This window comes from Acidovorax sp., assembly GCF_034519795.1.
Classification (GTDB): Bacteria; Pseudomonadota; Gammaproteobacteria; order Burkholderiales; family Burkholderiaceae_C; genus Acidovorax.
The window spans coordinates 54438-281781 of record NZ_JAXHOB010000031.1 but is presented as its reverse complement, the minus strand read 5'-3'; the positions used below and the strand labels follow the sequence as shown (position 1 = coordinate 281781).

The following is a 227344-nucleotide window of genomic DNA, read 5'->3' as shown; positions in this document are numbered from 1 at the left end:
GCGGCGCAAGCGCTGAGCCCGGGCGACAAAGTAGAAATCATTTCCCCCGTCACCGGCGGCTGAACCCCTCCCACCACCATGACCCTACCCACCGATCCCCTGGTCCTGTACGGCCAGACCTTCGCCAGCCGGCTGCTGCTGGGCACCTCGCGCTACCCCTCGCCGGCCGTGCTGGAGGCCGCGGTGCAGACCGCCCGCCCCGCCATGGTCACGGCCTCGCTGCGCCGCCAGGGCAGCAACCCGGCCGAATCGGGCGCCAGCTTCTGGGAGCTGCTGCGCCGCCTGAACGTGCCGGTGCTGCCCAACACCGCGGGCTGCCACAGCGTGCAGGAGGCCATCACCACCGCGCAGATGGCGCGCGAGGTGTTCAACACGCCCTGGATCAAGCTCGAGCTGATCGGCGACGACTACACCCTGCAGCCCGACACCTTGAACCTGGTGGGTGCGGCCGAGCACCTGATCAAGGAAGGCTTCCAGGTACTGCCCTACTGCACCGAAGACTTCGTGCTGTGCCAGCGCCTGGTGGACGTCGGCTGCCAGGCCGTGATGCCCTGGGCCGCGCCCATCGGCACGGGCCGCGGCCCGGTGAACCCCTATGCCCTGCAGATGCTGCGCGAGCGGCTGAACGTGCCCATGCTGGTGGACGCCGGCCTGGGCCTGCCCTCCCACGCCTGCCAGGTGATGGAATGGGGTTACGACGGCGTGCTGCTCAACACCGCCGTGGCCCTGGCCCAGGACCCCGTGGCCATGGCCGGCGCCTTTGCCAGCGCCGTGCAGGCCGGCCGCACCGCGCGCCTGGCCGGTGCCATGACCGCACAGGATGCCGCCCAGCCCAGCACACCCGTGCTCGGCACCCCTTTCTGGCACCACGACGACCATGCCTGATACCGCACCGACCGAACTGGCCAAGGCCATCGTGGCGCACCACGCGGGCACTTTCGCAGGCTTCAACGCCGAGCCCGTGCCCACCCCCACCTCCGGCGAGCCGGCCTACCTGGCGGCGCTGCACGCGGCCAGCGCCCTGGGCTTCATCGCCCACGATGCCGAATGCATCGCCCGCGCCTGGCAGGCCCGCACCGTGCGCACGGGGGCTGCGAGCCCCGAAGCCTGGCCCGATGAGCCTGCCGATTTCGGCCTGCAGCCCCTGCCGCGGGCCCAAGACTTTGCTGCCTGCCCCGAAACGCTGGGCCTGTACGCTGTGCTGCCCGATGCCGCATGGGTCGGCCGCATGGCCCGCGCGGGCGTGCCCACGGTGCAACTGCGCTTCAAGTCGGACGACCCGGCGGCCATCGCCCGCGAGGTGAATGCCGCCGTGCAGGCGGTGCAGGACACCGGTGCGCTGCTGTTCATCAACGACCACTGGCGCGCCGCCATCAATGCCGGGGCCTACGGCATCCACCTCGGGCAGGAGGACCTCGATGCCCTGAGCGCCGCCGACCTGCAGACCCTGCGCAACTCGGGCCTGCGCCTGGGCGTGAGCACCCATGGCTATGCCGAAATGGTGCGCGCCGATGCCGTGGGACCGAGCTACATCGCCATGGGCGCCGTGTTCCCGACCACGCTCAAGAAAATGGCCACCGCGCCGCAGGGCGTGGGCCGGCTGCAGGGCTACGCGCGGCTGCTGCGCAGCTACCCGCAGGTGGCCATCGGGGGCATCGGTGCGGAGCAGTTCCCCGAAGTACTGGCCACGGGCGTGGGCTCCATCGCCGTGGTGCGCGCGCTGGTCAATGCGCCCGACCCCGAGGCGGCGGCAGCGGCACTGATGCAGGCCATGCGGGGCTCCTGACGCGCTGGCAGCGCAGCGGCACAAGGTGCCGGGCCCGCCACAGGCGCGCCCCCCACAAGAAAACAGGCCTTCATGGCCTGTTTTCTTGCTACTTTTTGCGTTCGATGTCGTCCTTGCGCTGTTCCAGCTCCAGGCGCAGCTCCATGAGGTCGTTCTCCGCACCGAAGCCCACGGCCTGGCCGGGTGGCGGTGGGGGCGTGACCGGTACGGGCGGCAGATCGCTCAGCGTCAGGTGCAGGGGCTCGGACAGGTCCACATCCAGGCTCACGGACGAGCGGGTGTAGGTAGCAGGCGGGTGGCGCGGCTGCGCCGAGGTCAGCGGTGCCGGGGCCGAGGAGACCCCGACGATGGGTGCCAGGCCCGATGCGGGCTGCAGCGTCAGTTCGGCAGGGCCGGACTGGCGCGCCACCGGCGCCGGGGCGGACGATGCGGCGCCACCGAACTCGAATTCCAGGCTGGCGGCCAGCGAGTCGAGCGGAAAGTCGGGCTGCGTATTGTCCAGCGGCGACAGAAAGCCCAGGCCTTTCTCGGCAGCGGCTTCGAAGGAGTCTTCCACCGGCGTGGTGCGCTTGCGTGGCGGCGGCGCGCCCCGGGCGCTCGATGGCGTGGTCTGTGCGATGCCCAGCAGCAGCAGCAGGTCGTCGTAGGCGGCCAAATCGAAAGGCTCGGCGGCCTGGTTGCCCGGGCGGTGGAACAAAAACTTGTCCAGTGTGTGCAGCACGGCAGGAGAGCTCCACTCGGCTTCGATCTCGGCCAGTGCATCAGGGTAGCGGTCCAGCGGACGGCCCTGGCGATTGAAGGCCGAGAACTCGGGCACCTTGGCGTTGAAATAGCGCATGAACTGCGCACGCAGCTGCATGAAGTCTTCGGCACGGCTCAGGGTGTGGAACAGGCGCAGCAGCTCCAGGTAGGCCACGGGCGTGGTTTCCTTGTGGTCCACGATGTGCTTGCGCAGCACCTCCACCGCCTGGTTGTGCTCGCCCACCGAGACAAAGAATTCGGCCTGCTGCTGGATGTCGAACAGGTCGTCAGGGTTGACGATCTGCAAGACCCTCACCGGCTCGACCGCCGGGGCGGGCGCCCTGGCGGGCACCGGCACCCGGGCGGCCGCAGCCGCCACCGCAGTCGACGCGGCGTACAGCGGCGCGGGCGCAGAAACCGGCTTGGCGTCCTTGAACAGTGCTGCACTGCCGGACGGCGCCATCAGATCGCCCTTCATCGAAGGGATGGGCAGGGTTTCGAGCGGTTCCCAGCCGGGATCGACCTGCCCTGCCGTGGGCGCGCTGGAGTCCACTGCGCTGACCTTGACCGACTCGCGCCACGATTTCTCGGACAGCGCGGTCTGGCGGCCTGCACGCTGCCAAACCCAGGCGAGCAGGCCCAGCGCCAGCGCCAGCAGGGCCCCCAGCACGTAGACCACCATGGCCGGAAAGCGCTCGTGTGCCTCATCGAGCTGCTGCTGCAGTTGCTGCGTGGTGGCGAGCTGCTGGGCCGCGCCGGCCTTCACCGACTTGGCCTCGGCCTCCAGCACGCGCAGGCGCTCGGCGTCCTGCGCCAGGCTTTCGGGCGTGGCGTTCAGCGCCTTCCAGGCGGCCGCCGCTTCGGCACGCTGGGGTGAGGCTTCGTCGGCCGGGGTGGACAGCAGCTGCGTCGTGGCCCGCAGGGCCACCGGGCTCTCCAGCCACAGGTCGAGCGGCTCCAGCACCAGGCGTGGGCCGGCGGCTGCGGGGGCCGGCGCCTGCGCACTGGCCATCACACGGGCACTGGTACGAACATTGGTGCGGGCCGGCGCGGCGGCGGCAGCACGCGGCGCAGCGCTGGGGGCCCTGGCAGGCGCTTGTCTGGCGGGTGCATCCACCGCGCCACGGGCCGGCGCCGCACTGCGGTCAACAGCGGAAGAGACATTGGCCTGACCCGTCGGGCCCGCCCCGACACCGCCCACAAGGGCAGGCGGCACGAGCGGCAGTTGTCCGGCGGCCACAGGGGGAACCCGCCCAGGGGGGTCGGCCAGAAAGGTGTAGCTGCGCGTCACCTTGCCGGAGCAGCCAGCGGTGAGCGTGACGGTGAGCACCGGCTCGTCGATGACCGAGGTGGTCTGCACGCGCACCGACGCCGCACGCCCGGCCGATTCGGCCTGGGGGGTCACGCGCACCCGGGAGGCACTGACGGGTGTATCACCCGCTACAACAGTGGCTCCGATACATGACGATGCGACGTCAGAACCCTGGTCTGGCTGGATGTCGAAGCTCAGATCGACCGGCGAACCGATCACCGCGGCGCCCCGGCCACTGCCCAGCGAAAGCGCCGAGGCGCCCAGGGCAACGACCCACAAACCAGCTCCCAAAATGGTGTTACGGAGTTTCACAATAATTTCAGTTTTGAGCGCATCCCATTCTTGCACATAAGTGCGCAGGCAGGTCCACAGCCATAATGGCGCTATGAAAATTCAGTTTCTCAACGTCGGCATCGTGGGTTCGGGCGCCATGGGCCGCGGTATCGCGCAGATCGCCGCCCAGGCCGGCAGCCAAGTCTTCCTGCTCGACAGCCAGGCCGGCGCAGCCCTTGCCGCCCAGAACAGTATCCACGAGCAGTGGCAAAAGCTCGTAGGGAAAAATCGCATTTCTGCAGAACAGGCCGCCGCCTGGTCTGCGCAATTGCACATTGTTGACAATGCGGCCGGGCTGGCGCAGTGCGACCTGGTGGTCGAGGCCATCGTCGAGCGGCTGGACGTCAAGCGCGGCCTGTTTGCCGACCTGGAGAAGGTCGTGGGCGCCGACACGGTGCTGGCCACCAACACCTCGTCGCTGTCGGTCACCTCGATTGGCGCCGGCATGCAGCGGCCAGGGCGCCTAGCGGGCTTTCACTTCTTCAACCCCGTGCCGCTCATGAAGGTGGTGGAGGTGATCACCGGGCTCAAGACCGAGCCGGCCGTCTGCACCGCCCTGTACGAATACGCCAAGCAGATGGGCCACACGCCCGTGATGGCGCAGGACACGCCGGGCTTCATCGTCAACCACGCCGGGCGTGGCTATGGCACCGAGGCCCTGCGCATCGTGGGCGAAGGCGTGGCCGATTTCGCCACCATCGACCGCATCCTGCGCGACCAGGTGGGCTTCAAGCTCGGGCCGTTCGAGCTCATGGACCTCACGGCGCTGGACGTATCGCACCCGGTGATGGAATCCATCTACCAGCAGTACTACGACGAGCCGCGCTACCGCCCCAGCGTGATCACCGCGCAGCGCCTGGCCGGCGGCGTGGTGGGCAAGAAGGTCGGCGAAGGCTTTTACCGCTACGAGAACGGCGTGGCCCAGGTGCCTGCCGAGCCACCGATTCCCGTGGTCGCCGAGATCCCGCCCGTCTGGGTGTCGCCGCGCGCGGCGCGCCGGGCCGAGCTGTACCAGTTGCTCAAGGACCTGGGCGCCACCATCGAGACCGGCACCTCGCCATCGCCCCAGGCCATCACGCTGGTGGCGCCACTCGGTTTCGACGTGACCACGGTGGCCGTGGTGGAGCGGCTGGACCCGGCGCGCACCATCGGCATCGACATGCTGGTGGAAGAGGCCGCCACCAAGCGCCGCGTGCTGGCCACCAACCCCGCCACGCGCGTGGACATCCGCAACGCCGCGCACGCCCTGTTCGCACGCGACGGCAAGCCGGTCAGCGTGATCCGTGACAGCGGCGGCTTCGTCACCCAGCGCGTGGTGGCCACCATCGTCAACATCGCCAGCGACATCTGCCAGCAGGGCATCTGCAGCCCGCGCGACCTGGAGACCGCCGTGACGCTGGGCCTGGGCTACCCCCTGGGGCCATTGGCCATGGGCGACCGCTGGGGCCCGACCAACATCCTGGAAGTGCTGTTCAACATGCAGACCGTGTACGGCGACACGCGCTACCGCCCCAGCCCCTGGCTGCGCCGGCGCGGCGCCATCGGCCTGAGCCTGACCCATGTCGAGGAGGATTGAGACCGCCATGCCCGCAGAACTCAAAAGCACCAGCCAGGGCAAGACCCTGGTGCTGACCATCCACAACCCCGAGCGGCGCAACGCCATCGAGCCGGCCATCTATGCGGCCGGCGTGGAGGCCCTGAGCGTGGCCGAGAACAGCGATGACATCCGCAGCGTAGTGATCACCGGTTCGGACAACATGTTCAGCGCGGGCGGCAACCTGCAGCGCCTGCTGGCCAACCGCCAGGAGGCGCCCGAGGTGCAGGCGCAAAGCATCGAAGGCCTGCACAACTGGATCGAGATGGTGCGCACCTACCCCAAGCCCATCATCGCGGCGGTGGAAGGGGCGGCAGCGGGCGCGGGCTTCTCGCTGGCCCTGGCCTGCGACATGGTGGTGGCCGCGCGCAACGCCGTGTTCGTGATGGCCTACAGCAACGTGGCGCTGTCGCCCGACGGCGGTGCCAGCTGGAGCCTGGCCCAGGCCCTGCCGCGCCAGATCGCCACCGAAATCCTGATGTGCGGCGACCGCATCCCCGCCGAGCGCCTGCACACCCTGGGCGTGGTCAACCAGCTGGCCGACCCGGGCAGCGCGCTGGAGGTGGCACTGGCCCTGGCCGAGCGCCTGAACGGGCGTGCGCCCAATGCGCTGGCCAGCATCAAGGAACTGCTCCATGATGCGCCCGGCAATCACCTCACGAAGCACCTCGCGAGCGAGCGCGACCACTTCGTGAAGAACCTGCACCATGCCAATGGTGGCATCGGCATCTCGGCCTTCCTCGACAAGCGCACGCCGAACTACGAGTAGGCCAGGGCCCGCCCCGGGGCACCACCACCCTCTTCAACACGCACACGGCCCTTGCAAGGGCCGTGTGCGTTTGTGCGCGCATGGGTCCAACGGGCATCCAAGACGCTCAGGTGACAACCCTGACGCAGCACGCCGGTCCCTCACGCGACAATGGGCCTGTTTCTAGTCACGCAAAAGACAGGCCATGGACGACCCGATTCTTACCATCGAAGAACGTGAAGCGATCAACTCAGGTCGCTGGTTTTCATCCCTTTCACCTTCTCTACGCCACGACATCCTGCGATGTGCCTATGTCAAACGCTTCAAGGATGGCGGCCTCATCGCCGCCCGCGGGGACCCGCCCGAGGAGTGGATTGCGTGCGCGCGCGGTGCGGTGCGGGTGAGCTCCACCTCCATCTCGGGCAAGCAGATCACGCTGACCTATGTGGAGCCGGGCATCTGGTTCGGCGACGTGGCGATCTTCGACGGGGACCGGCGCACGCACGATGCCTACGCGCATGGCGACACCACCATCCTGTGCGTGGCCAAGGCCGACTTCAAGAAGATCCTGGCAGCCCACACCGAGCTGTACGAAGCCATGCTGCGCCTGCATGCGCGGCGCATACGCCAGCTGTTCGGGCTGGTGGAAGATCTCAACACCCTGCCCTTGCGCTCGCGCCTGGCCAAGCAGCTGGTGCACCTGGTGCGCAGCTACGGCGTGCCCAGCCTGTCGGACGGCAGCGAGATGCGCATCGGCCTGCAGTTGGCGCAGGAAGAGCTGGCGCAGCTGCTGGGCGCATCGCGCCAGCGGGTGAACCAGGAGCTCAAGTCGATGGAACGCGAGGACGCCATCCGCATCGAGCCGGGCGGCCTCGTGATTCGCGACCGCGAAGCGCTGATGCGCATCGCCGACGCGGACACCTGAATTTTCAAAGCCTGGGGCCCTGCTGCGCAGCCCCACTTCACAACACCTGCCGACCACGGCGGGCCGGGACAAGCACGCTGGCGCCACTGGCGTGAGGACAAAAATCAATGAGCAATTTTGACCACTTCGTCGGCACCCGCGCGGTGTCCGAACAGCACGCATTCGACGTCGACGCCCTCACTGCCTGGCTCACCACCCACATGCAGGGCTTCGAAGGCCCGATGACGGTGGAGATGTTCAAGGGCGGGCAATCGAACCCCACCTACAAGCTGGTCACGCCGAAGGCAAGCTACGTGATGCGCGCCAAGCCCGGCCCGGTGGCCAAGCTGCTGCCCTCGGCCCATGCGGTGGAGCGCGAGTTCGCGGTGATGAGCGGCCTGGCGGGCACCGACGTACCCGTGCCGCGCATGCATGTGCTGTGCGAGGACGAGTCGGTGATCGGCCGTGCCTTCTACATCATGGAATGCATGCAGGGCCGCGTGCTGTGGGACCAGTCCCTGCCCGGCATGGAGCCCGCCGAACGCAAGGCCATCTACAACGAGATGAACCGCGTGATCGCCGCGCTGCACAGCGTGAAGTTCGCCGAGCGCGGCCTGGCCAGCTATGGCAAGCCCGGCAACTACTTCGACCGCCAGATCGGCCGCTGGAGCAAGCAGTACGTGGCCTCCATCACCCAGCCCATCCCCGAGATGGACAAGCTCATGGAATGGCTGCCCGCGCACATGCCGGCCAGCGCGCGCGACGAGGGCCACGTCTCCATCGTGCACGGCGACTACCGCCTGGACAACCTGATGTTCCATCCCACCGAGCCGCGCGTGATCGCCGTGCTCGACTGGGAGCTGTCCACCCTGGGCCACCCGCTGGCCGATTTCAGCTACCACTGCATGAGCTGGCACATCCCCGCCGGCATGGGCCGCGGCATCGCGGGCCAGGACATCGCGGCCCTGGGCATCCCCGACGAGGACAGCTACATCCGCCTGTACTGCGAGCGCACCGGCATCACTACGCCCGAGGCGCTCGCTGCCGACTGGAACTTCTACATGGCCTACAACATGTTCCGCATCGCCGCCATCCTGCAAGGCATTGCCAAGCGGGTGGAGGCCGGCACCGCCTCCAGCGCCCAGGCCAAGGCCTCGGGCGACACCGCGCGGCCCATGGCCCAGCTGGCCTGGTCGTTCGCGCAGCGCAGCTGACAGGAACGTGTTCTCAGACACCCCACCGATTACCAACGGAGACCCCCATGGACTTTGACTACTCCCCCAAAACCAAGGACCTGCAGGCCAAGCTGCTCCAGTTCATGGACGAGCACATCTACCCCAACGAGGGGGCCTACAAGGCCGAGCTGACGGCCAACACGGCGGCGGGCAAGCGCTGGTCGGCACTCGATACCATCGAAAACCTCAAACCCAAGGCCCAGGCCGCCGGCCTGTGGAACCTGTTCCTGCCGGTGGACAGCGCCGCCGCATCGGGCTACGCAGGCGCCGGCCTGACCAACCAGGAATACGCCCCCCTGGCCGAGATCATGGGCCGCGTGCCATGGGCCAGCGAGGTGTTCAACTGCTCCGCACCCGACACCGGCAACATGGAGACCATCGCCCGCTACGGCGACGATGCCAACAAGGCGCGCTGGCTCAAGCCGCTGCTCGAAGGCAAGATCCGCTCGGCCTTTGCGATGACCGAACCCGACGTCGCGTCGAGCGATGCCACCAACATCGAGACGCGCATCGAGCGCGATGGCGACGAGTACGTGATCAACGGCCGCAAGTGGTGGATCTCGGGCGCAGCCGACCCGCGCTGCGCGGTGTTCATCACCATGGGCAAGAGCGACCCCGACGCCCCGCGCCACTCGCAGCAGAGCATGGTGCTGGTGCCCGCCGATGCCAAGGGCATCAACATCATCCGCCCGCTCAACGTGTTCGGCTACGACGATGCGCCCCACGGCCATGTGGAGATGACCTTCGACAACGTGCGCGTGCCCGTCTCCAACATCCTGCTGGGCGAAGGCCGCGGCTTCGAGATCGCCCAGGGGCGCCTTGGCCCCGGACGCATCCACCACTGCATGCGCCTGATCGGTCTGGCCGAGCGTGCGCTGGAGCTGATGTGCAAGCGCGCCAGCGCGCGCGTGGCCTTCGGCAAGAGCGTGGCCCAGCAGACCGTGACGCAGGAGCGCATTGCCGAGGCCCGCTGCAAGATCGACATGGCGCGCCTGCTGACCCTGAAGGCCGCCTGGCTGATGGACGTGGCCGGCAACAAGGTCGCCAAGACCGAGATCGCCATGATCAAGGTGGTGGCCCCGAGCATGGCCTGCCAGGTGATCGACTGGGCCATGCAGGTGCATGGCGGCGGCGGCATGTGCGACGACTTCCCGCTCGCCTACGCCTATGCCGGCGCGCGCACCCTGCGCTTTGCCGACGGCCCGGACGAAGTGCACCGCAACGCCATCGCCAAGTGGGAGCTGGGCAAGTACGGCTCCTACGGCCGCGATGCCGGTGTGCCGATCACGCGCGGCAGCTGAGCGGGCCCTTCCCCTGCGCGCAGCGCAGAGGCTCGGCGCTGGCGCACGGCCTCAATGCGCCAGTGGCCCGAGATCATAGGAGAACCGGGCCAGGCCCCAGGGTCACGCCTGCGGCGGCGGTGCTGCCAGGTTCTGCGCGGCGGCCTGGGCGGCCGTCACCAGCACCGTGCGCGCGTGCGCAATCTCGGCCAGGGTGCGCCGGGTGTGCTCGGTGCGCAGGTAGACATGGCCGCGCGCGAGCATCAGCACCATGGGGGTTTCCGAGCGCAGCGCGCCCTGCTCGCCCTCCACCGCATTGAGCAGCGCCGACACCAGGTGCGCGTGGATCCAGTGCTCGGCATGCTCGATGCGCTCGGCCACCACGGCAAAATGGCGCCGGAACGAGCCCGGCAGCTCGGGCCAGGACACCTCGTCGAACATGGACAGCCAGCGCATCTCCTCGGGCATGCGCGCGTCCACACTGGTCTGCAAGTTGTCGGTGATGGCGTTGTAGGCGTGGCGCTCCAGGGCATCGCGCAGCGGGCGGTTGAGCACCAGCACAGCGGCGTCGGGGTCGGCCTTGACGTCGGCACGCCCGCGCAACTCCAGTCCCAGGATGTAATCGCGCGTGGACGCACCGCACTCGAGCCGCCAGGGATGGCCCAGGATCTCGCCGCCCACGTCGAAATGGCCCGCCCCCGCCTGCGGCACGCTGCTCAGGTGCTGATCGGCAATCCAGCGCGCCAGTTGCGGGCCGGTCACGGGCTGGTTGGAGGACAGGCCATCGGAGGCGTCGGACGGGGCACCGGCAAGGGCCTGGCGAATGCGATCAAACATGGTGGTCACAGGCCCGGGGGCCTTGCGGAAGTCGCGGGTAGCGCCATTATTGGCACAAACCGCTACGATTGGGGGGCACCATGAGCTTGCCACCCGACATCCCCTCCCCGGTCCGTGAATTTTTGGCGGTTTCGACCGGGCGAACGCCGCATGCCCTGCAGCGCCGCGCCATGCTGGCGGCGGGGGCCGCATCCTGCCTGCCTGCAGCCGTCTGGTCGCCCTCTGCGCGGGCGGCGGCCGATCCGTGGGCCCGCTCCGGCGCCACGGTGGATGCGCAGCGGCTGGTGCGCTGGGTGTCCGCCACCGCCGACCACCAGGGCATGCCCTTTGCCGTGATCGACAAACCTGCGGCCACCATCCATGTGTTCGGCCCCGGCGGCGGCCATGCCGGCAGCGCGCCGGTGCTGCTGGGCTCGGCCCTGGGCGACCACTCGGCGCCTGGCATCGGCCAGCGGCCGCTGTCGCAGATACGCCCGCATGAGCGCACCACGCCGGCCGGCCGCTTCGTGAGCGAGCCCGGCAGCAACCTGCAAGGCCATGACATCGTGTGGATCGACTACCCGTCGGCCGTTTCCCTGCACCGCGTGCGCGGCAACCCGGCCGAGCGGCGCGTACAGCGCCTGGCCAGCCCCGTGCTGGCCGAACGGCGCATCAGCCACGGCTGCGTAAATGCCCCCACGCAGTTCTACAACCGGAACATTGCGCCCTGGCTCGGGCGCGAGGCGGGCGTGGTCTATGTGCTGCCCGATTCGGAGCCCTTCGCCGCCTTCTTCCCGGCGGCGGACGCGGCCTACCCGCTGGCTCGGCTACCGTCCTGAACCGAGGCTAAATACGGGCCTGCGCCCGCCCACCTCCAGCCCCCGCGCATTGATGATGCGCGCCGAGCGCCGGGGTGCCAGCGCCGCGCGCTGCGCATCGCTGAGCCAGCCGAGCTGGTCCATCACTTCCACGGAAGCCGCCACCTGCGCCAACATGCTGCCGTCCATGACCTTGAGCGCAAAGGCTTCGCCGCGGCTGCGGCTGCCCACCACCTGCACGCCGTCGGCGCCGGTCTTCGACACCCAGTCGCCAGCACCAACGCGCATGAAATCCAGGTCGTGCCGGCCCGTGCCCGAGCCCAACTCGGGCCGCGCCACCATGGCGTCGGCCAGTGCCGTGAGGCTTTCGTCGAGATCGGTGTCCGGCGCGCCGCCGGCCAGGCGCGCATAGCCGCTCGCCAGGTTAGCCAGAGGCATGGCGTAGTTGGGGGCCGAGCAGCCGTCGGTGCCGGCCGCCAGGTCGTCCGGCGCCAGGCCCACGGCCTGGGCCACGCGGCTGCGTACCGCCACCTGCAGCGGGTGTCCGGGGTCCAGGTGGTCGTCGAGCGGCAGGCCCTGCTGCACGCACCAGGCCACGAAGCCGGCATGCTTGCCGCTGCAGTTGTTGTGGCGCTCATCGGGCACGAAATCCGCCGGCAGGGATCCGAGCCCCAGCTCGGCAAACAGCGGGCGGTGGCAGCCGCAGCGCAGCGCGTGGTAATCCTTGCCGACGCTGGCGAGCATGCGCTCGACCTGGGCCACGTGCATGGGCTCGCCATTGTGGCTGGCGCACAGCAGCGCCAGATCGGCCGGGCCCCACCCCAAGGCCTTGGCCCCACCCGAGAGCATGAACGGCAATGCCTGGAAGGCCTTGATGGTGGAGCGCGTGAACACCACCGATTGCGGGTCGCCCACCTGGGCGAGCAGCTTGCCCTCGCGGTTGGCCACGGCCACGGCGCCCCAGTGCTGGCATTCGACCAGATTGCCCCGGGTCACCTCGATCAACGGTACGAAACCCATGTCCATCCTTTGCTTCTTCAGGGCCGAAGCGTCAGGCTGTGCACCCAGCGCGCTGGCTCGCGCTGCAGCAGCCGGGTGCCCGACCCCGCCCAGTCGGTCGCCATATCGCGGTAGCGCGGCGAGAACACCAGGCCGCTTTGGCCCGTCTGGTAGATGAAGGTCGACTGCTCCAGGTCCGCCAGGTCGTAGATGGCGCGCAGCGATGCTGCGTGGCGGTTCATGAACGGTCCCTTGGCATCGCCCGCGTTGTACTGTCCCACGTTCACGGTGTACCCGTCGCCGTGCGAGGGCACGCGCACATCGAAGAAGCGCGCCAGCGCCGCCACGTTGCCAAACGGCCGGTGGCCGCTGACCGCCGGGTGCGCATCGCCCCAGCGCCATGCGGCCGGGTCGGCACCATAGGCCGCCTGCAGGCGATCGAGCGCACGGCCCAGTGCGGCGCCGGACTGTTCCGCGCAGGTCGAGGGCTGGCACCACCAAGTGTCGTTGCGCTGCAGAATGCCTTCGATGCCGGCGCGGTAGTCGCGCTTGCCGTAGGTGGCGGCAAAGCGTGCCTCGCCAATGCGCGGAATGATCACGCCGCGTGCCAGCTCGTCGGCCCAGGCCGCAAACACCAGCGGGGCAGCGCGCCCGGCGTCCATCACGCCATCGAAGTCCTTGAGCAGGGCCTGCGCCTTGCCTGCCAGCGCGTGGCCGGACTGCGCCTGCTGCAGATGGGGCAGCAGGTGCCGCGTGGCCAGCGAAGTGGTGTCGAGCTGGATGGCCTGCAGACTGGCCGCGGTGTGCTTGGGGCGTGCCTCGATCAACTGGGCAATGCGCTCGTAGCGGTAGGGCAGCACCCAGTCCTGCGTCAGGTAGTGCGGGTAGCCAGGCGGCGTGACGCGCTGGTTGGCCGTGGCGATCCAGCCCTTGGCGCCCTCGTCCTGCGGGGTCTGGTCCAGCGGCAGCCAGCCCTTCCAGTCGTAGCGAGCCTCCCAGCCGGGCGACGGCGCCACGCCGCGGATGTCGTTGTCCGGCGCACGCACGGGCACGCGGCCCATGGCCTGGAAGCGGATGCGCCCGTTCACATCGGCCGCCACCACGCTCTGCATGGGCGAATGGTGGTGCTCAAAGGCGGCGAACAGGTCCTCCACCGAGGTGGCCTGGTTGACCATCAGCCCGGCCAGCACCGTCTGGTTGTCGGCCTCCAATGCCGTCCAGCGCAGCGCCAGCACGTACTTTTTCAGGTCGAGCACATCGGCGTGCGATTTCTGCGCGTCGCTGAGCACCGGGCCATGGCGCGTGCTGCGCAGCGCGATCTCCACATCGGGCTGGCCCTTGACGCGGATGACCTCCTTGCGCACCGCGAAGGGCGCCCAGCCCTCGGGCGTGCGGTACTGCGTGGCGTCGGCCGGGTTGATCTGCTCCAGGTACAGGTCCTGCACGTCGGGGCTGGTGTTGGTGAAGCCCCAGGCCACGCTGGCCGTGCGGCCCAGCACCACGAAGGGCAGGCCCGGCAGGGTGGCGCCCAGGGCGTCGATGGCGGCAATCGGCGAGCCGTCCGATGCCTTGCCGGCCGGCGCCTGCAGGCGGGCGTAGTACCAGATGGCCGGTGCACTCAGGGAGAGGTGGGGGTCGTTGGCCAGCAGCGGCTTGCCGCTTTCGGTGTGCGAGCCGGCCAGCACCCAGTTGTTGCTGCCCTTGCCGTCGTTGGTGCCGGCATTGCGCGTGAGCTCGTCGGCCCAGGCCAGCATGCCCGCGCTGATCTGGCGCGCCACCGGGCCGCCGCCCTGCCCTGGCGCAGCCGCCCCGGGCCTGCTGGCGGCCTGCAGCGCTGCGCCACGGTCCACGCCGGCACTGGGCGCAGCACCCGCAGCAGCTTCGCCGCGGTACACGCCCAGTTGCCGGTACAGTGCCGCCAGGTCGGCCGACGCCGCAGGCGGCTCGCCCGGGTAGGGGGGCATCAGCTGCCAGAGACGGTCGGTGTCGAGCGTGCGCGCCACCGACAGGCGCGCGAACTCATTGCCCCAGTTGCCGCCCAGGTCCAGCGCCATCATCAGCGCCCAGCCCACGCTGTCCTCGGGCTCCCAGACGGCGCCCGCCCCACCGCCGGGCTTGGCACCCAGCACCAGGAACTCGGGCGGCAGGGCCTGCGGCCGGTTCTTGTGGAAAGCGTGGATGCCCTGGCTGTAGGCCTGCAGCGCCTCGCGGGCGTACAGGGGCAGGCCGGCGTACTGCTTGCGCGCAGTGCCCACGATGTCCAGCGAGCGCATGAGCTTGTCGGTCTCCAGCGTGGCTTCGCCAAACACTTCGGAGAGCTGGCCGTGCATCACGCGGCGGTTGAATTCCAGCTGCCAGGTGCGCTCCTGCGCATGCACATAGCCCATGGCAAACCAGGCGTCCTGCGGGCTTTGCGCGCCGATGTGCGTCACGTCCGCGCCATCGCGCTGCACGCTCACGGGCCCTGCCAGGCCGGCGACCGTGATCTTGCCATCCACCACGGCAAACGTGCGCTGCACATAGATGGCGGCCCCCGCCCCCACCAGCAAGGCCGCAGCCACCAGGCCCACGGCCGTTTTCTTGATCCACGCCATCTTGTTGCGTCCTGTCTTGTCTCGGGTTTTCTCGTGCCGGCGATTGTGTCAGAACGTATGCAGGCACCCAGGGCGTATCAATCCAGGCAAACCCGGGGAATGCAAGCCAGCCTCTCAGCCCAAATGCACGTTGCCGCCCACGACCTGGAAGTGCATCTTGGGAGCGGTGGGCTCGCTGAACGACACGCCCAGCGCAATCTCCCCGGTACCGTGCAGGATGCAGGCATCGCGGCGCAGGCGCACGGGCGAATCGCTGCCCTCGAAGCGCACCCAGGTACCGAAGCTGCTCATGTCGGTCAGCACGAAGCCGCTGTTGCGCCAGTCGATGCGGGCGTGCAGGCGTGATACCCGGGGGTCGTTGATGCGCAGCTGCATCTCGGTGGCCCGGCCCATGTGCACCGGGGCATCGGACGAGCTGAACGACAGGTCCACCCCGTGCCAGGAGAACTGGATCTGGCCCAGGATGGAATCCACCGGCGAAAAGTTGCTGACCAGCGCCGCCTGCATGGTGAGCGAGTCGGGCTCCTCGTCCTGGCGCCATTCCACCTGGTAGAGCATCAGGGGCTCGGCCTTGCCACGGATTTCCATCACCCCGAGCTTGCGGTACCAGACCGAGGCCGCAGCACCCGCCAGCAGCACCGCGGTTTCGGTGGCCCAGATCTCGGACGGGCCGGCCCGCTCGCACAGGCGCGAGGCCACGTTCACGGCGTCGCCATAGCAATCGCCATCGACATCCACCACCTCGCCGCTGGCCACGCCCACGCGGATGTCCATGCGCAGGGGGTGGGGCCAGCGGTCCACCCGGGTCAGGTGCCTGCGCTGCATCTCGGCCATGGCCGACACGGCACCGGCGGCGTCGCCAAAGATGCCCAGCACGCCGTCACCCAGCTTCTTGACGACGCGACCCGCATTGCCCTCGATGGTGTCGGCGATCCACTGGGTCAGCTGCGTCACCGCTTCGGTGGCGCGCTCGTTCCCCAGCGTCTCGTAGAGCGACGTACTCCCGGAAATGTCGGCAAAGACCACCGTGGATAGAACCGTCATGGGCACGCAGGCGCAGGTAACATCATGTGACCCAGTTTAGTTCAAGCGCCTGCAGCGTGCATGGCGCCCTGCCGGCTGGCGGGCACGGCGGCATGCGGGCGCCAGACCCCTTGGGGTGCGTGCTGCCTGATCGCCCTGCGTGGGCGCCCGGCGCCCTTTTTTCGCCCCTTCGCAAGGCCGGCGGCGCCTTGCAGGCAGTTGCCGGCACCTGGCAACAAGCGCTCGACGCACCGGGCATGACTCCTGCTTAATCCTTTCATACTAGATGCAAAAAAGCATCGAGAACTTGCAATTGTTTGCAAAAAGCTATCGAGGCCTGTTGGCTTTCTGCAAAAACCGGGGGCGGCCCCCTTGCGTTTGCGCAGTCGGCCACGTACCTTGAGCCTTGTACCTATTTATGGTGGAAAACCATTCCATGCGCTGGAACAAACCCTATGTACGCGGCAGCAGCCTGCACGGCCTGATTGGCCGTGACGCGCCTGCGTCGACCGCCTGGGTGCGTGACCAGCAACTGGAAGAAGTGCGCCGCGCCATGATCGGCAGCCTGTCGGGCTTTTCCGGCTGCGAGGTGGCGCGCATGAACATCCGCCTGCGCTACGCGGGGGACATCGAAGCGCTGTGGTACCTGCGCACCGACCTGCAGAGCACCCTGGCGCCCCTGCAGGGCGAGCCATCTGCCAAAAACGTCATCGCCCAGGTGACACTCCTGTTCCAGGGCCTGCTGCCGCGCGCCCTGGGTACGCCGGTGGCACGCGCGTCGGCATCCTGAGCGGCAAGCCCCTGCGGCGCGCGGCGCCTTTGTGCAGGGCCTACAGATGCCCCCAATAAATCAGCGCGTCGCGCTCTTCCACCGACAGTGACACCGTAGCCCCCACGGGCAACAGCACCTTGGTCTCCACATGACCGAACGGCAGGTTGGTGAGCACCGGCGCCTTGATCTGGCTGCGCAGCCAGTCCACCACCGACTGCAGCTTGTAGCCCTTGTCGTGCGGCACCAGCTTGAACTGGGTGAACTGGCCCAGCACCACGGCCTTTTGCTGCGCCAGCACGCCGGCGTGCAGCAACTGCGTGAGCAGCCGCTCGATGCGGTAGGGGTGCTCGTTCACGTCTTCCAGAAACAAAATGCCGCCCTTCACGCTGGGCAGGTAGGGCGTGCCCACCAGCGATGCCAGCACCGCCAGGTTGCCGCCCCACAGCTGAGCGCTCTTGACGTAGATGTCGGGCACGGCCGGCTTGCCGGTGGTGGCATGGGGCTTCTCGCGGTGCATGCGCCAGCCCGTGCCTTCGCCGTGGCCCGTCAGCAGGTCGTCGAAGCAGGCCTCCATGATGTCGTCGGGCTCGCCGGCCACGCCGAAGTCGGCGCCCAGGGCCGGGCCGGCCCAGCTCACGGCCCCGGTCTGCGCCAGCAGCGCGTTCTGGAAGGCCGTGAAATCGCTCAGGCCGACGAACTTCATGCCCTTGTCGATGGCCTTGGCCACCGCCTTGTAGCGGATGCCCGGCAGGATGCGCGAGAGCCCGTAGCCCCCGCGCGAGATCAGCGCCACATGCGCGCCGCTGGCGGCCGCGCGGTGGATGGCGGCCAGACGGGTGGCGTCGTCGCCGGCAAAGCGCGTGTGGCTGGCCAGGGCGTCCACATCCACCTCCACCTCATGGCCCAGGGCCTTCAGGCGGGCAATGCCGCGCTTGAAGGCCGCCTTGTCGCGCACGGCACTGGACGGCGAGTAGACATAGATGTGCTTGGGACCATGGTCATGGTCGCAATCGGCGTGGTCGTGATGGTGGTGGTCGTCGTGATCGTTGTGCAAAGCGTTCAGGCGCCGGTCGGCGGGCCTGCTCCGTGGAATGGAATGCCGCTGGCGGGCCGCAGAAAGCGGCGCTGGCGTGCGGTCAGGGTGCGAAGTATTCCACAGCCTGCTCGGCGATGCCCCGGCCATGCTCCTGCACGAAGTGCCCGGCTTGCGGCAGCACGACGGGATCCGGGCAGTTGCGGATGTCCTTGCGCAGTGCCTGCATGGTCGCTGGGCCCAGCACCGGGTCCTGCGCGCCCACCACCATCAGGCTCTGGCCTTGCCATTGCTGGCACCAGAAATCCCGGGCCTGGCGCGAGAGTGCGGCGCCCTCGTCCTGCGGCCCGGCGGGCACGCGCTCGGGAAAGGCGCGCAGCGCAGCGCGGTAGCCCTTGTCGGGAAACGGCGCATCGTAGGCCGCGCATTCGGCCGGCGAGAGCTGCGGATTGCCGCGCGCGAGCAGCCGGCCTACGCCGAACAAAGGCTTGTCACGGCACATCGCGCGCCAGTCGACAAAGCCCTGCGGCAGCGGCACATCGCCGGTGGCCAGCAGCGTGTTCATCACCAGCAGGCCGTCGAAACGCTCCGGGCAGTCCATGGGCACGGTCAGGCCCAGGATGCCGCCCCAGTCCTGCACCACCAGCACGGTGCGCTGCAGGTTGAGGCGCTCCACCAGCTCCAGCAGCACCTGCCGGTGCCACTCGAAGCGGTGCGCAGCCTCCTTCTTGGGCTTGTCGCTCTTGCCAAAACCGATCAGGTCGGGCGCCACCACGCGGTCGCCCGCCGCCAGCCACACGGGCAGCATGTGGCGGTACAGGTAGCTCCACGCCGGGTTGCCATGCAGGCACAGCCAGGTGCGCGGCGCGTCCTGCGGGCCTTCGTCGAGGTAGTGCATGCGCAGGCCGGCCAGACTGGGCAGGTCGCTTACATAGTTGGGCGCCCAAGGGTAGCCGGGCAGGTTGGCAAAGGCCGCGTCGGGCGTGCGCAGCGCATCGTCGCGCAGCGGGTGGCGTGCCAGCGCGTCGGCCCGCTGCTGGCTGCGCCGCGCGCCGAAGAAGCCGGTGAGCAGCGCGCTGCATTCGGTGGCCAGCACCCCGCCCTGCACACCCGTCTGGTGGTTGATGGCGGTGTGGGCAAACAGGTCGAGCACCGAGCCTGCGGCGCCCGTCTTCGGCTCCGTGGCGCCATACACCACGCGGTCCAGCCGCGCATGCAGCATCGCCCCGCTGCACATGGCGCAGGGCTCCAGCGTCACATAGAGCGTGCAACCGTCGAGCCGGTAGTTGCCCAGGTGCTGCGCCGCGGCACGCAAGGCCACGATCTCGGCATGCGCCGTGGGGTCGTTGGCCTGCACAGGGGCATTGCGGCCCGTGGCGATCACCTGGCCATTCTTGACGACCACGGCGCCCACAGGCACCTCGCCTGCCTCGGCAGCGGCGCGCGCCTCGGCCAGCGCCAGGCGCATGCCGTCTTCGTCGGTGAACGGGTTGGTCATTTCTCCATATCGCGCAGGACTTGCGCGCGCTGTTTGGCGATCTCATCGAGCTGTTGCTGCACCTGTTGCTGCACCTGCTGGCTCTGCTCACGCACATTGCCCGTGGGGTTGATGACGGGTGCCGATGCACCGGTGCCCGCGATGGGCGCCTGCTGCAGCGCCGCCGCAGGCGCGCGCGTGGCCGACAACTGCTTCTTGGCGACGATGCCCACGATGGCCAGCACCACGACCAGCCCCACCAAACCGAACAATCCACGCATGCCTGTGCTCCCGATACGCGACTGACAAAACTCTTCTGGCGTCGTTGCTGCGTCTTGTCGTACTACCGTACTGCCTGCGACACAGCGCCTAGCCAGAACCGCTTCGCTGAGTTTTGTCAGCCGCTTGTCTTGCTGTGCAACCCGCACTGTAAACCGGGATGGTGCAAGCACCACTCAGTGCGTCATGGGAAGCGCCGCACCCATCAACCCGAACAGCGCACCGCAGGAGCGGTTGAACTTGCGCCCCGTGCGCTGCAGCCACGGGCGGATGCGGTGCGCCAGGCTCGCCAGGCCGAACTCCACCAGGCACTCGACCAGCGCAAAGGTGCCCGCCATGACCACGAACTGGATCCACAGGTCGCGCCCCGGCACGATGAACTGCGGCAAAAAGGCGCCATAGAACAGCAGCACCTTGGGGTTGGAAATCGCGGCCAGCAGCCCCTGGCGAAACAGCCTGCCACCGGTGACTGCCCGCTCGCCCTGGGCATTCGGCAATGCCTCCAGCTGCATGGGCGGCGCGCGCCACAGCTGGATGCCCAGCCACACCAGGTAGGCGCCGCCCACCCATTTCATCACCGTGAGCGCATGGGCCGACGATTGCAGCAGCGCGCCAATGCCCAGCATGGACAAGCCGATCAGCGCCACAAAACCCACCGCCCCGCCGCCAATGGTCCACAGCGTGCGGGCCCGCCCGTGCAGGGCGCCATGGGCCAGCACCAGCAGGCTGTTGGGCCCGGGGGTCAGCGACAGGCCGACGACCGCGAGAAGATAGACCAGCCAGATTTTCAATTCCATTGCAGCACCATCTCTTGAACAGGGCCTGCAGTCTAGAGGGGCGCAGGCATCCATACAGCATCGAATCTGGCTACCATCGATACCAAAATGGACTCCCCAATGAGCGCCCCCAGCCCCCTGCCCCGCCCCGACGTGCGCCTGTTGCTGCTGCCGCTGCCCGACTTCGCCCTGCTGCCCTTTGGCGGCTTTCTCGACAAGCTGCGCTTTTCGGCCGACGACGAGGACCACAGCCGCCAGCGCTACTGCGCCTGGACCCTGCTCGGCATCGACGGCGCGCCCGTGCTCTCCAGCAGCGGCGTGCAGGTCAACATGGACACCACGGCCGATGCCGCGGACCTGGCGGAGTTCGACTACCTGGTGGTCTTCGGCAGCCGCACGGTGCAGGCCTCGCGCGGGTACGTGCAGGCCTACGGCCCGGTGCTGCGCAAGGCGGCGGCGCGGGGCCTGCCGCTGGTGGCCATCGACAACGCCAGCTTTCTGCTGGCGGAGGCCGGCCTGCTCCGGGGCCACCGCGTGGCCCTGCACTGGCGCCATGTGGCCGAGTTCCGCCACGCCTTTCCGCGCATCGCGGTGGCCAGCGAGCAGATCTACTGTTTTGACCGCGACCGCATCACCTGCGCGGGCGGCACGGCCGCCATCGACATGGCGGTGGAACTGCTGTCACGCCACTGCGGCCGGGTGCGGGCCTTCAAGGGATTGGCCGACATGCTGGTGGACGCACCCCGCCACCAGGGCCACCACCTGCAGTCGATGGACGGCGGCGGGCCCGACCTCACCCGCCACCTGGCGCGCGCCGTGGCGCTGATGCGCAGTTCCCTGGCCGATGGCCTGACCGTGGCCGACCTGGCAGCGCGCATCGGCATCGGCCGCCGGCAGCTGGACCGGCTGTTCACCGAGCAGATGGGCATGAGCGCCCACGAGCACTGGACAAAGATGCGCATGGAGCACGTCCACTGGCGCGTGAGCAACTCGCACCACAGCCTCGCGGCCATTGCCGACGAAGTCGGCCTGGGCAATGCCAGCAGCCTGGCGCGGCTGTTTCGCAAGCACTATGGCACCAGCCCGGGCGCATTGCGCGCCGGGCGGGCCAGCACCTGATCCCGAAGGATCAGTTCAGCGCTACGCGGCTGCCGTCCTTGTAGGTGTATAGGGTGACGGCAGGCGTGGTCAGCTCACCCTTGGCGGTGAACGCGATGTTCGCGGTCACGCCCTTGTATTCGGTCTTGCCGATGAAGGGGATGTACACCTTGGGGTCCACCGAGTTGGCGCGCTTCATCGAATCGACGAGCACCATGGCCGCATCGTAAGCGTAGGGGCTGTAGATCTGGAACTGGCCGGGGAACTTGGCGTCGTAGCGCTTCTTCCAGTCGGCGCCGCCCTGCATCTTGGCCACCGATGCGCCGCCCGTGGCGCAGGTCACGTTCTTGAGGGCGGGGGTCTTGCCGGCCAGCTCGGGCAGCTTTTCGGTACACAGCGCATCGCCGCCGAAGAACTTCACATTGCCCAGGCCCAGTTGTTCCATCTGGCGCAGCATGGGGCCGGCCTGGGCATCGAGGCCGCCGTAGAAGATGGCGTCGGGCTTCTTGTTCTTGATGGCGGTGAGGATGGCCATGAAGTCCGTGGCCTTGTCGGTGGTGAACTCCTCGCCCACCACCTTGAGGCCCTTTTGCTGCGCCGTGGCCTTGAAGACCGAGGCCACGCCCTGGCCATAGGCCGTGCGGTCGTCGATGATGGCCACGGACTTGAGCTTCAGGTGGTCGGCCGAGAAGATGGCCAGCGCCGCACCCAGCGCGCTGTCGTTGGCGATCAGGCGGTAGGTGGTCTTGTAGCCGGGCTTGGTCAGGTCGGGGTTGGTGGCGGCGGCCGTGATGTGCGGCACGCCGCACTTGTCGTACACCGCAGCGGCGGGGATGGAGGTGCCCGACTGCAGGTGGCCCACCACGCCGGCCACCTTCTGGTCGCACAGCTTTTGCGCCACGGCGGTGGCCTGGCGCGGGTCGCCCGCATCGTCTTCGGCAGCGATCTCGAACTTGATCTTCTTGCCACCGATCACCAGATTCTGTGCATTCAAATCATCGAGTGCCAGGCGCACGCCGTTTTCCGTGTCCTTGCCGATGTGGGCAATGCCGCCCGACAGCGGGCCCGCATGGGCGATCTTGACGACCTGCACGTCCTGCGCCAGGGCGGCGGTGCAGGCAACGGTGGCGGCTGCAGCAGCAACCAGGGAGAAGTGAAAGCGCGAACGGGAAGCAAAGGACACAGGCAAAACTCCGGATGAGCAAGGACAAGGTAGAGCGCGCTGACCAGAGGGACAGGCCAGGCGCCGCCATCCTATCCCGACTTCGGCACATCAGACTTGCACAACAGAATTGCATACAGCATTAGTCGAGCTAATTGGAATCCCATTGGACCGGGAGTGGCGGGCGCTGGGATAATTGCGCCCCATGTCTCTCCTGCCCCACCAGCTCGAACTGCTCGCGCCCGCGCGCGACGCGGACATTGGCATCGAAGCCATCAACCACGGTGCCGACGCCGTCTACATCGGCGGCCCGGCCTTCGGCGCGCGCGCCGGAGCGGGCAACGACATCCGTGACATAGCGCGCCTGGTGCGCCACGCGCACCGCTTCAACAGCCGCATCTTCATCACGCTCAACACCATCCTGCGCGACGATGAGCTCGAAGAAGCGCGCCAAATGGCGTGGCAGGTGTACGAGGCCGGGGCCGATGCGCTGATCATCCAGGACATGGGCCTGCTCGAAATCGACATGCCGCCCATCCAGCTGCATGCCAGCACGCAGACCGACATCCGCACGCCCGAGAAGGCGCGCTTTCTACAAGACGCGGGGCTCTCGCAGATCGTGCTGGCGCGCGAGCTCACGGTGCAGCAGATCGCCGCAGTGCACAAGGCGCTGGGCCCGGTGGATGCGCCGGGGCGCGCCAACATCGAGTTCTTCATCCACGGCGCGCTGTGCGTGGCCTACAGCGGCCAGTGCAACATCAGCCATGCGCAGACCGGCCGCAGCGCCAACCGCGGCGATTGCAGCCAGGCCTGCCGCCTGCCCTACCAGGTGACCGACGCGCAGGGCCGCTTCATTGCGCACGACAAGCACGTGCTCAGCATGAAGGACAACAACCAGAGCGACAACCTGCGCGCCCTGATCGATGCCGGCGTGCGCAGCTTCAAGATCGAAGGCCGCTACAAGGACATGGGCTACGTGAAGAACATCACGGCCCACTACCGCACCCTCATCGACGGCATCATGGAAGAGCACGAGTCCTCGGGCCACCCGCTGTCGCGCTCGTCGAGCGGGCGCACCACGTTCACCTTCACACCCGACCCGCTGCAGAACTTCAACCGCGAGTTCACCGACTACTTCGTCACCGGCCGCAAGCAGGACATCGGCGCCTTCGACACCCCCAAGAACCCCGGCCAGGCCATCGGGTGGGTGACCAAGGTGGGCGCCGATTTCGTGGAGCTCGAAGTGAGCAGCCCCGCCACCGTGCTGCACAACGGCGACGGCCTGTGCTACTACGACCTGCACAAGGAGCTGGTGGGCATGGCCATCAACCGGGCCGAGCCCGTTTCGCCGCGCAGCACCACCCAGTGGCGCGTGTTCCCCAAAGACCCGATGGAGGGCTTCAAGGACCTGCGCCGGGGCACCGAGATCAACCGCAACCGCGACATGGACTGGGTGCGCACGCTCGACAAGAAGTCGAGCGACCGCCGCATCGGCCTGTGGGTCTACCTGTCCGAAACGCCAAGCGGCTTTGCCCTCACGCTGACCGATGAAGACGGCTATGCCGGCGGCGCCCAGCTCGACCACGCTCACCAGCCGGCCACCGACGCTGCCAAGGCCGACGCCAGCCTGCGCGAGCACCTGGCCCGCTTTGGCGCCACCCTCTTCGCGGTGAACGACGTGGGCCTGCAGCTCTCGCAGCCCTGGTTCATCCCCGCATCGGCCGTCAACGCCCTGCGCCGCGACGCGCTGGCCGACCTGGAGGCCAACCGCGCCAAGGGTTTCGAACGCCTGCAGCGCGCCACCCCGGTGGAGCCCCCCGCCCAGTACCCTGAGGACACGCTGAGCTTTCTGGGCAACGTCTTCAACCACAAGGCGCACAACTTCTACGTGCGCCACGGCGTGAAGGTGATCGATGCAACGTACGAGGCGCACGAGGAAGAAGGCGAAGTCAGCCTCATGATCACCAAGCACTGCGTGCGCTTCTCGATGAGCCTGTGCCCCAAGCAGGCCAAGGGCGTCACCGGCGTGCAAGGCACCATCAAGGCCGAGCCTTTAATGCTCATCAACGGCAAGGAAAAGCTAACGCTGCGCTTTGACTGCAAGCCCTGCGAGATGCACGTGGTGGGCAAGATCAAGCGGCAGGTGCTCAACCAGGCGCGCGAAACGCCGATGAACTTCTATCGCACGCGACCGCAGCAGGGCAATTGAAGGGGTTGCCGGCCTGGCAAATCATGGAGCAGGCGCTGGAGAGGGTGTGATGACCCGCCCGCCAGCCTGGCAAACGCTTGCGCCGGGTGGACCCAATCACAGCCCCTACACATCCCTTGCCAACCGCACCCCCGAAAACTGCCACCGCGCAGTCGCCGGAAAGAAGTTGCGGTACGTCGCCCGCACATGCCCCGCAGGCGTGGCGCACGAGCCGCCGCGCAGCACGTACTGATTGACCATGAACTTGCCGTTGTACTCGCCCACGGCGCCCTCGGCCGTGCGAAAGCCGGGGTACGGGGCGTAGCTCGATTGGGTCCACTGCCAGGCATCGCCAAACATCTGCGCCATGCCCCCACCCTCGGCCGCGCCGGGGTGCAGCAGGGCATCGGGGCCGTCGGCAAAATGGCCCTGCAGGGGCTGGCGCGCGGCGGCGCATTCCCACTCGGCCTCGGTGGGCAGGCGGGCGCCGGCCCAGCGGGCGTAGGCGTCGGCTTCGTAGTACGACAGGTGCACGGCGGGCAGTGCGCTGGCCAGAGGCACGAGGCCGGCCAGGGTGAACTCGTGCCATGCATCATCACCGCCCCGCCCCGCTGCGCGGTGCCAGTAGATCGGTTGTTCAAGGCCCTGCGCGGTGCGCCAGTCCCAGCCTTCGGCCAGCCAGTGCACGGGGTTGCGGTAGCCGCCGTCTTCGATGAAGGCGGCGTATTCGCCGTTGCTCACCAGGCGCGATGCCAGTGCGTGGGGCTGCAGGTAGACGCGGTGGCGCGGCAGTTCGTTGTCGAAGGCAAAGACGCCGCTGTTATTGCTATTGTTGCCGCCGGCATGGCCGATTTCGACCACGCCGCCGTCGCTGCGGTGCCAGGTGAGGGGCTGGGCGGGGCCGCTGCCGCCCATCGGCCGGAGGTCGTGGTACGCCGGGAACAGCGGGTTGCACGACAGCAGGTGCTTGATGTCGGTGACCAGCAGCTCCTGGTGCTGCTGCTCGTGGTGCAGGCCCAGCTCGACCAGGGCCAGCAGCCTGGCGTTGTCTGTGTGGCGGGCCAGCAGGCGTTGCACGCGCTCGTCCACGTTGGCGCGGTAGGCCAGCACCTCGGCGAGTGAGGGGCGCGTGAGCAGGCCGCGCTGCGGGCGCGGGTACTTGGCGCCCACGCCGTTGTAGTACGAATTGAACAGCACGCGAAACGCCGGGTGGAACGGCGCAAACGCCAGTTCGTGCGGCTCCAGCACAAAGGTCTCGAAGAACCAGGTGGTGTGCGCCAGGTGCCACTTGGCGGGGCTGGCGTCGGGCATGGACTGGGCGCAGGCGTCTTCCGCCGACAGCGGGGCCACCAGCGCCACCGAGCGCTGGCGCACGGCGGCGTAGTCGGCAGGCTGAGGAGGCGGGTGGGTCGTCGTCGCCAGCGTGTTCATCATCCTGCCAGTGTGCCCCAGCGTGGCGGCATTCGGCGGGGGCAATCGCGTGCCGTGCAATGGGGGCGGCGCAAGCCGCGTGTCAAGGCTGCGCATGCACCACCGCAAACCAGCCACGCGGGTCGGTCCAGGCCTGCGCGCGCGAGAAGCCAGCGCGCGCCAGCAGGTCGGTGAAGGCGGGCAGCGTGTACTTGTAGCTGTTCTCGGTGTGGATGCACTCGCCCGCCGCGAAGTCGCGCACACCACCGCCGGGCCAGCGCACCTGCAGGGGCGACATGGCCTGCAGGTGCATTTCGATGCGCGATTGCAGGGTGTTGAAGAAGGCCAGGTGGCGCCACTGCGCGGGGTCGAAGTCGCTGCCGATGAGGCGGTTCACATGCGCGAGCACATTGAGGTTGAAGGCGGCGGTAACGCCGGCGGCATCGTCGTACGCGGCCTCCAGCACGTCCACTTCCTTGGGCAGGTCGATGCCGATGAGCAGGCCTCCGTCTGCATCGGGCTCGCCTTCGGGGCCGTCTGCATCGACCAGCGCGCGCATCTGCTTGAGCAACTGCAGCGCATGCGGCGGGTCGAAGTTGCCGATCGACGAGCCGGGGTAGAACACCAGGCGCCCGGTGTGCGGAATGTCGGCCGGCAGGGTCACGCCGCGCGTCATGTCGGCACCCACGGCGCGCGCGTCCATGTGCGGAAACTCCTCGCGCATGCGGGCCACGGCGTCGTGCAGAAATTCGGCCGAAATGTCCACGCCCACGAAGCAGGCCGGTGCCAGTGTGCGGCACAGGGTGCGCGCCTTTTCGCAATTGCCGGCGCCCAGTTCGATCAGCGTGCGGCCCTGGCCCACGGCCTGGGCGATGGCGGCGGCGTGCTGCTGCATCACCGCGTGCTCGGTGCGCGTGGGGTAGTACTCGGGCAGGCGGGTGATGGACTCGAACAGCTCCGAGCCCAACTGGTCGTAGAAGTACTTGGGCGAGATGGTGGCGGGCTGCTGCAGCAGGCCCTCGGTGATCTCGCCGAACACCGACGGGTCTGCCAGCGTCTGGGCCGGCATGTCGACCTCGGCGCCGCCCGGCTCTGTGGGCAGGCCTTCAAAGGCTTCGAAGGCCAGGTGGGGTGGCTTGGCGTTCCAGGCCGCTTGGCGCGGCGCGCCCCGGGTTGGAAGCAAGGGCGACGGATTCTGGAGGAGTGCGTTGGCCATGGTTCGGAAGGTTAGCGGCGGGGCCGGGGCCCCCAAGTAGGACGATTGCGCATGTGCTCAGGTCGTGGCCACTAGGAACCTGTCGGACTTGGAAATCGTCGGCTGCAAATCGGCCGCAGCGGTCCATTTTTCACCGTCTTTTTGCCCCATAGCTTGGCTATGGGGCTGCAAATCCGGCAAAAACTGTCCTCGCTGAGGCCGATTTTCGCTTTCGACGCTCCAAGTCCGACAGGCTCCTAGGGTGCCGCTGCGCGGGCGGCATGGCGGGTGTGGCCTGTCATCAGGCCACGCCACAATCATGGGGCCCTGGCGCGGGCACGGCAAGCCCTGTTGTGGCTGGCCCGCATTTCGCTTGCAGACACATCTTTGCCACAAATACACCAGACAAGGACACCCCGACCCATGGATTCACTGACCCAGATCGCCCTGGGCTCCGCCGTCACCCTCGCCACCATGGGCCGCCGCACCGCCGCGTGGAAGGCCGTCTTCTGGGGCGCCGTGGCCGGCACCCTGCCCGACCTGGATGCCTTCATCGACCATGGCGATGCCATGCTCAACATGGTGCTGCACCGCAGCAGCAGCCATGCCCTGCTCACCCTCACACTTTTGTCAGGCCCGCTGGCCTGGCTGGTCGCACGCCTGCATGGCGAAATGCCGCAGATGCTGCGCTGGTGGCTGGCCTTGTGGCTGGCGCTGGTCACCCACCCGCTGCTCGATGCGATGACGGTCTATGGCACGCAGCTGCTGTACCCGTTCACCAACCACCCGTACGGCGTGGGCAGCGTGTTCATCATCGACCCGCTGTACACCGTGCCACTGGTCATCGGGGTGGTGGCGGCACTGGTGGCGCGCGGGCGCGATGGCCGGCGCGGCCTGCGCTGGAATGCCTGGGCACTGGTGTTCAGCACCGCCTACCTGGGCTTTGGCCTGCTGGCGCAGCAGCATGTGGAGGGCATTGCGCGTGCCTCGCTGCAGTCAGAGGGCATCACTGTGGAGCGCGTGCTGGTGACGCCCGCGCCGTTTTCTGCCGTGCTGTGGCGCGTGGTGGCGATGACGCCCACGCACTATCTGGAGGGCTTTCGCTCGCTGGCCGATGGCGGCAACCAGCCCATGCGCTGGACGCGGCATGAGCGCGGAGCGGACCTGTTCGCCACCTACCAGGGCAACGTGCATGTGCAGCGCCTCTCGCGCTTCACCCACGGCTTCTACCGCATGAACGAGGCGGGCGGGCATGTCTACATCACCGACCTGCGCATGGGCATGGAACCCGCGTACTCGTTCCACTTCGACATCGGCACGCCGCAGCAGGTGCTGGCCGGCACCGCCCGGGCCCGGCAGGAGTGGCAGCGGCCCGACCTGGAGACCGCCCTGCCCTGGCTGTGGCGGCGCATGTGGGCGCTCGATGACGGCCCCCTGCACCCACCGCCAGGCACCGGGCCGAAAACGCCCGTGCCGACGGCCACCCCAGCGGGCTGAGCACGCAGGCAGCGGTACAGGCGGCGCTGCTGGCAGCAGCCGTCTGTATCTTGCCGGGCAAGGCAGCTGCGCATAGAGTGATCGGTCCACCGACCACCCGAGGCCCCGCCATGCTCCAGATGCGCCCCAGCTGCGAATGCTGCGACAAAGACCTGCCCCCTGATACGACTGCCGCGCGCATCTGCACCTTCGAGTGCACCTTCTGCAGCACCTGTGCGGGCGGCCCGCTGGGTGGCATCTGCCCCAACTGCGGCGGTGAGCTGCTGCAGCGCCCGCGCCGGCCCGCATCCAAGCTCGCGAAGTTTCCCGCGTCAACCGAACGCGTGCACAAACCGCAAGGCTGCGGCCCGGTGCTGGCATGAACGCGACCACCCTGCTGGTTTTTGCGCTCGTTGCGTTGGTGGCCATTGCCACGCCCGGCCCCACGGTGCTGCTGGCGCTGGCCAATGGTTCGCGCTATGGCGTGCGCCGCGCCGTGCCGGGCATGCTGGGCGCGGTGGCATCGGACTTCGTGCTGGTAGGCGCGGTGGCGCTGGGCCTGGGCGCGCTGCTGGCGGCCTCGGAGTTCTGGTTCTCGGTCGTCAAATGGGTGGGGGCCGCCTACCTGGCATGGCTCGGCGTGCGCCTGCTGCGCTCGCAGGGCGGGCTGGACCTGTCGCAGGCCGGCGGTGCCGAGGGCGTGACGGCCCGCGGCATCTTTGCCAAGTCGTTCCTGGTGGCGGTCACCAATCCCAAGGGCTATCTGTTCTGCTCGGCCCTGTTGCCGCAGTTCATCGATGCGAATGCACCGCAGTGGCCGCAGTACGCCGCCATTGCGGTGGTGTTCGCCGGCCTGGATTTCGCGGTGATGCTGGCCTATGCCATCGTGGGCGCGAAGGCGGTGCAGTTGCTGCACCGCCGCGCCGTGCTCTGGCTCGACCGCTGCTGCGGCGGTGCGCTGCTGGCCTTGGCTGGGTCGTTGGCGTTCTACCGCCGAAGCGCCTAGAACCGGTAGCCCAGGCCGATGCCGAACAGAACGGGATCGACCTTGAAGGTACCGGCTTTCACACCGCCCGCGAACACATCGGTCTGGATATAGACCTTCTTCACGTCCACGTTCAGGTAAAGGTTCCTGGACAGGGGAATGTCCACCCCGGCCTGCAGGGCCGCGCCCCAGCTGCTCTTGTCAATGCCCACGCCGGCGGGCAGGTGCACGCTGGAAAAGCGCGTGTAGTTCAGGCCTGCGCCCACATAGGGCTTGAAGCCGGGGGCGTCGAAGTGGTACTGCAGCAGCAGCGAGGGCGGCAGGTGCTTGAGCGTGCCGATCTTGCCGCCGAGGGTGCTGGCGCGCACGTCGTGCTTCTGCGGCACGGTCAGGACCAGCTCGGCGGCGATGTTCTTGGTGAAGAAGTAGGAGACGTCGACCTCGGGGATCACCTTGTCGTTGATCGACAGGCCCAGGCCGGTGCTGTCCTTGTTGGCGCTGCCCAGGTTCACGGCGCGGGCACGCACCAGCCAGGGGCCGTTGGCGTCTTGTACGCCTTGTGCCATGGTGGCGCCGGATGCCAGCGCGCAGGCGGCCACCAGGGCCAGTTTCAGCAGCTTGTTGTTGTTCATGGGAGCGATTGGTTCGATGCGGTTGAACGGGGACGACCCCCGTGCAGGCATTGGGCCCCCACGCGCACCGATGCGCCTTGCCACATATCAACCATCGGCACCGCTGGCGCGGCGCGCCACCGACCCAGCGCCCAGGCTTCGATCTGGATCAACAATCTGTGCGCCACCCGCGGCGCATGAAACTGGCGCGGCCTAAGCCAGCGCCCCCGCGCAAGGGCCGCCCCGCCGCGCTGGGGGCGTCCCCCTCCCGAATCGCGTAGCGAGTCGAGAGAGGGGTGAAGGCGCGCAGCGCCTCAGGGGATGCTTCACTTCAGTGCGCGGCCGCGCCCTTGCCACGCATTTTCTGCACGGCGGTCACCACGGCCACCACCAGGCCGCCGGCGATGATGCCCACCACGCCGTTGAGCAGGTTGGGCACCAGCACGGCCCACAGCCCGCCCACGGGCCACAGGGCGGACGCAGCGCCTGCCCCCTCCACGGCATGGTGCAGGGCCGGCACGCCATGCACCAGGATGCCGCCGCCCACCAGGAACATGGCGGCGGTGCCGGCGATGGACAGGAACTTCATGAGCCAGGGCGCCGCATTGACGATGCCCGTGCCCAGTGCCTTGGCCACGGCGCTGCTCTTGCTGTTGAGCCACAGGCCCAGGTCGTCGAGCTTGACGATGCCCGCCACCAGGCCATACACCCCCACCGTCATGATGGCGGCAATGCCCACCAGCACGGCCACCTGCTGCGCGAACGAGGCCGCGGCCACCGTGCCCAGCGTGATGGCGATGATTTCTGCCGAGAGGATGAAGTCGGTGCGCACGGCACCCTTGATCTTGTCCTTTTCCATGGCCACGAGGTCGACGGCGGGGTTGGCATTGGCCTGGGCACGGCTTTCGTGCTCGGCCTCGTCCTTGCTCTCGCTGTGCAGGAACTTGTGGGCGATCTTCTCGAAGCCCTCGAAGCACAGGAAGGCGCCGCCGATCATCAGCAGCGGCGTGACGGCCCAGGGCGCGAAGGCGCTGATCAACAGCGCCGCCGGCACCAGGATGGCCTTGTTGACCATGGAGCCCTTGGCGACGGCCCAGACCACCGGGAGCTCGCGATCGGCGCGCACGCCGGTGACCTGCTGGGCGTTGAGCGCCAGGTCATCGCCCAGCACGCCGGCCGTCTTCTGTGCGGCCACCTTGGTCATGACCGACACGTCGTCGGCCATGGCGGCGCTCTTCTTGGCCGCCACCTTGGTCATGAGGGCGACGTCGTCGAGGATGGTGGCGATATCGTCCAACAGGGCTAGAAGGCTGCCAGCGGCCATGGGATGTCCTTGGGTGGTGGTTCGGTCAAAACATGGACTATAGCAATGACCCGGGTCAATTCCACACATCTGGGGTCACCGCGCAGCATGGCGCAGGCCCTGCAGAGGCCTTGCCCGCCGCGCCTTCGGCAAAAGGCGCATACTCGGCGGCCATACCACCAACCTTTTGGGGTCCCTTGACAACGGGCTTCTCGCCCGAGCCATGCCAGGCTACCTCACCAAGCAAGACAGCGTCCCGATCGCGGGCGCTGCGAATCTCATCATCCGTTCGCTGCTGGACAGGCAGCAGTTTTCCGACCCCCTGGGCGAAGCCGAGCGGCTGGGCATCTCGTCCGCCCTGTGGCCGCTGTTCGGCCTGCTGTGGCCTTCGGGCACGCAACTGGCCGAACGCATGGCCACCCGGCCGCTGCAGGCCGGCGAACGCGTGCTGGAGATCGGCTGTGGCCTGGGCCTGGCCAGCCTGGTGTGCCACCGGCGCGGCGTGGACATCACCGCCAGCGACGGCCACCCGCTGGCCGACCGCTTTCTGCTCGAAAACCTGCGGCTGAACGCCCTGCCGCCCATGAAGTACTGCGCCGGCCACTGGAACCCGCCTGAAAGCACCCCGTGCGATGGCCCGGCCCCCAGCACCGTGAGCGGCCGCTTCGACCTGATCATGGGCAGCGACGTGCTCTACGAGCGCGACGCGCGCGCCACCCTGGCCGGCTTCATCGACCGCCATGCCGAGGTGGGCGCGCAGATCTGGATCGTGGACCCCGACCGCGGCAACCGCAGCGCCTTCCACAAACAGATGGCGGTGCACCGCTTCGAGGTGGTGGAAGAGCGCCTGGACCACCCGGCCCTGGGCGACCGCCCCGCCTACAAGGGCCGATTGCTGGTGTACCAGCGGGCTGCGCTGGAAAGCTGAGACAGCCAACCGCTGGCCCATTAAAAACGGGGCCGAAGCCCCGTCTTGATCGCGGTTACGGCCTTTCGGCCATGCCAGCGGTCAGCCGACCCACTTGCGGGCATTGCGCCAGATGCGCATCCACGGGCTCAGCTGGCTGCGGTCTTCGCTGGTCCAGCTCATCTGCACGTTGCGGAACACGCGCTCGGCGTGCGGCATCATGGCCGTGAAGCGGCCATCGGCCGTGGTCACGGCGGTGAGGCCGCCCGCGCTGCCGTTGGGGTTGAAGGGGTACTGCTCGGTGGCCGCGCCGTGGTTGTCCACATAGCGCATGGCGGCAATCGCCTTGTCGGCATTGCCCCGGTAGCGGAAGTTGGCATAGCCCTCGCCGTGCGCCACGGCGATTGGCAGGCGGCTGCCGGCCATGCCCTGGAAGAACAGGCTCGGCGATTCGAGCACCTCCACCATCGACAGGCGGGCCTCGAAGCGCTCGCTCTGGTTGGTGGTGAAGCGCGGCCAGTCCTGCGCGCCGGGGATGATGTCGGCCAGCTCGGCAAACATCTGGCAGCCGTTGCACACCCCGAGGCCGAAGGTGTCCGTGCGGCCGAAGAAGCCCTGGAACTGCGCGGCCAGCACCGGGTTGAAGGTGATGCTGCGCGCCCAGCCGATGCCGGCGCCCAGGGTGTCGCCATAGCTGAAGCCACCGCAGGCGACCACGCCCTTGAAATCTGCCAGCTGGGCACGCCCGGTCTGCAGGTCGGTCATGTGCACGTCGTAGGCCTCGAAGCCCGCTTCGGTGAAGGCATAGGCCATCTCGATGTGCGAGTTCACGCCCTGCTCGCGCAGGATCGCGACCTTGGGGCGCGCGAGGTTGAGGTAGGGCGCGGCCACGTTCTCGGCCGGGTCGAAGCCCAGGTGCACATGCATGCCGGGGTCAGCCGGGGCGCCGGCAGCGGCGTGCTCGGCATCGGCGTTGGCGGGGTTGTCGCGCTGCTGGCAGATCTTCCAGCTCACGGCGTCCCACACCTGGTGCAGGTCGACCAGGGGCGCGCTGAACACGGCCTTGGCATCGCGCCAGACCTGCAGCTCGCCCTTGCCGGCGTCGATGGGCGAGGACACGGGGCGCGTCTTGCCCACGAAGTGGCTGAAGCGCGACAGGTGGTGCTCGCGCAGCAGCTGCATCACCTCGTTGCGCTCGGCGGTGCGCACCTGCAGCAGCACGCCCAGCTCTTCGTTGAACAGGGCCTTGAGCGTCAATTCTTCACGGCGCGCGCTGACCTGGGAGGCCCAGTTCTTGGCGTCGCCGGTTTCCATGCGGCTGTCGCTGATGCCATCGCCCTCGGTAACCAACAGGTCCACGTTGAGCGACACGCCCACGTGGCCGGCAAAGGCCATTTCGGCGGCAGCGGCCAGCAGGCCGCCATCGCTGCGGTCATGGTAGGCCAGGATCTGGCCCTTGGCGCGCAGCGCGTTCACCGCGTTGACCAGGTTCACCAGGTCCTGCGGGTCATCCAGGTCGGGCACCACGTCACCGCTCTGCTCCAGCGTCTGGCCCAGGATGCTGCCGCCCATGCGGCTCTGGCCCTTGCCCAGGTCCACCAGCACCAGGGTGGTGTCGGCTTCGGTCGCGTCAAGCTGCGGCGTGAGGGTGCCGCGCACGTCGGCCAGCGAGGCGAAGGCGCTCACGATCAGGCTCACGGGCGAGGTGACCTTCTTCTTGTCGCCACCCTCTTGCCACTGCGTGCGCATGGACAGCGAATCCTTGCCCACGGGGATGGAGATGCCCAGCGCCGGGCACAGCTCCATGCCCACGGCCTTCACCGTGGCGTACAGCGCCGCGTCTTCACCGGGTTCGCCGCAGGCGGCCATCCAGTTGGCGCTGAGCTTGACGCGCGGCAGCTCGATGGGCGCAGCCAGCAGGTTGGTGATGGCCTCGGCCACGGCCATGCGGCCCGATGCGGGCGCATTGATGGCGGCCAGCGGCGTGCGCTCGCCCATGCTCATGGCCTCGCCGGCAAAGCCCTTGTAGTCGGCCAGGGTCACGGCGCAGTCGGCCACGGGCACCTGCCAGGGGCCGACCATCTGGTCGCGGTGCGACAGGCCGCCCACCGTGCGGTCGCCGATGGTGATGAGGAAGCGCTTGGACGCCACCGTAGGGTGGGCCAGCACGTCGATCACGGCCTTCTGCAGCGGCACGCCGGTCAGGTCCATGGGCGCGAACTGGCGCTCCACCGTGGCCACGTCGCGGTGCATCTTGGGCGGCTTGCCCAAGAGCACATTCATCGGCATGTCGACGGGGTTCTTCTGGTCGCCAGCGGCCACGGCCGTGTCTTCCAGCACCAGCTGCCGCTCTTCGGTGGCGGTGCCGATCACGGCGAAGGGGCAGCGCTCGCGCTCGCAGAAGGCCTGGAACTGCGCCAGCGAACCGGGCGCGATGGCCAGCACATAGCGCTCCTGGCTCTCGTTGCTCCAGATTTCCTTGGGCGCCATGCCCGACTCTTCGAGCGGCACGGCGCGCAGGTCGAAGCGCGCGCCGCGGCCGGCGTCGTTGGTCAGCTCGGGGAAGGCGTTGGACAGGCCGCCCGCACCCACGTCGTGGATGGCCAGGATGGGGTTGGCATCGCCCTGCGCCCAGCAGTGGTTGATGACCTCCTGCGCACGGCGCTCGATCTCGGGGTTGCCGCGCTGCACGGAGTCGAAGTCGAGCTCGGCCGCATTCGTGCCGGTGGCCATGGAGCTGGCGGCACTGCCGCCCATGCCGATGCGCATGCCCGGGCCGCCCAGCTGGATCAGCAGCGAGCCGGCGGGGAACTCGATCTTCTTCGTAAGGCCCGCGTCGATCACGCCCACGCCGCCCGCGATCATGATGGGCTTGTGGTAGCCGCGCTGCACACCACCCACGTTCTGCTCGTACTCGCGGAAGTAGCCCGCCAGGTTGGGCCGGCCGAATTCGTTGTTGAAGGCCGCGCCGCCCAGGGGGCCTTCGACCATGATCTGCAGCGGGCTGGCGATGTGCTCGGGCTTGCCGACCTCGCTGCCCCAGAGCTTGGATACCGTGAAGCCAGTCAGGCCCGCCTTGGGCTTGGAGCCGCGGCCGGTGGCGCCTTCGTCGCGGATTTCACCGCCCGCGCCGGTGGAGGCACCGGGGAAGGGCGAGATCGCCGTGGGGTGGTTGTGCGTTTCCACCTTCATCAGCACATGCTGGGTGGCTTCGCTCTTGGCATAGCCCACTGCGCCGGCATCGCCCATGCGCGCCAGGAAGCGCTCGACCTGGTGGCCTTCCATGACCGAGGCATTGTCGGAGTAGGCGATCACCGTGTGCTGGGGTGCCAGCTGGTGGGTGTTGCGGATCATGCCGAACAGGCTCTTGTCCTGCGCCACGCCGTCGATGGTGAACTCGGCGTTGAAGATCTTGTGGCGGCAGTGCTCGCTGTTGGCCTGGGCGAACATCATCAGCTCGACGTCGCTGGGGTTGCGCGCCAGGCCCGTGAAGGCATTGACCAGGTATTCGATCTCGTCCTCGGCCAGGGCGAGGCCGAAACGGGTGTTGGCGGCCTCCAGCGCGGCGCGGCCGCCGCCGAGCACATCCACATGCTCCATGGGCGCGGGCTGCAGCTCGGTGAACAGGGCGGCGGCGCCGCTGCGGTCGGCCACCACCGATTCGGTCATGCGGTCGTGCAGCAGGGCGGCGACCTGGGCCACCTGGTCGGCGCTCAGCTCGGGCGTGCCGCCCAGCAGGCCGGGCTTGAGGGCCACGCGGTATTCGGTGATGCGCTCCACGCGGCGAATCGCGATGCCGCAGTTGCGCGCGATGTCGGTGGCCTTGGAGGCCCAGGGCGAGAGCGTGCCCAGGCGCGGGGTGACGACGATGACCGCGCCATTGTCCGGGCCGGCGTAGGGGTCGCCGTAGGTCAACAGGGCCGCCAGGCGCTCCTGCTCTTCCGCCGAGGGTGCCGCATCGGTGGCCACCAGGTGCACGAAGCGCGCAGCGATGCCGGTGATCTTGGGGTGGATGGCCTCGAGGGCAGGCTGGAGTTGCTGGGCGCGAAAGGTGCTGAGGGCGTTGCCGCCCGCCAGCGTGGTCATGTGCAAGGTCACGGTAGCGGCCTGTTGGGGTGTGAGGGGTACGGTGGGCGCCGCCGCCATCCGAAAAACGCAGGCTTGGTGGCGGTTAGCCTCCCATTTTAACCGGCGCCGCTAAGCCGCATGCGGCCTCACGTCCGCAATGGGATAATCCCTGCATGAGCATCACCATCAAAACTGCACAGGACATCGAGGGCATGCGCGTGGCATGCCGCCTGGCGTCTGAAGTGCTGGACTACATCGCCCCCCACATCAAGCCCGGCATCACCACCAACGAGATCGACCGGCTGGCCGCCGAATGCATGGTCCAGCAGGGCACGATTTCGGCCACGGTGGGCTACCAGCCGCCGGGCTACCCGCCCTACCCCAAGTCGCTGTGCACCTCGGTCAACAACGTGGTGTGCCATGGCATCCCCAACGACAAGCCCCTGAAAAAGGGCGACATCGTGAACGTGGACGTCACCGTGATCACCAAGGAAGGCTGGTACGGTGACAACAGCCGCATGTACCTGATCGGCGAAACCTCCATCGCTGCCAAGCGCCTGTGCGCGGTGACCTTCGACGCCATGTGGCATGGCATCGTGCAGGTCAAGCCCGGCGCCCACCTGGGCGACATTGGCCACGCCATCCAGAAGTTTGCCGAAGGCCTGGGGTTTTCCATCGTGCGCGAGTTCTGCGGCCACGGCATCGGCCAGCGCTTCCATGAAGAGCCCCAGGTGCTGCACTATGGCAAGCCCGGAACGCTCGAAGAGCTCAAGCCCGGCATGGTGTTCACCATCGAGCCCATGATCAACGCCGGCCGCCGCGAGGTGAAGGACCATGGCAACGACGGCTGGACCATCGTCACCAAGGACCACAGCCTCTCGGCCCAGTGGGAGCACACGGTACTGGTCACCGAGACGGGCTACGAGGTGATGACGTTGTCGGCTGGCTCGCCGCCGCTGCCGTCCTTTGTGACCGCCACAAAGACATAAAAAGTCAGCGGGAAACCCGCTGCGCACGACTCTTGCGTGGAACACTGCATGGCCATATCGACTGCAACGCCCCTATCGTCCATGACCGAAATCCACGCCCTTCGGGACGCCTACCGCCGCGACAAGGCGGCGCTGATGGCCTCCATCCAGGCCACCGGCGCGTCCACGCGCGGCATCCGCGTGCTGCTGCGCAAGCTCTCCACCCTGGCGGGCAGCCTGCTGCAGGAGCTGTGGCGCCGGGCCGAGCTGCCGCCCGACCTGGCGCTGGTGGCGGTGGGCGGCTTTGGCCGCGACCAGCTGTTTCCGTATTCCGACGTGGATGTGCTGCTGCTGCTGCCCGATGACCGCGCGGCCGATGGCTGCAGCGTGCTGCGCGCCCAGCTCGAAGGCTTCATCGGCAGTTGCTGGGATGCGGGGCTGGAGATCGGCTCCAGCGTGCGCACCATTGCCGAATGCCTGGCCGAGTCGGCCGCCGACGTGACCGTGCAGACCTCGCTGCTCGAAGCGCGGCAGATCTGCGGCAGCACCGAGCTGTTTGCCCGCTTCCAGGCCCGGTACCTGGAGCAGATGGACCCCCAGGCCTTTCTGGTGGCCAAGACGCTGGAGATGCGCCAGCGCCACAACAAGTACGAGAACACCCCCTACGCGCTGGAGCCCAATTGCAAGGAGTCGCCCGGTGGCCTGCGCGACCTGCAGATGATCCTGTGGGTGGCCCGCGCGGCGGGCCTTGGCAGCACCTGGAAGGAACTGGCCGCCAACGGCATGGCCACGGCCTTCGAGGTGCGCCAGATCGAGCGCAACGAGGCCGTGCTGTGCCTGATCCGCGCGCGCCTGCATGCAGCCGCCGGCCGGCACGAGGACCGGCTGGTGTTCGACCTGCAGACCGCCGTGGCCGAGTCCTTCGGCTACCGCTCGCAGGCGCCCGACGGCTCGCGCCTGCCGATGCGCGCCAGCGAGGCCATGATGCGCCGCTACTACTGGGCGGCCAAGGCGGTTTCGCAGCTCAGCCAGATTTTGCTGCTCAACATCGAGGAGGCGCTCAACCCCTCGGCCCACGAACTGCGCCCCATCAACGGGCGCTTCTTCGAAAAATCGGGCCTGATCGAGGTGGCCAGCGACGACCTGTACCTCAAGGACCCGCACGCCATTCTGGAGACCTTTCTGCTCTACCAGACCACGGTGGGGCTCAAGGACCTGTCGGCGCGCACGCTGCGGGCGCTGTACAACGCGCGCGGCGTGATGGACGGGGCCTTTCGCAGCGACCCGGTGAACCGCGCCGCCTTCATGCGCATCCTGCAGCAGCCCGCAGGCATCACGCACGCCATGCGGCTCATGAACCAGACCTCGGTGCTGGGGCGCTACCTGTGGGCGTTTCGCGGCATCGTGGGGCAGATGCAGCACGACCTGTTCCACGTCTACACGGTGGACCAGCACATCCTGATGGTGCTGCGCAATGTGCGCCGCTTCTTCATGGCCGAGCACGCGCACGAGTACCCTTTCTGCTCGCAACTGGCCGGCGGCTGGGACAAGCCCTGGCTGCTGTACCTGGCCGCGCTGTTCCACGACATCGGCAAGGGCCGCGGCGGCGACCATTCGCAGATCGGTGCCATGGAAGTGCGGCGCTTTTGCCGCCAGCACAAGGTGGACCGCGAAGACGGCCAGCTCGTCGAATTCCTGGTCAGCGAGCACCTGGCCATGAGCCGCATCGCGCAGAAGGAAGACCTGAGCGACCCCGACGTGATCGCCGCCTTCGCCAAACGCGTGGGCAACGAACGCTACCTCACGGCGCTGTACCTGCTCACGGTGGCCGACATCCGCGGCACCAGCCCCAAGGTGTGGAACGCCTGGAAGGGCAAGCTGCTCGAAGACCTGTACCGGGCCACGCTGCGCGCCCTGGGCGGGCGGGCGCCCGATGCGGCGGCCGAGGTCGAGGCGCGCAAGCGCGAGGCCCTGGTGCTGCTCGCGCTGAGCGCCCTGCCCTTCGAGGCGCACAAGGCCCTGTGGGCCACGCTGGACGTGAGCTACTTCATGCGCCACGAGGCCGCCGACATCGCCTGGCACACGCGCCACCTGTCGCGCCATGTGGGCGCGCCACGCGCCGTGGTGCGTGCGCGCCAGTCGCTGGCCGGCGATGGCCTGCAGGTGATGGTCTACGCGCCCGACCAGGAAGACCTGTTCGCGCGCATCTGCGGCTACTTCGACCGTGCGGGCTTCAGCATCCTGGATGCGCGCGTGCACACGGCCAACAACCAGCATGCGCTCGATACCTTCCAGATCGTGGCCGACGACCAGGCCGGCCACTACCGCGAACTGACCCACATGGTGGAAAGCGACCTGGTGCACGTGATCGAGGAAGGCGGCCCGCTGCCCGAGCCCACGCGCAAGCGCGTCTCGCGCCGGGTCAAGAGCTTCCCCATCGCCCCGCGGGTCACCCTGCGCCCGGATGAGAAGGCACAGCGCTGGCTGCTGGCCATTTCGGCCAGCGACCGCGCCGGCCTGCTCTACCTGGTGGCGCGGGTACTGGCGCAGCACCACCTGAGTGTGCAGCTGGCCAAGGTCAGCACCCTGGGCGAGCGGGTGGAAGACACCTTTCTGGTGCAGGGCCCGGAGCTGCAGAACAATGCGCGACAGATCCAGATCGAAACCGAGCTGCTGCGCGAGTTGAGCGCCTGAGGTGCAGGCCGTCAGGCCACCGCTGGCAACTTGTCGAGCAGTTTGTCCAGCGTGACCGGGTAGTCGCGCACGCGCACGCCCGTGGCGTTGAAAACCGCGTTGGCAATGGCAGCGCCCACCCCGCACAGGCCGAGTTCACCAACGCCCTTGGCCTTCATGGGCGACGAGGTCGGGTCGGTCTCGTCCAGGAAGACCACCTCCTGGTGCGGAATGTCGGCATGCACCGGCACCTCGTAGCTGGCCAGGTCGTGGTTCACGAAGAAGCCCTGGCGCTTGTCCACGGCCAGGTCTTCCATCAGTGCGGCGCCCACCCCCATGGTCATGGCGCCGATGACCTGGCTGCGCGCGGTCTTGGGGTTGAGGATGCGGCCCGCAGCGCACACGGCCAGCATGCGGCGCACGCGGATCTCGCCGGTGGCCACGTCCACCCCCACCTCCACGAAGTGCGCGCCGAAGGTCGATTGCTGGAGTTTTTTCTGCAGGTCACCGTATTCGATGCTGTCCTCGACCACGAGCTCGCCGTCGGCCGCCGCATCGGCCAGGGGCACGGAGCGTTCGCCCGCACGCACCATGCCATCGGCGAACTGGGCCGCCTCGGGTGGCATGCCCAGCTTGTGCGCAATGGCTTCGCGCAGCTTCACGCAGGCCGCATACACCCCCGCAGTGGAAGAGTTGCCGCCCCACTGCCCGCCCGAGCCGGCGGACACCGGGAACGCCGAGTCGCCCAGCCGCACCATGACCTTGCCGACCGGCACGCCCAGCATTTCGGCAGCCGTCTGCGCGATGATGGTGTACGAGCCCGTGCCGATGTCGGTCATGTCGGTTTCCACCGTCACCACGCCGCGCTGGCTAAGCCGCACGCGCGCGCCGGACTTCATCGCCAGGTTGTTGCGGAACGCCGCCGCCACGCCCAGGCCCACGAGCCAGCGGCCATCGCGCACCTGGCCGGGCTCGGCCCGGCGCTGACTCCAGCCGAAGCACTGGGCGCCGGTGCGCAGGCACTCGATGAGCTGGCGCTGCGAGAAGGGGCGCTCGGGCTTTTCAGGGTCCACCTGGGTGTCGTTGATGACGCGGAACTCCACTGGGTCGATGCCCAGCTTGGTGGCCATCTCGTCCATCGCGATTTCCAATGCCATCATGCCCGGCGCCTCACCGGGTGCGCGCATGGCATTGCCCTCGGGCAGGTCAAGCACGGCCAGGCGCGTGGCCGTGAGGCGGTGGGCACCGGCATAGAGCAGCCGCGTCTGGTTCACGGCCGTCTCGGGCTTGCCCTGCGGCAGGTCGCCCGACCAGCTCTCGTGCGCGATGGCACTGATCTTGCCGTTTTGGGCCGCGCCGATGCGGATGCGCTGGATGGTCGCGGGGCGGTGCGTGGTGTTGTTGGCGATCAGGGGCCGCTGCAGCGCCACCTTCACGGGCTGGCGCGCCGCCTTGGCGCCCAGGGCGGCCAGCAGCACGTCGGCACGGATGAAGAGCTTGCCGCCGAAGCCGCCGCCCACGAAGGGCGAGACTAGGCGCACCTTGTCCTTGGGGATGCCCAGCGTCTTGGCCAGGTCGCCCACGCTCCAGTCCACCATCTGGTTCGATGTCCACACGGTGAGCTTGTCGCCGGTCCAGGCCGCCGTGGTGGCGTGCGGCTCCATCATGGCGTGCGAGTGGTCGGGCGTGGTGTAGGTGGCATCGTGCTGCACCGGCGAGGCATCGAAGGCCTTGTCGAAATGGCCTTTGCGGGTGTCCGCTGGAGAGCCGTCCTGCTCGGGCGGCTTGTGCGCCGAAGGGCGCGCTGCGGCCAGGTCGAACTGACCCGGCGTGCGGGCGTACTGCACCTTCACCAACTGGGCCGCCGCGCGCGCCTGCTCGAAGGTACCGGCCACCACCAGGGCGATGGCCTGGTGGTAGTGCTGCACCTCGGGGCCGGCGAGCAGTTTGGCGGTGTTGAATTGGCCCTGGCCCAGCGTGCCCGCCGTCTTGGCCGTCACGATGGTGATCACGCCGGGCGCGCCCTGCGCGGCACGCAGGTCCATGGACTCGATGCGGCCCTTGGCAATGGCCGCGCCGACCACGACACCGTAGGCGGGGCGGGCAACTGCGTCATGGCGCTCATAGGCATAGGGCGCCGTTCCGCTGGTCTTCATCGGCCCGTCGATGCGGTCGGTGGCCTGGCCGATGGCGCGCAGTTGGTCGATGGGGTTGTTGGTGGCGGGTGTGTCGAATTTCATGCGTCAGCTCCTTGCCTGCGCCAGCACGGCGGCAAGGGTGCGCTCGGCCAGCGTGATCTTGAAGGCGTTGTCGTGCCCTGGCTGGGCGCCGGCCAACAGCTTGGCCATCGCAGCCCTTGCACCATTGGGCAGCTCGGCCTCGGCCGCCTCCACGCGCCAGGGCTTGTGGGCCACGCCGCCCAGCGCAACGCGGCCGGTGCCGTTGCGCTGCACGATGGCCGCCACCGACACCAGCGCAAAGGCATACGAGGCACGGTCGCGCACCTTGCGGTAGATGTGCGCACCGCCCACCGGCCGCGGCAGCGTCACGGAGGTGATGAGTTCCCCGGGGGCCAGCACGGTCTCCACATGCGGCGTGGTACCGGGCAGGCGGTGGAAGTCGGCGATGGGGATCACGCGCGTGCGACCGTCGCCGCGCACGGTTTCCACCCTGGCGTCGAGCACGCGCAGCGCCACCGCCATGTCGCTCGGGTGCGTGGCGATGCAGGCCGGGCTGGTGCCGATCACCGCATGCTGGCGCGTGACCCCGCCGATGGCGCTGCAGCCGCTGCCGGGCTGGCGCTTGTTGCAGGGCATGTGGGTGTCGTAGAAATACGGGCAGCGCGTGCGCTGCAGCAGGTTGCCAGCCGTGGTGGCCTTGTTGCGCAATTGGCCCGAGGCACCGGCTAGCAGTGCGCGCGAGAGCACGGCATAGTCGCGGCGCACGCGCTCGTGCGCGGCCAGGTCGGTGTTGCGCACCAGCGCGCCGATGCGCAGGCCGCCGTCCAGCGTGGGCTCGACCCGGTCGAGCTGCAATGCGTTCACGTCCACCAGGTGCACGGGGTTCTCGATCTGCAGCTTCATCAGGTCCAGCAGGTTGGTGCCGCCCGCGATGAACTTGGCGCCGGGAACCCGGTCGATGGTAGCGGCCGCCTCGGCAGGGGTCTGGGCGCGCTCGTAGGTAAAAGGCTTCATGCTTTGGCTCCCGCTGCCACTTCCGTGATGGCATCCACGATGTTCGAGTAGGCGCCGCAGCGGCAGATGTTGCCGCTCATGCGCTCGCGCAGCTCATCGGGCGACAGCAGCGGCCGCGCCGTGAGGTCGGCGCTCACATGGCTGGGGATGCCGCGGCGGATCTCGTCGAGCATGCCCACGGCAGAGCAGATCTGGCCCGGCGTGCAGTAACCGCATTGGTAACCATCGTGCTTGACGAAGGCCGCCTGCAGGGGGTGCAGGTTGCGCGGCGTGCCCAAACCTTCCACGGTGGTGACCTGCGCGCCCTCGTGCATCACGGCCAGCGTGAGGCACGAGTTGATGCGCCGGCCATCCACCATCACCGTGCAGGCGCCGCACTGGCCATGGTCGCAGCCCTTCTTGGTGCCGGTGAGCTGCAGGTGCTCGCGCAAGGCGTCGAGCAGCGTGGTGCGGGTGTCCAGCTCCAGCTCGCGCGGCTGGCTGTTGACGATAAACGTGACCTTGGCCATAGGGGTGGGAACGGTGACGCCTGGCGGCTGCGCCGGTGTCTGGGCGTGGACGGGCAAGGCCGCTGTCGCCGCGCCGGAAGCAGCGCCGACGATCAGCAGATCGCGCCGGGAGATCGGCAGCGCAGTCGCTTGTTGCATGTTTTTGTCCTGTGGGGGCGGATCGGTACATGCTGGGCGCTGCAGACTGCCGCGCCATGGCGGCTGTGTCCTGATTTTTTGTAGGACCAGGCGCCGCCCTCCCCAGCGGCGCCGGGGACAGCCTCCTAGAATTCGACAGAGCCCCATCTTTCACCCCCAACACAGGAGACAAGCCATGCAACTCACCAGCCAGAGCTTTCAGGACGGCCAGGCAATCCCCGGCGAATTCGCATTCGCAGTGCCGGACGCCGCCACGCACGTCGCGCTGTCGTCCAACCGCAATCCGCACCTCGCCTGGAGCGGCGCGCCCGAGGGCACGCAGTCGTTCGTGGTGGTCTGCCACGACCCCGACGTGCCCAGCCGGGGTGACGACGTGAACCAGGAGGGCCGCGAAGTGCCCGCAGCGCTGCCGCGCGTGGACTTCTTCCATTGGCTGCTGCTCGACCTGCCGGCCGATACCCGGGAGATTGTGGCGGGCAGCCATTCCGATGGCGTGACGCCACGCGGCAAGCCCGGCCCCGCCGCACCCGGCGGTGCGCGCCACGGCATCAACGACTACACCGGTTGGTTTGCGGGCGACGAACAGATGAAGGGGGACTATTACGGCTACGACGGCCCCTGCCCACCGTGGAACGACACGCTGGTGCACCACTATGTCTTCACCATCTATGCCCTGGCCGCGCCCACGCTTGCGGTCGAAGGCGCGCTGACGGGTGCCAACGTGCGTGCAGCGCTGGCCGCGGCGCCGGTGCTTGGCCAAGTCAGCATTACGGGGCTGTACAGCCTCAACCCCACCGTTTCGGTTGGCTGAGCGACAGGCCAGATGGCGCCCACGCAGGTCTTTGATACCGGCACGCGCTCCTGCAAGAAGCCAGCGGCACACCCGTGCCCTGGCAACTCCCATCGGGTGCGCCCTTGCTGCGGCGCAGCCTGCGCACGCTGGCACAGCCCTGTTACCCGCCATCCTGCGGCCCGCAAGGCCTCTGCCTTCCACGCGTCTCGCCCCACATTGCGTTCGAACTTCAAGCGCTAGAATGCAATGTTCGTCGCAGGGTTGGCTGTCAGGCTGCATCCTGGATGCCGATGCCTGAAGCACCCGTGCACGAAGACTGCTGTCTTGAACGCGGGCAGAACGATATCGGGCTTTCCGGACAGCCGCTTGTCGTGGAGGCGAAAGCTCAAGCCCGTTGCGCGAAGATATCGGCGCACGCGCATCTCCGGCACAGTGTTCGTTCGGCCGATTCCGGCCATCATGCGCTAACGCGTCACCGAATCAACCGTATCAGCCATGAGCATCAGTGCGGCTCATCGCACCGGATTTGTGAAACCGGATTTGTGAAGATTGATTCGGTGAAGAAACGTTCAACCGACATGTTCGCTCCCGGCGGCTACCGCTATTCGTTGTGCGAAGGCACTGGCCTGCTTTTCATAGGTCGCCTTCTGATCGGGCGAAAGGAACACATGAAGCAGCCCCTTGGCGCGAGAAAGACCAGCGTAGTGCAACATGGAGCACTCAGGCTTCCCCATGCCTTCCATGTCGACGGCAAGCACTACCGCCCTTTCCAGCCCCTTAAACGAATGCATGGTCGAAAAGAGCATGTCCCCAGGCCCGGCGTCGCCAACATCAATCAGCGGCACACCGGAGAGCGAAACGATCTCGGCGACCAGGGAATGTGCACGCCGCCTTGTTGACAGAACCGCGATGTCGCCGGGTTTGACGCCCCGCTTCGTCAGCAATGCCACTGCGGATTCCAGTTCGGAAATCATGGCCTTTCGGCTCTTGGCGTAGATGTTGTAGCATTCGAAGCCGTTTGGTGCACCTTCGATCGCTAGATCAATTCCTGAAAGAATCGATGCCTGGATTGCGACCTGACGAGTGTTGCGACAGTTCTCGTACAAGTCGTCATATGCCGGTTGGGCTTCGCTCAGACGCTTCTCGACCTGGTCCTGGACTTCGGTGTCATAGATGTTCTGGTAGCGGTCGAAGAATATGTGCCAACGACCGCGATTGACGCCTGGCGCGCCCAACATCAGATCAAAGGCATCGATATTGTCAGGGGTAAGAAGGTCCTGCGCCTCGTCGATCACAAGCGCGTCCCACGGCTTGAGATCGCACTGGATCGCCGCTTCGACAAACGTGCGCGGAAAGACTTCAGCGAAGAGCACCTCGTCGCTGACCTTGGTGTTCAATCTGTCTGCGAGTCCTGCACGATCAATCACCTCCTTGTACAGTGCGTGCACGTGGCGAACTTCTATCCCCTTGGTCGCGCGATCTTCGCCGAGCGACAGTGTCAAGTGCCTGGCGAGAAGTTGATTGAAGCAGAGGTAGAGAACGCGGTATCCCTGAGCCGCAAGCTGTCGGGCCCGGTCAATGGCGATGACGGTCTTGCCGGTGCCTGCCCTTCCCCGGACAATGGTCCGCGGATTTGCAGACATTCGTCTGGAGGCGCGGATCTGATCATTCGTGAGATGAACAATCGTGCTTTCCACGCCGGTGAGATAGCTTCCAAGGTTGAAGCAAGACTCCACGTCCGGCCGCAGCAGTCTTCTTGCAAGCTGCACTTCCGCCTTGGTCGGAAGGCGCGGCGCACGCCCGTGCTTCTGGAGATATTCATCCGCCCAGTGACGCTGAAGTCGGCCAAAGAATTGGCGCACATCGTGACGAAAATCTCGATGATCCAGCAGAACCTTCTGCTCTATTTCGGCGCCCGTAGCCGTGAATGTCTCCGACGGCATGACGACCCCAAAGCCGAAGAGAATTTCCTTGAAAGCGAGGTCTCCCTCGACCAGCTTCTTCTGGATCGCGAACATTGCAGTCTTGGCCTGACTCCAAGGGTCTTCGCGCTTCGTGTACGAAGGCGAACCCGGATCTCCGAATGTCCAAACGCCCTTGTCGCATGAAACCCTCCCGCCCTTGACCTCCAGGGCGAAAATGCCGCGCGTAGAGAGGACCACGATATCTGCTTCGCCCCAGATCTTGGAGGCATGCCCGTGAAGACCTAAGGAATGTAGTACAACACAATCCGGCTCGAGCTCGCGCCCCAACTTTTCATAGACCCTGCGCTCGCCATACGTGCAGTCCTTGGGTTGTTCTGGGATCAGGATCGCCATGCCGCTCAGTCTCCGTTCGAATGAAAGAAGCCCTTCCAACTGGGGCCATCCATCTCTTCCGCAGATCCGACGAGCATCGTCCGGTCAAGCTCCATGTTGAATTTCTCGCACGCCGTTTCCGGCACGAGAAGACAGGTGTGGCAGGCAGCGCCGCTGATCCTGTCCCCGTGCTGCGCCGGATCCGTTTCAAGACAGACCGGATCGCTGCCGCACCAGTGTGCAGTGCGGACCGCCTGCATCACGATCCTGCTGATGTGCTCCGGTCGCGTCAAACGTACCAGCCCACCGAGACTTCCTTCCGAATCCGGGGAACCGGTGTATATGAGAACGCCATTCATCGCGGGACCATTGGCGTCGGCATCACGGACATAAAGGCGTTCGCGCAAAGCGGAGGCGGAATAGCCGCAGTCGATGGAAATTGTTCGGATCAGGGCATGCGCGAATGAGTGGACAAGCAGGAGCCTGGAGGTGACCTGGTAGTCCCGCTCGTAGCCGCGCTGCTCGGCCACACTGTGTGATCGCTGTTCAAGGGTGGCGATCCGGGGTCGCATCGCCGCGTTCGCCTCGATCCACCTGTCCACGGCGTCTGTGCGGAATCTCAGGAAGAGGCCTTCCCCTCGGATTTCAGCAGCGGGCAGCCAGTTATACTCATGCTTGGACAGAGGGGAAATGTGGCCGTCACGCACGGCCTCGGCGACCCGCTCGCCACTCACCGGGAACGGATCGATGCGAGTGAATCCCGCGAGTGCGCGTACCTCTCGGAGACGAGAGACAGCGCCCACCAGATCGAACCAGACGTCGAGACCCGGCGGCGGCTTGCTGACTGCGTTGCAGAAATTCGGGGGAATTCCTCCGACGACGGGATCGTCACGGTCCGCCGAAAGGGCCGCATACTCTTCAGCCCTAGCTCCCGCATCTGTGCGACCTTCGGTGACACCCTCGATCTTCTGCTTTTCCTTGAACGCTGCAAGTAGCGCTTCGACTGGAACCCCGAAGCTGGCCGCCAACCCGTTGAGCACCGGCGTAACGGCCTCCGCAGGTAGCGCCGCGAGGGTCAACCATTGGCTTTCGATGATCTGGAAGTTCCCTTCCGAGACGGGCGGGATAGAGAGTGCCGACACCACCACTGCGAAATGCGCATTCGAGGCGCCGCGTTGGAGGACGCGCGGAGTCTGATCACAGCCTTCTTCCCGATCATGCAACCAAGGCCTGACGCCTCGACATTTCTGACCGCGGAGGATCTCCGGCCCGAAAACATCACCCAACGATGCCGAGGAATTGCAGGTCTTGCAATGTACGTACAGATCCGCGAGTGCTGCCGACTTTCCGAGGGATGTGAGTTCGAGCAAGGGCCGGCTGCATGCACCACCGTCCCGCTTGCGGTGAGCCCACCAGACCCAAGGAAACTCGTCAATGTGGCCGTGCCGACATGCAAGTACAAAACGCACCGGAGTAGTCGGAACACCCTTTCCATGTGCTTTGCACTCAAGCCGGCTGCCATCGGAGGACAACTCAAATGGCCCGCCCTGTGTTCCGATACGGTGGCACTGAGGACATTCATGCCATTGAGGAAACCGGATCGCCGGAACCGAACTGCGCGCTTCCACTTGCCCTCCAGCAAGTTCCGCAGCCACCGGTGGCAATCTGAAGTGTTCGACACCCAGCTGCGCTGCGAGCCTGGATTCGTGAACGATCAGGGACGGCGACCGCGTGGCAGCGTCCAGATCATCCAGTCCCATTGGCATGAATGACCCCTTTTCCAGATCGACTATGGCGCCGATTCCATATGTGGAAATCAGCTGCGATCGGCGAACTTTTCCCAGTGGCTCCACCCCGACAGGTGCGGAAGCGATTGGCGATCGAGCAGAGTACTTCTTACCGTATGTCGTCACCTGGCACCTCCTTCTTCCGCGAGATTGTCTTAAGAACGAATGCCGAAGAGGGCTCCACCTCCCGCATCGTGTTCGGCGTCGGCCAAGATAGTGTTCCCGCTCGACCGCCATCTTCTGCAGAACTCATCAGATGCGGCGCGGTCTTGCCGAATGGTGCCCTGCGTTCCCAGTAGCGGAGACGCGTTCCGGTCGTTCTCGCCTCATGGCTGCGTCGTGCCCACTCCGAGACAATTGAACGGACGTCTTCTTCGGCTTCTTCTCCCTCCGCGTTGCCAACCGCATCACGCACACGTTGAGCAATGCGGCCTAGCAGGGCGACGACACCTGGATCATCAGCATGGAATCGAATCGCGTCATCGTCGCCGGACATGCCCGGCACGAGATGGCGCACTGCCGATATCACCGCAGCGTGGAGTGCCTTGTCGCGCGCGCGCGGAGCCCAGGGAGTCACACTTGTCGCTTCGACGTTTCGGTAGAGCGCATCGTGATATGGCTGGAAATGCTCGAAATGGGACACATCTCTTGGTCTCCCGAAGTTGTACAAGGTGAATACCAACCCCGGGATGCCGCGCCCCACCCGGCTGCTCGCCTGGATATATTCGGCGGTCGACTTCGGCTGGCCATTGACCACCATAAGACCCAGTCGCGGAATGTCGACTCCGACAGAGATCATGTTCGACGCCAGTACGTTGTCCGGCGGAGGTGCATACTGGAAAGGATCTGCATGGAATTGAGCCAGGGTGGTCGAGACCTGTTGCAGCAACTGCGGCAGCTCCCTGGACGACCGCCTGCTGCTGAGCTCCATCGGCGGCTCCCGAAAGTCCCGTCTGGCGACGCTCAAGCGGCCGGCAAGAAAGCGCATCTGCCGTGGCACGTCATCCTGTACCAGGACATCGGCGCCCCCAAGTTCACGCAAGCTGTTGAAGTAGCTCACACATGTCCAATACGCATCCCGTGTTGCATCGTCGAGATGCTCACGCTCGGCCAGAGCCGCGATGCTTTGCGAAAGCGCGGCCACGAGAGCCTGCAACGCGAACTTGGGGCTTCGACCAGCAGTAGATATACCTACATACAGGCGATCCGGTCCAACGGAATCGCGGACAGCAAAGAACGAATCACCTGCATCGAAGCCTGGAGGCGGGAACTGAAGAACGCTCCGATCAAAGAGTGCTCGTACCTGACTTTCCGCTCGTCCGATCGTCGCCGTGGAACCGATGATCTTTGGCCGAACCTCGCCTCTCGAACACAAGAGATCAACAGCGGCCTCGTACAACCCCGCCATCGAGCCTAGTGGGCCGGAGATGAGATGCAACTCGTCCTGAATGATCAGTCCGGGCGGCAGACCACCATCCAAACCGAAGATGGCGCGCAGGTCGCCGCGACGTGGGATCTGGGCAAACTTGTCCACCGTTCCGATGAGTAGTGATGGAGGGTTGGCGTAGATGACTTCATCCACAGTAAGCACCGGCAAGGGATGACCACCTGTCGCGCACTCCTTTGCCTCGCAAACAATATCGATATGTGCATGGTCAGCAAGCGGCCGGTAAGCTGTGGCGGCCAAATCTGATCCGCATACAGGGCAACGCAGTAGCTGGCGAGGTGTGGACCTGGGGTTCTGCCTAGCCCGCTCTTCCTCCAGCGCCTTGAGTGCGTCCTTCATCGAATTCGGTGTAGCCTCCTTGCCCACATACAACCCAATGCTGATCGTCGCAGCACCCAGCCTCGCGTCTTCGCGGCGGATCGCGTCGCATGCGGATATCAGGGCCGCTGCGCGCTGAAACTGCTGCACTGTAAGAAGGCGCAGCGTGTACCGCATTAAGACGTCCACCCCACCCTGTTCGCGTCGCTGATCGCTGGTGAGCCTTCTAAGGAATATCTGATAGGCAGTCAGTGCGAGATACGCCTCGGTTTTGCCGCCTCCGGTGGGAAACCAGAGTAGATCCATGAATTCTCTGTCGCCGAGGCCGGGATCGGTCAACCCTGGGAGCACCAAGAGCACATATGCAAGCTGGAAAGGACGCCAGACCAGCGGTGGGACGTTCTTTCCCTTGGCTGGGTAGGTAGCCTGACGATCCATCGCGGAGTTCGCCAGCGTAAAGGCCACCCACGCATCGTCGTTCTTGCGCAGGAGCTCCACGCCATCCTCGATCCGGTCTGCGGTGGACAAACATCGATCAAAATTACTCTGCGCTGCCGCAGCGAGAGGTTGTTGAAAATTGCTCAGCCGCGGCTCCAGGGTCTCCTTGATCCATTGCCGGTAGCAGTCGGCGAATGCCATCAACGAGCCGGTTACCGAGTCGCGTCGAGACGCATCAGATAGGAAGTGCGCAGTGAGCGCATCGGGCCACTTCGTCCGGAAATCAACAAGCATCGAGTGCCCTGCAGACGTTGTGCCCGAGACTCGCCGAAGCGGCAGCCACGCTGTCCGAACTTGCTCGACGCGATCCCCGTTTGATGGCGCCCAATCTGCCGCAACGCCGTGCCCTACGGCAAATTCGTGCACGTCGCGATAGAGCAACGCGTTCGAGAGAGCGTCGTCGTCTGCTCCCTGTCCAATGTCGACGGCAGGTCGAGGGCGGATACCTCCCCGACCTTCCGTCAAGGCAGTAATCACCAGTTCTGCCTGGAACAGGCATCGTGCATCCCGACCACCCGCGCCGCGCTCGTCGTGCTGCTCGTTGATGAGCGTCACGGTGTACATGTCCTGTAGGGAGCCGACCCGGCACCTCACGTGCAAGGACATTCGTAAATCCTCGACTTCCGTCCCGTCGTTGATCCGCTGGAATCTGGTAAACCGCCTGACCCCGGAAGCGGCCACAGGCGGAAGCTCGATTCTGTAGCCAACCGGAAGGCGCTTCCATTCACGCCCTGACCGCGAGGTAGATGACTCGCTGGCTGCCCCGGCCTTGTCGTTGTCGACCGCCGTCTCTTCTTCATTTCTTGCCATATCGGACGGTCTCGCGTCCAGTAGCTCATAGCGAGCCGTATCGCCGAGCGTCACAAGGACAGTCGCGCCTTTCTCGACCGCGAATGTGAGGCCAATTGAGCAAGGTCGAATCGCCCGGTAGCCAGGAACCGCGGATTCTTCGCCGGCCTCGGCGTCGCCCTGGCCGCCAAGCTCTCCGTCATCATCGGCCTCGTCAACTGGGACGTCCTGGGGCCACAGAATGCCTGTGAGGTAGGTATCCGCTGGGGCCGATTGGAGAACTTCGTCGGCCACAAGTGGACCGACCAGAAGTGCTCTGGCCAGTTGCACCAGTGACTGTCTGGTTTCTTCGAGCGTCATTTTCATTGTCCCTTGCGCTTCCAGAGCTTGAAGTCGCCCGTTCCGAACAGGGTCACTCCCAGCCAGATAAGACTCGAGCGCCATGGGTCCGGGATGGCGCGATGCTCGTCGCGAGTCGATGTCAGTGTGACGACCTCGCCGATGCGGAGGTTGTAGATGTTGTTGGGCAGCCCGTAGCCTCGACTCCACAGCACATTCAGTAGATCCTCCGTCAGCTGCCAAGCGGTCCGGCCCAGAACGAGGCCGTGCAGTTCGCCGCCTTGCAGTACGAGCTCGTAGCGGGCATCCCTGTGCCGTCCTGACTCCGGCACGGCTGTCACGCGCCGAAGCGCCACTTTGTATCCCCGCAATGCAGATGTCTGTCGGAGCAGCGTCTGCTGGACTTCGCTGACCTTAGCCTCCGTACCGAGTATCTCCTCGTCGACAAAGCTCGTCGCATCGATGTCACCTCGCAGTCCCATCTGGAGGTTCAGCATCTTTCCCCAGCCGACTTGTCTGGACCTTCCGTGAGGAAAGGGTGTGTCGTTGAGTGGCCTGTAGATGCACTCCGCGGGCAGGCGTCGGATCTGGAGCCCAGCGCGGGTAATAGCCACGAAGCCAATATTGGCCTCTTCGAGTGGGTCCGCCGGCGAATCGTCGTCTTTGCGCGGTCGCGATTCAAGCAGCTCGACGTTGTCGAACTCCATGCCCTTGGCTTGGTGAATGGTGGTCACCAGAATCTGCGCCGTGACTTGATTCTCGTCATCCGGAAATGAATCGGGCCATTCGAGGCGCTGACGGATGGACTCCATGTCAATCGATGCTGCCGTATCCGGCTGTCCCGCCGCGTGCGCAAGCATTCGCCAGGCCTGCTCGAAGCCTGGTATTGCGATCACCGCACGTACGGAAACATCAAGATTTGCCTCTGCACGAGCATGCAGCATCGCAAACACCGTGCGCGCAATGGTAGGCAGCTTGTAATGCGAGAAAAGTGCGGAGATCCACGCTGGCGCATGTACACCTTCGCCGGAAAGCTTGAGACGAAAATGGATCGCCGGGAGTCCTTCGGTCTGACCCAGAAGCATTGTGGCGACTCTCATCGCTTCGCCATTTGTCCGAGTCAGGATCGCGACGGAGCCTCGCGGCAGACTCGTCATCCACTTGGAGTCAATCCGTTCTCCCGTAGGAGATAAAGGCAGTCTGTCTAGCAAAACTCGCATAGCCTTCAGCTTGCTCGCCGGATCGAGCAAGTTGCTGCGCAGGATCTTGCGCATGCTTGCAGCGAGGGTTGCCAGCTGGTCTGTGGACCTGTAGTTCTTCTCCAGCCTGATCTCGGTCAGCCCGGTACCCATGCGTTTCTTCAGGTCCTCCCAGGGGTCTGTCGAAGGTGCGCCATCGCGAGCTCTATCCGCAAATCGGAATATCGCCTGTGCTGGATCCCCCAGAACCGTGAATCCGATCTTTGCCTTCCCACTATCGTTCAGCCTGCTGAGTAGCTCAGTCACCATTCTGGCACGCACGCCAGGCAAGTCCTGAAATTCGTCAACGATTACATGGCGCACGTTCTCCAGCCGGCTGGCCAGCGCGTCATCGGCAGGGTCTGCCAATCGTTCGGAAACCTCCGAAATATTATCGTCGTGCGTTCTTCGCAGCAGTTCAGCGGGAAGCGAGCCTGACTGCCGAAGCATGCGGAATGCCCAGGAGTCAAATGTCCGGATGGAAAGATGCCTCAGTTCCTCAAGCAATGCCTCGTCTTTCAGGTCCAGGCGTTTGATCCGCCGCGTCAAAGTCGCCACGGCGCTGCGCGAAAAGCTCAGGACCAGGATCTGCGATGGATAGAAGCCCGTGCGGAGTAGGTGCACCAGACGCATCGACGCGACCTGGGTCTTGCCGGTGCCTGGGCCCGCGACTACGAGAAGCCAATCGTCAGGAGACGCCTCTATGACCGAGCGCTGCTCCGCGTCCAGGGCGACGGCGGATACGGGAGCCCGCCCGGCGACCATCAGGCAGCCTTTCGCGCATGCGCAGGCTGCTGCAATGCTGGGGCAACGAGGCCATGAACTATCTCGGCGATCTGTCTTGCTAGAAAGGGCGGAACCGCATTGCCCACCTGAACATACTGCTGGGTACGAGTTCCCTCGAAGAAGTAGTCGTCGGGAAAGGTCTGCAGGCGGGCGGCCTCTCTCACCGTCAAACTTCTACATTGAGCGGGGTCGTAATGGATATAGTAGTGCCCGTCCTTCGCGATATGCGAAACGATAGTTGCTGACGGCGTGTTTTCGCATTGCACCCGAAATCGGTCACGGAAAGGAATGACACCATTAACTTCTTTGGCATTCTGGTGCGCAGGCAGCAGACTGTTGGGAAATTGCGCTAGTCGCGGAGAGGAGCCGAACTCCTGTGCGTAGGAGGCAGCAAACATGTACCTGCCCAAGTCGCTTGGCATGTGATCGCGAGCCTCGTGTTGCACGACACCGTCTAGCCCGGGTGCTGAGATCCATTTTGCGACCTCGGAGTGCGTGCGAGTCGCACGCATCGGAGTGAAGGCGCTGCCCGTACCCTCGACATCTTTTGCCCTAGCTATCGCCGTTCTCATTGCCGACAGCAGACGGTGCTCACCGGGCATGCCCGTTCCCCTGACTAGGTCTATGGTAGCGCGCAAACTCTCGTGCCATGCATGCAGATCATCACGGCCCCTCGAGAGTCGGCTCCGGATTTCTGGCATCCCTGCGAGTACGCTTCCCACGGTAGCCGGCGTGATCACCTTGTCAAGCAGTTGCCACTCCTGATGGGCGACATCGGAACGGACGCCGACCAGTATCAAGCGGTGTCGCGTCTGGGGAACACCGAAATGCTCGGACTCGATGATGTAGTCGTTCGGCGCAAGTTCAGCGAATCCAGGTCGTCTGACGAGGGACCTGATTTCATAGGAAACGCCTCGCATAGGCTCGGCCAGATCGCCAAGGATTCGGGAAAACATGGGGGAGCCGCCATGATGGGACGACAGCAGGCCCTTGACGTTTTCCATGACGAAGACGGGGGGTGCATGCTCGCGAATGATCCGCAGGTACTCCTTATAAAGGAAGTGCTTTTCATCTTCCTCAAATGCGGCGTCATTGGCTCGTCGCGCCCGCCCTGCAAGCGAGTACGCCTGACAAGGAGGACCTCCGATTAGCACCCAACTCGGCGAGCCTTTGACAGCTGCTGCGATCCGACGGTCCAAGTCTTGTGCATCATTTTTGCCGAGCTCAGCGTTAAGCACCTCATGCTCTGCTTCTTTGATGGCCTCGCGCACGATCGGAAAGACCTCGAACTCCGCTCTTGCAAGCTCGCCGCGCAGCAATGAAAAATAGGTGTCTAGTCGACCGGATTCTTCGAGGCTGCGGCGAATGGATCGCAGCCGCAAGGTACGACACGCCACTGAATCTTTTTCGACTGATAGTGCGATCTGAAACAGCCTGTCGCCGTTCTTGTCGCGCAAGGCCGAGAAGCCTTCGCCTAGCCCCCCTGGACCTGCAAATACATCGATGATTGGGACTCGGCCGTTCTTCATTGCAAGGCCGGCTTCCGAAGCAACGGGCGGGGTAGCGGACGACGTAGCAGGGGATGCCCAAAACCTAGCCCCAAGTCCAAACACCTATAAAAAGCGATCACTCCCTCCATCTACTACCTCCAGCTTTTTTAACATTATGCAGCCGTGGTCTGCGGAGCTTCTCTAGGCGATGCATGCGGCGTTGGCTCAGCGAAGGGGACTGCCCACCAGAAGTTCAAGCGCTGTCTGCCTCGCGTTCACCGAAGCAGCAGCACCGCGAAACCGCCTCTCCAAGCCCGACAGCAACGCGATAGATAGATCGTCGCTGGCAGTTGGCGAATGCCGCTTCAAACGCCGGCCACGACCTTATGCCAACTTACGAATGATAGCGTCAACCGCGTCCAACCTAGTCACAGCGAACGCGCCAAGCGAGGCCATCGTCGCTATCAACAAGCGGCAAGCCGAGGGCTTTGAAAATCTCCTCCGCGTCCAGTTCCAATACTTGCACGCCAGCAGCGCTCAGGGCAGACCTGGGACAGGTTTGAAACGGGAAGGCCTCCATGCAGGCGAGCACTAAGCGCGCCAGCTTGGCAAGCATCGGCTGCATCAACGCCCTGCAATGCGTCCGGCGCCGAAGTCTGTACGCCTACGAATCGGAAGGTCCATCTCGTTGAACGACCTTGGCCCGTCCTGCCGCCGGTCAGCGAAACGCGCCCTTCCTTTTGAGAAAAGTTTCGAAGTTCCATGAGGAAGCGGGCCATTGCGTGGGCGCCCAAGACGAGGCGCTGTGCCTCCCACCGCTGACGAAACCCGGCTACTTGGGCGAGCTCCTTTCGCAGAAGGAACGTAACGCTAAGTGTGGCTGACAGAAATGCGCTCAGAAAGTAGCCAGTTTTGTCCGGCCGCGCGCGCATCTTTTTTTTGAACGCAGAAGTCCGCTCCACCAACTATTCCTCAACCAGGAGAAGGCCCGTAAGGCAGCGAGATGCATTCTCTTCGGCCATGTGAATCCTCATTGTTGCAAACTTGCCAGACCCATCGAGACTTACTGGAATCGAACATGAGAAGCCCAGACAATCCCGAGGAGCCGCCTGCCTGGAAGATGTACGAGCGGCTAGTGGCTTTCGTGGAATCACAGCAGGACGATCCGGCACCGACCGTGCATCCGAATGTGAAGCTAGTCGGACACCTAAGTGGCACAGAGCGGCAGATCGACACGCTCATCGAATGCAGAGTCGGCGAGGATCGTTCGAAGCGCATCATCGTGGACGCGAAGCTGCATGCCAGACCTCTCGACGTAAAGGATGTCGAGGAGCTCGAGGGAATGATAAAGGATGTGCGTGCCGACCGCGGCTTCCTGGTGTGCCCGAATGGCTTCAGCGAAGCGGCTAGGCGACGGGTGCAGAAGACCATCAGCGTCAAGCTGCTGCATCCGGACGAACTCAACGGCATCATCCTTGACACGTGGAACGCATGCGCCAGCGAGGAGTGTCGTGCACGCACCTCAGGGAAGGGGCGTATCGAAGGGTGGGGCCTTTACGACGAGGTGTTCGATGCAGGAATCTCCGATGAATCCGTGTCTCCAGTCGCCGTTGGCAAGTGCGACGTCTGCTCCCGATTCAATGTGTGGTGTTGGGCCTGCGGCCAGAAATTCGCTCTCGAGAGTGATGAAGCGGAGGCCAAGTGCTGTTTTGCGATCGGTTCTGGCTGACTTCGGTCGAGCCCGAGGGCATGCTCGACGATGGAACAGAACTGAAATCGGTGCACCTCACAGTGGTTATGCCCTGTCAAGGGATCGCTGCCACAGCGACGGTCAGCAGGCGTCCACTCAATTGATTGCATCGCAGACAGTTCCTCATTCCGGACCACACATGCAGGCATCAAACACGTCACCTGTGATCAAGTGCTCCCACGCCACCGACAAAGAAAAACGGGTTGCGGCATTTCTGCTGCAACCCGTTCATTGTATTGGCGGAGTGGACGGGACTCGAACCCGCGACCCCCGGCGTGACAGGCCGGTATTCTAACCAACTGAACTACCACTCCTGGTAGATAGCTTTCACCTGCATTCTTCAACACAGGCCAAGCGCTACAACTTGGCGACCCTACGGGGATTCGAACCCCGGTACTCACCGTGAAAGGGTGATGTCCTAGGCCTCTAGACGATAGGGTCAAAACCTTGGAGCTAACCAACTAACCAAAAAACCGTGGTGGAGGTAAACGGGATCGAACCGATGACCTCTTGCATGCCATGCAAGCGCTCTCCCAGCTGAGCTATACCCCCACTGGCCCCTGCACATCATCAAACCGACATGCAACGGCAATAAACTGGCGGAGTGGACGGGACTCGAACCCGCGACCCCCGGCGTGACAGGCCGGTATTCTAACCAACTGAACTACCACTCCTGGCAGGCAGCTTTCGCTTGCAGCGGTGTTGCCACCTCACAAGCCAAGCGCTACAACTTGGCGACCCTACGGGGATTCGAACCCCGGTACTCACCGTGAAAGGGTGATGTCCTAGGCCTCTAGACGATAGGGTCAAAACCTTGGAACTTGCGAACCGTTCTGATGGAAGGTGGTGGAGGTAAACGGGATCGAACCGATGACCTCTTGCATGCCATGCAAGCGCTCTCCCAGCTGAGCTATACCCCCACTTGGCGCGGCTGGAAATACCTTCCCAGACCGCTTGTTCCGACTTCATTCACACTGTGTATGTCGTCTTCATCAGAGACTCAAATTATAGACAGGTTTTTAGCGGTTTTGCAAACGAACGCCAATTTTTTCGCGTCCGATCAATTCCAGCACCGCATCGACCGAGGGGGTGTGGGCCGTGCCCACCGTCAGCACGCGCACCGGCATGGCCAGCTGGGGCATCTTCAGGCCGTGCGCCGCCAGCACCTGCTTGAAGGCGGCGCTGATGGCGGCCTTGCTCCACTCGCAGGTGGCCAGCGCTTGCGCCAGCGCGGCGATGGCCGGCTTGATGGCGTCCGTCACATGCTGGGCGAGTTCCGCCTCGTTCGGCGTCACGTCGCCATAGAACACCTGGGCCCAGTCGGCCAGAGCCACGGTGGTGTCGCAGCGGTCCTTGAACAGCGCGCAGATGCGCGGCAGGCGGCCATCGGCCAGGTCGGCAGCGGCCAGGCCGCGCTTTTGCAACTGGGCCGAGACCAGGGCTGCCAGGGCCTCGTCGTCCATGGCCTTGAGGTGCTGGGCGTTCACCCAGCGCAGCTTGGCCTCGTCGAACTGCGCGGCGCTGCGGCCCAGGTGGTCGAGGTTGAACCATTCGAGGAACTGGGCGCGGCTGAAGATCTCGTCGTCGCCGTGGCTCCAGCCCAGGCGGGCCAGGTAGTTGACCATGGCGTCGGGCAGGTAGCCCTCGTCGCGGTACTGGGTGACGGGCTTGGCGCCGTTGCGCTTGCTCATCTTCTCGCCCTGCTCGTTCAGCACGGTAGGCAGGTGGGCGTAGACCGGCGGCTCCTTGCCCAGGGCGCGGAAGATGTTGATCTGGCGCGGCGTGTTGTTCACGTGGTCGTCACCGCGGATCACGTGGGTGATGGCCATGTCGATGTCGTCCACCACCACGCAGAAGTTGTAGGTGGGCGTACCGTCGGGGCGCGCGATCACCAGGTCGTCGAGCTCGTCGTTGCTGATCTCGATGCGGCCCTTGACCTTGTCGTCCCAGGCGACAACGCCGCCGTGCGGGTTCTTGAAGCGCAGCACGGGCTGCACGCCTTCGGGGATGGCCGGCAGGGTCTTGCCGGGCTCGGGGCGCCAGGTGCCGTCGTAGCGCGGCTTTTCCTTGGCGGCCATCTGCGCTTCGCGCAGGGCATCGAGTTCGGCGATGCCCATGTAGCAGGGGTAGACCAGACCGGTGGCCTTGAGGTCTTCGAGCACGGCGCGGTAGCGGTCCATGCGCTGCATCTGGTAGAACGGGCCCTCGTCGGGCTGCATGCTCAGCCACTCCATGCTTTCCAGGATCACGTCCACCGCCACCTGGCTGGAGCGCTCCACGTCGGTGTCTTCGATGCGCAGGATGAAGTCGCCGCCCATGGCACGCGCGAACGCCCAGGGGTACAGGGCCGAGCGGATGTTGCCCAGGTGGATGAAGCCCGTGGGCGATGGCGCGAAGCGCGTGCGCACGCGGCCGGCGGCGGGGGTGTTGTTCTGGTCGGTCATAGAGGTCTTGCTGGGTGGGCCGCCCTGCCCTGCCGCGGTAAAGGCAGGCGCGAAGGCGGCGGTCAATGCCGGTAATGATAAGTGCCGCGCCACAGGCTGCGGGGTTGCGCCCCCTGAAACGGCATGGGCGCACCGTTTGATCGGTGCGCCCACGAATGGCTGCCAAGCAGGGATGCAGCCTCGCCCGAGGCTGCATTCAGCGCGCTCAGGCGTCTTGCGCGTTGGGGAGCGCCAGGCGCGAAGTGTCTTCCTCGTTCTCTTCCACACCCACGCGGCCCTCGTTCAGGCGCGCGATGTCGTCGGCGGTGATGTCACCCGTGACGTAGGTGCCATCGAAGCACGACGCGTCGAAGCCCACGATGGCCTTGTTGAGCGAGCCGATGGCGCGCTTCATTCCATCCACGTCCTGGTAGATCAGGGCGTCGCAGCCGATGACCTGGCGGATCTCTTCCACCGTGCGGCCATGGGCCACCAGCTCGCTGCTGGTGGGCATGTCGATGCCGTACACGTTGGGGTAGCGCACCGGTGGCGCGGCACTGGCGAGGTAGACCTTGCGGGCACCGGCGTCGCGCGCCATCTGCACGATTTCGCGCGAGGTGGTGCCACGCACGATGGAGTCGTCCACCAGCAGCACGTTGCGGCCCTTGAATTCGCTGGCGATCACGTTGAGCTTCTGGCGCACGGACTTCTTGCGCACGCCCTGCCCCGGCATGATGAAGGTGCGGCCCACGTAGCGGTTCTTCACGAAGCCTTCGCGGTACGGCACGCCCAGCAGGTGCGCCAGTTGCGTGGCGCTGGGGCGGCTCGACTCGGGGATCGGGATGATCACGTCGATCTCGTTGGGCGGCACGGTGGAGACCACGCGCTTGGCCAGGGCCTCGCCCAGGTTCAGGCGCGCCTGGTAGACCGAGATGCCGTCGAGCACCGAATCGGGGCGTGCCAGGTACACGAACTCGAAGATGCAGGGGTTCAGTTGCGGGCTCTCGGCGCACTGGGCCGAATGCACCGTGCCGTCGAGCGTGATGAACACGGCTTCGCCAGGCTCGATGTTGCGCTCGAACACGTGCGAGGTGCCCTCCAGCGCCACCGATTCGCTGCCCACCATGACGTTGCCGTCCGCGCTGCGGCCAATCGCCAGCGGGCGGATGCCGTGCGGGTCGCGGAACGCCAGCAGGCCGTGGCCGGCGATCATGGCGATCACGGCGTACGAGCCCTTGATGCGCTTGTGCACGGCACGCACGGCGTCGAACACGTTTTCGGGCTGCAGGGGCACGCCGGCGGTGGCACGCTCGAGTTCGTGCGCGAACACGTTGAGCAGCACTTCCGAGTCACTGTCGGTGTTGGTGTGGCGGTGGTCGGTCTGGAACAGCTCCGTGCGCAGCGTCTGGGCGTTGGTCAGGTTGCCGTTGTGCACCAGCACCAGGCCGAAGGGCGCGTTCACGTAGAAGGGCTGGGCCTCTTCCTCGCTGTAGGCGTTGCCGGCCGTGGGGTAGCGCACCTGGCCCAGGCCTACATTGCCGGGCAGGGCCCGCATGTTGCGCGTGCGGAACACGTCGCGCACCATGCCCTTGGCCTTGTGCATGAAGAACTTGCGGCCCTGCTGGGTCACGATGCCGGCTGCATCCTGGCCCCGGTGCTGCAGCAGCAGCAAGGCGTCATAGATCAACTGATTGACGGGCGCGGTACTGACGACGCCGACGATTCCACACATAGTTCGTTTCCATCCGTTTGCGGGAACATCCCCGCTGCAAACCCACGACAACCGCTTCTGGCCGTTGCCGCCTCACGAAGGCAAGTGCCTCGTAAATTCTTCCGGAAGCGCCGGTTTCAACCCTTCGAGCACCTGGGCCAATACCGGCGCGCCCCGCGATTCCCGCCACCACGCGGCTTCGTGCAGGGGCGTGAGCCCTGCCACCACGGCCACGGCCAGCAGCAGCACCATGCCCCTGAGCACCCCGAAAACCGCCCCCAGTGTGCGGTCTGCCGGGCGCAAGCCGATCGATTCCACCAGCTTCTTGGCCACCCAGGCCAGAAAGCCGCACGCAAAGACCGCACCGATGAACACCAGCGCAAACCCTGCCGCATAGCGCAGGCCTGCGGTCGATTCGCCCATGGGCAGCAAAGCCGCCACATCGTCGGCAAACCACTGCGCCACAAAGAACGCCGCCACCCATCCCGCCAGGGACAGCACCTCATACACCAGGCCGCGCCAGGCCCCCATCAGCATGGAAGCGAGCAGCACGGCCACGAAAATCCAGTCCAGCGCGGCCATCACCGGCGCTGCAGCCTGCTCCGGCATCAGATTGTCAGCACCGACGCCGACAGCTCCAGCGCGCGGATCTTGCCGGCCGCCTTGTCCGCGTCAGCGCGGTTGCCAAAGGGGCCCACACGCACCCGGGTACGCTTGCCATCCTTGGTGTCCACCACCTGCGTATAGGTCTTGAGCCCGGCACGCTCCACCTTGGTGCGCGCCTCGCGGGCCTTGTCCGCATCGGCAAACGCACCCACCTGCACGATGAAACGGGCGTCTTCGGCACTGGCCGAGGCGGCGGCTGCGACGGCCGGCGCTGCAGTGCGGCCCTCCAGCAGCGCGCGGGCGCGGGCGGCCTCGTCGTTGGCACGCGCCGGCACTGCCGGGGCTGGCGCTGGCGCGGCTGCCACTACAGCCGGCTTGGGCTCGGGTTTCGGCTCAGGTTTCGGTTCGGGTTTGTGCTCCGGCTTGGGCGCGGCCGCCACCACGGGCGGCTTGGGCACCAGCGCAGGCCTGGGGCTGGCGATGATCTCCTCGCCTTCGCTCAGGCCGTTGCCGGCGCTGCCCTGGCCTGTCGCGGCGGAGCGGCTGCCGGTCGGCGCGGCGGCAGAGGCCGGCGCGGGCGACGGCGCCTGTGCAACCGAGGGCGCAGGGGCCGGCACCACCACGGGCGCGGTCCGGTTGCGATCCGGGATCTCGATGGGAATGTCCACCGCGATGGGGCGCGGCTGGGTGTCGAACAGCAGCGGAAAGCCCACCACGCCCAGGGCCACCAGCACGGCAGCGCCGATCAGGCGGTGGCGCGCACGCCGGCGCATCGCTTCGATGCTCTCGGCCGGGGGCGCTGCGCGCGAGCGCTTGGCCGGCTTGTCGGCCGGTGCGGGTTCACTCTGACCGGGCCACCGAAACTTGAAAAATGCCATGGAGTTGCGACTCGTGCGGGGTGCTTACGCGCCCAGATGTTTGGCGTGCAGGCGGGGGGTGCCGTTGATCAATACCCCGCCCACCGTGTAGAACGAGCCAAAGACCACGATTCTATCAGCGGGGCCTGCCGCCGCCACGGCCGCCTGCAGTGCCTGCATGGGGTCTTGGTGCACGCTGGTGGCCACCTCGCGGCGCCCGCCGGCCACCATCTGCAAGGCATTCCACTTCTGCTGCAGTGCCGCGCCCGTCTCGGCCCGGGGCGTGGGCAGGCTGGTGAAGTACCAGCGGTCCACCAGCGGGCCCACCTTGGCCAGCATGGTGGCCAGGTCCTTGTCGGCCATGGCGCCGAACACGGCGTGCGTGGTGGGGAAAAAACCCATCGCATCCAGATTGGCCGTGAGGGCCGCCACCGAATGCGGGTTGTGCGCCACGTCCAGCACCAGTGTGGGCTCGCCCGGCACGATCTGGAAGCGCCCGGGCAGCTCCACCATGGCCATGCCGGTGCGCACGGCCTGGGCCGTGACGGGGATGCGCTCGCGCAGAGCCTCGAAGGCGGCCAGCACGCCCGCAGCGTTGACCAGTTGGTTGGCACCGCGCAGCGAGGGGTAGGCCAGGCCCGCATAGCGGCGGCCGCGCCCGGCCCAGCTCCACTGCTGCTTGTCGCCCGAGACGTTGAAGTCGCGGCCCGAGCGCCACAGGTCGGCGCCGATCGCCGCAGCATGGTCCACCACGCTCTGCGGGGCCATGGGGTCGCTCACGATCGCCGGGCGGCCGGCGCGCATGATGCCGGCCTTCTCGCGGCCGATGCTTTCGCGGTCCTTGCCCAGGAATTCGGTGTGGTCGATGTCGATGCTGGTGATGATGGCGCAGTCGGCATCGATGATGTTGGTGGCGTCGAGCCGCCCGCCCAGGCCCACTTCCAGGATCGCCAGGTCCAGGCGCGCCTGGCTCATGAGCCGCAGGATGGCCAGGGTGCTGAACTCGAAGTAGGTCAGCGAGATGGCCTCTCCGCCCTGCACCCGGGCGGCCTCCACCGCCGCGAAGTGCGGCACCAGGTCGGCGGCGGCCACGATTTCGCCGTGCACGCGGCAGCGCTCCTCGAAATGCACCAGGTGTGGCGAGGTGTACACCCCCGTGCGGTAGCCCGACTGCAGGCCCACGGCCTCCAGCATGGCGCAGGTGGATCCCTTGCCGTTGGTGCCCGCAACGGTGATCACCGGGCAGTCGAAGCGCAGCGCCATGCGCCGGGCCACTTCGCTGACGCGGTCCAGGCCCATGTCGATGTTGTGCGGGTGCAGGCGCTCGCAGTGCTGCAGCCAGCCTTCCAGGGTGTCGATATTATTGGTGTGCATACAGCCCGCGATTGTCGCCGAGCCTGCCACCACCCACATCCTGCCGCCCTATTGCCCATGACAACAGCACGCACCATCACCCTTTACGGCATTCCCAACTGCGATACCGTGAAAAAGGCCCGCACCTGGTTCACCGACCAGGGCCTGGCCCATGCCTTCCACGATTTCAAGAAACAGGGGGTGCCCGCCGACCGGCTGCCCGCCTGGCTGGCCGCCGTGGGGCGCGACAAGCTCGTGAACCGCCAGGGCACCACCTGGCGCAAGCTCGACGCCGACACCCAGGCCGCCGTGACCGACGACGCCAGCGCCAGCGCACTGCTGCAAGCCCAGCCCAGCGTGGTCAAGCGCCCCGTGGTGGAGTGGGTGCAGGGCGGCACAACCCACATTTCGGTCGGTTTTGCGCCCGAAACCTGGAACGAATGGGCTGCAGCGGACTCCAAACACTGAAATCGCCCGGATGCAGTGCACTGAAACCGGAGATATTGCACAAATCTTTACGCAGTTTTACGGCCTGCCCACCCGGTATTGACGGGCAACGCCTAAACTTTTCGACAGTCTGGTGCGTTATGCACTGACCTGAAAGGAGTTTCTCCATGAAAAAGATCGTCGTTTTTTCCGCCCTGGCAGCCATCGCCTCCATGGCCGCAGCCCAGGAACAGGGCCGCGTGCTCTCGTCCACCCCCATCGTCCAGCAGGTGGCCGTGCCGCAGCAGGTCTGCAACAACGAAACCGTGTACAGCGGCAACCGCACCTCGGGCGGTGGCGCCGTGCTGGGTGCCATCGCTGGCGGCGCCGTCGGCAACCAGATCGGCAAGGGCAGCGGCCGTGCGGCCGCCACGGCGCTGGGCGTGATCGGTGGCGCCGTGCTGGGCAACAACATCGAAGGCAATGGCCAGCCACAGTACGAAAACGTGCAGCGCTGCCACAACCAGACCTACTACGAGAACCGCACCGTGGGCTACAACGTGACCTACGAATACGCAGGCCGCCAGTACACCACGCGCACCCAGTACGACCCGGGCCGCTGGATCCCCGTGAGCGTGCAGCCGGGCCAGACCTACTCCACGGAACCCTCGTACCAGCAGGGCTATGCCCAGCCCGGCGTGGTCACCTCGACCTACCCCGCACCGCCCCCCACCTATGTGACGCCCCCGGTCACGGTGATCGAATACGGCTACGACCGCTCGTACCACCACCCGCGCAATCCTTACTGGCGCTAAGAACCGCTGAGTTCGGGCGGGCAGCCCAGGCAGCCGGCGGCAGGAGCACGCCACCGGCCCAGTGACCATTGCCGTTGACGGCTGCCCTCCCCTTGCGCCAGTCTTCAAAGAGCCCTTCGGGGCTCTTTTTTTTGCCCTGCGCCGTATCGAAAGCTTCCATGCGGCATGGTGGCCTAAAATCAGGGGTTTCCCTCCAACCAACGCGCATCCATGACCACCGAAAAAATCGACGGCGTGTCCGTCACCACCCAGGCCAATGTGTACTTCGACGGCAAGTGCGTGAGCCACAACATCACCTTCCCCGATGGCACGAAGAAGTCGGTGGGTGTGGTGCTGCCCGCCTCGCTGACCTTCAACACCGGCGCGCCCGAAATCATGGAATGCGTGGGCGGCGAGTGCGAGTACAAGCTCGACGGCACCGACGCCTGGGTCAAGTCCGGCGCGGGCGAGAAATTCAGCGTGCCTGGCAACTCCAAGTTCGATATCCGCGTCGCCAGCGCCTACCACTACATCTGCCACTTCGGCTGAGCCCCGAGAAAGCCCTGAACGACATGGCCACCATCCTCCAGAACCTGCCCCTGAACCAGAAGGTCGGCATCGCCTTCTCCGGCGGCCTCGACACCAGCGCCGCGCTGCGCTGGATGAAGAACAAGGGCGCCCTGCCCTATGCCTACACGGCCAACCTGGGCCAGCCCGACGAGCCCGACTACGACGCCATCCCCGCCAAGGCCATGGAGTACGGCGCCGAAAAGGCCCGCCTGGTGGACTGCCGCACGCAGCTGGCGCACGAAGGCATTGCGGCCCTGCAGGCCGGCGCCTTCCACATCAGCACCGCCGGCGTCACCTACTTCAACACCACGCCGCTGGGCCGTGCCGTCACCGGCACCATGCTGGTGGCCGCCATGAAGGAAGACGATGTCCACATCTGGGGCGACGGCTCGACCTTCAAGGGCAATGACATCGAGCGCTTTTACCGCTACGGCCTGCTGACCAATCCCTCGCTCAAGATCTACAAGCCCTGGCTGGACCAGCTGTTCATCGACGAGCTGGGCGGCCGCGCCGAGATGTCGGCCTTCATGACCAAGGAAGGTTTCGGCTACAAGATGAGCGCCGAGAAGGCCTACAGCACCGACAGCAACATGCTGGGCGCCACGCACGAAGCCAAGGACCTCGAATTCCTGAACAGCGGCATCCGCATCGTGAACCCCATCATGGGCGTCGCGTTCTGGAAGGACGACGTGCAGGTCAAGTCCGAAGAAGTCTCGGTGCGCTTCGAGGAAGGCCAGCCCGTCGCCCTGAACGGCGTGGAGTTCAGCGACCCCGTGGCCCTGATCCTGGAAGCCAACCGCATCGGCGGCCGCCACGGCCTGGGCATGAGCGACCAGATCGAGAACCGCATCATCGAGGCCAAGAGCCGCGGCATCTACGAGGCCCCGGGCCTGGCGCTGCTGCACATCGCCTACGAGCGCCTGGTGACTGGCATCCACAACGAGGACACGATCGAGCAGTACCGCCTGAACGGCCTCAAGCTCGGCCGCCTGCTCTACCAGGGCCGCTGGTTCGATCCCCAGGCCATCATGCTGCGCGACACCGCCCAGCGCTGGGTGGCCCGCGCCATCACCGGCACCGTGACGCTGGAACTGCGCCGCGGCAACGACTACTCGCTGCTGAACACCGAGTCGCCCAACCTGACCTACGCCCCCGAGCGCCTGAGCATGGAGAAGGTCGAGGACGCGCCGTTCTCGCCCGCAGACCGCATCGGCCAGCTGACCATGCGCAACCTGGACATCATCGACACGCGCGCCAAGCTCGGTGTGTATTCGCGCAGCGGCCTGCTGTCGCTGGGTGGCAATGCCGCTCTGGCGCAACTGAACGACGAGCGCAGCGAGTAACACCGCTCCCGCACCATGAAGAAAGCCACCCTCGGGTGGCTTTCTTGCATTGGGGGGTGAACAGACGCAACCTACACAACCACCGGCTCTGGCTCCAGCCGGATGCCGAAGCGTTCGTACACGCTGGTCTGGATGGCCTTGGCCAGGGTCATGACCTCGCCGCCCGTCACGCTGTGGGCGCCGCGCCCGCGGTTGACCAGCACCAGGGCCTGCTTTTCGTACACACCGGCCTTGCCGATGGACTTGCCCTTCCAGCCGCAGGCATCGATGAGCCAGCCCGCCGCCAGCTTGATGCTGCCGTCGGGCATGGGGTAATGCACGATCTTGGGTTCGCGCGCGATGATGTCGGCGCATTGCTCGGGCGATACCGTCGGGTTCTTGAAGAAACTGCCGGCATTGCCCACGACGGCCGGGTCGGGCAGCTTGGCGCGGCGGATGTCGCACACCCAGTCGAACATCTGCTGCGCAGTGGGCTGCTCGATGCCGGCCTCGGCCCTGCGGCGCTCCAGCTCCAGGTATCCCAGCACGGGCTTCCAGGGGCGCGGCAGCCGAAAGCGCACGTGCGTGATCACCGCGCGCCCGGCCAGGCCCATGCCGCGCGGCAGCCCGCCGGCCACCTCGGGTTGCGAAGGGGCGTGCTTGAAGACCGAATCGCGGTAGCCGAAGGCGCACTGCGCGGCATCAAGCGTGAAGCGCTCGCCCGTGGCCAGGTCCACCGCGTCCAGCGACTCGAAGCGGTCCTGCAGCTCTACGCCATAGGCACCGATGTTCTGCACCGGCGATGCGCCCACGGTGCCGGGGATCAGCGCCAGGTTTTCCAGGCCCGGATAGCCCTGCGCGAGGGTCCAGGCCACGCAGTCGTGCCAGACCTCGCCGGCGCCGGCCTCGACGATGAAGGCCTTGGGAGTCTCTTGCACCAGGCGCAGGCCCTTGATCTCCATCTTCAGCACCACGGGGCGCACGTCACCGGTCAGAATAATGTTGCTGCCGCCGCCGAGAACGAAGGCCGGGCTGCCAGACAGTTCTTTGTCTGCCAGGAAGGCCGAAATATCATCGGCCGAGCGCACGCGCACCAGGGTTTGGGCGCGTGCCGCAATGCCGAAGGTGTTGCAGGGCTGCAAAGGGGCGTTTTTCTCGACTACCATTGGCCCGATTGTCGCACCCGCGCATCCTGGCGCTGCGGCGAAAACCGTATTCCCGAGAGAGAGAACCACCACCATGCCATCTTTTGACACCGTCTGCGAAGCCAACCTGGTCGAAGTGAAGAACGCGGTCGAAAACACCGCCAAGGAAATCGCCACCCGTTTCGACTTCAAGGGCACGTCGGCCAGCATCGAGATCAAGGACAAGGACATCACGCTGATCGGTGATGCCGACTTCCAACTCACCCAGATCGAGGACGTGCTGCGCAACAAGCTCACCAAGCGCAACGTGGACGTGCGCTTCCTGGACATGGGCGACGTGCAGAAGATTGGCGGCGACAAGGTCAAGCAGGTCATCAAGGTGAAGAACGGCATCGAAAGCGAGCTGGCCAAGAAGATCCAGAAGCTCATGAAGGAAAGCAAGCTCAAGGTGCAGGCCGCCATCCAGGAGGACAAGGTACGCATCACCGGCGCCAAGCGCGACGACCTGCAGGCCGCCATGGCGCTGATCCGCAAGGACGTGACCGACGTGCCCCTGTCGTTCGACAATTTCCGCGACTGAAATGAAACACCCCCTGAGTCGCTTCGCGCCTTCCCCCTCTCTCTCCTCGCTGCGCGAGTCGGGAGGGGGACGCCCCCGGTGCGGCGGGGCGGCCCTTGCACGGGGGCACTGGCCTGGGCCGTGCTTGTTTCGTACGATGTGGGTGGCGCGCTGCGCCGTGGATCATTGAGATGCTTACCCTCCTGAATCACTTTGCGCACTTCCCCTGTCCCGTCCTGCCAAGCCATACGGGAGGGAGACGCACTCAACACGGCGGGGCGGCCCTTGCCCGGGGACAGTTGCTCTTGATGCGGTCTTGCGCCCCATGAAGCCGATTCGCGCAGCTCTCTCCCTGGCCCTGTCGGCCGGCTTGGCCTTGCCGCTGTCTGCGTTGGCCGCCGACCAATCCATCGCCCTGGCCGGCGTGCTGGGCAGCAAGGCGCTGCTGGTGGTCGATGGCAGTGCGCCACGCGCCGTCGGGCCGGGCGAGACGCACCAGGGCGTGAAGGTGCTGTCCGTCACGCGCGACGAAGCCACGGTGGAAGTCCAGGGCACCCGGCGCCTGCTGCGGCTCGGTGAATCACCCGTGGCGCTGGGGTCCAGCGGCAGCGGCAAGCGCATCGTCCTCATGGCCGACAACCAGGGCCACTTCATCAACACCGGCACCATCAACGGCAAGCAGATGAAGTACATGGTGGACACCGGCGCGTCCGTGGTCGCCATCGGCAAGCCAGACGCGGAGCGCATGGGCATCAAGGTCGACGACAGCCAGAAAGTGATCATGAGCACGGCCAACGGCTCCGCCGTGGGCTGGCGCGTGCGCCTCAATTCCGTGCGCCTGGGCGACGTGGAAGTGCTCGGCGTGATGGCCGTCATCATGCCCGAGGGCATGCCCTTCGTGCTGCTGGGCAACAGCTTTCTGACCCAATTCCAGATGACCCGCAACAACGACCAGATGGTGCTGGAAAAGCGCCACTGAACCGGCACGCACCACCCCTGCCATGAACGCCTCCACCCCCCTGCCCGGCAACAGCCCCCCCGAGGGCGAGTACGAGGACTTGCTCGGCCTGTGGTCGGACCTGGAGTCGGCCCTGTCGGTGCTGTTGTCCAAGCCGCTGCAGGTGCAGGATTTTCCAGGCAAGGTGCGCAACTTCGACCTGTGGCTGCAGGAGCTGGTGGCGCACGACATCGACGCCGCGCTGTACCTGATGTTCCAGCTCGCCTCCACCTCGTCGGTGGGTTACAGCGCAGCGCACGCGCTGGTCTGCGGCACCCTGTGCCACATCATGGCGCAGGACCTGCGCCTGGCGCAGAGCGAACGCGACAGCCTGGTGCGCGCCGCACTCACCATGAACATCGGCATGACCGCGCTGCAGGACGAACTGGCCGAGCAGCGCGACCGCCCCAGCAGCGCGCAGCAGGAAGCCATCCGCAGCCACCCTGAGGAAAGCCAGGCCCTGCTGGAGCGCCTGTTCGTGAACGACCGCCTGTGGCTCGACGTCGTCGGCCAGCACCACACCAACATGGCCGACCAGATTCCCCTGGCCCAGCAGAACCCCGAAGACCGCCTGACGCGCATCCTGGGCACCATCGACCGCTACGCGGCCATGATCAGCCCGCGCAAGTCGCGCGCCGGGCGCAGCGCCACCGATTCGGTGCGCGCCATCGTAGGCCAGGAGGATGACCAGCGCGACGAGGTGAGCTATACCCTCGTGCGCTCCATCGGCCTGTGCCCTCCCGGCACCTTCGTGCGGCTGGACAACGGCGAGGTGGCCATCGTGCTGCGCCGCAGTGAAAAAGCCAACTATCCGCTGGTCGCCAGCCTGCTGGATCCGGTGGGCCAGCAACAGACCCAACCCAATCTGTACCAGACGGCCAGCGGCAAGCCCCGCATCCAGTCGGCCGTGGCCCGCTCGGCCGTGAAGGTGGAGCTCAACCACCGCACCATGGTGCGGTTGGGCCTGTATGCGGCGCAGCGCATCTCCAGCATGCGCACGCTGATTACGGCGCCCGCTGCGCTGGGCGCGCGATAGCACAGGCTGTCTGTCCCCCTGCAACGCGGTGCAAGGGGCTCGTTCAGCCCTTGGCGCCCTTGGCCTTGACCACCTTGCTGCTGCCCAGGCGCGACTCCTTGCCCTCCAGCAGGCGCTTGATGTTCTCCTTGTGGCGCCAGGCCAGCAGCAGGGCCATCACGGCCATGGCTGCCGCAATGCGCCCATCGGCATTCCAGACCACGCCATCGGCCAGCAGGTAGTACACCGGCGCAAACACCGCCGCCACCAGCGAGGCCAGCGACGAATAGCGAAAGAAAAAGGCGATGATCACCCAGGTGACCGCCGTGGCCAGGCCCAGCCAGCCGCTCACGCCCAGCAGCACGCCCAGCGCCGTGGCCACGCCCTTGCCGCCTTCGAAACGAAAGAACACCGGCCACAGGTGGCCGAGGAAGGCGGCCAGGCCGACCAGGGCCATGGTGCCCTCCTCCATCCCGTAGGGCTTGCCAAACCAGGCCACCAGGGCCACGGGCAGCCAGCCCTTCACGGCATCGAGCACTAGGGTGACGACGGCCGCCACCTTGCTGCCCGAGCGCAGTACGTTGGTGGCACCAGGGTTCTTGCTGCCGTAGGTGCGCGGGTCGCGCATGCCCATGGCGCGCGTCACGATCACGGCAAACGACAGCGAGCCGAGCAAATAGGCCGCCAGGGTGGCGAGGAAGGGGTACACGGCGGTCAATTCAGCTCCTTGGGAAATGGGGTGCGCACGGCTCGCGTGCACAGGCCCGCTATTCTGCCAGCGCGCAGTGCACGGTCTGCGCACCGAGCAGTTGCACGCAGACCTGCGGGTCGATCTGCACCAGAAAGCCGCGCCGCCCGCCATTGATGGCGATGCGCGGCAAGTCGAGGATGCTGCCTTCGATGTACACCGGCATCTCGCGCCGCGTGCCAAAGGGCGAGGTGCCGCCCACCAGGTAGCCGCTGTGGCGGTTGGCGACCTCGGGGGCGCAGGGCTCGACCGACTTGGCGCCGATCTGGCGCGCCAGGTTCTTGGTGGAGACCTTGCGGTTGCCGTGCATCAGCACGATCAGGGGCTTGGCGTTCTGGTCCTGCATCACCAGGGTCTTGACCACGGTAAAGGGGTCGAGCCCCAGCACCTCGGCGCTGTGCAGGGCACCGCCGTGCTCCAGGTACTCGTAAGGGTGCTCGGTGAAGGCCACCTTGCGCGCCTTGAGCAACTGGGTGGCGGGGGTTTCGGAGACATGTTCTTTCTTGGCCATGGTGTGCCGATGGTACCCGCCCGAATCAAGCAGAGCGCCTGCGCCGCCCGACCTTGCGCTTGCCGTACTGCTCGATGGCAGCCACCAGCACCCCGGTGAATTCCTGCACCAGCGGCGGCTGCACGAGGCCGTCGAGCGCCAGCACCTGCAGGCGGCGCTGCTGCAATTGCACGTCCTCGAACGGGCGGGCGGCCAGCACGCCCTCCTCCACCCAGCGCGCGGCCGTGAGGTAGCTGGCCAGCGCCACGTCACGGGGGCCCAGCAGCGGCAGCAGGGCAGACGAGAAGTTGCTCACCACGGCCGGCGTGTAGCGCAGGCCCTGCAGCGTGCAGGAGAGGTCGAACAGCTGGCGCCCGGTGATGCCGGCCGTGCCCAGCAGCAGCGGGTAACGCACCACGTCGGCCACGCTCACCATGCGCTGCTGCGCCAGCGGATGGGCGGCCACGGTGATCGCGAACACCGGGGCAATGGCCGAGTGCAGCACCGCAAGGCCCTTCTCGGGCGCAACGCTGTACTTGAGGGCCAGGTCCGCATCGCCGCGCGCCAACTGCGCCGAGACCTCGTCGGGCACCCCCACATGCAGTTGCAGCTCTACCTCGGGATGCCTCTCGCGAAACTGCGCCATCACCAGCGGCATGAAGCCCGCCGCAAACCCCTCCGTGCAGGCCAGCCGCACGCGCCGTGCCTCCTGCGCTGCCAGGCCCTGCAACTGCTCCACCAACTGGGCCGACTCCTGCGCATGCGCGCCCGCATGCGCCAGCAGGCGCTCGCCTGCGGCCGTCAGGCGCATGCCACGCGGCTGCCGCTCGAACAGCGACACACCCAGCGAATCCTCCAGTTTTGCAAGCTGGCGGCTCACCGCCGATGCGGCCACATGCAGGCGCTGCGCGGCCTGGTTGACCGAGCCGGTGCGGGCCACCTCCAGGAAGTAGCGCAGGGGCAGGCTCAGCAGGGACAGGGACATGGGTGCGTTTCATTGCTTTCAAGGCAATGGGCAGTTGCTTATTCTCTAGGAATAGCAATGGTAAACCAGCATCGATCTTGCGTGCATCGAGGCTCCAATCAACCGATAGCCACGCCGCGCCCACCCCTGTGGTGCAAGGTCCGGCGCCCTACCCTGGAGCCCCCATGACACAACGCCTTCGTGCCTCCCTGCTTCTGGCAGCCCTTGCCAGCGTATTTGCCGCAGCACATGCCCAGACCACCCCTGCCGCCAAAGACCCCTGGCCCGAGCAGAGCGTGCGCCTGGTCGTTCCCTTCCCGCCCGGCGGCGGCACCGATGCGGTGGCGCGTGCGCTGGGCCAGAAGCTCGGCACCCGGCTGGGTACGCCCGTGGTGGTAGATAACAAGCCTGGCGCCTCGACCATCATCGGCACCGAGGCCGTGGTGCGTGCCAGGCCCGACGGCTACACCCTGCTGGTCTCGGGCTCCACCAGCTACTCGGTGAACCCTGCACTGCGCAGCAAGCTGCCCTACGACCCGGCCAAAGATCTGGTCCCGGTGGCCACCGTAGCCCGCGCGCCGCTGGTGATGGTGGTCAGCGCCAGTGCCCCCTACAAGGACTTCAACGCCCTGATAGCTGCCGCCAAGGCCGCGCCCAAATCCATCCACTACGCCACCTTCGGCTCCGGCTCGGGCCCGCACCTGGCGGGCGCGCTGCTGGAGCAGGCTGCGGGCATCCAGCTGCAGGGCGTGCCCTACCGCGGCAGCAGCCAGTCGCTGATGGCACTGATAGGCGGCGAGATCCAGCTGGGCATCGACACCGTGGCGGCTGCCGCACCGCAGATCCGCGCGGGCAAGCTGCGCGCCCTGGCCATCGCAGGCAAGAGCCGCTCCAGCATGCTGCCCGGCGTGCCCACGGTGGCCGAGCTCCAGTTGCCCGATGCGGCGTTCGACGCCTGGTACGCCATCGCCGCGCCGGCACGCACGCCGCTGCCCATCATCCGCCGGCTGGTGACCGAGGTCGAGGCCGTCACGCGCGACCCCGCCATACAGGAGCAGATGCGCGCCCAGGGCATGGAGCCCGTGCACCTGGGGCCCGTGGCCACGCGGGCCGTGATCGACGACGAGATCGGGCGCTACCGCGCCCTGGCCCACCGCGCCAAAATCATGGTGGAGTGATGACAGCATGACGACAACGACGATGAACCCATCCCGCGAACAACTGCTCGCCAACGTCCACCAGTACTTCGACGCCGGCCAGTTCGAGGCCGAGCTGCGCCGCCGCGTGGGCTGGCGCACCGAGAGCGACACCGGCCAGCCCGGCGCCCCGGCCCTGCGCCAGTACCTCACGGACGAGATCGTTCCCGGCCTCGAGCCCCTGGGCTTTGCCTGCGAGGTGCTGGACAACCCCGATGCACGCGGCGGCCCGGTGCTGCTGGCACGCCGCGTGGAATCGCCCGAGCTGCCCACGGTGCTCACCTACGGCCACGGCGACGTGGTCAACGGCCAGGACGCCAACTGGCGCGAAGGCCTCTCGCCCTGGGACCTGAAGATCGAAGGGGACCGCTGGTACGGCCGCGGCACGGCCGACAACAAAGGCCAGCACACGGTGGTGCTGGCCGCCCTGGCGCAGACCATCGCCGCCCGCCAGGGGCGCCTGGGCTACAACGTGACCCTGCTCATGGAGATGGGCGAGGAGGCCGGCTCGCCGGGCCTGGCCGCCTTCTGCCAGCAGCAGCGCGAGGCCCTCAGGGCCGATCTGTTCATCGCCAGCGACGGCCCGCGCGTGAATGCGGCGCGGCCCACGCTGTTTCTGGGTTCGCGCGGCGCCATCAATTTCTCGCTCAGGGTGCAAAGCCGGGCCAAGGCCTACCACTCGGGCAACTGGGGTGGCGTGCTGTCCAACCCCGCGACCGTGCTGGCCCATGCGGTGGCCAGCATGGTGGATGCCCATGGCCGCATGCTCGTGCCCGGCCTGCTGCCCCCGCCGCTGCCCGAGAAGCTGCGCACCGCCCTGAAAGACGTGGTGATCGGCGGCGGCGCCGACGACCCGGCCCTGACCCCGGGCTGGGGCGAACCGGGCCTGACCCCGGCCGAGCAGCTCGTGGGCTGGAACACGCTGGAGGTGCTGGCCCTGGGCGCAGGCCTGCCCGCACGGCCCGTCAACGCGATTCCCTCGAGCGCCGTGGCGCACTGCCAGCTGCGCTTCGTGGTGGGCACGGACTGGAGAAACGTGAAGGACATCGTGCGCGCCCACCTGGACGCACACGGCTTTGCCGACGTGGAGATCGAGCTCGGGATGCAGTGCGGCGCCACGCGCCTGGACCTGCACAACCCCTGGGTGGACTGGACGCTGGCCTCCATGCATGCCAGCGCGGGCGCACCCGCCACGCTGCTGCCCAACCTGGCGGGGTCGTTGCCCAACGACATCTTCGCCGACGACCTGGGCCTTCCCACTCTGTGGGTGCCGCACTCGTACCCGGCCTGTGCCCAGCACGCGCCCAACGAGCACCTGCTGGCCAGCGTGGCGCGCGAAGGCCTGGCCGTGATGGCCGGCCTGTTCTGGGACCTGGGCGAGCCCGGTGGCGTGCCCTGGAAGGAAGGCGCGCTGCCCGCCGAGCCCGCTGCGTCCTGACCACAGGGTGACGGCAGGGCCGTCACCCCGGGTTCACAGTGCCGGGTCGCGCAGCTCCAGGCGGATCGCGTCGATGGCCTTGAGCACCTCGGGCGACAGCGTCGTGCCCCAGGCGTTCAGGTCTTCTTCGAGCTGTGCCACCGAGGTCACGCCGATGATGGTGCTGGCCACCTGCCACTTGGTGTAGCAAAACGCCAGCGCCAGCTGCGTGGGCGTGAGGCCGTTTTCGCGCGCCAGCGCGTTGTAGCGGCGCGCGGCCACCAGCGACTCGGGGCGGCCCCAGCGCTGCTTGCGCACCGATTCGTACGACGAGATGCGCGCACCCTGGGGGGCGTCCGGGCCGGTGGTGCCGCTGTCGTCGTATTTGCCGGTCAGCAGGCCGAAGGCCAGGGGCGAGTAGGCCAGCAGCGACACATTCAGGCGGTGGCAGGTCTCGTCCAGCCCGTTTTCCCAGGTGCGGTTGACCAGGCAGTAGGGGTTCTGCACCGTGGCCACGCGCGGCAGGCCATGCTGCTCGGCCAGGCGCACGAATTCGTGCACGCCGTAGGGCGTCTCGTTCGAGAGGCCGACATAGCGCACCTTGCCCGCCTTGACCAGGCCGGCCAGGGCTCCCAACTGGGCGTGGATGGGCGTTTCCGAGGTTTCCTTGGCCGGGTCGTAGTACATGGTGCCGAAAGCCGGCACATGGCGCTCGGGCCAGTGGATCTGGTAAAGGTCGATCACGTCGGTCTGCAGGCGGCGCAGGCTGCCTTCGCAGGATGCGACGATGTCTTGGGGCGTCAGGCCCTTGCCTTCGCGCACCCAGGGCATGCCGCGCGAAGGGCCGGCCACCTTGGTGGCCACCACCAGCTTTTCGCGGGCGCCGGGGTTCTTCGCGAACCAGTTGCCGATGATGGTCTCGGTGGCACCAAAGGTCTCGGCCTTGGCGGGCACCGCGTACATCTCGGCGGTGTCGATGAAATTCACGCCCCGGGCCAGCGAGCGGCTGAGGATGGCGTGGGAATCGGATTCGTTGACCTGTTCACCAAAGGTCATGGTGCCCAGGCAAATGGGGGTGACGTGCAGATCGCTCTGACCGAGCTGGATGGTTTTCATGCGGACTCCGTTGGCAAGCCGCGCAGTTTACGGGTTGCCGGCAAAGTCTGCAGGCGTCACTGTGCCATCAGCCCATTCGACGGCAGCGTCTCGTCGAGCAGCTTGCGCGCCGTCTCCACCCCCGCCACGGGCAGGCCCTTGGGGTCAATCAAGCCCACCTGCACCAGCACGCTCGCCTGGTCCCAGTAGATGTGCTCGTGGTAGAGCTTGTCGCCGCGGAACTTCACCACCGCCAAGAGCGGTATCTCCACGCGCCGGCCCGTGGGCGCCACGCCGGGCAGCATCCAGGGGATCTCGGTGGTGTGGGTGAAGCTAAACAGCATTTCGTCGACCACCTGCGTGGCCCCGACGGTGCGCGAGATCGGCGTGAGGCTGGTATCGGGCGGGTTGCTGTTGACGAAGTGGCGCGTGTAGAAGTCGTGCAGGTGGCGATGGCCCACGCCGCCCGTCATGGTGGGGATGTGGTTCACGTAGGGCTCGGCCACCATGGTGGACATGGTGGCGTCCACGTCGCGCGTGGCGAACTCGTATTCGCAGTGCTTGTCCCACAGGGCCGACAGGTCGTAGTGCGGGCCCATGGCGCGCCGCAACGCGGCCACGCTGCGCTGGTGCGCCATGAGGGCCGAGGGCTTGTGGAAGTGGTCGCCACCCACGCGTGCAAACGCATGGTCGGTGCCGGGGTAGACGTACAGCTCCACGTTCTCGCGGCCCGACAGGGCCTGCAAGATGGCCTCGCGCGCGGGCGGTGGGCAAAAGCCATCGAGCTCGGCGATGTGCAGCACCAGGCGGCACTGGATGTCCGTGGCCTCGGCCAGCGCGGCCTCGATGCCCACGCCGTAGTAGCCCACCGCCACGTCGGCATCGGTGCGGCAGGCCGCCAGGTAGGCCAGCTTGCCGCCCAGGCAGAAGCCCAGCACACCCACCTTGCCGCCCTGCGTGCGGACTTCGGGGCGCGCACGCAGCGCCGAGATGGCCGTCTGCAGATCCTGCACGCCCTTGGCCTCGGCAAAGCCCTGGTAGAGACCAAAGGCACGCGGCATGTCGTTGGCGGCATCGAGCTCCACGGCCGGCTCCTGGCGCCAGAACAGGTCGGGCACCAGCACCACATAGCCTTCTTCGGCGTAGTAGTCGGCCACATCGCGCATGGTGGCGTTCACGCCGAATATCTCCTGCGCGAGCACCAGCCCCGGGCCGCTGCCGCTGGCGGGGGTGGCAAGGTAGGCGCGAAAGCTGCCGCTGCCGTCTGCGGCATCGAGCGTGGTCCATTGTCCTGGCATGGTGGGAGTCCTTGTGGTCTTGGGTTCGTGGGGGTCTCAGGAAGCGGTAGCACCGGGCACGGCATGCGGCGCGCCAGCAGGGGTGGGTGCACCCGCATGCCGCGCCAGCAACTGGCGGGTGACCACAGCATAGTCGGACGGGTCCACCGGCCCCAGCCACTGCTTGAAGCGCGTGAGCACGCCCAGGGGCAAACCCATGTCCTGCAGCAACTCGTCGATGTTGTGCACCGAGAACGGGATGATGTTGGTACCCTTGGAATGCTTGCCGTCGGTACGCTCCTCCATCCAGGCCAGGCGCCGGTCGATCTGCGCGTTCATCTGGTCCGGCGGTGGCAGCTGCAGCCCGCCACGCAGGTGGTTGGCCAGCCACAGGGCGCCGATCTCGCAGTTGAGCTGGCTGAAGAACGAGGAGTTGTAGCCGTTGAACGCCAGGCGCGGCATGCCCACCGGCAAAATCGAACGGTACAGGCGGAAGTTGCCGCGCGCATCGGTCACGCGCTGCAGCACGCTGCTGTCGAAGAAAGGCACCTGCTGGTGCCAGCCCGTGCCGCAGACCACGATGTCGGCGGGCACCGTCTCGCCAGTGCTCAACACGGCCTGGCCGGGCTGCAGCGTGCGGATGCTCACGCCCTTGCGCACACCCAATTCGCCGGCCGCCACCTTCTCGTAGAAGCCGTCGGTCACCAGGCTCACGGTGCTGCGCGCAATGGTTTCGAGCGGCGTGCCCGGGTGCAGGCCGATCTCGCGCAATTTGAGCTGGCGTGTGACCACCGATTCCACGCTGCCCAGCATGGAGTTGCGCACCGGCAGGCCCGGGCCGTGCAGGAATTTCTCGAAGCCCTTGGGCTCGATGTACTTGAACAGCGCCTCGCCCATGCGCGTGAGCAGCAGGAACTTGAAGTTCAGAACGTTCATGAACTTCTTCGGGATCTTCCAGATCAGTTGGCGCGCGAGCACCGTGGTGCTGGCGCTGTCGGCCGCGATGGCATTGGCCACGTCGCACGACGATTTGCCGTAGCCCACCACCAGCACATGCTTGCCGCGCGCCTCGCCCGCATCGTTGAACTGGCTGGTGTGGCACACGCGCCCGCCCGCAGCCACGAAGGCATCCGCGCCCGGGTACTGCGGCACGGCCGGTTCGCTGAAGATGCCGTTGCACACCACCAGGTAGTCGAAGCGGTGCACCTCGGCCGGCAGGGCGCCGCCCTGCCCGGTCGCTGCGCGGCGCGCCTTCACGGTCCATACGCCGGCCTCTTCATCGAGCACCGCGCTCTCCACGGTGGTGGACATGCGCAGGAATGGCACCAGGCCGAAGTGCTCGGCATACGAGTGCAGGTAGGCCTGCACCTGCTGGCCCGAAGGCCACTCGGGGTAGCTGGCCGGCATCGGAAAATCCGACAGCGCATAGGTGGTGCGCGGGTTCTGCGTGGTCAGGCCCGGGTAACGGCGCGAGGCAGCCCAGACGCCGCCCACGTCGGGCTCCTTCTCGAACACCGTCACCTCGAAGCCGAAGGCGCGCAGCACCTTGGCGGTGGAAAGGCCGGCAAAGCCGGCACCGATGATGCCTACGGTTCTGGTCATGGTGGCGCTCCTTCAGGACATGAGTTTGGGAATGGCAGGCTCATGCGACTCGGGCCCCATGGCCGAGTAGCCGCCGTCGCACGCATAGTCGGCACCGGTCACGAAGCTGGCCATGTCCGAGCACAGGAAGAGCACCACATTGGCCACCTCGGCCGGGTCGCCGACTCGGCGCAGCAGGTGGAAGGGTGCGGCCACGCGGTCGGTCTTGGCACGGTCGCCGCCGGTGAGCTGGTCCATGATGGCCGACCAGGTCCAGCCGGGCGAAACGCTGTTCACGCGCACGCCCTCGCCCGCCAGGTCCATGGCCATGCTGCGCGTGAGCTGCACCATGGCCGCCTTGCCCACGGGGTAGAGCCAGCGCCCGGTCTGCGCCACGCCCGAGGAGATGCTGGTGAAGTTGACCACCGCCCCGCCCCCGGCCTGTTGGAAGTGCGGTCGCACGGCCTTGAGCACCATCACCGCACTGACCAGGTTGACGTTGAGCGAGGCCAGCCAGTCCTCGCGCGGCGAGGCGATGCCATCGTCCAGGTACGAGCAGGCCAGGTTCACCAGGTAGTTCACCCCGCCGTGGCGCTGGGCGGCCAGGGCCACGCAGGCAGCCACCTGGGCGTCGTCGGTGATGTCGGTGCGGCTGAACAGCACTCCCTCACCCAGCCCGTCCGCCAAGGCCTGCCCGGCTTCGGCGTTGATGTCGGCCACCACCACCCGCACCCCAGCCTGGTGCAGGGCACGCACCACCCCGGCGCCGATGAGGGTGGCGCCCCCGGTCACGATCGCGCTCTTGCCGCGCATGCTGTCGAATCCCTGGACCATGCTGACTCCTGTGGCTTTTGCAATGACTGTTGCGGTGCAGCAGCGGTAACACGCCGTCACATCCGCCCCGTGCACCCGGGTGCTAACGCTCTTGCGCAGCACCCGGGGCCTGCACAAGAATAGGCAAGCAGCCCGCGCGTCCGCATCCCGAAAGCGCAGGGTGTATCCCGCAAACGCATGTTTTCGCGCCCCTGCCGTGGCGTGTTTCGTGCTTGCTGAGTGTTCTGTCCCGTAAATAGATGGCAAAAATAAAACCGATGGATTTCGCGCCAGGGCAAGGCGCAAACCGCAGCGATAGCCGTAGCTATCGCGAGGATTTGCAACGCAGCCCTGGCGTGAAAGACGCGGTTTTATCGGCATTTATTTGCGGGACAGGACACTAGAAGAACCAACACCCCACCGGCCGAAACGCATGCACCCCGCCCAGCAGAGCAGCACCGCGCTACCGCTGGAGCGCTTTCGCCTGTTCGACAGCCACGACCTGGACGAGGCGCGCGAGTTCGTGGGCCGCGTGTTCTGCCCGCACGAGCTGGCCACCGTGCACCGGGGCGCGCAGCTCGATGCCTGCCACCACAGCGTGCCACTGCACCGCGATGCCAGCCTGAACTATGTGCAGTACGGCCCGGCCGTGCGCATCGAGCCCGGCCACCTGGGCGGTTTCTACCTGCTGCAGATACCGCTGCGCGGTGGCGCCACGGTGCACTGCGGCGGCCAGGCGGTGGAGTCGCATGCGCTCATGGCCTCGCTGCCCTCGCCCACCGAGCCACTGTCCATGCGCTGGCACGAAGACAGCCCGCAGTTCATCGTCAAGATCGACCGCGCGGCCTTGCACACCCGCCTGTCGGCCCTGTTGCAGGCACCGGTGCAGCAGCCGCTGGTGTTCGAGCTGGGGGTGGACCTGGCCCAGCCCGCGCTCATGGGCATGGCCAGCTTCATCGCCTACCTGCGCTCGGCGGTGGAGACCAATGCCTTCCTGCTGGGCCACCCGGTGCTGGCCGAACAGGCCGAGAACCATCTGCTCACCAGCCTGCTGCTGTCCGCGCAACACAACCATTCACAGGCCCTGGCGGCCGGCACGGCCATGCCGGGGAGCGCACCCGTGGTGCTGCCGCGCGTGGTCAAGCGCGCGCAGGAGTTCATGCACAGCCGGCTGGAGCTGCCCATCACCCTGGCCGAGGTGTGCGCGCATGTGGGCGTGAGCGCCCGCTCGCTGCAACAGACCTTTGCCCAATGCACAGGCAAGAGCCCCATGGCCTTCCTGCGCGAGCTGCGGCTCGATGCCGCGCGCGCGGCACTGCAGCAGCCTGCCACGTCAGAACGCGCACCGCAGGTCTCGGACATTGCGGCGCGCTACGGCTTCTTTCACCTGGGTCACTTTGCCGAGGGCTACCGCCGACGCTTTGGCGAGACGCCTTCGGACACGCGCCAGCGGCACGGCCAGCCGCACTGAATCCGGCTCAACCCGGCTGCGCCACGAAGGCGTCGGCAAAGAACGCCGTGGGCCGCATGCCGGCCAGGGCTGCAAAATCGCGCCGCGCCGCATCCACCATGGCCGGAGCACCGCAGGCATACACCTCGTGCTGCGACAGATCCGCATGGTCCTGCAGCACGGCCTGGTGCACCCAGCCGGTACGGCCGGCCCAGGCATCGGCTTCGGGCGCATCCGACAGCACGGGCACATAGCTCAGGCGGCCCTGCAGGGCCTGCTCCCATTCCAGGCACAGGCCGTGCAGGTACAGGTCGGCCCGCGCACGGCCGCCCCAGTACAGATGCACGCGGCGCTCGCTGCCGGTGGCCAGCAGCTGCTCCACCAGGGCCTTCACGGGTGCAAAGCCGGTGCCGCTGGCCAGCAGGATGGCGGGCGCAAGAGACCCCTGGTCGTGCATCCCGAAGGTACCGAACGGCCCCTCGATTCGCAGCACGTCACGGGCTTTCAGCTTGCCGAACACCTGGTCGGTGAACAGGCCGCCCGGCAGATGGCGGATGTGCAGTTCCAGCAGTTCCTGCCCCTCACGGGCCCGCGTGGCCAGCGAGTAGCTGCGCCGGCGGTTGCCGGGCAGCAGCACGTCCACATACTGGCCTGCGGCGTAGTGCAGGCGCTGCTGGCCTGCCGGGGGCTGCAGCTGCACGCGCATGACATCGGGCGCCAGGCGCTCCATCGCCACCACGCGCACCGGCAGCTTGCGCACGGCGATACCGGGGATGTGGGGGATCTCGGCGCATTCGATGCGCAGGTCGCTTTCCGCCTGCGTGCAGCACAGCAGGTATACGCCCTGCCCGGCTTCGTCCGGCGCCAGGGCTGCAGGCTGCGCGCCGGGCAGGCACGCCGCCTTGCCACCGACCACCCGGGCACGGCAGGCGCCGCAGGTGCCGGTCTTGCACTGGTGCGGCAGCAAGATGCCCTGGCGCAGGGCGGCATCGAGCACGCTTTCACCCGCCGGGCTGGAGACGGTCTTGCCGGACGGCAGCAAGGTGATGGCGTGCATGGGCGCGTCGGCCACGGCTGCGCCGGCCTCTTCGGTCATCTGCATGGGGAAACCTTTGAGGGTCTAGACGGTGAGGTAGCGGGACCACAGGCTGCGGTCGGCATTGAGCGCGGCGGAATCACCCTGCCAGACCACGCGCCCGCGCTCCAGGATCACATGGCGGTCTGCCAAGCCCACCAGGCGGTGCACGTACTTGTCGACCACCAGGATGGTCTGACCGGCGGCCTTGAGCGTGGCCAGGCAGCGCCAGATCTGCTCGCGGATGACAGGGGCCAGGCCCTCGGTGGCCTCGTCCAGGATGAGCAGGCGCGGGTTGGTCGACAGCGCCCGGCCGATGGCCAGCATCTGCTGCTCGCCACCCGAGAGTTGGTTGCCCAGGTGGTTCTGGCGCTCCTGGAGGCGCGGGAACACGCCGTAGATGCGCTCGATGTCCCAGGCATCGCGCAGGCCGTTGCGGTGGTCGGCAAAGGCCAGCAGATGCTCGCGCACCGTGAGGTTGGGGAACACGTGGCGCCCCTCGGGCACGATGGCCAGGCCCAGGCGGGCGATGGCGTCGCTCTTGAGTTGGCCGGTGGCCTGGCCGGCAAAGCGGATTCCCCCGGCCGTGGGGCGCAGCGCACCCACCAGGGTCTTGATGGTGGTGCTCTTGCCCATGCCGTTGCGGCCGAGCAGGGACACCACCTCGCCTGCAGCGATGGCCAGGTCGATGCCGAAGAGCACCTGGCTCACGCCATAGCCAGCCTCCAGGCCCTGGCAGCTCAGCAAGGGTTCGGGCGCGCTCATGGGGTCGTCTCCAGGGTCTCGGTGCCCAGGTACACGGCCTGCACCTCGGCGTTGTTGCGGATCTCGTCGGGCGTGCCGGCAGTGAGCACCCGGCCATAGACCAGCACCGAGATGCGGTCGGCCAGGCGGAACACGGCCTCCATGTCATGCTCGATCAGCAGCACCGCCATGTCCTTGCGCAGGGTTTCGATGAGCTGCACCATCTGCAGCGATTCGTCCGGCCCCATGCCGGCCATGGGCTCGTCCAGCAGCAGCAGCTTGGGGGCCGAGGCCAGCGCCAGCGCCACATCCAGCGTGCGCTGCGCGCCATGCGGCAAGGCTCCGGCGGTCTCGCCCATGCTGGCTTGCAGCCCCACGCGCTCGGCGAGCCGGTCAGCGGCCTCGTACAGACCATGGGCCTGCGAACGCGGCTGCATGAAGCGAAAGCTCGACCCGCTGTGCGCCTGCACGGCCAGCAGCAGGTTGTCGCGCACGCTCTGCTGCGGAAAGACGCGCGTCACCTGAAAGCAGCGCGACAGCCCCTTGGCCACGCGGCGGTGCATGGGCAGCGCGGTGATGTCGGCGCCATCAAGCAGCACCCGCCCCGCGTCAGGCTGCAGCAGGCCCGAGATCTGGTTGACCAGTGTGGTCTTGCCCGCGCCGTTGGGGCCGATCAGGGCATGCACCTCGCCATGCGCCACCGAGAGATCCACATGGTCGGTGGCCAGCAGGCCGCCAAAGCGCTTGACCAGGCCCTGCACTTGAAAGAGGCTCATCGCGTAGCCCTCCTTGTGCGCAGGTCTGCCAGCGCGGCCAGGCCCTTGGGCGCATACAGCGCCGTGGCGATCAACAACACGCCCAGCGGCATGTGCCAGTAGTCGGTGTTGAGCTTGAGCACCTCTTCGAGCGCAAGCCAGACGGCTGCGCCCACCGGGCCACCCCAGCGCCGGCCCAGGCCGCCGATGACGACCATCACGATCAAGGTGGCCGATTGCGTCCAGTGCATCATCGACGGGCTCACGAAGCTGTTGCCCGTGGCCAGCAGCGCGCCCGCCAGGCCGGCAATGGCACCGGCCAGCGTGAAGGCCGCCAGTTGCAGCAGGTACACCGGGTAGCCCAGGGCGCGCATGCGGGTCTCGTTGTCGCGGATGCCCGCCAGCGCCGCACCGAAGCGCGAGGCCGTGGCCCGGTCCAGCCACCACAGCACCAGCGCCACCAGGGCCAGCACCACCCAGTACAGCGTGGGCTCGTGCATCACATCGAGGCCCAGGCCCAGCGTGGGCCGCAGGGGCAGGCTGTAGCCGTCGTCGCCGCCATAGCTGCGCAGCGAGACGAACACGAAGTACAGCATCTGCGCAAAGGCCAGCGTGATCATGATGAAGTACACGCCCTTGGTGCGCAGCGAGATGGCGCCCACCAGCGCCGCCAACAGCGCGGCAGCCGCCATGGCAGCGCCCCAGACGACCCAGGCCGAGGTGGCGCCTGCATCGCTGAGCACCACCACCGCATAGGCGCCCACGCCCACGAAGCCCGCATGCCCCAGCGCCACCATGCCGCCAAAGCCCATGATGAAGTTCAGGCTGGCGGCGGCCAGCGCCACCACCAGCACCCGGCGCACGAAGCCAATGTAGAAATCCAGGCCCAGGGCCGAAGCCACCAGCGGAAACAGCGCCAGAGCCACCAGCAAGGCCAGCGGCAGCACTGCGCCGCGCCAGGGCGGCACGGCGGAGTCCTCAGGCAGGTAAGAAGTCAGGGAAGCGGACATGGTGGCTCAGGCCTTGGCAGAAAACAGCCCCGCAGGGCGAAAGCTCAGCACCGCCGCCATCAGGGCGTACATGGCCACTTCGGCGCACAGCGGGCCCAGGTCGGCGGCCACGGCGGGCGGCAGGGTGGCGCGCAGCAGCAGCGGCAAGAAGGCGCGGCCGATGGTGTCCACCAGCCCCACCAGCAGCGCAGCCACGAAGGCCCCGCGCACCGAGCCGATGCCCCCGATGACGATGACCACCAGCGCCGGGATCAGGATGGCCTCGCCCATGCCCACCTGCACCGCCATCAGCGGGCCCATGAGGGCGCCTGCCAGGGCCGCCAGCGCCGCACCGAGCACGAAGATGCCGCTGAACACGCGCTTGACGCGCACCCCCATGAGCTCGGCCATCCACCGGTCCGAAGCCCCCGCACGCACCAGCATGCCCACACGGCTGTGGTTGACCAGCAGGTACAACAGGCCCGCCACCAGCACCCCGGCCGCCAGCACCACCAGCCGGTACGAGGGGTAAGGCAGGCCGGCGAACAGCTCCACCGGGCCCGACAGCAGGGCGGGCGTGGGCGCCATCACGGGCGACGGGCCCCATATCATCTTCACCGCATCGTCGGCCACGAGGATCACGCCGAAGGTGGCCAGCACCTGGGCCAGGTGGTCACGCCCGTAGAGGCGGCGCATCAGCGTCACCTCCAGCAGCACGGACACCAGCACCGTGGCGGCCATCGCCACCAGCACCGCCCCAGCGAACGAGCCGCTGTGCACGTGCACCGTGGCCGCCACGTAAGCGCCCACCATGAACAGCGAGCCGTGCGAGAGGTTCATCACGTCCATGATCCCGAAGACCAGGGTCAGGCCTGCGGCGATCAGGAAAAGCATGAGCCCGTAGCCCGCGCCGTTGAGCAGTTGTTCGATGACGAGGATCGGATTCATGGCGTGAAGGGGCTGCGCAGGGGCAATGGTGGCAAGGTCACTTCAGTGGGCACTGGGCGGAGAATGCGTCGCCGTAGTTTTCGAGCACCGTCTTGATGGTCTTGTTGGTCACGCGGCCCTCGGCGTTGTTGCCGATGGTGCGCAGGTAGAAGTTCTGCACCGGGTAGTGGTTGTTGGCATAGCGGAAGCTGCCGCGCACCGAGGGGAACTGCGCCTTGGCCAGGGCCTTGACCAGCGCATCGCGGTCGGCCACCTTGCCGCCCACGGCCTTGACGGCCGAGTCCATGGCGCTGATCACGTCGAAGGCCTGCGCGGCGTAGATGGAGGGGTAGCGCCCGCCATATTCCTTGCGGAAGGCGGCCACGAAGGCCTTGTTGGCCGCGTTGTCCAGGTCATGCGCCCAGTGCGAGGTGTTGAACAGGCCCAGCATGGGTTCGCCCACCGCGCCGATGATGTCCTCGTCGGCCGAGAAACCGCTGGTCACCAGCATGATGTCCTTGGACAGCCCGGCGCCCACGAACTGCTTGATGAAGTTGATGCCCATGGCACCGGGCAAAAAGAAGTACACGGCCTCGGGCTTGGCGGCGCGCAATTGCGCGAGCTCGGTCGCGTAGTCGATCTGGCCGACCTTGGTGTACATCTCGTCGACCACCGTGCCCTTGAACTTGCGCTTGAAGCCCGTCAGGCCATCCTTGCCGGCGGGGTAGTTGGGGGCGATGAGCACCATGCGGCCAAAGCCGCGGTCGGCCGCGAACTGACCCGCGGCCTCGTGGTACTGGTCGTTCTGGTAGGCGGTGCCGAAGAAGTAGGCATTGCACTGCGCGCCGGCCAACTGGCTCGGGCCGGCGTTGTTCGACAGGTAGGGCACCTTGGCCGCGAACAGCGTGGGCGCCACAGCCAGCGCCACGTTGGAGGCGATGGGCCCCGTGAACAGGTCGATCTTCTCGCGCTGCACAAAGCGGTCGACCAGTTGCTTGGCCTGGTCGGGGCTGCCGGCCATGTCGGTCTGCACGAACTCCACCGGCTGGCCGCCGAGCTTGCCACCGAGTTGCTTGATGGCCAGGTTGAAGCCATCGCGCGCATCGGCACCGGGGCCGGCGAACGGGCCCGAGATGTCGAGCGCCATGCCGACCTTGATGGGGCCCTGCTGGGCCGCCGCCGTGAAGCTTGCGCAGGCGGCCAGGGTGGCCAGGGCGGCTGCGCCCAGCCGGTTGCGAAGCGAGGTGCGGGAGAGTTGTGCCATCTTCAATCCTTATCCATCAACAAAAGGGAAAAACCAGAACCAAGAGCGCTGCGGGTGCGGAGGCTCAGAGCCCCACTTCGACCCGCCCTGCCACCACGCGCACCGGGAACGTGCGCACCGCTTCGGTGACAGGCGCCTTGCAAGGCGCCCCCGTGCGGATGTCGAAGGTGCCCTGATGCAAGGGGCATTCCACACAGCCGTCTTCCACCCAGCCGTCGGACAATTTGGCGGCGCCGTGGGTGCACAGGTCGTACAGGGCGAAGAGGCCCTCCCCATCGCGGAACACCGCCACGGGCAGGCCGTCCACCACCACGGGCCAGACGGCGCCGTCCGGAAAATCCTCGGGCTCGCCCACGTCGTGCCAGGCTGCCACCATTGCTGCTGCAGCAGCAGCAGCGTCGGCGGTGTCCACCGCGCCCTGTTCCAGTGCCTTGTCGGTCGTTGTCTGCATGGCGCTGGTCCTCAGATGGGCGTGGCCAGCAAGGTGGCCACGCGCGAGGTGTCGTAGACCACGCGCTTGCTGCGGTAACGCCATTCGCCTTCGTGCAGCACCACCTCGTCGAGGTAGGTGCCGGCCTGGTAGACGCTGGACTCGCCAGCCGTGCCGGTGATCACCACCACGTAGCTCGACTGCGTGTGCACCACGCCGTCCTTCACGGCCGTGATCACCAGCCCCGAGGTGCTGTGGCGGTACACGTGGTCTTCGAAGATGTTGGCGTTGCGCAGGGAGAGCACGCGGTCGCGCAGCATGCCGGCATTGCGGCAGTACATGATGGGTGCGGGAAAGCCGGCGTCGAAGTTCTCCTTGGGGATGATTTCGTAGCGGCCTTCCTCGACGAAGAAGCCGGGCCACTCTTCGAGGCGGTTGTTGTCCAGCGCGCTCACGTAGCGGTGCTGCAGCTCCAGCAGTTCGGTCCACAGCTGCAGGCGCTCCTGGCGGCTGATGCCGATGGGGGCGATGGGGGGTGTCATCGTGGTCATGGTGTGCGGTGCCTCAGTAGCCCATCAGTCCCTGGTAGCCCACCCAGAAGCGGCGGATCAGGTTCTCGGTGATCACGGTGTCCATCTGCTCGGGCGCCTCGCGCGCCATGGCGATGTAGGAGTGCTTGTCGCCGTCGCGCGCCGTGCCGCGCTGCACCAGCTCGGTGGCCTCGGTGTCTTCCATCGAGATGTAGCCCGCGGGGCCCACCAGGTTGGCCTGCAGCATGCGCAGCTCGCGCAGCTCGGGCGTGTCGTCGGCATAGCCGAAGAAATGGAACACCAGCTCGAAGTTTCCCGGCCCCTTGGGCAGCAACTGGCGCGCCACCAGCGTGTTGTGGATCTGCTGCACCACCAGCTGCGGAAAGATCGGCTGGATGTGGTTGGTGGTCATCTCATCGAACTCCTGGATCTGGCCGAGCAGCGCAGGCTCTTCGAGTTCGAAGCCTTCGTCCATGGAGCGGATGTTCTGCGCGCTGTAGGCGGCAGCGGTGTCCGTCTCCACCTCGGGCTTGGTCACGGTGATGATGCTGTGCAGGCCGTGGTTCGCATCGGGGATGGAGCGCGCCTTCATCCCCACGCGGAAGATGTTGAAGGTGGTGTGGAACAGGTGCAGCAGGCTGGCGTGGTAAGGGTCCTTGACGTTCTCGAAGTACAGCTTCCAGTTCGATTGGGAGTACTGGCGCGTGCAGCCCAGGTACTCGATGGGCTTGTGGAAGATGCGGTCGATCCACGGGCGCATCTGCTCGCCCAGGTACTCGGGCAGCGGCGGCGTCTCGTCGCTGAAGGTGGCGAACAGCAGGCCCTTGTAGCTGTCCACGCGCAGCTTCTGCAGGCCGTGCTCTTCGGTCTTGAAATCCTTGGGCATGCCGACCATGCCCTTCTGGCCGCGGCGAAACGGCACGCCCTGCAGGTCGCCGTTGGCGGCAAAGCTCCACTGGTGGTACACGCAGGTATGGCTGGCGGCGTTGCCGCGCTTTTCGCGGCACACCATGGCGCCGCGGTGAGCGCAGCGGTTGACCCAGCAGGCCAGCCCCTCGGCCGTGCGCGTAACGACTACAGGGGTATCGCCGACGAAGGTGGACTTGAAGTCGCCCAGGTCCGGGATCTCGGCCTCCAGCCCCAGAAAGCTCCACACCGGGCCGCGGAAGATGCGCTCCTGCTCGCGCTCGTACACCTCCTGCGAGCTGAACACCCGGTAGGGCACGCTGGAGCCATCGGGCTGCGGAAAATGCACCTGCCGCTGCGCCTTGAGCGAGACGGGCGGCGCAACAGCGACAACGGTGGTTTCGGACATGGGCAAGACCTCTTCGATTGGTATGCCTCCATGCTAGAAACCAGCGCCCTGCCCCGCTATCCAGTATTGGCAGACGCAGGTCAACGCCTGTCCGGTTCTGGCAAATTCAGGAAATAGGGAACGGATCGACGGCAGATGGCAGTCGCACCTGCCCACACGGTGCGGCGCCCGCAACAGGCTGAGGAAGTGGGAGGCTTCAGCTACCGGCAGTCTGGCTCGGTAGTTCGCCAAAGCGTTCGCGGTAATAGCTCGAAAAGCGCCCCAGATGGCCGAAGCCGAACTCCAGCGCCGCGTCGGTCACGCAGTGGCCGGGGCGCTCTTGCAGGCGTGCGCGCACCGCATCGAGCCGCATGTTGCGCAGCAGCGCCATGGGCGATTCGCCATGGTGGCGCTGGCACAGCATGTTCAGGCCGCGCACGCTGACACCGGCGGCACGCGCCAGGTCTTCGAGCGCCACGGGCGCGCACAGGCGGCTGCGCATGTAGGCATCGAGCCGGTCGAGGCGGCGCACATCCCCGTGGGTGGCCTGCAGAGGGCTGCCGGTGCCCCCGTCGAGCAGGGGCACCACGGGCGCCGCAGGCACCGGCACGCTCTGCGCGCACGAGGCCAGGAACAGCGCCACGTTGCTTTCCATGTGGTCCACCCAGCGCGCATGCGCGGTGCTTTCCACCACCTGCTGGCTGACGTGCAGCAGCGACTGCATGAGGAAGTGCCACTGCTGGCCCTGCCCTGCGCTCAGCGGCAGCAGCGGGTGCACGAAGGTCGAATCGCCCACCAGTGACTCGGGCGCCCAGGCGCGCAGCAACTGGCACGGCACCTTGAGGATGAGCTGGCGCGCGCCCTGCTGCCAGCGCATGTGCAGGTTGTGGCGCGGCGCGATCAGCGCGGCGGCGCCGGCGGGCAGGCGGATGGGCACGCCGTCGGACACCATCTCGGCCGTGCCCGAGAGCGACAGGTGCACCAGCACGAAGTCGTCGAAGGGGCGCGGGCGGATTTCAACCTCCGCACCGTATTGCAGCATGAACAGCTGCAGCTGGCGCACGCGCACCTTGGACAGCGAGGTGGCCACCGGCCCGCCGCACCATTTCAGCCCATGGTCCGAGAACTCGCGGGCCACCAGGTCATGGGAGTCCACCCGCAGGTCCGACGTGAAGACCTGGCGCTGCTGCAGCGCCGACAGATCCAGGGACAGGGCAGACATGGGAACCATCAGGCAGGACCTCGGCGTGGGTGGGGCGCGGCATGCGTCAAGGCATGCGGCTTTGATTTGCATCAAGCTCAGCAATTTCCATACCCATGGCCCGGCAGGCGCCAAGGCGACAACCCTGCGGCCACGGTCGCCGGGCTACCGACGTACCATAGCAGCACCGCCTGTTCACCCTTTCACCTCGCTTCCTCCATGTATTCCACCGTCCGCACCTCGCGCAGCGAGTTCGTCCCCATCCGCACCCTGAACTACCACGTCCGCCACTGGGGCGAGGTCTCGCTGGACAAGACCAGGACCCCGCTGGTCATGGTGCATGGCTGGATGGACGTGGGCGCCTCCTACCAGTTCGTGGTGGATGCTTTCTCGGCCGCCTTCGCCGATGGCCGGCACATCATCGCGCCCGACTGGCGCGGCTTCGGCCTGAGCAAGTTGCCCACGCCCTGCGACCACTACACCTTTCCCGACTACCTGGCCGACCTGGATCTGCTGCTCGACCACTACGTGGGCGACCAGCCCGTTGACCTGGTCGGCCACAGCATGGGCGGCAACGTGGCCATGATGTATGCGGGGGTGCGGCCCGAGCGCATCCGCCGCCTGGTCAACCTGGAGGGCTTCGGCATGCCCGCCACCAAACCCGACCAGGCGCCCAAGCGCTATGCCCAGTGGATCGACGAGATCAAGAAGCTGCAGACGGGCGACATGGCCCTCAAGGCCTACGACGGCGTGGACGGCGTGGCCCAGCGCCTGATGAAGACCAACCCGCGCCTGTCGCAGGACAAGGCCGACTGGCTGGCCCGGCACTGGGCCGAGCCGAATGGGGAGGGCCGCTGGGAGATCCTGGGCGACCCGGCGCACAAGATCACCAGCTCGCAGCTGTACCGGCTGGACGAAGCCCTGGCGCTGTACGAGCGCATTGCCGCCCCAGTGCTGGCCGTGGAGGCCAGCGACGACAGCCTGGGCCAGTGGTGGAAGGGCCGCTACGCCCTTCCTGAATACCACCAGCGCCTGACCCACGTGCGCGACTGCCGCACGGCCGTGGTGCAGGACGCCGCCCACATGCTGCACCATGACCAGCCCGAAGCGGTGGCGCGGTTGATCGAAGAGCACCTGTCTTCCTGATCGGTCCTGCGTACTGTTCTGAGGCTGTTTTCACGAGGGCAAGGGGCATTGCCGGCCCCCATGCCCATCCATGAGAAAATGGCAGATTCGGGCGATGCTGAACCACCCCGCCCCGGTGCGGGCCATCCCCTTGCGTGCGCACCCCAGCGCGGTGCACGCGGGACCTGTTCAGCCTTGTCACCCTCTACAGAACACACCTACCAGGACACCACCATGGACGCAGAACGCATCAACCTCATCGGCAACACCTTGAGCGACCTAACCGTGCGCACGCAAGAGTTACGGAGGTATCTTTGACTTCGATGCCAAATTCGAACGCCTGAGAACCGTCAACGCATCGCTCGAAGACCCCTCGGTCTGGAACGATCCGAAAAAAGCCCAGGAACTGGGCAAAGAGAAGAAGTCGCTGGACGGCGTGGTGCTCACGCTGGAAAAACTCACGCGCGAGCTGGCCGACAACACCGAGCTCTATGACATGAGCAAGGAAGACGGCGATGAAGACGGCCTCTTGACCATCGAGGCCGAGACCGCCAAGCTGCAGCCCGAGATCGAGCAGCTTGAGTTCCGCCGCATGTTCCGCCACGAGGCCGACCCGCTCAACTGCTTTGTCGACATCCAGGCCGGCGCCGGCGGCACCGAGGCCTGCGACTGGGCCGGCATGCTGCTGCGCCAGTACCTCAAGTACGCCGAACGCAAGGGCTTCAAGACCACGGTCGAGGAAGAAACCCCGGGCGACATCGCCGGCCTCAAGAGCGCCACGATCAAGGTCGAGGGCGAGTACGCCTACGGCCTGCTGCGCACCGAGACCGGCGTGCACCGCCTGGTGCGCAAGTCGCCGTTCGACTCGTCGGGCGGGCGCCACACCAGCTTTGCCAGCCTGTTCGTCTACCCCGAGATCGATGACTCGATCCAGATCGACATCAACCCGGCCGACGTGCGCACCGACACCTACCGCGCATCGGGCGCGGGCGGGCAGCACATCAACAAGACCGACTCGGCCGTGCGCCTGACCCACATCCCCACCGGCATCGTGGTGCAGTGCCAGGACGGCCGCAGCCAGCACGGCAACCGCGACATCGCCTGGCAGCGCCTGCGCTCGCGCCTGTACGACCACGAGATGCGCAAGCGCCAGGAAGAGCAGCAAAAGCTCGAGGACACCAAGACCGACGTGGGCTGGGGCCACCAGATCCGCAGCTACGTGCTGGACAACAGCCGCATCAAGGACCTGCGCACCGGGGTGGAAATCTCGGCCACGCAAAAGGTGCTGGACGGCGACCTGGACGCCTTCATCGAAGCCTCGCTCAAGCAGGGCGTGTGATGCAGCGCGACGCAGCAGCCGCCACCACCGTCGAAGCCACGGCCCCGCGCGGCAGCCCGATTGCCGTAGAGGCCTTCATCTTCGACATGGACGGCACGATGATCGACTCCATGCCCTGGCACGCCAAGGCCTGGGTCGAGTTCACGCGGCGCCGCGGCATGGCCATCGACGTGCCCGACCTGATGGCCCGCACCACGGGCCGCAATGGCACCGAGTGCATCCGCGAGCTGCTGCAGCGCGAGGTCGAGCAGGCCGAAGCCGACGCGCTCACGCGCGAGAAGGAAGACATCTACCGCGGGCTGTTCGGCCCCTCGTTTGCCGAGGTGGCGGGCTTTCGCGCATTTGCGGCAAACGCCTCGGTGCGCGGCCTCAAGCTGGCGGTGGGCACAGCGGGCGACATCCACAACGTGGCCTTCGCCATGTCGCGCCTTGGCATGGAGCCCGAGCCGCTGACCATCGTGCGCGGCGACGAGGGCCTGCCTGGCAAGCCCCAGCCAGCGATTTTTCTCGAAGCGGCGCGCCGCATCGGTGCCGCGCCCGAGCGCTGCATCGTGTTTGAAGACGCCCCCTTCGGCATCGAGGCCGCGCGCCGCGCGGGCATGCATGCCGTGGCCGTGTGCAGCACCCACAGCGCGCAGGAACTGGCGGGCCCGCATGTGCTGGCCGCCGTGCGTGACTACCACGAACTCATGAACACCGACTTTCTGGAGCGCATCCATGTTGCCATCGCCTAACGCAGACGCCAGCGGCGCGGGACCGGCCCTCGCCATCCGCCGCGAGGACTACACCGCCCCCGCCTACTGGATCGACAGCGTCGAGCTGACCTTCGACCTGGACCCCGCCAAGACGCGCGTGCTCAACCGCATGACGCTGCGCCGCAACCCCGACGTGGCCGAGCAGCCCCTGAAGCTCGACGGCGAGGACCTGAACCTGGCGCGCGTGCTGGTCAACGGCCAGGGCACCTCGTTCAAGATGGAGGGCTCGCGCCTGGTGCTGGAGAACCTGCCCACCGGCACGGATGCCTTCGCGCTCGAGATCTTCACCACCTGCTGCCCGGCCAAGAACACGCACCTGATGGGCCTTTACGTGAGCCAGGGCACCTTCTTCACGCAGTGCGAGGCCGAGGGTTTCCGGCGCATCACCTACTTCCTGGACCGCCCGGACGTGATGGCCAGCTACACCGTCACGCTGCGCGCCAACAAGGCCCAGTACCCGGTGCTGCTGTCCAACGGCAACCTGGTGGACAGCGGCGACCTGGAAGACGGCCGCCACTTCGCCCAATGGGTGGACCCGCACAAGAAGCCCTGCTACCTGTTCGCCCTGGTGGCGGGCAAGCTGGTGGCGCGCGAGCAGAAGATCCGCGCCCGCGCCGGCACCGACCACCTGCTGCAGGTCTACGTGCGCCCGGGCGACCTGGGCAAGACCGAGCACGCCATGAACTCGCTGATGGCCAGCGTGGCCTGGGACGAGGCGCGCTTTGGCCTGCCGCTGGACCTGGAGCGCTTCATGATCGTCGCCACCAGCGACTTCAACATGGGCGCCATGGAGAACAAGGGCCTGAACATCTTCAACACCAAGTATGTTCTGGCCAGCGAATCGACCGCGACCGACGTGGACTTCGCCAACATCGAGAGCGTGGTCGGCCACGAGTACTTCCACAACTGGACGGGCAACCGCGTCACCTGCCGCGACTGGTTCCAGCTGAGCCTGAAGGAAGGCCTCACCGTGTTCCGCGACCAGGAGTTCAGCCAGGACCTGGCCGGCAGCCCCTCGGCCCGTGCCGTCAAGCGCATCGAGGACGTGCGCGTGCTGCGCACCGCGCAGTTCCCCGAGGACGCGGGCCCCATGGCCCACCCGGTGCGGCCCGACAGCTACATCGAGATCAACAACTTCTACACCGTCACCATCTACGAAAAGGGTGCCGAGGTGGTGCGCATGATGCACACCCTGGTGGGCCGCGAAGGCTTTGCCAAGGGCATGAAACTGTATTTTGAGCGCTTTGACGGCCAGGCCGTGACCTGCGACGATTTCGCCCAGGCGATTGCCGATGCCAACCCCGCCAGCGACCTGGCGCGCCTGCTGCCCCAGTTCAAGCGCTGGTACAGCCAGGCCGGCACGCCCCGCGTGAAGGCCACGGGCAGCTACGATGCCACCGCGCGCACCTACACGCTGACCCTGGCGCAAAGCTGCGCCCCCACGCCCGGCCAGGCCGAGAAGCTGCCCTTCGTGATCCCCGTCGGCCTGGGCCTGCTCACGCACGACGGCGCCGCCCTGCCCCTGCAACTGCAGGGCGAAGACACGGCCGGCGCGCCATCGCGCACCGTGGTGCTGACCGAAGCCAGCCAGACCCTGGTGTTCACCGGGCTCGACGCCGAGCCCGTGCCCTCGCTGCTGCGCGATTTCAGCGCCCCCGTGGTGCTGGACATCGGCTACACCGACGAACAGCTGCTCACCCTGCTGGCCAACGACACCGATGCCTTCAACCGCTGGGAGGCCGGCCAGCGCCTGGCGCTGCGCACGGCCATCCATGCCATCACCGGCAGCGGCCCCGCCAGCGGCGACATCCTGCCCGCCGCCGTGGTCGATGCGCTGCGCAGCGTGCTGCGCAACCCGGCGCTGGATGCGGCGTTCAAGGAGCTGGTGCTGACCCTGCCGTCCGAGACCTACATCGCCGAACAGCTCGACGTGGTGGACCCGCAGCGCATCCACGCCGTGCGCGAAGGCATGCGCGCACAACTGGCCATGGCCTTGCAGGCCGACTGGGAATGGGCCTGGGAGCAGAACCAGGACACCGGCGGCTACAGCCCCGACCCGGTTTCGTCGGGCCGCCGCTCGCTCAGCGGCATGGCGCTGCACATGCTGTGCATCGCCGCCCAGCGCACGGGCGACGAGGTGTGGCCCGGCAAGGCCTACCAGCGCTTCAAGGTGGCCAGCAACATGACCGACCGCTTCAACGCGCTCACGGCCCTGGTGGCCAGCGGCAGTGCGCTGGCAGCGCCTGCACTGGCGCGCTTCCATGCCCTGTTCAAGGACGAGCCCCTGGTCATCGACAAGTGGTTTGCATTGCAGGCCGGCGCGCCCGACAAGGGCGGCAACGTGCTGCCTGCCGTGCGCCAGCTCATGCAGCACCCGGACTTCAGCCTCAAGAACCCGAACCGCGCGCGCAGCGTGATCTTCAGCTACTGCAGTGCCAACCCCGGCGCCTTCCACCGCACCGATGCGGCAGGCTATGTGTTCTGGAGCGACCGCGTGATCGAGCTCGACGCCATCAACCCGCAGGTGGCCGCCCGCCTGGCGCGCGCGCTCGACCGCTGGAAGAAGCTGGCCGAACCCTGGCGCACGGCGGCCCGCGAAGCCATCGCCCGCGTGGCCACGCGCCCGGACCTGAGCAACGACGTGCGCGAGGTGGTCACCCGCGCACTGGCCGACTGATCGCGCGCAGGCCACCATGGCATTCACCGATTCCGCACAAGAGTTCGCGCGGCGCTTCAATCCGCTGCGCGATACCGTGTACGACGCCGAGGCCATGTTCAGCGGCTCGGCCATGTCGGCCGACCTGGCCGCCCTGCGCCCGCTGGCCGAAGGCCTGGGTGCCGAGTCCTCCGAACTGGCCCAGTTGCTCTGGCTGCAGTTCATCGTGTACTCCAAGCGCCAGATGGACGACGAGGGTCTGCCGCTGGGGCTGCGCGCCCTGGCCATCCGCAGCGCCCTGTCGGACCTCACGCCCACGGACCGCTACGAGCAGCACTACGCCATCGGCGAGTCGGCCCTGCAGTCCGAAGAGTACGACACCGCCATCGAGCACCTGCGCCAGTCGGCCCACTGGGCCGACCACGAAGGCGCCACGCTGAGCGCCGAGCAGAAGCTGGGCATCCGCGAAGAGATCGGCTATGCGCTGCACGAGGCCGGGCGCTTTGCCGAGGCACTGGCGCACAACCAGCAGTTGCTGGCCGATGCCCGCAGGGCCTTCGGCTCCGATGTCGATGCACGTCTTTCCGGGCTGATCAACAACCTGGCGCAGAACGCCTACGAACTGGGCGACCTGGCCCAGGCGCAGCGCCACCTGCAGCAGCGCCTGGCGCTGGGCCAGGCCCTCAAGGACGACGGCATCGTGCTCGATACCCTGTTCCAGCTGGGCGTGCTCGCGCACGAGGCCGGCGACAGCGCCCTGGCGCGCAGCCTGCTGCAGCAGCGCGTGGCCATGGCGCATGCCAGCGGCGATGAAGACCTGCTCGAAGAAGCACAGGCCACGCTGGCAGAGCTGGCCGAGCGCGAGCAGCCGCAACCCTGATTTCACAAAAACCCAAAGCCCAAGGACACACCACCGATGAGCTCCCGCATCTCCCTCACCCGCTACCTGGTCGAGCAGCAACGCATCGACGGGCTCATCCCCTCGCAGCTGCGCCTGCTGCTCGAAGTGGTGGCCCGCTCGTGCAAGAGCATCAGCCAGGCCGTCAACAAGGGCGCGCTCGGCGGCGTGCTGGGCACGGCCTCCAGCGAGAACGTGCAGGGCGAAATCCAGAAGAAGCTGGACATCATCGCCAACGAAGTGCTGATCGAAGCCAACGAATGGGGCGGCCACCTGGCCGCCATGGCCTCGGAAGAAATGGACGGCATCTACCTGGTGCCCAACCGCTACCCACAGGGTGAATACCTGCTGCTGTTCGACCCTCTCGATGGCTCCAGCAACATCGACGTGAACGTCAGCATCGGCACCATCTTCAGCGTGCTCAAGAAGCCCGACGACGACCGCGGCGTGGAGGCCGGCGACTTCCTGCAGCCCGGCACGGCGCAAGTAGCGGCCGGCTACTGCATCTATGGCCCGCAGACCACCCTGGTGCTCACCGTGGGCGACGGCGTGGCCATGTTCACGCTGGACCGCGAGCAGGGCTCCTTCGTGCTGACCGAAGAGAACGTGCGCATTCCCGACGACACCAAGGAATTCGCCATCAACATGAGCAACATGCGCCACTGGGATGCCCCTGTGAAGCGCTACATCGACGAGTGCCTGCAGGGCAAGGACGGCCCGCGCGGCAAGGACTTCAACATGCGCTGGATCGCCAGCATGGTGGCCGACGTGCACCGCATCCTCACGCGCGGCGGCATCTTCCTGTACCCCTGGGACAAGCGCGAACCGAACAAGCCCGGCAAGCTGCGCCTGATGTACGAAGCCAACCCCATGTCCTGGCTCATCGAGCAGGCTGGCGGCGCCGCGACCAACGGCAAGCAGCGCATCATGGAGATCGAGCCCACGCAGTTGCATGAACGCGTCAGCGTGATCCTCGGATCAAAAAATGAGGTGGAACGCGTGACAGGCTACCATTCCACGCTATAATCTAAGTCTTACGCCGGTGTAGCTCAGTCGGTAGAGCAGCTCATTCGTAATGAGAAGGTCGGGTGTTCGATTCATCTCTCCGGCACCAGATAAAAAGCCCCTGATTCGCAAGAGTCAGGGGCTTTTTGCTTGGGGTCTGCCGACGACTCCGGGGCGCCTCGATGGAGCCCACGACGCTGGTTCGGGACGGCATGGCCCACGCAAACGTCAACAAAGTTTGCAAGCGTGTGCTGAACCCCGATTACCGCCATCGCGCCGCGCGGGGGTGGGGCATACTCGATCGGAACGGAAGCGCACGGCGTGCATGCCGATGCCAACGCCCCACCAACCGGGCCAGCCCATCCAAAAACACCCCAAGTCATGGACAAGCAAATCCCCAACGATCGACGCAGCGGCAAGGACCGCCGCCAACGAGAAGATGGCCCGCCCGGCAAGCACGAGCGGCGCCGCGCGATCGAGCCGCGCCAGCCTGAAGTACGCGAACTCCACCTGTCGCCCGAAGAATGGGTGGCCATGGGTTTTGGCAATGTGCGAACAGAGCTGGCCACCACAAAGGCCCCTTCATAGAACGCTCTGCGTGCGGGCTTTCAACGCCGCGCCAAGCCCGGCATCAACCTGCTGAGCGAGCAGGCCCAGCGGTCCACAGCACTGGCGCTTGCCTGCGCGGCTCGCAAGCGAAGGCAGCTGCCGACCCCAGCCGTTGGTGGTGTCAGTCAGTTGGTTTGCGTCTGGTACGCGTCGCGCGCGCTCATCACGCGGTGGGCGACCATGTCGAGCGCGGGGCGCACATTGCCCTGCTTGTCGGTCCACACCTTGGGAGTGACGGAGCCCGCGACGGAGATGGACTCGCCGTCGTGCAGTTGCTCCATGGCCATGCACACGTCGTCGTCGAACGCGATGACGTTGACGAACAGCATCTCGCCCTCGGCACTGGGCGCACGCACCTTGGCCACCATGTAGGGCTTTCCTACCTTGTCCAGACGCCGCTCTGGGCCTCCGTAGAGACGGCCCGAAATCAGTCCATCGATCATGCAATCCCCATCCAGCACTTGTTGTCGGTTTGTTCTCGCCGGGGCCATCGCCCCGCCCACCCAGCCGGAACACAGCAGTCTCGAAAAACCTGCCACCCCTGCCCACAAAAAAAGCCCAGGACCAACCAACGGCTCTGGGCTTTCGCTGCGAATGATGGGGTCGCCGCCAGCACGGGTTTTTCTTGGGAATGCCAGGCGGCAGCGGTAGCGCCAATGCATGGCGATCACCCCACCCGACTCCCTGAAACCATGGCCCGCCCCGGAACCGAACTGCCCCGTCGCATCGGACCAACCCGCATGGCGCCTTGTCTTGACCTGCGCGGCAAGCACCATGGGCGCCACGCACATCCATCCAAAAGCCAGTACGTATTGTAACCACCGGCCCTTCAAACAGGGCGCATTGACCACACGGTGCGGCATGCACGCGACACTGCCGGCGCACTACGGCGGCGCTCCATCGAGGCCCCTCGCACCGGCGGACAAACCACCATTGGCGCACACCGGCAAACCGGTCACAATGGTTCGGCAAGCTCCACCAGTTCGCACCCACCATCTTTCGAGAGGGGCCACCATGACTGTTCTGGACGACGCCAGCATCGAACTGCCCTGCCCGCACTGCCAGCAGACCATCAGGGAGCGGCTGGGCAAGCTCAAGCAGAGCCCGCGCATCACCTGCCCCCGGTGCCGCCGCACCAGCGAGGTCAAGCCCGAAGAATTGCAGCGCGCCACCCACAAGCTCTCCCAGGCCTTTGCCAACATCCAGCAATCGCTGGCACGCCTGGGTAAGTAGCAGCACCGCAGCGGATCTTGCCCCAACCCGGGCGAGTGCGATCGGACAAAGAAAAACGGGCTACCGCTTGTGGCGATAGCCCGTTGTTCATCGAAGAAAATGGTCGGCGTGGCGGGATTCGAACTCGCGACCCCTTGCACCCCATGCAAGTGCGCTACCAGGCTGCGCTACACGCCGACAAGACTTAGATTATATGCACAATTTCGGGTCAGTTTGGAGAAAGCAGTGCTCTGATCTCAAATAATTCCTGGCGCACTGCATTCGAGTCGAAAGCGAAGGCCGACGAGCCGATGGAAAGGTCACCCGCATCGTCCACCAGCATGCTGGGCAACTCGCTGTCGGCACCGTCCGCTGCGTCGTTGCGCGCGGGCAGTGCCAGCTCCTGCAGGCGATTGCGGGCACCGCTGATGGTGAAGCCCTGGTCGTACAACAGGTCGCGGATGCGGCGGATCATGAGCACCTCGTGGTGCTGGTAGTAGCGGCGGTTGCCGCGCCGCTTCATCGGGCGCAGCTGGGTGAACTCCTGCTCCCAGTAGCGCAGCACATGCGGCTTCACACCGCACAGCTCCGCCACCTCACCGATGGTGAAGTAGCGCTTGGCAGGAATGGCGGGAAGCACAGTGCCCATGGGGTTCCGGATTCAAACAGGAAAGCCTGCAAGGGTACTGCAGGCCGGCGGGAACTGCCAGCCCACCCCTGAAAATCAGCGCGCAAACTGGCAAAAATTCACAATCCGGCAGCCGCCTGGATCTGTTCCTTGAGCTTGCTGCTGGCATGGAAGGTCACCACACGGCGTGCCTGGATCGGAATCGCCTCGCCGGTGCGCGGATTGCGCCCCGGGCGTGGCGCCTTGGTGCGGATCTGGAAGTTGCCAAAGCCCGAGAGCTTCACGTCGTTGCCTTCCACCAGGCTCTGCGATACCAGGTCGAAGAACGCGTCGATCATGTCCTTGGACTCGCGCTTGTTGAGCCCGATCTGGTCGAACAAGAGATCGGCCAGCTGCGCCTTGGTGAGCGCAGGGGTTTCCAGGCTTTCGACGGCAAATTCGATCACGGCATCTCTCCCAGTCAGCATCGTCATGTTGTTGTGTTCGTTCGCTCGGGGCTATTGTCGCCGCGATGGTCAGCCGCGCAGCCGCGCGCCCACGCGCTGTGTGAGCTGCGTCACAGCCGCCTGCACGGCGGCCTCGATCTCGGCCTCGGTCAGCGTCGCCTCGTCGCTGCCCAGCGTCAGGCGCACGGCCAGGCTCTTCTCGCCGGGGGCCAGGCCACCGACCGGAGTCTCCTCGCCGGCCTTGAGCGGCTTGGGGCGGTACACATCGAACAGCACGGTCGAGCGCAGCATGCCCCCAGGCACGGCGGCCTGCACGGCCGCCACCACGTCGGCATGCGTCACGCGCTCGGACACCACCACGGCCAGGTCACGCTCCACCGCCTGGTGCTTGGCGACCGACTTGAACTGCGGCACCACGCGCTGCAGCACGGCGTCGAGCTCCAGCTCGAACATCACGGGCGCCAGCGGCAGCTCCCACGACTGGCGCCACTGCGGATGCAGCTCGCCCACAAAGCCGATGGGCTTGCCCTGCACCAGCACGCGGGCGCAGCGGCCAGGGTGCATGGCGGGATGTTCACCGGGCTCGAAGCTCGCCTGCAGCGGGGCCAGCAGGGCCTCCACATCGCCCTTCACATCGAAGAAGTCGATGCCCTGCTCCTTGCGGCCCCATTGCAGCATGTCGTTGGCGCCGTAGGCGACACCGGCCACGCGCATGGGCTGGTGAAAGCCCTCCACCGTGGTGTCGGTGTTGCGCACGCTGGCATCGCGCAGGAACACGCGGCCCAGCTCGAACACGCGAACGCGCTCGGCACGGCGGTCCAGGTTGAACTTGAGCACCTGCAGCAGCGAACCGAGCAGGCTCGATCGCATCACGCTCATCTGGCTGGCGATGGGGTTGAGCAGCTTGATGGGCTGCGCATTGCCCGCCAGCTCCTGCTCCCAGCGCTCTTCGACAAAGCTGAAGTTGATGGTTTCCTGGTAGCCCAGGCCGGCCAGCGTGCGGCGCACGGCGAACGGGCTGCGCGTGGCCTCGGCCGGCAGCTTGGGCGTGATGGGGGCCAGCGGCGGCGTGGTGGGCAGGTTGTTGTAGCCCACCATGCGCGCGACCTCTTCGATCAGGTCTTCCTCGATGGTGATGTCGAAGCGGTAGGCCGGCGGAGCCACAGTGAGGGTGCCTTCGGCCTCGGTGAACGGCAGGCCCAGGCGCTTGAACACGTCGGCGCACTGCGCCTGCGTGATCGGCATGCCGATGACCTTGGCCGCGCGTGCCACGCGCAGCGTGACGGGCGCTGGCACGGGCAGGTTCACGCGCTGGTCGTCCATCGGGCCGCAGGCGGTTTCGGGCGTGCCGCAGATGTCGATCACCAGCTGGGTGATGCGCTCGATGTGCTCCACCGTCAGCGCAGGGTCCACACCGCGCTCGAAGCGGTGGCCGGCATCGGTCGAGAAGTTGTAGCGGCGCGAGCGGCCGGCCACGGCCTTGGGCCACCAGAAGGCGGCCTCGATGTAGATGTGCTTCGTGTCGTCCGACACGGCCGTGGCATCGCCGCCCATGATGCCGGCGAGCGATTCGACCTGCTGGGCATCGGCGATCACGCCGACCTTCTCGTCCACCGTGATGGTGTTGCCGTTGAGCAGCTTGAGTTGCTCGCCGGCCTTGCCCCAGCGCACGTCCAGCCCGCCATGGATCTTGTCCAGGTCGAAGATGTGCGAGGGGCGGCCCAGCTCGAACATCACGTAGTTGGAGATGTCCACCAGCGGCGACACGCCGCGCTGGCCGCAGCGCGCCAGGCGGTCGAGCATCCACTGCGGCGTGGTGGCGCGCGTGTTGACGTTGCGCACCACGCGTCCGCTGAAACGGCCGCACAGGTCGGGCGCGCTGATCTTCACGGCCAGCGTGTCAGGGACCGACGAGTTCACCGCCGGGAAGGCGGGCTGCGAGAGCGGCACGCCGGTCAGCGCCGAGACTTCGCGCGCAATGCCGTACACGCTCAGGCAGTGCGCCAGGTTGGGCGTGAGCTTGAGGGTGAACAGTGTGTCGTCCAGGTTCAGGTGCTCACGGATGTCCTGGCCCACGGGCGCGGAGGCATCGAGTTCGAGCAGGCCGCCATGGTCTTCCGAGAGCTTGAGTTCGCGCGCCGAGCACAGCATGCCCTGGCTTTCCACGCCACGCAGCTTGCCGACCTTGATCAGGAAGGGCTTGCCGTCGTCACCGGGCGGCAGCTCGGCGCCCACCAGGGCGCAAGGCACCTTGATGCCCACGCGCGCATTGGGCGCACCGCAGACGATGTTCAGCAGGGCACCCTGCCCCACGTCCACCTGGCACACGCGCAGCCGGTCGGCGTCGGGGTGCTGCACGGCCTCCTTGATCTCGCCCACGACGATCTTCGCGAACGGTGGTGCCACGGGGCGCAGCTCCTCCACCTCCAGGCCGGCCATGGTCAGCGTCTCGGCCAGCTGGGCGGTCGAAAGGGGTGGGTTGCAGAACTCACGCAACCAGGATTCAGGGAATTGCATAGTCGAACTCTTGTACGGAAAGTGCCTTGCGCGGCCAGGATCTCGAAGCGCGCACCAGGACGAAAACGGCGGATGGCCCGGCCCTGCAGCCAGTGGCCGACCCTTGCTTACTGGAACTGCGACAAAAAGCGGATGTCGCCGTCGAAGAACAGGCGCAGGTCGTTCACGCCATAGCGCAGCATGGTCATGCGGTCGAGGCCCATGCCGAAGGCAAAGCCGATGTACTTTTCGGGGTCCAGGCCCATGTTGCGCACCACATCGGGGTGCACCTGGCCGGAGCCTGACACCTCCAGCCAGCGGCCGGCCAGCGGACCGGTCTGGAACTGGATGTCGATCTCGGCGCTGGGCTCCGTGAAGGGGAAGAAGCTCGGGCGAAAGCGCAGCACCAGGTCGTCGCTTTCGAAGAAGGTGCGGCAAAACGCCGTGAAGATCACCTTCAGGTCCTTGAAGCTCACGTTCTCGCCGATCCACAGGCCTTCGCACTGGTGGAACATGGGCGAGTGCGTGGCGTCGCTGTCCACGCGGTAGGTGCGGCCCGGCGCGATGACCCGGATCTCGGGCATGGGCTGGCCGGCGTCGAGCGCGGCGCGGTGCTTCTTGACATGCTGCACCGCGTGGCGGATCTGCATCGGGCTGGTGTGCGTGCGCAGCAGGTTGGGCGCCTCGGGGGTGCCGCCTTCCACATAGAAGGTGTCGTGCATGGAACGCGCGGGATGGTCTTCCGGCGTGTTCAGTGCGGTGAAGTTGAACCAGTCGGTCTCGATCTCGGGGCCCTGGGCCACGTCGAAACCCATGGAGCCGAAGATGCCCTCGATGCGCTCGAGCGTGAGCGACACGGGGTGCAGGCCGCCCTGCCCGCGCTGGCGCCCTGGCAGGCTCACATCCAGGGCCTCGGCCTTGAGCTGGACCTGCAGCTCCGCATCGGCCAGTGCCTGGCGGCGCGCGGTGAGCGCGGCCTCGATGGCCTGCTTGGCGACGTTGATGGCGGCGCCGCGGGACTTCTTCTCGTCCACCGACAGCTGCGCCATGCCCTTCATGAGCTCAGTCACGCGACCGGCCTTGCCCAGGAACTGCGCCTTGGCGTTTTCCAGATCAGCAGGGGTGGCGCTTTGGGCAAACAGTTGCGTCGCGCTCTCGACCAGGATATCCAACTCGTTCATATCGACTCTTGAAAATGAACAAGGGCTAGTGCCTTCACAAGCCCTAGCCCTTGCTGTTATTGCGCAAACAGCCGTCCGGTGAGAGACGGCCGCCTGTCGTGAACTCAAGCAGCCAGCTTGGCCTTGACTTGCTCCACGATGCTGCCGAAGGCAGCCTTGTCGTGCACTGCGAGGTCGGCCAGCATCTTGCGGTCGATCTCGATGGATGCCTTCTTCAGGCCGTTGGCGAACTGGCTGTAGGTCAGGCCCAGTTCACGGGCAGCGGCGTTGATACGGGCGATCCACAACTGGCGGAACACGCGCTTCTTGGTGCGGCGGTCACGGTAGGCATATTGCCCAGCCTTCATTACCGCCTGTTTGGCGATGCGGAAGACGTTACCGCGGCGACCACGGAAGCCCTTTGCAAGGGCGAGAACTTTCTTGTGACGGGCACGGGCCGTTACACCACGTTTGACGCGAGGCATGTGAGTACTCCTTGTTCGTCGTTATTAAAGGCCAGCACCGGGCAGCATTTGTGCAATGGAGCCCATATTGGTCTCATGCACATTCACTGCACCACGCAGGTGGCGCTTGTTCTTGGTGGTCTTCTTGGTCAAGATGTGACGCTTGAAGGCTTGACCGCGCTTGACGGTGCCACCGGGACGAACGCGGAAACGTTTTTTCGCGCTGCTCTTGGTCTTCATTTTGGGCATGTGAATGCTCCTTTTCGTTGTGCTCGTGAGGCGTTTGCAGACCGATCCGCAAACTTGTTGGCCCCGAGCCACTTTTTCAGCCGGCTTGCACCGGCTGTGCGGCAGTGCTTTCGCACTGCCTATCGCCAAGCGGCCCCCTTGCAGGGGCCGCCCGGCAAATTTCTGTCTCTCTGCTGCGATCCGCCTCAGGCGGCAGTGCCCGAAGGCGTGCCTTCCGCCGCAGCCGTCTTGGCGGCGGCAGGCTTTTTCTTGCCCGGCGCAATCATCATGATCATCTGGCGGCCTTCCAGCTTGGGAAACTGCTCGATGATGATGGTGTCGGCCAGCTCATCGCGAATGCGGTTGAGCAACGCCAGACCCAGCTCCTGGTGGGTGATTTCACGGCCGCGAAAACGCAGCGTGATCTTGCACTTGTCACCCTCGGCCAGGAAGCGGCGGATGTTGCGCATCTTGATGTTGTAGTCGCCATCGTCCGTGCCCGGACGGAATTTGACTTCCTTGATCTCGATCACCGTCTGCTTGGCCTTCGCCTCGGCAGCGCGCTTTTGCTCCTGGTACTTGAACTTGCCGTAGTCCATCAGGCGGCACACCGGCGGGTTCGCTGTGGCAGCGATTTCCACCAGATCCACGTCCAGCTCACCTGCCATGCGCAGGGCTTCCATGAGGCTGACCACGCCCAAAGGCTCATTCTCGGGCCCGGAGAGACGGACTTCCGGGGCCATGATTTCACGGTTCAGGCGGTGCTTGCGCTCTTCACGGTGGCGACGATCACGAAATTCAGTAGCGATGGCTATCTTCCTTCAATCAAAATACTACAAAAAATGTAGCTACAACCGTACAGTTGGCAAGCGACAAAGCGCGTTTTGAATCAAACTCAGGCTTTGGTGGCGATGTCATTGGCGATCAGCTCAGCGAACGCTTCTATGGACATCACTCCGAGGTCACGATTGCCCCGGCCGCGTACTGCAACGGCGCCTGCGGCCTTCTCCTTGTCGCCCGCGACGAGGATGTACGGCAGCTTTTGCAACGAATGCTCGCGTATTTTATACGTAATCTTCTCGTTGCGCAGATCCAGGGCCACCCTAAGGTCTTGATTCGGCAGTGCTTTTTGCAGCCGTTCAACAATTTCGCGACAGTAATCGGCCTGCGCGTCGGTGATATTGAGCACCGCAACCTGCACCGGGGCCAGCCAGACGGGGAAGGCGCCGGCATAGTGCTCGATCAGCATGCCGATGAAGCGCTCCATGCTGCCCACCGTGGCGCGGTGCAGCATCAGCGGGCGCTTGCGGCTGCCGTCCTCGGCCACGTACTCGGCGTCCAGGCGCTCGGGCAGGTTCGGGTCGATCTGCATCGTCCCGCACTGCCACTGGCGGCCCAGCGCGTCCTTGAGCGTGTACTCGATCTTGGGGCCGTAGAAGGCGCCCTCGCCTTCGGCGATCTCGAACTCGCAGCCCGAATGGCGCAAGCCGTCCATCAGCGCCTTTTCGGCGCGGTCCCACGATTCATCGGTGCCGATGCGCGCCTCGGGGCGCGTGGCCACCTTGTAGATGATGTTGGTGAAGCCGAAGTCCTTGTAGACCTTCTGCACCAGCGCCGTGTAGTTGGCGCACTCCTCCAGCACCTGCTCTTCGGTGCAGAAGATGTGGCCGTCGTCCTGCGTGAAACCGCGCACGCGCATGATGCCGTGCAGGCCGCCCGTGGGCTCGTTGCGGTGGCAGGCACCGAACTCGCCGTAGCGCAACGGCAGGTCGCGGTAGCTCTTGATGCCCTGCTTGTAGATCAGGATGTGGCCCGGGCAGTTCATCGGCTTGAGCGCGTACTCGCGCTTTTCCGACTCGGTCGTGAACATGTTCTCGTGGTACTTGTCCCAGTGGCCGGTCTTCTCCCACAGCTGCTTGTCCAGGATCTGCGGACCCTTGACCTCCTGGTAACCGTTGTTGCGGTACACGCGGCGCATGTACTGCTCCACCTCCTGCCACAGGGCCCAGCCCTTGGGGTGCCAGAACACGGTGCCGGGCGAATGCTCGTCCATGTGGAACAGGTCGAGTTCGCGGCCGAGCTTGCGGTGGTCGCGCTTTTCCGCCTCTTCCAGCATGGTGAGGTACTGCTGCAGTTCGTCCTTGGAGGCCCAGGCCGTGCCGTAGATGCGCTGCAGCATCTCGTTGCGGTGGTCGCCGCGCCAGTAGGCGCCGGCCACCTTCATCAGCTTGAAGAACTTGAGCTTGCCGGTGCTGGGCACGTGGGGGCCGCGGCACAGGTCTTCGAACGCACCTTCGCGGTACAGGCTCACATCCTCGTTGCTCGGGATGCTGGCGATGATCTCGGCCTTGTAGTTCTCGCCCAGGCCCTTGAAATAGGCCACGGCCTCGTCGCGCGGCAGCACGCGGCGCTGCACAGGCTCGTCCTTGGCGGCCAGGTCGGCCATGCGCTTTTCGATGGCCACCAGGTCTTCGGGCGTGAAGGGGCGCTTGTAGGCGAAGTCGTAGAAGAAGCCGTTCTCGATCACCGGGCCGATGGTCACCTGCGCCTCGGGGAACAGGTCCTTGACGGCATAGGCCAGCAAGTGGGCCGTGGAGTGGCGGATGACCTCCAGGCCATCGGCGTCCTTGGCCGTCACGATGGCCAGCGGGCTGTCGGCCGTGATCTGGTAGCTGGTGTCCACCACCTTGTCGCCGATCTTGCCGGCCAGGGCCGCCTTGGCCAGGCCAGCGCCGATCGATGCCGCTACTTCGGCGACCGTGACCGGGCCGGGAAACTCTCGCTGCGAGCCGTCGGGGAGCGTGATGTGGATCATGGGGGTCTCTTGTCCGTGGATGGTGGGTATCGGGGGTCGATCACGGGGCACGCGCCCTGCGCAATCGAAAAACAAAAAAGCGCGGAACCGGCCGCGCTTTTGATTGGGGAGAATGAATCTCGTGCAGGCGCGAACGGCCAGCCACTAATGGCCGGTGGAAAACTCCGTTGTAGTTCGCGGTGTCATAACCAGATTGCCTTTCTCGCCCTTGTGGGAAATCAAACAGTTGATGCCGCCATTTTAACCATGTTCACCAGAGGGCGCACCGCCAGTCGCGTGCCGACAACATTCGCCACCACACCCTGAAAGCAAAAAGCCACCCCGTGGGGTGGCCTCTTGCAGTCTCCTCATCCCTCTTGGCGAGGGATTGCAGATCAGTGGAACTGCTCTTCTTCGGTCGAGCCGGTCAGCGCGGTCACGCTGGACTTGCCGCCCTGGATCACGGTGGTCACTTCGTCGAAGTAACCCGTGCCCACTTCCTGCTGGTGCGACACGAAGCTGTAGCCGCGGTCGCGGGCTGCGAACTCGGGCTCCTGCACCTTCTCGACGTAGGCCGACATGCCGCGGGCCACGTAGTCCTGGGCCAGATCGAACATGTTGTACCACATGGAGTGGATGCCAGCCAGCGTGATGAACTGGTACTTGTAGCCCATGGCGCCGAGTTCGCGCTGGAACTTGGCGATGGTGGCGTCGTCCAGGTTCTTCTTCCAGTTGAACGAAGGCGAGCAGTTGTAGGCCAGCATCTTGCCGGGGTGCTTGGCGTGCACGGCTTCGGCGAACTTGCGGGCGAACTCCAGGTCGGGCGTACCGGTTTCGCACCACACCAGGTCGGCGTACTCGGCGTAGGCCACGGCGCGCGAGATGGCCTGGTCCATGCCCTTCTTGGTCTTGTAGAAGCCTTCTGCGGTGCGCTCACCGGTCAGGAAGGGCTTGTCGTTCTCGTCGTAGTCGCTGGTCAAGAGGTCGGCGGCTTCGGCATCGGTACGGGCGATCACCAGGGTGGGCACGCCGTAGACGTCGGCAGCCATGCGGGCGGCGATCAGCTTCTGGCAGGCTTCGGTGGTGGGCACCAGCACCTTGCCGCCCATGTGGCCGCACTTCTTCACAGAGGCCAGTTGGTCTTCGAAGTGCACACCACCCGCGCCGGCGCGGATCATGGCCTTCATCAGTTCGTAGGCGTTGAGCACGCCGCCGAAACCGGCTTCGGCATCGGCCACGATGGGCGCGTGGTAGTCGATGTAGCCCTTGTCACCGGGGTTGATGCCCTTGGACCACTGGATCTCGTCAGCGCGGGTGAAGGAGTTGTTGATGCGCTCCACGACCTTTGGCACCGAGTCCACGGGGTACAGCGACTGGTCGGGGTACATGGCCGAGTATTCGTTGTTGTCGGCAGCGACTTGCCAGCCCGACAGGTAGATGGCCTTGATGCCGGCCTTCACCTGCTGCATGGCCTGGCCACCGGTCAGCGCGCCCAGGCAGTTCACGTAGGGCTCGTTGTTCACCAGATCCCACAGCTTCTCGGCGCCGCGGCGGGCCAGCGTGTGCTCGACCTGGAAGGAGCCGCGCAGGCGCACCACGTCGGCAGCGGAGTAGCCGCGCTTGATGCCCTTCCAGCGGGGGTTGGTCGCCCAGTCTTTTTCCAGGGCGGCAATCTGCTGTTCGCGGCTCAGTTGTTCGTTGAAGGATTGGGGCATGGGGTCTACTCCTGAGGTTGGTTGAAAACACCGGGCTGCGTCTGCTGCCCATGGAGAGAACTTTAAGTCTTGTATAAGAGTTGCACAAGCTCTTATGTCTTATATAAGAGATAAATTTTTCCCTTATAAAACAAGACTTTATGCTTCAAATTCCTCAATGTGAAAACCATTTTCTCGTATTGAGAGAAATTGCCGCACCGCAACATTCTTGCATTCCATATCGCCAAAAGCAATTTTTATAATGTGAAATTCTGTGGGTGTGGGTTTGGAAATCGCCGGGCGCCCCCTCGGGGTGCACGCTTTCGGCCCCGTCGCCCTGCTGAACGGCGCAGGCTGCGGCCTTCAGCCCTGGATCGCGCGCCCCATCTCGACCATCCAGTCGCCACAGGCGATGCGTGGCGCACCGCGCAGGCGCGCGGGATTGATTTCGTACACCAGGCAATCGACCGTGCGGCCGTCCACCTCCAGCGTGACCTCGCGCTTGAAGTACTCGTCATCGGGGGCGCCAGCGATCTCCTCGATCCCGTCCAGGCGCTGCTCCAGCGCGGGCTCGATCGCGTAGACCTCGCCCACGGTGACGGCCGCACCGCCCAGCACCAGCCCCGGATAGGCGCCCAGGTGGTACAGCGTGCCCGCCGTGCGCGCCATGCCGACGAAACGCGGCGCAGGCCGCAGGCGCGTGATGTCGTTGGCACCGCCCTGGCGCAAGGTGCCATACACGAACACGCAACGCAGCGCGCCAGCGAAAAGAGATGCGTCAGGCATCGTGCAGATCCTTTGGGCGGGGTGACCGTCAGGCGGTGAGCGTGATCTTGCCGGCGCGCCCCGGCACATCGCTGGCCGCCGCCGCCTTGGCCGCATCCGCAATGTCGAAGGAGGCCTCCACCGGCAGGCGCAATTCGCCGCTGGCAGCCAGGCGGATCAGTTCGCCAATCAGCCGTGCCATCTCGTCCGGCGGCGTGGCCTCGGAGCGCTTGGCACCCCAGAAGCCCTTGACCGTGGCCTGCTTGAAGATCAGGTTGTTGGCGCTCAAGACCAGCGGCTGGCCCGACATGGCGCCAAACGACACCAGTGTGGCCCCCGTTGCCACCACATCCATGATCTGGTTGGCGGCATCGCCGCCGATGGAGTCCACCGCGCGCACGATGGGCGCGCCGCCGGTGAGGGCCTGCACGCGCTCCTGCCAGCCGGCCTGCTCGGTCGAGACGCCGTTGGCAATGCCCAGGGCATCGAGCTCGGCCACCCCGGCGTCCCTGCGCACCAGGTTCACCACCTTCACGCCGCGCGCCTGGGCCAGCATGGCCACGGTCTTGCCCACGGCGCCGTTGGCGGTGTTCTGCACCATCCACTGGCCCGGCTGCAGCTGCAGGTCTTCCAGCAGCATGGCGGCCGACAGGGGCATCGCGATCAGCTGGCAGGCCAGGCCATCGGGCACCGTGTCGGGCACCGGGATCAGCTTGGCACCCGGGGCGATGAAATACTCGGCCCAGGTGGCGCTGGCGCCAGCCAGCATCACGCGCTGGCCCACCTTCAGGTGCGTGACGCCCTCGCCGAGCGCGTCGACCATGCCTACCGCTTCCGTGCCCGGCACCGCCGGCAGCGGTGGCTTGTAGCCATATTTGCCGCGGATGATGGCCAGGTCATGGTTGTGGATGGGCGACATCGCCATGCGCACCCGCACCTGGCCGGCTGCGGGCTCGGGCTTCGGGCGGTCGGCCAGGACCAGCACTGCGGAAGGTTCGCCAAAGGATTCGAAAACGACACTGCGCATGGGGGATTCCTCGGAACAATGGTTTGAAAAAAGAGCGGCGCCAGATCTGCGTCGCGAACGCGTGGGAGCTTAGCGCCTGTGCAATCATCGCGGGGTCGCTCTGCCGACACCTCCATCCCGCTCGCGACCCCGGTGCACCGTACCGGAACGCGGGTGCGCAAGCCTCCCTCTGCCCGATGACCGCCCCGAGCCGCACCCTTGCCTACCTTTGCCTGGCCCTCAGCATGTCGCTGGTGGGCAGCTATGTCGCCCTGTCCAAGCCGCTGGCGGCCGTGCTGCCGGTGTTCCTGCTGGCCTGGATGCGCTTTGGCATCGGCGGCCTGGCCATGCTGCACTGGCTGAAGAAGCCCGCCGACGAGCCACCGATGACAGCGCAGACCCGGCGCCTGCTGTTCCTCGAATCCTTCCTGGGCAACTTTCTGTTCACCGCCTGCATGATCTATGGCGTGAGCCTGACGAATGCAGTGTCAGCCGGCGTCACCATGGCCAGCATGCCGGCGGCGGTGGCCGTCATGAGCTGGGCCTTCCTGCGCGAGAAGGTGGCACCGCGCACCTGGGTGGCCGTGGGCTGCGCCGTGGTGGGCATCGCCCTGTTCGCCATCGCAAGCCCCAGCCCCGGCCATGCAGGCCCGGCAGGTGCCGATGCGCCTACGGCCAAGGCCGACCTGGCCTGGCTGGGCCAGTTGCTGCTGCTGGGCGCCGTGGTCTGCGAGGCAGCGTACTCCGTGATCGGCAAGAAGCTCACCGGCGCGCTGGGCCCCAAGCGCATCACCTCCCTCATCAACCTGTGGGGCTTCACGCTGTCCATGCCCCTGGGCCTGTATGCCGCGTGGCACTTCGACTTCGCGGCCGTGGGCTGGGGCACCTGGGTGCTGCTGGTGTTCTATGCCCTGGCCGCCAGCATCTGGACCGTGTGGCTGTGGATGACCGGCCTGCGCGTGGTGCCCGCCGCCCAGGGCGGCGTGTTCACCGTGCTGCTGCCCGTGAGCGCGGCCCTGGTGGGCGTGCTGGTGCTCGGCGAGTCGCTCAGCGGCCTGCAACTGCTGGCCTTTGCCATCGCGCTGGCCAGCGTGCTGCTGGCCACCCTGCCCTCGCGCCTAGCCTGGCGCGTGGGCCCTGGCTCACGCAGCTAGCGGCGCCGCGCTGACCACAATGCCATCGGCATCGGCGTAGAGCCAGTCTCCGGGGCGCACCCACACGCCCTGGATCTGCACGGCCACGTCGCGCTGGCCCTCGTTGCGCTTCTCGGTGGGCAGCGGCATCAGGGCCAGGGCGCGGATGCCGACGGCCGCAGCACGCAGCTCGGCGATGTCGCGCACACAGCCATCCACCACCACGCCGGCCCAGCCGTTGCGCGCAGCGGCGGCGGCCAGGTTGCCCCCGACCAGGGCCTTGCGCAACGAGCCGCCGCCATCGACCACCAGCACCCGGCCATTGCCGGGCGAATCGACCGCAGCCTTGACCAGGGTGTTGTCCTCGAAGCACTTGACGGTGCTCACCGGCCCGCTGAAGGCCGGCAGGCCGCCCAGGTCCCGGAACACCGGCGGCAGCACCCGAAAGGCGCCACTGTCGTCGCCCTTGTGTGCGTCGCAGAAATCACAGGTGCTGAAGGCTGCAGAGGAGTGGGCTGTCATGTTGCAAAGACCTTTCGTGCAAAAAAAGACCAGAAGTTGTGAGGATGCTGCGCGGACACACAGCGCCTTTCATTGTCATGCACTGTGGTCCGGCGGCACCCGCACGCCAATAAATCGCCAGGCCCCACTTTCCCCCTGGGGAAAGCACCAAAACGGTGAGCTTTACCTTCCCCAGGGCAAGCAAGCAACAAATCGAGGCAAAAAAAGCGTTTTCTCCCTTGGAAACGCATTTTTTTCCCAGTAGCATCGGCCTGCCAGCAGAGAGGCTAGGCTTTCACTGGTCAGACAATCTACTTCCAACAAGGAAAATCCAACATGGCAACTGCAAAAAAGGCTCCGGCAAAAACAGCACCCGCAGCCAAGACGCCCGCCACCAAGGCGGCGGCTCCTGCCAAGAAGCGCACGCCCAACGCTGCGTTCATGAAGGCCCTCACCCCCAGCCCCGCGCTCGCGGCTGTGGTCGGCTCGGCACCGCTGCCACGCACGGAGATCATCAGCAAGCTGTGGGTCTACATCAAGGCCAACAACCTGCAGGATGCTGCGAACAAGCGCAACATCAACGCAGACGCCAAGCTCAAAGAGCTCTTTGGCAAGCCCCAGGTGTCGATGTTTGAACTGGCTGGCCTGATCGGCAAGCACGTCAAGTAAGCAACACGCAAGCGCACAGAGCGCACCCCGCACTCTCTGAAAAGCCGGCCTCGCGCCGGCTTTTTTGCGTCCTCTTTGTGAAATTCATGCAACAACGTTGCAAAGCAGCAACATGTTGAATAAAAACAATACGCAATAAGATTAATATTCCGACGCCCTGAAGCACAGCCACGCACGCGATCTGCCGTTGCCAGCCACTGCACCCTTTGCAGCAACTCCTGCCTTGCACGCCGCCTGCCAGCCACTGCTTCTGAACACCCCTGCCGCGGGCCCCCTCGCGACCCTTTTGTTCCGTTGGAGAAGCCACCTTGGCCAAGAAAAAAATCCGCCGTGCAGCCCAGCCCGCTGCGCACGCCGCCCCCGCTGCACCCATCGCTGCAGCCACCTCCTCCTCCTTCACTTCCGACAAGGGCCTGCTTCCCCTGGGCGCGCTCATGCTGGCCGCCTCGGTCAGCAGCTGGGCCCAGACCGCCACGCCCGAGGCCACCATGGGCACGGTGACGGTCAAGGAAGCCGCCGAAGTGCAAGGCAAGGACACCTTGCTGCTCAAGAAGACCACGGTCGGCAAGGGCAACCAGGACATCAAGGACATTCCCCAGTCCGTGACGGTGTTCACCGAAAAGCTCATGAACGACCGCAACCAGGACGACTTCCGCGAGGTGCTGCGCACCACGGCGGGCGTGACCTTCCAGTCCGGTGAAACCGGCGAGGAAGACGTGCGCCTGCGCGGCTTCTCGCTGGGGCAGGCTGGCGACATCTATGTGGACGGCATGAAGGACGCCCCGCTGATCGAGCGTGACACCTTCAACAACGACCGCATCGAAGTGCTCAAGGGCTCTGCCTCCATGCTGTTCGGCAAGGGATCGACCGGTGGCGTGGTCAACCAGGTGAACAAGTACCCGCTGCTGATCGACCAGCACGAAGCGGCCTACACCTTCGGCACCGGCCAGTACCACCGCGCCACGGGCGACTTCAACTTCAAGACCGGTGAAAACGCGGCCTTGCGCCTGAACGCCATGGTGCAGGAGTACGACAACTACGGCGCCAAGCAGGACAAGCGCGGCATTGCGCCGACTTTCGCCTGGGGCATCGGCACGCGCGACGAGTTCTCGATCGGGCTGTACTACCTCGAATCCAAGGGCCGCCCGCTGTACAACCACCCCTGGCGCCTGGTCAACGGCAAGATCAACACGCCCCTGGAGGCGCGCAACTACTACGGCCTGGCCAGCGACCACAACAACAGTTCTGCGCAGTACGTCACACTGGGGCACATCCACCGCTTTGACGACAACGGCGAGGTGAACACACGCCTGCGCTACGGCAAGTACGAGCGCGACCTGCTGGCCAGCACCATCGGTTTCCAGAACGGCGCCCTCACGCTGGACCAGATCAACGGCGACACCGTGCTGACCCGTGGGTCCAAGGGCCGCCTGGGCGAAAGCGAAGTGCTGCAGGTGCAAAGCGACTACAACAACACCTTCAACTGGGGTGGCCGCAAGCATGCGGTGCTGGCGGGCGTGGACTACTACGACGACGATGCCAGGCGCAACCAGAACTACGCCAACACCACGCCACGCCCGACCACCACCGTGGGTTCGCCCAACGATGGCGCCTGGGTGGCCGACGGCCGCGCACCGGTGCAGTGGAACACCTTCACCTCGCGCAACCTGGGCCTGTACCTGCAGGACACGGTTTCGCTCAACGACACGCTCAAGCTGGTGGCCGGCCTGCGCTATGACCACTTCAAGGCGTCCTACAACAACGCGACCGGCGCGCTGAGCAACTCCCGCTCCGACAGCCTGCTCAGCCCGCGCGTGGGCCTGGTGTTCCAGCCCAACGAATGGGCCTCGTACTACGCATCGTTCGGCACGTCGTACAACACCTCGGGCGACACCTACCAGTTCGGCAACCCCGGCAACGCCACCGCCCGCACGGCCAACACCCCGCCCGAGAAGAGCCGCAACTTCGAAATCGGCAGCAAGTTCGAGCTGTTCGAGCGCCGCGCGCTGCTGGGCGTGGCCGCGTTCTACAGCCAGAAGTACAACGAGCGCAACACCGACCCCGACACCGCAGCCCAGCAGGAGCTGCTGTCCGGCAAGCGCCATGCCACCGGCATGGAGTTCAATCTGGCGGGCCGTCTGACGCCCCAGTGGGAGCTGTTTGCCAACCACACCTGGATTCCTTCGGCCAAGATCGACGACAGCAACGTGGCGCTGGCAGCCAATGGCGGCGGCGCGCAGGTGCGGGGCGACCGCCCCGGCCTGACACCCAAGCACAGCGGCAGCGTGTGGACGACCTATGCGGTCACCTCCAAGGTGCGCCTGGGTGCAGGCCTGACCTACCGCAGCAAGCAAAACCCCGAAGGTTCGCGCGCGGTGTACGCCAGCGGCTTTGCGGTGATGGATGCCATGGTCGAATATGCGTTCGACGACAAGACCTCGTTGAAGCTGAACGTGAACAACCTGTTCGACCGCACCTACGCCGACGGCCTGTACCGCGGCTTCTACACGCCAGGCGTGCCACGCTCCGTGCAGATGACGCTGAAGACGCGCTTCTGATGCTGTGACGAGATGATTGCGCCCCTTCACCGGGGCGCAGTCACAATCAGGCACCATGTTCCTGCACATCAAGAATGTACTGACGGCCGAAGAAATCGCGCTCTTTCGGCAAAAGCTCTGGGCACCCGACACCCCGTGGGTGGACGGAGCCCGCAGCGCGGGCGGCCAGGCCGTGCTCCAGAAGAACAATCTGCAGCTTTCCCAGGGCAGCGAGCTCTCGGGCCAACTGCAGGGTCTGGTCAAGGCGGCACTCGCCCGCAACGCCTTGTTCTTTTCAGCCGCCCTGCCTCGGCGCATCTACAACCCGCTGTTCAACCACTACGGAGACGGCGCCAACTTCTATGGCGACCACGTGGACAGTGCCGTCATGCACTCCCGGGCCGACAACGCCTGGATGCGCAGCGACCTGTCGTGCACGCTGTTCCTGACCCCGCCAAGCGAGTACGAAGGCGGCGAACTCGTGGCCACCGAGGCCTGGGGTGAAAAACGCATCAAGCTTCCGGCAGGCGACATGGTCATGTACCCCGGCAGCACCGTGCACCAGGTGCTGCCCGTTACCCGCGGCCATCGCATCAGCAGTTTCTTCTGGGTGGAGAGCATGGTGCGCAGCCTGGAGCAGCGGCAATTGCTGTTCGACATGGACATGGCACTGCTGCGGCTCAGACAGAGCGCGGGCGAAAAAGACCCATCGGTGATCACGCTGTCGGGCACCTACCACAATCTGCTGCGCATGTGGGCCGATGTGTGATACGGATTTGCCTTCAAGCGTCTAACTTCGTTGGTCCGCCTTGCCGTGCTACAGCACTGTCTGCGGCTTCCCGCCTAGTTATACGATTGAAGGCAAATCCGTATGAGCCGCCAGTGCCCACTGCCACTTCATGACCGACGTTCCCACACGCCAACCGCTTCCCCCGGGCATCGCCAGCCTGGAGGATCATGAGCAGCACGCCAGGCAGCGCCTGGACGACAACGCCTGGGCCTACTTTGCCGGTGGCGCAGCCGACGAAATCACCCTGCGCGTGAACCGCAGCGCCTGGGACGCCCTGACCCTGTGGCCGCGCGTGCTGCGCCCCCTGGCGGGCGGCCACACGCGCATTGAGCTGCTCGGCCGCACGCTGGCCCACCCCGTGCTGCTGGCCCCCGTGGCCTTCCAGCGCATGGCCCATGGCGATGGCGAACTGGCCACCGCCTATGCGGCCGCGGCGCTGGGCGCCGGGCTGGTGCTGAGCACCCAGGCCACGCTGCCGCTGGAAACCATTGCCCAGGCCGTGCTGAACGATGCCGGGCGCGGGCCACTGTGGTTCCAGCTGTACCTGCAGCACGACCGGGGCTTCACCCGCGCCCTGGTGGAGCGCGCCGAAGCCGCAGGCTACGAAGCCCTGGTGCTCACCGTGGATGCGCCGTCCAGCGGCACGCGCGACCGCGAGCGCCGGGCCGGCTTTCGCCTGCCGCCCGGCATCGGCGCCGTGAACCTGGCCCAGATGCCGCCGGCACCGGCCGTGGCGCTGCAGCCCGGCCAGAGCGCCCTGTTCGATGCCCTGCTGCACCAGGCCCCCACCTGGGACGATGTGGCATGGCTGCAGTCCATCACCCGCCTGCCGGTGCTGCTCAAGGGCGTGCTGCACCCGGCCGATGCCCGCCAGGCCGCGGGCCTGCAGGTGGCGGGCCTGGTGGTCTCCAACCATGGTGGCCGCACGCTCGACACCGCGCCCGCCACGGCCAGCGCGCTGCCGCGCATCGTGCAGGCGGTGGAGGGCCGCCTGCCGGTGCTGGTGGACGGCGGCATCCGCCGCGGCACCGACGTACTCAAGGCCATGGCACTCGGGGCATCGGCCGTGCTGGTGGGCCGCCCGGTGGTCTGGGGCCTGGCCAATGCCGGTGCTGCCGGGGTGGCCCATGTGCTGCGCCTGCTGCGTGACGAGCTGGAAATCGCCATGGCGCTCACCGGCTGCGCCACGCTGGCAGATGCCTCGCCCGCCTTGCTGGGGGCCGATCTCTAGGAGGCTGTCGGACTTGGAAATCGTCGGCTGCAAATCGGCCGCAGCGGTCCATTTTTCACCGCCTTTTTGCCCCATAGCCTGGCTATGGGGCTGCAAATCCGGCAAAAACTGTCCTCGCTGGGGCCGATTTTCGCTTTCGACGCTCCAAGTCCGACAGCCTCCTAGACGGTGTTCATGTCCGGCAAGCGGGTTTTCCCCTCTCGCCAGGAATGGTTTGTTGCAAATGCGAAAAATTCGCATTTATAATCACCCATCTTCTACCAGCCAGCCACCACTGCCTGCCGCCATGATCGTCTGTGTTTGCCGCCGGATTTCTGACCGCGAGATCGCCCGCCACGCCCGTGCCGGCATGAGCTTTGACGAAATCCAGTTCGAGCTGGGCGTCGCCACCCAATGCGGATGCTGCGAAAGCTGCGCCCGCGACGTGGTGGCCCAGTGCAGTGCATCGAGTCCGGTCGCCGCCCTGCACAACGAGGCAGCGCCCCAGACGATCCAGCTTGCCAGCTCCATCATGGAAAGCAAGGCATGGAACTCCTCTCACCACTCGTCGGCAGCCTGATCCTCGTCGCAGGCTCGGCCTGGTGGATCTTCCGCAAATAATCAAGGTCTCACGGGCCTGCGCCGCTTGCCGCGCAAGCGGCGGCAACTGCCATCACACTTATGTCTCACCCTGATCGTTTTGCCCCTCCTGCGGGCGTCAGTCGCAATACCGTGATCGTAGGCTCCGTCGTGCTGCTGCATGTGGCGGGGATCTGGGCGCTGCAGTCGGGCCTGCTGCGCCGCGCGGCGGAGGTCATCGTGCCGGCAGAGCTGCTCAGCGAATTCATCGCGCCACCCGCGCCCAAGATCGAGCCACCGCCCCCCAAGCCACCGGCACCGCCGCCACCCCGGCCGGCGCCCCAGGTCAAGGCCCCGCGCCCGGCCCCCATGCCCGTGGCCATTCCCGATCCGACACCGGCACCCGATGCCCCCACGGGCGTGACCACTCCCCAGCCCCCCGCGCCCCCCATCGCCGCCCCCGTGGCCGTGGAAGCGCCGCCACCGGCCCCGCCCGCCCCCCCGGCCCCGCCCAAGATCGAGCTGCCGTCGAGCGACGCGGCCTACCTGAACAACCCCAAGCCCAGCTACCCCGCCATCAGCAAGCGCATGGGCGAGCAGGGCAAGGTGATCCTGCGCGTGCTCATCGGCACCGACGGCGTGCCGCAGAAGGTGGAAATCAACAAGTCCAGCGGCTTCGAACGCCTGGACCGCCAGGCCCAGGAAGCCGTCATGCGCTGGCGTTTCACGCCCGGCAAGCGCAATGGCGTGCCAGAGACCATGTGGAACCTGGTACCCATCAATTTTGTTCTCGAATAATCATCAGGAGTTCTCATGGAATCGCAATTCGGCATCGCCAACGTCTGGATCCAGGGTGACTTTGTCACCCGCGCAGTGGCCGTCATCCTGCTGGCCATGTCCCTGGCCTCGTGGATCGTCATCATCATCAAGGCCCTGGACATCATCAAGTTCAAGAAGCACACCCGTGCCGCCCAGGACTTCTGGCACAGCGAGGACTTTGCCGCCGGCCTGAGCAAGCTGGGCCAGGACAACACCAACCCTTTCCGCCACCTGGCGCTGGAAGGCCGTGAAGCCACGGCCCACCACCGCAACACCAAGGCCCACCTGCACGACAGCCTGGACGTGAGCGACTGGGTCACGCGCTGCCTGCGCAACTGCATCGACGAATTCACCGCGCGCCTGCAATCGGGCCTGGCCATCCTGGCCTCGGTCGGCTCCACCGCCCCCTTCATCGGCCTGTTCGGCACGGTCTGGGGCATCTACCACGCGCTGTTGGCCATCGGCACCTCGGGCCAATCGACCATCGACAAGGTGGCCGGCCCCATCGGCGAAGCGCTGATCATGACCGCCCTGGGCCTGGCCGTGGCCATCCCCGCGGTGCTCGGCTACAACGCCCTGGTGCGCGGCAACAAGTCCATCCTGGGCGGCCTCAACAGCTTTGCGCACGACCTGCACGCCTACTTCGTGACCGGTGCCCGCGTGTCTGCCGGCGGCGAACAGGCCAAGGTGCTGCCGCTCAAGAAAGGCAGCTAAGCCATGGCCTTCGGAACGCAAGACGACGCCGATGACGTGATGAACGAGATCAACATGACGCCCCTGGTGGACGTCATGCTGGTGCTGCTCATCATCTTCATCATCACCGTGCCCGTCATGAAGCACTCGGTGAACGTGGACCTGCCGCGCGCCACCAACCAGCCCGAGGACATCAAGCCCGAGACCGTGCGCCTGTCCGTGGCGGCCGACGGCAAGTACTACTGGAACGAGTCCCAGGTGTCGGACGAGGAACTCTTCCCGCGCCTGCAGGCCGAAGCGGCCAAGCAGCCCCAACCGGACCTGCACATCCGCGGCGACAAGGAAGTGCGCTACGAACGCGTGGCCCAGGCCATGGCCAGCGCCCAGCGCGCCGGCGTGCGCAAGATCGGCTTCGTGACCGATCCGCAGTGATGCGCCCTGCGCCGCAAGGCGCGGTCCGCTGCCACGCAACAACAGGCCTTCGGGCCTGTTTTGCTTGGGGCCTGTGGCGCACAAGCCGCAGTGGTTTCACCCCATCCGGGCCCCAACCGAGATTCATGCCGTTCAATGTGCGAAATCACTTGACCAGTAATTGCGAATCACTATCATTAGCACACCGTACACGATTCAACGTACCAGGAACCCTTCCATGCAAGCCACCCTCACTGCCGCCACGCTCCTGCGCCCCGCCTCTGCAGACCCACTGCAGCCGCAGCACGCCGGCGCATTGCGCAGCGCCGCCGCAGGGGACGCAACCGCCGCCGTGGACAGCAACGATCTGCTGCAGGGCCAGAAGGCCGTGGCCATCAGCCACAACGGCTCGGTGTACCGCCTGCAGGCCACCAAGCTCGGCAAGCTGATCCTGACCAAATAAGGGGCTTTTTTCTTCAACAGGTTTCATCGTGGGGCGACTCCCGGGCTTGTAGTCCGCAAGGGTCGTTTTTGCCAGCCAACGGGCTTCATTGACCCGCGTAGCCAGGCCTTTTTTTCCACGGGAGCTTCTTCAGGCAGCGGCAGCCGTCGCCACGGCCCTCACGCATCCAATGGCCCTTCGGGGCCATTTTCCTTTTGGGGCACCGCGCGCCACGGCAAATGCCCGAAATGGGCGGCTTTTCCCCTGCTGTTCCGCGATGGGACACCGGTTGGGTGTGAAACACTTCTTGACGTTTCTCCCCTTTGCGGGCACCGCCAGCCAGATCCATCCGGCAGCCAGCCACACGCCAGCGGCGTCGCGCGAAGGGGCCATCCGCCCACCTTGTGCACAGTCCATGACCCAGCCCACCGCCGCCCGGCCCGAGATTTCCAAAGCCCAGTTGCTCCAGGAGCTCTCGGCCTTCGCCAATCCCAGCGACCGCAAGGGCGTGACCCTGGTGCTGCGCGACCATGTGCTGTACTGGGCCTTCATCGCCACCGTGCTGCTGGCCGAGCCGATGTGGCTCAAGGTGGTGGCAGCGCTGATGGCGGGCGTGCGCCTGTCCTCGTTCTACACCCTGGCGCACGACGCCGCCCACGGCACGCTGGCGCGCTCCAGGCGCCTGAACTGGGTGCTGGCCCTGGTGGCCGGCGTGCCTGCCACGCACAACTACCGCATGTGGTCGCACGACCACAACAAGGTACACCACCCCTACACCAACGGCGACCACTTCGACTACTACACGCCCTACTCCAAGGCCGGCTACGACGCGCTGCCCTGGCACAGGAAGGTGCTGGAGCACATCTACCGCGCGCCCCTGGGTATCGGCCTGTGGCTGTACTTCGCGATCCACTGGTTCCCGACCCGCATCTACCCCAACGTGCGCACGCCCAAGGACCAGGTGCCCGAGTCGCGCAAATACTCCGCCCTGCTGCTGGCCTACCACGGCAGCTACGTGGCCTTGCTGCTGTGCTCGCCCGCTTTCGCGCCCATCACCGCCCTGCAGGCCGTGCTGCTGGGCTGGGTGCTGCCGCTGTTCACGCTGATGTTCCTGAGCAGCACCTCGCTGTACATCATGCACACCCACCCCAACATCCCCTGGTTCAGGAGCGACGACCTGCGCCACAACCGCCACAGCCCCGAGGTCTGCTCGGTGGTCTGGGTGCTGCCCGACTGGATCTCCAAGGTGGTCAACAACGTCTACAACCACGCCGCGCACCACGCGCACGCCGGCATCCCGTCCTACCACCTGCTGGCCGCGCAAAAGCGCATGAACGAGCTGGTCGGGCACAAGCTGGTGATCGAGAAGGCCTCGGTACGCACCCTGCTGCGCACCATGCGCACCTGCAAGCTCTACGACTACGAGAACCACCAGTGGCTCGATTTCAAGGGCCAGCCCAGCGCACCGCGCATCGACCTGGAGCAAAAGGGCCTGGTCGCACTGCGCAACCCGGTGCGCCGGCCCGCTGTGGCCAGCCAGGCCCCTGTGCCCTCTCCTGTACCGGCCCCCAGCAGCAGCGGCAATGCGTTGCCCCACCCCATGGCGGATGCAACCGCCTGAGGCCGATGGCAGCCCCACAAAGAAAAAACCGGCCGAGGCCGGTTTTTTTCATGGCTGCATGCCGCGGGGCACGCTGCCGATCACAGGCCGATGGCGGCAATACCGGCGCGTGCGACCTGCGCGTCTTCGGTCGACTTCACACCGCTCACGCCCACAGCGCCCAGGCACTGGCCGTCCTTGAGGATGGCCACGCCGCCTTCGAGCAGGCCGTCGATGGTCGGGGCGCTCAGGAACGCGGTGCGCCCGCCATTGACGATGTCCTCGTACACCTTGCTGTCGCGGCGGCCCAGGGCGGCCGTGCGGGCCTTGGACGGGGCGATGTGCGAGGACACGGCGGCCGCGCCGTCCAGGCGCTGCAGCCACAGCAGGTGGCCGCCATCGTCGACGATGGCGATGGTCACGGCCCAGTTGTTCTTCAGGGCTTCGGCTTCGGCGGCGGCGGCAATGGCCTTGACGTCGGCCAGTTCGAGTTCGTGCTTGGTTTTCATGGATGCGGTGCGAGGTTGGGGGAGGCGCCAGAGCACCTCCCGGGATGGAAACCGGCAAGCATAGCGGCTCCCGGCAGGCCCACCAACCCTGCCTGGGGCGAAAGAATAGTGACCAGGGACAGCGCAATCCCTCAAGCCCCGGTGCCCTGCGATGCGCTTGTCCGCCACCAGCGCATCCTGCGGCAAGCCCGTTGAACGGTGCGGGTATTGCCTTTGGGGGGAACGCCTCCACCTAGAATTTGTCCAAGCCTGTACCGTGCAGGCACAAGGAGAGATACAGATGAATGACCAAGTCACCACCCTGAACCATTCGGCGGGCTATGGCATTTCGCAGGAAGAGCGCCACAAGGTGCTGCGCAATACCTATTGGCTGCTCGCACTGAGCATGATCCCCACCGTGCTGGGCGCCTGGATCGGCGTCGCCACGGGCATCACCCGTTCGCTGAGCGGCGGCGTGGGCCTGATCGTGTTCCTGGGCGGCGCGTTCGCCTTCATGTACGCGATCGAAAAGACCAAGCGTTCGGCTGCCGGCGTGCCGGTGCTGCTGGCTTTCACCTTCTTCATGGGCCTGATGCTCTCGCGCATGATCGGCATGGTGCTGGGCTTCAAGAACGGCACCGACCTGGTGATGACCGCGTTTGCCGGCACCGCAGGCGTGTTCTTCGTGATGGCCACCCTGGCCAGCGTGATCAAGCGCGACCTCTCGGGCATGGGCAAGTGGCTCATGGTGGGCGCGCTGGTGCTGATGGCCGGAGCCATCATCAACGTGTTCGTCGGCTCCTCGGTCGGCATGATGGCCATCTCGGTGGCTGCCATCGGCATCTTCAGCGCCTACATGCTGTATGACTTGAAGCAGATCCTGGACGGCGGCGAGACCAACTACATCAGCGCCACGCTGGCCCTGTACCTGGACATCTTCAACGTGTTCCAGAGCCTGTTGGCCCTGCTGGGCATCATGGGCGGCGAGAAGGACTGAGAGGCTGAGAGTCTTTCGTCCATGCCCGCCTTGCACGCCAAAACACCCCGGCTCGTCGTTGCAAATGCTCGCCATAGCCCGAGCTATGGCTGTGCTTTGCGCCTAGATCCAGGGCGTTTTGACGCGCCATTCGGACACGGCCAAAAAACTCCCAGCCTCTGAGCTCCTTTGGCACGCCCCCCCAAAAGGCTCCTTCGGGAGCCTTTTTGTTGACCCTGCACAATGGACAAGCCTCAACCCAGGCGACGTGCTGCCGATAATGGAGGTACATGCGCTCTACCGACTCTTCCAACACCCTTTCCGTCCTGCGCCTGCTGGCCCTGTCTGTCGCCCTTCTGGCGCTGGCCGGGTGCGACCAGGTCACCGCCACCCTGGGACTGAACGAGGCACAGCTGAAGGACACCGAGGCCAAGGCCATCGGCGGTGCCTGCCGCCACGCCCAGCGCGGGCCGGAAGACTGCTACACCCTCAATCCCAAGGCCGCCAAGGCGGCGGTGTTCGAGGGGTGGCGGGAGATGGACCAGTACATGCGGGAGAACAACATCGAGGGCAGCCCCTCGGCGATCGCCAAGCCACCCGAGCCGCCGCCCCGGCGTGCGGCGGCAAGGGCTTCCCCACCCGCCGAGAATTGACCAGACCACGACAAAGGGGCCCTCGGGCCCCTTGGTGCTTCGTGGCGGGCGATACGGCCCGGCGTCAATCCCGCTCGAACACGGCCATGCTTTCGACGTGCGCCGTGTGCGGGAACATGTTGACCATGCCGGCCGCCGTGCAGCGGTAGCCACCCAGGTGCACCAGCAGACCCGCATCGCGCGCCAGCGTGGCGGGGTTGCAGCTCACGTAGACGATGCGCTTGGGCGGCGTCCAGTGCTCGGCCCCCGGGGGCAGCGGTGCCGCGCCCTCGGCGCCGATGCGCGATTGCTCGATGTCGGCCAGCGCCTTGGCCAGCGCGAAGGCGCCTTCGCGCGGCGGGTCCACCAGCCACTTGTCGGCCGAGCCATCGGCGATCAGCATCTCGGGCGTCATGTCGAACAGGTTGCGCGCCACGAAATCGGTGGGCGCCAGGGCCTTGCCGCCTTCGGCCACCAGGCCCTGGTTGAGCCGGTAGTTCTCGCGCGAGCGCGCCACCAGCGCCTCACTGCCCTCGATGCCCAGCACCTCGCGGCCCTGCGTGGCCAGGGGCAAGGTGAAGTTGCCCAGGCCGCAGAACCAGTCGATCACGCGCTCGTGCTTTTGCACATCGAGCAGGCGCAGCGCGCGCGTGACCAGCACGCGGTTGATGTGCGGGTTCACCTGCGTGAAATCGGTGGGCTTGAAGGGCATGGTGATGCCGAAGTCCGGCAGCGCATAGGAAAGCTGCTCACCGCCCTCGTCCATCAGTTTCACGGTCTCGGGGCCCTTGGGCTGCAGCCACCATTGCACCTGGTGGGCGGCCGCGAAATCGCGCAGCCGGCCCATGTCGTCCGCACTCAGCGGCTCCAGGTGGCGCAGCACCAGCGCGGTCACGCTGTCGCCGCAGGCCAGCTCGATCTGCGGGCAGGTGTCGCGCGCGTCCATCGAGGCGATCAGCGCGCGCAGCGGCATCAGCATCGCGTCCACATGCGGGGGCAGCACCGGGCAGGTCTGCATGTCGGCCACGTAGCGGCTCTTGCGCTCGTGGAAACCCACCAGCACCGTGCCCTTCTTGATCACATGGCGCACCGACAGGCGCGCGCGGTAGCGGTAGCCCCAGGCCGGCCCTTCGATGGGGCGCAGCACCATCTCGGCCCGCACCTTGCCCAGGTGCCAGAGGTTGTCTTCGAGCACGCGCTGCTTGACCGCCACCTGCCCGCCCACGTGCAGGTGCTGCATCTTGCAGCCGCCACAGGCCCCGGCATGCAGGCCGAAATGCGGGCAGCCCGGGCGCACGCGCTGCGACGATTCGCGGTGGATCGCCGTCAGGCTGGCCTGCTCCCAGTTGTTCTTCTTGCGGTGGGTGTTGGCGGTGACGTATTCGAACGGCAGTGCGCCGTCGATGAAGACCACCTTGCCATTGGGTCTGCGGGCCACGCCCTGGGCTTCGAGGTCCAGGGATTGCACGGACAGCCAGCCTTCCGGCAGTTCTCCCGCTTCCTGCTGGGCGGGTTCATACGAGGGGGACAATTCTTTGGGTTCGCTCATCCCCCGATTGTCTCAGAGGCCGCGAACCGTCCCGCGCCCCATCCCCCGGGGTGCGATGGACGCCCTGGTCAGCCGCGGTCGGCGCGCGGTGCGCGGCGGCCACCGCCACCCATGGCAGCGGGCGCGAAGCGGGGAAGCTCATTGATGCGCAGGTCGCAGCCCCAGTTGTCCAGCGTGAACACCAGCGTGCTGCCGGGCGCCACGCGGGGCAGGACTTCGTGGATCTGGAACGACATGTCCACCGGCGGCTCGGGCGAGCGGTAGATGATTTCCTTGGCCGGGCTGTAGACCACGTAGCAGGCGGCGGAGGCGGTCTGGCTGAAGCAGGCGGCCACCAGGGCCGCTGCGGCGAATTTGAATGCGGACATGAGAACTCCTCCTGCGACTTTCGGGTATGGCGCCCATTATGCGGGCTTGCAGGGCGCTCGCCAATGCAGGCGTTGCGCGCGTGCCTACCGCAGCACGAGGTGATTCGTATGTTTGACCTCTTCCATCACCGCATAGGTGCGCGTCTCGCGCACGCCGGGCAGTTGCCAGAGCACGTCGCCAGCAAACACCCGGTAGGCGTTCATGTCGGCCGAGCGCGTCTTGAGCAGGTAGTCGAAGCCGCCCGCCACCATGTGGCATTCCATGATCTCGGGGTGCACCTGCACGGCGGCCTTGAACTGATCGAACACATTGGGCGTGGTGCGATCCAGCAGCACCTCCACAAAGACCAGCATGCCGGCACCCAGCTTGAGCGGGTTCAGCCGAGCCTCGTAGCCCAGGATGAAGCCGTCGCGCGTGAGCCGCTGCACGCGCGCCAGCACTGCCGTGGGCGACAGGGCCACGGCCTCGGCCAGCTTGAGGTTGGCAATGCGCCCGTCTTCCTGCAGGATCGACAGTATCCGGCGGTCGATACGGTCCAGATCGGCATCGTTGTTCATCAGCGCTAGTGATTCGTTCGTTCGATAGGCCGATTTTCGAACATTTATTCATCGCAAGTCCAGAGATGATCCGCTCCAGTGGGCCGGACAGCCGTCGGGCCCGAATATTTCTCTGCGAGAACCCACCATGACAACGACCGCTGCCGCCGCTTTTGCCGACTTCGCCCCGCGCACCCCGCTGGCCAACCCGCTGCGCGCCGCCATCACCGCCGCCTGCCGCCGCCCCGAGCCCGAGGCTCTGGCGCCCCTGCTGGCCCAGGCCCGCGTGCCACAGGATATCGCCGACGCATCGCAGCAACTGGCGCTGCGCATTGCCGGCGCCCTGCGCCAGCGCAAGGCCGCGAGCGGCCGTGCCGGCATCGTGCAGGGGCTGCTGCAGGAGTTCTCGCTCTCGTCCCAGGAGGGCGTGGCCCTGATGTGCCTGGCCGAGGCGCTGCTGCGCATCCCCGATGCAGCCACGCGCGACGCACTGATCCGCGACAAGATCAGCAACGGCCAGTGGGAGCCGCACCTGGGCAAAAGCCCCTCGCTGTTCGTCAACGCCGCCACCTGGGGCCTGTTGATCACCGGCAAGCTGGTGGCCACGCACAGCGAAGGCAGCCTGGGCGCATCGCTGGGCCGGCTCATCGGCCGGGGCGGCGAGCCCCTGATCCGCAAGGGCGTGGACATGGCCATGCGCATGATGGGCGAGCAGTTCGTCACCGGCGAGACCATTGCCGAGGCGCTGTCCAACGCCCGCCGCATGGAGGCCGAAGGCTTTCGCTACTCCTACGACATGCTGGGCGAGGCGGCCCTGACCACGGCCGACGCCGAGCGCTACTACGCCTCGTACGAGCAGGCCATCCACGCCATCGGCAAGGCATCGGCCGGGCGCGGCATCTACGAAGGCCCGGGCATCTCGATCAAGCTGTCGGCCCTGCACCCGCGCTACAGCCGCGCCCAGTTCGCGCGCGTGATGGACGAGCTCTACCCCCTGGTGCTGCGCCTGACCGAGCTGGCCAAGCGCTATGACATCGGCATCAACATCGACGCCGAGGAGGCCGACCGGCTGGAAATCTCGCTCGACCTGCTGGAGCGCCTGTGCCATGAGCCCAGCCTGGCGGGCTGGAACGGCATCGGCTTCGTGATCCAGGCCTACCAGAAGCGCTGCCCGCACGTGATCGACTTCGTGATCGACCTGGCCCGGCGCACGCGCCGCCGCCTCATGGTGCGCCTGGTCAAGGGCGCCTACTGGGACAGCGAGATCAAGCGCGCCCAGATCGACGGCCTGGCCGACTACCCGGTCTACACGCGCAAAGTGCACACCGACATCTCCTACGTGGCCTGCGCACGCAAGCTGCTGGCCGCGCCCGAGGCGGTGTACCCGCAGTTCGCCACGCACAATGCCGAGACCCTGGCCACCATCTACCACCTGGCCGGCAGCAACTACTACGCGGGGCAGTACGAGTTCCAGTGCCTGCACGGCATGGGCGAGCCGCTGTACGAGCAGGTGGTGGGCGCCATCAGCGCCGGCAAACTGGGCCGGCCCTGCCGCATCTATGCCCCGGTGGGCACGCACGAGACACTGCTGGCCTACCTGGTGCGCCGCCTGCTCGAGAACGGCGCCAACACCTCCTTCGTGAACCGCATCGCCGACGAGACCATCGCCCTGGCCGAGCTGGTGCGCAGCCCCGTGCAGGTGGTGGACGAAACCGCCGCCCGCGAAGGCACGGCCGCCCTGCCCCACCCGCGCATCCCGCTGCCGGGGGCGCTGTACGGCAACGGCCGCGCCAACTCGCAGGGCCTCGACATCGCCAGCGATGCCACGCTGGCGCAGCTCGCCGCCACGCTGCAGGCCAGCGCGCTGCACGACTGGAAGGCCGGCCCGCTGCTCGCCGCCGACGCGCCCCCCGGTCCGACCATCCCCGTGCGCAACCCCGCCGACCTGCGCGACGTGGTCGGCCAGGTGCAGGAGGCCACGGCAGACGATGTCGATCAGGCGCTGGCGAACGCCCAGGCTGCAGCTCCCGCCTGGGCCGCCATCGCCCCCGCCGAACGCGCCGCCACCCTGCAGCGCACCGCCGACCTGCTCGAAGACCGCATGCAGCCCCTGATCGGCCTGTTGATGCGTGAAGCCGGCAAGAGCGCAAGCAACGCCATCGCCGAGGTGCGCGAGGCCGTGGACTTCTTGCGCTACTACGCGGCCCAGGTCGAGAGCACTTTCGACAACGCCACGCACATCCCCCTGGGCCCGGTGGCCTGCATCAGCCCGTGGAACTTTCCGCTGGCCATCTTCATGGGCCAGGTGGCTGCGGCGCTGGCCGCCGGCAACCCGGTGCTGGCCAAGCCGGCCGAGCAGACGCCGCTGGTCGCCGCCGAGGCCGTGCGCCTGCTCTGGCGCGCAGGCGTGCCGCGCGGCGCGGTGCAGCTGCTGCCCGGCCAGGGCGAAACCGTGGGCGCGCGGTTGATCGGCGATGCCCGGGTGATGGGCGTCATGTTCACCGGCTCCACCGAGGTGGCGCGCATCCTGCAGCGCACCATCGCCGGCCGGCTCGATGCAGCGGGCCGCCCCATTCCGCTGATCGCCGAGACCGGCGGGCAGAACGCGATGATCGTGGACTCCTCGGCCCTGGTCGAGCAGGTGGTGGCCGATGCCGTGTCCTCGGCCTTCGACAGCGCAGGCCAGCGCTGCTCGGCCCTGCGCGTGCTGTGCGTGCAGGAGGATGCCGCCGACCGCGTGGTGGAGATGCTCAAGGGCGCCATGGGCGAGCTGCGCATGGGCAACCCCGGTGCGCTCGCGGTGGACGTGGGCCCGGTGATCGACGTCGAAGCCCAGGCCGGCATCAACAAGCACATCGAGGCCTTCAAGAGCCGTGGCCAGCGCGTGTTCCAGCACTGCCGCAGCGATGCTGCCGAGGCGGCCCAGGGCACCTTCGTGCCGCCCACGCTGATCGAGCTGAACAGCATCAGCGAGCTGCAGCGCGAGGTCTTCGGCCCCGTGCTGCACCTGGTGCGCTATGCGCGCACGGACCTGGACCAGTTGCTCGACCAGATCAATGCCACCGGCTATGGCCTGACCCAGGGCGTTCACACACGCATCGACGAGACCATCGCCCGCGTGGTGGACCGGGCGCACGCCGGCAACGTCTACGTCAACCGCAACATGGTGGGCGCCGTGGTGGGCGTGCAGCCCTTTGGCGGCGAGGGCCTGTCGGGCACGGGGCCCAAGGCTGGCGGCCCGTTGTACCTGCTGCGCCTGTTGGCCCAGCGCCCTGCCAACGCACTGGCACAAACCTTTGCCACCGCCGACCGCGCCGTGCCGGCCGACATGACTGCGCGCGAGCACTTGCTCATGCCCCTGCGTGCCCTGGAGCGCTGGGCCCAGATGGAGGCCCATGCCGCCCTGGCCGCCACCTGCCGCCGCTTTGCCGCCGAAAGCCAGAGCGGCACCGCACGCACCCTGCCCGGCCCCACGGGCGAGCGCAATGTCTACAGCCTGCTGCCGCGCGCCACGGTGCTGTGCATCGCGACCACCGAGGAAGACCTGCTGACCCAGCTGGCCGCCGTGCTCGCCAGCGGCGGCAAGGCCGTGTGGAGCGATGCGCACACTGCCCTGCGCACCACGCTCCCGGCCGAGGTGCAGGCGCGCATCAGCACCACCGGCAATGGCCCGGCCGACGGCAGCATCGAGCTGGCCGCTGTGCTGCACCACGGCAGCCCCGACGCACTGCGCAGCGTGTGCGAACAGCTCGCCCGCCGCCCCGGCCCCATCGTCGCCGTCACGGCCCTGCCTCCAGGCAGCACCGAGGTGCCGCTGGAGCGCCTGGTGATCGAGCGCGCACTGAGCGTGAACACGGCGGCGGCGGGGGGCAATGCGAGCCTGATGACGATCGGCTGAAGCGCAGGCGCCGGGCTACCTGGCCTTGCCCGCAGGCTTGGCCGCCGCAAACCCCAGCTTTTCCATGGCCTCGTGCGTCTCCAGCAGCATGGCAGATACCTCGGCCACCGTCACACGCAGGCCGGTGGCGCGCTCGCGCATGTGCTCGTAGGCCTGGGCCTCGGTCATGCGCTGGTAATCGACCAGCACGCGGATGGCCTTTTCGATCTGGCGACGCGACTTGATGGTGGACTCGAGCTTCTCGATCTTGCCCTGCTGGCGCTGCTGGAAGCCCTGCGAGGCCCGCGCCAGCACCAGGGTGCTGAGAATGCCCGAGGAACGGAACGGCTTGGTGATGACGCCATGCGCCTTGGTGTCGAGCAGCAGCTTGAGCGTGGTCGGGCTTTCATAGTCCGACAGGGCCACGAAGGCGGCGTCCACGGCGCTGGCGTTCCAGGCGCTGCTGCCCTCCAGGTCTTGCGAGACCTGGAAAAAGATCACGTCCACCCCCGTGGGCGGCTCGGCCGGGAACGGCCACACCACCTTCAAGCGGCAGCCGATGCGCTGCAGCTGCTGCACCACCACGTCGCGGTCCTCCCCCGGCGGATAGACCACGGTGACGCTGATGCTGCGCAGGTCTTCGTAGAGACGGCGTAGGCTTGAACTCATGGTTTGCTCACCTCAGCCAGAACTCGGAAAAACCGAAGGTGGACAGGTACGGATCGGGCCGTACCGGCTCGGACGCTTCCCAGGCAATGTCGAACTGCCCATCCGCTCGGCAGATGCCGATGCGCGGTGTGAGCGCGCAGTGGTTGTTCTCGGCATCCACCGTCACGCGCCCCTCGGGCGAGTCGAAGGACACGGCGCGCGCCGCCTCCACCAGCCTGCGCCGGTCCATGCTGCCTGCACGCTGCAGGGCGCGGGCGAACAGGTGCACCTGGGTATAGGCCATCTCGGACCAGGTGCTGGTGGGACGGTCGCCAAAACGCTCACGCCACAGTGCCACGAAGCGCTGGTTGCTCTCGTTCTGCACCGAGCCGAAGTAGGTGGCCGAGGTGATGTGCCCCTCGCAAAGGGTCGGTCCGATGAGGCGGATTTCCTCCTCGGCCATGGACAGGCTGGCGATAGGCATGGTCTTGGGGTCCAGACCGAAGTCGCGGTACAGCTGGTAGAACAGGCGGGCCGACTGCCCCACCAGCGTGGAGAACACCACGTCGGGCTGCTGGGCCTTTATGTCCGCGAGCACTTCCTTGAGTTCGGAGGGGCCGGCCTCGATGGGCAGGTAGACCTCTTCGAGGATCTCGCCGCCATGCTGTTCGACCATGTCGCGCATGATACGGTTCGATTCGCGCGGGTAGATGTAGTCCGCGCCGACGAGGAAGAAGCGCGTGCCCCGGTTCTGCATCAGGTAGGCGGCCAGTTGCACGCTGTTCTGGTTGGGCACGGCACCGGTGTAGATCACGTTGGGCGAGTACTCGAAGCCTTCGTAGAACGAGCAGTACCACAGCAGTGCGTTGTTGCGCTCGATCACCGGCAGCACGGCCTTGCGGCTCGACGAACGCGAGCAGCCGAAGACCACATTGACCTCATCCTCCAGCAGCAGCCGCGTGGCGAGCTTGCGGTACTCGGCAATGTCGCCCTTGGGGTCGTAGACCACAGGGATCAGCGGCCGATCGAGCACGCCGCCGAGCTGGTTGATTTCCTCGATGGCCAGGGCTGTGCCGAAGAAGTGCTCCGACTCGGTGACGCCCGTGGGCCCTGAGCGGGAAAACAGCACGCCAACGCGCCAGCCGTCATCGGGCTGCAGCATGGAGGGATCATCGGACATGGCATTCCTTCATTGGTCGAACATGCTTTGCAGCTGGTGCGGCGTTCGTGCGCCCTGCAGCAACAGCATCAGCAAGATACGCGCCTTGTGCGGGCTCAGATTGTCGGCGAACACGGCGCCTGCGGCCTTGAGCGTGTGCCCGCCGCCATCGAAGGCGTAGGCCGGCTGCACGCGCCCGTTGGGGACGCGGGTCGAGATGACCACGGCCACCCCGCGCGCGATGGCTTCACGGATGGCCTCGAACATGCCGGCATTCACATTGCCAAAGCCCAGCGCCTGCACCACGACGCCGCGCGCACCCAGCGCCACTGCGGCGCGCACCAGGTCGCCGCTGGCGCCCGCGAACATGGGCACGATCTCGACGCGCGGCAGATCCCCCGCGCGCAGCGCCACATGCTGGCGGCGCGTGGGCTGGCGCGAGAAGACCACCCGGTCATCGTCCACCACGCCCAGCAGGCCGAAGTCACCGGACTTGAAGGCTTCCACGTCGGCCGTGTGGGTCTTGGTGGCCTCGCGGGCGGCGTTGATCTGGTTGTTCATCGCCACCAGCACGCCCTGGCGGCGCGCCTGGCCGGCCACGCAGATGCGCGCCGCGTTGAGCAGGTTGCGCGGACCGTCGAAATCAGGCACCGAGGCATTGCGCTGCGCGCCCACCAGCACCACGGGCTTGTCGCCGGCCAGGGTCAGGTCCAGGAACCAGGCCGTCTCCTCCAGCGTGTCGGTCCCGTGGGAGATGATGACGCCGGTGATCTCGGGGCGCGCCAGCGCCTCGTGCACGGCATGCCACAGCTGCACCCAGCGCCCCGGGTCCATGTGATCGGAGGGGATGTTGAACAGCTCGCGCACCTCCAGCCGCGCCACATGCGCCATGGCCGGCACGGCCGCCAGCAGGTCCTCCCCCGACAGCGCTGGCACGGCCCCGCCCCGCTCGGGGTCGAGCTTCATGGCGATGGTGCCGCCGGTGGCGATCAGTTGGCAAAGCGGCAGGGGCAGCGGCATGGACGGTGGTGCCGACAGGGGGCAGTCCTGGGCGTGCATGTCAGACCCTCAGGTGGCTGAAAACCGCCTCGACGGCCCCATCGGCCTTGGCCAGGCCCTCGTCGACCAGCTCGCCCTGCTTGAGGACCACGTAGCGATCAGCCACCTTGAGCGCAAAGGGCACGTTCTGCTCCACGATCAGCAAGGTGGTGCCGTGCTGCTCGCGCTCCTGCAGCAGGGCATTGGCCAGCCGGTCGATCACCGAGGGCTGCAGGCCTTCGGTGATCTCGTCGAGCAGGATGACCGATGGCCGCACCATCAGCGCCCGCGCCAGCAGCAGCATCTTCTGCTCGCCGCCCGACAGCGTGCCGGCGTACTGCGCGAGGCGGCTGCCGAACACCGGAAACAGCGGCTCCACGGCGGCAAAGCGCTCTTCGAACAGCGACTCCTTCGCCAGGCCCAGGCGCAGGTTGTCGCGGATGCTCAGGTCGGCGAACAGCGGCTGCTCCTGCGAGGCGTAGGCCACACCCTGGCGCGCGATGCGGTGCGGTGGCAGGCGGGTGATGTTCTCGCCGTGCAGGTGGATGGCCCCGGCCTTCTTGGCCAGGTAGCCCATCACCGTCTTGAGCAGGGTGCTCTTGCCCATGCCGTTCTTGCCCAACAGGGCCACGGCCTCGCCCTTGCGGATGTCCAGGCTCAGGCCGCGCAGCACCACGGAGGCGCGGTAGCCGCTGGTGATGCCGTCGAGCACCAGGGCCGAGGGAGATGCAATGGCGTTCATGCGCCCTCCTTCATGGCATGCGTGCTGCCCGAGTAGATGGTCTTGACCAGGGGCGAGTTGACCACCTCCTGGAAGCTGCCCTGCATGGCGATGGCACCCTGGTGCAGCACCACGATGCGGGTGGAGATGAGCTCCACGAAATCGAGGTCGTGCTCCACCAGCAGGCAGCACAGGCCGTAGCGGTGCGCCAGCGACGACAGCACCTCGCCGATCTGCGTGCGCTCCGTCTTGGTCAGCCCGGCCGTGGGTTCGTCGAGCAGCACCACGCGCGGCTCCAGCGCCAGCACCATGGCCAGCTCCAGCGCCTGCTGCTCGCCGTGCGACAGGTCGCGCGCCACGGTGGCCAGCTTGCCCTCCAGCGCCGTGGCCCGCACCACATGCAGCGCATAGGGCGGCAGGCGCAGCACCGGGTCCTGGTGCAGCAGCGAGGGGCGCTCCAGCCGCGTACCGGCGATGCGCAGGCATTCGGCCACGGTCAGCGACTCGAAGATGTTGGCGTTCTGGAACTTGCGCCCCAGGCCCAGGCGCACACAGGCCTCGGGCGGCAGCTGGCGGATGTCGCTGCCGCACAGCTCCACCGTGCCGCCGCTGCGCTCGGCGCCGTCGCTCATGCAGCGCATCAGCGTGGTCTTGCCGGCGCCGTTGGGCCCGATCAGCCCCACCAGCTCGCCTGGGCGGGCCTCGAAGTCGATGCCCTGCAGCACCTTGAGGGAGCCAAAATGCTTGGTCACGCCCTGCAGGCGGATGGCCACCGCATCGGTCGCCTGGCCGTCGGTGCTGCCCGGCCGCTCCTGCAGCTGCGGCATGCGCGTGGCACCCTGCAGCACGCCGAAGGGCTTGAGCAGCAGCGGAATCAGCCCCTGCGGAAACAGCACGATGACCACCACGAACGCCCCGCCCAGTATCAGTTGCCAGGCAAAGGGCATGCTGCTGCTCAGGTAGGCCGTGGCCACGTTGATCAGCACGCCACCGGCCAGCGGCCCCCACAGCGTGCCGCGCCCGCCCAGCGCCACCCAGATGATGAGCTCGGTGCCCAGCGCAAAGCCCGTGAGCTCCGGCGCCACCACGCCGCTGAACGCGCCGTAGCCAAAGCCCGCGATGCCGGCCATCACACCCATGGCCGTGAGCAGTGCGATCTTCACCCGCGAGGTGTCGATGCCCAGGTAGGTGCAGCGCACCTCGTTGTCGCGGATGGCCGCCAGCATGCGGCCCGCATCGCTGCGCACCAGCACCCAGCCGATGGCACCGGCCACGGCCAGCATGCTGCCCGCCACCCAATACCAGGCCTCGAGCGACCAGTCGAAGCTCTGGTAGCCCGTGAGCCCCGAACTCGACCCTGTGAAGCTGCCGCCCGACAGCAGCAACTGCGTGAGCACGATGGGCAGCACCAGCGAGATCACCGTCGCAAAGAACGGCGAAGCCCCGCGGTAGAACGACAGCCAGCCCACCAGGCCGGCCACCGCCGCGCTGGCCAGCACCGTGGCGCAGACGGCCAGCAGCACGGTGAAGGCGCTGAACCCGACGTGGGTGAACACCAGCCCGGCGGCATAGGCGCCGATGCCGAAGAAGGCCGATTGACCGAACGTGAGGTAGCCGGTGTAGCCCCAGAGGATGTCCACCGTGATCGCCGCGATGGCGAAGAAGAAGGCCTTGATCAGGATGTTCAGCAAATAGGTGTCGAACACCCAGGGCCCGGCGACGAGCAGCCCCACACCGATGGCGCCGAGCACCAGGAGGCTGTTGAAGGGACGCGCCCGTACCACCGGGTCAGCGGGTTCGGAGGGCATGGCGGGCGGCAATGCCGCATTGGAATGGGTGGTGGTATCAGCCACGGGCAAACCCCTTGGGACGGATGCGCAGCGTGACTGCTGCGAGGACGGCGATGGTCAGCCCGCCGAGGACGGGGCTGGCGTAGGTGCTGACCAGCACCTGGGCCGCGCCGAACACGGCGCAGGTCACCAGCAGGCTGGCCATGGAATGGCCCGAGACCATGACCAGCATGAAGGCGCTGACCAGCCAGGGCAGGCCCATGGTGGGGTCGACGCTGGACAGCGGCGTGATCATGGCGCCGGCCAGCGTGCCCAGGCCTGCGCCCAGGCTGAAGGTGATGAAGCGCACGCGGCCCGAATGGATGCCCAGGCTGCTGGCCAGGTCCTCGTTCATGATCACTGCGCGGGTGCGCACGCCAAAGCGCGTGCCGTTGAGCAGCCCCGTGAGCGCCAGGCACAGCACGATGGCCACCGGCACCAGCACCAGGCGGTAGGCCGAATAATCGACCCCCGCCACTTGCCAGGTGCCCGACAGCGGGGCACTGACGAACTGCACCTCGCGGCCGAAGGCGATCACGATGAGCTGGCCGATGACGATACCCAGCCCCCAGGTGGCCAGGATGGCGTCGAGCGGCCGCTTGTACAGCGGGCGCACGATGAGCCCTTCCACCAGCATGCCCACGGCCACGCCGACCACGATGGCCAGCGGCCAGGCCAGCCAAGGGTCCATCTGCAGCCGGGTGACCACATAGCTTGCATAGCCGCCCAGCGTGAGCAGGGCACCATGCGCAAAATTGACGATCTTCATCACCCCGAAGACCATCATCAACCCCGCCGTGACGACGAACAGCATCGCCGCCGTGGTGAGCAGATCCAGCAACAGAACCATGGTGTGCTCCTACGAATGGAAAGGAATCGGGCCGCGCAGGGACAACGCGGTGGCGGCGGCGGTAAGGGTCATGGGGTGTCTCCTGGGTCTTGTGGGTATCGTGGGTAGCGCAAGAAGTGCCTGCACAGGCAATGCACAGGCCGTGCCTGCCGGGCGGGCCTGGCGCACGGAATCGGTCAGTGAAAGGAACAGCGGGAGGGGTCCCACAGAGAACATGTTTTCAAGCTCCAGAAAGCAAAAAGCCCCTGACCGCGCGGTGTGCGCATTCAGGGGCTTTCATAGCCGGTATGTGGTCAGCAATGCTGCTGAGGGACCGCCGTGGCTTGGCCAGTGCGGTCGTTTCAATTATGACAGCCGGTCACACCAGCGTCAATCAACTGCGAAGCTGCTTTCTTCGCGATTTGTCCTCCCTGCAGGCGCCCTCAGGCAGGTCATTCAAACGGCCGAGCTCACTCCATCTGCGGACACTGCACGCCCGGGTCCACGCTCGCGTAGGTCTCCAGGATGCGGATGCTCCCGTCGGAGCGCACCTGCCCCAGGCGCATGGCCAGCGGCGTGTGCCGGCCCTTGCCCATGCGCAGCGTGCCGCGCGGTCCGGTCACCGTGACCTCACCCAGCGCCTTGATGACCTTGGCGGCATCGGTGCTGCCAGCCGCCTCCACCGCCGCCTTGTACTGGAAGAAGGCCTCGTACTGCGGCACCGAGAGCTCATTGGGCGCCTTGAGGTCCGCACCGAAGCGCACCAGCATGCGCATGCGGAACGAACGGTTGTGCGCCGTATCGATGGAGGGGAAATAGGACGCCGCCATGAGCATGCCCGTGGCCGCGCTACCCATCTCTCGCGCAGTGCTTTCATCGATGGAGAGGTTGCCGAGCGGTGCGCGCACGTCGGCGGCCTTGAGCTGCCGGGCCAGCGACACGTTGGGTACGCCGCCTGCGGTAGCACTGATGATCGCATCGGGTCTGGCCGCGCGGATCTTGGCGATCACCGTTGTCCAGTCGCTGCCGTCTACGGGCAGGTACTCCTCGCCCACCACCTGCCCACCGCCCTTTCTGATGGTCTGGCGCGCAAACTCGAGCATGCCACGGCCAAAGGCGTAGTCGCTGCCCACAAGGAAGAAGCTGCGCGCATTCCGGTTGCGCGCAAGGTACTCGACCACGGGCGCTACCTGCTGCTCGGGCACCCAGGCATTGACGTACATCCAGGGGCTGCACGAGCGGCCTTCGTAGAACGAGGTGTAGATGTAAGGCAACTGGCCGCGAGCGACGACGGGCAGCGCCGCATTGCGCGCCGCGCTGGTCTGCATGGCGATGAGGGCGTGCACCTTTTTCTGGAACACCAGCGCCTGCACGGCCTTCTGCGCGCCCTCGGCGCCAGAGGCGTCGTCCATGATCTCGAGCTGCACCGGCCGCCCCAGGATGCCGCCGTTGGCATTGATCTCCTCGACCGCCAATTGCGAGGACTGCACCACGGCGGGCGCCACCACGCTGTTGGCGCCCGAAAGCCCCACGGCCACGCCGATGCGGATGGGCTCGGCCGCACGCGGCTGTGCCGAGACAGTGGTGGCCATGGCAAGCAGCACCGCCGTGGCGAACAGGGCCAGCACGGCCATCTGCAGGGTGTTCAAAAGCAGCTTCATCGCAGCATCTCCCACCGCACTCAGCGTGCTGCGGCCAAGGGCAGTTGCCACAGCGGCGCGCCCCTGCGGGATGTTGCGGCATGCACAGCCCCGGTGCTGCCGCTGGGCGTTGCCGCGTCGACCGCCTCGTCCCCCAGGTGGAAGGTGGACACCAGCGCGAGCAGGCGGCGCGACTGGTCCTGCAGGCTCGCCGCCGCAGCGGCGCCCTCCTCCACCAGCGCGGCGTTCTGCTGCGTGGCGTGGTCCAGCTCGGCGATGGCGTGGTTGATGCCGTGGATGCGCCCGCTTTGCGCGGTGGATGCCCCGGCCACCTCGCCGATGATGCCCGAGACCCGCTCCACGCTGGCCACGATGTCGGCCATGGTGGTGCCGGCGCCTTGCACCAGGCGTGCGCCCGCCGCCACATGCAAGAGGCTGTCGTCGATGAGACCCTTGATCTCCCTGGCCGCCGAGGCACTGCGCTGCGCGAGCGCACGCACTTCGCCCGCCACCACGGCAAAGCCACGCCCGGCGTTGCCCGCACGTGCCGCCTCTACCGCCGCATTCAGCGCCAGAATATTGGTCTGGAAGGCGATGCCGTCGATGACGCCGATGATGTCGGCGATGTGCCGGGATGACTGGGTGATCTGGCCCATGGTGTCCACCACCTGCCCTACGGCTGCGCCGCCGCGCTGGGCCACGGCCGCCGCATTGCCGGCCAGGCCGTTGGCCTCGTCCGCCGCCTCGGCGCTGTGGCGCAGGTTGCCGGCAAGCTGGTCCAGCGAATGGGCCGTCTCCTGCAGGCGCGTGGCGGCCTGCTCGGTGCGCTGGCTCAGGTCCAGGTTGCCGGCCGCCACCTCGGAGCTGGCGGTATCGATGCTCACGGCGGCATCACGGATGTCGGCCACCAGGCCCCGCAGGCGCCGCTGCATGGTGGCGATGGCGTCGAGCAGGCGCCCTACCTCGCCCTGCCCTGCGCCTTCGATGGCATTGTCCAAGGCACCTTCGGCAATGCGCTCGGCGATGCGCACCGCGCGCTCTACCGGTCGCTGGATGCCACGCGCGATGCGCCAGGCCACGAGCACACCGAGGGCGACCGCAGCCAGCGCAAGCAGCGCGCCGATGGTCGTGGAGCGCTGGATCTGCGTGCCCACGGCGGTGGCCAGCACGGCATTGCGCTGGGCCTGCAGCGCAATGAGTGCGTTCACCCTGGCGCGCCACTGCGCCTCCACCGGCCGCAGCTCCTGCGTGAGCGTGGTGGTGGCATCGATGTTGGCACCCGCCAGCCCGTGCCGGGCGGCCTGCTGCACCAGCGCCATGCCGCGCGCGCCCAGCGCGGCGATGTCTGCTGCCAGTTGGCGCTCGTCGGCCTGGGAATCGGCCATGGCCGCGGCCAGCGCCTTTTCGGCGCGAACGTACTCGCCACGCGCTGTCTCCAGCGTGGCGCCTTCGGCCTTGAGCTCGGCCATATCAGACAGCAGCACGATGGAGCGCACCTGCACGGCCATCAGGTTGATGTTGTCCAGCAGCTCGCGGGCGAAGGCGGCGCGCTGGTTGTTGACCTCCACGATCTGGCGCACCTGGTTGCCCACCTGGTGCGAGGACCAGGCATTCATGCCGGCCACGGTCATGATCAACGCCAGCAGGCAGCCAAAGCCGAGCGCCAGGCGGCCGGCGATGGAGTGGGTGAATCGGTGCAAGGTCATGGAAAACTCCTCGAATCGGGCATGGCTGCGCCGCAAGGGTGGCGCGGGTGGCGCCGCCCCTCGTGCTGCGGGTCGTGGTGGTGAGCGGGAGGAAACCCCGGCCCTTGCGGCCGGGTGGGGCCAGCGGCCGGCACCGCAGCAGGGTGCCGGCAGCCTGTGCTGGCAGGCTTACTTCAGGTCAGGGCACTGCGCGCCGGGGTCCACGCCCTTGAAGGTCTGCAGGATCTTGATGGCGCCGCCGGCCTGGATCTGGCCCAGGCGCATCGCCAGTGGCGCATGGCGGCTCTTGTTCATGCTCACCTCGCCGCGCGGGCCGGTGTAGGAAACCTCGCCCAGCGCCTTGATGATCTTGTCCTTGTCCACCGCGCCCACCTTCTCGACGGCGGCCTTGTACAGGTAGAAGGCTTCGTACTGCGGCTCGGACAGTTCATTGGGCGTCTTCAGGTCGGCGCCGAACTTCTTCGTCATCGCGGCGATGAACTTCTGGTTCTCGGGCGTCTCGATGGTGGTCAGGTACGAGGCCGACATGTACATGCCCGTCGCCACGTCGCCCATGTTTTTCGCAGTGGCTTCGTCGATGGCCAGGTTGCCGTAGGGCAGGTTCAGGCCCGAGCCCTGCAGTTGCTTGGCCAGCGAGACGTTGGGCGCACCGCCGGCGGTGGCGCTGATCAGCGCATCGGCCTTGGCCGCGCGGATCTTGCTGAGCACCGGGGTCCAGTCCGAGCCGTCGATGGGCAGGTACTCCTCGCCCACCACCTTGCCGCCATTCTTCTCGATGTACTTCTTGGTGAAGTCCAGCATGCCGCGGCCAAACGCGTAGTCGTTGCCCACCAGGAAGAAGTTGCGCGACTTCAGATTGGACCAGAAGTAGTTGACGATGGGCGCCACCTGCTGCTCGGGCACCCAGGCGTTGACGTACATCCAGGGGCTGCACGAGCGGCCTTCGTAGAACGAGGTGTAGATGTAGGGCACCTTGCCGCGCGAGATGATGGGCAGGGCCGCATTGCGCGCGGCGCTGGTCTCCATGGCGATGACGGCGTCGACCTTCTTCTGGAACACCAGGGTGTCGAAGGCCTTCTGCGCGCCCACGGCGCCCGAAGCGTCGTCCACGATCTCGAGTTCGACCTTGCGACCGAGGATGCCGCCGGCGGCATTGATCTCTTCGACCGCCAGTTGCGAGGACTGCACCACGGCCGGTGCCACCACGCTGTTGGCACCCGAAAGGCCCACGGCCACGCCGATGCGGATGGGGTCGGCGGCCTGGGCCTGCAGGGCCAGCGCGGCAGCCAGGGCGATTGCGCCGTAGCGCAGGAGGGAGGTGAAGGGGGTCATCATCAGAAGGCTCCTTGGGTTGGGGGTGAACGAAAAAGGAAACACGGGGCGGAAAAAATCAGAGGGCATCAGTGCCGCGGCAGCGGCCAGCCGGTGCCCAACATGGGGTCGTACACGTCATCGCGGCGATCACGCAGCACGTGGTTGAAGGGATTGAGCTGGCGGGCCTGGCGCGTGGCCCGGAGGTCCAGCTGCGCGGTGAGCACGAGGTCATCACCGCCCACGGGGGCAGGGCCCGCCAGCGGCCAACCCTGGGCATCGACGATCAGGCTCTGGCCGATGAAGGGCTGGCCACGCTCGGTGCCGGTGCGGTTGGCGCAGACGATGTTCAGCGCATTGCTGTGGGCGCTGGCCATGGCCAGCGTGTTGGCCATGGCGGGGCTGCATGGGGGCTGGCCCGGCATGGGCACCCAGTTGGTGGGCATGGCCACGACGTCGGCGCCCTGCATGGCCAGCAGGCGGTAGACCTCGGGGAACCAGCCGTCATAGCAGATCACCACACCCAGGCGCCCCCACGGCGTGTGAAACAGCGGCAGGCCCTTGTCGCCCGCCTCGAAGAACAGGTGCTCGTTGCCCCACAGGTGCAGCTTGCGGTAGGTGCCCAGCCAGCCCTCGGGGCCGACGACCACGGCCGCGTTGTACAGGCGCTCGCCATCGCGCTCGGCAATGCCGGCCACAATGAGCGTGTTCCAGCGGCGGGCCACCTCGATCCAGGCCTGCGTGCTTGGGCCATTGGGCACGGGCTCGGCCAATGCGAAGGCCTCGGCGCGGCTCTCGAACACGTAGCCGGTGTTGGCCAGTTCGGGCAGCACCACCAGGGCAGCGCCGCCCGCGGCCGCACGCTCGGCCAGGGCCACCGAGCGCGCCAGGTTCTCGTCCTTGCGGCCGATGCGCGGCTCCATCTGGATGCTCGCCACGGTGACGAGGTGCCCGGCAGTGCTTGGCGCGGGGAGGTTTCCCGAATCGGACGACAACGACATTCAAACTCCAAAAAGCAAAAAGCCCCTGACCGCGCTGTACGCGCATGTCAGGGGCTTTCATAGCCGGTATGTGATCAGCAATGTTGCTGAGGTTCTGGTGCGGTGAAGACCGAACCAATGCTGCGAATTATGGACGTGTAAAAAATCGGAGTCAACAACTTGTCACAGTGTCGTTGTTGCGCCCTGTCGTCGATCGGGCATGCAGGCGAACAAAAAATAGCCATGGCGAGCGGTGTGAATTTTCCGGAGCGCAATAGGCGCCCCTGCTTCGCCTCGCCAACTCGCACTTTCGCCGTCACGCACGCAAGACTTGATGCACGTCAAGCCGGTGAACCTGCACTTGGCCGACCATGGAGATGTACCCGGACCCACAACGGTTCCGGCGCACCGCCCAGCAGGGCAACCACGGACCCCGCGCCCATGAACCTTTCCGAACTTATCGTCGCACAGGCTCCCGATGGCATCCTGTTCGTATCGGACAGCGGCACCATCGTGCTGGCCAACGAGGCTCTGTGCACGCTGTCAGGCTACCAGCCCCATGAACTGATTGGAAAATCCGTCGAGCTCTTCCTGCCTGCCGACCTGCGCCGATTGCATGGGGAAAACAGACAGCGCTATGCAAGCGAGCCTCGACGCAGACCCATGGGAACCATGGGAAACCTGACCCTGCTGCGCAAGGACGGTGCAAGCGTACCGATAGACATCGCACTGAGCCACCTGGATGCAGATGGCCATGTCGGTACGATCGCTTTTGTTCGCGACACGAGCGCGACCAAACAGTCCGAGCGGCAGCTGCAGCACCAGGCAACGCACGACGCGCTGACGGGCCTGGCCAATCGCTGGCTGTTGGGTGAGTACCTCCGTCAGGCCATTGCGCACGCAGGGCGCGCAGGCAGGCGGATAGCCCTTCTGTTGCTGGACCTTGATGGCTTCAAGTCCGTCAACGACACCTTCGGACACGCCGTTGGCGACAAGCTGCTGGTCAATGTGGCGGGGAGCCTGACAGCGCAAGTGCGTGCCAGCGATGTCGTTGCCCGCATTGGCGGCGACGAGTTTGTCGTTTTGCTGCGCGAGGTCGACGCGGTATCGGACGCAGAGCGGGTGGCTGACAAGCTCGTCGCCGCGCTCTCACGCCCTCGCCACCTGGATGGGATCCCCCTTCAGACAGGCTGCAGCCTGGGTATCGCCATGTACCCTGAAGATGCACAGGAGTCCGAGGCACTGATGCGCTGCGCCGACCTCGCCATGTACCACGCCAAGGCACAGGGCCGGGGACGCAGCATCGTGTTCACGCCCGAAATGTCGGATTCGACAGGGCTTGCCAGGCGCAATTGAACGCGCAGCGCGCGCAGCGCGCGCACTGTCTTCTGCGTCGCAATGAACAGTAGCAGGCCCAGGGGCAGTGTCTGCGTGTCATGCCGCCGTCGCACCCCACACGCTGCGCCAATATCTGCCGCGCACCAAAAGACCCACGAAAAATTCATATTTGACATTGTTATCAAATAAAACTATCATTTACATCACAAAACTAGTAGCCACTCTGATGACTCTGGCTTTGAGTTATCCACCATACAGACCTAAAAGCCACCCATGCGCCACAATCTGCCCATCACACAGCGGGAGTTCACTTTCTCCCCCGACGAAACACTCGTGTCCGTGACCGACCTCAAGGGGCGCATCACCTACTGCAACCATGCATTCATCCAGGTCAGCGGCTTCCAGCGCGAGGAACTGCTGGGCCAGCCCCACAACCTGGTGAGGCATCCCGACATGCCCTCCGAGGCATTCCGCGATATGTGGGAAACGATACAGTGCGGCCTGCCATGGACTGGCCTTGTCAAAAACCGGCGCAAGGACGGCGACCATTATTGGGTACAGGCCAACGCCACCCCCATGATGGATGGCACCCAGATCACCGGCTTTCTCTCGGTACGCACGGTTCCCAGCCGCGATCAGGTCCGGTCGGCCGAAGCGCTGTACGCGCAGTTCAAGCGAGAAGAAGCCACTGGAAGGCAGCTCCAGGGACTCCAGGGTGGCCTGGTGGTACGCAAGGGCTTGACCGGATGGCTCAAACGGCTGAGCCAGCCCACCTTGGCCACGAAGCTGGCGCTGACACAAGCCGCAGCGATTGCCGCAGCGGTTACCCCGCATTTTCTGGGCGCACCGGCTTATGTGGTGCTGGGTGCAGCGCTGCTGGCGCTGCTGGCCAGCGCCTCGCTCATCCGCGCCTTTGCAGTCAGTCCCCTGCATCGCCTGGTCAGGGATGCCAACCGCCTCGCATCCGGTGACCTGTCCCGCGGCGTGGAAACTGGTGCCTCCGACGTGGTGGGGAAACTGCAGCAGGCACTGAACCAGCTCAGCGTGAACCTGCGCACGGTCGTGAGCGATGTCCGCCAGGAAGTGGGGCATCTGGATGTGGCCGTGCAGGAAATCGCCTCCGGCAACAACGACCTCTCCTCCCGCACGGAGGCGCAGGCCAGCAGCCTGGAGCAGACGGCCGCGTCCATGGAAGAGATCAATGGCACGATCCAGAACAGCGCCACCTCGGCAAGCCAGGGAGCCCAGATGGCCCACGCCACCTCCGAAGTCGCCCGGCACAGCGATGAAGCAGTCCAGAACCTGGCGGACACCATGCAAGGCATCGCCGCATCGTCCAAACGCATCGAAGACATCATCCAATTGATCGAAGGCGTCGCGTTCCAGACCAACATCCTGGCGCTGAACGCCGCAGTGGAAGCGGCGCGGGCGGGAGACCAGGGGCGCGGCTTCGCGGTCGTGGCATCCGAAGTGCGGGCACTCGCTCAGCGCACCACATCGGCCGCCAAGGACATCAAGGAACTCATCATCGAGTCTGGTGCGCGCGTCACGGCAGGCGTGGCCAGTGCCGGCCAGGCACGCGAGCGGATGCAGGCGGTCCTGCAGTCGATCGGAAAGGTGAACACCGTGCTCGACGAGATCAGCACTGCCGCAGGCGAGCAAAAGGTCGGCGTGTCCCAGATCAACGAGGCGGTAGCGCACATGGACTCCATCACCCAACAGAACGCGGCGATGGTGGAAGAACTGGCAGCGGCAGCACAATCGGTCTACGGTCAGGTGCAGGGCGTCAGCAACTCCATGCGCCTGTTCCGGCTGAGGACCGGTGAAGTGTCACTGTCCCAAATGGATGCCGTGGCTCTTCGGCGCGCCGGCAACGCCAGCCAGTTGGCCATCGACTGAAGCATCCACGACCATGCACCGGTATGGCGCACCAGCCCGCGTGTCAGCCGATCAATCTGCGGCGCACCTGGTACCAGGCTGTGGCTGAGGCCTGCGTGTCACCAGAGGCCGCCAGCGCTTCCAGCTGTTTTGCCACCAGGCCGTCCTCTGCCCAGCCCAAGGTGCGGAACACAGTGGACAGACTGTGCGACAAGCGCTGCAGCGCAGCGAGATCGCCCGCATGCAATGCGGCATCACCCGCCACCAGATCGTGTTCAAACTGCACAAGGCACTTGGCCCGGTACGCACGGAACAGGGCGGCGTCGCCGCCAAAATAGGCAAGTACCGCGTCGCTCTCGGCGCTGCTGGGGTCGGCAGGCTGCGCTGGCACATCTGCTGGCGGCGGCGCTGCATCATGCCCCGCAAATGCCTCCAATACGCAGGCCTGCAACTGGGCAACCGACGCCGGCTTGCGCAGGATGCGCCAAATGCCACGGCCTTCAAGCCGCCCCTGCTTGTCCAGGTTCACTCCCGCGCTGAAGATGACCAGCTTGGCGCCAGCGAGTAGTGCGGGCTCGGAATGCAACCGCTCCACCAGATCGTAGCCCGACAAGCCGGGCAGCATCAGATCCGTGATGACCAGCCCCACAGGACCCTCTTGCAGCACGGCCAAGGCGCTTGCCACGTCGCCGCATACTGTCAGATCCACCCCTTGGTCTTCCAGCGCCATGTCGATGAAGCGCGCAATCGAGGCGTCGTCTTCCACCAGCAATACGCGCCGAACCGGCACAACAGACGCGTTGGTCATAGGGCCCACCGCGCTCAGGACGCAGCCCTGGCCTGCGCGCTCTGGGCGAGAAGCGCGGGCAGCTCGGCCACCAGCCGCGGCTTGTGGATGAGGTTCACCCCCTGCAGCGCAAACGCATAGGGGGCACGCTGGGATTCGTCCAGCGAGGTCACGACGATGAGGCGGCTGCGTGCGAACTGGGGGTGCGAGCGCAGCGTCGTGATCAGGGTCGCTCCATCGATTCCGGGCAGCAGAATGTCCACGATCAGGATATCGGGCTGGATCTGCCCGTACATCGCCAGCCCGGTGATGCCGTCATTGGCAATGTGCAGCTGCCAGGCCGGAAAGTGCTGCTCCACCAGCAAGGACACCAGGTTCTGGAAGTGGATGGAATCCTCGATCAGCAGCACCTTCATATCGCCAGGCGCCTGCACTCGCCCGTCTGCAAGCTCCGGGATCGGCATGGCTGGGGGCTGCCTGAAAGGTTCGCGCACGGCGACAGCCGGCAACGACGCATCGGCGACGGGCACCGATCCACCAGAGCGCGAGCGCAACCACTGCTCCACCGAGCGGCGCGAAATACGCCGGTGCCCTCCCGGCGTCTTCCACGCCTGGAGTTCGTTGCGGTCCACCATCAGTTGCACCGAGCGAACGGCCATTCCAAGCATGCGCGCAGCCTCGAAGGTGGTGAGCTGGTCAGTTGCAGCAGAGGTGTCGAGAGATTTTTCAGTTTTCATGACTGCGCTATTTTACTTGCAAACGATTTTTATTGACACTGCTTGCAAATGCACAAAATGATTGATATGATATAAAAAATGCAAATTCATGCCGAAAATGCAAATTTCTAGATTGTCGGCATCTACCCAGGACACCCATGAAAAAAGTACTCATCGTCGAAGACCACGCCGACATCCGCAAGCTGCTGCACATGACCATGGAATTCGAGGATTTCGAGATCTACGAAGCCGCCAACGGCGATGTGGGGCTGGAAATGGCGCGCGCCCTCTCTCCCGACGTGGTGCTGCTGGACATCATGATGCCCGGCACCCTGTCGGGCCTGGAAGTCTGCCGCTGCATCAAGGCCAATCCTGCCCTGAAGCACACCAAGGTCATCATGCTCACGGCACGGGGCCAGGCCGAAGACCGGCGTGATGGCATCAAGGCAGGCGCAGACGAATACCTCATCAAGCCCTTCAGCACCATCCAGGTACTGGAAGCAATTTACCGGCTTGAAATCGCCCATGACCGGAGCCATTCCGATGCCTTCCCCTTTTGAAGGCGAGAGCACTCGCTTCGACGAAGCGGCAGCTGAACAGATGCTGCGCTTCGTCGAAGACTTTGGCCACATGTACCGTGAGCGAAACAAGGCGCTGGATGAAATCACGCGGGCGCACAACGAGGCATTGCTGCAGTTGTGCATGGCCGCCGAGGCCCGCGACGATGACACTTCCGTGCATATCGTCCGGATCGGCTTCCTGGCCGAGGCGCTGGCACTGCTCGTGGGATCGACACGGGCTTATGCCAGCCTGTTGCGGCGCGCTGCGCCCATGCACGACATCGGCAAGATCGGCACCCCGGACCATGTGCTCAAGAAGGCAGGGTCGCTCACCGAAGAAGAGCGTGCAGTCATTCAACTGCACCCCGCCATCGGCGCACAGATCATCGGCAAATCCCGGGTGCCTGTGTTTCTGCTTGCCGCTGAAGTGGCACTGACCCACCACGAACGCTACGACGGCAAGGGCTATCCCAACAGGCTGGCAGGCCAGGACATCCCCCTGTCGGGCCGCATCACGGCCATCGTGGATTTCTACGACGCATTGACCATGGACCGCGTCTATCGCCCCGCATTCAGCCCGCAAAAGGCCTTGTCCATGCTCATCGAACAGCGCGGCACGGCATTCGACCCCGTGATCGTGGACACTTTCGTCCAGCACTTCGATCATCTGGACACGTTGCGGCGCAAGGTCACCGAGCAACGCCCCACCTTCGCCGATCTGATCGACACCCCCTGAACCATCCTCCCACTAGGATAGCGCCATGCCCTTCATCCTTCGAATCGCCTTCACAAGCGCACTTGCCAGCTTGATGCTCTGCGGACCCGCTGTGGGCGGCCCGGTGCAGGAAAAGGTTTCGGCCCGACATGCCGTGCGCGTCTGCATCTGGCCCGATTACTACGGCATCACCTTTCGCAACCCCCGCACCCAGCAGCTGGCAGGAATCGACATCGATCTGTCGGCCGAACTGGGCAAGGATCTCAAGGCGAAAGTAGAGTATGTGGAGACGTCGTTCGCCACCCTGGTCGAAGACCTGCAGGCGGACCGTTGCGATGTGGGCATGTTCGCCATTGGCATGCTGCCCCAGCGCATGGCGCACCTCAGGTTCACCCAGCCCTACCTGAGCAGCGACATCTACGGCATCACCACCAAGAGCAATGCCGTCATCAAGCAATGGGCCGACATCGACCAGCCCGGCGTGCTGGTGGCCGTACAGGCCGGCACCTTCATGGAACCCGTGATGGGCGAGCGCCTCAAGCATGCCAAGCTGGTGAGGATATCGCCCCCCGCCACGCGCGAACGGGAGCTCGAAGGTGGTCGGGTGGACGTTTTCATGACCGACTTCCCTTACAGTCGCCGCTTGCTCGACAATGCCGATTGGGCGCGCCTGGTGTCCCCACCCAAGCCGGTGTTCGTGCTGCCCTATGCCTATGCTGTGAAACCCGGCGACGATGTCTGGCTCAAGACCGTGGATGACTTCGTGGCACGCATCAAGCGTGACGGCCGGCTCGATGCTGCGGCCGCAAGGCACGGGCTGACCGAGATCGTTGTGCGCTGACATGGCACAGACCTTCACCCGCAGCCCCCCCTGGCGCCATGCCCAGGGCCTGGTGAAGCTCAGCCGCAAAAGCAGCAACACGGCGCTGCTCTGCGGCCTGCTGCTGGTGGCAGGTATCCTGGCGGCCACGGCCTCGATAGCGCTGAAAGACCGTACCAAGGCCATCGCCTCCGGCACCGAAAAGGCCGAACTCCTGGCGCGGGTGCTCGAGGACCAGACGACCCGCACGGTGGAGAGCGGCCTCTTCATCCTCGCCACCATGGGCGATGCCAACGCCTTGCACGCCCCCGGGGCCGACCTGCCGCGCACCGAGGCCTTTCTGCGCGAGGCACTGGCAGGCGCCCCCTTCCTGCGTGCGGTTCTGGTGGCCGATGCCACCGGGCTGGTCATCGCCAGCAGTTCGCCACAGGAGTCGGGGATCAGCATTGATCTGCGCAAGCTGGGGCCGCGCCCGCAGAAGGGCAAAACCACCCTGGGCCCCTGGATCGCGGGCCGGGGCGTGGGCAGCCTGCGCGCCGGCGCACCGCAGGGTGCCACCCCGGCGGGCCTGGGCTTCATTCCGCTCATGCGCAAATTCGTCACCCCAGACGGCCAGGACCTGTTTCTGATCGGGCTGATCAACCCCGACGCGCTGGCCAATCAGCAGCAGTTGGCCATAGGCCAGGTCGGATTCAGTTCGGCGATCGCATCGTACGACGGCAAGATCCTGGCGACATCCCAGGAGACCGCGCTCCATGGCGCACAGGCCAGCGACCTGCCCGTGTTCCGCGAGCACCTGCCCGCGCGCGAGCACGGCAGCTACGTGGGCCGGGGTCTGGGTGGCGGCACGCAGATCGTCGCGTTCCGCGTCTCCCGGACCCAACCGCTCGTGGTCCTCGTGGAGGAGCCGCTGGATGCCGCGATCACCCGCTGGTGGACCGAATCCCAGGGCCACATCTGGCTCAGTTGCGCGGCGACCCTGGTAGTGCTGCTGCTCACCCTCGTGGCCTGGCGCAGCCTGCGCTCCCGCGAGGCCGCCAGCCACGCCTCCAGGCAGGCGCAGATACGCATTGCCCACAGCGAACGCGAGCTGGCGGTACTGATGCGCAGCGTGCAGGAGGTCATCTTTCGCACCAACACGGCCGGCCGCATCACCTTCGTCAACGCCCGGCTGGCATCGTTGATCGGTGGCAGCGAATCCGCGGCCATCGGCCGCCCCTTGCAGGAACTGGTGGAGCCCGGCAGCAGGCCAGCGGTGGAAGCTCTCTTTGCCAACGGCGAAGCAGGCGGGGTGCGCAACTGCCAGGCCATGCTCCACCTGGAGAATGGCCGCCAACTGCTGTTCGACGTGGCACTGGTGCCCCTGCTCGACGATGGCGCAGTGATGGGCTTCGCGGGAAGCGCTGTGGACGTGACCGAACGCTGGATCGCACAGCAGAACCTCCAGAGCGAACTGGAATTTCGCGGCCTGATGCTGGAGCTCAATCCCCTGCCGATCTCGATGACCGACATGCAGGGACACCTGGTGCTGGTCAACCGCGCCTGGGAGGAATACAAGGGACGCAAGCGCGCAGACGTGATGGGGCTGCGCCTGGCGGACTTCCTGCCCGCCGAAGAGGCCGCCGTGCACGAGACCGCGGACAGGCAATTGCAAAACCAGGGCGGCCAGGTGATGTTCGAGACCCGGGTGCTCTACGGTGGTCAGTCGTGGCGCGATACGCGGGTGACGAAAGCGGTGGTGACCGACGGGCGCGGGCAGGCCACCGGTATTCTTTCCACGCTGATGGATGTCAGCGACTTCCGCGAAGCCGAACGGCTGACCCGCGAGGCGCACGAGGCCGCCGAGGAGGCATCCCGCTCCAAGTCCGAGTTCGTGGCCAACATGAGCCACGAGTTGCGCACCCCCCTGCAGTCCATCATGGGCTTTTCCGAACTGGGCATGCTGCGCGGCAAGGCCGACTCCCGGCTGGCGGGCATGTTCGAAGACATCCACCGCTCTGGAGAACGCATGCTCTCGCTGGTCAACGACCTGCTGGACGTGGCCAAGCTGGAAAGTACCGTCGGCACCTTCCACCTGGAGCGGGTGGATCTGCGCGGCATCATCCACCCCGTGCTGCGCGAGCTGGAGCCGCTGCTGGCGCAGCGCAAGCTGCACCTGGAGGTGGCGCTGGGCGACCTGCCGCTCACGGCCAAGGTCGATCCGGTGCGGTTCCAGCAGGTCATCCGCAACGTGGTGGCCAACGCCATCAAGTTCTCTCCCGAGGCCTCGTCCATCACCCTGCTGGGCAGGGTCGACCGCAGGGGCCAGATCCGGCTGGCCGTGCGCGACCATGGCCCAGGCATCCCGCAAGACGAGCTCGGCGCCATCTTCGAGGCCTTCAAGCAGTCCAGCAAGACCAAGGACGGCTCGGGAGGAACAGGCCTGGGCCTGGCCATCTGCAAAAAGATAGTCGAGGCCCTGGGCGGGCAGATATACGCCGAGAACGTGAGGCAAGGCGGCTCGGTGTTCCACATCATTCTGCCCGCGCGCGGAGCCACCGAGACCATGCCGGCCGAGCTGGAATAAGCCGACATCCCTGAGCCGCAAAGTCGGCAAGAAGGTAGCGGGCAGGTGGCTTGTGAATCGGTTATCGCCTGAACATCGCAGCCCCATCGCATTGCGCATGAGACACCCTCGGTGCCGCACAGCTCGTGCGTGCCTTTCGAAGGCCCGCAGGTGAGCGCTGGATAGGCCTCTACCTCGACTGCGCCATCCGCGGTATCACCCAAAGGTAGCAAATATGAATTTATCGTTAGGCAATGGAAAAAATCGCTTGCTTAAATCATTTTTATCATTAAAATTACGAAAAACCCGCAAGAGACCACTTTTCTATCATGCACAGCACCATTTCCACCACCCCCTCAAGATCAGACGCTGCACTGGATTCCACCGTACCCGGTGAGTACCTGGCCTTTCGCCTGGGCTCCGAGCAGTACGCCATTGACATCCTGCGCGTGCAGGAGATCCGCTCGTACGAGCAGCCCACCCGCATGGCCCACGCGCCCGACTTCATCAAAGGGGTTATCGACCTGCGCGGGCGCATCGTCCCCATCCTGGACCTGCGCATCAAGCTGCAGTGCGCCGAGGTCGCCTACAACGACTTCACCGTGGTCATCATCCTGGACATCGGCACCTCGGTGATCGGCGCTGTCGTGGACTCGGTGGCCGACGTGGTGTCGCTGGCGCCCGAGCTGATCAAGCCCGCCCCCCAGTTCGAAACCCAGGGCGACGTGGACCCGGCTTTCGTGCAAGGCATCGCCAACGTGGACGGCCGCATGCTGATCCTGATGGACATCAATGCCCTGCTCAGCCACGAGGAAATCGGGCTGGTCGAGTCCACCGCGACCGCCTGACAAGGCGCATACCAATTCAGGCCATCCCGGACAGCACGCTCCATCGCCAAGCTGAGCCCGGCCCCTCCTTTTGAGAAGCACATCCCCATGAACAACCTGAAAATCTCCACCCGCCTGGCGGGCACCTTCGCGGTGCTGGTCGCCGTGTTGCTGGCCGTCGTCATCGCCGCCTGGTCGCAACTGGCGGCCATGGGCACCCAGACCCGCGAGATCACCGACAACTGGCTGCCCAGCGTGGAACTGGTGAACCAGATCGATACCGACATCGCCAAAGCCCGGCTCTTTGAACTGCGCCACGTGATGGCCACCGACGCAGCCACCACCGCCGCACACGAAAAGTCCATGGGCGAGCTGCAGGCAGAGATGGAAAAACTGAAAAAATCCTACGAAGCCCTCATCAGCTCGCCCGAAGAGCAAAAGATTTACGACGACTTCATCGCCGACCGCAAGAAGTACGTCGAGATCACGGCGAAGATTTTCGAATCCTCGCGCAAGAACGACAAGGAGCAGGCGGCAGCCTTGCTGGGTGGCGAATCCCTGCAGTTGTTCAACAAGACCTCTGCCACCCTCGAGAAACTGGTGGAACTCAACAGCGAGGGCGCACGACAAGACACCGAAAATGCCAAGCAGATCGAGTCGACTGCGCGCATCGTGCTGATCGTGGCGGCCGCCCTGGCTGTGGCCTTTGCGACGCTGGCAGCCCTGTGGCTGATCCGCTCCATCACCCGACCCCTGGAGCAGGCCGTCAACACGGCCGATCGCATTGCCCAGGGCGATCTGAGCGGCCAGATCGTGGTCCAGAGCCAGGACGAGACGGGCCAGTTGCTCAGCTCGCTGCAGCGCATGCAGCAAAGCCTGGTGACCACCGTGGGCGCCGTGCGCCAGAACGCCGAAGGCGTGGCTTCGGCCAGTGCAGAGATTGCATCGGGCAACAACGACCTCTCCAGCCGCACCGAGCAGCAGGCCAGCGCCCTGGAAGAGACGGCAGCCTCCATGGAGGAACTGTCCAGCACCGTCAAGCAAAACGCGGACAGCGCCCGACAAGCCAGCCAATTGGCCATCAACGCCTCCACGGTGGCGGTGCAGGGTGGCGATGTGGTGTCCGAAGTCGTGGAGACGATGAAGGAGATCAACGCCAGCAGCAGCAAGATCGCCGACATCATCTCGGTCATCGACGGCATCGCCTTCCAGACCAACATCCTGGCTCTGAACGCCGCCGTGGAAGCCGCCCGGGCGGGCGAACAGGGCCGGGGCTTTGCCGTGGTGGCCAGCGAAGTGCGCAGCCTGGCCGGGCGCAGCGCCGAAGCGGCCAAGGAAATCAAGAGCCTGATCACCGCCAGCGTCGAGCGCGTGGAGCAAGGCACCCTGCTGGTGGACAAGGCCGGCACCACCATGACCGAGGTAGTCGCCTCCATCCGTCGCGTCACGGACATCATGGGTGAGATCAGTGCTGCCAGCAGCGAGCAGGCTGCAGGCGTCGCGCAGGTGGGAGAAGCCGTCACGCAGATGGACCAGGCCACCCAGCAGAACGCAGCGCTGGTGGAAGAAATGGCGGCAGCAGCCAGCAGCCTGAACGGCCAGGCGGGCGAGCTGGTTAACGCGGTGGCGGTGTTCAAGCTGGATGCCAGCGCCCGCAGCGCGCCGGCCCCAGCGCCCCGCCCGGCCACCCCCGCGCCGCGCCCCACCACGTTGCAGCGCAAGGCACTGCCCAAGAGCAACGGCAGCTTGACGCAGGCCAAGGCCAAGCCATTGGCAGGCCCGGCACCGCTGCGGACCAGCCCCGCCCTGGCCACGAGCAAGCCTGCGCAAGGCAACAACGACGAATGGGAAAGCTTCTGACCGGCCGCCCCATGGTTCGCGTCGAACCCCGGTTTCGGCAGTAGCCGCAGCAGGGGTCGAGCGGCCAGAAAAGCAAGCCCGGTCATGTACCTTTTGCCCGACTCCAGAGGGAGCGGCTCACCCGACCAATCCACCTCCCAAGGGCTTCTTCATGACCTCCACCCCCACCGCCACCTCAGATTTCCTGCTTGCGGACCAGGGCCCGCGCACGCAGGCGCTGTACGCCGCCATCAACCGCGTGCAGGCCGTCATCGAGTTTGCGCTCGATGGCCGGGTCCTGCATGCCAATGACAATTTTCTGCGGACCTTCGGCTACTCGCTGCAGGAGGTGCAGGGGCAGCACCACCGCATGTTTTGCGCGCCAGACTTTGCCAAGTCGCGCGAATACGCCCTCTTCTGGGACCGGCTGGGAAGGGGCGATTTCGATGCGGGCGAATACCGGCGTCTGGACAGGCATGGAAAGGAGGTCTGGATACAGGCCTCCTACATCCCTGTGCTGAACGCTGACGGCAGGCCGGAAAGCGTGGTCAAGTTCGCCACGGACATCACGGCCGAAAAGCTGCGCAGCAGCGAATTCGAGGGAAAGCTCGATGCCCTGTCGCGCTCGCAGGCGGTCATCGAGTTCGACATGCAGGGCACCATCATCGACGCCAACCCCAACTTCCTGCGCGCCCTGGGCTACACGCTGCCGGAAATCAAGGGGCAGCACCACAGCATGTTCTGCACGCCCGAGCTGGTGAAGTCGGCCGAGTACCGCAACTTCTGGGCCGATCTGTCGCTGGGCCAGTTCCAGAGCGGACGCTACATGCGGATGGGCAAGCATGGGGCAGAGGTCTGGATCCAGGCCACCTACAACGCCATCCTGGATGCGGATGGCAACCCCTACAAGGTCGTCAAGTTCGCGATTGACGTGACCGAACAGGTCCACAGGGAACAAACCATCCGCGAAAAAGTCCCCGCGATATCTGCGGTATTGGAACAACTGTCGGACTCTACCGATGGCATCACCAGCAGCTCACAGCAGTCGCTTGCGCTTGCGCTCTCGGCCCAGGAAGAAGCGTCTGGCGGCACGGCCCTGCTGGAGCGCTCCCGCGAGGCGACAAGGCAGATACAGAATGCATCGCGCAGCGTCAACGATATTGTGGACACCATCCGCGATATTGCCAGTCAGACGAATCTGCTGGCCTTCAATGCCGCCATTGAAGCAGCCCGTGCCGCAGAACACGGACTGGGCTTTTCGGTCGTGGCCGACGAAGTTCGCAAGCTGGCAGAGAAATCCTCCGCCGCGACCAAGGGCATCAGCCAACTGATGACCGAAACCCTGCTGCGCATCGAAGAGGGCAGCCGGCTCTCGGAGCAGGTCGAAGAGGTGTTTTCACGCATCACACGCGCCGTGGGCAACTCCTGCGCCGCCATGACAGATATCCACAAGGCATCGGCGCAGCAGGCCCAGGCGACGCACAGCGCGGCGCAGTTGCTGTCCGAGTTGCATGGCGCTGCAGATCGGAGTTGAACAAAGTGTCAGGTGCATCTTCTATCTCGCCACGCTCGGCCATGCGCTACGCCATGGTCCGCGCGGCAGGCATCACCCTGGCCGTGTCGGCCGACGAGGTGGGTCAGGCGCTGCAGCTCGCTGGATCGGCGGCCCATTTGCCGCGCAGCGAGCGCGCGCTCCTGGGCGTCTTCGAACACCGGGGACAGGTGGTGCCCGTAGTGGATCTGGCCTGCTGGGGTAGCCTGCAGCCTCCGGGCGATACCCCAGCCCCCGCCCAGGTGCTGATGCTGCAGAAGGCGGGGCGGGTGACGGGCATCGCCATTGAACGGACGGTGGGTATCGCCCTGGTCGAGTCTGGCGCCGTGCAACGGGTGCACCATGCAAGCGCTGCGCACGAACTGTTCCATAGTGTCTTGCAGGTACCCGGGTTCGACCAGCCCTTCCCCCTGCTGGATACAGAGCATCTTTTGCAGCAGACCCAGGTCTGGGTGCAGGAGCAGCCAGCAATCCGCCAGGCACTGGATACCTCTTCAGCATCCGAAAGCCCGCCCGACCAGCAAAGCCGCATCGGCGATGCGCGCCCGACCCATACGGAGACCCATGTCGTGGTCGAACTCGGTGGATTGCGATTTGCCCTGCCGGTGCAGTCGGTGGGCACTTTGATGCCGGCCCCGGCCATGCAAAAACTGCCGAGTCTGGCGAGGGGCTTGCAAGGCGTCTTTACCTGGGGCAAGCGCCAGGTACCCGTGGTACGCATCCACCAGGCACTGGGGCTGGAGCCCCCTTCTCCCGACACCCCGCCCGAACCCTGGCTGCTGGTGGTCCGCACGGCAGGCGAAGCGCTGGGGATACTGGTGGACCATTTCGTGGCCGTACAGCGGTTCGAGTCGCACCGGCTGCAGCCTGCGGGCACCGCGCTGGGTGCCAGCGTGGCCCCCGATCCCAGCGACGCCACCGGGCGCCCCATACAACTGCTCTCCGTTGCCGCACTGTTCAGCGCCATGCCTGTGGGCGCCATCGGTGCAGACCCGCAGCGCGTGGCGCCAGCGCCCGGCGGCGCCGGCTTGGGCCATGGCCTTGGAAGCCGCTCTGGCGATGGGACACCTGTCTCGACAGAAGCCCACCTGGTCTTCAAGGCTGGCCGCACCATGGCAACACCTCTGAAGGGCATCCAGGAAGTCGTGATGGGCGCCGCCTCCGCAGGGGACCCAGACCTGCCCCACGCAACCCACTACCAGTGGCACGGCACGCTGGTACCCCTGCTGGACCTGCGGCTTGCCACGGAGGGCGTTCCCGGCACAAACGGGCCCGAAGCACGCCTGCTCATCGTGAAAGAGGCGAACCAGTTGACTGCGTTGGTGGTGGAGGCTGTCATCGATCTGGTACCCGCTTTCGTGGGCACCCTGGTTTCGCTGCAACTGAACCAGGGCCGCAGCCTCCAGGTGCTCACTGCCCCGGTAGGCGACAGGCTGGAAAGCTTTGAAATCGTGGACCTCGGGCGGCAGTCTCTGACCTTCCAGGGCCATGCGCAAGATCGAGAGCCCTCCCCTGCGAGCCCTCAATCTCAGGCCCCCGATGCCGCAACGACCGCAAGCCAAGGGCAGGCCCGGCATGGCTGAACGCGACCTTCTTCCATCTTGAAAATCTTGATCGCTGCCGATGGGCGGTCACCACAGGAAAAACTCCATGCTCAAGCGCATCAGCATCCAACACCTTACCTTGGGCATGTATGTGCACGATTTCTGCGGATCGTGGATGGACCACCCGTTCTGGCGCGCCAAGTTCGTCTTGAAAGATCCCAAGGACCTTGCGCGCATCAAGGCCGCGTCCATCGAGGAGGTCTGGATCGACACCTCCAAGGGCCTGGACGTGGCGGCCGGTGTGCGCTCCGTCTCTCGCGAGGAGGCCGACTTCCAGGTGGAGACCGATTTCGGCATGCTCGACACCATGCCGCCCCTGGTGGTGGACCCACCACCGCCGCCCTCCCCGCCTCCCCGCCGCTCACGGGGCCGGGCGCCTGCCAGCATGCACAGCGAGCTGAAGGCTGCAGCTTCGATCTGTGTCGAATCCAAGCAGGCGGTGGTCTCGATGTTCAAAGAGGCACGCATGGGCAAGGCGGTCAACTCGGAGAACGCCCGCAGCCTGGTCGAAGAGATTTCCGACTCCGTCACGCGCAACCCGAGCGCGTTGATCAGCCTGGCGCGGCTGAAGACGGCCGACGACTACACCTACATGCATTCGGTGGCGGTGTGTGCCCTGATGGTGGCACTGGCCAAGCAGATCAACCTGAATGAAGAGCACACGCGCAGCGCCGGCATGGCCGGGCTGCTGCATGACCTGGGCAAGGCAGCCATTCCGATGGCGGTGCTCAACAAGCCTGGCAAGCTCACGGATGAGGAGTTCACAGTGATCCAGAGCCACCCGGTCCAGGGCTACCTCATGCTCAAGGAAGGCGGCAGCGTGGAGGACCCGGTGCTCGATGCCTGCCGCCACCACCACGAGAAGATGGACGGCTCAGGCTACCCCGACAAGCTCAAGGGCGAGGAGATCAGCCTGATTGCCCGCATGACCGCCATCTGCGATGTGTACGACGCCATCACCTCCGACCGCCCCTACAAGCGCGGCTGGGACCCGGCCGAATCGCTGCGCCGCATGGCCGAATGGACCAAGGGGCACTTCGACCCCCGTCTGTTCCAGGCCTTCGTCAAGAGCATCGGCATCTACCCGGTGGGCTCGCTGGTGCGGCTGACGTCCGGGCGCATCGGCGTGGTCACCGAGCAGGGCCAGCAGTCGCTGATCTCGCCCAAGGTCAAGGTGTTCTTCTCAACCAAATCGGACATGCGCATCCCGCCCGAGGTGGTGGACCTGGCAGCCCCCAGCTGCATGGAGAAGATCGTGGCGCGCGAAGACCCGGACCAATGGAAATTTCCGGACCTCAATGAGCTGTGGTCGGGCCTGCCTTTGGCCTCTCGCTGAAAGCACGAGGCGCCCTGCGCGCAGCCTGAACCACGGGAGCACAACTTCCACCACAGCGCCTTGCTCAGGCATCCTGAAGCAAGCGATCCAGGATCGTCTCCATGTCCGACCAGGGATGCCCTTGCGACAGATCGCCGGTGGCCGCGTTGCTCGCGCAGAGCGGCTCTGTACTGAACAAGGCCACCTTCGCTCTGGGTGCGGAACGGCGAGCATGGTGCTGGAGCACTCCTAACATGTCGCCCGCGAACCCCATGTCCACCACCATAAGATCGACGGGGTCGCTCAAGAGCACCAGCACCGCATCCGTCACGCTGGGTACGTCGGTGATGACGCAGCCGGGATCGCGCACCCGGCAAACCGCCTGAACCGCTTGCCTGTGCTGACGGGTCGGCAGCACGGTCAGAACCCTGCAGGGCGCAGTTTTCTGCCTGACGGCGTTCAGCCTGTCTGGCACATGCCACTCCTCAGGGGCCCAGGGGCCTGCGCTGCTTCATGAGGGCACGGGTAGGCGGCGCCCGAGATGTCGGCTGCGGCTCGCATGTCTTGGAAATGCCCTTCAGGAAATGGAACATTGGCAACGTCGCCATTGCAACGTGCATTGGACGATTTTGGTGTGCAGTGCCCAGGGGCACCTTGATCCATATCAACCTGCTCCAATTCCACAGGCCCCGGTTCAAAAAGCGGTGCCCAGGGCAGGCAGCCCTCGAGAACGGCCTGCATCGTATGGGTGTCCAGGGGACGAGAAAGCAAAAAGCCCTGCCCTTCATCGCACCCCATGGACTGGAGCAACCTCAGTTGGGCCTCGGTTTCGATGCCTTCGGCAATGCAGCGCAGGTTCAGCCGGTGCGCCATGTCCACAATGAGGCGCACGATCTCGCAGGCACTGGCGTCGTCCTCCATCGCCGCGACAAACTGCCGGTCTATCTTGAGGTACTGCACCGGGAAGCGGCGCAGGTAGGCCAGCGACGAGTAGCCCGTGCCGAAGTCGTCGATGCTCAGCGCAACCCCAAGGTTGCGAAATGACTGCAGCAACAGCATTACGGCATCGATATCGCCGAACAGCAATGATTCGGTCAGCTCGATTTCGAGCAGCCGGGCAGGAATCCCATGGCGGTCCAGCGCCAGCGCAACATGCTGCACGTAGTTTTGCCGCTGGAACTGCAGCGCAGAAAAATTGACCGCCACCACGGGCGCAGCCAGCCCCATCGCCAGCCAGGCCGCGATCTGCGCCAGTGCCTGCTCCATCACGCTGTCGCCAATCAGTCCGATCAGGCCACGGCGCTCCGCCAGAGGAATGAACTCAGCAGGGGAGATACTGCTGCCATCGGCCAGCACCCAGCGGGCCAATGCCTCGACGCCCGACAATTGTCCGGAAGCCAGATTTACCTTGGGTTGATAGGCTACGGTGATCTGCTCCAGGCGCACCGCATCGCGCAGCGCGAGCGCCATGCGGCGCTGTCCATCCTGAGCCTCATAGCACTGCAGCGTGGGCAACCCCGGGACGGCCTCCTGGCGGGCCGCCGATGCATGGAGCAGTGCTTCGGCAGCGCTTGCACACCCCTGCGCCAACGATGACAAGCCCACACTGACCGAGATCTGGATGTGCTTTCCCTCGCCGAGATCAAAGGGCAGCGCCGTCTTCGCATACAGGCGCGATGCAAACGACTGAACCGCATCACCGCCCCCCGCATGGGGGTCTGCCAGCGCGATGGCGAACTCATCGGGCCCTACGCGAGCGACCACCGCAGGCCGGCCATCGGCGGCCGCAACCTCCGTGCACCGCAGTGCCATCTGGCGCAGCACTGCGTCACCCGACTCCAGCCCGTGCAGTTCATTGAGTTCCGTGAAGCCATCGATGTCCAGCGCGAGCACATGGACCAGGGGCGACTTCTCGCTGAGAAGATCGGCGGCCTCGGTGAAGGCCTTGCGGCTGAGCAAGCCCGTGGTTGCATCCGTGGCGGCATCGCGCCTCACACGTCCGCTGCCCATCTGTTGCGATGCTTGCTCGGCATAGGTGCCCAGATGGTATGCGGCCACGCCATCCGACCCGCGCAGGGTGACGATGGTCAAGTACTCCTGCGACAGCTGGCCATCCTTGCGGCGGTTCCAGATTTCGCCTTGCCAGCGCCCCTGGCTGCCCAGCGACGCCCACATGGTGCTGTAGAAGCTGCGCCCCTGCAGCCCCGATCGCAGCAGGCCCGGGGTGCGCCCGACGAGTTCGTCCATGGCATACCCCGTGGCGCATTCAAACGCCTCATTCACCTTGAGGATGCATCCGTCGGGTTCGGTGAGCATCATCGGAGCGGGTGACTCCCGCATGGCCTGCAGCAGCATTCCGACCACCTCACTGCCGAAAGCCGTGTGGGCGCAGTGTGCGTCGATAGAGATGGTGTGTTGCTCGGCCATAAGTTTCCTTGCAGGGGAACCGGGAGCAAGCAGGTCGCGCTCCAGATGGTTCAGTGTAGGAACTGCCGGCCGCCCGGTATGTGGGGAAGTCTTGATGGACTGGGTGGGGGGAAGCTCGACACGCGCTTGCACGCCGGCATCTCTCGCAGCCGATTTCAGAGGCCCCATCCGGCAACCGCACCGATGGGTGGCAGCCCCCAATGCGGACTATTGCGCGTCTGTCCCGAGCAATTGATGGCGCATGGCGAGTCGCACCAGCGCGGTCACATTGGAGGTTCCCAGCTTGCCCATGAGGCGGCTGCGGTAGGTGTCCACGGTCTTGGGCGAGAGGTGCAGCTCTCGGCCGATGGCAGCACTGGACAGCCCTGTGACCACCATGACGACGATCTGCCGCTCGCGCGGTGACAGCGCCGCGAAAGGGTCGACATCGGTATCCGCCGTAAGGGCCTGCACGGCCAGATCCGCCACTTCCTGGCCCAGGTAGCGGCGCCCCTGCAACACCACCTCGATCGCGCGCAGCACCTCGCTGGAGGGCGCGCCCTTCAGCACATAACCCGCAGCCCCCATGCGCAATGACTCGGCCACATGCTGGGGCTGCGCCGACATGGTGAGCATCACGGTGCGCACGCTCAGCGAGCGGCGCTGCAAGTCGGCCAGGACTTCGAATCCTGACCTCCCCCCCAGGCTCAAGTCCAGAAGCAGCACCTCCGGCATCAGCCGCAGGATGTCGGCAACGGCCACGGTGGGATCCGCCGTCTCGCCCACGACTTCGTGGCCGGCCATCTGCAGCACTGCCCGCAGTCCCTCCCGGACCATGAGGTGGTCATCCACCAGATAGAGTCTGCTCATCGGCAGCCTCCCCAAACCAGCCGCACAATGGTGCCGCCTGCGGGGTTCGGCGCGACACTGAAGCGGGCGCCCGTGGCAAGGGCCCGTTCACGCATGCCGACCACGCCCAGGTGCCCCGGGCGCGCGATCTGTGTATCCAGGGGCCAGCCCTGCCCATCGTCGATGACCTCGATCCGAAACTGGTTTTCATCCCCTGTGAGTACAACCCTCACAAGGGTGGCTTTCGCATGCTGTACGGCGTTGGAGGTGGCCTCCCGTGCGACCATGAAGGCTGCGTATTCTGCATCGGCTGGCCAGCGCATGCGCGCGACCTCGGGCTCGACTTCCAGCAACAGGTCGATGCCGGGAAGGGTGAGGTCGCGCGACCTCAATTCATTGTCCAGGGCTGCTGCAAGCCCGTCATCGTCCAGCAATGGAGGGCGCAGGTCCACCAGCACCTGACGCACCTGCCGGATCGCCTGGTCAATCAGCCCACCCAGTTGCTGCCGGAACCTCCCGGTGGCCTGAACATCCTGGGCCCCCAGGGGGGTTGCATCGAATGTGAGCCGGATCGCGGTGAGCGTCTGACCGAGCTGGTCGTGCAGCGCCTGAGCGAGCCGCTGTGTCGTCTCCTTCTCCTGGTGCATGAGCCGTTGCGCCAGATCCGACAACTCACTCTGGTAGCGCAGCAGTGCTTCCTCTGCCCGGGCTCTTTGTGTGACATCACGCAGGATCGCGGTGAGGGTCAGCTTGCCGTTGACCACCGCACGTGAAATGGAGGCCTCCAGCTCCAGCACTTCTCCGTCAGCACGCACCCCCTTGACGCGGCCAGCGCCCATGGCGCGCCGCGTCACCTTCGATTCGACAAATCCATGCAGATCGGCGCCATGCCCGCTGCGGTAGCGCTCAGGCATCAGCGAGTCCAGCGGTTGGTTGAGCATGCTGGCGGCTGTGCGCCCGAAAATGCGCTCGGCTGCCGGATTGAACAGCACGATCTGTCCCTCTTCGTCGCAGCTGATCACCGCGTCGCTGGCCGCATCGATCACTGCGGCCAGGGTCTCCTGCTGCTCGCGCAGACGCAGCTCATTCTGGACCCGCTCCGTGACGTCGCGCAGGATGACGGTGAAGAGCTTCTGCCCCGCAATCTCCACCTGCGAGATGGATGCCTCGATGGGGAACTCCTCCCCGTCGGCCCTGAGGCCGCTGATGGCCCCGATGGAGCCCATGCGGCGGGTGGTGATGCCTGTGGCGCCGAAAGCTTCGACGTGGGCCGCATGCTGCCCACGAAAACGCTGGGGCATGAAGCGGGTGATCGGATGGCCCAGCGCTTGCGCAGACTCGCAGCGGAACATGCGCTCCGCAGCCTTGTTGAAGAGCACGATGCGCTGCGTTGCGTCAATCGTGACGATGCCATCCATGGCCGACTCGAACAACGCCCGCAGCCGGGCTTCGCTGTCGGAAAGCCCGGGGCGTGCCTCGATCGGCAGTGGCGGTATATCGGTCAATGAAGGTACGCCTCTTGTTGGAATCCGGCGGCTGGCAACCGTGCATGCATCAATGCAGCACAGCGGCCATTCCACCCTCTCTCGGGGCATTGTAGTTTCGCTTGGGCAGGGCTGGCCAAGCAAACATGACCGAAGCTCCCGTCAGGCGCAGTGGAGAACTCCCCACAGCCAGATCCAGTGCGGCTGCCTAAAGTCAAGGCACCGACCAGGGACCTGCACCATGACCAACGCTTCTACCGCCGCTACCTGCCCCCACTGCACGCAACGCGACGCATGCTTTCCCATGGACCTGGAGCCGTCACAGCGGATACTGCTGGACCAACTGTCGATTCGGCGCATCCGGATCAAGCGGGGCGAGCACCTTTTCCGCGATGGTGATGCGTTCAAAGCCATCTTCACGGTGCGCAGCGGCTTCTTCAAAACGGGTCTCGCCACCGAGACGGGGCACGAGCAGGTGACGGGTTTCCAGATGGCCGGCGAAATGCTTGGCCTGGACGGGATCGTCACGGAGCGCCATATGGGCAGCGCGGTGGCGCTTGAAGATTCCGAAGTGTGCGCGATTCCATACGCTCGGCTGGCAGAGCTCTCGCGCGAACTGCCCGTCATGCAACAACATCTGCACAAGGCGATGAGCCGGGAAATCGTTCGCGAGCACCAGATGATGCTGTTGCTGGGCAGCATGCGGGCGCAGGAGCGGCTCGCGACTTTCCTGCTGAACCTGGTCAAGCGCCTTCATGCGCGCGGGTTCTCAGAAACTGAGCTGGTGCTGCGGATGACGCGTGCAGACATCGGCTCCTACCTCGGGATGAAGCTGGAAACCGTGAGCCGGCTGTTCTCCAGGCTGACCCACGAAGGAATCCTCACGGTACACCAGCGGCACGTTTGCATTGCTGACGCAGGCAGGTTGCTGGGCAACCAGGCACAAGCAGCCATTCACTAGTGAAACCGGTGGTGGTCCAGCCGCCAACGCCCCAGCACCCGGTAGGCCCCGCCCGAGCCCAGCCGGTTGTACAGCAGCTGGAACTCGCGCACCGTCCAGCACAGCGGCTCCACGGGGTGCTCCGGCACGTCGCGGGGGCTGTAGTACAAGGTCATGTGGGGCGTGATGACCGGTGCGGCACGCACGGGGTGCGGGACGGGCCAGGCGGCCTGCAGCGCATCGTGCAGTGCCTGGTACAGCGCCAGAAAGCCGGCCACCCCCTCGCCTGCGCCGCACAGCACCTGCGGGCGATTGCCCCGGCGCCGGTGAAAGCTCAGAAAGCGGTCGAGCCGGATATTGAAGGCCGGCATGTCCACCCCGCTGGCGGCCCGCGCCGCCCACAGGGCCAGTGCCTCGGAAAACTCGGCATGCCAGTCCAGCGAGACCAGGGTCAGGTGCAGACGCTCGGTGCGCACCTCGCTGCCGGCCAGTTGGTGGCGTGCGATCAGGTCGCGGCGCAGGCGGTCTGCACACCATGCGGCCGCAGGCTCGGCCAGCACCGCAAAGAAGAGGTGGTGGGGCCGCGCGCGCTGCTCTGGCGCGGGCCTGGAGGGCGGCCGGGACGGACGTGGCTCGGCGGGTTCCACCCCTGGCAAGGACAGCTGGTGTGGCATGGCGTGGCTCCGTGGGCTAGGGCCTGTTCACACCAATTTCGGGGTCGCGAAAATCAGTGTTCCTGGCCCTGGTCACCACACTAGCGCTCGCGGGCCCGCTTGTCCAGTGCGGCGCAGGAACAAATGCAACCAGGCCATGGTCCATCAATCCATGCCGGCCTTTCCCGGCGCCCAGTACGCCTTGGACACGATGCGCGAGCCCGGCACACCGCGCGCCTTGAGCGCCTGGCGCGCCTGCTGGATCGACTGCGCCCGGCCCGTGAGCACGAACAGCGTGCCGTCGCCGCTGCACTGCGACCAGAGTTCGCTGGCCGCCTGCATGCGCAGCGCCTCGTCGCGTCGCTCCACCAGCACTGCGGTCGCTACGCCCAGCGCCTGCAGCGCCAGCGTGGATTCGGCGCGGGACTCCACCTCGAACACGCAGCAAGGCGCTGCCCCGCCGACCATGGCCATCGCCACGGCGGCGGCCAGGCCGAACGAGGTCTCATCGCCATGCAGCACCACCGGCCCCGCAAGATCGCCCAGCGCCAGCGAGCGATGCGGCCCGAAGACCTGGCAGGCATCGCCCACCTGCACGCGCCGCAGCCAGTCGCTGCCGGGCCCGGCTCCATGCGCATAGCCGAGCAGGCGCGTGTGCCCTCGCACCACATCGAACACGATGGGGGTGAAGGTGCGCGCCGTGAACGGCCCGGCCACCTTGACCTGCAGCTTGTGCCCGGGCGCCCAGGCCGCGCCCTGCAGGGCATCGCCCTCCAGGTCTATGAGCCGAAAGCGCTCCGACACCTGCTCGACCGCAGCCACCCGCGTGTTGCGCAGCAGCAGCCGGTCGAAGGTGCGCTCCAGCAGGCCCGGCCTGCGTTCTTCCTCAGTAAAGGGCATGCCGCACCTCGTGGTCGTAGTGCGCGTTGATCTGCCCCACCTGCTCGTCGCCGATCTGTGTGGTGGCACCGCCCAGCCGGGTCAGCTCGGCCAGCATCTGCCCTACCGTGGGCAGGCTGGCGCGGTCCACCTGCGATGCCGGGGCCCACAGCTTGGCGCGGTTCACCGCCTTGCCGCAGTGCATGAGCACCTCGGTGATGGCCACCACGGTGGCGGTCTTGGGCGTGCGCCCTTGTTCCGCCAGCTCGGCCAGCAGCTCGGGGGCGGTGGACACCCTGCCGTGGCCGTTGATGCGCAGGAACACCTCCAGCCCCGGAAAGAGGAAGAGCATGCCCACGCGGTCATCGCGCTCCAGGTTGCGCAGGGACTCGATGCGGTTGTTGCCCGGCCAGTCGGCAAAGGCCACCGTGTGTGCGTCAAGCACATGCACGAAGCCCGGTGGCCCGCCGCGCGGCGAGGCATCGAGCCCCTGGCCGCTGCCCGTGGCCAGGCAGAAGAAGGTCGCGGCCCTGAGGTAGCTTTCGTGCGAACCGATGAGGCGGTCGAGCACCGCTTTCTGGATCATCTCGGACGGCGGCGAGTACAGCGCATCGAGGTCGGGGGCATCCACCGCCACCGGCGCTGGCGCACGCGGCTCGACCAGGGTGCGCAACTGCGGGTCCCTGACTTCGAGTACGTCGAACAGCCCCAGCGCGCGCAGCGCGGGTGCCAATGCCCCGATGTCGTCCGCAGCGGCCGCGCGGGCCTCGGCGGATGCGCCGGGGTCCTGCAGCACCCGCGCATTGGCGAGGAAGGCCCCCACCGATCCCTTGCGGACGGTGACGCCGCCCACCTCTACTTCGTTGACATGGTCTGGAAGAACATCCTGTGCGCGCATGGCCTGATTCCTGTTGATGTGATTCAAACAAGAATAAGATGCATTTGCCTGGCGGCTGTACACTGTATACGCCATTTGATTGCTCGATGCCGCCATTCACTCCGCCACCAGCGCCCCCATGTCCGACCTGAAGCTCGACCTCGCCACCATCGACGCGCCCGACGGCCCGCTGGTCATCGCCCTCGCCGGCACGCAAGACAGCGAGCGCATGACCGAGCCGCACCAGCACGCGCGTGGCCAGCTCTTCGGCTCACTGCGCGGGCTGATCTCGGTGAAGGTGCAGGATGCGGTATGGGTGGTGCCCGCCATCCATGCCGTGTGGCTGCCGCCGCACCACCTGCATGCGGCACAGTCGCATGGCCCCTTCCACGGCTGGAGCGTGTATGTCGAGCCCGCCGCCTGCCAGGGCCTGCCTGCCAGGCCCTGCACGCTGCGCACCTCGGGCCTGCTGCGCGAGGCGGTGCTGCGCGCGGCCGAGTGGCCGCTGGGCCCGCTCGATGCAAGCCAGTTGCGCGTGGCCGGGGTGATCCTGGACGAAATCCGCAGCCTGCCGGTCGAGCCCCTGGGCCTGCCCCTGCCCAGGGACGCACGCCTGCAGCTCATTGCGCGTGCGCTCATCGCCGACCCGGCGGACGGGCGCGACCTGGAGGCCTGGGCCCGGTGGGCAGCCCTGAGCTCGCGCACGCTGAGCCGGCGCTTCGTGGAGGAAACGGGCTTCAACTTCACCGCCTGGCGGCAGCGCGCGCGCCTCATGCGCTCGCTGGAGATGCTGGCCGCCCACGTGCCGGTGAACAGCATCGCACTGGACCTGGGCTACGCCACGGCCAGCGCGTTCATCAACCTGTTCAAGCGCAGCTTCGGGGAGACGCCTGCGGCCTACCGGCAGCGGCTGTAAGGAGGTTCAGACCTGCACCGTGAGGTACACGCCCTCGCGCCCCACCACCGGGTCGCGCGTGGGCATGAAGATGGTGCAGCCGTCGCAGGGCGAGCGGATCTCCTTGCCAGAGTCCACCGCGATCAGCTCGCCCTGGGCAAAGGTTTCGAAGCCGATGACCGGCCGCGTGAAGGCAAAGCGCTCCGTCTGCACCAGGTGCACCTCCAGCAGCCGAAAACGCCGCGCGAGCGCGCTGTCGGCGGGTGCAGGCAGGGCGTCGATGAGGCCATGGTGCGCCAGAAAGCGCAGCGTGACGTCGGTGGCCAGGTCGGCAGATGACCGGGCGAAATGCTGCCCGCACTCCACCACCACCGCGCCCAGGCTGTCGCTGGCCGGGTCGCCATGGCGGGCATAGGACATCACCCCGGTGCCCGGGGCCGCGCCCGGGGGCATCACCAGGTGCACCAGCGGGTTGCCCACGGCCAGGGTCAATGCAGCATTGCGCTCGAACTCCGGGTAGACCCAGAAGGGCTGCACCGGCGCGCGGGTGGAGTGGATGTCGAGGATGCTGTCGGCCGCGGCCAGCACCGGGCGCAGTTCGCGCGCACGGCGCAGCTCGGGGCTTTGCTCGCTGCCATCCAGCATCTCGGGCGACCAGATACGGTTGAGGTTGTGCACCAACTGGCGGTTCTCGTACGGCCGGTCGATGTCGAAGGCCTCGTAGGCCTGCACATTCGCAAAGCCCACCGTGAGCGTGCCGATCTTCGGGCGCACCCCGGTGTCGAGCAGGCGCGTGGCCGCCACCATGCCGCAGATCTCATTGCCGTGCGTGAGCGCATTGATCAGCACGTGCGGGCCGGGCCGGCCCGACTCGAAGCGGTGCACATAGGCGATACCGGTGTTGCCCTTGCGGTAGGCCGACAGGTCGCGCGGCAGCACCTCCAGGGGCGAATCGTCGGGGGCGAAGGCAGCCTGCTGCGTCATCGGCTTACTCACCCCGGATGCCCAGGCGCTTGACCAGGTCGCCATACACCGCCAGGCGCTCGCCCATCATCGCGGTGAACTGTGCGGACGACAGGGCCTCGGGCACCAGGGCGCCGCGTGTCTGCAGCGCTTCGATCATGGCCGGCTGCTCGGCCACCGAGCGCACGGCCTTGTACAGCGCGGCCAGCACCTCGGGCGGCGTCTTGGCGGGCGCGGCCAGGCCGATCCACGAGGTGGCGTTGCTCCGGGGGTAGCCCAGCTCTTCGAAGGTGGGCACATCGGGCAGCACCGACAGGCGCGTGGGCGCGGCCACCGCCAGCGCACGCAGCTTGCCGGCCTGGATCTGGGGCAGGAAGGGCGCGAGGTTGTCCAGCCCGAACTGCACCTCGTTGGCCATCAGCGCGGTGACCAGCGGGCCACCGCCCCGGTAGGGCACATGCACAGCGTCGAGCTGCGCGGCGTTCTTGAACAGCTCGGCATTGAGCTGGCCCATGCTGCCCGGCCCGGCGCTGCAGAAGTTGAGCTTGCCGGGGTTGGCCTTCACATGCGCGATGAATTCCTTGAGCGTCTTGGCCGGCACGGCCGGGTTGACCACCAGCACATTGGGCGTGCGCGCCAGCTGCGCGATGGAGGCGAAGTCCTTGATCGGGTCGTAGCCCACGTTGGACTGCGTGAGCGGGTTGGCCAGGTGCGAGCTTTGCGAGGACACGACCAGCGTGTAGCCGTCAGGCTTGGCGCGCGCCACCTGGGCGCTGGCGATGGAGCCGCCGGCACCGGCCCGGTTGTCGACCACCACCGAGGTGCCCAGCGCCTTGGCCAACGGCTCGGCGTAGAGCCGCGCGATCAGGTCCACCGAGCCGCCCGCAGGGAACGGCACCACCAGCGTCACCGTGCGGGAGGGGAAGGCCTGCGCATGGGCCGCAAAAGGCAATGCCGCAGCGGCAGCAGCAAGGCCGGCACCCAGAAGCTCGCGGCGGCGCAGGGTGGAGGCAGGGGATGTGGAGTTCATGGGCGTCCTGGGGTGGTAGAGCAGTGGCAGGGAAAAATTTGAAGATATTCTTGCAGTTTGATATCAATTTTGCAACAACACGCGCAAAATGGACATTGCCAAGATCTGCGCACAATCGGATCGCCATGAACCTGAACCAACGCATCACCAGCTACGGCAAGAAGCTCACCAAGAGCGAGCAGCGCCTGATCGCCGAGCTGCAGGCCCAGCACCCGCAGGGCCTGCTCGAATCGGCCACGCAGCTCGCGCGCAAGGTGAACACCAGCGCATCCACCGTGGTGCGCCTGCTCATCAAGCTGGGCTACGAGAGCTATGCCCAGGCGCAGATGGAAGCCCGCTCGGAGGTGACGGCCCTGCTCGCCGCGCCCGGCACGCGCGCCAGCGCCGTGATCGGCGACGACATCTCCATCCGCTCGTGCCTGGACAACGTGCTGCTGCACGACCAGCACAACCTGGCGGCCACCTTCGCCGCGCTCGATGTGGCGGCCTTCGAGGCCACGGTGCGCCTGCTCACCCAACGCAAGGCACGCGTGCACCTGCTGGGCCAGCGCCACGGCACCCCCATCGCCAGCCACCTGGCGCTGCACCTGAACATGTGCCTGCCCGACGTGCGCCTGATGGCGGCCACCAGCCCCCTGTTCATCGAAGACGAGATGCTCTGGCTGGGCGAGCACGACGTGCTGCTGGCCCCCACCTTCCGCCGCCATTCGCTGGCCATCACGCGGGCCGCAAAATACTTCAAGGAGCAAGGCGCCCGGGTGGTGCTGATGACCGACGACCCCACGGCCCCGGCGGTCGCATCGGCCGACCACGTGCTGCTGGTGCGCACGTCCAGCGCCTCGCCGTTCGACTCCTACACCGCCGCGCTGTCGGTCGCCAACGCGCTCGTGATGGCCGTGGCGCAACGCCGCAAGAAAGAGCTGGGCGCGGCCCTGGAGCGCGGCGAAGCGCTGTGGGCCAGGCACTGGAAGGAAAACCCGGGCTGACGGCAGCTTGCGGGAACTCGCGCCCCGCCCCTGCGCTCACATGGCGATGCACACCACCGCCCTGCCCCGGCGCACCGTCGCCGCCGCCCTGGTCGCCGCCCCCGCGCTCTGGCTGGGCGTGCGCGCCCAGCCGGCCGCCGCGCGCACCGCCACCCCATCGCAGACCGAGGGGCCCTTCTACCCCGTGCGCCTGCCCCAGGATGCCGACCACGACCTGCTGCGCAACGGCCAGCTCAGCTACCGCGGCGGCCAGCCGGCCTGGATCGAGGGCACGGTGACCGACCTGGCCGGCAAGCCCGTGCGCGGCGCGCAGGTCGAGATCTGGCAGTGCGACGAGAACGGCCACTACCACCACCCGGGCGATGGCGACAAGGCCGACGCCGCCTTCCAGGGCTTTGGCAAGGTGACCGTGGGGGCCGACGGCAGCTACCGCTTTCGCACCATCCGCCCCGTGCCGTACAGCGGGCGCACGCCGCACGTGCACTTCAAGGTGCGCCTGGGCCCGCGCGAGCTGCTGACCACGCAGCTCTACGTGGCGGGTGATGCGGGCAATGCGCGCGATTTTCTGTGGCGCAACCTACCCGAGGCGGGGCGCGATGCCCTCACCGTGCCGTTCACGCGCGGCGCGGATGGGCTGCAGGCGCGCTTTCCCATTGTAGTGGCGGGCTGAGACAGGCTCGCGCGGGACCGGCGAGACCCAAGTGAAGTAGCATAAAGAACGATTTGGGGCCCCCTATGAAAACCGGGTGCGCGTGATTCGCAATATTTCCAAACCCATTGACGTGCCAACCGGATCGACACGGGTGCGGGCGCGCGAGGCATGACGGCGCAGGTTCCGCGTCTGCGCATGTTTGCTGGGCCCAATGGCTCCGGAAAAAGCACCATCAAGGACCTGATGCCAGCCCAGTGGCTCGGCGTCTACATCAACGCGGACGAGATAGAAAGATTCATTGGTCAATCTACCACCAGCATGACAAGCGACGCCATGTGGGGAGGAAAAAGTGGCAGGTCCAGAAGCGCACACGGCCCGCAATAATGGCAACCGACCTACCGACCCAGCGTTCCGTACCGTGAACATCAACACCCTGCGCAAGAAAGCCCGGGCCCATGCGCTCGAAGTCGAAGACATCCTCGCGGCTGCCGTGCGCCGCACCCCGGGCCTGCAGGCGGAGCTGCAGCGCCTGTCTGCCGAGCTGGAGTGGTCCCATACACCCTTTCCTCCGGGTGGTGGCCACGTTGTGCCCCTGGCCAGGTGGGCCGAGGTTGCGGGCGCCTATGCGGAGGACGGCATTGCCGGCCTTGCCAGGTGGATGCATGCGCAGCCGGGGGACGGTACATCTGCCGACTACGCGCTCGCGTTGCTGCAGGCGCTCAAGACGCAGGAAGCCAACGATGCCCTCTTCACCCTGTTTTCTGACGCACTGGGCAACCCTGGGGGCCATCTGGGCGCGGCTTTTGGGCTGGCCGACACCATCAACCTCAAGTTCTCGTTCAAGGGTGCACTGCCACCCACACCCGCCCAGGCCGATCAGGCCCGGTCGTTCCTGATGGCGCTTTACCCCCTGGCCTGCGAGGAGCCCCAGCGCTGCAGCGTGGTGTGCGCCATGCGGGGCGTGGGCGACGACACCACCGCCCGGTTTCTGTCAACGATCAAGCCCTTTGGCGGGCCGTATGCGGGGCTGGAAAAGTCTGCGCAGCAGGTCATTCGCAAAAGGCTGCGCAGCACGGCCGCAGCGGGCCCATGACATGGCCGGGCCAAGAGGCGCCATGGCTGCACTGCACCCTGATGCAGGACAATTTCCCGATTGTCATACACCATGCAACTTTCCTTCGCTGCCTGGCGCAGCGGCGCCGGCAGAAGCCAAGCCAGCCAGCCACGGCCAGCGTGTAGACTCTTTTTGCGCGCAGGCCTTCCTGCGTGGCTTGTGATCCAGGCCCTCGCGGCCCAACCGCTGCAGCAGTGGCTGCTCCCGTCCCTTCCCTTCCATAGCGCGCCCTTCCTTCATGACCGACTGGCAGTGGATCTTCTCGGCCATCAGCGCCATCGCCTTGTTCCTGTACGGCCTGTCCGGCTTTTCGCGCGAGCTGCTGGACGCGGGCGGCCAGCGCCTGCAGGACTTTCTGCAAAAGGCCACGGCCAACCGTTTTGCCGGTGCCGCGCTGGGCGCCCTGTTCACTGCGCTGATCCAGTCCTCCTCGGCCGTGACCTCGCTGGCCATTGCGCTGGTGAACAGCGGGGTGCTGGGCTTCGGCGCGTCGCTGGCCGTGCTGCTGGGCGCCAATGTGGGCACCACCGCCACAGCGCTGCTGGTGTCCCTCAAGCTCACGGCACTGGGGCCCATCGCGCTGTCGCTGGGCGCACTCACCTCGGCCCTGGCCCCGGTGCGCTGGAAACCCCTGGGCAAGGTGCTGTTCTACTTCGGCTTCGTGCTGTTCGCGCTGGACCTGATCGGTGCGGCGCTGCTGCCGCTGCGTGAGAGCCCGGCCATCGTCGGCCTGCTGTCCCAGGCCGGCACCCCGTGGATCGGCGTGCTTGCGGGCATCGGCATCACGGCGCTGCTGCAAAGCTCGTCCGTCACCACCGGGCTGGCCGTGGTGCTGGTGCAGCAGCAGGTGCTGGCCACCGAGGCGGCCATCTACCTTGTGGTGGGCGCCAACATCGGCACCACCGTTACCGGCCTGATCGCATCGGCATCGATGGGCACGCTGGCACGCAAGACGGCGCTCATCAACGCCGGCTTCAAGGTCGTCGGCGCGGCGCTGTTCGCGCCCATGCTGGTGGTGTTTGCGCAGACCGTGGCGCGCCTGTCGCCCACGCCCGAGATGGCGGTGGCTTGGGCGCACCTGATCTTCAACCTGGTCAGTTCGGTGCTGTTCCTGGTGTTTCTGCCGCTGTACGTGGGGCCGCTGGAGCGCTGGGCACGGCCAGGGCCGCCGGTCCGCTCTCTGTAGCCGCATGGCCTTTCGCAAGGCACCGGCCGGGCACGTCACAGCACTGTCATCAAAGCCCCGCACGATGCCGCTGTAACCAACGCTTACAATCAGGCTCCGCCAAACGCCTGCCTGGTCAGCGCCCTCCGCGCCCGTCGCGCTGCCACACCATAACGGGAACCCTGCGATGAACTGGACGGAACGCCCTGCCCACTTGCCTGCGATGCAGTGCCTCGATCTGCAGGGCCAGCACAGCAGCAAGGCACTGGCGCACAGCGGCTGAGCCAGCCGCCCGACCCATCGCACGCTCCTCGCCCATGCCTCTTGCGGAACGACTTTTCACAGCGGCCTGGACCGCAGCCGTCGTGCTGCTGTTCGCCCTGTCGCAACGCGCACACGAACACGGCGCGCAGCTGTTCTTCGACAACGCCACGTGGCTCACCGCCTTCAGCCTGTCGGCCTTTCTGGCCTGGCGCGGCTGTCGGCAGGCGGCACCGGCCGATCGCGCGCTGCGCACGGGGCTCTTTGCCGGAGCGCTGCTGATCACCCTGGGGCAGGTCGTGTGGATCGTGCAGGTGGCGCTGGACTGGAACCCGTTTCCGGCCCCGGCCGATCTGTTCTTTCTGACGGCCGGGCCGCTGTGGGCCGCCACGGTGCTGCGCGCCGCCTTCACGCGGCTGGCTCCGGGCAGGGCCTACCCGGCCGCGCTGGACTTTGGCGGCGCGGTGCTGGCACTGCTGGCCTTCACCCTCATCATCTACCTGGTCTATCTGCCCGCCGGCGCCATTGGCGAGTTTGCCGTGGCCGCGGTGGTGGTGCTCTACCCGGTGAGCTTTCTCACGGCGGCCGGCGTGATGGCGCTGGCCGTGCCGCTGGTCGGCGCCCGGCTCACGCGCCCGCACCTGCTGGTCCTGCTGGGCATGCTGGGCTACGGCCTCGAGCTGGATGAACTGGAACGTGGAGCTGCTCGACGGCAGCCTGCGCCCCGGAGCCCCGCTGACCAACAGGGTCTGCAGCCTGTCGGCGCTGGCTTTCGGCTGGGGCACGCGCTGGCTGCGCCTGGAAGCATCCAGCGCGCCCGGCTACCGCCGCCACTGCGACCAGCTGATGAACTACCTGCCACTGGTGTCCATGACACTTGCGGCCGCCACGCTGGCCTGGCTGTTCCTCGGGGCGCACAACGACCGGCGCGCCGAGCAGTGGCTGGTACTGGCCTGCTGCCTGCTGGTGCTGGTGCTGGCGGCGCTGCGCCAGGCCTCGTGGCTGAGCCTGATCGAGCGCCTGCGCCACATCGAAGCGGCGGTGCTGCGCAACGAAGAACAGCTGTACCGCGTCGCCAACTTCGACGCGCTGACGGGCCTGCCCAACCGCTACTTCTTCGAAGACTCGCTGGAGCGCGCCGTGGCGGAGGCCGCGAACGGCCCCCAGCCGTCCGATCGCCGCATCGCACTGTTGCTGGTGGATCTGGATGATTTCAAGACCTTCGATGAAGCCTACGGCCACAGCGCCGGCGATGCGCTGCTGCGGGAGGCCGCCAGGCGGCTGAGCGAGCTGCTGGCAGGCCAGGGCCTGCTGGCGCGGCTGGCCGGCGACCAGTTCATGGTGATGGTGCCGCGCCCGGCCTCGCGCACGCTGCTGGCGCAGCAGGCGGTCAGCCTGGTCGAGGGGCTGGCCCGGCCATGGGACCTGGCCGACCTGGGCGAGCAGTACATGAGCGCCAGCATCGGCATCAGCATGTTTCCGGAGGACGCCGGCTCCAGCGCCGAACTGGTGCAGCACGCACACTCCGCGCTGCACGCCGCCAAGGGCGCGGGGCGCGGCTCCTACCGCTTCTACATCGAGGAGTTCACCCAGATCACCAGCCGGCGCATGGAGCTGCGCCGGCGCCTGCACAGCGCGCTGCGCAACGGCGAGTTCACGCTGGCCTACCAGCCCCAGCTGGACCACCTGCGCCAGGCGGTGGGTGCCGAGGTGCTGCTGCGCTGGTCGGTGGATGGCCGTGCCGTGCCGCCCGACGAGTTCATTCCGATGGCGGAGCAGACAGGGCTGATCGTGCCCATCGGCCTGTGGGTGTTCGAGCGCACCTGCCGCCAGATCGCCCAGTGGCAGGCCGAGGGCCTGCAGGTACCGCGGATCTCGGTCAACGTATCGGGCATTCAGCTGCGCGAGCCGGGCTTTGCGCAGGCGCTGCTGGACGCCGCACGCCGCGAGGGCGTGGTGGCGGGCGCACTGATCCTGGAGATCACCGAGTCGCAGTTGCTCGACGAATCGGTCTACGCCACCGCGCACGAACTGAAGAACGCCGGCTTCGCACTGTCCATCGACGATTTCGGCACGGGGCACTCGTCGCTGGTCAAGCTCAAGCGCCTGCCGGTGGGCGGGCTCAAGATCGACAAGGCCTTCGTGCGCGACATCGTGCAAGGCACCAACGACTGGGAAATCTGCGCCACCATCAACGCGCTGGCGCGCACGCTGGGCCTGCACGTGGTGGCCGAGGGCGTCGAGACCGAAGAACAGTTTCGCCTGCTGGCGGGCATGGGTTGCCAGCGCTTCCAGGGCTGGCTGTTCTCCAAGGCGACCACGCCAGACCTGCTGGCGCGCCACTGGCTGCTGCGCCAGAATGAGCCGCAAGGCTCCTGAAGCCTGGCATTCAGCGAGAACGCTCCGTGCACGGATTCCGGGAGAATGCAGCTCATACGGATTTGCATTCGATCGTATAACTAGGCGGGAGCCGCAAACAGTGCTGTAGCACGGCAAGGCGAGCCAACTATCGTTTACGGTTGAAGGCAAATCCGTATCAGCCCGTGCCGCCGGGCAACTCCACGTCGCCCAACGGGTGCAGTGGCGGCTGGGCGCGCCGCGGCGCCAGCGCCTGCAGAAACTGGCGCGACGCGGCCTCCCAGTTGAACTGCTCGGCGTGGCGGCGCACCGCGTCGCGCGGCTTGTGCAGCGCCGCCAGGCAGGCCGCGCGCAGGTCGGTGTCGAGCACGCCGCCAGGCGAATCGGCGCCCACCACGTCGATGGGGCCGGGCACGGGGTAGGCGGCCACGGGCGTGCCGCAGGCCATGGACTCGGCCATGACCAGCCCGAAGGTATCGGTGACGCTGGGGAACACCATCACGTCGGCCGTGCGGTACACCGGGGCCAGCGCCGGGCCGTCGAGCACGCCGATCCAGCGCACCTGCGGAAACCGGGCTTTGAGCCGCGGCAGCTCGGGGCCCTCGCCCGCCACCCATTTCTCGCCGGGCAGGTCAAGCTCCAGGAACTTGTGGACCTGCTTTTCCACGGCGATGCGGCCCACGTACAGGAACAGCGGCTCTGTGCTGCGCTCCATGCGCTCTCCCTCGGGCGAAAACAGCGACAGGTTCACCCCGCGCGACCACAGCCGCGCGCCCGCGAATCCCCGCGCCTTGAGGTCGTCGACGATGGCTGGCGTGGGCGTGAGCGTGGCGCGCGCTGCGTTGTGAAAGTGCCGCAGCACGGCATAGCTCCAGCGGGTGGGCAGCCCGATGCGGGCGTGCACATACTCCGGAAAGCGGCTGTGGTACGCAGTGGTGAATGGCCACCCCTCGCGGATCGCGAATGAGCGGGCCGGCCAGCCCAACGGCCCCTCGGTGGCGATGTGCAGGCAGTCCGGGTCGATGGCGCGGATGCGGCGGCCCACCTCGCCCCGCGTGGTCAGCGCCAGCGATATCTCCGGATAGGTCGGGCATGGCATGGAGCGGAATCACTGGGGCGCCAGTATCTCGACCTGGTGCCCCATGCGCTGCAGCTCTGCGCGCGTCATCTTGAGCGTGCGCACCACGCCATTGACCTGGGGTTCCCAGGCATCGGTCACGATCAGAATCTTCATCGGTGGGTCCTCTTCTTTCTGCGTCAGGGGGGTGGCGGTGTGGCTTGCGCGACGGGGTGTTGCAGACTGCCGTGGGGCGCAACCCGCCGGGACACGCGCCAGCGCCAGCCGGCCAGGGCCGTACAGCCGGCAACCAGCAGGCCCAGGCTGGCAATCAGCAGGCCGGTCGTCCACCCCAGCGCCAGCAGCAGGGTGTAGGCGCCCAGCATGAGCAGCACGCTCAGGTTCTCGCTGAAGTTCTGCACCGCGATCGATTCGCCCGGGCTCAGCAACACATGGCCGCGGTGCTGCAGCAGCGCGTTCATGGGCACGATGAAAGCGCCTGACGCGAAACCCACGGCCGCCAGCAGCGGGACGGCCCAGCCCACGGTGTCCACCAGGGTCATCAGCGGCACCGCCAGCCCGATGAGCACGCCCAGTGGCAGCACGCGCGGCGCCTGTGCAAGCGACACCCATCGGCCAGCCAGGCGAGCACCAGCCGCAATGCCCACGGCAACCACGGCCTGCAGGTAGGCGGCCTGGTCCAGCCCCAGGCCCAGCGACTGCTGCGCCCAGGCCAGCACCACAAACTGCAGGGTGGCCCCCGCGCCCCAGAACAGCGTGGTCACCGACAGCGACATGCCACCCGCGCGGTCGCGCCAGAGCACGCGCTGCGCCAGGCCAAAGCGCGACAGCAGTGCCGGCAGCCGCCAGGGCGACGACGCACCGGCCGCAGGGCGCCGCGCGATGCAACCGTTGAGCACACCGGCCGCCAGGTAGACCGCCATGACCGCCACCAGCGCGGCCTGCCCACCCTGCACTCCCGCAGGGCCCCACAGGGCAGCGAAGGCATCGCTCACCAGCCAGCCACCCAGCGCCGTGCCCAGAATGATGGAGCCCACGGTCGTCACCTCCAGCCACCCGTTGGCCTGCACCAGCGCAGCGGCCGGCACGCGTTCGGTGACCAGCCCGTACTTGGCGGGCGAATAGCAGGCCGCGCCCGGCCCCGCGATGCAAAAGGCCGCCAACGGATGCAGCCCGACCAGCATGGCCAGGGGGGCGCAGGCCTTGAGCAGGTTGGCGGCCAGCATCACCCGCTCTTTGGGCCAGCGGTCGGCCAGCACGCCCACGAACGGCGCCAGCACCACATAGGCCATGGTGAAGACCAGCTTGAGCAGCGGCGCAAGCCAGGCGGCCTCGCCCATCCGCACCAGGCAGGCAATGGCCACCACCAGCAGCGCGTTATCGGCCAGCCCCGAGGCGAACTGCGCGGCGACCAGCAAGCGCACGCCGTGGATACTCATCGGGTGCCGCCTGCAGGGGTTGCCACATGCGCTCATGGCAGCCGATTACGCAGGGGGCATGTGTCGCTTGCATGACGTGGCCGCCGCCCTTCTCCCCCCCGCTCCCCCTCCTCCTTCTGTCTTGTGGCCGACATCCACCCGTCATCGCCCCGTCGCACCGGCGCGCGACAACCGGCCTTGCAACAACCACCCACACCAAGAACGGCCCACACAACTCAGCGAAACGATTTTGGCCATGCACTGCGCCGCAGGCAGTACGCACCATGAACCGAGCGCGTACGACAAGACGCAGCGACGATGCCAGCAGAGTTTTGGGGGCCGCGCCAAAGGACAGGCCATGAAAATCGTCGTATTCGGTGCCGGCTATGTCGGCCTGGTCTCCGCTGCCTGCTTTGCGGACATGGGCAACGACGTGGTCTGCATCGAGCGCGATGCGGCCCGCGTGAAGGCCATCGAGGACGGCCGGCTGCCGCTCTACGAGCCCGGGCTGGACGCCATCGTCGAGCGCAACCTGCGCGCGCGCCGGTGAAGCTGGCGACCGGCGAGGACATGGACCACCTGCGCGGGCGCGACGCGATCTTCGTCGCGGTGGGCACCCCCTCGGCCGGCGATGGTGCCCCCGACCTGTCGCAGGTGCGCGAGGTGGCGCGAACCATCCGGGCGGCACATCGACCAATACACCGTGGTGGTGAACAAATCCACCGTGCCCGTGGGCACCGCCGACGAGGTGGGCGCGCACCATCCGCGGCGAGCTCGCAGCGCGCGGCGCTGAAGCCGTGCCCTTCGACGTGGTGTCGAACCCCGAATTCCTCAAGGAAGGCGCGGCGGTGCACGACTTCCAGCGCCCCGACCGCATCGTCATCGGCGCATCGTCACCGCGCGCCATCGGCGTGATGCGCGAGCTGTACGGACCGATTTCACGGCTTAGGGACAAGGTGATCGTGATGGACCCGCGCTCTGCCGAACTCACCAAGTACGCCGCCAACGCCATGCTGGCGCTGCGCATATCCTTCATGAACGAAATGGCCGCGCTGGCCGACGCGCACGGCGCAGACATCGAGCAGGTGCGCATCGGCGTGGGCACCGACCCGCGCATCGGCCCGCAGTTTCTGTACCCGGGCATCGGCTTCGGCGGATCGTGCTTTCCCAAGGACCTGCGGGCGCTCGAATGGATGGCGCGGCAAGCCCACCTGACACCCCGCCTGCTGCCCGCCGTGCGCGAGGTCAACGACGCACAAAAGCGCCTGCTGCCGCGCGAGATTTCAGCCTTCTTCGGCGGCCAGCTCGCAGGCCGCACCGTCACCGTATGGGGCCTGGCCTTCAAGCCCGAAACCGACGACGTGCGCGAAGCCCCCGGCTGCATGCTGGTGGCCGAACTGCTGGCGGCCGGCGCGCACGTGCGCGCCTACTGCCCCATGGCGATGCGCAACGCGCACGCACAGCTCGCGGCCCGGCTGGCCCCCGGCGACATGGATCGGCTTGCCCTGGTCTCACAGGCCGACGACGCCCTGGCCGGCGCCGACGTGCTCGCGCTGGCGACCGAATGGAAAGAGTTCAGCAGCCCCGACTTTGCCGCCATGGCGCGGCAATTGCTCGCAGGTGCGGTGTTCGATGGCCGCAACCAGTACCGACCGGAGACGGTGCGTCAGCATGGGCTGGTCTACTGGGGGGTGGGCCGGGTGTAACCGCCGCTCTGACTGAGCGATGACATCAATGAGGTCAGCGCAGGCTTGCTCTTGCCGGACAGGGTCCACCCAACCGTCATGCGCCAGCGCCACCCGTTCAGGTACGCAGGGTTCCACCCGCGACCCAGCTATGCCGAAAGTGGGCCGACGAGCAGTGCATCATTGTGAGCGGCTTTTTCCACATGCGTGCATGGCAGTTCGCGCAATGCGTGGGTGAAGGCGAGCACCACGTTCTGCACCCGAGGCTGCGTGCCTGCGGACGGATACCCAGCAGATCATCTAGGACAATTTCTCGATTGTCATGAACTGGCGCAGTGCTATACCGGCCCATCCCACCACCGACCCGCGCACCGGCCTCCAACCCCGAGCATCAGGCTTCGGCGGCTCCGGCTACGGCCGGCATGCCGCCCCCCGCCGCTAACGCGGCGAAAAGCACTGGCCCGCAGCGATGGCCGCCGTGACAACCGGCTCCAGGCTGGCGGCGGTGGTGAAGGTCGACAGCGTTGCCGGGTCGTCCAGCAGGCACAGGTGATTGGCCTTGCGCACCAGCGCCACACGCGTCCAGACCGGGGCCAACAAATGGCCGTATGGGAAGGCTTGGGTGTTGCCCCAGAACACCGCCAGGCCTGCCCCGAACTCCGAGCGTTGCGGCTGGAACCAGAAGGTGCGGCTCAAGGCACCCGGGGTAGCGACACCCACGCCACCGCATTGCCCATTGGAGAAATTCACCGTGCCCACGGCCACGTCAACCGACGACCAACCCTCGCCCCGAACTGAAAGGCGCCACAGGTCTCGCACGCCGCCACTGGCCGAGGCCTGGCACCGGTCGTGCTGCCATTCACCGTCCGGCAGCGTGGACAGCGGGGCACACTGCACCGCCACCGACTTCACAGCGGCAGCGGCAACCACGCCAGAACCATTGCGAACCACGCAACCCGAGCCAGCGGGGGCCGTCTTCACCGCCACCGAGTAGCTGGCGCCCGCGGCCAGCGGCCTGGCGAAGGTGAACGCACCGTCGGCAGCAACGGCCAGATCTTCACCACCCGCATTGGTGAGCACCACGGCCTGGCCAGCAGGCACGCCGCTCACCGTGCCGCCCAACGTGTAGCCAGCCCCCACGCCCATGCAATCGACCCGCACATTCGTGGGCGCTGCCGACAGGGTGCCCGTGCCCTGCCCCACGGTGCAGTGCTGCCCGGCGGGCTGGGTCTTGACGGTCACGGCATAGGGCGCACCAGGCGCTGCCGCGTGCCCAAACGCAAATGCGCCGTTGGCGTTGAGCGCCAGCTCGTCACTGCCGTTGTTCTGCAGGGTGATGGTCTTGCCCTGCTCCAAGCCATACAGCACGCCGGATACCGCCAGACTGCCGGAGGCATCGTCCCCACCCCCACCGCATGCCGTGATCATGCCGGCCGACATGACGGCGCACAGCGCCGTGACGGACCGACGTGCAGGGGCGCGCAGGCACACCGGGGGCAGCTTGAAATGCATAGCGCTTTATGGCGATGGGCGAAGTGACGACCTCAACCGCGCTCAGCAACGCTTCGCCGCGCGCAGCAAGGCGTTGCACGACGCGGGCGCGGGAGCAGCAGTAGCAGCGCCACCACTGCCCTGCCCCGCCATGGCCGTGCAGATCGCATCCGACTGCGGCGTCTGGCCGAAGGTCATTGCCTTCGTGAACTGCGAGGGCGAGTACATGTAGCAGGAATAGCTGGCGCCCTCGCGCGTGCGAACGCGGTAGTTGATGCGGCCGTTGCTGCCTTCTTCCTTTTGCTGGTCGCTGATGGTGAAGGTGCCGACTTCGCGGCCAATGGCCTGCGACGTGCGCTGCTCGATGCCTTGCTGCGTGACGGTGGTGGCGCAGCCGCTCAGGACGAGGAGGGATGCGGCGCAGGCAGAGGAAATTCGCGGAAAGGTCATGGGCATGGTTTGGGAGATAGAGGAAATAGAGGATGGGCAGTTGCATTGCGCATTGCCCTGCACGAGCGAGGGCAACACGGTTCAGGCCATTGTGGAAGCGCATCGCGGGCGCGGGAACCCTACTGAGGTATGGGTTACGTCGGTGGGATCCGCTCCGAAATCCTCAGGGTAGTCGCTAGCGCATCTTGGCTGCGCTAGATCACTACCCATTTCGGCGGCCAGCTCTCCGGCCGCACCATCGCTTTGTAGGACTGGGCCTTAAAGCTCGAAACCGACGACGTGCGCGAGGTCCCTCGGCTGCATGCTAGTGGCCGCCCAGCTGAGCCTGCGGACATGGGCCGCGTGACCCTAGCCCTGGGCGCCGATGAGGCCCTGCCCGGCGCCAACCTGCTGGCGCTGGCGACCGAGTGGAAGGAGTTCAGCAGCTAGGATTTTCCAGCTGCCCGGCGAACGGTTGTTCTGATTCCCACCGCACTTGGCCATACAAAACTTTACAGATTTCTACTGGTCATAGATGATGGTACGAACAGAACAAGATTTCCTGCGCACAGCGTAGGCAAAAGAGGAGGGAGTGTTGAACGCAATCAATGGCGCAGCAGAGCTTTTGCTGGTCGCAAACAATCCAAAGTATTCGGAAACAGGCGGTGGACACGGAGCAAAGGGCGTCGACTTCCCTCGATGGTGGGCAGTCTTCCGAATGATGGAGCTTGAGAAAGCCAACGAGCCAGATTTTCTCCTTCTCTTTGAGTCCGTCCAAGACGTCGCAGAACTCGATTCCGCAATCGCACCTACCCGTGCCAAGGTCTACCAGGTTAAGAAGAAGGACTCCGGCACTTGGACATGGTCTGTCCTCACTGGCACTGTTGCCCCCAAGGCCCCAACGGCCAAGCCCAAGAAGTCAACTAAGGTTGCCGCCTCGCCGGCGAAGGCACCGACCTTTGAGAAGGTACCTGACTCCGCTCTCGGCAAGCTGCACCTCAGCCTGAGCGCATTTAGCTCAATGCCCGTTGAAGGCATATTTCTCTCGAATGCGGGCTGTGACTTCCCGCTAGCAAGCGGAGGCTCTGCGGCCACGACGATGCCATGCTCACTCGCGGATCTGGCGCCTGACCACGCGCAGTTGCTGGCAGACGCCTTCGCCTCGTTGTCGCCGCCGGGAAGTGCCCCGCCAAATTTGACCCGAGTAAAGCTACAGAAGGTTGCTATACACCCCGACAATTTGACCGCTCCGGCAATCTCTGCTGCATTGGAGTTGTTGAACGAACGCAGCCCGGAGCACGCAAGTCAAGCAAAAGCTTTCGTCGACTCATTGATGATGCAGCTTTCGCCGCTTACCCGCCGAACCGATACCTGCTTGTCGTACAGTGACCTCGTCAAAGAGCGGGGCTTTTCAAGGAAGGCATTCTTGGAAGCGCTGGCTGCGCTGGAGACTGTACCTGACCGCCTAGCGCTGTTGGACATCTGGCTGAAGCAACTCCAAGCCGAAGGCCTGGACTTCAGGACCATCACGTCGGTCAGACTGGAGGCGGCACATGCCCAGCGCGACAGACTTATCGGTGGAACCGACCTGTCCAGAGAAATCGACACCTTCTGCGACGATTGGATAGCAGACCACCCCTGGACATCTAACTTGCGGCCTTTCGTCGAGGCCGCGCTCGCCGCACTCAAGGTCAAATTTAGCGAACTTCGCGATAACGACCTGATGGCGCGGTTTGTCATGAGAGCCATCACGAAATGCGTGGACCAAAACTGAGACTCCTCGTCCGAAGCCTGAGAACAAAGAACTATGCATCGCTTCCGATTCAAAAACATCTGGCTGCTCTCTCATCGCGAGAAGAAGGCACGACACGTAGAGTTCCACCCGAACAAGAACTTGCTGGTGGGGAGGAACCACACGGGCAAGACGACTCTGATTCGGAGCCTGTTTGAGACGCTCGGCGCAAAGCCACAGGGCGAGCTCGAACAATGGGATGAAAATGCGGCCTCCCTCCTGGAATTTTCAGTTGACGACATGCGCTATTTCGCGCTCCATCAAGACGGCAGGCGCGCGCTTTTTGACGCGCACTTGAACCTTCTCATCTCGACCTCGAAGTTCGGCGAATGGTCAAAAAGCTTCTGCGAGATAACCGACTTCAACCTCGTTTTCTCTGACAAGAAGCAGGCGGAGGTGGTACCCGCAGACCCAGCATGCTTTTTCGCGCCGTTTTACGTGAATCAGGACGGAAGCTGGCAGGCCGACTGGAACACATTCGGCGGGATGAAGCGATTCAGCGCGCCGTTCAAGCCAATCCTCGAATACTTCACCGGCGTGTGTCCGCCGGAATACTACAGGGCAAGCGCAGAGAAATCCCAGCATGCCAAAGTTCTAGAAGAATTCCGTCGCGAGTACCGTCTCCTTGAGCGCACCATAGCTCGTTTTAGTAAAGCGGTCTCTCTTTCGGGCCCCAAAGTGAATGCCGACAACTTTGCTATCGAGATTGAGCAACTCACCAAGGATGTAAACGACCTCAACATCCGACAGGAAACGCTGCGCAGCGTGGCCGTCCGAGAGCAAGAACTTCTGAAAAGTTTAGACCATCAAATTCAGCTTGCCGACAGGGCTTTAGTTGGCTATGAAAGTGACGCAAGCTACCTCCTCAAAGAAGGCGCTGCTCCACTAGTCTGCCCCACATGTCATGCGGAACACGAAAGACCTTTTCTCGACCTGCTGGAGTTCGCTGAGGATGCTCGCGTTCTACGCGAGCTTGCCGCACGACTGCGTGAGGATGCTAGAGAGGTTAGAACGCGGACGCAGAAAGCCTTCGCGGAACTCAGCACCCTCAATGAGAGCTACCGACGTATATCTCGCTTGCTGGATACACGTAAAGGCGAGTTGAAGTTCAAGGACGTCGTAAGCAGTTTCGGCGCAGAGTCGGCCTTCGCGGCCTTCGCGGCTGAGCGCAAGCAGATTCAAGACGCTATTGACGCAGCGGTTCTCACTGTCGACGCACTTGAGTCGAAGATGAAAGAGTTGCGTTCCCTCAAACGCACGAAGGCAATTCTGAACGATTTCCGCGAGCACTACGCCGCCAGTCGCATCGCATTGCAGCTTCATTCCGTTGAAACAAAGAATATGCAGCTGGCATCACGCCCCTCACTTTCAGGAAGTGGCGGTCCGCGGTCAGTTCTTGCCTACTACGCTGCTCTCTGGCGGACAGTTCAAGGAAAAGACGGAACGTACGACGTCCCGGTGGTCATCGACTCGCCCAACCAGCAGGCTCAGGATGACCTCAATTTGCCGGCGGTTCTGAAGTTCATCGCAGAGGACTTGCCGCCGGGAATGCAGCTCATTGTCGGACTAGAAACGCAGACTGATTTCCCCTTTGACCATGAGGTAAGCCTTACGGAAAAGTACGGAATGCTCAATGAGGCAGATTGGGAGCCTACTGATAGGCTAATGGAGCCGCTGTTGAAAAAAATGTACGAAACGACACTGGCGCAAGGCTAAGAATTTCCGGATTGCGGCAACCAGTTTGCAACATCAAATGGCGTGGAGAGGCCGGATAAGCTCTGCTGAAGCAGCGCGTTAGAGACCCAAAAGCGGTCAAGGCGTCGCCCTACTATCCTCGATGCCTTCCCGCCCAAAGGGAAGCGCACATTCCGAGGGAATGATGGATGGAATGTGCCGCTTTGGTCTGAGCTACCCCTGTGAGTCAGCTCCCCGCAAAGAGGCCTCCAGTTTAAGCCAGCGAGACGGTATCGGATGGGCAGACGCTACCAGCTCGACCCCCTCACTCCCACTCACTCATTTCCGAGGCTGGAAACGCGCATGAGCCCTGCCTTTCGTACTCCGAATCATCGTGCTTACCGTCACTTCTACCGTCGAAGCCGAGCATTTTTGCGGGCCACCGATCACAACCGGGTCGGCGGCCACAGGCGAGCGGTATGTACCAAGGTCAAGATCCAGACGGTATCAGCCCGCACCTCATAGACCAGCCGATAGCTCTCGTGTGGGATCAACTCGCGGGTGCCCGGGATCTGTCCGGACCGACCAAGCAAAGGATGGTCGGCCAGTCGCCCGACTGCGGCCGAGAAAATCTCATCCATGCGGATGGCGGCGAGCGGGTTGTCATTGGCGATGAATTCAACGATGTCGGCTCGGTCTTGCTCGGCGGACAGGGTCCACAGGACCTTCATGCGTCAGCGCCACCCACTTTGGCCCGCAGTGCAGCGCGGCGGGCCGCAAAGCGTGCCTCGACATCGGCGTCACTGGCGTACTGGCCGGACGCGATCTGCGCGCGCGCCGAGTCGACCTTGGCGCGCAGGAAGACATCGTACTCACGGGTCTGCCGCTGGCGCTCGATGAACTCGCGCATCAGTTCACGCACCACCTGCGACGCAGGGCGGTGGCTGGCCTCGGCCTCGGCCATGAAGGCGTCGCGCAGCTCGGGCTCCAGCTTCATGGTGAACATGGCTTCTTTGGACATGACCGACTCCGGAAACGTTGATATCAACGAAGTATATACAACGTCAATACTTCCTGCCACGCAGCGTCGCCGATAGTGGTCTGCCCACTCGCCCCCATTCAAACGCACCTGAATCTGCATCAGCGCATCAAAGCAAGCTTTCGTTCGGCACGGTGCCGGCCTCGATCCGATATCCCATCGCTCGGTAGCCGCGCTGACGCTTGTCCCACATCCGCAGCAACGCCGGGTGGCCGGTGTCCACGAAGTCGATGATCTTCACATCGGTCTTGCTGGCGTGCTCCCGGTGCAGGCGACCGGCGTACTGCTGCAGCGTGCCTTTCCAGGACACCGGCATGGCGAGAACCAGCGTGTCCAGCGGCGGGTGGTCGAAGCCCTCCCCAACCAACTTGCCAGTCGCCAGGAGGACGCGCGGCGCGTCGGGCGCCAGTGCCTCAAGGTCTGCAACCAGCACCGCACGCTGCTTTCTGGACATCCGGCCATGCAATACGAAAAGAGCCGACCCAAGGCCGCCGAGGGCTGCCTCGATTGCGCCGAGGTGTTCCGTGCGCTCTGTCAGGACCAGCATCTTGCGACCCTGCGCGAAGGCGTCGCGCACCTCGGAGGCAATGGCCTCGGTCCTTGCCTGATCGTTGGCAAGATGCCGAAAGACTTCCTGGATGCCGGCGTCCTGCGGCAGATCGATCCGGACATGGCGGAACCGCGGCACAGACTCTAGGTCGTGCGGCGCTCCAGCCGGAGTGGCCGCCGTATGGCGGATGGGCCCGCATTGCATGAAGATGATCGGCTGCTGGCCGTCGCGTCGGATCGGGGTCGCCGTCAGGCCCAGCACATATTTGGCCTTGGTCCGCTTGAGGATGGCATCGAAGGAGACTGCGCCGACGTGATGGCACTCGTCGACGATCACCTGGCCATAGTCCTCGACCAGCGGCACCACCTCCCCCTGGCGGGACAGGGACTGCATCACGGCAATGTCGATCCTGCCGGTCGGCTTGGCCTTGCCGCCGCCGATGGTGCCGACCACGCCCTTGCCGACGCCGAGAAAGGCCTGTAGCCGCTCCTGCCACTGCTTCGCCAGCTCGGTGCGATGCACCAGCACCAGGGTGTTGACACCCCGGAGCGCGATCATCGCGGCGGCGGTGACCGTCTTGCCAAAGGCTGTTGGGGCGCACAGTACCCCGGCCTCGAAGGGCAGCATCACGGCGACGGCGGCCTCCTGATCTGGGCGCAGATTGCCGACAAACGACACATCCAACGGCTGGCCACTGAAGCGCTCGTCTCGCAGGTCGTAGGCAATGCCGTTCTCGCGCAGCAGCGACAGGGCAGCATCCAAACACCCGCGGGGCAACGCGATGTGCTGCGGGAAGTTCTCGGCGCAGCAGATGACACGCGGCTTGTCCCACACCGACATCCGCATCGCCTGCGCTTTGTAGAACTCAGGGTTCTGGAACGCCGCCAAGCGGATCAGGCGATTGGCCAGGGGCTGAGGAAGCTGCACCTTCTCGAAGTAGACCAGGTTGGCCAGGGTCAGCGTCAGCGAGCGGGGCATTGACCCCGTCAGCTTCTTCGACGCGGTGCTCTGGCGTGTCCACGGCGTAGCCAAGTCCTCGTCATCAATGAAGGTGACGTCCAGCGGATGGACGCCACCCGTGGCACGCAGGATGGTCGGCTCGATGTCGTGCGCGTCCATGGACTGGACCGCGGCCAGGAACGCCCACTGGTCCGGATAGGGGCGCAGTTCGGCGTCAACGAAGACGCTGAAGCCTTTGTCCCTCGGGCCCTTCTGCAGCGGCAGCGCGATCAGGTTGCCAAACCCGCCCTTGGGCATCGTGTCCTGGTTCGGGAACAGCCGGTCGTAGGACGTAAGCCGGAGCTGCCGCGTGCGCGCGCAGGTGTGGCTGATGATGGCCGTGCCCAGGCGGCGGGCATCACGCGCCGACACGCGGCCGACAAAAAACACCCAGACATGTGCGCCCTGACCGGATCGCGAAACCTCCAGCGCTGCTGGTACGCCCAGCTCCGCGCAAGACAACATGAACGCCTGCGCATCGTCCTGCCATTCGGCCTCGTCGAAGTCGACAGCCAGGAAATGGCAGCTATCGTCCTCCAACAGCGGATACACCCCCACCGTGTGCCCGCCGGCCAAGTGGTTGTAGATCACCGTGTCCGACAGCGGGACGAGCAGACGATTGCCGCAGTCTCCGCACTTGATGCGTGGCTTCTCGCACACTCCGGGACGCCACTCATTCGCGCAGGCCGGCGCGTAGCCCGACTTGCCCGTGGTCTTGCTTTCCCATCGAACGGGGAACACATCGGTACGGCCGCGGAAGAGCCGTCGGAAGATGGCAACCTTCTCGTGTGTGGACAGTCTCGATGGCTCAATGGGCGGTGGGGACGGCTGCTGCTGCGCCCGCCATTCGATGCCGTGCGCTTCGAGCAGCGCGATCAGCCGATCGTGCTCCGCGCGCAGCGTGGTGAGTTCATCACTGCCCGCCATCGAACCCATACTCGGCCAGCAGGTCGTCCATGTCGTCACCAACGCCGTAGCCCAGGTTGTGGCCGAGGCGTCGAACAGCGTCGAGGCGACCCAACAATGCGGACCTGGGCACCTCGGGCAAGGCGTCCATGACTTTCAACGCCTGCCCGAACATCCGCACCAGGGCGTCGAAGTAACCCTCGTCCTGCAAGCCAATGTCGCTGCTGAACCCCACTGCGCGCTCGCAGAAGAACACCATCAGTTCGGCCAGGCCCTCCGGGTTGCCGATGGCCTTCTTGTAGTCCGCGATGGGCTTCTTGGCCTTGGCGACCGAGGTGTCCTGGTTCTTGAACACGTCGGGCCAAAGCCAGCGGTCGATGGTTACCTTGTACGGCTTCAACACATCGTCGCCGAGCCCGAAGCGGGCATGCAGAAAGGCCTGGTTGTCCTTGCTGGCGGCGTACAGGTCTTGCACCAGACCGATCAAGCCCGGGCGGTCGAAGTCAGCGAGCTTGTTCTTGACGTCGCTCCAACTCGGCGCTTTCCTTGTGACCATGCTTCGATCTAAGTCATTGATTGATAGAGAAATTCTCCAAACCCCTCACTCCCACTCAATCGTCGCCGGCGGCTTGCTGCTCACGTCGTACGTGACCCGGTTGATCCCCCGCACCTCGTTGATGATGCGCCCCGACACCTTCTTGAGCAGCGCATAGGGCAGCTCGGCCCAGTCGGCGGTCATGAAGTCGCTGGTCTGCACGGCGCGCAGGGCGACAACGTAGTCGTACGTGCGACCATCGCCCATCACGCCCACGCTCTTGACCGGCAGGAAGACGGTGAAGGCCTGGCTGGTGAGGTCGTACCAGTTCTTGCCGGTGGCTTCGTCCACATGGTTGCGCAGCTCTTCGATGAAGATGGCGTCGGCGCGGCGCAGCAGGTCGGCGTATTCTTTTTTCACCTCGCCCAAGATGCGCACGCCCAGGCCGGGGCCGGGGAAGGGGTGGCGGTAGACCATTTCGGGCGGCAGGCCCAGGGCCACGCCGAGTTCGCGCACTTCGTCCTTGAACAGGTCGCGCAGGGGCTCCAGCAGCTTCAGGCCCAACTGCTCTGGCAGGCCGCCCACGTTGTGGTGGCTCTTGATGGTGACGGCCTTTTTGCTCTTGGCGCCGCCGGATTCGATGACGTCGGGGTAGATGGTGCCCTGGGCCAGGAAGGTGGCGCCTTTGTGGCCTCCATCGCCGGCCTTGAGCTTCGCGGCCTCGGCCTTGAACACGTCGACGAACAGGCCGCCGATGATCTTGCGCTTGGCTTCGGGCTCGCTCACGCCGGCCAGCTTGCCGAGGAACAGGTCGCTGGCGTCCACGCGGATGACCTTGGCCTGCAGCTTGCCGACGAACATGTCCATGACCATGTCGCCTTCGTTCAGGCGCAGCAGGCCGTGGTCGACGAACACGCAGGTGAGCTGGTCGCCGATGGCGCGGTGGATCAGCGCTGCGGCCACGGACGAATCGACGCCGCCGGAGAGGCCGAGGATCACTTCCTCATTGCCCACCTGCTGGCGGATGAGCTCCACGGCTTCGGCAATGTGGTCGCGCATGACCCAGTCGGGGCGGGTGCCGCAGATGCCGAGCACGAAGCGGTCGAGCAGCGCCCTGCCCTGCACGGTGTGGGTGACTTCGGGGTGGAACTGCAGGGCGTAGAAGCGGCGCTCTTCGTCGGCCATGCCGGCGATGGGGCAGCTGTCGGTGCTGGCCATGAGCTTGAAGCCCGGGGGCAGCTCGGTGACCTTGTCGCCGTGGCTCATCCACACGTTGAGCATGCCGTGGCCTTCGGGGGTGGTGAAGTCGGCGATGTCCTTGAGCAGCGCGGTGTGGCCTCGGGCGCGCACGGCGGCAAAGCCGAACTCGCGCTTGTGGCCGCCCTCGACCTTGCCGCCCAGTTGGTGCGCCATGGTCTGCATGCCGTAGCAGATGCCAAGCACGGGCAGGCCAAGCTGGAACACGGCTTCGGGCGCCTTGTCGGTGGTGTCTTCGTACACGCTGGCGTGGCTGCCGGACAGGATGATGCCCTTGAGTGAGCCGTCCTTGGCGTAGTCGCGCACCCACTCGTCCGTCACGTCGCAGGGGTGTACTTCGCAGTACACGTTGGCTTCGCGCACGCGGCGGGCGATGAGCTGGGTGACTTGCGAGCCGAAATCGAGGATGAGGATTTTCTGGTGTTGCATGGCGTTGGGCGGCGGTTGGGGTTTTTTAAAGGCTGGAGAGGTCGAGAAGCGGTACGCCGCTGCGCTTTGCAGCGGCTGCCTGGGCGGCGTCGAACGTGGCCAGGGGTAGGCGCAGGGAGCGGGCCAGCCACAGGTAGGCGGCGTCGAAGGTGGGCAAGCCGGTGTCCAGCGCCACGTCGAGCACGGCCTTGTGCTGGGCGGGGGCCAGCTCATGCAGCTCCACGCGGTGGCATATGGCTTCGAGCACGCCCCACAGGCCTTCGACCGATGCGGGCGGGATGCGGCCGCTGTGAACGCCGCTGCTGATGAGGTTGCTGCACTCCCACTGCCAGAGGTTGGGGGCCTGGGGCTCAACCTCGTCGCGGCGGATCAGGGTGTAGAGGCGGCGCGTGTGCTCGCTGGCGGCGTCGGGCAGCAGCCAGGCGGCGGTGACGGAGGCGTCGAGGACGAAGGCGGTCATGCTGCTGCGGCCCTGCCCTTGCGGCGCAAGGTGTCGGGGGCGGTGGAATTGGCCGCAGACTCGCCTGCGGGGCGGATGCTGGCGTGCAGGGCATCCATCTGGCCCAGCTCGCGGGCGATCTGCTCGTCGGTGATGACAGGGCGGCGGCGCACGGGCAGCAGGCGCACCACCTCTTTGCCGTGGCGGGTGATGCGCACCTCTTCACCCTGCTCGACCAGCTCGATCAGGGCGGAGAACCTGCTCTTGGCTTCGTAGATACCGACGGACTGCATGGATGCGCGGGCCCCCAAAAGAAAAAGTCTGGCCTGAATGGTGAATTCAGACCAGACTATATCATTCTGACCAGATATTTTCAATCAGGCCAGATTGCATCCACAACGATCAATCAGCGCGGTAGTTTGGCGCTTCCTTGGTGATCTGCACGTCGTGCACGTGGCTTTCGCGGATGCCGGCGGTGGTGATCTCGACGAACTCGGCCTTGTTGTTCATGTCGTCGATGGTGGCGCAACCGCAGTAGCCCATGGCGGCGCGCACGCCGCCGGCCATCTGGAAGACGATGGAGACCATGGAGCCCTTGTAGGGCACGCGGCCTTCGATGCCTTCGGGCACGAGCTTGTCGGCATTGGGGTTGCCGGTGGTCGACTCTTGAAAGTAGCGGTCGGCGCTGCCCTGCTGCATGGCGCCGATGCTGCCCATGCCGCGGTAGCTCTTGTAGCTGCGGCCCTGGTACAGGATGACTTCGCCGGGGGCTTCTTCGGTGCCCGCGAACATGCCGCCCATCATGATGGTGCTGGCGCCTGCGGCGAGGGCCTTGGCGATGTCGCCGCTGTAGCGCACGCCGCCGTCCGCAATCAGCGGCACGCCGGTGCCCCGCAGCGCCGTGGCCACGTTGTCGATGGCCATGATCTGGGGCACGCCCACACCGGCCACGATGCGCGTGGTGCAGATGGAGCCGGGGCCAATGCCGACCTTGACGGCGTCGGCACCGGCCTCGACCAGCGCCAGCGCCGCCGCGCCGGTGGCGATGTTGCCGCCGATGACGTCGACCTGCGGGTAGTTCTGCTTGACCCAGCGCACGCGCTCGATCACGCCCTTGCTGTGGCCGTGGGCGGTGTCGACCACGATGGCGTCGACACCGGCACGCACCAGCGCTTCGACGCGCTCTTCGGTGCCCTCGCCCACACCCACTGCCGCGCCCACGCGCAGGCGGCCGGCGCTGTCGCGCGCGGCGTTGGGGAAGCTGGTCTGCTTGGTGATGTCCTTGACGGTGATCACGCCCTTGAGCTCGAAGTCGTCGTTGACGACCAGGATGCGCTCGAGCTTGTGCTTGTTGAGCAGCGCCTTGGCCTGGGCGGGCGAGGTGCCCTCTTTCTCATTGACGGTGACCAGCTTTTCACGCGGGGTCATGATCTGGTGGACCTTGACGTCGTAACGCGTTTCAAAGCGCAGATCGCGCCCGGTGACGATGCCCACCACCTTGCCGCCGTCGCACACCGGAAAGCCGGAGATGCCCAGTTGCTCGGACAGCTGCAGCACCTGCAGCACGGTGTGCTCGGGGGTGATGACCACGGGGTCGCGCAGCACGCCGGATTCGTAGCGCTTGACCTTGGCCACCTGGGCGGCCTGCTCCTGCGGCGTGAGGTTCTTGTGCACGATGCCGATGCCGCCCTCCTGGGCAATGGCAATGGCCAAGCGCGCCTCGGTCACGGTGTCCATGGCGGCGGACACGAGGGGCAGGTTCAGCTGGATGTTACGGGAGAGTTTCGTCGCGAGGGACGTGTCCTTGGGCAGGACCTGGGAGTACGCTGGCACCAGCAACACATCGTCGAAGGTGAGCGCTTTTCCAAGAAGGCGCATGAGAAGGCTCCAAAAGACGGATTGTACCCGCGTGGCGAAGAACCTGTTGGGCGCCGTGCGGCGCTGCAGCATGCCCACCCCGCCGCGCGCACTGGCGGCAGACTTGTTGCACGGCTAAACTTGTCTGTATGAAATTGCACAAGATTGTTTTGCTGGCCGTCGCCTGTACCTGGGCGATGGGTGCTGCCGCCCAATGGCAGTGGATCGACAAGGATGGCCGCAAGGTCTTCAGCGACCGGCCACCACCGCAGGACATTCCGGAAAAGAACATGCTCAAGCAACCGGGCTTTGGGGGCCCGCGGGTGACCACGCCGGCTGCAGCGGCACCTGCTGCTGCCGCTGCGCCGGCGACGGCCGCGGCCTCTGGCGCGGCAGCGGCCCCTGCGGCCCCCGCCAGCGCCGCTGCCGCCAGCGGCAAGGACAAGGAACTGGAGAAGCGCAAGGCCGAAGCCGAAGCCGCCGAAGCCGCCAAGAAGAAGGCCGAAGACGACAAGGTCGCCAAGGCCAAGGCCGAGAACTGCACCCGCGCGCGCGAAGCCAAGGCGCTGATGGATTCGGGTACACCGCTGCGGCAGACCACGGCCCAGGGCGAGCGCGTGTTCCTCGACGAGGCCCAGCGCGCGGCCGAGACCAAGCGCATCAACGCGGTGATTGCCGCTGACTGCAAGCGGTGAGCCCGCCAAAAGCCCATTCGTGGCAAAAAAACGGCGCCTGGGGCGCCGTTTTTGTTTCAATTAGTATCCTGATTTGCCGCCGGGCCGCTGCCGGGCGAAAAGGCCGGTGGCACGGGCTCCCTGGCGCGCAAAGCGCTCGCGGCGTGCCACCTTGGGGTCGACCTTAAGGCCCCGGTACAGCTCCACCCGATCCTGGTCCGTGAGCACGGTGGTCTCGGGCAGAACACGGCCCCAGATGCCGCACACCATGCCCTCGCGCTGCGCGGCCATGGTCCCGGCGGCCTGCAGGGCGTCGGCAAGGGTGCTGCCGGGGGGCAGTTGCACGGTGCATTCGCTGACCTGGCGCGGCGCGGGCGAGACCACCACCGTGATCTGCAGTGCCGCTGGCGCGGCAGTTGCTGCGCCCTCATCAGCCATAGACCTGCTCCGCGCGCTTCACGAAGGCATCGACCATGCTGCCCGCGATGCGGTCGAACACGGGGCCCACCAGGGCAGCCAGGGCGGCGTTGTCGAAGCCGTAGTTCAGGCCCAGCTCGACCTTGCAGGCGCGCTGGCTGCCGTCGCCCACGGGGTGAAAGTGCCAGTCGCCGTCGAGCTGCGAGAACGGGCCCTTGACCAGGCGCATCTGCACGCGCCGCCCGGCCTCGTGCGTGTTGCGGGTGACGAAGGTCTTGTGGATGCCGCCAAAGGCAATGCCCACCTCGGCCGTCATGCCCTCGTCCGACTGCTCCAGCACCTTGGCGCTGTCGCACCAGGGCAGGAACTCGGGATACTTTGCAACCCCCGTGACCAGGGCGAACATTTCTTCGGGGCTGTACCAGATGAGGACGGACTTGTTGACGGTTTTCATGCAGAAGAAGGGCTTGGGCCCAGATCGCCGACCCCATGCAGTGGCTTGGGGCCGAAGAAGATCGAGGACACGCCCTAAAATGACAGGTGCGAGACACAAGCATTGTAGGGAGGCCTTTTATCTCCTCGTTTGCGCCTCAATTAATAACTCATGGCCAAGAAACCCGATCCAAGCACCCGCATTGCCGATAACAAGAAGGCGGCCTACAACTATTTCTTCGAAGAACGCCACGAGGCAGGCATGGTCCTGTACGGCTGGGAAGTGAAGGCGCTGCGCGAGGGCAAGGTGCAGCTGACCGATGGCTACGTGATCATCCGCGACGGCGAGCTCTTCTTGCTGGGTTGCCAGATCAACCCGCTCAAGACCGCTTCGACCCACGTCAACCCCGATGCCATCCGCACCAAGAAGCTGCTGCTCAAGAAGGATGACATCAAGCACCTGATCATCAAGGTGGAGCAAAAGGGCTACACGCTGGTGCCGCTGAACCTGCACTGGAAGAACGGCTACGTGAAGTGCGAGGTGGCCCTGGCCAAGGGCAAGGCCGAGCACGACAAGCGCGACACCATCAAGGACCGCGAAGGCAAGCGCGAGGTGGAACGCGCGATGAAAAGCAGAAATAGGTAACCCCCTGAGGCGCTGCGCGCCATCCCCCTACAGGGGGACGCCCCCAGTGCGGCGGGGCGGCCCTTGCACGGGGGCACTGGCTTGGGCAGCGCCGGTTTCCAGGGCAGTGCCCGGAGCACAACGCTCGATTTTTTTATGTGCGGTGGAATAAACCACTGCGCCCCGGTGTTTGTGGAGGTGCAAGGCGGCATGTGCCATTGCCTGCAAAACCCTCTTCTTCCACCTGGAGAAACCATGAAAAAGATTCTGTCCATCGCTGCATTCCTGGCCGTTGCCGGCTGCTCCTCCATGGCCGCCGACGGCCCCGTGAAAACCATGGACGGCGTGCTGGTGGGTGCCGGCGGCATGACGCTGTACACCTTCGACCGCGACACTGCGGGCAGCGGCAAGTCGGTGTGCAATGGCCCCTGCGCCACCAACTGGCCGCCGCTGATGGCCGCCAAGGCGCCGGGCGGCGACTACAGCGTGGTGACGCGCGACGATGGCAAGACCCAGCTGGCCTACAAGGGCAAGCCGCTGTACTACTGGGTGAAGGACACCAAGCCCGGCGACAAGACGGGCGATGGTGTGAACCAGGTGTGGCGCACGGCTCGCCCCTGATCGATCCCCCTCCCCTTGGCATGAACCGCACCCAGGTCGTCGAGCAGTTGCCCGCGCTGCGCCGCTATGCACGCGTGCTGACGGGCGATGCCTGGGCGGCCGACGACCTGGTGCAGGACACGCTGGAGCGGGCCTGCAGCAAGTGGCTGCTGTGGCGCACGGGCAGCGACCTGCGTGCCTGGCTGTTCACGCTGATGCACAACCTGTACCTCAACCAGTTGCGCACGCAGCCAGCGTTGCCGCACCTGGACCTGGACGAGCTGCACGAGACCCTGCAGGGCAGCGCCGGCATGGGCGACGATGCGCTGGACCTGGAGCGCTGCCTGCAGCGCCTGCCGCCCGAGCAGCGCGCCGTGCTGCTGCTGGTGACGCTGGAGGACATGGACTATGGCGATACGGCGCGCATCCTGGGCATCCCCGTGGGCACGGTGATGTCGCGCCTGTCGCGTGCGCGCAGCCGCCTGCGCCTGCTGATGGAGCGTGCGCCTGCCGCCTCGGCCAGCCCCACCACAGCGCCCCTGGCAGCCACCGAGAATCACCCGGACCAGGTGGCACCCACCGGCCAGCCAACCACCTTGCGCCGCCTCAAATGAAACCTGAGGCACGCCAGCCCGCCATGGACAAACACCCCCACCCTGCCCCCCCCGTCGACGACGAAGCCGCATGGCACGCGCTGGCGGACGGCCGCCTGTCGCCAGCCGATGCGGCGGAGCTGCGCCGCCGGCTCGAAGGCCAGGCGGGCGCCGAAGACACCCTGGCGCACTGGCAGCAGCAGCGCCAGCAACTGCGCGCCCTGCACCAGGGCATGCTGGACGAGCCCGTGCCCGAGGCCCTGCTGGCAGCCGCTCTGCGCACCTCGGCGCGCAAGGAACGGCAAGGCCAATGGTGGCGCTGGGGGGGCATGGCGGCGTCGGTGCTGCTGGCATTCGCACTGGGCTGGACCGGGCGCAGCCTGTGGCCCGCCACAGACCGCACCGACGGCCCGGCGCTGGCGCTGGCCGCCACGGGGCAGCGCTTTGCCCAGCAGGCCGCCGTGGCGCATGCCGTGTACCAGCCCGAGGTGCGCCACCCCGTGGAGGTGCCTGCCGCGCAGCAGGAGCACCTGGTGCAGTGGCTCTCCAAGCGGCTGGGCCGCCCGCTCAAGCTGCCTGTGCTGGCCGATGAAGGCTATGAGCTGGTGGGTGGCCGCCTGCTGCCCGGCGATGCGGGTGCGCGCGCGCAGTTCATGTACCAGAACGCCAGGGGCGAACGCATCACCCTGTACCTTGGCGCCATCGCGCGGACCGGCGCCCCGGCAGCCCCCGTTGCGGCCCAGCCCGGCGCGCCTGCGCAGCCCAGCGCGGCAGAGACCGCCTTCCAGTTCACCAGCGACGGGCCGGTGCCCGGCTTCTACTGGGTGGACCAGGGCTTTGGCTATGCCTTGAGCGGCCAGCTCTCGCGCCAGGAGTTGCTCACGCTGGCAGGGGCGGTGCACCGGCAGCTGTAGCCCCCCATCCGCAGATCGGCCGAACTGGCACGGCTTTGCCCGGCTTTTTCGGCGAGCGGCCGGCGCGGATCCCCATCAGACTGTTGCGCGCAGCAAGCAACACTACCGATGGATCGATTCGCCATGACGACAGCACACAGCACCCGCTCTCCGGCCTCCACGCTGGAGCGCGCCGCCAGCCCATCGGGCAGAGCCGAGGTGCGGGCGGTCGAAAACCAGGCGCCGCGCGCGCCTGCACACGCCGGGCTGACCAACGAGAAGCTCGAGTCGATGCTGCTGCGCCTGCATGCGCAGGGGCCCAAGGCCGCTGCAGCGGCGGCCTGACGGGAACCCGCTGACGAGGTCAGCGGGCCATCGCCTCACTCAAACCAGTGCTGCCAGTGGGTGCGAGTGCGCAGGCCAGGGGCTGGCGAAGAACGGTGCCACCATGTCGGGCGTGACGTCTTCGATGCGTGCGGGGTTCCATTGGGGCGCATGGTCCTTGTCCACGGCCAGGGCGCGAATGCCCTCCACCGTTTCGCTCTGGCCGGGGCGCAGGTAAAAGCAGTGGCGCACCATGTCGCGCTCCATGCGCAGGTCATCGGCCAGGCCCATGCCGCGCGCGCGGCGGATCTGCTCCAGAACCACATGCAGCATCAGCGGCGAGCGCTTGCGCAGCGTGGCGGCGGTGGCGCGCGCCCAATCGGTATCGGCGGCTTCGAGCGCGCGCACGATCTCGCCGACGGTGGGCAGTGAGAAATAGGCCTCGGCCTGCGCCAGGTCAGCCGGCACGGCTTGGCTCTTGGGCAGCAGGTGCGAGGCGACGAAGGCCTTGACGGCCTCGGCATCGGCAAACGGCTGCTTGCCCAGGGCCTCCCACACGGGGGCCTGCTGGTCCACGGGGATGCAGCCATCGGCCAGGTTGCAGGCCACGGCCGTATTGGCGCCGATGGTGTCGCCGGTGAGCGCAAGCCATTCGCCCGCGCTGCCGGGGCAGCGGGCCAGGAAGTAGCCGCCGCCCACGTCGGGGAACAGGCCGATGGCCGTTTCGGGCATGGCCATCTTCGTGCGCTCGGTCACCACGCGCAGCGCGGCGCCCTGGCTGATGCCCATGCCGCCGCCCATGACGATGCCGTCCATGAAGGCGATGTAGGGCTTGGCGTAGTTGTGGATCAGGTGGTTGAGGGCGTATTCCTCGGTGAAGAAGTCCTCGAGCTGCGGGTTGCCTTGGCTGCCGGCCTGGTGCAAAAAGCGGATGTCGCCACCGGCGCAGAAGGCGCCGAAGGGACCTTCCTTGTTGCTGCCGCGGATGGCCACGGCGAGCACTGCATCATCGTGCTGCCAGGCCAGCAGAATGGCCATGAGGTCGCGCACCATGCCCAGCGACAGCGCATTGAGCGCGCGCGGGCGGTTCAGCGTGATGAAGCCCACCTGGCCGCGCACTTCGCTCAGCACTTCGGCGGCTGCCGCTGTTGTAGTTGTCGTTGTTGTTGTCATGTTCGTTGTCTCCGTCATGCCTGGTCCTTCCAGGCCCATAGTTCGTTGAAAACCAGCGCGCCGATCACCAGCGCGCCACCGGTCAGCACGGCAGCGGAGGGCTCTTCGCCCGCCCCCAGCCATGCCAGCAAAATACCAAAGACCACTTCGAGCAGGCTCAGCAGCGCGATCTCGGGCGCCTTGAGCACCTGGCCACAGCGCACGGCCAGCACGCAGGGGATGGCCAGCTGCACCACGCCCAGCAGGGCCAGCAGCCCAAGGTCATGCGCCGAGGCCTGGAACGGCAGCGCCAGGGGCAGCGTGGCCACCACCGAGAGTACCGCGCCCACCAGCACGGCCGGCACCAGGTCGACCCGGTGGCCGTGGCGCTGGGAATGCTGCACCACCGTCCAGTTCACCGCGCCCGCAATGGGCACGCACAGCGCGACCAGCGTGCCCACCAGGGGCAGCCCGGCCATCTGCGAGCCGTACATCCAGGCGATGCCCAGGCCCGCCACCCCGATGGCCGCCCAGGTGCGCGGCGCGATGTGGTGGCCGATGGAGATGCGGGCCAGCAATGCCGTGAGCAACGGCGCCACCGCCATGGTGACCAGCACGTTGGCCACCGGCATGAGCAGGATGGCGACCATGAAGGCCGTGAACATCACGGCCCAGCACAGGCCGGCGATCCACAGCGCCACGCCGCCCTTGCGCATGGATGCGAACACCGCACGCCCCTGCAGCAGCGGCAGTATCACCAGCAGCGCCGCCAGCGTGAACAGGCTGCGCCAAAAGGTGACCTCGAAGCTGCGCGCGGCCTCCAGGTGGCGCGTGACGACGCCGGCGATGGACCACATCAGGGTCACCACCACCATCAGGGCCACGGCACGGGAATGCGTGAGCTTCATCGAGGGCATCGGAGATACGCGGCTTCAAGACGGCAAAAAGGGCCACAGCGCTGCAGCTGTGGCCCTCCGCAGGCAGGGGGAACCGCCAGGGTCCCTCTCAGCCTCTCAGCCTCTCAGGAGCGGCCTGCGCGCTTGCGCTCGTTTTCGGTCAGGTAGCGCTTGCGGATGCGGATGGACTTGGGCGTGATCTCGACCAGCTCGTCGTCCTCGATGAATTCCACGGCGTATTCGAGCGTGGCATCGATGGGCGGGGTGATCTTGATCGCGTCTTCCTTGCCGGACACGCGGAAGTTGGTCAGCTGCTTGGTGCGCGTGGCGTTCACGACCAGGTCGTTGTCGCGGCTGTGGATGCCGACGATCATGCCTTCGTACACGGGGTCGTTGGCCTTGACGAACATGCGGCCACGGTCGTCGAGCTTGCCCAGGGCGTAGGTGAAGATTTCACCGTCGTCCATGGAGATCAGCACGCCATTCTTGCGGCCGCCGATGTCGCCCTTGTGCGGCTCGTAGCTGTCGAAGATGTTGCTGATCAGGCCCGAGCCACGCGTCAGGTTCAGGAATTCGTTGGTGAAGCCGATCAGGCCGCGCGCAGGGATGCGATACTCCAGGCGCACACGGCCACGGCCGTCCGGCTCCATGTTCACCAGCTCGCCCTTGCGCTCGCCCAGGGCCTGCATCACGCCGCCCTGGTGGCCTTCTTCGATGTCGGCCGTCACCAGCTCGATGGGCTCGTGCTTTTCGCCGTTCACATCCTTGAACACGACGCGGGGCTTGGACACGGCCAGCTCATAGCCTTCGCGGCGCATGTTTTCCAGCAGGATGGTCAGGTGCAGTTCACCGCGACCCATGACTTCGAAGATGCCTTCTTCGTCGGTTTCCTTCACGCGCAGGGCCACGTTGTGCTGCAGTTCCTTTTGCAGGCGGTCCCAGATCTGGCGGCTGGTCACGAACTTGCCTTCGCGGCCGGCCAGGGGGCTGGTGTTCACGCAGAAGTTCATGGTCAGCGTGGGCTCGTCCACCTTGAGCATGGGCAGCGGCGAGGGGTTGGCGGGGTCGGTCACGGTCACGCCGATGCCGATGTCCTCGATGCCGTTGATCAGCACGATGTCGCCGGGGCCGGCCAGGGGGGTCTGCATGCGATCGAGGCCCTGGAAGGTCAGCACCTGGTTGACGCGGCCCTTGACGGCCTTGCCATCGGGGCCTTCCATGACGACCACGTCCATCATGGGCTTGAGGGTGCCCTGGCTGATGCGGCCCACGCCGATGCGTCCCACGAAGCTGGAGAAGTCCAGCGCCGAGATCTGCAGCTGCAGCGGAGCGGTCGGGTCACCCGAGTTCGGGGGAACGTGCTTCAAGATGGTGTTGAACAGGGCCGACATGTCGGGGCCCCACTGCTCGCCGGGAGCGCCTTCTTCGAGCGACGACCAGCCGTTGATGCCCGAGGCGTACACCACGGGGAAGTCGAGCTGTTCGTCGGTGGCACCGAGCTTGTCGAACAGGTCGAAGGCGGCGTTCACCACCTTGTCGGGGTTGGCACCGGGCTTGTCCACCTTGTTCACCACCAGGATCGGGCGCAGGCCCAGGGCCAGGGCCTTCTTGGTCACGAAACGCGTCTGGGGCATGGGGCCCTCTTGCGCGTCGATCAGCAACACCACGCTGTCCACCATGGACAGGGCACGCTCCACTTCACCGCCGAAGTCCGCGTGACCGGGGGTGTCCACGATGTTGATGTGGGTGCCTTCCCAGCTCACGGCGCAGTTCTTGGCCAGGATCGTGATGCCACGCTCTTTTTCAATCGCGTTGTTGTCCATCACGGTGTCGACGACCTTTTCGTGGTCGGCGAAGGTGCCGGACTGGCGCAGCAATTGGTCCACCATGGTGGTCTTGCCATGGTCAACGTGGGCGATGATGGCGATGTTGCGGATCTGTTTAGTCATAGTTTTTCCAATGTGCCGCTGGCTTGCAGGTGCGGCGTACCTTCCAAAATTTGTTGAATTTCCAGCGGACTCAGGAGCCTGTCGGGCACCAGCTCCCCGCCCACGATGTGGCCCACCCCCAGCAGTGCCGGGGGATTGTCGCCAAACACCGCCACGGCCCCGGCGTCGGGCCAGGCGCCTCGGCGGCGCACGCCCGACAGGAATCGAGCGGCATTCTCGCTGTCCAGCGTGACACGCACATGTTGGGCCAGCAGGGACTCGGGCGGCTCCAGCTGTGCAAGCCGCACGCCCTCTTCCATGGCTTCGAGCTGCGCCAGCGTGACGCAGCGCTCCACCCCGATACCCCCGGTATCGATGCGGCGCAGAAAAGTCAGGTGCGCACCGAAGCCCAGTGCCGCGCCCACGTCCTCACCCAGCGTGCGGATGTAGGTGCCCTTGCTGCACTGCACCACCATTTTAAGGGCGATGGCGTCTGGATTGTCCGCCAGCAGCGTGAGGGAAAGCGAATGGATCACCACGTCGCGTGCGGGCCGGTCCACCTCGATGCCGGCGCGCGCGTACTCGTACAGGGCCTTGCCGTCCTTCTTGAGGGCGCTGTGCATGGGCGGCACCTGCTGGATGGGGCCGGTGAACTGTGCCTGCACGGCGGCCAGGCGTTCGGGCGTGAGCTCGGCCAGCACCACGGGGCGGCGTTCGAGCACGTCGCCTTCGGCATCGCCGGTGGTGGTGGTGGTGCCCAGCAGGGCCACGGCTTCGTAGGTCTTGGGGGCGTCGAGCTGCAGCTGGCTGAATTTGGTGGCCGCGCCGAAGCACAGCGGCAGCACGCCGGTGGCCAGCGGGTCGAGCGTGCCGGTGTGGCCCGCTTTTTCAGCGCGCAGCAGCCATTTGGCCTTCTGCAAGGCGTCGTTGCTCGACAGGCCGAGCGGTTTGTCCAACAGCAACACCCCATGCACAGGGCGCCGCTGCACCCTGGTGCGAGGCGCGTGCATGGGCTACTCCTCTTTCGCGCGCGAAGAAACGGCCTTGGCGATCAAGGCGTTCATGTCGGCCGCACGCTCGGAGGTGCGGTCGTACACGAAGTGCAGCGTGGGCACGGTGTGGATGTGCAGGCGCTTGAACAGGCCATTGCGCAGGAACCCGGCCGCCTGGTTGAGCGCCGCCTGTGTTTCCACAGGGTCGCCCACCAGCAGGCTGAAGAACACCTTGGCGTGTGCGTAGTCGGGAGTCACCTCCACACCCTGCAGCGTCACCATGCCCACGCGCGGGTCTTTCAACTCGCGCGCGATCAGTTCCGTCAGATCGCGCTGGATCTGATCGGCGACCTTGAAGGCGCGGTTCGGGGTGGAGGACTTCTTCTTCGCAGCCATCGGTTACAGCGTCCGCGCGATTTCCTTGATATCAAAGAACTCGAGTTGATCGCCTTCCTTGATGTCGTTGTAGTTCTTGAGCTTGATACCGCACTCGAAGCCTTCCTTGACTTCCTTGACGTCGTCCTTGAGGCGCTTGACCGAGTCGACTTCGCCCGTGTAGACCACCACGTTGTCGCGCAGCAGGCGGAAGCGTGCGTTGCGATGGACCATGCCCGAGGTGATGTACGAACCGGCAATGGTGCCGATCTTGGTCGCCACGAACACCGTGCGGATCTCGGCCGTACCGATGATCTCTTCGCGCTGCTCGGGAGCCAGCATGCCCGACATGGCCACGCGCAACTCGTCCACAGCGTCATAGATGATGCTGTAGTAGTGCAGGTCGACGCCATTGCTCTCGGCCAGCTTGCGCGCACCGGCATCGGCACGCACGTTGAAGCCGATCACGATGGCCTTGGAGGCGATCGCCAGGTTGATGTCCGACTCGCTGATGGCGCCCACTGCGGCGTACACCAGCTGCACCTTGACCTCGTCGGTCGAGAGCTTGAGCAGCGACTGCGACAGCGCTTCCTGCGAACCCTGCACGTCGGACTTGACGATGATGGGCAGCATCTTCACTTCGCCTGCCGTCATGTCGGCAAACATGTTCTCGAGCTTCGCAGCCTGCTGCTTGGCCAGCTTGGTGTTGCGGAACTTGCCGGCGCGGTAGGTGGCGATTTCGCGGGCACGGCGTTCGTCCGTGAGCACCATGAATTCGTCGCCGGCCTGCGGCACTTCGGTCAGACCCTGGATTTCGACCGGGATCGACGGACCTGCCGTCTTGGCGGTCTTGCCGTTTTCGTCCAGCATGGCGCGCACGCGGCCATAGGTCTGGCCTGCCAGCACCACATCGCCGACCTTGAGCGTACCGGACTGCACCAGCACGGTGGCCACAGGGCCGCGGCCCTTGTCCAGCTGGGCTTCGATCACGAGGCCCTTGGCCAGCGCATCGACAGGTGCCTTGAGTTCCAGCACTTCGGCCTGCAGCAGCACTTGCTCGAGCAGATCGTCGATGCCCTGGCCGGTCTTGGCCGACACCGAGACGAAGGGCGACTCGCCACCGTACTCTTCGGGCACGACGGATTCGACCACCAGCTCCTGCTTGACGCGGTCGGCGTTGGCATCGGGCTTGTCGATTTTGTTGACCGCCACCACGATGGGAACCCCTGCCGCCTTGGCGTGCTTGATGGCTTCCTTGGTCTGGGGCATGACGCCGTCATCGGCCGCCACCACCAGGATCACGATGTCGGTGGCCTGTGCACCACGGGCACGCATGGCGGTGAACGCCTCGTGGCCAGGGGTGTCCAGGAACGAGATCATGCCGCGTGGCGTTTCCACGTGGTAGGCACCGATGTGCTGCGTGATGCCGCCGGCTTCGCCCGAGGCGACCTTGGCACGGCGGATGTAGTCGAGCAGCGAGGTCTTGCCATGGTCCACGTGGCCCATGACGGTGACCACGGGTGCGCGTGGCAGCAGTTCGACGTCCTTCTGGCCCGAATCTTCGTCGGTGAAGGCTTCCGGGTCGTCCAGAGCCGCCACGACCGCCTTGTGGCCCATTTCTTCCACCATGATCATGGCGGTGTCCTGGTCCAGCGGCTGGTTGATGGTGACCATCTGGCCCATCTTCATCAGGGCCTTGATGACTTCGTTGGCCTTGATCGACATCTTGTGCGCGAGCTCTGCCACCGTGATGGTTTCGGGCACGTGCACTTCGATGATGCGCGCCTCCACCGGAGCGGATTGCTGGTGGTGGTCGTCACGGTGGTCGCGGTCGTTGCCACGGCGGCCACGCGGGCCTCCGCGCCAGTTGTTGCGGCCGACACCGCCGCTGCTGTCGCCGCGGGTCTTGATTTCCTTCTTCTTGGCCGTGTCGCCTGCCCAGCTGGAGGACAGCTTGGCCGACTTCACTTCCTTGCCGGCGGTGCCGGGCGCTGCCGCCGTGGCGGGTGCGCCGGGGCGGGCCGGGCCGGTGCCCGTGCCCACTGCGGGCTTGTGCAGCGTGCCCTTCTTGGCGTCGCCAGCCAGCGCGGGCTTGGCCACGGGCTTGGGTTCTTCGGGCTTCTTGGCCACCATGACCGCCTTCTTGGGCGTGGCCATCATGGAGCGGATCGCGGCGGCCTCGGCTTCGGCCTTGCGGCGGCGCGCGTCGAGGTCGGCGGCACGGGCCACTTCCTCGTCGGAGCGGGCCTTGGACTCGGCCGCAGCCTTTTCGCGGGCTTCGGTCTGGGCGGCGGTGCGCGCAGCGGCTTCGGCCGCCTGCTCACGCGTGGCTTCCTGCTTGACGGCAGAGGCCTGGGCCTTCTTCTCGGCTTCCTGGGCGGCGTAGGCGGCAGCGCGCTCTTCGGCTTCGCGCTCGCGCTGTTCGCGCGCTTCGCGCTCGGCACGCTTCTCGGCGAGCTCGGTTTCCTGGCGGCGGATCAGCTCGGCCTGGCGGCGCGCCTCTTCCTCGCGGCGCGACAGTTCGAGGTCTTCACTCGACTGCGCAGCTTCTTCCACCACGGATTCTTCGGACTCGGCAGAGCCTTCGACGCCGTCATCGCGCTTGATGAAGGTGCGCTTCTTGCGCACTTCCACCTGGATCGTGCGCGCCTTGCCCGTGGCATCGGCCTGCTTGATCTCACTGGTGGATTTCTTCGTCAGCGTGATCTTCTTGCGATCGACGGACGCGGTGCCATGGCTGTTTTGCAGGTACACGAGCAGTTTTTGCTTGTCGGACTCGGTCAATGCGTCCGATGGGGCGGCCTTGCCCACGCCGGCAGCCTTGAGCTGGTCGAGCAGGGTTTCAGGTGATTTCTTGAGTTCGCTTGCGAACTCGGCGACAGTGTTACTGGACATATGTGGTTCGTGCCTCCCTGACCCTTACTCTTGCTGCCCCGCGAACCAATGTTCGCGTGCCTTCATGATCAAGGCCTTGGCTTCGTCTGCGGACTGTCCGGTCAGGTCGGTCAGCTCATCAATGGCCAGGTCGGCCAGGTCGTCACGGGTGTGCACACCGCCTTCGGCCAATTTTGCAATCAGCTCAGGGGTGAGGCCTTCGAGGTCGCGCAGGTCCTGGGAGACCTCTTCCACGCTTTCCTCACGGGCGATTTCCATGGTGAGCAGCGCATCCTTGGCACGGGCACGCAGCTCATTGACGGTGTCTTCGTCGAAGCTTTCGATTTCCAGCATTTCCTGCAGCGGCACATAGGCCACTTCTTCCAGGCTGGCGAAACCTTCGGAGATCAGGATGTCGGCGATTTCCTCGTCCACATCGAGCTTTTCCATGAACAGCTTGCGGGCCGTGTCGGACTCGTTGGCCTGCTTTTGCGCCGATTCGGCGGCGTCCATGATGTTGATCTTCCAGCCGGTCAGGTCGGACGCCAGGCGCACGTTCTGACCGCCGCGGCCGATGGCGATGGCAAGGTTCTCCTCGTCCACCACCACGTCCATGGCGTGCTTTTCCTCGTCCACCACGATGGACGAGACGTTGGCCGGGGCCAGCGCACCGATCACGAACTGGGCCGGGTCTTCGGACCACAGCACGATGTCCACGCGCTCGCCGGCGAGCTCGTTGGTCACCGCATTCACGCGGGTGCCGCGCACGCCGACGCAGGTGCCGATGGGGTCCACGCGCTTGTCGTGGCTGAGCACGGCGATCTTGGCACGCGAGCCGGAGTCACGGGCGCAGCTCTTGATCTCCAGAAGGCCCTGCTCGATCTCGGGCACTTCCTGGCGGAACAGCTCGATCATGAACTCGGGCGCCGAGCGCGACAGGATGATGGGCGCGCCGCGCAGCGTCAGGTCCACTTCCATGATCATGGCGCGCACGCGGTCGCCGCTGCGCAGGTTTTCCTTGGAGATCATCTCGCTGCGGCGCAGGCGGCCTTCCACGCGGCCGGACTCGACGATGATGTCGCCCTTGTCCATGCGCTTGACGGTGCCGGTGAAGATGCGCTCGCCGCGCGACATGAAGTCGTTGAGCAGCATTTCGCGTTCTGCGTCGCGGATCTTCTGCAGGATGACCTGCTTGGCCGCCATGGCGCCGATGCGGCCGATGGGCACGGACTCGACGCCCTCTTCGATGTACTCGCCGACTTCGATGTCGGGGATACGGTCCTTGGCATCCATCAGCAGTTCTTCGGCTTCGGGATTCTGCAGGCCCGCATCGTCGGGCACCACCAGCCAGCGGCGGAAAGTCTCATAGTTGCCGCTGTCGCGATCGACGGACACGCGAATGTCCACCTCGCCCTGGTACAGCTTCTTGGTAGCCTGGGCCAGGGCCGACTCCACGGCGCCCAGGACCACGTCCAGCTCCACGTTCTTTTCGCGCGAAATGGCCTCAACCAACATCAACAATTCGCGATTCATGCGACGACTCTCCTAGTTCAATCACCCGATAAGCAAAGGCTGCACGCGGCGGCCATCTGCCCAGTTCATTCAGCAGCCTGCTTGCAGCTCAGGCGGGCTCGGCCCCTGCCTTGTTGCTGCGCCCCTTGAAATCCACGATGGGCGCCAGGCGCACGTCCCGTGTTTCATCCAGGGTGAAGCCCAGCGCCTGCAACGGGGCGGGCACGCGCTTCTTGCTGATTCTTTGACCCGGCTTGACAGCGGGCTCGTCGCTCCAGACGATCTGCCAGCCCCCTGCCTCGGCCCGCTCCAGCGTGCCGCGAAATTTCTTGCGCGTGGCGTTGACCTGCCCCGCACCTGCTGCGCCGATGGGCGCCTTCAATGTGATGTCGATGACCGAACCTTCGAAACGCACGAAGTCCTGCTCGTGGCGCAAGGGCCGGTCGATTCCGGGAGAAGATACTTCCAGGCGCTTGTACTCGACGCCATCGACCTCCAGCGCAAACTGCAGCTGGCGGGTGACCTTCTCGCAATCTTCGACCGTGACGTACTGCTCCACAGCCGGTGCGGGCGCATCGGCGGCAGGCTGTACCCAGGGCAAGTCGATGGTGATGCGCAGCAAGCCACCGGCGGAGCGTTCGATCTCCACCAGGTCATACCCCAGGCCCATCACGATTTGTTCAACGACTTGCTGCAGTGCCACGTGTTCTATTCAATCCCGGAAAAACAAAAAAACCCGATAACCCCCAGAGGCTTCGAGCTCCAAAAGCAAACGACCAAAAAAAACGGGCGGTTGGTACCCGCCCGCTTGGTCGTGAGAGACGTATTGTAGCCCGTAAAGCGACGCTTTGCCAAGCTGCGGGCCCGCGAGCACGCCGCAAACCCCCTGCATGTGCGACAGAACAACGCCCGGCGCGGGTTTGCGTGGAAAAACGCCTTGGCAGGCGCCCCGCCCTCCCGGCCATCCGCTACGACAGTGACAGCGGCTGCAGCAGTTCGGCGAGGTCGCCTTCGGTGAAAAGCGGCTGCTTGCGCCCGGCCGCACCCTGGTAGAGATTTTCGGCCAATTGCGCCTTTTTCTCCTGCAGCGCCAGGATGCGCTCTTCGATGGTGCCGCGCGCCACCAGCTTGACCACCCACACGCTCTGCGTCTGCCCGATGCGGTGGGCGCGGTCGGTGGCCTGGGCTTCGACGGCGGGGTTCCACCAGGGGTCGTAATGGATCACGGTGTCGGCCTGGGGCAGGTTCAGCCCCACACCGCCGGCCTTCAGACTGATGAGGAACAGCGGCACCTCGCCACTGGTGAAGCGGTCGATGATGGCGTCGCGCTTTTGGCTCTGCCCCGTGAGCTTGACCCAGGGCAGGCCGTGTTTGGCCAGCTCCACCTCGATCAGCGACAGCATGCTCGTGAACTGCGAGAACAGCAGGATGCGCCGACCCTCGGCCAGCATCTCGGGCAGCATTTCCATCAGCTGCGCCAGCTTGGCCGAGCTGTGCACCTTGCGCGCCGCCTCCAGCGGCACGAGTTGCGGGTCGCAGCACACCTGGCGCAGCTTGAGCAAGGCGTCGAGGATGGTGATCTGCGAGCGCGCCAGGCCCTTGGCCTGCAGCGCCTCGCGCACTGTCTTTTCCATGCCCAGGCGGATGGTCTCGTACAGGTCGGCCTGGCCGCCCGAGAGATCCACCGGCATCACGGTCTCGATCTTGGGCGGCAGCTCATGCGCCACCACCGACTTGGCCCGGCGCAGCATGAAGGGGGTGATGCGCGCACGCAATTGCGCCAGCCGCTCGGTACTGCCCTGGCGTTCGATGGGGTTGCGAAACAGGTCGCGAAAGCGCTGCTGGCTCCCCAGAAAACCCGGCATCAGGAAGTGGAACAGGCTCCAGATCTCGCCCAGGTGGTTCTCCATGGGCGTGCCCGACAGGCACAGCCGGTGGTTGGCCTGCAGTTGGGCCACCACCTGCGCGGCGTTGGTGGTGGCGTTCTTGATGTTCTGCGCCTCGTCGAGCACCACCATGTGCCAGCGCGCCTCCAGCCAGCGCTCGCGGTCGCGCTGCAGCAGCGAATAGGGGGCGATCACCAGGTCGTGCTCGGCCATGGATTCGGCCAGGGCGTGGCGCTCCTTGCCGTGCAGCACCACGCTGCGCAGGCCCGGGGTGAAGCGCGCGGCCTCGCGCTCCCAGTTGCCCATCAGGCTCACGGGGGCCACGATGAGTGCGGGCAGCACCAGGCGGCCGGCGTCCTTCTCGACCTGGATGTGCGCCAGCGTCTGCAAGGTCTTGCCCAGGCCCATGTCGTCGGCCAGCACGCCGGCCAGGCCGTTGGCACGCAGGAACTGCAGCCAGTTGAGCCCCTGCTGCTGGTACGGCCGCAGCTGCGCCTGCACACCGGCAGGTACCGGCACCTCGGGCAGTTGGCCCTGGCCTTGCAGTTGCTGCACCAGGGCGTGCAGGCTGGCCGCGCCTTCCCACGCCACGCCATCGCCGAGCGAGGCGCTGGTGCGCAGCGCCTCCAGGCGCGACAGGCGCAGGCTCTCGCCCGAAAAATCGTGTGCGCGGTCGCCCGCCAGATCGAGCAGCGCCGCCAGCCAGGGCTTCAGGGTGTCGGTGGGCAGGCGCACGAAGCCATGGCCGCTGGGCGCCGGAAGGTACAGAAACGGAGGCAGCGCCAGCCCCTTGGCGCCGCCACCGGGCTCGGCAGGGTCGGGCGCTGCCGACGCGGCCGCCGCGATCAGGTCGGGCAGCCAGGGCAGGATGTTGTGGCGCTGGCCATCGATCTCGATGCCCAGCGACAGCTCGAACCAGGGGGATGGACTGGACTCGCCGCCATCGCTGCGTGCGCCAGCACCACCACCCGGCCCTGCGCCGTCCGCATCGTCATCCAGCCCGAACGCATCGCCCCCGCCATCGTCCCCCTGCCCCTGCGGACCCAGGTGCACATGGATGGTCTGGGCGTGCGTGATCCAGCCGTCCAACTCGGGCGCCACGGTGAGCGCAAAGCCGGCGTCGCGTAGCGCGGCAAAGCCGTCGTCGGCCCAGCGCATCCAGGCACCCTGCGGCCGCTCGCCCGGGATGCCGAACAAACCCTCGTCCACGCCCAGCAGGCCCAGGTCCATGAGGCGCGAGACGGCGTCGATCTCGGCACGGCCATCGCGCTGGAGCAGCACCTTGCCGCCGCCACCGTCCAGGCCGTCCACCAGCACCGACAGGGGCTGCCCCACCCACCAGCCGACATGGCCCTCGTAGTCGAAGCGCAGTTGCGCCGTGATGAACCCCATGTAGGCCACCCCGGCCGCCGGCGTGGGCGCCAGGTGCAGGCGCGCCACCGGGGCCACGCCATCGAGCCGGGTCAGCCCCTGCAGCACGGGCGGCAGCGGCAAGGAGCCCAGGCGGCGGGCGACCTCGGCCTGGTATTTCTGCAGTGCGGCGGCACTGAGCGGGGGTGCATGCAGCAGCACCTCCAGCTGCGCGGTCTCCATGCCCGGCGCGTGCGCCGGGCCGCACAGGCCAGCGGCGGCATCCAGGTACATCGGCGGGCTGTTGTGGCACAGCGTGGCGCCTGCCTCGGGCAGGCGGGCCTGCAGCGCCCAGCCGCTGTCCCGCGCCAGCGCGCCCGCCGCGCCGCCGGAGACGGCCTGCCAGGTCCATTCGATGGGGAGCGGGCCGCCCCAGCGCAGGGGCTCGCCCACGGTGGAGCCGCCCGCATCGGCAAACAGGCGCCCGGTGCTGGCGGCCTGCTGCAGGGCCAGCAGGCCGATCTGCCCTTCGAGCACCGCGCAGGGGGCGCCGCTGTAGGCCGAGTAATAGTTCTGGTGGCGCGGCAGGGCCCGCAGCAGCTGCAGCACCTGGCGATCGGTGTCGCTGGCCCGGTCGAACACCGCCTGGCCCTTGCCCGGCTGGGTGCGCACCAGCTTGGGCTTGGCCCAGCCGCCCGTGACCTTGGGGTAGGACACCACGGCCTCCAGCTGCAGCATGGGCGCCGCACGCGGCCCTCCCACTGCGGACACCAGGTACACATACTGCTCGGGGCGGTCCACCGCACCACCGGCACCCGCCGGCGCATCGGCATCGGCCACGCCCGCGGCCTTGTCCAGCGCCTGCAACCAGTTCATCAGGCGCGCCTCCGACTCCAGGCGGTGCACCTCGGCCATGCGCTGCTGCGCGTCGCTGCGGGCGGGCGCAGGGCGCTTCAGCCCGGCGGCGGGCACGGCCAGGCCCCGCTCCCGGTCGGATTCGCTCGGCCCCTGGCGCGCCGCCTGGTGCATGAGCGCCACGCCATGCTTGCACTGCAGCCCCACCGGGCAACTGCACTGGCTGCGCCAGTAGTCCACCGCGCCATCGGGCATGAGCGCCATCGAGACGGCCAGCCGGTAAGGCGCCAGCTGGGTGCCCTGCACATCGCCTTCAAGCAGCCAGTGGTCGCCCTGGGCGCTGATGGCCAGGCGCCGCACGGCACGCGCCTTGAACAGCGCCGTTCCCCGCGACCACACGCCGTCGTCGCACAGCGCACGCAGCGATTCAGGCTCGAACCAGAACTCCAGGGACATGGAAAAATTCAGTACGCAAACAGGGGGGCGGCAGGGGCTATCGGAGGGGGCCGACAAGGGCTATCGGTTCATGGTACTGCACAAACTGCTATTCAAAAAATAGCAGGCCAGAGCCCCCACCTGCCCCATGGAGTGGCTACGAGGCCCCTACCTCAGCCCCCGCGTGCCGCGCGCACGCGCTCGAACACCTCTTGCGCCTCGCCGCCTGCCGCCGGCCCGCCCTGCCCCGACTGCAGGCTGGAGAGCAGCCGCGCCAGCACGGGCGCCTGGGGCAGCAAGGGCCCGAGAAAGCGCGCGCTCGCGCCATCGGCGATCAGCAGGGTCGGAAAGGTCTCCACATCCAGATCGCCCGCCAGTTCGGACTCGTCCTCGATATCCACCCACTCGAAGCGCACCTCCGGATGGGCCTGGGCCAGGGCATCGAAGATGGCCCGGTAATCGCGGCAGGTGCCGCACCAGTTGGCGCACAGGCACACGGCCCACCAGCCCCCGGGGGTGCTGGCGGTGGGCGTGGCGTTGGGCAAGGCGGCCGGGCTGTGCATCTGCGAAATCCTTCGGGGCTGTGGCGTGCCACTGTACAACGGCTTGGGGCAGGCTGCAGGCGCGCACGGACCGCCGGCAGCGGCACAATGCCTGCCGGGGACTGCCGTGCCCGGCATCCCTTCACGCCAAGCGGGCGGCTGGACGACAATCCTCGCATCCCGCCCACCCGAGCACCACCCATGAGCACCCGCCCCGACACCATTGCGCTGAACATGCCGATCCCCAGCGGCGACCAACTCAAGGCCGCGCGCACGGCCGCCGGCCTGAGCCAGGCACAGGCTGCGCAACTCATGGGCTACCCCTTGCAGACCGGCAGCCGCGGTGGCCTGCAGTCGCGCACCTGGCAGGCCCTGGAGAGCACGAGCGACGAGCGCAGCATGCAAGGCCCGGTGTTCGCCATGTTCCTGCTGCTCACGGGCCAGCACCCGGATTTCACCCTGGAGCGCAGGCCTGCGGCGGGCCAGGAGCCCGGCGCGGTGACGGATGCCGCCGCAGACGGCGAGGAAACCATCTCGCCCGAGTAGGCGCCGCGCCGTTGCGGCGGCTCAATCCACCTTGATGTTGGCGGCCTTGATCACCTGGGCCCACTTCTCGACCTCGGCCTTCTGGAAGGCAGCGATCTGCCCCACATTCAGGTCGGCCGGCTCCATGCCGAAGCCCGCCAGTCGCTTTTGCATGTCCGGCTGCCCGAGGATCTTGCGGATCTCGTCGTGCAGGCGGCCCACCACGGGCGCGGGGGTGCCGGCGGGCACGAAGATGGCCTGCCAGGACTGGACCTGGAAGTCCTCAAGGCCCTTGATGCCCGACTCGGCCACCGTGGGCACGTCGGGCATGGAGGCCAGGCGCTTGGGCGAGGTGACGGCAATGGCGCGCAGCTTGCCGCTTTGCACATGCGGCGCGGCCACCACGGTGGTGTCAAACATCATGTCCACCTGGCCGCCGATGACGTCCTGGATCGCCGGGCCGCTGCCCTTGTAGGGGATGTGCGTGAACTTCACGCCCGACTTGAAGCCCAGCAGCTCCACGGCCAGGTGCTGCGAGCTGCCCGTGCCAGCCGAGGCGGAGGACAGGCCGCCCTCCTTGGCCTTTGCGGCGGCCAGCACATCCTTGAGCGTCTTGTAGGGGCTGTTGGCAGCCACGACCAGCACCACGGGGTTGGTACCGATCAATGTCACGGGGCTGAAGGACTTGATGGCGTCGTAGCCCAACTTGGGATAGAGAGTGGCGTTGATCGCGTGCGAGCTCACCGTGCCACCCAGCAGCGTGTAGCCGTCGGGTGCCGCGCGCGCCACCACCTCCGAGCCCACGCTGCCCGCCGCACCGGCCTTGTTCTCGACCACCACGGTGGTGCCCAGAGCCGCGCCCAGCTGCTGGCCGATCATGCGGCCCAGCGTGTCGGTGGTACCGCCTGCCGCAAAGGGCACCACGTAGCTGATGGGCTTGCCCGTGGGCCAGGTGCCCTGGGCTGCGGCAGGCAGGCTGATGAGGCAGCTGACAGCGGCAAGGGCCGCTGCGGGGATGAGGGTTCTGCGTTGCATGGTGTTTGTCTCCTGGTGCTGGAAAGCGGATGAAAAGCGGTTTTCAGGGAAGGTCGACGATCTCGACCCAGTTGGGGTTCTTGCCGGCGGGCACGCGCGTGGGCACGCCCGGGATGCCCGTGGCCGCATCGATGGGGTGCAGCGAGAGGCTGTGCGACTCCTGGCCCGCTGCGATCAGGAAGCGCCCCGAAGAATCCACCGCAAAGCCGCGCGGCGATTTCTCGGTGGGCACCTGGCCCAGGGGCTGCAACTGGCCCGTGGCGGCATCGACGCGAAAGCTGCTGATCGTGCTCGACGTGCGCTCCGACGCATACAGCGTGCGGCCATCGGGCGACAGGTGCAGGTCGGCCGCCCAGGGCTTGCCGGCAAAGCCGGCGGGCAGCGCCGTGGTGCGCTGCACGGACCGCAGCGTGCCACGCGCAGCGTCGTAGGCCATCACGTGCACGGCGGCATCGAGCTCGTTGAGCACATACATGTGGCGCTGCGCACGGTCCCAGACGAAGTGGCGCGGGCCGGACTTCTCGGGAGCCACGCTGGTGATTGCCGGCTCGTGGGCCGTGAGCCGCCCGGTCTCGGCATCGAAGCGCCAGGCCGAGAGGTTGTCACCGCCCAGGCTGGTGGCGAACACGTGGCGGTTGGCCGCATCGGCGTGGATGGCGTGCGCGTGGGGTGCCGTGGGGATCAGTTGCTGCACGGCGCCCACGGCGCCGTCCTTGCCGATGCTGTTGACCGTGATCTTGTGGCCCGGATACGACGCGGCGAACAGCCAGCGGCCCGTGGCATCGGTGTCGATATTGGCCATGCTGTCGGCCAGCGGCGCCTCGCCCAGTTTGCGCAGCTTGCCGCTGGCCGGGTCGATGGCCAGGCTGACCACCCGGAACGGCTGGGAGCGCAGCGCCACATAGAGCACGCGCTTGTCCGGGCTGACCGCCATCGGCATGGCCATGCCGGCCAGGGGCACCGTCTCCACGGGCTTGAGCGTGCCGGCGCTGCGGTCGAGCTCCAGCACGGACAGGTCCTGGCTGTCGGCGTTGGACACATACACCCAGGTGGCGGCCGTTGCCACAGAGCATGCGCCCAGCCACAGGGCGCCGGCAGCGAGGGGCAGCACCAGGCCGCGCCAACGGGTTACACGGATCATCGGTTATTTCCTTTCAACAGGGGCGCCCGCACAGGCGGCGGACATGGGCACGCGGGCATCACGACGCAGCAGGATCCTGCTGCCCATCAAAGCGCCACACGTCATATGTTGTCATACAACATAGTGGATTGTGGGTCCACGCAGTGCATCTGCCCAAAGGGATTACCCGAACCCGATTGCATGTTCCAGGAATTTGCAGCGCATGCGATGACGAAGCCGCCATCAAGTGCCACTCCCCATAGGAGAATGCAGCACCATCGAGGCCCCTCTGGCAACAAGCGGCAGGCGCCCGAACGTGCACCTGCAGCACATCCGGCACCCCATGCGGCCACCCCGTCGGCACTTCAATGCGCTCTTTTTTTGCAAGGGCAATTGTTTTTCTGCGCGCTTAGTTGTACGATGACCGTCAACAACATTGAAACCAGGAGACAACACATGACACTCACCCGCCGCAACGCCATCCTGGCGTGCACCGCCGCCCTCGCCGCCACCACCGCCACGGCCCAGACCGCCGCAGAGTGGCAACCCACCAAGACCCTGAAGCTGATCGTGCCCTACCCTCCCGGCGGCAGCTCGGACATCATTGCCCGCTCCATCAGCCAGCCCCTGTCGGAACTGCTCAAGCAGACCGTCATCGTGGAGAACAAGCCCGGCGCCAACGGCAACCTGGGCGCGGACTTCGTGGCCAAGGCCGAGCCGGACGGCTACACCATGCTGCTGTGCGACGTGGGCGCCCTGGCCATCAGCCCCTCGGTCTACACCAGGCTGGCGTTCGATCCCTCCAAGGACCTGCGCGGCGTGACCATGCTGGCCTACTCGCCCCACCTGCTGGTGGTGCACCCCTCGGTCAAGGCCAACAACCTCAAGGAACTGATCGCACTGTCCAAGACAGCGGACCTGAACTTCGCCGTCACCGCCACCGGCAGCGCACCGCACCTGGCCGGTGTGGCGCTGGAGCGTGCCAGCGGCGCGCGCTGGCAGTACATCCCCTACAAGGGCGGGGTCACGGCCATCCAGGACACCGTGGCCGGTCAGACCCAGGTGCTGATGAACGGCATGCTGGCCACCCTGCCCCAGGTGCAGAACGGCAAGCTCAAGGTGCTGGGCGTGTCCAAGTCCACGCGCATGCCGCTGATCGGCGACGTGCCCACCATCGCCGAGCAAGGCGTGCCCGGCTACGAGTCCGGCACCTGGCAAGGCATTCTGCTGCCCCGCGGCACGCCCGAAGCCGTGGTGCAGCGGCTGAACAAGGCGTTGATCACCGCCATCCGCTCGCCCGACATCCGCTCGCGCCTGGCCGGCCAGGGCGCGGAGGTGGTGACCATGACCCCCACCGAACAGGACCAGTTCTTCGCCAAGGAGCGTGCGCGCTGGGCCTCCGTGGTGAAGGCCGCCAATATCAAGCTCGACTGAGCATCCGCCTCTTTTTTCACATCACCGCCCCGCCACCACCATGAACCCGCAAGAACTCAAATCCATCATGGGCTCCGGCCTGCTCTCGTTCCCCGTCACGGACTTCGACGCTGCGGGCAACTTCAACCCCAAGGGCTATGCCGCGCGCCTCGAATGGCTGGCCCCCTATGGCGCCAGCGCCTTGTTCGCCGCTGGCGGCACGGGGGAGTACTTCTCGCTGTCGGGCCCCGAGTACGGCGAGGTCGTCAAGACCGCCGTGGACACCTGCCGCGGCAAGGTGCCCATCATTGCCGGCGCCGGCGGCCCCACCCGCACCGCCATCGCCCATGCCCAGGAGGCCGAGCGCCTGGGTGCCCACGGCATCCTGCTCTTGCCCCACTACCTGACCGAAGCCGGCCAGGAGGGTTTGATCGAGCATGTGGCTGCGGTCTGCAACAGCGTGAAGTTCGGCGTCATCGTCTACAACCGCGACCGCACCAAGCTGACCGCGAACTCGCTGGCGATCCTGGCCGAGCGCTGCCCCAACCTGATCGGCTTCAAGGACGGCGTGGGCAACATCGAGACCATGTCCTCGATCTTCATGAAGATGGGTGACCGCTTCTCCTACCTGGGCGGCCTGCCCACGGCCGAGGTGTATGCGGCAGCGTACAAGGCGCTGGGCACGCCGGTGTACTCGTCTGCGGTGTTCAACTTCATCCCCAAGACGGCGATGGACTTCTACAAGGCCGTGGCGGCCGACGACATGGCCACGCAGCACCGGTTGCTCAAGGAGTTCTTCATGCCCTACCTGGACATCCGCAACCGGATGGAAGGCTATGGCGTGAGCATCATCAAGGCCGGCGCCACCCTCGTGGGCCATGGTGCGGGCCCGGTGCGTGCGCCACTGACGGACTTGAAGCCCGCCGAGGTGGAAGCGCTCAAGGCGCTGATCGACAAGCTCGGTCCGCAGTAAGCGCCTCATAGGGCCTGGATCCCCAGGCCTTTTTTCGTGCAGATCAAGATCCTGGGCGTGTGGCAGCAGCAGGGCGGCAGCTGGAAGCTGCTGGCCCGCCAGGCAGCGCGTGTAGCGGCATAAGATCGCCACCATGGGACTGCAGCCCGAGCACTGTGGCCCGCCTTTTACAACGGTCGGCCCGGCTTACCGGGACTGGCCCATTTTCTTTTCTTCATGACCCAGCCCAAGCCCCGCCTCCTGCAAATCGCTCGTCTGCCGCTTCCCGCACTGGAGGTCGATCTGGCAGCCCGCTACGACGTGGTGTGCCTGTCCGACCAGGCCGACCCGGTGGCCTTGCTGGCAGAGCATGGGGCCAGCTTCACCGGTGTGGTCACGTCGGCATCCATCGGCCTCAAGGGTGAGGTGATTGCCGCCCTGCCGCGCCTGCAGGTGGTGAGCAGCTTCGGCGTGGGCTTCGATGCGCTGGACATTGCCGCCTGCCAGGCGCGCGGCATCCCGGTCGGCTACACGCCCGACGTGCTCAACGACTGCGTGGCCGACATGGCCTTCGCGCTGATGCTCGACGTGTCACGCGGCGTGGCCGCGAGCGACCGCTTCGTGCGCCGCGGCGAATGGCCCCGGGCCCGCTACGCGCCGCAGACCCGCGTGTCGGGCAAGCGCCTGGGGATCGTCGGCATGGGCCGCATCGGCCTGGCCGTGGCCGAGCGCGCCACCGGCTTTCGCATGGAGGTCGGCTACTACAACCGCCGCCCCGTCGAAGGCTCGCCGCTGCCTCGGTCGGAATCCCTGCTGGCACTGGCGCAGTGGGCCGACTACCTGGTGCTCACCGTGGCCGGCGGCGCCTCCACGCGCCACATGGTCAACCGCGAAGTGCTGAGCGCCCTGGGCCCCAAGGGCTACCTCATCAACGTGGCGCGCGGCAGCGTGGTGGACGAGGCCGCACTGGTCGAAGCACTGCAGCACAAACGCATCGCCGGTGCCGGGCTCGATGTGTTCGAAAACGAACCCCAGGTGCCGGCCGCGCTGGTGGACCTGGACAACGTGGTCCTCACCCCGCACACCGCCAGCGCCACCCACGAAACCCGCCGTGCCATGGCCGACCTGGTGCTGGAGAACCTGGAATCCTTCTACGCCACGGGCGCGGTGCGCGTGCCGGTGCCGGCTGCCTGATGCAGGAAGCCCCCGCCGGCATGCACTGGGCACCGGAGCCATTCACAGCAAGCTCACCCCCCTGGGCGTGACGAAGCTCGTCTCTCGCGCCACGTTCACGAAGTCCTTCAGGCAGGGCCGCGCCGCCGCGCCGATGGGCCGCTTCGCCACATAGCCCATAGCCCCGGTCCAGTTAGCCCTGCACCGCTCAAGCGGCAGAGCGGCCACACCGCGCCGACTGGCTGCACGCCTGCGGGCTCCAGCACCTGGCTGGCTTAAACCACCTTGCGTGCTTCAGCCAGCTTGACCAGCACCTGCAGCGCGCGGTTCAGCGGCGTGGGCACGCCCAGCGCCGCGCCACGGCGCACCACATAGCCATTGAGGTGGTCGATCTCGCTGGGCTTGCCGCGCGCCAGGTCCTGCGCGGTGGATGAATACTGGCCCGGCATGGTGGCCGCAATGCCGCGCACGGCCGCCTGTATGTCGCCGGGGATGGCGACACCATCGGCCTGGGCCACGGCCAGGCACTCGGCCACGGTGTCGGCGATCACGTCCGTCACGCCCGGCACCAGCACCAGCGGGCCATAGGGTTGCTGCGCCAGGGCCGACAGCGCGTTGTAGGCGCAGTTGAGCACCAGCTTGGCCCAGAGTGCGCCGCGCACATTGTCCGAGATCTGCGTGGGAATGCCGGCGGCGGCGAACTGTGCCGCGACCTCTTCGCTGCGCGGCGACGGCGCGATCACCAGCTCGCCCCGGCCATGGTGCTGCACATGGCCGGGCCCGGCCATGGCGGTGGCCACATAGACCACGGCCGCCGCCACGGGTGTGCTGGCGTCCAGCACGGCGCGCACGCGCTCGTCGTTGTCCGCCCCGTTCTGCAGCGTGAGCACCAGGGCCCCCGGCGCCAGGTGCGGGCGTATCGCGCGCGCCGCGTCTTCCGAATCCGAGGACTTGACGCAGAACAGCACCACGTCGGCCCCCTGCACCGCGCTGGCTTCGGTGCTGGCTGCGAGAGGCACCTGCACGTCGAGCACCGCCGTCTGCAGGCGCAACCCCTGCTGCTGCACTGCCTGCACATGGGCCAGGCGGCCGATGAGCGTGACTGGGTGGCCCGCCCGCACCAGCAGTGCACCGTAGTAGCAGCCCACGGCACCGGCCCCCATGACAGCAATGCGCAGCAACGAAGTGGCAGGGGTATCAGGCGAAGCGGTCGTGGTCATGAAGGGTTCCAGGAAGAAAAGGGATGGCCGGCAGGCGCCAGGCAGTGTCTTCGGGCCGCCGGCTGCCCGCCCGCCCGACCCCGCAATAACCCCTGGTAACAACTCAGGAATTAATTAGCTGCCGAGACAATGATTGTCTAGTCAATTAAATTCCTGACCATGACATCGACACCACCCCCCTCTTCGTCCGACGTGTCCTTCTATGGCAACGGCCACAGCCCTGCCGAGGAGAGCGTGGGCTACCTGATGCGCAAGGTGATGTCGTCCATCCGCACGCAGGCGGACGCACAGCTGTCCACCCACGACCTGACTTTCGCGCAGTGGCTGCCGCTGTTCAAGATCTCCAAGTTCCAGGCCTTGACGGGCCAGGCCGCCGCCACGGTGGCCGTGATGGCACGCGAGCTGGAGACCGACGCGGCCTCCATGACGCGCACGCTGGACCGTCTGGAAGCCAAGGGATTGGTGCTGCGCGAACGCTCGACCACCGACCGGCGCGTGGTGCACGTGGTGCTCACGCCCGAAGGCGAGGCCGTGGCCGCCAAGGTGCCCCCGGTGCTCGCCGAAGTGCTCAACAACCACCTGCGCGGTTTCACCCGCGATGAATGGCAGCTGCTGCTCAGCATGCTGCGCCGCATGCTGGCCAACGGCGATGCCGTGCGCCAGGAACAACAACAGCAGCCACCAGCCGCCTGAACCGGCCGCCCTGCCCCCGGATCCCCCTCAAGAGATAGCAGACATGTCACCATCCGCCACTCCCCTGTCCACCCGTGCCGCCATGGCGGCCCATTTCGCCGTGTCGGCCGTCGCGCTGGCGGCCGCCATCTTCCTGGTCGGTTGCGCCAGCCCCGGCGCAGCGCACACACCACTGGCACAGACCACGCCGGCCGCGCTGGGCCTGAATGCAGCGGCCGCCGAGTCGGCCGCCCCCTCGCAGTGGTGGACCACCTTGGGCGATGCCCAGCTCAATGCCCTGATCGACAAGGCCCTGCAGGGCAGCCCCAGCCTGGCCGTGAGCCGTGCCCGCCTGGAGCAGGCCGTGGCACTGAGCCAGGTGCGCGAAGCCGCCAATGGCCCGCAGGTGAACCTGGGCGTGGACGCCACACGCCAGCGCTACACCGCCAACGGCCTGGTGCCCGCCCCGGTGGCCGGCAACACCTACAACAGCGGCACGGTGCAGGCCAGCTTCAGCTGGTCGCCCGACTTCTTCGGCCAGCATGCAGCCGAGCTGCAGGCGGCCCTGGGCCAGGCCCGCGCCGCGCAGGCCGATGCCGCCGCCGCTGCCAACACCCTGGCCGCCCAGGTGGGCCGCAGCTATGTGGCGCTGGCGCGCCTGGTGTCGCAGCGCGAAGTGGCCGTGCGGGCCCTTGCGCAGCGCGAAGAGCAGCGCCGCCTGACCAACGACCGCGTGGCCGCGGGCCTGGACAGCCAGGTCGAGCTGACCCAGGCCCAGGCCGCCGTGCCCGATGCCCGCACGCAGATCGAGGCCCTGGACGAGCAGATCACGCTGGCGCGCCGCCAGGTGGCCGTGCTCACCGGCCAGGCGCCCGATGCGCTCACCACCCTGACCCCGCAACTGGCCGCCCTGCAGCCCGTGCCCGTGCCCGAGGCCCTCGGCGCCGACCTGCTGGGCCGCCGCCCCGACGTGGTCGCCGCACGCTGGCGCGTGGAGGCTGCGACCCAGGGCGTGAAGGTGGCGCGCACGGAGTTCTACCCCAACATCAACATCGGCGCCTTCATCGGCCTGAACTCGCTGGGGCTGGACAATCTGTTCAACGCCGGCTCGCGCCAGATGGGCGTGACGCCCGCGCTGCGCCTGCCGATCTTCGACGGCGGCCGGCTGCGCGCCCAGTTGGGCGGGCGCCAGGCCGAGCTCGATGCCGCCATCGCCCAGTACAACGGCATGGTGCTCGACGCCGTGAAGGAGGCCGGCGATGCCATGGCCTCGGCGCAGTCGCTCACGCGCCAGCAGGCGCTGCAGGACGATGCCGCCGCCAGCGCCGAAAAGGCCTACCGCTTCGCACAGGAGCGCTACCGCGCGGGCCTGGGCAACTACCTGGTGGTGCTCTCCACCGAAAGCCAGGTGCTGGCCCAGCGCCGCCTGGCCGTGGACCTGCGCGCACGCCAGCTCGACACCCGCCTGCAACTGATGAAGGCCCTGGGCGGCGGCTGGACGGACGACACCGCCACGCTGCAGACCGCAGCGCGCTGACCCCGATACCTCCATAAAACCACACAACAAGCACATCCCGAAGGACCCTTGCCATGAGCGAACCCCTTGCCACCCAGAAAGACGCCACCAACCCCGCGCGCCGCCGCGGCCTGACCCTGATCGCCGCCGCCGTGGCCCTTGCCGCCATCGGCTGGGGCGCCTGGCACTGGGCCAATGGCCGCCACATGGAAACCACCGACAACGCCTACGTGGCGGGCAACGTGGTGCAGATCACGCCGCAGGTCGGCGGCACCGTGGTCTCCATCGGTGCGGACGACACCGACTACGTCAAGGCCGGCCAACTGCTGGTCAAGCTCGACCCCGCCGACGCCCGCGTCGCGCTGGAGCAGGCCGAGGCCCAACTGGCGCAAACGGTGCGCGAAGTGCGCACGCTGTTCGCCAACAACTCCACCCTCAAGGCCCAGGTCAGCCTGCGCAGCGCCGACCTGGCCCGCGCCCAGGCCGATGCCGCGCGCCTGCAGGATGACGTGGCCCGCCGCGCCCCGCTGATGGCCAGCGGCGCCGTGGGCAAGGAAGAGTTCCAGCACGCAACGGCCCAGGTCACGGCCGCCAAGAGCACGGTGGCCGCCGCCCAGGCCGCCGTGGTGGCTGCGCAGGAGCAACTGGCCGCCAGCCAGGCGCAGACCGAAGGCACCTCGATCGAGCAGCACCCCAACGTGCAGCGTGCCTCGGCCCGCGTGCGCGAGGCCTACCTGGCCGTGCAGCGCGCCCAGTTGCTGGCACCGCTGGACGGCCATGTCGCCAAGCGCGGCGTGCAGGTGGGCCAGCGCGTGCAGGCCGGCGCCCCGCTGATGACGCTGGTGGCGCTGAACGATCTGTGGGTGGACGCCAACTTCAAGGAAAGCCAGCTGCAGAACCTGCGCATCGGCCAGCCCGCCGAGCTGGTGGCCGACGTGTACGGCACCAAGGTGGTCTACCACGGCAAGGTGACGGGCCTGGGTGCCGGCACCGGCGCCGCGTTTGCCCTGCTGCCCGCGCAGAACGCCACGGGCAACTGGATCAAGGTGGTGCAGCGCGTGCCCGTGCGCATTGCCCTGGACCCCAAGGAAGTGAGCGAACACGCACTGCGCGTGGGCCTGTCGATGGACGTGAAGGTGGACACCGCCGACCAGAGCGGCAAGACCCTGTCGGACACGCAGCGCAACACACCCGTGGCCTCCACGGCGGTGTTCGACGCGCAGTTCAAGGCCGCTGACGACGAGGTGGCGAACATCATCGCCGCCAACCTGGGCCGCAAGGCCGTGGCCGTGGCCTCACCCAAGGTGACCCAGGCCCAGGCCAGCCCGGCGGTGCAGTCGCAGCACCACGCATCGGCGCCCGTGCGCACGCCCGTGGTGCAGTAAGCGGGGCCTCGCATGAGCACCGCCAACCCCACTGCGGACCAGGGGGCCGCGCCAGCGGCGCCCCCGGCACCTGCAGCACCGCCAGGCCCACCCTCGGCCTACCCACCGCTGCAGGGCGCGGCCCTGCTGCTGGGCACGCTGTCGCTGTCGCTGGCCACGTTCATGAACGTGCTGGATTCGTCCATCGCCAACGTTTCCATCCCCGCCATTGCCGGCGACCTGGGCGTGAGCCCGGGCCAGGGCACCTGGGTCATCACCAGCTTCGGCGTGGCCAATGCCATCTCGGTGCCGCTCACGGGCTGGCTCACGCAGCGCTTCGGCGCCGTGCGGCTGTTCACCATGAGCGTGCTGCTGTTCGTGCTGACCTCCTGGCTGTGCGGCTTTGCCTCGTCGCTGGAGATGCTGGTTTTCTTCCGCGTGCTGCAGGGCCTGGTCGCCGGGCCGATGATCCCGCTGTCGCAAACGCTGCTGCTGGCCAGCTACCC

197 protein-coding genes, 8 tRNA genes and 2 pseudogenes (2 of these 207 only partly in view) are annotated in these 227344 nt (G+C 66.5%); 88 read left to right on the top strand and 119 right to left on the bottom strand.

Annotated elements, in window-relative coordinates; genetic code table 11:
• The 3 genes in view from thiS to thiE are tightly spaced (at most 15 nt apart) and all read left to right on the top strand, a layout consistent with a single transcriptional unit that may run on beyond the window.
• A protein-coding gene (thiS, locus tag U5N23_RS31495) for a sulfur carrier protein ThiS (RefSeq protein WP_322596594.1) crosses the window boundary here: on the top strand, window positions 1–63 show its 3' portion. It extends 135 nt beyond the left edge of the window; the window shows 63 of its 198 coding nt (coding positions 136–198); its start codon lies beyond the left edge, outside the window; it ends in the stop codon at window positions 61–63.
• Window positions 64–78: 15 nt separating this feature from the next.
• The gene (locus U5N23_RS31490; RefSeq protein WP_322596593.1) at window positions 79–885 is read left to right on the top strand and encodes a thiazole synthase; all 807 of its coding nucleotides are present in this window, start codon (window positions 79–81) and stop codon (window positions 883–885) included.
• Complete coding sequence (gene thiE, locus U5N23_RS31485; RefSeq protein WP_322596592.1) at window positions 878–1786, top strand: thiamine phosphate synthase; 909 nt, start codon at window positions 878–880, stop codon at window positions 1784–1786. Before U5N23_RS31490 ends, thiE begins: the two co-directional genes overlap by 8 nt.
• A gap of 88 nt (window positions 1787–1874) precedes the next feature.
• Here thiE and U5N23_RS31480 read toward each other — a convergent pair whose 3' ends face one another.
• Window positions 1875–4118, bottom strand: a complete 2244-nt coding sequence (locus U5N23_RS31480) for a hypothetical protein (RefSeq protein ID WP_322596591.1) — start codon at window positions 4116–4118, stop codon at window positions 1875–1877.
• Window positions 4119–4224: 106 nt separating this feature from the next.
• On the opposite strand from U5N23_RS31480, the gene U5N23_RS31475 reads away from it, so the two are divergent.
• The 5 genes from U5N23_RS31475 to U5N23_RS31455 all read left to right on the top strand — a co-directional run bounded on the left by U5N23_RS31475 (window position 4225) and on the right by U5N23_RS31455 (window position 9954).
• Window positions 4225–5748 (top strand): 3-hydroxyacyl-CoA dehydrogenase, encoded by a 1524-nt coding sequence (locus U5N23_RS31475; protein WP_322596590.1) that lies wholly within the window; start codon window positions 4225–4227, stop codon window positions 5746–5748.
• A gap of 7 nt (window positions 5749–5755) precedes the next feature.
• The gene (locus U5N23_RS31470; RefSeq protein WP_322596589.1) at window positions 5756–6535 is read left to right on the top strand and encodes an oxepin-CoA hydrolase, alternative type; all 780 of its coding nucleotides are present in this window, start codon (window positions 5756–5758) and stop codon (window positions 6533–6535) included.
• A gap of 184 nt (window positions 6536–6719) precedes the next feature.
• Window positions 6720–7439 (top strand): Crp/Fnr family transcriptional regulator, encoded by a 720-nt coding sequence (locus U5N23_RS31465; RefSeq protein ID WP_007857510.1) that lies wholly within the window; start codon window positions 6720–6722, stop codon window positions 7437–7439.
• Between the two features lie 107 nt (window positions 7440–7546).
• Window positions 7547–8632: a phosphotransferase gene (locus U5N23_RS31460; RefSeq protein WP_322596588.1), complete on the top strand. Its 1086-nt coding sequence runs from the start codon at window positions 7547–7549 to the stop codon at window positions 8630–8632.
• A 47-nt stretch (window positions 8633–8679) separates the two neighbouring features.
• Window positions 8680–9954: an acyl-CoA dehydrogenase family protein gene (locus U5N23_RS31455; protein ID WP_322596587.1), complete on the top strand. Its 1275-nt coding sequence runs from the start codon at window positions 8680–8682 to the stop codon at window positions 9952–9954.
• A gap of 102 nt (window positions 9955–10056) precedes the next feature.
• On the opposite strand, the gene U5N23_RS31450 is transcribed toward U5N23_RS31455, so the two are convergent.
• The gene (locus U5N23_RS31450; RefSeq protein WP_322596586.1) at window positions 10057–10770 is read right to left on the bottom strand and encodes a hypothetical protein; all 714 of its coding nucleotides are present in this window, start codon (window positions 10768–10770) and stop codon (window positions 10057–10059) included.
• An 80-nt stretch (window positions 10771–10850) separates the two neighbouring features.
• Between U5N23_RS31450 and U5N23_RS31445 the strand changes: the two genes are divergently transcribed.
• Window positions 10851–11588, top strand: a complete 738-nt coding sequence (locus tag U5N23_RS31445; RefSeq protein ID WP_322596585.1) for a hypothetical protein — start codon at window positions 10851–10853, stop codon at window positions 11586–11588.
• On the opposite strand, the gene U5N23_RS31440 is transcribed toward U5N23_RS31445, so the two are convergent.
• From U5N23_RS31440 to U5N23_RS31430, 3 genes are all read right to left on the bottom strand, one after another.
• Window positions 11577–12587 (bottom strand): asparaginase, encoded by a 1011-nt coding sequence (locus U5N23_RS31440; protein WP_322596584.1) that lies wholly within the window; start codon window positions 12585–12587, stop codon window positions 11577–11579. The two genes, U5N23_RS31445 and U5N23_RS31440, sit on opposite strands and share 12 nt — an antisense overlap.
• Window positions 12588–12604: 17 nt before the next feature.
• Complete coding sequence (locus U5N23_RS31435) at window positions 12605–15160, bottom strand: penicillin acylase family protein (RefSeq protein WP_322596583.1); 2556 nt, start codon at window positions 15158–15160, stop codon at window positions 12605–12607.
• A gap of 114 nt (window positions 15161–15274) precedes the next feature.
• Entirely contained in the window at window positions 15275–16204 is a 930-nt protein-coding gene (locus tag U5N23_RS31430; protein WP_322596582.1) for an adenylate/guanylate cyclase domain-containing protein, read from the bottom strand.
• Window positions 16205–16619: 415 nt separating this feature from the next.
• Here U5N23_RS31430 and U5N23_RS31425 point away from each other — a divergent pair, with 415 nt between their 5' ends.
• Window positions 16620–16973 carry a hypothetical protein gene (locus U5N23_RS31425; RefSeq protein ID WP_322596581.1) on the top strand — a complete coding sequence of 118 codons (354 nt, stop codon included), beginning with the start codon at window positions 16620–16622 and terminating at the stop codon, window positions 16971–16973.
• 40 nt (window positions 16974–17013) lie between these two features.
• On the opposite strand, the gene U5N23_RS31420 is transcribed toward U5N23_RS31425, so the two are convergent.
• The 4 genes from U5N23_RS31420 to U5N23_RS31405 form a co-directional block, all read right to left on the bottom strand.
• Entirely contained in the window at window positions 17014–18138 is a 1125-nt protein-coding gene (locus U5N23_RS31420; protein ID WP_322596580.1) for an LD-carboxypeptidase, read from the bottom strand.
• Window positions 18092–19486: a tRNA adenosine(34) deaminase TadA gene (gene tadA / locus U5N23_RS31415; RefSeq protein WP_322596579.1), complete on the bottom strand. Its 1395-nt coding sequence runs from the start codon at window positions 19484–19486 to the stop codon at window positions 18092–18094. Before tadA ends, U5N23_RS31420 begins: the two co-directional genes overlap by 47 nt.
• Window positions 19483–19746, bottom strand: coding sequence for a hypothetical protein (locus U5N23_RS31410; protein WP_322596578.1), 264 nt, complete (start codon window positions 19744–19746; stop codon window positions 19483–19485). The genes tadA and U5N23_RS31410 overlap by 4 nt, the downstream gene beginning before the upstream one ends.
• 174 nt (window positions 19747–19920) lie before the next feature.
• Window positions 19921–20541, bottom strand: coding sequence for a LysE family translocator (locus U5N23_RS31405; protein WP_322596577.1), 621 nt, complete (start codon window positions 20539–20541; stop codon window positions 19921–19923).
• Between the two features lie 99 nt (window positions 20542–20640).
• Here U5N23_RS31405 and U5N23_RS31400 point away from each other — a divergent pair, with 99 nt between their 5' ends.
• Complete coding sequence (locus U5N23_RS31400; RefSeq protein ID WP_322596576.1) at window positions 20641–21639, top strand: GlxA family transcriptional regulator; 999 nt, start codon at window positions 20641–20643, stop codon at window positions 21637–21639.
• 10 nt (window positions 21640–21649) lie between these two features.
• Here U5N23_RS31400 and U5N23_RS31395 read toward each other — a convergent pair whose 3' ends face one another.
• Window positions 21650–22765 carry a branched-chain amino acid ABC transporter substrate-binding protein gene (locus U5N23_RS31395; protein WP_322596631.1) on the bottom strand — a complete coding sequence of 372 codons (1116 nt, stop codon included), beginning with the start codon at window positions 22763–22765 and terminating at the stop codon, window positions 21650–21652.
• Between the two features lie 220 nt (window positions 22766–22985).
• Between U5N23_RS31395 and U5N23_RS31390 the strand changes: the two genes are divergently transcribed.
• Window positions 22986–24989, top strand: coding sequence for a U32 family peptidase (locus tag U5N23_RS31390; protein ID WP_322596575.1), 2004 nt, complete (start codon window positions 22986–22988; stop codon window positions 24987–24989).
• A gap of 105 nt (window positions 24990–25094) precedes the next feature.
• Here the strand turns inward: U5N23_RS31390 and egtB are convergent, their stop codons facing one another.
• Both egtB and egtD read right to left on the bottom strand, forming a co-directional pair.
• Complete coding sequence (egtB, locus tag U5N23_RS31385; RefSeq protein ID WP_322596574.1) at window positions 25095–26399, bottom strand: ergothioneine biosynthesis protein EgtB; 1305 nt, start codon at window positions 26397–26399, stop codon at window positions 25095–25097.
• Window positions 26400–26481: 82 nt separating this feature from the next.
• On the bottom strand, window positions 26482–27447 hold the full coding sequence (gene egtD, locus U5N23_RS31380) for an L-histidine N(alpha)-methyltransferase (RefSeq protein WP_322596630.1): 966 nt from the start codon (window positions 27445–27447) through the stop codon (window positions 26482–26484).
• Window positions 27448–27996: 549 nt separating this feature from the next.
• On the opposite strand from egtD, the gene U5N23_RS31375 reads away from it, so the two are divergent.
• From U5N23_RS31375 to U5N23_RS31365, 3 genes are all read left to right on the top strand, one after another.
• On the top strand, window positions 27997–29070 hold the full coding sequence (locus tag U5N23_RS31375; RefSeq protein ID WP_322596573.1) for a metal-dependent hydrolase: 1074 nt from the start codon (window positions 27997–27999) through the stop codon (window positions 29068–29070).
• A 110-nt stretch (window positions 29071–29180) separates the two neighbouring features.
• Window positions 29181–29432 carry a DUF1272 domain-containing protein gene (locus U5N23_RS31370; RefSeq protein WP_322596572.1) on the top strand — a complete coding sequence of 84 codons (252 nt, stop codon included), beginning with the start codon at window positions 29181–29183 and terminating at the stop codon, window positions 29430–29432.
• Window positions 29429–30055 (top strand): LysE family translocator, encoded by a 627-nt coding sequence (locus U5N23_RS31365; protein ID WP_322596571.1) that lies wholly within the window; start codon window positions 29429–29431, stop codon window positions 30053–30055. The genes U5N23_RS31370 and U5N23_RS31365 overlap by 4 nt, the downstream gene beginning before the upstream one ends.
• Here the strand turns inward: U5N23_RS31365 and U5N23_RS31360 are convergent.
• Window positions 30052–30666 carry an OmpW/AlkL family protein gene (locus tag U5N23_RS31360; RefSeq protein WP_322596570.1) on the bottom strand — a complete coding sequence of 205 codons (615 nt, stop codon included), beginning with the start codon at window positions 30664–30666 and terminating at the stop codon, window positions 30052–30054. The two genes, U5N23_RS31365 and U5N23_RS31360, sit on opposite strands and share 4 nt — an antisense overlap.
• A gap of 310 nt (window positions 30667–30976) precedes the next feature.
• The gene (locus U5N23_RS31355; RefSeq protein ID WP_322596569.1) at window positions 30977–31969 is read right to left on the bottom strand and encodes a DUF808 domain-containing protein; all 993 of its coding nucleotides are present in this window, start codon (window positions 31967–31969) and stop codon (window positions 30977–30979) included.
• A 202-nt stretch (window positions 31970–32171) separates the two neighbouring features.
• Between U5N23_RS31355 and U5N23_RS31350 the strand changes: the two genes are divergently transcribed.
• Complete coding sequence (locus U5N23_RS31350) at window positions 32172–32876, top strand: class I SAM-dependent methyltransferase (protein WP_322596568.1); 705 nt, start codon at window positions 32172–32174, stop codon at window positions 32874–32876.
• Between the two features lie 81 nt (window positions 32877–32957).
• Here the strand turns inward: U5N23_RS31350 and purL are convergent, their stop codons facing one another.
• Window positions 32958–36953 carry a phosphoribosylformylglycinamidine synthase gene (gene purL, locus U5N23_RS31345; protein ID WP_322596567.1) on the bottom strand — a complete coding sequence of 1332 codons (3996 nt, stop codon included), beginning with the start codon at window positions 36951–36953 and terminating at the stop codon, window positions 32958–32960.
• A gap of 143 nt (window positions 36954–37096) precedes the next feature.
• Here purL and map point away from each other — a divergent pair, with 143 nt between their 5' ends.
• Both map and U5N23_RS31335 read left to right on the top strand, forming a co-directional pair.
• Complete coding sequence (map, locus tag U5N23_RS31340; protein ID WP_322596566.1) at window positions 37097–37912, top strand: type I methionyl aminopeptidase; 816 nt, start codon at window positions 37097–37099, stop codon at window positions 37910–37912.
• Between the two features lie 81 nt (window positions 37913–37993).
• Window positions 37994–40585 (top strand): [protein-PII] uridylyltransferase, encoded by a 2592-nt coding sequence (locus U5N23_RS31335; RefSeq protein WP_322596565.1) that lies wholly within the window; start codon window positions 37994–37996, stop codon window positions 40583–40585.
• Window positions 40586–40596: 11 nt separating this feature from the next.
• Here U5N23_RS31335 and paoC read toward each other — a convergent pair whose 3' ends face one another.
• The 3 genes from paoC to paoA are packed head-to-tail and all read right to left on the bottom strand — an operon-like array spanning window position 40597 to window position 44405.
• On the bottom strand, window positions 40597–42804 hold the full coding sequence (gene paoC / locus U5N23_RS31330) for an aldehyde oxidoreductase molybdenum-binding subunit PaoC (RefSeq protein ID WP_322596564.1): 2208 nt from the start codon (window positions 42802–42804) through the stop codon (window positions 40597–40599).
• Window positions 42805–42807: 3 nt separating this feature from the next.
• Window positions 42808–43758 (bottom strand): xanthine dehydrogenase family protein subunit M, encoded by a 951-nt coding sequence (locus U5N23_RS31325; protein WP_322596563.1) that lies wholly within the window; start codon window positions 43756–43758, stop codon window positions 42808–42810.
• Entirely contained in the window at window positions 43755–44405 is a 651-nt protein-coding gene (gene paoA, locus U5N23_RS31320) for an aldehyde dehydrogenase iron-sulfur subunit PaoA (RefSeq protein ID WP_322596562.1), read from the bottom strand. The genes U5N23_RS31325 and paoA overlap by 4 nt, the downstream gene beginning before the upstream one ends.
• A 175-nt stretch (window positions 44406–44580) precedes the next feature.
• On the opposite strand from paoA, the gene U5N23_RS31315 reads away from it, so the two are divergent.
• Entirely contained in the window at window positions 44581–45216 is a 636-nt protein-coding gene (locus U5N23_RS31315) for a YbhB/YbcL family Raf kinase inhibitor-like protein (protein WP_322596561.1), read from the top strand.
• 218 nt (window positions 45217–45434) lie between these two features.
• On the opposite strand, the gene U5N23_RS33210 is transcribed toward U5N23_RS31315, so the two are convergent.
• From U5N23_RS33210 to U5N23_RS31290, 6 genes are all read right to left on the bottom strand, one after another.
• Window positions 45435–45656 carry a hypothetical protein gene (locus tag U5N23_RS33210; RefSeq protein ID WP_416208703.1) on the bottom strand — a complete coding sequence of 74 codons (222 nt, stop codon included), beginning with the start codon at window positions 45654–45656 and terminating at the stop codon, window positions 45435–45437.
• 111 nt (window positions 45657–45767) lie between these two features.
• Entirely contained in the window at window positions 45768–47516 is a 1749-nt protein-coding gene (locus U5N23_RS31310; protein WP_322596560.1) for a nuclease-related domain-containing DEAD/DEAH box helicase, read from the bottom strand.
• 5 nt (window positions 47517–47521) lie between these two features.
• Window positions 47522–49348 (bottom strand): DUF1998 domain-containing protein, encoded by a 1827-nt coding sequence (locus U5N23_RS31305; protein WP_322596629.1) that lies wholly within the window; start codon window positions 49346–49348, stop codon window positions 47522–47524.
• A gap of 43 nt (window positions 49349–49391) precedes the next feature.
• Entirely contained in the window at window positions 49392–52694 is a 3303-nt protein-coding gene (locus U5N23_RS31300) for a helicase-related protein (RefSeq protein WP_322596559.1), read from the bottom strand.
• Between the two features lie 2 nt (window positions 52695–52696).
• Window positions 52697–54676, bottom strand: coding sequence for a UvrD-helicase domain-containing protein (locus U5N23_RS31295; protein WP_322596558.1), 1980 nt, complete (start codon window positions 54674–54676; stop codon window positions 52697–52699).
• Window positions 54676–56226 (bottom strand): DNA cytosine methyltransferase, encoded by a 1551-nt coding sequence (locus tag U5N23_RS31290; protein WP_322596557.1) that lies wholly within the window; start codon window positions 56224–56226, stop codon window positions 54676–54678. Before U5N23_RS31290 ends, U5N23_RS31295 begins: the two co-directional genes overlap by 1 nt.
• A 1039-nt stretch (window positions 56227–57265) precedes the next feature.
• Here U5N23_RS31290 and U5N23_RS31285 point away from each other — a divergent pair.
• The gene (locus U5N23_RS31285; protein WP_322596556.1) at window positions 57266–57916 is read left to right on the top strand and encodes a restriction endonuclease; all 651 of its coding nucleotides are present in this window, start codon (window positions 57266–57268) and stop codon (window positions 57914–57916) included.
• A 258-nt stretch (window positions 57917–58174) separates the two neighbouring features.
• Here U5N23_RS31285 and U5N23_RS31280 read toward each other — a convergent pair.
• From U5N23_RS31280 to folC, 11 genes are all read right to left on the bottom strand, one after another.
• Window positions 58175–58251 (bottom strand) — tRNA-Asp (locus tag U5N23_RS31280).
• 51 nt (window positions 58252–58302) lie between these two features.
• Window positions 58303–58378, bottom strand: a tRNA-Glu gene (locus U5N23_RS31275).
• A 35-nt stretch (window positions 58379–58413) separates the two neighbouring features.
• Window positions 58414–58489: transfer RNA gene (locus U5N23_RS31270), tRNA-Ala, on the bottom strand.
• A 45-nt stretch (window positions 58490–58534) separates the two neighbouring features.
• A tRNA-Asp gene (locus tag U5N23_RS31265) sits at window positions 58535–58611 on the bottom strand.
• Between the two features lie 58 nt (window positions 58612–58669).
• Window positions 58670–58745, bottom strand: a tRNA-Glu gene (locus U5N23_RS31260).
• 36 nt (window positions 58746–58781) lie between these two features.
• Window positions 58782–58857, bottom strand: a tRNA-Ala gene (locus U5N23_RS31255).
• Between the two features lie 99 nt (window positions 58858–58956).
• Window positions 58957–60381: a glutamate--tRNA ligase gene (gene gltX, locus U5N23_RS31250; RefSeq protein WP_322596555.1), complete on the bottom strand. Its 1425-nt coding sequence runs from the start codon at window positions 60379–60381 to the stop codon at window positions 58957–58959.
• A 205-nt stretch (window positions 60382–60586) separates the two neighbouring features.
• Entirely contained in the window at window positions 60587–62092 is a 1506-nt protein-coding gene (gene purF / locus U5N23_RS31245; RefSeq protein WP_322596554.1) for an amidophosphoribosyltransferase, read from the bottom strand.
• A 72-nt stretch (window positions 62093–62164) separates the two neighbouring features.
• Complete coding sequence (locus tag U5N23_RS31240) at window positions 62165–62653, bottom strand: CvpA family protein (protein WP_322596628.1); 489 nt, start codon at window positions 62651–62653, stop codon at window positions 62165–62167.
• Window positions 62654–62679: 26 nt separating this feature from the next.
• Window positions 62680–63555 carry an SPOR domain-containing protein gene (locus U5N23_RS31235; protein ID WP_322596553.1) on the bottom strand — a complete coding sequence of 292 codons (876 nt, stop codon included), beginning with the start codon at window positions 63553–63555 and terminating at the stop codon, window positions 62680–62682.
• Window positions 63556–63579: 24 nt separating this feature from the next.
• Window positions 63580–64908: a bifunctional tetrahydrofolate synthase/dihydrofolate synthase gene (gene folC, locus U5N23_RS31230; RefSeq protein ID WP_322596552.1), complete on the bottom strand. Its 1329-nt coding sequence runs from the start codon at window positions 64906–64908 to the stop codon at window positions 63580–63582.
• Between the two features lie 57 nt (window positions 64909–64965).
• On the opposite strand from folC, the gene U5N23_RS31225 reads away from it, so the two are divergent.
• From U5N23_RS31225 to argG, 4 genes are all read left to right on the top strand, one after another.
• A complete protein-coding gene (locus U5N23_RS31225) occupies window positions 64966–65355 on the top strand; it encodes an arsenate reductase (protein ID WP_322596551.1) in 390 nt (129 codons plus the stop codon).
• Window positions 65356–65501: 146 nt separating this feature from the next.
• Entirely contained in the window at window positions 65502–66128 is a 627-nt protein-coding gene (locus tag U5N23_RS31220) for a glycine zipper 2TM domain-containing protein (RefSeq protein ID WP_322596550.1), read from the top strand.
• 210 nt (window positions 66129–66338) lie between these two features.
• Window positions 66339–66656: a pyrimidine/purine nucleoside phosphorylase gene (locus U5N23_RS31215; RefSeq protein WP_322596549.1), complete on the top strand. Its 318-nt coding sequence runs from the start codon at window positions 66339–66341 to the stop codon at window positions 66654–66656.
• A 23-nt stretch (window positions 66657–66679) separates the two neighbouring features.
• A complete protein-coding gene (gene argG, locus U5N23_RS31210) occupies window positions 66680–68020 on the top strand; it encodes an argininosuccinate synthase (protein ID WP_322596548.1) in 1341 nt (446 codons plus the stop codon).
• Window positions 68021–68091: 71 nt separating this feature from the next.
• Here argG and murB read toward each other — a convergent pair whose 3' ends face one another.
• On the bottom strand, window positions 68092–69165 hold the full coding sequence (gene murB / locus U5N23_RS31205) for a UDP-N-acetylmuramate dehydrogenase (protein WP_322596547.1): 1074 nt from the start codon (window positions 69163–69165) through the stop codon (window positions 68092–68094).
• A 73-nt stretch (window positions 69166–69238) separates the two neighbouring features.
• Between murB and U5N23_RS31200 the strand changes: the two genes are divergently transcribed.
• From U5N23_RS31200 to U5N23_RS31190, 3 genes are all read left to right on the top strand, one after another.
• A complete protein-coding gene (locus U5N23_RS31200) occupies window positions 69239–69724 on the top strand; it encodes a YajQ family cyclic di-GMP-binding protein (protein WP_322596546.1) in 486 nt (161 codons plus the stop codon).
• Window positions 69725–70028: 304 nt separating this feature from the next.
• Window positions 70029–70682 carry a retropepsin-like aspartic protease gene (locus U5N23_RS31195; RefSeq protein WP_322596545.1) on the top strand — a complete coding sequence of 218 codons (654 nt, stop codon included), beginning with the start codon at window positions 70029–70031 and terminating at the stop codon, window positions 70680–70682.
• Window positions 70683–70704: 22 nt separating this feature from the next.
• Window positions 70705–71736 (top strand): HD-GYP domain-containing protein, encoded by a 1032-nt coding sequence (locus U5N23_RS31190; RefSeq protein WP_322596544.1) that lies wholly within the window; start codon window positions 70705–70707, stop codon window positions 71734–71736.
• 43 nt (window positions 71737–71779) lie between these two features.
• On the opposite strand, the gene plsY is transcribed toward U5N23_RS31190, so the two are convergent.
• The 3 genes from plsY to U5N23_RS31175 are packed head-to-tail and all read right to left on the bottom strand — an operon-like array spanning window position 71780 to window position 73938.
• Window positions 71780–72433 (bottom strand): glycerol-3-phosphate 1-O-acyltransferase PlsY, encoded by a 654-nt coding sequence (plsY, locus tag U5N23_RS31185; protein WP_322596543.1) that lies wholly within the window; start codon window positions 72431–72433, stop codon window positions 71780–71782.
• A gap of 49 nt (window positions 72434–72482) precedes the next feature.
• Window positions 72483–72974 carry an aminoacyl-tRNA deacylase gene (locus U5N23_RS31180; protein ID WP_322596542.1) on the bottom strand — a complete coding sequence of 164 codons (492 nt, stop codon included), beginning with the start codon at window positions 72972–72974 and terminating at the stop codon, window positions 72483–72485.
• A gap of 25 nt (window positions 72975–72999) precedes the next feature.
• Window positions 73000–73938 (bottom strand): LysR family transcriptional regulator, encoded by a 939-nt coding sequence (locus tag U5N23_RS31175; RefSeq protein WP_322596541.1) that lies wholly within the window; start codon window positions 73936–73938, stop codon window positions 73000–73002.
• 164 nt (window positions 73939–74102) lie between these two features.
• Between U5N23_RS31175 and U5N23_RS31170 the strand changes: the two genes are divergently transcribed.
• Both U5N23_RS31170 and U5N23_RS31165 read left to right on the top strand, forming a co-directional pair.
• A complete protein-coding gene (locus U5N23_RS31170) occupies window positions 74103–75095 on the top strand; it encodes a tripartite tricarboxylate transporter substrate binding protein (protein WP_322596540.1) in 993 nt (330 codons plus the stop codon).
• Window positions 75096–75117: 22 nt separating this feature from the next.
• On the top strand, window positions 75118–76551 hold the full coding sequence (locus U5N23_RS31165) for a M20 family metallopeptidase (RefSeq protein ID WP_322596539.1): 1434 nt from the start codon (window positions 75118–75120) through the stop codon (window positions 76549–76551).
• Between the two features lie 33 nt (window positions 76552–76584).
• On the opposite strand, the gene U5N23_RS31160 is transcribed toward U5N23_RS31165, so the two are convergent.
• The 4 genes from U5N23_RS31160 to U5N23_RS31145 are packed head-to-tail and all read right to left on the bottom strand — an operon-like array spanning window position 76585 to window position 81317.
• The gene (locus tag U5N23_RS31160; RefSeq protein ID WP_322596538.1) at window positions 76585–77646 is read right to left on the bottom strand and encodes an aldo/keto reductase; all 1062 of its coding nucleotides are present in this window, start codon (window positions 77644–77646) and stop codon (window positions 76585–76587) included.
• A gap of 56 nt (window positions 77647–77702) precedes the next feature.
• Entirely contained in the window at window positions 77703–78923 is a 1221-nt protein-coding gene (locus U5N23_RS31155) for a dienelactone hydrolase family protein (protein WP_322596537.1), read from the bottom strand.
• Between the two features lie 36 nt (window positions 78924–78959).
• Complete coding sequence (locus tag U5N23_RS31150; protein ID WP_322596536.1) at window positions 78960–80504, bottom strand: NAD(P)/FAD-dependent oxidoreductase; 1545 nt, start codon at window positions 80502–80504, stop codon at window positions 78960–78962.
• 12 nt (window positions 80505–80516) lie between these two features.
• The gene (locus tag U5N23_RS31145; protein WP_322596535.1) at window positions 80517–81317 is read right to left on the bottom strand and encodes an SDR family oxidoreductase; all 801 of its coding nucleotides are present in this window, start codon (window positions 81315–81317) and stop codon (window positions 80517–80519) included.
• 412 nt (window positions 81318–81729) lie between these two features.
• Between U5N23_RS31145 and U5N23_RS31140 the strand changes: the two genes are divergently transcribed.
• Window positions 81730–82767 carry an AraC family transcriptional regulator gene (locus U5N23_RS31140; protein WP_322596534.1) on the top strand — a complete coding sequence of 346 codons (1038 nt, stop codon included), beginning with the start codon at window positions 81730–81732 and terminating at the stop codon, window positions 82765–82767.
• A gap of 7 nt (window positions 82768–82774) precedes the next feature.
• Here the strand turns inward: U5N23_RS31140 and U5N23_RS31135 are convergent, their stop codons facing one another.
• The 10 genes from U5N23_RS31135 to U5N23_RS31090 form a co-directional block, all read right to left on the bottom strand.
• Entirely contained in the window at window positions 82775–83848 is a 1074-nt protein-coding gene (locus tag U5N23_RS31135) for a CDP-6-deoxy-delta-3,4-glucoseen reductase (RefSeq protein ID WP_322596533.1), read from the bottom strand.
• Window positions 83849–83866: 18 nt separating this feature from the next.
• Window positions 83867–84586 (bottom strand): ABC transporter ATP-binding protein, encoded by a 720-nt coding sequence (locus tag U5N23_RS31130; protein WP_322596532.1) that lies wholly within the window; start codon window positions 84584–84586, stop codon window positions 83867–83869.
• Window positions 84583–85341: an ABC transporter ATP-binding protein gene (locus U5N23_RS31125; protein ID WP_322596531.1), complete on the bottom strand. Its 759-nt coding sequence runs from the start codon at window positions 85339–85341 to the stop codon at window positions 84583–84585. Before U5N23_RS31125 ends, U5N23_RS31130 begins: the two co-directional genes overlap by 4 nt.
• The gene (locus U5N23_RS31120) at window positions 85338–86330 is read right to left on the bottom strand and encodes a branched-chain amino acid ABC transporter permease (protein WP_322596530.1); all 993 of its coding nucleotides are present in this window, start codon (window positions 86328–86330) and stop codon (window positions 85338–85340) included. The genes U5N23_RS31125 and U5N23_RS31120 overlap by 4 nt, the downstream gene beginning before the upstream one ends.
• Before the next feature lie 6 nt (window positions 86331–86336).
• The gene (locus U5N23_RS31115; protein ID WP_322596529.1) at window positions 86337–87257 is read right to left on the bottom strand and encodes a branched-chain amino acid ABC transporter permease; all 921 of its coding nucleotides are present in this window, start codon (window positions 87255–87257) and stop codon (window positions 86337–86339) included.
• Window positions 87258–87294: 37 nt separating this feature from the next.
• Window positions 87295–88500 carry an ABC transporter substrate-binding protein gene (locus U5N23_RS31110; protein WP_322596528.1) on the bottom strand — a complete coding sequence of 402 codons (1206 nt, stop codon included), beginning with the start codon at window positions 88498–88500 and terminating at the stop codon, window positions 87295–87297.
• Between the two features lie 64 nt (window positions 88501–88564).
• Window positions 88565–88876, bottom strand: a complete 312-nt coding sequence (gene andAb / locus U5N23_RS31105) for an anthranilate 1,2-dioxygenase ferredoxin subunit AndAb (protein ID WP_322596627.1) — start codon at window positions 88874–88876, stop codon at window positions 88565–88567.
• Window positions 88877–88962: 86 nt separating this feature from the next.
• Window positions 88963–89481, bottom strand: coding sequence for an anthranilate 1,2-dioxygenase small subunit AndAd (andAd, locus tag U5N23_RS31100; RefSeq protein ID WP_322596527.1), 519 nt, complete (start codon window positions 89479–89481; stop codon window positions 88963–88965).
• Window positions 89482–89494: 13 nt separating this feature from the next.
• Window positions 89495–90775, bottom strand: a complete 1281-nt coding sequence (gene andAc / locus U5N23_RS31095) for an anthranilate 1,2-dioxygenase large subunit AndAc (protein WP_322596526.1) — start codon at window positions 90773–90775, stop codon at window positions 89495–89497.
• A 196-nt stretch (window positions 90776–90971) separates the two neighbouring features.
• Entirely contained in the window at window positions 90972–91976 is a 1005-nt protein-coding gene (locus tag U5N23_RS31090) for an AraC family transcriptional regulator (RefSeq protein WP_322596525.1), read from the bottom strand.
• A 198-nt stretch (window positions 91977–92174) separates the two neighbouring features.
• Here U5N23_RS31090 and U5N23_RS31085 point away from each other — a divergent pair, with 198 nt between their 5' ends.
• The 8 genes from U5N23_RS31085 (at window position 92175) to U5N23_RS31050 (ending at window position 100321) form a co-directional block, all read left to right on the top strand.
• The gene (locus U5N23_RS31085; protein ID WP_322596524.1) at window positions 92175–93101 is read left to right on the top strand and encodes an alpha/beta hydrolase; all 927 of its coding nucleotides are present in this window, start codon (window positions 92175–92177) and stop codon (window positions 93099–93101) included.
• Window positions 93102–93314: 213 nt separating this feature from the next.
• Window positions 93315–94419, top strand: a protein-coding gene (gene prfB / locus U5N23_RS31080) for a peptide chain release factor 2 (RefSeq protein WP_322596523.1) whose coding sequence is annotated in 2 segments (ribosomal slippage) — window positions 93315–93395 and window positions 93397–94419 — 1104 coding nt in all. Because the reading frame shifts where the segments join, the coding sequence is not laid out codon by codon here.
• On the top strand, window positions 94419–95153 hold the full coding sequence (locus U5N23_RS31075; protein ID WP_322596522.1) for an HAD family phosphatase: 735 nt from the start codon (window positions 94419–94421) through the stop codon (window positions 95151–95153). Before prfB ends, U5N23_RS31075 begins: the two co-directional genes overlap by 1 nt.
• A complete protein-coding gene (gene pepN, locus U5N23_RS31070) occupies window positions 95137–97851 on the top strand; it encodes an aminopeptidase N (RefSeq protein WP_322596521.1) in 2715 nt (904 codons plus the stop codon). The genes U5N23_RS31075 and pepN overlap by 17 nt, the downstream gene beginning before the upstream one ends.
• Window positions 97852–97867: 16 nt before the next feature.
• Window positions 97868–98710, top strand: coding sequence for a tetratricopeptide repeat protein (locus tag U5N23_RS31065; RefSeq protein ID WP_322596520.1), 843 nt, complete (start codon window positions 97868–97870; stop codon window positions 98708–98710).
• A 36-nt stretch (window positions 98711–98746) separates the two neighbouring features.
• Window positions 98747–99754, top strand: coding sequence for a class 1 fructose-bisphosphatase (locus tag U5N23_RS31060; protein WP_322596519.1), 1008 nt, complete (start codon window positions 98747–98749; stop codon window positions 99752–99754).
• Between the two features lie 12 nt (window positions 99755–99766).
• Window positions 99767–99842, top strand: a tRNA-Thr gene (locus U5N23_RS31055).
• A 272-nt stretch (window positions 99843–100114) separates the two neighbouring features.
• The gene (locus tag U5N23_RS31050; RefSeq protein WP_322596518.1) at window positions 100115–100321 is read left to right on the top strand and encodes a hypothetical protein; all 207 of its coding nucleotides are present in this window, start codon (window positions 100115–100117) and stop codon (window positions 100319–100321) included.
• A 146-nt stretch (window positions 100322–100467) separates the two neighbouring features.
• On the opposite strand, the gene U5N23_RS31045 is transcribed toward U5N23_RS31050, so the two are convergent.
• On the bottom strand, window positions 100468–100785 hold the full coding sequence (locus U5N23_RS31045; RefSeq protein WP_179680835.1) for a single-stranded DNA-binding protein: 318 nt from the start codon (window positions 100783–100785) through the stop codon (window positions 100468–100470).
• Between the two features lie 571 nt (window positions 100786–101356).
• Between U5N23_RS31045 and U5N23_RS31040 the strand changes: the two genes are divergently transcribed.
• Window positions 101357–101575, top strand: coding sequence for a hypothetical protein (locus U5N23_RS31040; protein WP_322596517.1), 219 nt, complete (start codon window positions 101357–101359; stop codon window positions 101573–101575).
• Between the two features lie 100 nt (window positions 101576–101675).
• Here U5N23_RS31040 and U5N23_RS31035 read toward each other — a convergent pair.
• From U5N23_RS31035 to U5N23_RS30980, 12 genes are all read right to left on the bottom strand, one after another.
• Window positions 101676–101752, bottom strand: a tRNA-Pro gene (locus U5N23_RS31035).
• 31 nt (window positions 101753–101783) lie between these two features.
• Window positions 101784–102203 carry a MerR family transcriptional regulator gene (locus U5N23_RS31030; RefSeq protein ID WP_322596516.1) on the bottom strand — a complete coding sequence of 140 codons (420 nt, stop codon included), beginning with the start codon at window positions 102201–102203 and terminating at the stop codon, window positions 101784–101786.
• 98 nt (window positions 102204–102301) lie between these two features.
• Entirely contained in the window at window positions 102302–102655 is a 354-nt protein-coding gene (locus U5N23_RS31025; protein WP_322596515.1) for an integration host factor subunit alpha, read from the bottom strand.
• A 42-nt stretch (window positions 102656–102697) separates the two neighbouring features.
• Window positions 102698–105145 (bottom strand): phenylalanine--tRNA ligase subunit beta, encoded by a 2448-nt coding sequence (pheT, locus tag U5N23_RS31020; RefSeq protein WP_322596514.1) that lies wholly within the window; start codon window positions 105143–105145, stop codon window positions 102698–102700.
• A gap of 107 nt (window positions 105146–105252) precedes the next feature.
• Window positions 105253–106305 carry a phenylalanine--tRNA ligase subunit alpha gene (gene pheS, locus U5N23_RS31015; RefSeq protein ID WP_322596513.1) on the bottom strand — a complete coding sequence of 351 codons (1053 nt, stop codon included), beginning with the start codon at window positions 106303–106305 and terminating at the stop codon, window positions 105253–105255.
• Window positions 106306–106409: 104 nt separating this feature from the next.
• Window positions 106410–106769: a 50S ribosomal protein L20 gene (gene rplT / locus U5N23_RS31010; RefSeq protein ID WP_005795139.1), complete on the bottom strand. Its 360-nt coding sequence runs from the start codon at window positions 106767–106769 to the stop codon at window positions 106410–106412.
• A gap of 24 nt (window positions 106770–106793) precedes the next feature.
• Window positions 106794–106997, bottom strand: a complete 204-nt coding sequence (rpmI, locus tag U5N23_RS31005; RefSeq protein ID WP_007857467.1) for a 50S ribosomal protein L35 — start codon at window positions 106995–106997, stop codon at window positions 106794–106796.
• 185 nt (window positions 106998–107182) lie between these two features.
• Window positions 107183–107791: a translation initiation factor IF-3 gene (gene infC, locus U5N23_RS31000; protein ID WP_416208702.1), complete on the bottom strand. Its 609-nt coding sequence runs from the start codon at window positions 107789–107791 to the stop codon at window positions 107183–107185.
• Window positions 107792–107871: 80 nt separating this feature from the next.
• Window positions 107872–109791 (bottom strand): threonine--tRNA ligase, encoded by a 1920-nt coding sequence (gene thrS, locus U5N23_RS30995; protein ID WP_322596512.1) that lies wholly within the window; start codon window positions 109789–109791, stop codon window positions 107872–107874.
• Between the two features lie 374 nt (window positions 109792–110165).
• Window positions 110166–111485, bottom strand: a complete 1320-nt coding sequence (aceA, locus tag U5N23_RS30990; protein WP_145698880.1) for an isocitrate lyase — start codon at window positions 111483–111485, stop codon at window positions 110166–110168.
• A 342-nt stretch (window positions 111486–111827) separates the two neighbouring features.
• Entirely contained in the window at window positions 111828–112250 is a 423-nt protein-coding gene (locus tag U5N23_RS30985) for a gamma-glutamylcyclotransferase family protein (protein WP_322596511.1), read from the bottom strand.
• A gap of 28 nt (window positions 112251–112278) precedes the next feature.
• Window positions 112279–113256 (bottom strand): zinc-binding dehydrogenase, encoded by a 978-nt coding sequence (locus U5N23_RS30980; protein WP_322596510.1) that lies wholly within the window; start codon window positions 113254–113256, stop codon window positions 112279–112281.
• 176 nt (window positions 113257–113432) lie between these two features.
• Between U5N23_RS30980 and U5N23_RS30975 the strand changes: the two genes are divergently transcribed.
• Window positions 113433–114389, top strand: coding sequence for a DMT family transporter (locus U5N23_RS30975; protein WP_322596509.1), 957 nt, complete (start codon window positions 113433–113435; stop codon window positions 114387–114389).
• Here U5N23_RS30975 and rraA read toward each other — a convergent pair.
• Window positions 114378–114890 carry a ribonuclease E activity regulator RraA gene (rraA, locus tag U5N23_RS30970; RefSeq protein WP_322596508.1) on the bottom strand — a complete coding sequence of 171 codons (513 nt, stop codon included), beginning with the start codon at window positions 114888–114890 and terminating at the stop codon, window positions 114378–114380. The genes U5N23_RS30975 and rraA overlap by 12 nt on opposite strands.
• A gap of 315 nt (window positions 114891–115205) precedes the next feature.
• Between rraA and U5N23_RS30965 the strand changes: the two genes are divergently transcribed.
• From U5N23_RS30965 to U5N23_RS30920, 10 genes are all read left to right on the top strand, one after another.
• Entirely contained in the window at window positions 115206–115538 is a 333-nt protein-coding gene (locus U5N23_RS30965) for an SWIB/MDM2 domain-containing protein (protein WP_007856154.1), read from the top strand.
• Between the two features lie 308 nt (window positions 115539–115846).
• Window positions 115847–118096 carry a TonB-dependent siderophore receptor gene (locus tag U5N23_RS30960; protein ID WP_322596507.1) on the top strand — a complete coding sequence of 750 codons (2250 nt, stop codon included), beginning with the start codon at window positions 115847–115849 and terminating at the stop codon, window positions 118094–118096.
• A 55-nt stretch (window positions 118097–118151) separates the two neighbouring features.
• The gene (locus tag U5N23_RS30955) at window positions 118152–118844 is read left to right on the top strand and encodes a Fe2+-dependent dioxygenase (protein WP_322596506.1); all 693 of its coding nucleotides are present in this window, start codon (window positions 118152–118154) and stop codon (window positions 118842–118844) included.
• Window positions 118845–118974: 130 nt separating this feature from the next.
• Window positions 118975–120096, top strand: a complete 1122-nt coding sequence (locus U5N23_RS30950) for an alpha-hydroxy acid oxidase (RefSeq protein ID WP_322596505.1) — start codon at window positions 118975–118977, stop codon at window positions 120094–120096.
• A gap of 286 nt (window positions 120097–120382) precedes the next feature.
• Window positions 120383–120655, top strand: a complete 273-nt coding sequence (locus U5N23_RS30945) for a (2Fe-2S)-binding protein (protein WP_322596504.1) — start codon at window positions 120383–120385, stop codon at window positions 120653–120655.
• Window positions 120656–120756: 101 nt separating this feature from the next.
• A complete protein-coding gene (locus U5N23_RS30940) occupies window positions 120757–121452 on the top strand; it encodes a TonB family protein (protein WP_322596503.1) in 696 nt (231 codons plus the stop codon).
• 15 nt (window positions 121453–121467) lie between these two features.
• The gene (locus tag U5N23_RS30935; protein ID WP_322596502.1) at window positions 121468–122187 is read left to right on the top strand and encodes a MotA/TolQ/ExbB proton channel family protein; all 720 of its coding nucleotides are present in this window, start codon (window positions 121468–121470) and stop codon (window positions 122185–122187) included.
• 3 nt (window positions 122188–122190) lie between these two features.
• Entirely contained in the window at window positions 122191–122598 is a 408-nt protein-coding gene (locus tag U5N23_RS30930; RefSeq protein WP_322596501.1) for a biopolymer transporter ExbD, read from the top strand.
• A gap of 217 nt (window positions 122599–122815) precedes the next feature.
• On the top strand, window positions 122816–123040 hold the full coding sequence (hemP, locus tag U5N23_RS30925; RefSeq protein WP_322596500.1) for a hemin uptake protein HemP: 225 nt from the start codon (window positions 122816–122818) through the stop codon (window positions 123038–123040).
• A gap of 394 nt (window positions 123041–123434) precedes the next feature.
• Window positions 123435–124640, top strand: coding sequence for a fatty acid desaturase family protein (locus U5N23_RS30920; RefSeq protein WP_322596499.1), 1206 nt, complete (start codon window positions 123435–123437; stop codon window positions 124638–124640).
• An 80-nt stretch (window positions 124641–124720) separates the two neighbouring features.
• Here the strand turns inward: U5N23_RS30920 and U5N23_RS30915 are convergent, their stop codons facing one another.
• Window positions 124721–125128: a GlcG/HbpS family heme-binding protein gene (locus U5N23_RS30915; RefSeq protein WP_057203655.1), complete on the bottom strand. Its 408-nt coding sequence runs from the start codon at window positions 125126–125128 to the stop codon at window positions 124721–124723.
• Window positions 125129–125408: 280 nt separating this feature from the next.
• On the opposite strand from U5N23_RS30915, the gene U5N23_RS30910 reads away from it, so the two are divergent.
• Together U5N23_RS30910 and U5N23_RS30905 are read left to right on the top strand one after the other, a co-directional pair.
• Window positions 125409–126104, top strand: coding sequence for a Bax inhibitor-1/YccA family protein (locus tag U5N23_RS30910; protein ID WP_322596498.1), 696 nt, complete (start codon window positions 125409–125411; stop codon window positions 126102–126104).
• Window positions 126105–126373: 269 nt separating this feature from the next.
• A complete protein-coding gene (locus U5N23_RS30905) occupies window positions 126374–126736 on the top strand; it encodes a hypothetical protein (RefSeq protein ID WP_322596497.1) in 363 nt (120 codons plus the stop codon).
• A 64-nt stretch (window positions 126737–126800) separates the two neighbouring features.
• On the opposite strand, the gene rlmD is transcribed toward U5N23_RS30905, so the two are convergent.
• The 3 genes from rlmD to U5N23_RS30890 all read right to left on the bottom strand — a co-directional run bounded on the left by rlmD (window position 126801) and on the right by U5N23_RS30890 (window position 129190).
• Window positions 126801–128264 carry a 23S rRNA (uracil(1939)-C(5))-methyltransferase RlmD gene (gene rlmD / locus U5N23_RS30900; RefSeq protein ID WP_322596496.1) on the bottom strand — a complete coding sequence of 488 codons (1464 nt, stop codon included), beginning with the start codon at window positions 128262–128264 and terminating at the stop codon, window positions 126801–126803.
• A gap of 68 nt (window positions 128265–128332) precedes the next feature.
• Window positions 128333–128632: a hypothetical protein gene (locus tag U5N23_RS30895; RefSeq protein WP_322596495.1), complete on the bottom strand. Its 300-nt coding sequence runs from the start codon at window positions 128630–128632 to the stop codon at window positions 128333–128335.
• Window positions 128633–128716: 84 nt separating this feature from the next.
• On the bottom strand, window positions 128717–129190 hold the full coding sequence (locus U5N23_RS30890; protein ID WP_322596494.1) for an Lrp/AsnC ligand binding domain-containing protein: 474 nt from the start codon (window positions 129188–129190) through the stop codon (window positions 128717–128719).
• A gap of 127 nt (window positions 129191–129317) precedes the next feature.
• Between U5N23_RS30890 and putA the strand changes: the two genes are divergently transcribed.
• Window positions 129318–133067 carry a trifunctional transcriptional regulator/proline dehydrogenase/L-glutamate gamma-semialdehyde dehydrogenase gene (putA, locus tag U5N23_RS30885; RefSeq protein ID WP_322596493.1) on the top strand — a complete coding sequence of 1250 codons (3750 nt, stop codon included), beginning with the start codon at window positions 129318–129320 and terminating at the stop codon, window positions 133065–133067.
• Window positions 133068–133082: 15 nt separating this feature from the next.
• On the opposite strand, the gene U5N23_RS30880 is transcribed toward putA, so the two are convergent.
• The 10 genes from U5N23_RS30880 to U5N23_RS30835 all read right to left on the bottom strand — a co-directional run bounded on the left by U5N23_RS30880 (window position 133083) and on the right by U5N23_RS30835 (window position 144850).
• Window positions 133083–133715, bottom strand: coding sequence for an ANTAR domain-containing response regulator (locus U5N23_RS30880; RefSeq protein ID WP_305743357.1), 633 nt, complete (start codon window positions 133713–133715; stop codon window positions 133083–133085).
• 7 nt (window positions 133716–133722) lie between these two features.
• A complete protein-coding gene (locus U5N23_RS30875; protein ID WP_322596492.1) occupies window positions 133723–134874 on the bottom strand; it encodes a transporter substrate-binding domain-containing protein in 1152 nt (383 codons plus the stop codon).
• Window positions 134875–134883: 9 nt separating this feature from the next.
• Window positions 134884–135912: an asparaginase gene (locus U5N23_RS30870; protein ID WP_322596491.1), complete on the bottom strand. Its 1029-nt coding sequence runs from the start codon at window positions 135910–135912 to the stop codon at window positions 134884–134886.
• A 1-nt stretch (window position 135913) separates the two neighbouring features.
• Window positions 135914–136633, bottom strand: coding sequence for an ABC transporter ATP-binding protein (locus tag U5N23_RS30865; protein ID WP_322596490.1), 720 nt, complete (start codon window positions 136631–136633; stop codon window positions 135914–135916).
• Entirely contained in the window at window positions 136630–138420 is a 1791-nt protein-coding gene (locus U5N23_RS30860) for a branched-chain amino acid ABC transporter ATP-binding protein/permease (RefSeq protein WP_322596625.1), read from the bottom strand. The genes U5N23_RS30865 and U5N23_RS30860 overlap by 4 nt, the downstream gene beginning before the upstream one ends.
• A gap of 37 nt (window positions 138421–138457) precedes the next feature.
• Window positions 138458–139291 carry a branched-chain amino acid ABC transporter permease gene (locus tag U5N23_RS30855; protein ID WP_322596489.1) on the bottom strand — a complete coding sequence of 278 codons (834 nt, stop codon included), beginning with the start codon at window positions 139289–139291 and terminating at the stop codon, window positions 138458–138460.
• A gap of 449 nt (window positions 139292–139740) precedes the next feature.
• Window positions 139741–140931: a substrate-binding protein gene (locus tag U5N23_RS30850; RefSeq protein ID WP_416208696.1), complete on the bottom strand. Its 1191-nt coding sequence runs from the start codon at window positions 140929–140931 to the stop codon at window positions 139741–139743.
• A gap of 20 nt (window positions 140932–140951) precedes the next feature.
• Window positions 140952–142616 carry a methyl-accepting chemotaxis protein gene (locus tag U5N23_RS30845; protein WP_322596488.1) on the bottom strand — a complete coding sequence of 555 codons (1665 nt, stop codon included), beginning with the start codon at window positions 142614–142616 and terminating at the stop codon, window positions 140952–140954.
• Window positions 142617–142784: 168 nt separating this feature from the next.
• On the bottom strand, window positions 142785–143948 hold the full coding sequence (locus U5N23_RS30840) for a substrate-binding protein (protein WP_416208701.1): 1164 nt from the start codon (window positions 143946–143948) through the stop codon (window positions 142785–142787).
• A 68-nt stretch (window positions 143949–144016) separates the two neighbouring features.
• Window positions 144017–144850 carry a nitrilase family protein gene (locus U5N23_RS30835; protein WP_416208700.1) on the bottom strand — a complete coding sequence of 278 codons (834 nt, stop codon included), beginning with the start codon at window positions 144848–144850 and terminating at the stop codon, window positions 144017–144019.
• Between the two features lie 498 nt (window positions 144851–145348).
• Between U5N23_RS30835 and U5N23_RS30830 the strand changes: the two genes are divergently transcribed.
• Entirely contained in the window at window positions 145349–146263 is a 915-nt protein-coding gene (locus U5N23_RS30830; RefSeq protein WP_322596485.1) for a sensor domain-containing diguanylate cyclase, read from the top strand.
• A gap of 255 nt (window positions 146264–146518) precedes the next feature.
• Complete coding sequence (locus U5N23_RS30825; protein WP_322596484.1) at window positions 146519–148144, top strand: methyl-accepting chemotaxis protein; 1626 nt, start codon at window positions 146519–146521, stop codon at window positions 148142–148144.
• Window positions 148145–148187: 43 nt separating this feature from the next.
• On the opposite strand, the gene U5N23_RS30820 is transcribed toward U5N23_RS30825, so the two are convergent.
• Window positions 148188–148931: a response regulator gene (locus tag U5N23_RS30820; RefSeq protein WP_322596483.1), complete on the bottom strand. Its 744-nt coding sequence runs from the start codon at window positions 148929–148931 to the stop codon at window positions 148188–148190.
• A 14-nt stretch (window positions 148932–148945) separates the two neighbouring features.
• Window positions 148946–149647, bottom strand: a complete 702-nt coding sequence (locus tag U5N23_RS30815; RefSeq protein WP_322596482.1) for a helix-turn-helix domain-containing protein — start codon at window positions 149645–149647, stop codon at window positions 148946–148948.
• A 137-nt stretch (window positions 149648–149784) separates the two neighbouring features.
• Here U5N23_RS30815 and U5N23_RS30810 point away from each other — a divergent pair, with 137 nt between their 5' ends.
• The 9 genes from U5N23_RS30810 to U5N23_RS30770 all read left to right on the top strand — a co-directional run bounded on the left by U5N23_RS30810 (window position 149785) and on the right by U5N23_RS30770 (window position 161424).
• The gene (locus U5N23_RS30810) at window positions 149785–150186 is read left to right on the top strand and encodes a response regulator transcription factor (RefSeq protein ID WP_322596481.1); all 402 of its coding nucleotides are present in this window, start codon (window positions 149785–149787) and stop codon (window positions 150184–150186) included.
• Entirely contained in the window at window positions 150152–150922 is a 771-nt protein-coding gene (locus U5N23_RS30805; RefSeq protein WP_322596480.1) for an HD-GYP domain-containing protein, read from the top strand. The genes U5N23_RS30810 and U5N23_RS30805 overlap by 35 nt, the downstream gene beginning before the upstream one ends.
• A 25-nt stretch (window positions 150923–150947) precedes the next feature.
• Window positions 150948–151742: an ABC transporter substrate-binding protein gene (locus U5N23_RS30800; protein WP_322596479.1), complete on the top strand. Its 795-nt coding sequence runs from the start codon at window positions 150948–150950 to the stop codon at window positions 151740–151742.
• 1 nt (window position 151743) lies between these two features.
• On the top strand, window positions 151744–154287 hold the full coding sequence (locus U5N23_RS30795; protein WP_322596478.1) for an ATP-binding protein: 2544 nt from the start codon (window positions 151744–151746) through the stop codon (window positions 154285–154287).
• A 308-nt stretch (window positions 154288–154595) separates the two neighbouring features.
• Window positions 154596–155114 (top strand): chemotaxis protein CheW, encoded by a 519-nt coding sequence (locus tag U5N23_RS30790; protein ID WP_322596477.1) that lies wholly within the window; start codon window positions 154596–154598, stop codon window positions 155112–155114.
• Between the two features lie 87 nt (window positions 155115–155201).
• Window positions 155202–156953: a methyl-accepting chemotaxis protein gene (locus tag U5N23_RS30785; protein ID WP_322596476.1), complete on the top strand. Its 1752-nt coding sequence runs from the start codon at window positions 155202–155204 to the stop codon at window positions 156951–156953.
• A 151-nt stretch (window positions 156954–157104) separates the two neighbouring features.
• Entirely contained in the window at window positions 157105–158466 is a 1362-nt protein-coding gene (locus tag U5N23_RS30780; protein WP_322596475.1) for a PAS domain-containing methyl-accepting chemotaxis protein, read from the top strand.
• Between the two features lie 5 nt (window positions 158467–158471).
• Window positions 158472–160067 carry a chemotaxis protein CheW gene (locus U5N23_RS30775; protein WP_322596474.1) on the top strand — a complete coding sequence of 532 codons (1596 nt, stop codon included), beginning with the start codon at window positions 158472–158474 and terminating at the stop codon, window positions 160065–160067.
• 67 nt (window positions 160068–160134) lie between these two features.
• Complete coding sequence (locus U5N23_RS30770; RefSeq protein ID WP_322596473.1) at window positions 160135–161424, top strand: HD-GYP domain-containing protein; 1290 nt, start codon at window positions 160135–160137, stop codon at window positions 161422–161424.
• A 64-nt stretch (window positions 161425–161488) separates the two neighbouring features.
• Here the strand turns inward: U5N23_RS30770 and U5N23_RS30765 are convergent, their stop codons facing one another.
• The 4 genes from U5N23_RS30765 to U5N23_RS30750 form a co-directional block, all read right to left on the bottom strand.
• Window positions 161489–161821 (bottom strand): hypothetical protein, encoded by a 333-nt coding sequence (locus tag U5N23_RS30765; RefSeq protein WP_322596472.1) that lies wholly within the window; start codon window positions 161819–161821, stop codon window positions 161489–161491.
• Between the two features lie 41 nt (window positions 161822–161862).
• Entirely contained in the window at window positions 161863–163830 is a 1968-nt protein-coding gene (locus U5N23_RS30760; protein WP_322596471.1) for a putative bifunctional diguanylate cyclase/phosphodiesterase, read from the bottom strand.
• Between the two features lie 207 nt (window positions 163831–164037).
• The gene (locus U5N23_RS30755) at window positions 164038–164679 is read right to left on the bottom strand and encodes a response regulator transcription factor (RefSeq protein WP_322596470.1); all 642 of its coding nucleotides are present in this window, start codon (window positions 164677–164679) and stop codon (window positions 164038–164040) included.
• Window positions 164676–166163: a PAS domain-containing sensor histidine kinase gene (locus U5N23_RS30750; RefSeq protein WP_322596469.1), complete on the bottom strand. Its 1488-nt coding sequence runs from the start codon at window positions 166161–166163 to the stop codon at window positions 164676–164678. The genes U5N23_RS30755 and U5N23_RS30750 overlap by 4 nt, the downstream gene beginning before the upstream one ends.
• A 220-nt stretch (window positions 166164–166383) precedes the next feature.
• On the opposite strand from U5N23_RS30750, the gene U5N23_RS30745 reads away from it, so the two are divergent.
• The gene (locus U5N23_RS30745) at window positions 166384–167103 is read left to right on the top strand and encodes a helix-turn-helix domain-containing protein (RefSeq protein ID WP_322596468.1); all 720 of its coding nucleotides are present in this window, start codon (window positions 166384–166386) and stop codon (window positions 167101–167103) included.
• Here the strand turns inward: U5N23_RS30745 and U5N23_RS30740 are convergent.
• The 3 genes from U5N23_RS30740 to U5N23_RS30730 form a co-directional block, all read right to left on the bottom strand.
• On the bottom strand, window positions 167100–167756 hold the full coding sequence (locus tag U5N23_RS30740) for a 2'-5' RNA ligase family protein (protein WP_322596467.1): 657 nt from the start codon (window positions 167754–167756) through the stop codon (window positions 167100–167102). The genes U5N23_RS30745 and U5N23_RS30740 overlap by 4 nt on opposite strands.
• 144 nt (window positions 167757–167900) lie before the next feature.
• On the bottom strand, window positions 167901–168635 hold the full coding sequence (locus U5N23_RS30735; protein ID WP_322596466.1) for a siderophore-interacting protein: 735 nt from the start codon (window positions 168633–168635) through the stop codon (window positions 167901–167903).
• Window positions 168622–169278, bottom strand: a complete 657-nt coding sequence (locus U5N23_RS30730; protein ID WP_322596623.1) for an MSMEG_1061 family FMN-dependent PPOX-type flavoprotein — start codon at window positions 169276–169278, stop codon at window positions 168622–168624. The genes U5N23_RS30735 and U5N23_RS30730 overlap by 14 nt, the downstream gene beginning before the upstream one ends.
• Window positions 169279–169630: 352 nt before the next feature.
• Between U5N23_RS30730 and U5N23_RS30725 the strand changes: the two genes are divergently transcribed.
• Complete coding sequence (locus U5N23_RS30725) at window positions 169631–170407, top strand: helix-turn-helix transcriptional regulator (RefSeq protein ID WP_322596465.1); 777 nt, start codon at window positions 169631–169633, stop codon at window positions 170405–170407.
• Window positions 170408–170413: 6 nt separating this feature from the next.
• Here U5N23_RS30725 and U5N23_RS30720 read toward each other — a convergent pair whose 3' ends face one another.
• Together U5N23_RS30720 and U5N23_RS30715 are read right to left on the bottom strand one after the other, a co-directional pair.
• Window positions 170414–171370 (bottom strand): succinylglutamate desuccinylase/aspartoacylase domain-containing protein, encoded by a 957-nt coding sequence (locus tag U5N23_RS30720; protein ID WP_322596464.1) that lies wholly within the window; start codon window positions 171368–171370, stop codon window positions 170414–170416.
• A gap of 4 nt (window positions 171371–171374) precedes the next feature.
• Window positions 171375–172379: a tripartite tricarboxylate transporter substrate binding protein gene (locus tag U5N23_RS30715; RefSeq protein ID WP_322596463.1), complete on the bottom strand. Its 1005-nt coding sequence runs from the start codon at window positions 172377–172379 to the stop codon at window positions 171375–171377.
• A gap of 125 nt (window positions 172380–172504) precedes the next feature.
• On the opposite strand from U5N23_RS30715, the gene U5N23_RS30710 reads away from it, so the two are divergent.
• The 5 genes from U5N23_RS30710 (at window position 172505) to U5N23_RS30690 (ending at window position 178936) form a co-directional block, all read left to right on the top strand.
• Window positions 172505–173365, top strand: a complete 861-nt coding sequence (locus tag U5N23_RS30710) for a MurR/RpiR family transcriptional regulator (RefSeq protein WP_322596462.1) — start codon at window positions 172505–172507, stop codon at window positions 173363–173365.
• Between the two features lie 40 nt (window positions 173366–173405).
• Window positions 173406–174035 carry a protocatechuate 3,4-dioxygenase gene (locus tag U5N23_RS30705; RefSeq protein WP_322596461.1) on the top strand — a complete coding sequence of 210 codons (630 nt, stop codon included), beginning with the start codon at window positions 173406–173408 and terminating at the stop codon, window positions 174033–174035.
• Between the two features lie 400 nt (window positions 174036–174435).
• A complete protein-coding gene (locus U5N23_RS30700) occupies window positions 174436–175110 on the top strand; it encodes a hypothetical protein (RefSeq protein ID WP_322596460.1) in 675 nt (224 codons plus the stop codon).
• A gap of 259 nt (window positions 175111–175369) precedes the next feature.
• The gene (locus tag U5N23_RS30695) at window positions 175370–176317 is read left to right on the top strand and encodes a Na/Pi symporter (protein ID WP_322596459.1); all 948 of its coding nucleotides are present in this window, start codon (window positions 175370–175372) and stop codon (window positions 176315–176317) included.
• A 924-nt stretch (window positions 176318–177241) separates the two neighbouring features.
• Complete coding sequence (locus tag U5N23_RS30690) at window positions 177242–178936, top strand: putative bifunctional diguanylate cyclase/phosphodiesterase (protein WP_322596458.1); 1695 nt, start codon at window positions 177242–177244, stop codon at window positions 178934–178936.
• Window positions 178937–179093: 157 nt separating this feature from the next.
• Here U5N23_RS30690 and U5N23_RS30685 read toward each other — a convergent pair.
• Window positions 179094–180149, bottom strand: a pseudogene (locus U5N23_RS30685) (glycosyltransferase family 4 protein).
• Window positions 180150–180172: 23 nt separating this feature from the next.
• Window positions 180173–181432 (bottom strand): lysophospholipid transporter LplT, encoded by a 1260-nt coding sequence (lplT, locus tag U5N23_RS30680; RefSeq protein WP_322596457.1) that lies wholly within the window; start codon window positions 181430–181432, stop codon window positions 180173–180175.
• Between the two features lie 337 nt (window positions 181433–181769).
• Between lplT and U5N23_RS30675 the strand changes: the two are divergent.
• Window positions 181770–183117 (top strand): annotated as a pseudogene (locus U5N23_RS30675) (UDP-glucose dehydrogenase family protein).
• A 417-nt stretch (window positions 183118–183534) separates the two neighbouring features.
• Here U5N23_RS30675 and U5N23_RS30670 read toward each other — a convergent pair.
• Together U5N23_RS30670 and U5N23_RS30665 are read right to left on the bottom strand one after the other, a co-directional pair.
• Window positions 183535–184608, bottom strand: coding sequence for a hypothetical protein (locus U5N23_RS30670; protein ID WP_322596456.1), 1074 nt, complete (start codon window positions 184606–184608; stop codon window positions 183535–183537).
• Window positions 184609–184650: 42 nt separating this feature from the next.
• The gene (locus U5N23_RS30665; RefSeq protein ID WP_322596455.1) at window positions 184651–185043 is read right to left on the bottom strand and encodes a hypothetical protein; all 393 of its coding nucleotides are present in this window, start codon (window positions 185041–185043) and stop codon (window positions 184651–184653) included.
• A gap of 568 nt (window positions 185044–185611) precedes the next feature.
• On the opposite strand from U5N23_RS30665, the gene U5N23_RS30660 reads away from it, so the two are divergent.
• Both U5N23_RS30660 and U5N23_RS30655 read left to right on the top strand, forming a co-directional pair.
• Window positions 185612–186790 carry a dsDNA nuclease domain-containing protein gene (locus tag U5N23_RS30660; protein WP_322596454.1) on the top strand — a complete coding sequence of 393 codons (1179 nt, stop codon included), beginning with the start codon at window positions 185612–185614 and terminating at the stop codon, window positions 186788–186790.
• Window positions 186791–186823: 33 nt separating this feature from the next.
• Complete coding sequence (locus tag U5N23_RS30655; RefSeq protein ID WP_322596453.1) at window positions 186824–188524, top strand: hypothetical protein; 1701 nt, start codon at window positions 186824–186826, stop codon at window positions 188522–188524.
• A 404-nt stretch (window positions 188525–188928) separates the two neighbouring features.
• Here U5N23_RS30655 and U5N23_RS30650 read toward each other — a convergent pair whose 3' ends face one another.
• The 8 genes from U5N23_RS30650 to guaB all read right to left on the bottom strand — a co-directional run bounded on the left by U5N23_RS30650 (window position 188929) and on the right by guaB (window position 196514).
• Window positions 188929–189213 carry a type II toxin-antitoxin system RelE/ParE family toxin gene (locus U5N23_RS30650; RefSeq protein ID WP_322596452.1) on the bottom strand — a complete coding sequence of 95 codons (285 nt, stop codon included), beginning with the start codon at window positions 189211–189213 and terminating at the stop codon, window positions 188929–188931.
• Entirely contained in the window at window positions 189210–189503 is a 294-nt protein-coding gene (locus tag U5N23_RS30645; RefSeq protein ID WP_322596451.1) for an antitoxin of toxin-antitoxin stability system, read from the bottom strand. Before U5N23_RS30645 ends, U5N23_RS30650 begins: the two co-directional genes overlap by 4 nt.
• A gap of 127 nt (window positions 189504–189630) precedes the next feature.
• Window positions 189631–192006 (bottom strand): TOTE conflict system archaeo-eukaryotic primase domain-containing protein, encoded by a 2376-nt coding sequence (locus U5N23_RS30640; RefSeq protein ID WP_322596450.1) that lies wholly within the window; start codon window positions 192004–192006, stop codon window positions 189631–189633.
• Window positions 191984–192532, bottom strand: a complete 549-nt coding sequence (locus U5N23_RS30635; protein ID WP_322596449.1) for a hypothetical protein — start codon at window positions 192530–192532, stop codon at window positions 191984–191986. Before U5N23_RS30635 ends, U5N23_RS30640 begins: the two co-directional genes overlap by 23 nt.
• Window positions 192533–192577: 45 nt before the next feature.
• A complete protein-coding gene (guaA, locus tag U5N23_RS30630) occupies window positions 192578–194197 on the bottom strand; it encodes a glutamine-hydrolyzing GMP synthase (RefSeq protein ID WP_322596448.1) in 1620 nt (539 codons plus the stop codon).
• A gap of 25 nt (window positions 194198–194222) precedes the next feature.
• A complete protein-coding gene (locus U5N23_RS30625; protein WP_322596447.1) occupies window positions 194223–194657 on the bottom strand; it encodes a type II toxin-antitoxin system VapC family toxin in 435 nt (144 codons plus the stop codon).
• Complete coding sequence (locus tag U5N23_RS30620) at window positions 194654–194929, bottom strand: type II toxin-antitoxin system prevent-host-death family antitoxin (RefSeq protein WP_322596446.1); 276 nt, start codon at window positions 194927–194929, stop codon at window positions 194654–194656. Before U5N23_RS30620 ends, U5N23_RS30625 begins: the two co-directional genes overlap by 4 nt.
• A 109-nt stretch (window positions 194930–195038) precedes the next feature.
• Window positions 195039–196514, bottom strand: a complete 1476-nt coding sequence (guaB, locus tag U5N23_RS30615) for an IMP dehydrogenase (RefSeq protein WP_322596445.1) — start codon at window positions 196512–196514, stop codon at window positions 195039–195041.
• A 128-nt stretch (window positions 196515–196642) separates the two neighbouring features.
• Between guaB and U5N23_RS30610 the strand changes: the two genes are divergently transcribed.
• Window positions 196643–197188 carry a DUF4124 domain-containing protein gene (locus tag U5N23_RS30610; protein WP_322596444.1) on the top strand — a complete coding sequence of 182 codons (546 nt, stop codon included), beginning with the start codon at window positions 196643–196645 and terminating at the stop codon, window positions 197186–197188.
• 60 nt (window positions 197189–197248) lie between these two features.
• Here the strand turns inward: U5N23_RS30610 and U5N23_RS30605 are convergent, their stop codons facing one another.
• Complete coding sequence (locus U5N23_RS30605) at window positions 197249–197605, bottom strand: RnfH family protein (RefSeq protein ID WP_322596443.1); 357 nt, start codon at window positions 197603–197605, stop codon at window positions 197249–197251.
• The gene (locus tag U5N23_RS30600) at window positions 197598–198038 is read right to left on the bottom strand and encodes a type II toxin-antitoxin system RatA family toxin (protein ID WP_322596442.1); all 441 of its coding nucleotides are present in this window, start codon (window positions 198036–198038) and stop codon (window positions 197598–197600) included. The genes U5N23_RS30605 and U5N23_RS30600 overlap by 8 nt, the downstream gene beginning before the upstream one ends.
• Before the next feature lie 150 nt (window positions 198039–198188).
• Between U5N23_RS30600 and smpB the strand changes: the two genes are divergently transcribed.
• From smpB to U5N23_RS30575, 5 genes are all read left to right on the top strand, one after another.
• The gene (smpB, locus tag U5N23_RS30595) at window positions 198189–198662 is read left to right on the top strand and encodes an SsrA-binding protein SmpB (protein WP_322596441.1); all 474 of its coding nucleotides are present in this window, start codon (window positions 198189–198191) and stop codon (window positions 198660–198662) included.
• Between the two features lie 234 nt (window positions 198663–198896).
• A complete protein-coding gene (locus U5N23_RS30590; protein ID WP_322596440.1) occupies window positions 198897–199262 on the top strand; it encodes a hypothetical protein in 366 nt (121 codons plus the stop codon).
• Between the two features lie 20 nt (window positions 199263–199282).
• Complete coding sequence (locus U5N23_RS30585) at window positions 199283–199855, top strand: RNA polymerase sigma factor (RefSeq protein WP_322596439.1); 573 nt, start codon at window positions 199283–199285, stop codon at window positions 199853–199855.
• Window positions 199856–199878: 23 nt separating this feature from the next.
• On the top strand, window positions 199879–200748 hold the full coding sequence (locus tag U5N23_RS30580; RefSeq protein ID WP_322596438.1) for an anti-sigma factor: 870 nt from the start codon (window positions 199879–199881) through the stop codon (window positions 200746–200748).
• 123 nt (window positions 200749–200871) lie between these two features.
• Complete coding sequence (locus tag U5N23_RS30575) at window positions 200872–201072, top strand: hypothetical protein (RefSeq protein WP_322596437.1); 201 nt, start codon at window positions 200872–200874, stop codon at window positions 201070–201072.
• Window positions 201073–201111: 39 nt separating this feature from the next.
• Here the strand turns inward: U5N23_RS30575 and U5N23_RS30570 are convergent, their stop codons facing one another.
• The 10 genes from U5N23_RS30570 to U5N23_RS30525 all read right to left on the bottom strand — a co-directional run bounded on the left by U5N23_RS30570 (window position 201112) and on the right by U5N23_RS30525 (window position 215869).
• Window positions 201112–202242 (bottom strand): enoyl-CoA hydratase/isomerase family protein, encoded by a 1131-nt coding sequence (locus U5N23_RS30570; protein ID WP_322596436.1) that lies wholly within the window; start codon window positions 202240–202242, stop codon window positions 201112–201114.
• Complete coding sequence (locus U5N23_RS30565; protein WP_322596622.1) at window positions 202239–203111, bottom strand: DMT family transporter; 873 nt, start codon at window positions 203109–203111, stop codon at window positions 202239–202241. The genes U5N23_RS30570 and U5N23_RS30565 overlap by 4 nt, the downstream gene beginning before the upstream one ends.
• A 113-nt stretch (window positions 203112–203224) precedes the next feature.
• Entirely contained in the window at window positions 203225–205048 is a 1824-nt protein-coding gene (gene typA, locus U5N23_RS30560; RefSeq protein ID WP_322596435.1) for a translational GTPase TypA, read from the bottom strand.
• Window positions 205045–206037, bottom strand: a complete 993-nt coding sequence (gene truB / locus U5N23_RS30555; RefSeq protein WP_322596434.1) for a tRNA pseudouridine(55) synthase TruB — start codon at window positions 206035–206037, stop codon at window positions 205045–205047. The genes typA and truB overlap by 4 nt, the downstream gene beginning before the upstream one ends.
• Before the next feature lie 3 nt (window positions 206038–206040).
• Complete coding sequence (rbfA, locus tag U5N23_RS30550; protein WP_007851039.1) at window positions 206041–206415, bottom strand: 30S ribosome-binding factor RbfA; 375 nt, start codon at window positions 206413–206415, stop codon at window positions 206041–206043.
• Between the two features lie 3 nt (window positions 206416–206418).
• Entirely contained in the window at window positions 206419–209289 is a 2871-nt protein-coding gene (gene infB / locus U5N23_RS30545) for a translation initiation factor IF-2 (protein WP_322596433.1), read from the bottom strand.
• Between the two features lie 24 nt (window positions 209290–209313).
• The gene (gene nusA / locus U5N23_RS30540) at window positions 209314–210801 is read right to left on the bottom strand and encodes a transcription termination factor NusA (RefSeq protein ID WP_007857628.1); all 1488 of its coding nucleotides are present in this window, start codon (window positions 210799–210801) and stop codon (window positions 209314–209316) included.
• A gap of 88 nt (window positions 210802–210889) precedes the next feature.
• The gene (rimP, locus tag U5N23_RS30535) at window positions 210890–211483 is read right to left on the bottom strand and encodes a ribosome maturation factor RimP (RefSeq protein ID WP_322596432.1); all 594 of its coding nucleotides are present in this window, start codon (window positions 211481–211483) and stop codon (window positions 210890–210892) included.
• Between the two features lie 265 nt (window positions 211484–211748).
• A complete protein-coding gene (locus U5N23_RS30530; protein WP_322596431.1) occupies window positions 211749–215327 on the bottom strand; it encodes a DEAD/DEAH box helicase in 3579 nt (1192 codons plus the stop codon).
• 152 nt (window positions 215328–215479) lie between these two features.
• Window positions 215480–215869: a thioredoxin family protein gene (locus U5N23_RS30525; RefSeq protein ID WP_322596430.1), complete on the bottom strand. Its 390-nt coding sequence runs from the start codon at window positions 215867–215869 to the stop codon at window positions 215480–215482.
• A gap of 180 nt (window positions 215870–216049) precedes the next feature.
• Between U5N23_RS30525 and U5N23_RS30520 the strand changes: the two genes are divergently transcribed.
• The gene (locus U5N23_RS30520) at window positions 216050–216394 is read left to right on the top strand and encodes a helix-turn-helix transcriptional regulator (RefSeq protein WP_322596429.1); all 345 of its coding nucleotides are present in this window, start codon (window positions 216050–216052) and stop codon (window positions 216392–216394) included.
• A 21-nt stretch (window positions 216395–216415) separates the two neighbouring features.
• On the opposite strand, the gene U5N23_RS30515 is transcribed toward U5N23_RS30520, so the two are convergent.
• Window positions 216416–217408: a tripartite tricarboxylate transporter substrate binding protein gene (locus U5N23_RS30515; RefSeq protein WP_322596428.1), complete on the bottom strand. Its 993-nt coding sequence runs from the start codon at window positions 217406–217408 to the stop codon at window positions 216416–216418.
• A 43-nt stretch (window positions 217409–217451) separates the two neighbouring features.
• A complete protein-coding gene (locus U5N23_RS30510; protein WP_322596427.1) occupies window positions 217452–218549 on the bottom strand; it encodes a lactonase family protein in 1098 nt (365 codons plus the stop codon).
• A gap of 435 nt (window positions 218550–218984) precedes the next feature.
• On the opposite strand from U5N23_RS30510, the gene U5N23_RS30505 reads away from it, so the two are divergent.
• From U5N23_RS30505 to U5N23_RS30495, 3 genes are all read left to right on the top strand, one after another.
• Entirely contained in the window at window positions 218985–219962 is a 978-nt protein-coding gene (locus U5N23_RS30505; RefSeq protein WP_322596426.1) for a tripartite tricarboxylate transporter substrate binding protein, read from the top strand.
• 40 nt (window positions 219963–220002) lie between these two features.
• Entirely contained in the window at window positions 220003–220914 is a 912-nt protein-coding gene (kdgD, locus tag U5N23_RS30500) for a 5-dehydro-4-deoxyglucarate dehydratase (RefSeq protein ID WP_322596425.1), read from the top strand.
• Window positions 220915–221130: 216 nt separating this feature from the next.
• Complete coding sequence (locus U5N23_RS30495) at window positions 221131–222087, top strand: 2-hydroxyacid dehydrogenase (protein ID WP_322596424.1); 957 nt, start codon at window positions 221131–221133, stop codon at window positions 222085–222087.
• Between the two features lie 254 nt (window positions 222088–222341).
• Here U5N23_RS30495 and U5N23_RS30490 read toward each other — a convergent pair whose 3' ends face one another.
• Complete coding sequence (locus tag U5N23_RS30490) at window positions 222342–223286, bottom strand: ketopantoate reductase family protein (protein ID WP_322596423.1); 945 nt, start codon at window positions 223284–223286, stop codon at window positions 222342–222344.
• Window positions 223287–223445: 159 nt separating this feature from the next.
• Here U5N23_RS30490 and U5N23_RS30485 point away from each other — a divergent pair, with 159 nt between their 5' ends.
• The 4 genes in view from U5N23_RS30485 to U5N23_RS30470 are tightly spaced (at most 53 nt apart) and all read left to right on the top strand, a layout consistent with a single transcriptional unit that may run on beyond the window.
• On the top strand, window positions 223446–223979 hold the full coding sequence (locus U5N23_RS30485) for a MarR family transcriptional regulator (protein WP_322596422.1): 534 nt from the start codon (window positions 223446–223448) through the stop codon (window positions 223977–223979).
• A 43-nt stretch (window positions 223980–224022) separates the two neighbouring features.
• Window positions 224023–225495 (top strand): efflux transporter outer membrane subunit, encoded by a 1473-nt coding sequence (locus U5N23_RS30480; RefSeq protein ID WP_322596421.1) that lies wholly within the window; start codon window positions 224023–224025, stop codon window positions 225493–225495.
• 53 nt (window positions 225496–225548) lie between these two features.
• Window positions 225549–226859 (top strand): HlyD family efflux transporter periplasmic adaptor subunit, encoded by a 1311-nt coding sequence (locus U5N23_RS30475; protein ID WP_322596420.1) that lies wholly within the window; start codon window positions 225549–225551, stop codon window positions 226857–226859.
• A 12-nt stretch (window positions 226860–226871) separates the two neighbouring features.
• Window positions 226872–227344, top strand: the beginning of a protein-coding gene (locus tag U5N23_RS30470) for a DHA2 family efflux MFS transporter permease subunit (protein ID WP_322596419.1). The gene runs 1150 nt beyond the window's last position; only the first 473 of its 1623 coding nucleotides appear in the window; it begins with the start codon at window positions 226872–226874; its stop codon lies off the right edge, out of view.

What these genes read in the sequence shown, in the direction of transcription:
- U5N23_RS31490 (WP_322596593.1), top strand. Translation starts at nt 79, where the DNA reads ATGACCCTACCCACCGATCCCCTGGTCCTGTACGGCCAGACCTTCGCC.
- thiE (WP_322596592.1), top strand. Translation starts at nt 878, where the DNA reads ATGCCTGATACCGCACCGACCGAACTGGCCAAGGCCATCGTGGCGCAC.
- U5N23_RS31475 (WP_322596590.1), top strand. Translation starts at nt 4,225, where the DNA reads ATGAAAATTCAGTTTCTCAACGTCGGCATCGTGGGTTCGGGCGCCATG.
- U5N23_RS31470 (WP_322596589.1), top strand. Translation starts at nt 5,756, where the DNA reads ATGCCCGCAGAACTCAAAAGCACCAGCCAGGGCAAGACCCTGGTGCTG.
- U5N23_RS31465 (WP_007857510.1), top strand. Translation starts at nt 6,720, where the DNA reads ATGGACGACCCGATTCTTACCATCGAAGAACGTGAAGCGATCAACTCA.
- U5N23_RS31460 (WP_322596588.1), top strand. Translation starts at nt 7,547, where the DNA reads ATGAGCAATTTTGACCACTTCGTCGGCACCCGCGCGGTGTCCGAACAG.
- U5N23_RS31455 (WP_322596587.1), top strand. Translation starts at nt 8,680, where the DNA reads ATGGACTTTGACTACTCCCCCAAAACCAAGGACCTGCAGGCCAAGCTG.
- U5N23_RS31450 (WP_322596586.1), bottom strand. Translation starts at nt 10,770, where the DNA reads ATGTTTGATCGCATTCGCCAGGCCCTTGCCGGTGCCCCGTCCGACGCC.
- U5N23_RS31445 (WP_322596585.1), top strand. Translation starts at nt 10,851, where the DNA reads ATGAGCTTGCCACCCGACATCCCCTCCCCGGTCCGTGAATTTTTGGCG.
- U5N23_RS31440 (WP_322596584.1), bottom strand. Translation starts at nt 12,587, where the DNA reads ATGGGTTTCGTACCGTTGATCGAGGTGACCCGGGGCAATCTGGTCGAA.
- U5N23_RS31435 (WP_322596583.1), bottom strand. Translation starts at nt 15,160, where the DNA reads ATGGCGTGGATCAAGAAAACGGCCGTGGGCCTGGTGGCTGCGGCCTTG.
- U5N23_RS31430 (WP_322596582.1), bottom strand. Translation starts at nt 16,204, where the DNA reads ATGACGGTTCTATCCACGGTGGTCTTTGCCGACATTTCCGGGAGTACG.
- U5N23_RS31425 (WP_322596581.1), top strand. Translation starts at nt 16,620, where the DNA reads ATGCGCTGGAACAAACCCTATGTACGCGGCAGCAGCCTGCACGGCCTG.
- U5N23_RS31420 (WP_322596580.1), bottom strand. Translation starts at nt 18,138, where the DNA reads ATGGCCGGGGCATCGCCGAGCAGGCTGTGGAATACTTCGCACCCTGAC.
- tadA (WP_322596579.1), bottom strand. Translation starts at nt 19,486, where the DNA reads ATGACCAACCCGTTCACCGACGAAGACGGCATGCGCCTGGCGCTGGCC.
- U5N23_RS31410 (WP_322596578.1), bottom strand. Translation starts at nt 19,746, where the DNA reads ATGCGTGGATTGTTCGGTTTGGTGGGGCTGGTCGTGGTGCTGGCCATC.
- U5N23_RS31405 (WP_322596577.1), bottom strand. Translation starts at nt 20,541, where the DNA reads ATGGAATTGAAAATCTGGCTGGTCTATCTTCTCGCGGTCGTCGGCCTG.
- U5N23_RS31400 (WP_322596576.1), top strand. Translation starts at nt 20,641, where the DNA reads ATGAGCGCCCCCAGCCCCCTGCCCCGCCCCGACGTGCGCCTGTTGCTG.
- U5N23_RS31390 (WP_322596575.1), top strand. Translation starts at nt 22,986, where the DNA reads ATGTCTCTCCTGCCCCACCAGCTCGAACTGCTCGCGCCCGCGCGCGAC.
- egtB (WP_322596574.1), bottom strand. Translation starts at nt 26,399, where the DNA reads ATGAACACGCTGGCGACGACGACCCACCCGCCTCCTCAGCCTGCCGAC.
- egtD (WP_322596630.1), bottom strand. Translation starts at nt 27,447, where the DNA reads ATGCCGGCCCAGACGCTGGCAGACCCGTCGGTGTTCGGCGAGATCACC.
- U5N23_RS31375 (WP_322596573.1), top strand. Translation starts at nt 27,997, where the DNA reads ATGGATTCACTGACCCAGATCGCCCTGGGCTCCGCCGTCACCCTCGCC.
- U5N23_RS31370 (WP_322596572.1), top strand. Translation starts at nt 29,181, where the DNA reads ATGCTCCAGATGCGCCCCAGCTGCGAATGCTGCGACAAAGACCTGCCC.
- U5N23_RS31365 (WP_322596571.1), top strand. Translation starts at nt 29,429, where the DNA reads ATGAACGCGACCACCCTGCTGGTTTTTGCGCTCGTTGCGTTGGTGGCC.
- U5N23_RS31360 (WP_322596570.1), bottom strand. Translation starts at nt 30,666, where the DNA reads ATGAACAACAACAAGCTGCTGAAACTGGCCCTGGTGGCCGCCTGCGCG.
- U5N23_RS31355 (WP_322596569.1), bottom strand. Translation starts at nt 31,969, where the DNA reads ATGGCCGCTGGCAGCCTTCTAGCCCTGTTGGACGATATCGCCACCATC.
- U5N23_RS31350 (WP_322596568.1), top strand. Translation starts at nt 32,172, where the DNA reads ATGCCAGGCTACCTCACCAAGCAAGACAGCGTCCCGATCGCGGGCGCT.
- map (WP_322596566.1), top strand. Translation starts at nt 37,097, where the DNA reads ATGAGCATCACCATCAAAACTGCACAGGACATCGAGGGCATGCGCGTG.
- U5N23_RS31335 (WP_322596565.1), top strand. Translation starts at nt 37,994, where the DNA reads ATGACCGAAATCCACGCCCTTCGGGACGCCTACCGCCGCGACAAGGCG.
- paoC (WP_322596564.1), bottom strand. Translation starts at nt 42,804, where the DNA reads ATGAAATTCGACACACCCGCCACCAACAACCCCATCGACCAACTGCGC.
- U5N23_RS31325 (WP_322596563.1), bottom strand. Translation starts at nt 43,758, where the DNA reads ATGAAGCCTTTTACCTACGAGCGCGCCCAGACCCCTGCCGAGGCGGCC.
- paoA (WP_322596562.1), bottom strand. Translation starts at nt 44,405, where the DNA reads ATGCAACAAGCGACTGCGCTGCCGATCTCCCGGCGCGATCTGCTGATC.
- U5N23_RS31315 (WP_322596561.1), top strand. Translation starts at nt 44,581, where the DNA reads ATGCAACTCACCAGCCAGAGCTTTCAGGACGGCCAGGCAATCCCCGGC.
- U5N23_RS33210 (WP_416208703.1), bottom strand. Translation starts at nt 45,656, where the DNA reads ATGGCCGGAATCGGCCGAACGAACACTGTGCCGGAGATGCGCGTGCGC.
- U5N23_RS31310 (WP_322596560.1), bottom strand. Translation starts at nt 47,516, where the DNA reads ATGGCGATCCTGATCCCAGAACAACCCAAGGACTGCACGTATGGCGAG.
- U5N23_RS31300 (WP_322596559.1), bottom strand. Translation starts at nt 52,694, where the DNA reads ATGACGCTCGAAGAAACCAGACAGTCACTGGTGCAACTGGCCAGAGCA.
- U5N23_RS31295 (WP_322596558.1), bottom strand. Translation starts at nt 54,676, where the DNA reads ATGGTCGCCGGGCGGGCTCCCGTATCCGCCGTCGCCCTGGACGCGGAG.
- U5N23_RS31290 (WP_322596557.1), bottom strand. Translation starts at nt 56,226, where the DNA reads ATGAAGAACGGCCGAGTCCCAATCATCGATGTATTTGCAGGTCCAGGG.
- U5N23_RS31285 (WP_322596556.1), top strand. Translation starts at nt 57,266, where the DNA reads ATGAGAAGCCCAGACAATCCCGAGGAGCCGCCTGCCTGGAAGATGTAC.
- gltX (WP_322596555.1), bottom strand. Translation starts at nt 60,381, where the DNA reads ATGACCGACCAGAACAACACCCCCGCCGCCGGCCGCGTGCGCACGCGC.
- purF (WP_322596554.1), bottom strand. Translation starts at nt 62,092, where the DNA reads ATGTGTGGAATCGTCGGCGTCGTCAGTACCGCGCCCGTCAATCAGTTG.
- U5N23_RS31240 (WP_322596628.1), bottom strand. Translation starts at nt 62,653, where the DNA reads ATGGCCGCGCTGGACTGGATTTTCGTGGCCGTGCTGCTCGCTTCCATG.
- U5N23_RS31235 (WP_322596553.1), bottom strand. Translation starts at nt 63,555, where the DNA reads ATGGCATTTTTCAAGTTTCGGTGGCCCGGTCAGAGTGAACCCGCACCG.
- folC (WP_322596552.1), bottom strand. Translation starts at nt 64,908, where the DNA reads ATGCACACCAATAATATCGACACCCTGGAAGGCTGGCTGCAGCACTGC.
- U5N23_RS31225 (WP_322596551.1), top strand. Translation starts at nt 64,966, where the DNA reads ATGACAACAGCACGCACCATCACCCTTTACGGCATTCCCAACTGCGAT.
- U5N23_RS31220 (WP_322596550.1), top strand. Translation starts at nt 65,502, where the DNA reads ATGAAAAAGATCGTCGTTTTTTCCGCCCTGGCAGCCATCGCCTCCATG.
- U5N23_RS31215 (WP_322596549.1), top strand. Translation starts at nt 66,339, where the DNA reads ATGACCACCGAAAAAATCGACGGCGTGTCCGTCACCACCCAGGCCAAT.
- argG (WP_322596548.1), top strand. Translation starts at nt 66,680, where the DNA reads ATGGCCACCATCCTCCAGAACCTGCCCCTGAACCAGAAGGTCGGCATC.
- murB (WP_322596547.1), bottom strand. Translation starts at nt 69,165, where the DNA reads ATGGTAGTCGAGAAAAACGCCCCTTTGCAGCCCTGCAACACCTTCGGC.
- U5N23_RS31200 (WP_322596546.1), top strand. Translation starts at nt 69,239, where the DNA reads ATGCCATCTTTTGACACCGTCTGCGAAGCCAACCTGGTCGAAGTGAAG.
- U5N23_RS31195 (WP_322596545.1), top strand. Translation starts at nt 70,029, where the DNA reads ATGAAGCCGATTCGCGCAGCTCTCTCCCTGGCCCTGTCGGCCGGCTTG.
- U5N23_RS31190 (WP_322596544.1), top strand. Translation starts at nt 70,705, where the DNA reads ATGAACGCCTCCACCCCCCTGCCCGGCAACAGCCCCCCCGAGGGCGAG.
- U5N23_RS31180 (WP_322596542.1), bottom strand. Translation starts at nt 72,974, where the DNA reads ATGGCCAAGAAAGAACATGTCTCCGAAACCCCCGCCACCCAGTTGCTC.
- U5N23_RS31175 (WP_322596541.1), bottom strand. Translation starts at nt 73,938, where the DNA reads ATGTCCCTGTCCCTGCTGAGCCTGCCCCTGCGCTACTTCCTGGAGGTG.
- U5N23_RS31170 (WP_322596540.1), top strand. Translation starts at nt 74,103, where the DNA reads ATGACACAACGCCTTCGTGCCTCCCTGCTTCTGGCAGCCCTTGCCAGC.
- U5N23_RS31165 (WP_322596539.1), top strand. Translation starts at nt 75,118, where the DNA reads ATGAACCCATCCCGCGAACAACTGCTCGCCAACGTCCACCAGTACTTC.
- U5N23_RS31160 (WP_322596538.1), bottom strand. Translation starts at nt 77,646, where the DNA reads ATGAAAACCATCCAGCTCGGTCAGAGCGATCTGCACGTCACCCCCATT.
- U5N23_RS31155 (WP_322596537.1), bottom strand. Translation starts at nt 78,923, where the DNA reads ATGCCAGGACAATGGACCACGCTCGATGCCGCAGACGGCAGCGGCAGC.
- U5N23_RS31150 (WP_322596536.1), bottom strand. Translation starts at nt 80,504, where the DNA reads ATGACCAGAACCGTAGGCATCATCGGTGCCGGCTTTGCCGGCCTTTCC.
- U5N23_RS31145 (WP_322596535.1), bottom strand. Translation starts at nt 81,317, where the DNA reads ATGGTCCAGGGATTCGACAGCATGCGCGGCAAGAGCGCGATCGTGACC.
- U5N23_RS31140 (WP_322596534.1), top strand. Translation starts at nt 81,730, where the DNA reads ATGCACCCCGCCCAGCAGAGCAGCACCGCGCTACCGCTGGAGCGCTTT.
- U5N23_RS31135 (WP_322596533.1), bottom strand. Translation starts at nt 83,848, where the DNA reads ATGCAGATGACCGAAGAGGCCGGCGCAGCCGTGGCCGACGCGCCCATG.
- U5N23_RS31130 (WP_322596532.1), bottom strand. Translation starts at nt 84,586, where the DNA reads ATGAGCGCGCCCGAACCCTTGCTGAGCTGCCAGGGCCTGGAGGCTGGC.
- U5N23_RS31125 (WP_322596531.1), bottom strand. Translation starts at nt 85,341, where the DNA reads ATGAGCCTCTTTCAAGTGCAGGGCCTGGTCAAGCGCTTTGGCGGCCTG.
- U5N23_RS31120 (WP_322596530.1), bottom strand. Translation starts at nt 86,330, where the DNA reads ATGTCCGCTTCCCTGACTTCTTACCTGCCTGAGGACTCCGCCGTGCCG.
- U5N23_RS31115 (WP_322596529.1), bottom strand. Translation starts at nt 87,257, where the DNA reads ATGAATCCGATCCTCGTCATCGAACAACTGCTCAACGGCGCGGGCTAC.
- U5N23_RS31110 (WP_322596528.1), bottom strand. Translation starts at nt 88,500, where the DNA reads ATGGCACAACTCTCCCGCACCTCGCTTCGCAACCGGCTGGGCGCAGCC.
- andAb (WP_322596627.1), bottom strand. Translation starts at nt 88,876, where the DNA reads ATGGTGGCAGCCTGGCACGACGTGGGCGAGCCCGAGGATTTTCCGGAC.
- andAd (WP_322596527.1), bottom strand. Translation starts at nt 89,481, where the DNA reads ATGACCACGATGACACCCCCCATCGCCCCCATCGGCATCAGCCGCCAG.
- andAc (WP_322596526.1), bottom strand. Translation starts at nt 90,775, where the DNA reads ATGTCCGAAACCACCGTTGTCGCTGTTGCGCCGCCCGTCTCGCTCAAG.
- U5N23_RS31090 (WP_322596525.1), bottom strand. Translation starts at nt 91,976, where the DNA reads ATGTCTGCCCTGTCCCTGGATCTGTCGGCGCTGCAGCAGCGCCAGGTC.
- U5N23_RS31085 (WP_322596524.1), top strand. Translation starts at nt 92,175, where the DNA reads ATGTATTCCACCGTCCGCACCTCGCGCAGCGAGTTCGTCCCCATCCGC.
- U5N23_RS31075 (WP_322596522.1), top strand. Translation starts at nt 94,419, where the DNA reads ATGCAGCGCGACGCAGCAGCCGCCACCACCGTCGAAGCCACGGCCCCG.
- pepN (WP_322596521.1), top strand. Translation starts at nt 95,137, where the DNA reads ATGTTGCCATCGCCTAACGCAGACGCCAGCGGCGCGGGACCGGCCCTC.
- U5N23_RS31065 (WP_322596520.1), top strand. Translation starts at nt 97,868, where the DNA reads ATGGCATTCACCGATTCCGCACAAGAGTTCGCGCGGCGCTTCAATCCG.
- U5N23_RS31060 (WP_322596519.1), top strand. Translation starts at nt 98,747, where the DNA reads ATGAGCTCCCGCATCTCCCTCACCCGCTACCTGGTCGAGCAGCAACGC.
- U5N23_RS31050 (WP_322596518.1), top strand. Translation starts at nt 100,115, where the DNA reads ATGGACAAGCAAATCCCCAACGATCGACGCAGCGGCAAGGACCGCCGC.
- U5N23_RS31045 (WP_179680835.1), bottom strand. Translation starts at nt 100,785, where the DNA reads ATGATCGATGGACTGATTTCGGGCCGTCTCTACGGAGGCCCAGAGCGG.
- U5N23_RS31040 (WP_322596517.1), top strand. Translation starts at nt 101,357, where the DNA reads ATGACTGTTCTGGACGACGCCAGCATCGAACTGCCCTGCCCGCACTGC.
- U5N23_RS31030 (WP_322596516.1), bottom strand. Translation starts at nt 102,203, where the DNA reads ATGGGCACTGTGCTTCCCGCCATTCCTGCCAAGCGCTACTTCACCATC.
- U5N23_RS31025 (WP_322596515.1), bottom strand. Translation starts at nt 102,655, where the DNA reads ATGACGATGCTGACTGGGAGAGATGCCGTGATCGAATTTGCCGTCGAA.
- pheT (WP_322596514.1), bottom strand. Translation starts at nt 105,145, where the DNA reads ATGCAATTCCCTGAATCCTGGTTGCGTGAGTTCTGCAACCCACCCCTT.
- pheS (WP_322596513.1), bottom strand. Translation starts at nt 106,305, where the DNA reads ATGAACGAGTTGGATATCCTGGTCGAGAGCGCGACGCAACTGTTTGCC.
- rplT (WP_005795139.1), bottom strand. Translation starts at nt 106,769, where the DNA reads ATGCCTCGCGTCAAACGTGGTGTAACGGCCCGTGCCCGTCACAAGAAA.
- rpmI (WP_007857467.1), bottom strand. Translation starts at nt 106,997, where the DNA reads ATGCCCAAAATGAAGACCAAGAGCAGCGCGAAAAAACGTTTCCGCGTT.
- thrS (WP_322596512.1), bottom strand. Translation starts at nt 109,791, where the DNA reads ATGATCCACATCACGCTCCCCGACGGCTCGCAGCGAGAGTTTCCCGGC.
- aceA (WP_145698880.1), bottom strand. Translation starts at nt 111,485, where the DNA reads ATGCCCCAATCCTTCAACGAACAACTGAGCCGCGAACAGCAGATTGCC.
- U5N23_RS30985 (WP_322596511.1), bottom strand. Translation starts at nt 112,250, where the DNA reads ATGCCTGACGCATCTCTTTTCGCTGGCGCGCTGCGTTGCGTGTTCGTG.
- U5N23_RS30980 (WP_322596510.1), bottom strand. Translation starts at nt 113,256, where the DNA reads ATGCGCAGTGTCGTTTTCGAATCCTTTGGCGAACCTTCCGCAGTGCTG.
- U5N23_RS30975 (WP_322596509.1), top strand. Translation starts at nt 113,433, where the DNA reads ATGACCGCCCCGAGCCGCACCCTTGCCTACCTTTGCCTGGCCCTCAGC.
- rraA (WP_322596508.1), bottom strand. Translation starts at nt 114,890, where the DNA reads ATGACAGCCCACTCCTCTGCAGCCTTCAGCACCTGTGATTTCTGCGAC.
- U5N23_RS30965 (WP_007856154.1), top strand. Translation starts at nt 115,206, where the DNA reads ATGGCAACTGCAAAAAAGGCTCCGGCAAAAACAGCACCCGCAGCCAAG.
- U5N23_RS30955 (WP_322596506.1), top strand. Translation starts at nt 118,152, where the DNA reads ATGTTCCTGCACATCAAGAATGTACTGACGGCCGAAGAAATCGCGCTC.
- U5N23_RS30950 (WP_322596505.1), top strand. Translation starts at nt 118,975, where the DNA reads ATGACCGACGTTCCCACACGCCAACCGCTTCCCCCGGGCATCGCCAGC.
- U5N23_RS30945 (WP_322596504.1), top strand. Translation starts at nt 120,383, where the DNA reads ATGATCGTCTGTGTTTGCCGCCGGATTTCTGACCGCGAGATCGCCCGC.
- U5N23_RS30940 (WP_322596503.1), top strand. Translation starts at nt 120,757, where the DNA reads ATGTCTCACCCTGATCGTTTTGCCCCTCCTGCGGGCGTCAGTCGCAAT.
- U5N23_RS30935 (WP_322596502.1), top strand. Translation starts at nt 121,468, where the DNA reads ATGGAATCGCAATTCGGCATCGCCAACGTCTGGATCCAGGGTGACTTT.
- U5N23_RS30930 (WP_322596501.1), top strand. Translation starts at nt 122,191, where the DNA reads ATGGCCTTCGGAACGCAAGACGACGCCGATGACGTGATGAACGAGATC.
- hemP (WP_322596500.1), top strand. Translation starts at nt 122,816, where the DNA reads ATGCAAGCCACCCTCACTGCCGCCACGCTCCTGCGCCCCGCCTCTGCA.
- U5N23_RS30920 (WP_322596499.1), top strand. Translation starts at nt 123,435, where the DNA reads ATGACCCAGCCCACCGCCGCCCGGCCCGAGATTTCCAAAGCCCAGTTG.
- U5N23_RS30915 (WP_057203655.1), bottom strand. Translation starts at nt 125,128, where the DNA reads ATGAAAACCAAGCACGAACTCGAACTGGCCGACGTCAAGGCCATTGCC.
- U5N23_RS30910 (WP_322596498.1), top strand. Translation starts at nt 125,409, where the DNA reads ATGAATGACCAAGTCACCACCCTGAACCATTCGGCGGGCTATGGCATT.
- U5N23_RS30905 (WP_322596497.1), top strand. Translation starts at nt 126,374, where the DNA reads ATGCGCTCTACCGACTCTTCCAACACCCTTTCCGTCCTGCGCCTGCTG.
- rlmD (WP_322596496.1), bottom strand. Translation starts at nt 128,264, where the DNA reads ATGAGCGAACCCAAAGAATTGTCCCCCTCGTATGAACCCGCCCAGCAG.
- U5N23_RS30895 (WP_322596495.1), bottom strand. Translation starts at nt 128,632, where the DNA reads ATGTCCGCATTCAAATTCGCCGCAGCGGCCCTGGTGGCCGCCTGCTTC.
- U5N23_RS30890 (WP_322596494.1), bottom strand. Translation starts at nt 129,190, where the DNA reads ATGAACAACGATGCCGATCTGGACCGTATCGACCGCCGGATACTGTCG.
- putA (WP_322596493.1), top strand. Translation starts at nt 129,318, where the DNA reads ATGACAACGACCGCTGCCGCCGCTTTTGCCGACTTCGCCCCGCGCACC.
- U5N23_RS30880 (WP_305743357.1), bottom strand. Translation starts at nt 133,715, where the DNA reads ATGAGTTCAAGCCTACGCCGTCTCTACGAAGACCTGCGCAGCATCAGC.
- U5N23_RS30875 (WP_322596492.1), bottom strand. Translation starts at nt 134,874, where the DNA reads ATGTCCGATGATCCCTCCATGCTGCAGCCCGATGACGGCTGGCGCGTT.
- U5N23_RS30870 (WP_322596491.1), bottom strand. Translation starts at nt 135,912, where the DNA reads ATGCACGCCCAGGACTGCCCCCTGTCGGCACCACCGTCCATGCCGCTG.
- U5N23_RS30865 (WP_322596490.1), bottom strand. Translation starts at nt 136,633, where the DNA reads ATGAACGCCATTGCATCTCCCTCGGCCCTGGTGCTCGACGGCATCACC.
- U5N23_RS30860 (WP_322596625.1), bottom strand. Translation starts at nt 138,420, where the DNA reads ATGCCCTCCGAACCCGCTGACCCGGTGGTACGGGCGCGTCCCTTCAAC.
- U5N23_RS30855 (WP_322596489.1), bottom strand. Translation starts at nt 139,291, where the DNA reads ATGGTTCTGTTGCTGGATCTGCTCACCACGGCGGCGATGCTGTTCGTC.
- U5N23_RS30850 (WP_416208696.1), bottom strand. Translation starts at nt 140,931, where the DNA reads ATGAAGCTGCTTTTGAACACCCTGCAGATGGCCGTGCTGGCCCTGTTC.
- U5N23_RS30845 (WP_322596488.1), bottom strand. Translation starts at nt 142,616, where the DNA reads ATGACCTTGCACCGATTCACCCACTCCATCGCCGGCCGCCTGGCGCTC.
- U5N23_RS30840 (WP_416208701.1), bottom strand. Translation starts at nt 143,948, where the DNA reads ATGACCCCCTTCACCTCCCTCCTGCGCTACGGCGCAATCGCCCTGGCT.
- U5N23_RS30835 (WP_416208700.1), bottom strand. Translation starts at nt 144,850, where the DNA reads ATGGAGCCGCGCATCGGCCGCAAGGACGAGAACCTGGCGCGCTCGGTG.
- U5N23_RS30830 (WP_322596485.1), top strand. Translation starts at nt 145,349, where the DNA reads ATGAACCTTTCCGAACTTATCGTCGCACAGGCTCCCGATGGCATCCTG.
- U5N23_RS30825 (WP_322596484.1), top strand. Translation starts at nt 146,519, where the DNA reads ATGCGCCACAATCTGCCCATCACACAGCGGGAGTTCACTTTCTCCCCC.
- U5N23_RS30820 (WP_322596483.1), bottom strand. Translation starts at nt 148,931, where the DNA reads ATGACCAACGCGTCTGTTGTGCCGGTTCGGCGCGTATTGCTGGTGGAA.
- U5N23_RS30815 (WP_322596482.1), bottom strand. Translation starts at nt 149,647, where the DNA reads ATGAAAACTGAAAAATCTCTCGACACCTCTGCTGCAACTGACCAGCTC.
- U5N23_RS30810 (WP_322596481.1), top strand. Translation starts at nt 149,785, where the DNA reads ATGAAAAAAGTACTCATCGTCGAAGACCACGCCGACATCCGCAAGCTG.
- U5N23_RS30805 (WP_322596480.1), top strand. Translation starts at nt 150,152, where the DNA reads ATGACCGGAGCCATTCCGATGCCTTCCCCTTTTGAAGGCGAGAGCACT.
- U5N23_RS30800 (WP_322596479.1), top strand. Translation starts at nt 150,948, where the DNA reads ATGCCCTTCATCCTTCGAATCGCCTTCACAAGCGCACTTGCCAGCTTG.
- U5N23_RS30795 (WP_322596478.1), top strand. Translation starts at nt 151,744, where the DNA reads ATGGCACAGACCTTCACCCGCAGCCCCCCCTGGCGCCATGCCCAGGGC.
- U5N23_RS30790 (WP_322596477.1), top strand. Translation starts at nt 154,596, where the DNA reads ATGCACAGCACCATTTCCACCACCCCCTCAAGATCAGACGCTGCACTG.
- U5N23_RS30785 (WP_322596476.1), top strand. Translation starts at nt 155,202, where the DNA reads ATGAACAACCTGAAAATCTCCACCCGCCTGGCGGGCACCTTCGCGGTG.
- U5N23_RS30780 (WP_322596475.1), top strand. Translation starts at nt 157,105, where the DNA reads ATGACCTCCACCCCCACCGCCACCTCAGATTTCCTGCTTGCGGACCAG.
- U5N23_RS30770 (WP_322596473.1), top strand. Translation starts at nt 160,135, where the DNA reads ATGCTCAAGCGCATCAGCATCCAACACCTTACCTTGGGCATGTATGTG.
- U5N23_RS30760 (WP_322596471.1), bottom strand. Translation starts at nt 163,830, where the DNA reads ATGGCCGAGCAACACACCATCTCTATCGACGCACACTGCGCCCACACG.
- U5N23_RS30755 (WP_322596470.1), bottom strand. Translation starts at nt 164,679, where the DNA reads ATGAGCAGACTCTATCTGGTGGATGACCACCTCATGGTCCGGGAGGGA.
- U5N23_RS30745 (WP_322596468.1), top strand. Translation starts at nt 166,384, where the DNA reads ATGACCAACGCTTCTACCGCCGCTACCTGCCCCCACTGCACGCAACGC.
- U5N23_RS30740 (WP_322596467.1), bottom strand. Translation starts at nt 167,756, where the DNA reads ATGCCACACCAGCTGTCCTTGCCAGGGGTGGAACCCGCCGAGCCACGT.
- U5N23_RS30735 (WP_322596466.1), bottom strand. Translation starts at nt 168,635, where the DNA reads ATGCCCTTTACTGAGGAAGAACGCAGGCCGGGCCTGCTGGAGCGCACC.
- U5N23_RS30725 (WP_322596465.1), top strand. Translation starts at nt 169,631, where the DNA reads ATGTCCGACCTGAAGCTCGACCTCGCCACCATCGACGCGCCCGACGGC.
- U5N23_RS30720 (WP_322596464.1), bottom strand. Translation starts at nt 171,370, where the DNA reads ATGACGCAGCAGGCTGCCTTCGCCCCCGACGATTCGCCCCTGGAGGTG.
- U5N23_RS30715 (WP_322596463.1), bottom strand. Translation starts at nt 172,379, where the DNA reads ATGAACTCCACATCCCCTGCCTCCACCCTGCGCCGCCGCGAGCTTCTG.
- U5N23_RS30710 (WP_322596462.1), top strand. Translation starts at nt 172,505, where the DNA reads ATGAACCTGAACCAACGCATCACCAGCTACGGCAAGAAGCTCACCAAG.
- U5N23_RS30705 (WP_322596461.1), top strand. Translation starts at nt 173,406, where the DNA reads ATGGCGATGCACACCACCGCCCTGCCCCGGCGCACCGTCGCCGCCGCC.
- U5N23_RS30695 (WP_322596459.1), top strand. Translation starts at nt 175,370, where the DNA reads ATGACCGACTGGCAGTGGATCTTCTCGGCCATCAGCGCCATCGCCTTG.
- U5N23_RS30690 (WP_322596458.1), top strand. Translation starts at nt 177,242, where the DNA reads ATGAACTGGAACGTGGAGCTGCTCGACGGCAGCCTGCGCCCCGGAGCC.
- lplT (WP_322596457.1), bottom strand. Translation starts at nt 181,432, where the DNA reads ATGAGTATCCACGGCGTGCGCTTGCTGGTCGCCGCGCAGTTCGCCTCG.
- U5N23_RS30670 (WP_322596456.1), bottom strand. Translation starts at nt 184,608, where the DNA reads ATGCATTTCAAGCTGCCCCCGGTGTGCCTGCGCGCCCCTGCACGTCGG.
- U5N23_RS30665 (WP_322596455.1), bottom strand. Translation starts at nt 185,043, where the DNA reads ATGCCCATGACCTTTCCGCGAATTTCCTCTGCCTGCGCCGCATCCCTC.
- U5N23_RS30655 (WP_322596453.1), top strand. Translation starts at nt 186,824, where the DNA reads ATGCATCGCTTCCGATTCAAAAACATCTGGCTGCTCTCTCATCGCGAG.
- U5N23_RS30650 (WP_322596452.1), bottom strand. Translation starts at nt 189,213, where the DNA reads ATGAAGGTCCTGTGGACCCTGTCCGCCGAGCAAGACCGAGCCGACATC.
- U5N23_RS30645 (WP_322596451.1), bottom strand. Translation starts at nt 189,503, where the DNA reads ATGTCCAAAGAAGCCATGTTCACCATGAAGCTGGAGCCCGAGCTGCGC.
- U5N23_RS30640 (WP_322596450.1), bottom strand. Translation starts at nt 192,006, where the DNA reads ATGGGTTCGATGGCGGGCAGTGATGAACTCACCACGCTGCGCGCGGAG.
- U5N23_RS30635 (WP_322596449.1), bottom strand. Translation starts at nt 192,532, where the DNA reads ATGGTCACAAGGAAAGCGCCGAGTTGGAGCGACGTCAAGAACAAGCTC.
- guaA (WP_322596448.1), bottom strand. Translation starts at nt 194,197, where the DNA reads ATGCAACACCAGAAAATCCTCATCCTCGATTTCGGCTCGCAAGTCACC.
- U5N23_RS30625 (WP_322596447.1), bottom strand. Translation starts at nt 194,657, where the DNA reads ATGACCGCCTTCGTCCTCGACGCCTCCGTCACCGCCGCCTGGCTGCTG.
- U5N23_RS30620 (WP_322596446.1), bottom strand. Translation starts at nt 194,929, where the DNA reads ATGCAGTCCGTCGGTATCTACGAAGCCAAGAGCAGGTTCTCCGCCCTG.
- guaB (WP_322596445.1), bottom strand. Translation starts at nt 196,514, where the DNA reads ATGCGCCTTCTTGGAAAAGCGCTCACCTTCGACGATGTGTTGCTGGTG.
- U5N23_RS30610 (WP_322596444.1), top strand. Translation starts at nt 196,643, where the DNA reads ATGAAATTGCACAAGATTGTTTTGCTGGCCGTCGCCTGTACCTGGGCG.
- U5N23_RS30605 (WP_322596443.1), bottom strand. Translation starts at nt 197,605, where the DNA reads ATGGCTGATGAGGGCGCAGCAACTGCCGCGCCAGCGGCACTGCAGATC.
- U5N23_RS30600 (WP_322596442.1), bottom strand. Translation starts at nt 198,038, where the DNA reads ATGAAAACCGTCAACAAGTCCGTCCTCATCTGGTACAGCCCCGAAGAA.
- smpB (WP_322596441.1), top strand. Translation starts at nt 198,189, where the DNA reads ATGGCCAAGAAACCCGATCCAAGCACCCGCATTGCCGATAACAAGAAG.
- U5N23_RS30590 (WP_322596440.1), top strand. Translation starts at nt 198,897, where the DNA reads ATGAAAAAGATTCTGTCCATCGCTGCATTCCTGGCCGTTGCCGGCTGC.
- U5N23_RS30585 (WP_322596439.1), top strand. Translation starts at nt 199,283, where the DNA reads ATGAACCGCACCCAGGTCGTCGAGCAGTTGCCCGCGCTGCGCCGCTAT.
- U5N23_RS30580 (WP_322596438.1), top strand. Translation starts at nt 199,879, where the DNA reads ATGGACAAACACCCCCACCCTGCCCCCCCCGTCGACGACGAAGCCGCA.
- U5N23_RS30575 (WP_322596437.1), top strand. Translation starts at nt 200,872, where the DNA reads ATGACGACAGCACACAGCACCCGCTCTCCGGCCTCCACGCTGGAGCGC.
- U5N23_RS30570 (WP_322596436.1), bottom strand. Translation starts at nt 202,242, where the DNA reads ATGACGGAGACAACGAACATGACAACAACAACGACAACTACAACAGCG.
- U5N23_RS30565 (WP_322596622.1), bottom strand. Translation starts at nt 203,111, where the DNA reads ATGAAGCTCACGCATTCCCGTGCCGTGGCCCTGATGGTGGTGGTGACC.
- typA (WP_322596435.1), bottom strand. Translation starts at nt 205,048, where the DNA reads ATGACTAAACAGATCCGCAACATCGCCATCATCGCCCACGTTGACCAT.
- truB (WP_322596434.1), bottom strand. Translation starts at nt 206,037, where the DNA reads ATGCACGCGCCTCGCACCAGGGTGCAGCGGCGCCCTGTGCATGGGGTG.
- rbfA (WP_007851039.1), bottom strand. Translation starts at nt 206,415, where the DNA reads ATGGCTGCGAAGAAGAAGTCCTCCACCCCGAACCGCGCCTTCAAGGTC.
- infB (WP_322596433.1), bottom strand. Translation starts at nt 209,289, where the DNA reads ATGTCCAGTAACACTGTCGCCGAGTTCGCAAGCGAACTCAAGAAATCA.
- nusA (WP_007857628.1), bottom strand. Translation starts at nt 210,801, where the DNA reads ATGAATCGCGAATTGTTGATGTTGGTTGAGGCCATTTCGCGCGAAAAG.
- U5N23_RS30530 (WP_322596431.1), bottom strand. Translation starts at nt 215,327, where the DNA reads ATGTCCCTGGAGTTCTGGTTCGAGCCTGAATCGCTGCGTGCGCTGTGC.
- U5N23_RS30525 (WP_322596430.1), bottom strand. Translation starts at nt 215,869, where the DNA reads ATGCACAGCCCGGCCGCCTTGCCCAACGCCACGCCCACCGCCAGCACC.
- U5N23_RS30520 (WP_322596429.1), top strand. Translation starts at nt 216,050, where the DNA reads ATGAGCACCCGCCCCGACACCATTGCGCTGAACATGCCGATCCCCAGC.
- U5N23_RS30515 (WP_322596428.1), bottom strand. Translation starts at nt 217,408, where the DNA reads ATGCAACGCAGAACCCTCATCCCCGCAGCGGCCCTTGCCGCTGTCAGC.
- U5N23_RS30510 (WP_322596427.1), bottom strand. Translation starts at nt 218,549, where the DNA reads ATGATCCGTGTAACCCGTTGGCGCGGCCTGGTGCTGCCCCTCGCTGCC.
- U5N23_RS30505 (WP_322596426.1), top strand. Translation starts at nt 218,985, where the DNA reads ATGACACTCACCCGCCGCAACGCCATCCTGGCGTGCACCGCCGCCCTC.
- kdgD (WP_322596425.1), top strand. Translation starts at nt 220,003, where the DNA reads ATGAACCCGCAAGAACTCAAATCCATCATGGGCTCCGGCCTGCTCTCG.
- U5N23_RS30495 (WP_322596424.1), top strand. Translation starts at nt 221,131, where the DNA reads ATGACCCAGCCCAAGCCCCGCCTCCTGCAAATCGCTCGTCTGCCGCTT.
- U5N23_RS30490 (WP_322596423.1), bottom strand. Translation starts at nt 223,286, where the DNA reads ATGACCACGACCGCTTCGCCTGATACCCCTGCCACTTCGTTGCTGCGC.
- U5N23_RS30485 (WP_322596422.1), top strand. Translation starts at nt 223,446, where the DNA reads ATGACATCGACACCACCCCCCTCTTCGTCCGACGTGTCCTTCTATGGC.
- U5N23_RS30480 (WP_322596421.1), top strand. Translation starts at nt 224,023, where the DNA reads ATGTCACCATCCGCCACTCCCCTGTCCACCCGTGCCGCCATGGCGGCC.
- U5N23_RS30475 (WP_322596420.1), top strand. Translation starts at nt 225,549, where the DNA reads ATGAGCGAACCCCTTGCCACCCAGAAAGACGCCACCAACCCCGCGCGC.